The sequence below is a fragment of the Pseudomonas sp. AC070 genome (genome assembly GCF_979258635.1).
Map to the genome: position 1 here is coordinate 3,604,977 of NZ_OZ409871.1, position 230,686 is coordinate 3,835,662.

193 protein-coding genes, 8 tRNA genes, 3 rRNA genes and 1 pseudogene (2 of these 205 only partly in view) are annotated in these 230,686 nt (G+C 59.8%); 74 read left to right on the forward strand and 131 right to left on the reverse strand.

What is annotated here, in order from left to right; all coding sequences use genetic code 11:
• Window positions 1-7 carry the final stretch of an enoyl-CoA hydratase/isomerase family protein gene (locus tag ACZZ0Q_RS16205; RefSeq protein WP_463541583.1) on the forward strand. 815 nt of this gene lie to the left of the window's left edge, so 7 of the gene's 822 nt are visible here — the last part of the coding sequence; its start codon lies off the left edge, out of view; its stop codon occupies window positions 5-7.
• 375 nt (window positions 8-382) lie between these two features.
• On the opposite strand, the gene ACZZ0Q_RS16210 is transcribed toward ACZZ0Q_RS16205, so the two are convergent.
• Both ACZZ0Q_RS16210 and ACZZ0Q_RS16215 read right to left on the reverse strand, forming a co-directional pair.
• On the reverse strand, window positions 383-826 hold the full coding sequence (locus ACZZ0Q_RS16210; protein WP_463541582.1) for a hypothetical protein: 444 nt from the start codon (window positions 824-826) through the stop codon (window positions 383-385).
• Window positions 827-1,004: 178 nt separating this feature from the next.
• Window positions 1,005-1,442, reverse strand: a complete 438-nt coding sequence (locus ACZZ0Q_RS16215) for an HIT family protein (RefSeq protein ID WP_463541581.1) — start codon at window positions 1,440-1,442, stop codon at window positions 1,005-1,007.
• Window positions 1,443-1,783: 341 nt separating this feature from the next.
• Between ACZZ0Q_RS16215 and ACZZ0Q_RS16220 the strand changes: the two genes are divergently transcribed.
• Entirely contained in the window at window positions 1,784-2,782 is a 999-nt protein-coding gene (locus ACZZ0Q_RS16220) for a TRAP transporter substrate-binding protein (protein ID WP_122496683.1), read from the forward strand.
• 136 nt (window positions 2,783-2,918) lie between these two features.
• Here the strand turns inward: ACZZ0Q_RS16220 and hrpA are convergent, their stop codons facing one another.
• The 4 genes from hrpA to fadD2 form a co-directional block, all read right to left on the reverse strand.
• The gene (gene hrpA, locus ACZZ0Q_RS16225; RefSeq protein ID WP_463560755.1) at window positions 2,919-6,956 is read right to left on the reverse strand and encodes an ATP-dependent RNA helicase HrpA; all 4,038 of its coding nucleotides are present in this window, start codon (window positions 6,954-6,956) and stop codon (window positions 2,919-2,921) included.
• 169 nt (window positions 6,957-7,125) lie between these two features.
• A complete protein-coding gene (locus ACZZ0Q_RS16230) occupies window positions 7,126-8,364 on the reverse strand; it encodes a hypothetical protein (protein ID WP_463541580.1) in 1,239 nt (412 codons plus the stop codon).
• Between the two features lie 418 nt (window positions 8,365-8,782).
• Entirely contained in the window at window positions 8,783-10,471 is a 1,689-nt protein-coding gene (fadD1, locus tag ACZZ0Q_RS16235; RefSeq protein ID WP_122496675.1) for a long-chain-fatty-acid--CoA ligase FadD1, read from the reverse strand.
• 239 nt (window positions 10,472-10,710) lie between these two features.
• Window positions 10,711-12,399 carry a long-chain-fatty-acid--CoA ligase FadD2 gene (gene fadD2, locus ACZZ0Q_RS16240; protein WP_463541579.1) on the reverse strand — a complete coding sequence of 563 codons (1,689 nt, stop codon included), beginning with the start codon at window positions 12,397-12,399 and terminating at the stop codon, window positions 10,711-10,713.
• A gap of 282 nt (window positions 12,400-12,681) precedes the next feature.
• On the opposite strand from fadD2, the gene ACZZ0Q_RS16245 reads away from it, so the two are divergent.
• Both ACZZ0Q_RS16245 and ACZZ0Q_RS16250 read left to right on the forward strand, forming a co-directional pair.
• Window positions 12,682-13,641: an alpha/beta hydrolase gene (locus ACZZ0Q_RS16245; protein ID WP_463541578.1), complete on the forward strand. Its 960-nt coding sequence runs from the start codon at window positions 12,682-12,684 to the stop codon at window positions 13,639-13,641.
• A complete protein-coding gene (locus ACZZ0Q_RS16250; protein ID WP_463541577.1) occupies window positions 13,638-14,108 on the forward strand; it encodes a MaoC family dehydratase in 471 nt (156 codons plus the stop codon). Before ACZZ0Q_RS16245 ends, ACZZ0Q_RS16250 begins: the two co-directional genes overlap by 4 nt.
• Before the next feature lie 73 nt (window positions 14,109-14,181).
• On the opposite strand, the gene ACZZ0Q_RS16255 is transcribed toward ACZZ0Q_RS16250, so the two are convergent.
• The 7 genes from ACZZ0Q_RS16255 to ACZZ0Q_RS16285 all read right to left on the reverse strand — a co-directional run bounded on the left by ACZZ0Q_RS16255 (window position 14,182) and on the right by ACZZ0Q_RS16285 (window position 18,828).
• Entirely contained in the window at window positions 14,182-15,051 is an 870-nt protein-coding gene (locus tag ACZZ0Q_RS16255; RefSeq protein WP_463541576.1) for an efflux RND transporter periplasmic adaptor subunit, read from the reverse strand.
• Between the two features lie 13 nt (window positions 15,052-15,064).
• Complete coding sequence (locus ACZZ0Q_RS16260; RefSeq protein ID WP_463541575.1) at window positions 15,065-15,271, reverse strand: DUF1656 domain-containing protein; 207 nt, start codon at window positions 15,269-15,271, stop codon at window positions 15,065-15,067.
• The gene (locus tag ACZZ0Q_RS16265) at window positions 15,258-17,276 is read right to left on the reverse strand and encodes an FUSC family protein (protein WP_463541574.1); all 2,019 of its coding nucleotides are present in this window, start codon (window positions 17,274-17,276) and stop codon (window positions 15,258-15,260) included. Before ACZZ0Q_RS16265 ends, ACZZ0Q_RS16260 begins: the two co-directional genes overlap by 14 nt.
• 160 nt (window positions 17,277-17,436) lie before the next feature.
• A complete protein-coding gene (gene ccoM / locus ACZZ0Q_RS16270) occupies window positions 17,437-17,556 on the reverse strand; it encodes a cytochrome c oxidase subunit CcoM (protein WP_463541573.1) in 120 nt (39 codons plus the stop codon).
• 163 nt (window positions 17,557-17,719) lie between these two features.
• On the reverse strand, window positions 17,720-17,884 hold the full coding sequence (locus tag ACZZ0Q_RS16275) for a hypothetical protein (RefSeq protein ID WP_163016694.1): 165 nt from the start codon (window positions 17,882-17,884) through the stop codon (window positions 17,720-17,722).
• Window positions 17,881-18,483 (reverse strand): alpha-ketoglutarate-dependent dioxygenase AlkB family protein, encoded by a 603-nt coding sequence (locus ACZZ0Q_RS16280; protein ID WP_463541572.1) that lies wholly within the window; start codon window positions 18,481-18,483, stop codon window positions 17,881-17,883. Before ACZZ0Q_RS16280 ends, ACZZ0Q_RS16275 begins: the two co-directional genes overlap by 4 nt.
• A gap of 45 nt (window positions 18,484-18,528) precedes the next feature.
• The gene (locus ACZZ0Q_RS16285) at window positions 18,529-18,828 is read right to left on the reverse strand and encodes an aspartate-semialdehyde dehydrogenase (RefSeq protein WP_463541571.1); all 300 of its coding nucleotides are present in this window, start codon (window positions 18,826-18,828) and stop codon (window positions 18,529-18,531) included.
• Window positions 18,829-19,085: 257 nt separating this feature from the next.
• Here ACZZ0Q_RS16285 and rapA point away from each other — a divergent pair, with 257 nt between their 5' ends.
• Window positions 19,086-21,932 (forward strand): RNA polymerase-associated protein RapA, encoded by a 2,847-nt coding sequence (gene rapA, locus ACZZ0Q_RS16290; RefSeq protein ID WP_463560757.1) that lies wholly within the window; start codon window positions 19,086-19,088, stop codon window positions 21,930-21,932.
• Between the two features lie 75 nt (window positions 21,933-22,007).
• Here the strand turns inward: rapA and ACZZ0Q_RS16295 are convergent, their stop codons facing one another.
• The 6 genes from ACZZ0Q_RS16295 to ACZZ0Q_RS16320 form a co-directional block, all read right to left on the reverse strand.
• Entirely contained in the window at window positions 22,008-22,583 is a 576-nt protein-coding gene (locus ACZZ0Q_RS16295; protein WP_463541569.1) for a hypothetical protein, read from the reverse strand.
• Between the two features lie 131 nt (window positions 22,584-22,714).
• Window positions 22,715-24,247, reverse strand: coding sequence for a DHA2 family efflux MFS transporter permease subunit (locus tag ACZZ0Q_RS16300; RefSeq protein WP_463541568.1), 1,533 nt, complete (start codon window positions 24,245-24,247; stop codon window positions 22,715-22,717).
• 31 nt (window positions 24,248-24,278) lie between these two features.
• Window positions 24,279-25,466 (reverse strand): HlyD family secretion protein, encoded by a 1,188-nt coding sequence (locus ACZZ0Q_RS16305; RefSeq protein WP_463541567.1) that lies wholly within the window; start codon window positions 25,464-25,466, stop codon window positions 24,279-24,281.
• Between the two features lie 5 nt (window positions 25,467-25,471).
• On the reverse strand, window positions 25,472-26,938 hold the full coding sequence (locus ACZZ0Q_RS16310) for an efflux transporter outer membrane subunit (RefSeq protein ID WP_463560759.1): 1,467 nt from the start codon (window positions 26,936-26,938) through the stop codon (window positions 25,472-25,474).
• On the reverse strand, window positions 26,935-27,408 hold the full coding sequence (locus ACZZ0Q_RS16315; protein ID WP_463560761.1) for a MarR family winged helix-turn-helix transcriptional regulator: 474 nt from the start codon (window positions 27,406-27,408) through the stop codon (window positions 26,935-26,937). The genes ACZZ0Q_RS16310 and ACZZ0Q_RS16315 overlap by 4 nt, the downstream gene beginning before the upstream one ends.
• 168 nt (window positions 27,409-27,576) lie before the next feature.
• Window positions 27,577-28,188 (reverse strand): MiaE family protein, encoded by a 612-nt coding sequence (locus ACZZ0Q_RS16320; RefSeq protein ID WP_463541565.1) that lies wholly within the window; start codon window positions 28,186-28,188, stop codon window positions 27,577-27,579.
• 156 nt (window positions 28,189-28,344) lie between these two features.
• Here ACZZ0Q_RS16320 and ACZZ0Q_RS16325 point away from each other — a divergent pair, with 156 nt between their 5' ends.
• Window positions 28,345-29,208, forward strand: a complete 864-nt coding sequence (locus ACZZ0Q_RS16325; RefSeq protein WP_463541564.1) for a universal stress protein — start codon at window positions 28,345-28,347, stop codon at window positions 29,206-29,208.
• Window positions 29,209-29,267: 59 nt separating this feature from the next.
• On the opposite strand, the gene ACZZ0Q_RS16330 is transcribed toward ACZZ0Q_RS16325, so the two are convergent.
• Window positions 29,268-29,744 carry a DUF1289 domain-containing protein gene (locus tag ACZZ0Q_RS16330; RefSeq protein ID WP_122496635.1) on the reverse strand — a complete coding sequence of 159 codons (477 nt, stop codon included), beginning with the start codon at window positions 29,742-29,744 and terminating at the stop codon, window positions 29,268-29,270.
• A gap of 332 nt (window positions 29,745-30,076) precedes the next feature.
• Between ACZZ0Q_RS16330 and acnB the strand changes: the two genes are divergently transcribed.
• The 5 genes from acnB to ACZZ0Q_RS16355 all read left to right on the forward strand — a co-directional run bounded on the left by acnB (window position 30,077) and on the right by ACZZ0Q_RS16355 (window position 35,746).
• Window positions 30,077-32,686, forward strand: coding sequence for a bifunctional aconitate hydratase 2/2-methylisocitrate dehydratase (gene acnB, locus ACZZ0Q_RS16335; RefSeq protein WP_463542308.1), 2,610 nt, complete (start codon window positions 30,077-30,079; stop codon window positions 32,684-32,686).
• 140 nt (window positions 32,687-32,826) lie between these two features.
• On the forward strand, window positions 32,827-33,036 hold the full coding sequence (locus ACZZ0Q_RS16340) for a YgdI/YgdR family lipoprotein (RefSeq protein ID WP_463541562.1): 210 nt from the start codon (window positions 32,827-32,829) through the stop codon (window positions 33,034-33,036).
• 161 nt (window positions 33,037-33,197) lie between these two features.
• Complete coding sequence (gene alaC, locus ACZZ0Q_RS16345; RefSeq protein WP_463560763.1) at window positions 33,198-34,418, forward strand: alanine transaminase; 1,221 nt, start codon at window positions 33,198-33,200, stop codon at window positions 34,416-34,418.
• A 112-nt stretch (window positions 34,419-34,530) separates the two neighbouring features.
• Window positions 34,531-35,220, forward strand: coding sequence for a polysaccharide lyase family 7 protein (locus ACZZ0Q_RS16350; RefSeq protein WP_463541561.1), 690 nt, complete (start codon window positions 34,531-34,533; stop codon window positions 35,218-35,220).
• 82 nt (window positions 35,221-35,302) lie between these two features.
• Window positions 35,303-35,746, forward strand: coding sequence for a thioesterase family protein (locus ACZZ0Q_RS16355; RefSeq protein WP_463541560.1), 444 nt, complete (start codon window positions 35,303-35,305; stop codon window positions 35,744-35,746).
• A 150-nt stretch (window positions 35,747-35,896) separates the two neighbouring features.
• On the opposite strand, the gene rrf is transcribed toward ACZZ0Q_RS16355, so the two are convergent.
• The 5 genes from rrf to ACZZ0Q_RS16380 form a co-directional block, all read right to left on the reverse strand.
• Window positions 35,897-36,012 (reverse strand): 5S ribosomal RNA (gene rrf, locus ACZZ0Q_RS16360).
• A 146-nt stretch (window positions 36,013-36,158) separates the two neighbouring features.
• Window positions 36,159-39,048: ribosomal RNA gene (locus tag ACZZ0Q_RS16365) — 23S ribosomal RNA — on the reverse strand.
• Between the two features lie 248 nt (window positions 39,049-39,296).
• Window positions 39,297-39,372: transfer RNA gene (locus ACZZ0Q_RS16370), tRNA-Ala, on the reverse strand.
• A gap of 25 nt (window positions 39,373-39,397) precedes the next feature.
• A tRNA-Ile gene (locus tag ACZZ0Q_RS16375) sits at window positions 39,398-39,474 on the reverse strand.
• A gap of 128 nt (window positions 39,475-39,602) precedes the next feature.
• Window positions 39,603-41,139 (reverse strand): 16S ribosomal RNA (locus ACZZ0Q_RS16380).
• The 16S, 23S and 5S rRNA genes sit together here with 2 tRNA genes alongside, the layout of an rRNA operon.
• A 685-nt stretch (window positions 41,140-41,824) precedes the next feature.
• Here ACZZ0Q_RS16380 and ACZZ0Q_RS16385 point away from each other — a divergent pair.
• Window positions 41,825-42,706 (forward strand): SPFH domain-containing protein, encoded by an 882-nt coding sequence (locus ACZZ0Q_RS16385; protein WP_463541559.1) that lies wholly within the window; start codon window positions 41,825-41,827, stop codon window positions 42,704-42,706.
• A gap of 61 nt (window positions 42,707-42,767) precedes the next feature.
• Here the strand turns inward: ACZZ0Q_RS16385 and ACZZ0Q_RS16390 are convergent, their stop codons facing one another.
• The 11 genes from ACZZ0Q_RS16390 to ACZZ0Q_RS16440 form a co-directional block, all read right to left on the reverse strand.
• On the reverse strand, window positions 42,768-43,046 hold the full coding sequence (locus tag ACZZ0Q_RS16390; protein ID WP_463541558.1) for a hypothetical protein: 279 nt from the start codon (window positions 43,044-43,046) through the stop codon (window positions 42,768-42,770).
• A gap of 897 nt (window positions 43,047-43,943) precedes the next feature.
• Window positions 43,944-44,020, reverse strand: a tRNA-Pro gene (locus ACZZ0Q_RS16395).
• 91 nt (window positions 44,021-44,111) lie between these two features.
• Window positions 44,112-44,468, reverse strand: a complete 357-nt coding sequence (locus tag ACZZ0Q_RS16400; protein WP_122492473.1) for a MerR family transcriptional regulator — start codon at window positions 44,466-44,468, stop codon at window positions 44,112-44,114.
• On the reverse strand, window positions 44,449-44,751 hold the full coding sequence (ihfA, locus tag ACZZ0Q_RS16405; protein WP_003243414.1) for an integration host factor subunit alpha: 303 nt from the start codon (window positions 44,749-44,751) through the stop codon (window positions 44,449-44,451). Before ihfA ends, ACZZ0Q_RS16400 begins: the two co-directional genes overlap by 20 nt.
• A gap of 3 nt (window positions 44,752-44,754) precedes the next feature.
• Entirely contained in the window at window positions 44,755-47,133 is a 2,379-nt protein-coding gene (gene pheT / locus ACZZ0Q_RS16410; protein WP_463541557.1) for a phenylalanine--tRNA ligase subunit beta, read from the reverse strand.
• 38 nt (window positions 47,134-47,171) lie between these two features.
• Window positions 47,172-48,188, reverse strand: a complete 1,017-nt coding sequence (pheS, locus tag ACZZ0Q_RS16415) for a phenylalanine--tRNA ligase subunit alpha (protein WP_463541556.1) — start codon at window positions 48,186-48,188, stop codon at window positions 47,172-47,174.
• A 96-nt stretch (window positions 48,189-48,284) separates the two neighbouring features.
• Window positions 48,285-48,641: a 50S ribosomal protein L20 gene (rplT, locus tag ACZZ0Q_RS16420; RefSeq protein ID WP_122451699.1), complete on the reverse strand. Its 357-nt coding sequence runs from the start codon at window positions 48,639-48,641 to the stop codon at window positions 48,285-48,287.
• 29 nt (window positions 48,642-48,670) lie between these two features.
• Window positions 48,671-48,865, reverse strand: a complete 195-nt coding sequence (gene rpmI / locus ACZZ0Q_RS16425) for a 50S ribosomal protein L35 (protein WP_042552869.1) — start codon at window positions 48,863-48,865, stop codon at window positions 48,671-48,673.
• A gap of 60 nt (window positions 48,866-48,925) precedes the next feature.
• Window positions 48,926-49,477, reverse strand: a complete 552-nt coding sequence (gene infC, locus ACZZ0Q_RS16430) for a translation initiation factor IF-3 (protein ID WP_178086454.1) — start codon at window positions 49,475-49,477, stop codon at window positions 48,926-48,928.
• Entirely contained in the window at window positions 49,477-51,399 is a 1,923-nt protein-coding gene (thrS, locus tag ACZZ0Q_RS16435) for a threonine--tRNA ligase (RefSeq protein ID WP_463541555.1), read from the reverse strand. The genes infC and thrS overlap by 1 nt, the downstream gene beginning before the upstream one ends.
• Window positions 51,400-51,621: 222 nt before the next feature.
• Window positions 51,622-51,698, reverse strand: a tRNA-Val gene (locus ACZZ0Q_RS16440).
• Between the two features lie 183 nt (window positions 51,699-51,881).
• On the opposite strand from ACZZ0Q_RS16440, the gene ACZZ0Q_RS16445 reads away from it, so the two are divergent.
• On the forward strand, window positions 51,882-53,165 hold the full coding sequence (locus tag ACZZ0Q_RS16445; protein ID WP_463541554.1) for an NAD(P)/FAD-dependent oxidoreductase: 1,284 nt from the start codon (window positions 51,882-51,884) through the stop codon (window positions 53,163-53,165).
• A gap of 58 nt (window positions 53,166-53,223) precedes the next feature.
• Here the strand turns inward: ACZZ0Q_RS16445 and ACZZ0Q_RS16450 are convergent, their stop codons facing one another.
• From ACZZ0Q_RS16450 to ppsA, 9 genes are all read right to left on the reverse strand, one after another.
• Window positions 53,224-53,859, reverse strand: coding sequence for a peptidase C39 family protein (locus ACZZ0Q_RS16450; RefSeq protein ID WP_463541553.1), 636 nt, complete (start codon window positions 53,857-53,859; stop codon window positions 53,224-53,226).
• Between the two features lie 157 nt (window positions 53,860-54,016).
• A complete protein-coding gene (locus tag ACZZ0Q_RS16455; protein WP_463541552.1) occupies window positions 54,017-55,054 on the reverse strand; it encodes an OmpA family protein in 1,038 nt (345 codons plus the stop codon).
• A 107-nt stretch (window positions 55,055-55,161) separates the two neighbouring features.
• Window positions 55,162-55,752 (reverse strand): RNA polymerase sigma factor SigX, encoded by a 591-nt coding sequence (gene sigX / locus ACZZ0Q_RS16460; RefSeq protein WP_463541551.1) that lies wholly within the window; start codon window positions 55,750-55,752, stop codon window positions 55,162-55,164.
• Between the two features lie 93 nt (window positions 55,753-55,845).
• Window positions 55,846-56,670 (reverse strand): mechanosensitive ion channel family protein, encoded by an 825-nt coding sequence (locus ACZZ0Q_RS16465; RefSeq protein WP_463541550.1) that lies wholly within the window; start codon window positions 56,668-56,670, stop codon window positions 55,846-55,848.
• Between the two features lie 2 nt (window positions 56,671-56,672).
• On the reverse strand, window positions 56,673-56,918 hold the full coding sequence (locus ACZZ0Q_RS16470; RefSeq protein ID WP_463382096.1) for a CrfX protein: 246 nt from the start codon (window positions 56,916-56,918) through the stop codon (window positions 56,673-56,675).
• Window positions 56,919-56,971: 53 nt separating this feature from the next.
• The gene (locus tag ACZZ0Q_RS16475) at window positions 56,972-57,967 is read right to left on the reverse strand and encodes a zinc transporter ZntB (RefSeq protein ID WP_463541549.1); all 996 of its coding nucleotides are present in this window, start codon (window positions 57,965-57,967) and stop codon (window positions 56,972-56,974) included.
• 78 nt (window positions 57,968-58,045) lie between these two features.
• Entirely contained in the window at window positions 58,046-58,534 is a 489-nt protein-coding gene (gene rraA, locus ACZZ0Q_RS16480; RefSeq protein ID WP_463541548.1) for a ribonuclease E activity regulator RraA, read from the reverse strand.
• Between the two features lie 68 nt (window positions 58,535-58,602).
• Window positions 58,603-59,610, reverse strand: coding sequence for an alpha/beta fold hydrolase (locus ACZZ0Q_RS16485; RefSeq protein ID WP_463541547.1), 1,008 nt, complete (start codon window positions 59,608-59,610; stop codon window positions 58,603-58,605).
• Between the two features lie 128 nt (window positions 59,611-59,738).
• Window positions 59,739-62,111 carry a phosphoenolpyruvate synthase gene (gene ppsA, locus ACZZ0Q_RS16490; protein ID WP_463541546.1) on the reverse strand — a complete coding sequence of 791 codons (2,373 nt, stop codon included), beginning with the start codon at window positions 62,109-62,111 and terminating at the stop codon, window positions 59,739-59,741.
• 192 nt (window positions 62,112-62,303) lie between these two features.
• Here ppsA and ppsR point away from each other — a divergent pair, with 192 nt between their 5' ends.
• Both ppsR and ACZZ0Q_RS16500 read left to right on the forward strand, forming a co-directional pair.
• Complete coding sequence (gene ppsR / locus ACZZ0Q_RS16495) at window positions 62,304-63,122, forward strand: posphoenolpyruvate synthetase regulatory kinase/phosphorylase PpsR (RefSeq protein WP_110618553.1); 819 nt, start codon at window positions 62,304-62,306, stop codon at window positions 63,120-63,122.
• A gap of 45 nt (window positions 63,123-63,167) precedes the next feature.
• Entirely contained in the window at window positions 63,168-63,812 is a 645-nt protein-coding gene (locus ACZZ0Q_RS16500; protein ID WP_463541545.1) for a LysE family translocator, read from the forward strand.
• Between the two features lie 92 nt (window positions 63,813-63,904).
• Here the strand turns inward: ACZZ0Q_RS16500 and prpF are convergent, their stop codons facing one another.
• The 5 genes from prpF to ACZZ0Q_RS16525 form a co-directional block, all read right to left on the reverse strand.
• Window positions 63,905-65,092: a 2-methylaconitate cis-trans isomerase PrpF gene (prpF, locus tag ACZZ0Q_RS16505; protein ID WP_463541544.1), complete on the reverse strand. Its 1,188-nt coding sequence runs from the start codon at window positions 65,090-65,092 to the stop codon at window positions 63,905-63,907.
• A 139-nt stretch (window positions 65,093-65,231) separates the two neighbouring features.
• On the reverse strand, window positions 65,232-67,844 hold the full coding sequence (acnD, locus tag ACZZ0Q_RS16510) for a Fe/S-dependent 2-methylisocitrate dehydratase AcnD (RefSeq protein WP_463542306.1): 2,613 nt from the start codon (window positions 67,842-67,844) through the stop codon (window positions 65,232-65,234).
• A 14-nt stretch (window positions 67,845-67,858) separates the two neighbouring features.
• Window positions 67,859-69,022 (reverse strand): bifunctional 2-methylcitrate synthase/citrate synthase, encoded by a 1,164-nt coding sequence (gene prpC, locus ACZZ0Q_RS16515; protein WP_110618555.1) that lies wholly within the window; start codon window positions 69,020-69,022, stop codon window positions 67,859-67,861.
• Between the two features lie 95 nt (window positions 69,023-69,117).
• Window positions 69,118-70,002, reverse strand: a complete 885-nt coding sequence (gene prpB, locus ACZZ0Q_RS16520) for a methylisocitrate lyase (protein ID WP_122451720.1) — start codon at window positions 70,000-70,002, stop codon at window positions 69,118-69,120.
• On the reverse strand, window positions 69,999-70,730 hold the full coding sequence (locus tag ACZZ0Q_RS16525) for a GntR family transcriptional regulator (protein WP_463541543.1): 732 nt from the start codon (window positions 70,728-70,730) through the stop codon (window positions 69,999-70,001). The genes prpB and ACZZ0Q_RS16525 overlap by 4 nt, the downstream gene beginning before the upstream one ends.
• A 382-nt stretch (window positions 70,731-71,112) precedes the next feature.
• Here ACZZ0Q_RS16525 and rloA point away from each other — a divergent pair, with 382 nt between their 5' ends.
• From rloA to ACZZ0Q_RS16540, 3 genes are all read left to right on the forward strand, one after another.
• Window positions 71,113-71,664: a retropepsin-like aspartic peptidase RloA gene (gene rloA / locus ACZZ0Q_RS16530; protein WP_122492491.1), complete on the forward strand. Its 552-nt coding sequence runs from the start codon at window positions 71,113-71,115 to the stop codon at window positions 71,662-71,664.
• 141 nt (window positions 71,665-71,805) lie between these two features.
• Window positions 71,806-73,332 (forward strand): osmotic stress tolerance membrane protein RloB, encoded by a 1,527-nt coding sequence (gene rloB / locus ACZZ0Q_RS16535; RefSeq protein ID WP_122492492.1) that lies wholly within the window; start codon window positions 71,806-71,808, stop codon window positions 73,330-73,332.
• Window positions 73,333-73,335: 3 nt separating this feature from the next.
• Window positions 73,336-74,322 carry an alpha-L-glutamate ligase-like protein gene (locus ACZZ0Q_RS16540; RefSeq protein ID WP_122492493.1) on the forward strand — a complete coding sequence of 329 codons (987 nt, stop codon included), beginning with the start codon at window positions 73,336-73,338 and terminating at the stop codon, window positions 74,320-74,322.
• A gap of 351 nt (window positions 74,323-74,673) precedes the next feature.
• Here ACZZ0Q_RS16540 and ACZZ0Q_RS16545 read toward each other — a convergent pair whose 3' ends face one another.
• Window positions 74,674-75,273, reverse strand: coding sequence for an FMN-dependent NADH-azoreductase (locus tag ACZZ0Q_RS16545; RefSeq protein WP_463541542.1), 600 nt, complete (start codon window positions 75,271-75,273; stop codon window positions 74,674-74,676).
• A gap of 133 nt (window positions 75,274-75,406) precedes the next feature.
• Window positions 75,407-75,736 (reverse strand): 3-phosphoglycerate kinase, encoded by a 330-nt coding sequence (locus tag ACZZ0Q_RS16550; RefSeq protein ID WP_463541541.1) that lies wholly within the window; start codon window positions 75,734-75,736, stop codon window positions 75,407-75,409.
• A 48-nt stretch (window positions 75,737-75,784) separates the two neighbouring features.
• On the opposite strand from ACZZ0Q_RS16550, the gene ACZZ0Q_RS16555 reads away from it, so the two are divergent.
• The 5 genes from ACZZ0Q_RS16555 (at window position 75,785) to ACZZ0Q_RS16575 (ending at window position 80,688) form a co-directional block, all read left to right on the forward strand.
• Window positions 75,785-76,711, forward strand: a complete 927-nt coding sequence (locus tag ACZZ0Q_RS16555) for a LysR family transcriptional regulator (RefSeq protein WP_463382088.1) — start codon at window positions 75,785-75,787, stop codon at window positions 76,709-76,711.
• A gap of 30 nt (window positions 76,712-76,741) precedes the next feature.
• On the forward strand, window positions 76,742-77,530 hold the full coding sequence (locus ACZZ0Q_RS16560) for an alpha/beta fold hydrolase (protein ID WP_463541540.1): 789 nt from the start codon (window positions 76,742-76,744) through the stop codon (window positions 77,528-77,530).
• A gap of 80 nt (window positions 77,531-77,610) precedes the next feature.
• The gene (locus tag ACZZ0Q_RS16565) at window positions 77,611-78,174 is read left to right on the forward strand and encodes a peptidylprolyl isomerase (RefSeq protein ID WP_463541539.1); all 564 of its coding nucleotides are present in this window, start codon (window positions 77,611-77,613) and stop codon (window positions 78,172-78,174) included.
• A gap of 142 nt (window positions 78,175-78,316) precedes the next feature.
• Complete coding sequence (locus tag ACZZ0Q_RS16570; RefSeq protein WP_463541538.1) at window positions 78,317-80,149, forward strand: ABC transporter ATP-binding protein; 1,833 nt, start codon at window positions 78,317-78,319, stop codon at window positions 80,147-80,149.
• A 272-nt stretch (window positions 80,150-80,421) separates the two neighbouring features.
• The gene (locus ACZZ0Q_RS16575; RefSeq protein ID WP_122492500.1) at window positions 80,422-80,688 is read left to right on the forward strand and encodes a DUF2790 domain-containing protein; all 267 of its coding nucleotides are present in this window, start codon (window positions 80,422-80,424) and stop codon (window positions 80,686-80,688) included.
• Between the two features lie 30 nt (window positions 80,689-80,718).
• Here ACZZ0Q_RS16575 and ACZZ0Q_RS16580 read toward each other — a convergent pair whose 3' ends face one another.
• A complete protein-coding gene (locus ACZZ0Q_RS16580; RefSeq protein ID WP_463541537.1) occupies window positions 80,719-81,843 on the reverse strand; it encodes a GNAT family N-acetyltransferase in 1,125 nt (374 codons plus the stop codon).
• A gap of 199 nt (window positions 81,844-82,042) precedes the next feature.
• The gene (locus ACZZ0Q_RS16585) at window positions 82,043-83,389 is read right to left on the reverse strand and encodes an OprO/OprP family phosphate-selective porin (RefSeq protein ID WP_463541536.1); all 1,347 of its coding nucleotides are present in this window, start codon (window positions 83,387-83,389) and stop codon (window positions 82,043-82,045) included.
• A 513-nt stretch (window positions 83,390-83,902) separates the two neighbouring features.
• Here ACZZ0Q_RS16585 and ACZZ0Q_RS16590 point away from each other — a divergent pair.
• Together ACZZ0Q_RS16590 and ACZZ0Q_RS16595 are read left to right on the forward strand one after the other, a co-directional pair.
• Entirely contained in the window at window positions 83,903-84,601 is a 699-nt protein-coding gene (locus tag ACZZ0Q_RS16590) for a pirin family protein (RefSeq protein ID WP_463560766.1), read from the forward strand.
• A 172-nt stretch (window positions 84,602-84,773) separates the two neighbouring features.
• Complete coding sequence (locus ACZZ0Q_RS16595; protein WP_463541535.1) at window positions 84,774-85,451, forward strand: YceH family protein; 678 nt, start codon at window positions 84,774-84,776, stop codon at window positions 85,449-85,451.
• Between the two features lie 214 nt (window positions 85,452-85,665).
• On the opposite strand, the gene ACZZ0Q_RS16600 is transcribed toward ACZZ0Q_RS16595, so the two are convergent.
• Window positions 85,666-86,268 (reverse strand): glutathione S-transferase family protein, encoded by a 603-nt coding sequence (locus ACZZ0Q_RS16600; RefSeq protein ID WP_463541534.1) that lies wholly within the window; start codon window positions 86,266-86,268, stop codon window positions 85,666-85,668.
• A gap of 33 nt (window positions 86,269-86,301) precedes the next feature.
• On the reverse strand, window positions 86,302-87,468 hold the full coding sequence (locus tag ACZZ0Q_RS16605) for an aminotransferase-like domain-containing protein (RefSeq protein ID WP_463541533.1): 1,167 nt from the start codon (window positions 87,466-87,468) through the stop codon (window positions 86,302-86,304).
• Window positions 87,469-87,565: 97 nt separating this feature from the next.
• Here ACZZ0Q_RS16605 and ACZZ0Q_RS16610 point away from each other — a divergent pair, with 97 nt between their 5' ends.
• The 3 genes from ACZZ0Q_RS16610 (at window position 87,566) to ACZZ0Q_RS16620 (ending at window position 89,902) form a co-directional block, all read left to right on the forward strand.
• Window positions 87,566-88,012 (forward strand): MarR family winged helix-turn-helix transcriptional regulator, encoded by a 447-nt coding sequence (locus ACZZ0Q_RS16610; RefSeq protein WP_463560767.1) that lies wholly within the window; start codon window positions 87,566-87,568, stop codon window positions 88,010-88,012.
• A gap of 96 nt (window positions 88,013-88,108) precedes the next feature.
• Complete coding sequence (locus ACZZ0Q_RS16615; RefSeq protein WP_463541531.1) at window positions 88,109-88,711, forward strand: LysE family translocator; 603 nt, start codon at window positions 88,109-88,111, stop codon at window positions 88,709-88,711.
• Window positions 88,712-89,902 (forward strand): benzoate/H(+) symporter BenE family transporter, encoded by a 1,191-nt coding sequence (locus ACZZ0Q_RS16620; RefSeq protein ID WP_463541530.1) that lies wholly within the window; start codon window positions 88,712-88,714, stop codon window positions 89,900-89,902.
• A gap of 110 nt (window positions 89,903-90,012) precedes the next feature.
• Here the strand turns inward: ACZZ0Q_RS16620 and ACZZ0Q_RS16625 are convergent, their stop codons facing one another.
• Both ACZZ0Q_RS16625 and ACZZ0Q_RS16630 read right to left on the reverse strand, forming a co-directional pair.
• The gene (locus tag ACZZ0Q_RS16625) at window positions 90,013-90,897 is read right to left on the reverse strand and encodes a methyl-accepting chemotaxis protein (protein WP_463561032.1); all 885 of its coding nucleotides are present in this window, start codon (window positions 90,895-90,897) and stop codon (window positions 90,013-90,015) included.
• A pseudogene (locus tag ACZZ0Q_RS16630) lies at window positions 90,874-91,986 on the reverse strand (HAMP domain-containing protein); the annotation flags it as partial. The pseudogene ACZZ0Q_RS16630 and the gene ACZZ0Q_RS16625, both read right to left, overlap by 24 nt.
• A gap of 702 nt (window positions 91,987-92,688) precedes the next feature.
• Here ACZZ0Q_RS16630 and ACZZ0Q_RS16635 point away from each other — a divergent pair.
• Window positions 92,689-93,957, forward strand: a complete 1,269-nt coding sequence (locus ACZZ0Q_RS16635; RefSeq protein WP_122492511.1) for an OprD family porin — start codon at window positions 92,689-92,691, stop codon at window positions 93,955-93,957.
• Between the two features lie 392 nt (window positions 93,958-94,349).
• Here the strand turns inward: ACZZ0Q_RS16635 and ACZZ0Q_RS16640 are convergent, their stop codons facing one another.
• The gene (locus ACZZ0Q_RS16640; RefSeq protein ID WP_122492512.1) at window positions 94,350-95,798 is read right to left on the reverse strand and encodes a glyceraldehyde-3-phosphate dehydrogenase; all 1,449 of its coding nucleotides are present in this window, start codon (window positions 95,796-95,798) and stop codon (window positions 94,350-94,352) included.
• 160 nt (window positions 95,799-95,958) lie between these two features.
• On the opposite strand from ACZZ0Q_RS16640, the gene mfd reads away from it, so the two are divergent.
• Together mfd and ACZZ0Q_RS16650 are read left to right on the forward strand one after the other, a co-directional pair.
• Window positions 95,959-99,408 (forward strand): transcription-repair coupling factor, encoded by a 3,450-nt coding sequence (mfd, locus tag ACZZ0Q_RS16645; RefSeq protein WP_463541529.1) that lies wholly within the window; start codon window positions 95,959-95,961, stop codon window positions 99,406-99,408.
• An 18-nt stretch (window positions 99,409-99,426) separates the two neighbouring features.
• Window positions 99,427-99,951, forward strand: coding sequence for a CsiV family protein (locus ACZZ0Q_RS16650; protein ID WP_463541528.1), 525 nt, complete (start codon window positions 99,427-99,429; stop codon window positions 99,949-99,951).
• A gap of 139 nt (window positions 99,952-100,090) precedes the next feature.
• Here ACZZ0Q_RS16650 and ACZZ0Q_RS16655 read toward each other — a convergent pair whose 3' ends face one another.
• The 12 genes from ACZZ0Q_RS16655 to ACZZ0Q_RS16710 all read right to left on the reverse strand — a co-directional run bounded on the left by ACZZ0Q_RS16655 (window position 100,091) and on the right by ACZZ0Q_RS16710 (window position 116,966).
• Window positions 100,091-101,494 carry a sigma-54-dependent transcriptional regulator gene (locus ACZZ0Q_RS16655; protein ID WP_463541527.1) on the reverse strand — a complete coding sequence of 468 codons (1,404 nt, stop codon included), beginning with the start codon at window positions 101,492-101,494 and terminating at the stop codon, window positions 100,091-100,093.
• A gap of 6 nt (window positions 101,495-101,500) precedes the next feature.
• Window positions 101,501-102,706, reverse strand: a complete 1,206-nt coding sequence (locus ACZZ0Q_RS16660) for a sensor histidine kinase (protein WP_463541526.1) — start codon at window positions 102,704-102,706, stop codon at window positions 101,501-101,503.
• A gap of 121 nt (window positions 102,707-102,827) precedes the next feature.
• A complete protein-coding gene (locus ACZZ0Q_RS16665; RefSeq protein ID WP_463541525.1) occupies window positions 102,828-104,300 on the reverse strand; it encodes a sigma-54-dependent transcriptional regulator in 1,473 nt (490 codons plus the stop codon).
• A gap of 220 nt (window positions 104,301-104,520) precedes the next feature.
• Window positions 104,521-104,820: a flagellar protein FliT gene (locus tag ACZZ0Q_RS16670; RefSeq protein WP_463541524.1), complete on the reverse strand. Its 300-nt coding sequence runs from the start codon at window positions 104,818-104,820 to the stop codon at window positions 104,521-104,523.
• Window positions 104,821-104,839: 19 nt separating this feature from the next.
• Window positions 104,840-105,220: a flagellar export chaperone FliS gene (gene fliS, locus ACZZ0Q_RS16675; protein ID WP_122492518.1), complete on the reverse strand. Its 381-nt coding sequence runs from the start codon at window positions 105,218-105,220 to the stop codon at window positions 104,840-104,842.
• Window positions 105,221-105,346: 126 nt separating this feature from the next.
• Window positions 105,347-106,795 carry a flagellar filament capping protein FliD gene (fliD, locus tag ACZZ0Q_RS16680; protein WP_463541523.1) on the reverse strand — a complete coding sequence of 483 codons (1,449 nt, stop codon included), beginning with the start codon at window positions 106,793-106,795 and terminating at the stop codon, window positions 105,347-105,349.
• A gap of 79 nt (window positions 106,796-106,874) precedes the next feature.
• Window positions 106,875-107,240, reverse strand: a complete 366-nt coding sequence (locus ACZZ0Q_RS16685) for a flagellar protein FlaG (protein WP_122492520.1) — start codon at window positions 107,238-107,240, stop codon at window positions 106,875-106,877.
• Between the two features lie 77 nt (window positions 107,241-107,317).
• Window positions 107,318-108,778, reverse strand: coding sequence for a flagellin (locus ACZZ0Q_RS16690; RefSeq protein WP_122492521.1), 1,461 nt, complete (start codon window positions 108,776-108,778; stop codon window positions 107,318-107,320).
• Between the two features lie 404 nt (window positions 108,779-109,182).
• The gene (locus tag ACZZ0Q_RS16695) at window positions 109,183-114,783 is read right to left on the reverse strand and encodes a glycosyltransferase (RefSeq protein WP_463541522.1); all 5,601 of its coding nucleotides are present in this window, start codon (window positions 114,781-114,783) and stop codon (window positions 109,183-109,185) included.
• A 57-nt stretch (window positions 114,784-114,840) separates the two neighbouring features.
• Window positions 114,841-115,260 carry a sugar 3,4-ketoisomerase gene (locus ACZZ0Q_RS16700; RefSeq protein ID WP_463541521.1) on the reverse strand — a complete coding sequence of 140 codons (420 nt, stop codon included), beginning with the start codon at window positions 115,258-115,260 and terminating at the stop codon, window positions 114,841-114,843.
• Window positions 115,261-115,390: 130 nt separating this feature from the next.
• A complete protein-coding gene (locus tag ACZZ0Q_RS16705) occupies window positions 115,391-116,500 on the reverse strand; it encodes a DegT/DnrJ/EryC1/StrS family aminotransferase (RefSeq protein WP_463541520.1) in 1,110 nt (369 codons plus the stop codon).
• Window position 116,501: 1 nt separating this feature from the next.
• Window positions 116,502-116,966 (reverse strand): acyltransferase, encoded by a 465-nt coding sequence (locus ACZZ0Q_RS16710; protein ID WP_122492525.1) that lies wholly within the window; start codon window positions 116,964-116,966, stop codon window positions 116,502-116,504.
• A gap of 127 nt (window positions 116,967-117,093) precedes the next feature.
• On the opposite strand from ACZZ0Q_RS16710, the gene ACZZ0Q_RS16715 reads away from it, so the two are divergent.
• From ACZZ0Q_RS16715 to ACZZ0Q_RS16730, 4 genes are read left to right on the forward strand one after another with little or no spacing between them, the layout of a single operon-like run.
• Entirely contained in the window at window positions 117,094-118,155 is a 1,062-nt protein-coding gene (locus ACZZ0Q_RS16715; protein WP_463541519.1) for a CDP-glycerol glycerophosphotransferase family protein, read from the forward strand.
• Between the two features lie 4 nt (window positions 118,156-118,159).
• Entirely contained in the window at window positions 118,160-118,678 is a 519-nt protein-coding gene (locus ACZZ0Q_RS16720; protein WP_463541518.1) for an adenylyl-sulfate kinase, read from the forward strand.
• Window positions 118,675-119,268 carry a hypothetical protein gene (locus ACZZ0Q_RS16725; protein WP_463560768.1) on the forward strand — a complete coding sequence of 198 codons (594 nt, stop codon included), beginning with the start codon at window positions 118,675-118,677 and terminating at the stop codon, window positions 119,266-119,268. Before ACZZ0Q_RS16720 ends, ACZZ0Q_RS16725 begins: the two co-directional genes overlap by 4 nt.
• The gene (locus ACZZ0Q_RS16730) at window positions 119,265-119,999 is read left to right on the forward strand and encodes a formyltransferase family protein (protein WP_463541516.1); all 735 of its coding nucleotides are present in this window, start codon (window positions 119,265-119,267) and stop codon (window positions 119,997-119,999) included. Before ACZZ0Q_RS16725 ends, ACZZ0Q_RS16730 begins: the two co-directional genes overlap by 4 nt.
• Here ACZZ0Q_RS16730 and ACZZ0Q_RS16735 read toward each other — a convergent pair.
• From ACZZ0Q_RS16735 to ACZZ0Q_RS16815, 17 genes are all read right to left on the reverse strand, one after another.
• Window positions 119,996-121,198 (reverse strand): class I SAM-dependent methyltransferase, encoded by a 1,203-nt coding sequence (locus ACZZ0Q_RS16735; RefSeq protein WP_463541515.1) that lies wholly within the window; start codon window positions 121,196-121,198, stop codon window positions 119,996-119,998. The genes ACZZ0Q_RS16730 and ACZZ0Q_RS16735 overlap by 4 nt on opposite strands.
• Before the next feature lie 33 nt (window positions 121,199-121,231).
• Entirely contained in the window at window positions 121,232-121,972 is a 741-nt protein-coding gene (locus ACZZ0Q_RS16740) for a phosphocholine cytidylyltransferase family protein (RefSeq protein ID WP_463541514.1), read from the reverse strand.
• A gap of 3 nt (window positions 121,973-121,975) precedes the next feature.
• Window positions 121,976-122,620, reverse strand: a complete 645-nt coding sequence (locus ACZZ0Q_RS16745) for a gamma-glutamyl-gamma-aminobutyrate hydrolase family protein (RefSeq protein ID WP_463541513.1) — start codon at window positions 122,618-122,620, stop codon at window positions 121,976-121,978.
• Entirely contained in the window at window positions 122,617-124,977 is a 2,361-nt protein-coding gene (locus tag ACZZ0Q_RS16750) for a PEP-utilizing enzyme (RefSeq protein ID WP_463541512.1), read from the reverse strand. The genes ACZZ0Q_RS16745 and ACZZ0Q_RS16750 overlap by 4 nt, the downstream gene beginning before the upstream one ends.
• Window positions 124,978-125,078: 101 nt before the next feature.
• Window positions 125,079-126,398, reverse strand: coding sequence for a flagellar hook-associated protein FlgL (flgL, locus tag ACZZ0Q_RS16755; RefSeq protein WP_463541511.1), 1,320 nt, complete (start codon window positions 126,396-126,398; stop codon window positions 125,079-125,081).
• A gap of 12 nt (window positions 126,399-126,410) precedes the next feature.
• On the reverse strand, window positions 126,411-128,447 hold the full coding sequence (gene flgK / locus ACZZ0Q_RS16760) for a flagellar hook-associated protein FlgK (RefSeq protein WP_463541510.1): 2,037 nt from the start codon (window positions 128,445-128,447) through the stop codon (window positions 126,411-126,413).
• A gap of 35 nt (window positions 128,448-128,482) precedes the next feature.
• Window positions 128,483-129,739: a flagellar assembly peptidoglycan hydrolase FlgJ gene (gene flgJ / locus ACZZ0Q_RS16765; protein ID WP_463541509.1), complete on the reverse strand. Its 1,257-nt coding sequence runs from the start codon at window positions 129,737-129,739 to the stop codon at window positions 128,483-128,485.
• 10 nt (window positions 129,740-129,749) lie between these two features.
• Entirely contained in the window at window positions 129,750-130,847 is a 1,098-nt protein-coding gene (locus tag ACZZ0Q_RS16770; RefSeq protein WP_463542304.1) for a flagellar basal body P-ring protein FlgI, read from the reverse strand.
• Window positions 130,848-130,859: 12 nt separating this feature from the next.
• Window positions 130,860-131,570: a flagellar basal body L-ring protein FlgH gene (flgH, locus tag ACZZ0Q_RS16775; RefSeq protein WP_463382058.1), complete on the reverse strand. Its 711-nt coding sequence runs from the start codon at window positions 131,568-131,570 to the stop codon at window positions 130,860-130,862.
• Between the two features lie 111 nt (window positions 131,571-131,681).
• Complete coding sequence (gene flgG / locus ACZZ0Q_RS16780) at window positions 131,682-132,467, reverse strand: flagellar basal-body rod protein FlgG (RefSeq protein ID WP_122492539.1); 786 nt, start codon at window positions 132,465-132,467, stop codon at window positions 131,682-131,684.
• A gap of 46 nt (window positions 132,468-132,513) precedes the next feature.
• Window positions 132,514-133,254, reverse strand: coding sequence for a flagellar basal body rod protein FlgF (locus tag ACZZ0Q_RS16785; protein WP_122492540.1), 741 nt, complete (start codon window positions 133,252-133,254; stop codon window positions 132,514-132,516).
• 194 nt (window positions 133,255-133,448) lie between these two features.
• A complete protein-coding gene (gene flgE, locus ACZZ0Q_RS16790; protein WP_463541508.1) occupies window positions 133,449-134,774 on the reverse strand; it encodes a flagellar hook protein FlgE in 1,326 nt (441 codons plus the stop codon).
• Window positions 134,775-134,805: 31 nt separating this feature from the next.
• Window positions 134,806-135,483: a flagellar hook assembly protein FlgD gene (locus tag ACZZ0Q_RS16795; protein WP_122492542.1), complete on the reverse strand. Its 678-nt coding sequence runs from the start codon at window positions 135,481-135,483 to the stop codon at window positions 134,806-134,808.
• Between the two features lie 20 nt (window positions 135,484-135,503).
• Window positions 135,504-135,956, reverse strand: a complete 453-nt coding sequence (flgC, locus tag ACZZ0Q_RS16800; RefSeq protein WP_122492543.1) for a flagellar basal body rod protein FlgC — start codon at window positions 135,954-135,956, stop codon at window positions 135,504-135,506.
• A gap of 14 nt (window positions 135,957-135,970) precedes the next feature.
• Window positions 135,971-136,378, reverse strand: coding sequence for a flagellar basal body rod protein FlgB (gene flgB, locus ACZZ0Q_RS16805; RefSeq protein ID WP_463541507.1), 408 nt, complete (start codon window positions 136,376-136,378; stop codon window positions 135,971-135,973).
• A gap of 255 nt (window positions 136,379-136,633) precedes the next feature.
• Window positions 136,634-137,461: a protein-glutamate O-methyltransferase CheR gene (cheR, locus tag ACZZ0Q_RS16810; RefSeq protein ID WP_122492545.1), complete on the reverse strand. Its 828-nt coding sequence runs from the start codon at window positions 137,459-137,461 to the stop codon at window positions 136,634-136,636.
• Between the two features lie 55 nt (window positions 137,462-137,516).
• Window positions 137,517-138,443: a chemotaxis protein CheV gene (locus ACZZ0Q_RS16815; protein WP_122451779.1), complete on the reverse strand. Its 927-nt coding sequence runs from the start codon at window positions 138,441-138,443 to the stop codon at window positions 137,517-137,519.
• A gap of 81 nt (window positions 138,444-138,524) precedes the next feature.
• Between ACZZ0Q_RS16815 and flgA the strand changes: the two genes are divergently transcribed.
• From flgA to ACZZ0Q_RS16835, 4 genes are all read left to right on the forward strand, one after another.
• Window positions 138,525-139,283, forward strand: a complete 759-nt coding sequence (flgA, locus tag ACZZ0Q_RS16820) for a flagellar basal body P-ring formation chaperone FlgA (RefSeq protein WP_463541506.1) — start codon at window positions 138,525-138,527, stop codon at window positions 139,281-139,283.
• Between the two features lie 149 nt (window positions 139,284-139,432).
• Window positions 139,433-139,771 (forward strand): flagellar biosynthesis anti-sigma factor FlgM, encoded by a 339-nt coding sequence (flgM, locus tag ACZZ0Q_RS16825; protein ID WP_463541505.1) that lies wholly within the window; start codon window positions 139,433-139,435, stop codon window positions 139,769-139,771.
• Window positions 139,772-139,827: 56 nt separating this feature from the next.
• The gene (locus ACZZ0Q_RS16830; protein WP_463541504.1) at window positions 139,828-140,298 is read left to right on the forward strand and encodes a flagella synthesis protein FlgN; all 471 of its coding nucleotides are present in this window, start codon (window positions 139,828-139,830) and stop codon (window positions 140,296-140,298) included.
• Between the two features lie 101 nt (window positions 140,299-140,399).
• Complete coding sequence (locus tag ACZZ0Q_RS16835) at window positions 140,400-141,143, forward strand: flagellar brake protein (RefSeq protein WP_463541503.1); 744 nt, start codon at window positions 140,400-140,402, stop codon at window positions 141,141-141,143.
• Between the two features lie 60 nt (window positions 141,144-141,203).
• On the opposite strand, the gene ACZZ0Q_RS16840 is transcribed toward ACZZ0Q_RS16835, so the two are convergent.
• The 4 genes from ACZZ0Q_RS16840 to ACZZ0Q_RS16855 all read right to left on the reverse strand — a co-directional run bounded on the left by ACZZ0Q_RS16840 (window position 141,204) and on the right by ACZZ0Q_RS16855 (window position 147,749).
• The gene (locus tag ACZZ0Q_RS16840; RefSeq protein ID WP_463536335.1) at window positions 141,204-142,511 is read right to left on the reverse strand and encodes an MFS transporter; all 1,308 of its coding nucleotides are present in this window, start codon (window positions 142,509-142,511) and stop codon (window positions 141,204-141,206) included.
• Between the two features lie 61 nt (window positions 142,512-142,572).
• On the reverse strand, window positions 142,573-143,814 hold the full coding sequence (locus ACZZ0Q_RS16845) for a glutamine synthetase family protein (protein ID WP_463542303.1): 1,242 nt from the start codon (window positions 143,812-143,814) through the stop codon (window positions 142,573-142,575).
• Window positions 143,815-144,060: 246 nt separating this feature from the next.
• Window positions 144,061-144,135: transfer RNA gene (locus ACZZ0Q_RS16850), tRNA-Arg, on the reverse strand.
• A gap of 128 nt (window positions 144,136-144,263) precedes the next feature.
• Window positions 144,264-147,749 (reverse strand): indolepyruvate ferredoxin oxidoreductase family protein, encoded by a 3,486-nt coding sequence (locus ACZZ0Q_RS16855; protein ID WP_463541502.1) that lies wholly within the window; start codon window positions 147,747-147,749, stop codon window positions 144,264-144,266.
• A 198-nt stretch (window positions 147,750-147,947) separates the two neighbouring features.
• Here ACZZ0Q_RS16855 and ACZZ0Q_RS16860 point away from each other — a divergent pair, with 198 nt between their 5' ends.
• The gene (locus tag ACZZ0Q_RS16860; RefSeq protein ID WP_463541501.1) at window positions 147,948-148,421 is read left to right on the forward strand and encodes an Lrp/AsnC family transcriptional regulator; all 474 of its coding nucleotides are present in this window, start codon (window positions 147,948-147,950) and stop codon (window positions 148,419-148,421) included.
• Here the strand turns inward: ACZZ0Q_RS16860 and phnN are convergent.
• Window positions 148,418-148,969: a phosphonate metabolism protein/1,5-bisphosphokinase (PRPP-forming) PhnN gene (gene phnN, locus ACZZ0Q_RS16865; RefSeq protein ID WP_463541500.1), complete on the reverse strand. Its 552-nt coding sequence runs from the start codon at window positions 148,967-148,969 to the stop codon at window positions 148,418-148,420. The two genes, ACZZ0Q_RS16860 and phnN, sit on opposite strands and share 4 nt — an antisense overlap.
• Before the next feature lie 411 nt (window positions 148,970-149,380).
• On the opposite strand from phnN, the gene ACZZ0Q_RS16870 reads away from it, so the two are divergent.
• Window positions 149,381-149,713 (forward strand): Arc family DNA-binding protein, encoded by a 333-nt coding sequence (locus ACZZ0Q_RS16870; RefSeq protein WP_122451789.1) that lies wholly within the window; start codon window positions 149,381-149,383, stop codon window positions 149,711-149,713.
• An 83-nt stretch (window positions 149,714-149,796) separates the two neighbouring features.
• On the opposite strand, the gene mgtE is transcribed toward ACZZ0Q_RS16870, so the two are convergent.
• The gene (gene mgtE, locus ACZZ0Q_RS16875) at window positions 149,797-151,239 is read right to left on the reverse strand and encodes a magnesium transporter (RefSeq protein ID WP_463541499.1); all 1,443 of its coding nucleotides are present in this window, start codon (window positions 151,237-151,239) and stop codon (window positions 149,797-149,799) included.
• 316 nt (window positions 151,240-151,555) lie between these two features.
• On the opposite strand from mgtE, the gene ACZZ0Q_RS16880 reads away from it, so the two are divergent.
• Window positions 151,556-152,065: a DUF4124 domain-containing protein gene (locus tag ACZZ0Q_RS16880; protein ID WP_463541498.1), complete on the forward strand. Its 510-nt coding sequence runs from the start codon at window positions 151,556-151,558 to the stop codon at window positions 152,063-152,065.
• Between the two features lie 41 nt (window positions 152,066-152,106).
• On the opposite strand, the gene ACZZ0Q_RS16885 is transcribed toward ACZZ0Q_RS16880, so the two are convergent.
• The 14 genes from ACZZ0Q_RS16885 to ACZZ0Q_RS16950 all read right to left on the reverse strand — a co-directional run bounded on the left by ACZZ0Q_RS16885 (window position 152,107) and on the right by ACZZ0Q_RS16950 (window position 165,876).
• A tRNA-Arg gene (locus ACZZ0Q_RS16885) sits at window positions 152,107-152,183 on the reverse strand.
• A 93-nt stretch (window positions 152,184-152,276) separates the two neighbouring features.
• Window positions 152,277-152,353, reverse strand: a tRNA-Arg gene (locus tag ACZZ0Q_RS16890).
• A gap of 107 nt (window positions 152,354-152,460) precedes the next feature.
• A tRNA-Ser gene (locus tag ACZZ0Q_RS16895) sits at window positions 152,461-152,551 on the reverse strand.
• A 61-nt stretch (window positions 152,552-152,612) separates the two neighbouring features.
• Window positions 152,613-152,798 carry a carbon storage regulator CsrA gene (gene csrA, locus ACZZ0Q_RS16900; RefSeq protein ID WP_003283978.1) on the reverse strand — a complete coding sequence of 62 codons (186 nt, stop codon included), beginning with the start codon at window positions 152,796-152,798 and terminating at the stop codon, window positions 152,613-152,615.
• 195 nt (window positions 152,799-152,993) lie between these two features.
• Window positions 152,994-154,229 (reverse strand): aspartate kinase, encoded by a 1,236-nt coding sequence (locus ACZZ0Q_RS16905; protein ID WP_463541497.1) that lies wholly within the window; start codon window positions 154,227-154,229, stop codon window positions 152,994-152,996.
• An 87-nt stretch (window positions 154,230-154,316) separates the two neighbouring features.
• Window positions 154,317-156,941 carry an alanine--tRNA ligase gene (gene alaS / locus ACZZ0Q_RS16910; RefSeq protein ID WP_463541496.1) on the reverse strand — a complete coding sequence of 875 codons (2,625 nt, stop codon included), beginning with the start codon at window positions 156,939-156,941 and terminating at the stop codon, window positions 154,317-154,319.
• A 211-nt stretch (window positions 156,942-157,152) separates the two neighbouring features.
• Window positions 157,153-158,166 carry a low-specificity L-threonine aldolase gene (gene ltaE / locus ACZZ0Q_RS16915; RefSeq protein ID WP_463560770.1) on the reverse strand — a complete coding sequence of 338 codons (1,014 nt, stop codon included), beginning with the start codon at window positions 158,164-158,166 and terminating at the stop codon, window positions 157,153-157,155.
• Window positions 158,167-158,247: 81 nt separating this feature from the next.
• Window positions 158,248-159,267, reverse strand: a complete 1,020-nt coding sequence (astE, locus tag ACZZ0Q_RS16920; protein ID WP_463541495.1) for a succinylglutamate desuccinylase — start codon at window positions 159,265-159,267, stop codon at window positions 158,248-158,250.
• Between the two features lie 28 nt (window positions 159,268-159,295).
• The gene (locus tag ACZZ0Q_RS16925) at window positions 159,296-159,583 is read right to left on the reverse strand and encodes a topoisomerase II (RefSeq protein WP_108097275.1); all 288 of its coding nucleotides are present in this window, start codon (window positions 159,581-159,583) and stop codon (window positions 159,296-159,298) included.
• Window positions 159,584-159,596: 13 nt separating this feature from the next.
• Window positions 159,597-160,964 carry an N-succinylarginine dihydrolase gene (gene astB / locus ACZZ0Q_RS16930; RefSeq protein WP_463541494.1) on the reverse strand — a complete coding sequence of 456 codons (1,368 nt, stop codon included), beginning with the start codon at window positions 160,962-160,964 and terminating at the stop codon, window positions 159,597-159,599.
• Window positions 160,961-162,424, reverse strand: coding sequence for a succinylglutamate-semialdehyde dehydrogenase (gene astD, locus ACZZ0Q_RS16935; RefSeq protein WP_463541493.1), 1,464 nt, complete (start codon window positions 162,422-162,424; stop codon window positions 160,961-160,963). The genes astB and astD overlap by 4 nt, the downstream gene beginning before the upstream one ends.
• Window positions 162,421-163,452 carry an arginine N-succinyltransferase gene (gene astA, locus ACZZ0Q_RS16940; RefSeq protein WP_463541492.1) on the reverse strand — a complete coding sequence of 344 codons (1,032 nt, stop codon included), beginning with the start codon at window positions 163,450-163,452 and terminating at the stop codon, window positions 162,421-162,423. Before astA ends, astD begins: the two co-directional genes overlap by 4 nt.
• A gap of 11 nt (window positions 163,453-163,463) precedes the next feature.
• Complete coding sequence (aruF, locus tag ACZZ0Q_RS16945) at window positions 163,464-164,477, reverse strand: arginine/ornithine succinyltransferase subunit alpha (RefSeq protein WP_122451800.1); 1,014 nt, start codon at window positions 164,475-164,477, stop codon at window positions 163,464-163,466.
• 178 nt (window positions 164,478-164,655) lie between these two features.
• Window positions 164,656-165,876, reverse strand: coding sequence for an aspartate aminotransferase family protein (locus ACZZ0Q_RS16950; protein ID WP_463541491.1), 1,221 nt, complete (start codon window positions 165,874-165,876; stop codon window positions 164,656-164,658).
• Between the two features lie 347 nt (window positions 165,877-166,223).
• On the opposite strand from ACZZ0Q_RS16950, the gene ACZZ0Q_RS16955 reads away from it, so the two are divergent.
• Window positions 166,224-167,596 (forward strand): IS3 family transposase gene (locus ACZZ0Q_RS16955; protein WP_463560771.1). Its coding sequence is split into 2 segments (ribosomal slippage): window positions 166,224-166,703 and window positions 166,706-167,596, totalling 1,371 coding nucleotides; the frame shifts between segments, so codons are not numbered across the junction.
• Window positions 167,597-167,686: 90 nt separating this feature from the next.
• Here the strand turns inward: ACZZ0Q_RS16955 and argR are convergent.
• The 7 genes from argR to ACZZ0Q_RS16990 form a co-directional block, all read right to left on the reverse strand.
• On the reverse strand, window positions 167,687-168,667 hold the full coding sequence (gene argR / locus ACZZ0Q_RS16960) for a transcriptional regulator ArgR (RefSeq protein ID WP_463560773.1): 981 nt from the start codon (window positions 168,665-168,667) through the stop codon (window positions 167,687-167,689).
• A gap of 88 nt (window positions 168,668-168,755) precedes the next feature.
• Window positions 168,756-169,520, reverse strand: a complete 765-nt coding sequence (gene aotP, locus ACZZ0Q_RS16965) for an arginine/ornithine transport ATP-binding protein AotP (RefSeq protein ID WP_122451803.1) — start codon at window positions 169,518-169,520, stop codon at window positions 168,756-168,758.
• A 61-nt stretch (window positions 169,521-169,581) separates the two neighbouring features.
• A complete protein-coding gene (locus ACZZ0Q_RS16970; RefSeq protein WP_463541490.1) occupies window positions 169,582-170,280 on the reverse strand; it encodes an ABC transporter permease in 699 nt (232 codons plus the stop codon).
• A complete protein-coding gene (locus ACZZ0Q_RS16975; protein ID WP_271195599.1) occupies window positions 170,277-170,966 on the reverse strand; it encodes an ABC transporter permease in 690 nt (229 codons plus the stop codon). The genes ACZZ0Q_RS16970 and ACZZ0Q_RS16975 overlap by 4 nt, the downstream gene beginning before the upstream one ends.
• 182 nt (window positions 170,967-171,148) lie before the next feature.
• The gene (locus ACZZ0Q_RS16980; protein ID WP_463541489.1) at window positions 171,149-171,928 is read right to left on the reverse strand and encodes an ABC transporter substrate-binding protein; all 780 of its coding nucleotides are present in this window, start codon (window positions 171,926-171,928) and stop codon (window positions 171,149-171,151) included.
• Window positions 171,929-172,910: 982 nt separating this feature from the next.
• Window positions 172,911-174,866: an acetate--CoA ligase gene (gene acs, locus ACZZ0Q_RS16985; RefSeq protein ID WP_463541488.1), complete on the reverse strand. Its 1,956-nt coding sequence runs from the start codon at window positions 174,864-174,866 to the stop codon at window positions 172,911-172,913.
• Between the two features lie 237 nt (window positions 174,867-175,103).
• A complete protein-coding gene (locus ACZZ0Q_RS16990; protein WP_463541487.1) occupies window positions 175,104-176,657 on the reverse strand; it encodes a sigma-54-dependent transcriptional regulator in 1,554 nt (517 codons plus the stop codon).
• Window positions 176,658-176,932: 275 nt separating this feature from the next.
• Here ACZZ0Q_RS16990 and phhA point away from each other — a divergent pair, with 275 nt between their 5' ends.
• Genes phhA through ACZZ0Q_RS17005 form a run of 3 tightly spaced genes read left to right on the forward strand, consistent with a single transcriptional unit; the run spans window position 176,933 to window position 179,289 of the window.
• Window positions 176,933-177,718 carry a phenylalanine 4-monooxygenase gene (phhA, locus tag ACZZ0Q_RS16995; RefSeq protein ID WP_463541486.1) on the forward strand — a complete coding sequence of 262 codons (786 nt, stop codon included), beginning with the start codon at window positions 176,933-176,935 and terminating at the stop codon, window positions 177,716-177,718.
• 21 nt (window positions 177,719-177,739) lie between these two features.
• Window positions 177,740-178,096 carry a 4a-hydroxytetrahydrobiopterin dehydratase gene (locus ACZZ0Q_RS17000; RefSeq protein ID WP_463541485.1) on the forward strand — a complete coding sequence of 119 codons (357 nt, stop codon included), beginning with the start codon at window positions 177,740-177,742 and terminating at the stop codon, window positions 178,094-178,096.
• Window positions 178,093-179,289 carry an amino acid aminotransferase gene (locus ACZZ0Q_RS17005; protein WP_463541484.1) on the forward strand — a complete coding sequence of 399 codons (1,197 nt, stop codon included), beginning with the start codon at window positions 178,093-178,095 and terminating at the stop codon, window positions 179,287-179,289. The genes ACZZ0Q_RS17000 and ACZZ0Q_RS17005 overlap by 4 nt, the downstream gene beginning before the upstream one ends.
• 105 nt (window positions 179,290-179,394) lie before the next feature.
• On the opposite strand, the gene arfB is transcribed toward ACZZ0Q_RS17005, so the two are convergent.
• From arfB to ACZZ0Q_RS17055, 10 genes are all read right to left on the reverse strand, one after another.
• The gene (gene arfB / locus ACZZ0Q_RS17010; RefSeq protein WP_122451812.1) at window positions 179,395-179,808 is read right to left on the reverse strand and encodes an alternative ribosome rescue aminoacyl-tRNA hydrolase ArfB; all 414 of its coding nucleotides are present in this window, start codon (window positions 179,806-179,808) and stop codon (window positions 179,395-179,397) included.
• Window positions 179,809-179,839: 31 nt separating this feature from the next.
• Complete coding sequence (locus ACZZ0Q_RS17015) at window positions 179,840-181,249, reverse strand: amino acid permease (RefSeq protein ID WP_463541483.1); 1,410 nt, start codon at window positions 181,247-181,249, stop codon at window positions 179,840-179,842.
• A gap of 117 nt (window positions 181,250-181,366) precedes the next feature.
• Window positions 181,367-182,017, reverse strand: a complete 651-nt coding sequence (gene maiA, locus ACZZ0Q_RS17020; protein ID WP_463541482.1) for a maleylacetoacetate isomerase — start codon at window positions 182,015-182,017, stop codon at window positions 181,367-181,369.
• Window positions 182,018-182,020: 3 nt separating this feature from the next.
• Window positions 182,021-183,004, reverse strand: a complete 984-nt coding sequence (locus ACZZ0Q_RS17025) for a fumarylacetoacetate hydrolase family protein (RefSeq protein ID WP_463541481.1) — start codon at window positions 183,002-183,004, stop codon at window positions 182,021-182,023.
• A gap of 169 nt (window positions 183,005-183,173) precedes the next feature.
• On the reverse strand, window positions 183,174-184,310 hold the full coding sequence (locus ACZZ0Q_RS17030; RefSeq protein WP_122451816.1) for a homogentisate 1,2-dioxygenase: 1,137 nt from the start codon (window positions 184,308-184,310) through the stop codon (window positions 183,174-183,176).
• A 16-nt stretch (window positions 184,311-184,326) separates the two neighbouring features.
• Complete coding sequence (gene hppD / locus ACZZ0Q_RS17035; RefSeq protein WP_122451817.1) at window positions 184,327-185,424, reverse strand: 4-hydroxyphenylpyruvate dioxygenase; 1,098 nt, start codon at window positions 185,422-185,424, stop codon at window positions 184,327-184,329.
• A gap of 484 nt (window positions 185,425-185,908) precedes the next feature.
• The gene (locus ACZZ0Q_RS17040) at window positions 185,909-188,317 is read right to left on the reverse strand and encodes an EAL domain-containing protein (RefSeq protein ID WP_463541480.1); all 2,409 of its coding nucleotides are present in this window, start codon (window positions 188,315-188,317) and stop codon (window positions 185,909-185,911) included.
• A 181-nt stretch (window positions 188,318-188,498) separates the two neighbouring features.
• Window positions 188,499-189,821 (reverse strand): NAD(P)/FAD-dependent oxidoreductase, encoded by a 1,323-nt coding sequence (locus ACZZ0Q_RS17045; protein ID WP_463560774.1) that lies wholly within the window; start codon window positions 189,819-189,821, stop codon window positions 188,499-188,501.
• A 165-nt stretch (window positions 189,822-189,986) separates the two neighbouring features.
• Complete coding sequence (locus ACZZ0Q_RS17050; RefSeq protein ID WP_463541478.1) at window positions 189,987-191,081, reverse strand: polyamine ABC transporter substrate-binding protein; 1,095 nt, start codon at window positions 191,079-191,081, stop codon at window positions 189,987-189,989.
• 42 nt (window positions 191,082-191,123) lie between these two features.
• Entirely contained in the window at window positions 191,124-192,482 is a 1,359-nt protein-coding gene (locus ACZZ0Q_RS17055) for a glutamine synthetase family protein (protein ID WP_463541477.1), read from the reverse strand.
• Window positions 192,483-192,694: 212 nt separating this feature from the next.
• On the opposite strand from ACZZ0Q_RS17055, the gene ACZZ0Q_RS17060 reads away from it, so the two are divergent.
• Complete coding sequence (locus ACZZ0Q_RS17060) at window positions 192,695-193,579, forward strand: helix-turn-helix domain-containing protein (RefSeq protein ID WP_463541476.1); 885 nt, start codon at window positions 192,695-192,697, stop codon at window positions 193,577-193,579.
• Window positions 193,580-194,970: 1,391 nt separating this feature from the next.
• Window positions 194,971-195,474, forward strand: coding sequence for a transcription/translation regulatory transformer protein RfaH (gene rfaH, locus ACZZ0Q_RS17065; protein ID WP_122492583.1), 504 nt, complete (start codon window positions 194,971-194,973; stop codon window positions 195,472-195,474).
• Window positions 195,475-195,583: 109 nt separating this feature from the next.
• On the opposite strand, the gene ACZZ0Q_RS17070 is transcribed toward rfaH, so the two are convergent.
• On the reverse strand, window positions 195,584-195,904 hold the full coding sequence (locus ACZZ0Q_RS17070) for a hypothetical protein (RefSeq protein ID WP_463541475.1): 321 nt from the start codon (window positions 195,902-195,904) through the stop codon (window positions 195,584-195,586).
• Window positions 195,905-195,997: 93 nt separating this feature from the next.
• On the opposite strand from ACZZ0Q_RS17070, the gene ACZZ0Q_RS17075 reads away from it, so the two are divergent.
• The 21 genes from ACZZ0Q_RS17075 to ACZZ0Q_RS17175 all read left to right on the forward strand — a co-directional run bounded on the left by ACZZ0Q_RS17075 (window position 195,998) and on the right by ACZZ0Q_RS17175 (window position 221,044).
• Window positions 195,998-197,158, forward strand: a complete 1,161-nt coding sequence (locus tag ACZZ0Q_RS17075) for an outer membrane beta-barrel protein (protein WP_463382024.1) — start codon at window positions 195,998-196,000, stop codon at window positions 197,156-197,158.
• A 23-nt stretch (window positions 197,159-197,181) separates the two neighbouring features.
• Window positions 197,182-197,715, forward strand: a complete 534-nt coding sequence (locus tag ACZZ0Q_RS17080) for a polysaccharide biosynthesis/export family protein (protein WP_122492586.1) — start codon at window positions 197,182-197,184, stop codon at window positions 197,713-197,715.
• Window positions 197,715-199,952 (forward strand): polysaccharide biosynthesis tyrosine autokinase, encoded by a 2,238-nt coding sequence (locus ACZZ0Q_RS17085; protein WP_122492587.1) that lies wholly within the window; start codon window positions 197,715-197,717, stop codon window positions 199,950-199,952. Before ACZZ0Q_RS17080 ends, ACZZ0Q_RS17085 begins: the two co-directional genes overlap by 1 nt.
• A gap of 185 nt (window positions 199,953-200,137) precedes the next feature.
• Complete coding sequence (locus ACZZ0Q_RS17090) at window positions 200,138-200,884, forward strand: tyrosine-protein phosphatase (RefSeq protein ID WP_463541474.1); 747 nt, start codon at window positions 200,138-200,140, stop codon at window positions 200,882-200,884.
• Entirely contained in the window at window positions 200,881-201,660 is a 780-nt protein-coding gene (locus tag ACZZ0Q_RS17095) for a hypothetical protein (RefSeq protein WP_463541473.1), read from the forward strand. Before ACZZ0Q_RS17090 ends, ACZZ0Q_RS17095 begins: the two co-directional genes overlap by 4 nt.
• Window positions 201,661-203,055, forward strand: coding sequence for an undecaprenyl-phosphate glucose phosphotransferase (locus ACZZ0Q_RS17100; protein ID WP_122492590.1), 1,395 nt, complete (start codon window positions 201,661-201,663; stop codon window positions 203,053-203,055).
• A 96-nt stretch (window positions 203,056-203,151) separates the two neighbouring features.
• On the forward strand, window positions 203,152-204,615 hold the full coding sequence (locus ACZZ0Q_RS17105; RefSeq protein ID WP_463560775.1) for a hypothetical protein: 1,464 nt from the start codon (window positions 203,152-203,154) through the stop codon (window positions 204,613-204,615).
• Window positions 204,609-205,874, forward strand: a complete 1,266-nt coding sequence (locus tag ACZZ0Q_RS17110) for an oligosaccharide flippase family protein (RefSeq protein ID WP_463541471.1) — start codon at window positions 204,609-204,611, stop codon at window positions 205,872-205,874. The genes ACZZ0Q_RS17105 and ACZZ0Q_RS17110 overlap by 7 nt, the downstream gene beginning before the upstream one ends.
• A gap of 11 nt (window positions 205,875-205,885) precedes the next feature.
• Entirely contained in the window at window positions 205,886-206,809 is a 924-nt protein-coding gene (locus tag ACZZ0Q_RS17115; RefSeq protein ID WP_122492593.1) for a glycosyltransferase family 2 protein, read from the forward strand.
• 201 nt (window positions 206,810-207,010) lie between these two features.
• The gene (locus ACZZ0Q_RS17120; RefSeq protein ID WP_163016499.1) at window positions 207,011-208,159 is read left to right on the forward strand and encodes a glycosyltransferase family 4 protein; all 1,149 of its coding nucleotides are present in this window, start codon (window positions 207,011-207,013) and stop codon (window positions 208,157-208,159) included.
• Between the two features lie 70 nt (window positions 208,160-208,229).
• Window positions 208,230-209,249, forward strand: coding sequence for a polysaccharide pyruvyl transferase family protein (locus ACZZ0Q_RS17125; protein ID WP_463541470.1), 1,020 nt, complete (start codon window positions 208,230-208,232; stop codon window positions 209,247-209,249).
• A gap of 59 nt (window positions 209,250-209,308) precedes the next feature.
• Complete coding sequence (locus ACZZ0Q_RS17130; RefSeq protein ID WP_463382017.1) at window positions 209,309-210,370, forward strand: glycosyltransferase family 4 protein; 1,062 nt, start codon at window positions 209,309-209,311, stop codon at window positions 210,368-210,370.
• A complete protein-coding gene (locus ACZZ0Q_RS17135) occupies window positions 210,367-211,521 on the forward strand; it encodes a glycosyltransferase (RefSeq protein WP_463541469.1) in 1,155 nt (384 codons plus the stop codon). Before ACZZ0Q_RS17130 ends, ACZZ0Q_RS17135 begins: the two co-directional genes overlap by 4 nt.
• A 20-nt stretch (window positions 211,522-211,541) precedes the next feature.
• A complete protein-coding gene (locus ACZZ0Q_RS17140; RefSeq protein ID WP_463560777.1) occupies window positions 211,542-212,951 on the forward strand; it encodes a mannose-1-phosphate guanylyltransferase/mannose-6-phosphate isomerase in 1,410 nt (469 codons plus the stop codon).
• 96 nt (window positions 212,952-213,047) lie between these two features.
• Window positions 213,048-214,067: an NAD-dependent epimerase/dehydratase family protein gene (locus tag ACZZ0Q_RS17145; protein ID WP_163016500.1), complete on the forward strand. Its 1,020-nt coding sequence runs from the start codon at window positions 213,048-213,050 to the stop codon at window positions 214,065-214,067.
• Between the two features lie 18 nt (window positions 214,068-214,085).
• Window positions 214,086-215,108, forward strand: coding sequence for a UDP-glucose 4-epimerase GalE (gene galE / locus ACZZ0Q_RS17150; protein ID WP_463541468.1), 1,023 nt, complete (start codon window positions 214,086-214,088; stop codon window positions 215,106-215,108).
• A gap of 110 nt (window positions 215,109-215,218) precedes the next feature.
• Window positions 215,219-216,052, forward strand: a complete 834-nt coding sequence (gene galU, locus ACZZ0Q_RS17155) for a UTP--glucose-1-phosphate uridylyltransferase GalU (RefSeq protein WP_463382013.1) — start codon at window positions 215,219-215,221, stop codon at window positions 216,050-216,052.
• A 101-nt stretch (window positions 216,053-216,153) separates the two neighbouring features.
• Window positions 216,154-218,196, forward strand: coding sequence for an acyltransferase family protein (locus tag ACZZ0Q_RS17160; RefSeq protein WP_463541467.1), 2,043 nt, complete (start codon window positions 216,154-216,156; stop codon window positions 218,194-218,196).
• Complete coding sequence (locus tag ACZZ0Q_RS17165; RefSeq protein ID WP_463541466.1) at window positions 218,193-219,440, forward strand: acyltransferase family protein; 1,248 nt, start codon at window positions 218,193-218,195, stop codon at window positions 219,438-219,440. Before ACZZ0Q_RS17160 ends, ACZZ0Q_RS17165 begins: the two co-directional genes overlap by 4 nt.
• Before the next feature lie 9 nt (window positions 219,441-219,449).
• Window positions 219,450-219,812 (forward strand): VanZ family protein, encoded by a 363-nt coding sequence (locus ACZZ0Q_RS17170; RefSeq protein WP_463541465.1) that lies wholly within the window; start codon window positions 219,450-219,452, stop codon window positions 219,810-219,812.
• An 80-nt stretch (window positions 219,813-219,892) separates the two neighbouring features.
• Entirely contained in the window at window positions 219,893-221,044 is a 1,152-nt protein-coding gene (locus tag ACZZ0Q_RS17175) for an acyltransferase family protein (protein WP_463560779.1), read from the forward strand.
• 6 nt (window positions 221,045-221,050) lie between these two features.
• On the opposite strand, the gene ACZZ0Q_RS17180 is transcribed toward ACZZ0Q_RS17175, so the two are convergent.
• Window positions 221,051-222,403 (reverse strand): O-antigen ligase family protein, encoded by a 1,353-nt coding sequence (locus ACZZ0Q_RS17180; protein ID WP_463541463.1) that lies wholly within the window; start codon window positions 222,401-222,403, stop codon window positions 221,051-221,053.
• 216 nt (window positions 222,404-222,619) lie between these two features.
• Here ACZZ0Q_RS17180 and ACZZ0Q_RS17185 point away from each other — a divergent pair, with 216 nt between their 5' ends.
• The gene (locus tag ACZZ0Q_RS17185; RefSeq protein WP_463541462.1) at window positions 222,620-223,264 is read left to right on the forward strand and encodes an HAD-IA family hydrolase; all 645 of its coding nucleotides are present in this window, start codon (window positions 222,620-222,622) and stop codon (window positions 223,262-223,264) included.
• Window positions 223,265-223,311: 47 nt separating this feature from the next.
• On the opposite strand, the gene ACZZ0Q_RS17190 is transcribed toward ACZZ0Q_RS17185, so the two are convergent.
• Genes ACZZ0Q_RS17190 through ACZZ0Q_RS17200 form a run of 3 tightly spaced genes read right to left on the reverse strand, consistent with a single transcriptional unit; the run spans window position 223,312 to window position 225,894 of the window.
• On the reverse strand, window positions 223,312-224,493 hold the full coding sequence (locus ACZZ0Q_RS17190) for an acetyl-CoA C-acetyltransferase (RefSeq protein WP_463541461.1): 1,182 nt from the start codon (window positions 224,491-224,493) through the stop codon (window positions 223,312-223,314).
• An 11-nt stretch (window positions 224,494-224,504) separates the two neighbouring features.
• The gene (locus ACZZ0Q_RS17195; RefSeq protein WP_463541460.1) at window positions 224,505-225,161 is read right to left on the reverse strand and encodes a CoA transferase subunit B; all 657 of its coding nucleotides are present in this window, start codon (window positions 225,159-225,161) and stop codon (window positions 224,505-224,507) included.
• 34 nt (window positions 225,162-225,195) lie between these two features.
• Window positions 225,196-225,894, reverse strand: coding sequence for a CoA transferase subunit A (locus ACZZ0Q_RS17200; RefSeq protein WP_463382006.1), 699 nt, complete (start codon window positions 225,892-225,894; stop codon window positions 225,196-225,198).
• 150 nt (window positions 225,895-226,044) lie between these two features.
• Between ACZZ0Q_RS17200 and ACZZ0Q_RS17205 the strand changes: the two genes are divergently transcribed.
• Window positions 226,045-226,941: a LysR family transcriptional regulator gene (locus ACZZ0Q_RS17205; protein WP_463541459.1), complete on the forward strand. Its 897-nt coding sequence runs from the start codon at window positions 226,045-226,047 to the stop codon at window positions 226,939-226,941.
• On the opposite strand, the gene ACZZ0Q_RS17210 is transcribed toward ACZZ0Q_RS17205, so the two are convergent.
• A complete protein-coding gene (locus tag ACZZ0Q_RS17210) occupies window positions 226,938-227,105 on the reverse strand; it encodes a hypothetical protein (RefSeq protein ID WP_463541458.1) in 168 nt (55 codons plus the stop codon). The two genes, ACZZ0Q_RS17205 and ACZZ0Q_RS17210, sit on opposite strands and share 4 nt — an antisense overlap.
• A 184-nt stretch (window positions 227,106-227,289) precedes the next feature.
• Here ACZZ0Q_RS17210 and ACZZ0Q_RS17215 point away from each other — a divergent pair, with 184 nt between their 5' ends.
• The 3 genes in view from ACZZ0Q_RS17215 to ACZZ0Q_RS17225 are tightly spaced (at most 45 nt apart) and all read left to right on the forward strand, a layout consistent with a single transcriptional unit that may run on beyond the window.
• Window positions 227,290-228,804: a CoA-acylating methylmalonate-semialdehyde dehydrogenase gene (locus ACZZ0Q_RS17215; RefSeq protein ID WP_463541457.1), complete on the forward strand. Its 1,515-nt coding sequence runs from the start codon at window positions 227,290-227,292 to the stop codon at window positions 228,802-228,804.
• A gap of 45 nt (window positions 228,805-228,849) precedes the next feature.
• On the forward strand, window positions 228,850-229,740 hold the full coding sequence (gene mmsB / locus ACZZ0Q_RS17220; protein WP_463541456.1) for a 3-hydroxyisobutyrate dehydrogenase: 891 nt from the start codon (window positions 228,850-228,852) through the stop codon (window positions 229,738-229,740).
• 31 nt (window positions 229,741-229,771) lie between these two features.
• A protein-coding gene (locus tag ACZZ0Q_RS17225; RefSeq protein ID WP_463541455.1) for an acyl-CoA dehydrogenase family protein crosses the window boundary here: on the forward strand, window positions 229,772-230,686 show its 5' portion. It continues 237 nt past the right edge of the window; 915 of the gene's 1,152 nt are visible here — the first part of the coding sequence; it begins with the start codon at window positions 229,772-229,774; the stop codon falls past the right edge of the window.

Genomic DNA, 230,686 nt, shown 5'->3' on the forward strand with positions numbered 1-230,686 from the left:
CGCCTGAGCCGGTAAAGCCGTTCCTACAGGACAGGATGTGGCCTGTAGAGGCGCGCCGGGTTTGCCATTCTGGATTCCGAAAAGGAACGCCAAGCTCGGCGCTTACGCTACACCTATAGGAGCGGCTGGGCGGCATTCCGATTAGCCGCGATTTGGCCTGACCTGACACCGCTATTTTCAGCCCCGGCCAAAAAACATCGCGGCTAAAGCCGCTCCTACAGAACGGGGTGTGGTCTATAGAGACGCGCCGGGTTTGCCATTCTGGATTCCGAGTCGTCGGACCGCCGCCTTCGCGGGAATGACGTCAGTCCTCCAACCCACCTCCGTCATCCCCGCGCAGGCGGGGATCCAGAACCGCGAAAGGGAACGCCAAACTCGGCGCTTATGCCGGTCGCAAGATGGCCACTGCCTGGTCGCCGTATTGCACGACATACCCGCCATGCGCGCGTTGCCAGTCGCGCGCTGAAGTCGGGTCCGGGAACCAGTGTTTTTCGTAGTCGCCGAAAGCGCCGGCATCCAGGCGATAGCGATCCAGGCAGGCCGCCTCGCGTGTGTCGATTTCAGCTTTACAGGCCGCCCAGTCGGCGTAGCCCAGCTCTACCGCTAACAGACGCAGCAGCGTTTTCAACTGCAGCGCGGCGCGGTTGGCCTGCAACGCGGACACGCTCAAACCACCGCTAAGCTTCGCCGCGTGCAGCCGGCGCAATACGGGCAGCGCCACGCTCAAGCTGTCCGAACGAGCGTGCCGCAACAGACGCCGCGCGTGGCTGCGCAGAAAGTCGCTGTTTCGATGGGTGGGGGACAACGGGTTGGATGTAGACCACATAAACCTTTCCTCTTCCAATGTGGCCGTTCTCGCTGCGGCGTGGAGATTCAGGTTGCGGTAAATCCGAAGAAAAAACCGAACGACAGGTGCGGCTGGCTTTTGCGAGAGCGGGCGCCCTGTCGCGCCCGGCGGCAAGTTTAGTAGGACGCGTGGTTCAGTGACAAGAGGGTCGCAGGCATCAGCCGTTAAGCCGCTTAACCAACCGTGCTTGTAACTGCTGCAACTGGGCCGCATCGGCCTTCTGGCTGGCGTGAACACCAAGGCCTTCGCCGGCGTAGCGCGGCACGATGTGCATATGGATGTGGAACACCGTCTGCCCGGCGGGTGCGCCATTGAATTGGGCGATCTGCACGCCGGCCGGCTCCAGTTCTTCGACGATGGCGCGCGTGAGCGTCTGCACGACGCCCATCACCTTGGCCAGCGCCTCGCTGTCGACGTCCAGAATATTGCGCGCCGCCGAGCGTTTGGGAATCACCAGGGTGTGGCCGAACGACTGAGGAAACACGTCGAGAAACGCCAGCACATCGTCGTCTTCGTAGAGCGTGTAGCAAGGGGCATCGCCGCGAATGATCTGGGCGAAAATGTTCTGGTTGTCGTAGTCGCCGTGCAAGCTCATCTGGGTTCTCCGTCCGTTGGGCTGAGGGCAAACCATACCGGCTCAGCCCCTCGTCTGAAAACCCCACTATTTTTCAGAATTGCGAGCGCCTCGGCATACCGCAGGTTGCGGCGCGCGGCGCTTTACGGAAGAATCCCCGCCCTTCGCAAACCTGGCGGTCCTACCCTGGCCCACCAGTCATGGCGGCCCTACCAATAATAAACAGCACGGCGCTCCGCGCTTGCCTTGAGCAAGCGACGGCACCTGTCGCCCATCGCTGACTACATCCGACACACGCATGCCCCGTTCAGGCCACAAGCCTGAGGCGGGTTCTTTGGCTTGGCAGAATTTAAGGAAAACCGATGTTCAAGTATCTGTCTCTGGCGCTCGCCGCCTTGCTGCTGACGATCAGCCCCTCCATGGCGACGGCTGAAGATGCAGCCCCGATCGTTATCAAGTTTTCCCACGTGTCGGCGGAAAGTACGCCCAAGGGCCAAGGCGCCTTGCTGTTCAAAAAATTGGTGGAAGAACGCCTGGCCGGCAAAGTGAAGGTTGAGGTGTACGCCAACTCCGCGCTGTTCGGCGACGGCGAAGAACTGGCCGCGCTGGCCGATGGCCGTGTGCAAATGCTGGCGCCGTCGCTGTCCAAATTCGACAAATACACCAAGCGCCTGCAAGTGTTCGACCTGCCGTTCCTGTTTACCGACCAGGCGGCGGTCGACCGTTTCCTCAAGCGTGAAAAGAGCCGCGAACTGCTGCGCTCGATGAACAGCAGCAACATCTACGGCCTGGGCTTCTGGACCAACGGCATGAAGCAGCTGTCGGCTAACAAAGCCCTTCACACCCCCGCCGATGCCAAAGGCCTGGCCTTCCGCATTCAAGCGTCGAGCGTGCTGGAAGCCCAATTCGCTGCACTGGGCGCCACCACCGTGAAGCTGCCGTTCGCCGAGACCTACAAGGCGTTGGAAAGCGGCACCGTACAGGGCACGGAAAACCCGTGGTCGAACTTTGTTTCGCAGAAGTTCGAGAAAGTGCAGCCGTACGTGACCATCACCAACCATGGCGTGCTGAGCTACATGGTGGTGACCAACAGTAAGTTCTGGACCAGCATTCCGTTCCAGATTCGCAGCGAGTTGGAGTCGATTCTGGACGAGGTGACGCTGTCGGTTAACCAGACCGCCGAAGCCAATAACCAGCGCGATTACGAGCAGTTGGTAGCGGGCGGCAAGGCCAAAATTATCACCCTGACGCCGGCCGAACAGGCAGCTTGGCGCGAGGCGATGCTGCCGGTGTGGAAGCAGTTTGAAGGTGAGATTGGTGCCGATGTGTTGCATGCGGCGCGGGCTGTGAATCGCAAATAAAAGCGTACCCTCTCCCCCAGCCCCTCTCCCGTAAACGGGCGAGGGGAGCCCATCGGCGTTTACCGCAAGAACACCGATCAGTCCCCTCGCCCCTCGGGGAGAGGGTTAGGGAGAGGGGGGAAGCCGCGACGCCGCTTTATGCCTCCACCGCCGCCCACTGCTTACCCAAGCGTTTATCCGATACCGCCAGCTTGGTGCCCAACTGCTGGGCAAACAACGACACCCTATATTCCTCAAGCATCCAGCGATACAGCACCAGCTGTGGATCACGCTTGCCTTCCTGCGCGTGCTTGTCAGCGCGGGCTTGGTATTGCGCCCACAACCCTGCCAGCTCGCCGCTCCACACGCGGTCTTTCTGCAATTGCGAGCCGAGTTTGTCGAAGCGCTGTTCGACGGCCTTCAGGTAGCGTGGCAGTTCTTTTAGCCATTCGGCCGGGGTTTCGCGCACGAAGCCTGGGTAGACCAAATGGCTTAGCTGCGCCTTGATGTCGTTGAGGGCGACGGCTTGAGCCAGGTCGATTTTCCCTTTGAAGCGCTTTTGCAAGCCGTGCCATAGCTTGAGAATTTCCAGGGTCAGGCGCGCCACGCGTTCGGCGTGCTCGGCCCAGGCGCTACGCTTTTTCTCGGCCAGCGCCAGTAGGCCGACACCGTCGCGGGGCAAGGGGCTTTCGCCGTCGAGGATGCAGGTGTCGAGGCTGGCCAGCAAAATGTCTTCCACCAACCCATCGACCCGGCCCAGGTCGCGGTACAACAAGCCCAAGTCCGTCAGGCCCGGCAATTTGCTGCGCAGAAACTTCGCCGGCTCACTGAGCTGTTGCAAGAGCAAGCGCTGCAAGGCGCGACGGTGTTGGAATTCGGCTTCGGCAGCCGTGGCAAAACGGCCTTCTTTGACCGTGCCGCCCTCCTCTACCAGCGCCGGGTAAACGGTCATCGACAGGCCGGCGATGTTTTGCTGCGTGGTCTGCGCCACCGGGGCGAACACTTTGGCTTCGACCGGTTTTTGCTGTTTGTCGGTTTTAACCATGGCCAAGGCGGCCTGGCTGGCTTCGGCGAAACGCGCTGTCAGTTCAGCCAGGTCACGGCCTTCTCCGAGCAACTTGCCCTGACCGTCGACCACCTCCATGTTCATTTTTAGGTGGTTTTCCACCTGCTGTTCAGCCTCGGCCCACGCCTCTTCCGTTACGCGCACACCGGTCATGCGCTGCAATTCGGTGCTCAAGGCCTGCACCAACGAGCCTTGCCCGAAGGCGATACGCGACAAGGCGGCTTTGACGAAATCCGGCACCGGCACAAAGTTTTTGCGCAAGGCTTTGGGCAGTTCACGCACTAGGGCGATGCACTTGGCTTCGAGCAAACCAGGCACCAGCCATTGCAGGCGCTCGGCGGGAATTTGCGGCAGCAGTGGTGCCGGCACGCGCAGCGTGACGCCGTCGCGCGGGTGGTTGGGCTCGAAGTGATAGGTCAGCGGCAGGCGCAAGTCGCCCAGTTGCAGGTGATCGGGGTACTGCGCGTCTGTCACTTCGCTGGCGTCGCGGGCGAGGATGTCTTCCTCGCGCATGATCAGCAGCTGCAGATTTTTCGCGCTTTCGGTTTTGTACCAACTGTCGAAGGTGGCGGTCTGGTAAATGTCGGCCGGCAGGCGCGCGTCGTAGAAGGCGAACAGGGTTTCTTCGTCGGCAAGAATGTCGCGACGGCGAGCCTTGGCTTCCAGTTCGTCGAACAGCTCCAGCAGTTCCTGGTTGGCTTTCAGGCACTTGGCGCGCGACTGAATTTCCCCGCGCACCAGCCCTTCGCGGATAAATAATTCACGCGCCACCGCCGGCTCAATCGGGCCAAAGTGCACCGGCCGGCGGCCGACCACGATCATGCCGTACAAGGTGATCTGTTCGAACGCCACCACTTGCCCGCGACGTTTTTCCCAGTGCGGTTCGAAGTGGTTTTTCTTGATCAGGTGGCCGGCCAATGGCTCGATCCAGTCCGGTTCGATTTTGGCCACCTGGCGGGCGAACAGCTTGGTGGTCTCCATCAGTTCAGCGGCCATGATCCATTGCGGTTTTTTGCGGCCGATGACGCTGGAGGGGTGAATCCAGAAACGCCGCTGACGGGCACCGAGGTAGTCGCCGTCTTCGGTTTTCTGCCCAATCTGGCTAAGCAGGCCGCACAGAATGGCTTTGTGCACGGCGGCGTAATCTTTGGCGCGCTGCGCCGCTTCCACAGCTTCAGCGGTTTTGACGGCGGGCGGATTGGCTTTGGTGCTGTTGGCGTTGGTCTTGAGATCGCTTTCGCGCGCGAGCTCGCTCCTGCGGGACGAATCGGCGGCGCGCTCGGGGGCGAGTTTGAGTTCGCGGGTGATCAGCACTAGTTGGCGGTGGGCGTCGCGCCATTCGCGCAGGCGCAGGTAGTTAAGGAAGTTTTTTCGGCACCAGTTACGCAGCGGGTTGGAGCCCAGTTCCTGGCGCTTTTCTTCGAAGCCGCGCCACAGGTTGATCAGGGCGGCGAAGTCGGAGTCGACGTCTTTCCACTGTGCATGGGCCTGGTCAGCGGCTTGCTGGCGGTCCATTGGCCGCTCGCGCGGGTCTTGCACCGACAGCGCGCTGGCGACAATCAGCAATTCATCGAGGCTGCCCAGCTTGGCGGCTTCCAGCACCATGCGGCCCAGGCGCGGATCGATGGGCAAGCGCGCCAATTGCCGGCCAATCGGCGTCAGCTGGCCTTCGCGATTTACCGCTGACAATTCTTGCAGCAGGTTGAAACCGTCACTGATGGCTTTGCCATCGGGCGGCTCGATAAAGGGGAACGCGTCGATCTCGCCCAGGCGCAGGTGCAGCATCTGCAAGATCACCGCCGCCAGGTTAGTGCGAAGAATCTCCGGGTCGGTAAAGGCCGGGCGCGCGAGAAAATCGTCTTCGCTGTACAAGCGCACGCAAATGCCCGGCTCCACCCGCCCGCATCGGCCTTTGCGCTGGTTGGCGCTGGCTTGCGATACCGCTTCGATGGGCAGGCGCTGCACCTTGGCGCGGTAGCTGTAACGGCTGATGCGCGCGGTGCCGCTGTCGATCACATAGCGGATGCCGGGCACGGTGAGCGAGGTTTCCGCCACGTTGGTGGCCAGCACAATTTTGCGTCCGGCCATGGGCGCGAAAATCTTCTGCTGCTCGGCCGGCGTCAGCCGCGCATACAGCGGCAGCACTTCAGTGAAACGCAAATTGGCTTTGCGCAGCATATCGGCGCAGTCGCGAATTTCGCGCTCTCCGGGCAGGAATACAAGCACATCGCCAGGGCGTTTGCCTTCGCTGCGCTCGAACGCGTCGATCTCATCCAGCGCGGCGAGAATGCCTTGGTCGACGCTCAGGTCATCCACCAGGCTTTCGCCCTCCTCGTCGACCTCTGCCACCAATGGCCGGTACCAGGTTTCAACCGGGAAGGTGCGGCCCGAGACCTCGACAATCGGCGCGTTGTCGAAGTGCTTGGAGAAGCGTTCGAGGTCGATGGTCGCCGAGGTGATGATGACTTTCAGATCCGGGCGACGCGGCAGCAAGGTTTTCAAGTAGCCGAGCAGGAAGTCGATGTTCAGGCTGCGTTCGTGGGCTTCGTCGACGATCAGCGTGTCGTACTTTTCCAGGTAGCGGTCGTGCTGGGTTTCGGCCAGCAAAATACCGTCGGTCATCAGCTTGATCAGTGAGCTGTCTTTGCTCTGGTCTTCAAACCGCACCTGGTAGCCGACCAGCTCACCGAGCGGAGTGCCGATTTCTTCGGCCACCCGCGTTGCGACACTGCGCGCCGCCAAGCGCCGTGGCTGGGTGTGGCCGATAAGGCCGTGCAATCCGCGACCGATTTCCAGGCAGATTTTCGGCAACTGCGTGGTTTTCCCCGAGCCGGTTTCGCCGGCAATGATCAGCACCTGATGCTTGGCCAACGCCGCTTTGATTTCATCGCGCTTGGCGGCGATGGGCAGGCTGTCGTCGTAGCGCATCACCGGCACACTCAGGCGCCGCGCCTCGACCTTGGCGCAGCTCTGCTGGAAGCGCTCCAGCCATTGCGCCAACTTGCCTTCGTCGGCGTGCCCGGCTTTGCGCAACTCGTGCAGTTGCCGGCGCAGACGATGGCGGTCAGCGACCAGGGCTTGATCGAGGTTTTTCAGCAGGGCGTCGAAGGGGGGCGTGGCATCGGTCATTGGCGGGTGGGCAACAGTCAAAAGGCGGGGGCAGATTGTCGCAGATTTTGCCGGTGGCCGGCGTTAGCGACATCTGCCCTGTCTATTGCCGACGGCGGATGAAAACAGGTCAGGCGCGTTGTTGGAGCGCCCACTCCGCCAACGCCACTGTTGCCGGCAGCCCCGTAACCTATTGCACATCAATTGTGATCGAAAATGGCACGACCAGTTCTTGCACCGCAGGTGTTTGACTCGTCGTCTGGTAGTACTTGAATCTAAAGGGTGCGGTTACCTTGCCGATGCCGGATCTGCCGTCAACCCAGTTCGGGCCATTCATATCGTCGCCGCAGTCAGCCTGGCAGAAGTGGCCGCTGACGGGCCCCGCTCCGCTGCCAACAGGTTTGGGAAAAGAGTCCATGGAGATATTAATGCCGAGCGCTGTACCGAGCGCCACAGGCTGATCATTTAAAAAGATCTGCACCCCCACATCGCTCGAAGCCGACGGCATGCCCACGCCGACGGCGCCGGTTAATGGATAGGTCGCTTCAAACGTGACCTCCGGCTTGGTCGAGAGCAGGCCCCAGCAGTAAAACGTCATTTCCTGCGTCGTCCCGCCCTCCTCTATCGCCCCAACCCCTTTGAACTTTTGCTGGCTAACGTCTAACAATTTCATAGTTGCCATACTTATATTCGCAGGAGTGAGGGGAAACGAGTTAAAGACGCATGCGGGCGCTCCGGCATAGGCTACCCAATTCGGTTGGAATGCCACCAGCTTCTGCTCAGGGAAGACAATTTTTTCTTCATAAGGGATGCGCGTCTTACCGTCTTCTGAGTAAAACGTAAAAGTGCCCAATTGCTCAGTCCCCAGTCGAATCGATCCGACCGCGTCCATTAGGCCTTGCGGGTTGGTTGGGGCGCTGGAAAACGGTCCCGTTTTTACCAGCGACAGCCTTAGCGTGAACGCCTCGAAACCATTCGCGAGGCCGAGGTTCGTTATCACCTTACCTGCGCTCAGCCCGAGGTCGATGCTGCCACGTTCAAAGGCCCTTTTTCCGATAAATTCGACGTCAAATGCGACCCCCTGACTCGTGGTCGGTATGCGAAACGCGTTCCCCGCGTTCCCAATCGGGGCCGCGGTACTGGGCGGAAAATAAACCAGTCTAAGGGCTTTACCTTTGAATTCAGAAGGAAAGGTACCGCGCCCACATGTGGCCAATCTCGAGGTCACGTTTTTGAGCATCATCAACGTTCCGGTCGGGTACGGGTTTTTTGCGTCCTCAAACCACATCTTTGTGTTGAGGAGCTGCGAGCTAGCCCACTGCAGTGTTAGCTCGCCAACTCCCGATTCATTACCCCCGCCGTAGAGACACTCAGCATTAGCATTGGAGCCCGCTGCGAGGCCAACCAGGGAAAACAGCAGCGCTGGCATGACTGGACGCCGTCCGTCCGGACGGGAGCGGGGCTTTTGTGTACGGCCGGCTACGTCTGTTCTCCCTGGTTTCACTGTAATTGCAATGCGGTGCCTTTGATTAAAAAGGCCCAGCCGGGAAAGTCCCCCTGCCACATCCTTGAACGAACGAAACGTTTTCATCGACAAACTCGCGAAAGATTCAAAGCCGCAAGCCTGAACTCGAAAGCGATTGACGGATGCCCGCTACGTCCGCAAGTGATCCACGACAAGCGAACATGGCAACAACTAAATTCCTACGCGAAGACACTATCGTAGGCAGGGGCTTGCTGAATTTACCTTCTACCCCAATGCACTTTCACCAGCCCGCCTTAGTTGGGAAGAACGCCACAAACAAAAACGCCACCTAGACGGTGGCGTTATTGTATTCACGGTGGACTCACTTTTTACCGAGCTTTTTCAACTCTTCATCGCGCAGTTCACGACGCAGGATTTTGCCGACGTTGGTGGTCGGCAGCACGTCCCGGAACTCAACGGCCTTGGGCACTTTGTAGCCCGTAACATTAGCGCGCATGTGCTCCATGACCTGCTCTTTGGTCACGCTGGCGCCCGGTTTCACGACCACGAAAATCTTGATCGCTTCGCCCGACTTCTCGTCCGGAATGCCAATGGCGGCGCACTGCATCACGCCCGGCAAGGTGGCGAGCACATCTTCCAATTCATTGGGGTACACGTTGAAGCCCGACACCAGAATCATGTCTTTCTTGCGGTCGACAATGCGCAGGTAGCCGTCTTCCTGGATCAGGCCGATGTCACCGGTTTTCAGCCAGCCTTCGCTGTCGAGAATTTCATCGGTGGCTTCCTGGCGCTGCCAGTAGCCTTTCATCACTTGCGGGCCTTTGACGCACAGCTCGCCGACCGCGCCGATTTCCAGCTCCTTGCCTTCATCGTCGATGACTTTGCATAAGGTGGAGGGCAAGGGAATGCCGATGGTGCCCAACTGAATGGCGTTGAACGGGTTCACGGTAGCAACCGGGCTAGTTTCGGTCATGCCGAAGCCTTCGCAGATGGCGCAACCGGTGACTTCCTTCCAACGCTCGGCCGCCGCTTGCTGCAGCGCCATGCCGCCGGAAACGGTGAGCTTCAGCGAGGAGAAGTTCAGGCGACGGAACCCTTCGTTGTGGCACAGGGCAACGAACAAGGTGTTGAGGCCTACGAAACCAGTGAACTTGAATTTCGACAGGTCGTTGACCATGGTCGGCAAGTCGCGCGGGTTGGTGATCAGCACGTTATGGCCGCCCAGCAGCATCATGGCCATGCAGTGAAAGGTGAACGCATAGATGTGGTAGAGCGGCAGCGGTGCAATGACGATCTCGCAACCTTCATTGAGGTTGGCGCCCATCAGTTGCTTGACTTGCAGCATGTTGGCGATGAGGTTGCGGTGCGTAAGCATCGCGCCCTTGGCCACGCCAGTGGTGCCACCGGTGTATTGCAGCACGGCGATGTCGCTGCTTTGCGGGTTTGCTTCGTTGACCTTCTGGCCACGGCCTTTGGCCAGGGCGTCGTTGAGTTTGACGGCGTTCGGCAGGTTGTAGGCCGGCACCATCTTCTTCACGTACTTGACCACGCTGTTGACCAGCAGGCGTTTGAGCGGCGAAAGCATGTCACCGACTTCCGTCACGATAACGTGCTTGACCCCGGTTTTTGGCAGCACGGTTTCCGCCAGGTGCGCCATGTTGGCCAGGCAGATCAGCGCTTTGGCGCCGGAGTCGTTGAATTGGTGTTCCATTTCCCGCGCGGTGTACAGCGGGTTGGTGTTGACCACCACCAGGCCGGCGCGAATGGCGCCGAATACCACCACGGGGTATTGCAAGACGTTGGGCAATTGCACGGCGATGCGGTCGCCTGGCTGCAGGTCGGTGTGTTGTTGCAGGTAAGCGGCGAAAGCACCCGACAACTCATACATCTCACCGTAGGTGAGTGACTTGCCCATGTTGCTGAAGGCCAGCTTGTTGGCGAAGCGTTCGCAAGACTGTTTCAGTACCGTTTGAATATTCGGGTACTGATCGGGGTTGATTTCGGCAGCAACCCCAACAGGGTACTTATCCTTCCAGAAGTTTTCGATCATGGAAGCCCACTCCTAAGCAACAGCTAATCTTCACCGCGCGATGACGGATGTTTTTGTGATTTTCGTACGATTTAGCCGTGCTGGCAGGCCAAAAAGCGCGCCGAGATTAGCAGCTTTAAAGGAAGGGGAACAGCACCAAACATGGCCTTACCGGTCAAAAAAATGACCGAAAGCCAGGCTTTCGGTCACATTTAAAACAAAACCCATCAAAGCCGGCTAGCGGCCTTAACGTCGGGCTTTCAGGCGATGTCGCGCAGTTCGCGACGCAGAATTTTGCCGACCGGGGTCATTGGCAGCGATTCTCTGAACACGATGTGCTTGGGAATTTTGTAGCCGGTGAAGTTCTCTTTGCAGTACGCCTTGAGTTCTTCGGCGGTCAAGCCGCCCTCACGCGCCACCACAAACAACTTCACCGCCTCGCCCGACTTCTCGTCCGGTACGCCAATGGCCGCGCAGCTCTGCACTTTCGGATGGGCCATGACCACGTCTTCGATCTCGTTGGGGTACACGTTAAAGCCCGAGACAATGATCAGGTCTTTCTTGCGGTCGACGATGCGGGTGAAGCCGTCCGGGTCGATTACGGCGATGTCGCCGGTTTTCAACCAGCCTTCGGCATCGAGCACTTCGGCGGTGGCTTCCGGGCGCTGCCAGTAGCCTTTCATCACTTGCGGGCCCTTGATGCACAGCTCGCCGCGTTCGCCCAACGGCACTTCTTCGCCGTTGTCATCCACCACTTTGAACGCCGTGCCTGGCACAGGAATGCCGACCGTGCCCAGGCGCGCTTTTTCGCCGTAGGGGTTGGTGCTGGCGACCGGTGAGGTTTCGGTCAGACCGTAGCCTTCGACCACGGTGCAACCGGTGACGGCATGCCAGCGCTCGGCAGTGGCTTTGACCAATGCGGTACCACCGGAATTGGTGACCTTGAGGTTGGAGAAGTCGACGTTCTTGAATTCCGGGTGATCCATCAGCGCCACGAACAAGGTGTTCAGCCCGAGCAGGGCCGAGAAGCGCCACTTTTGCAGTTCCTTAATAAAGGCACCGATGTCGCGCGGGTTGCTGATCAACACGTTGTGGTTGCCATTGACCATCATCGACATGCAGTTCGCGGTGAACGCATAGATGTGGTACAGCGGCAGCGGCGCGATCATTACTTCCTGGCCAGGCTGCATCAGCGGACGGCCGTCCGGGCCATGCTGGGCGAGGCAGGCATCCACTTGCTGCATGTTGGCGACCAGGTTGCCGTGGGTGAGCATCGCGCCCTTGGCCACACCGGTGGTGCCGCCGGTGTATTGCAACACGGCGATGTCTTCAAGACCGACCTTCACCGGTTTCAGCGGCTGGCCACGGCCTTGCTTGAGCACGTCTTTAAAGCCCACGGCTTGCGGCAGGTTGTACTCGGGCACCAGCTTCTTGACGCTCTTGACCACGGTGTTGACCAGCCAGCCTTTGAGGGCCGGCTGCAGGTCGCCCATCTTGGCTTCGATCAGGTATTCGATGTCGGTGTCGGGCAGCACTTCCTGCACCAGCCTGCCGAACATGTTCAGGAACACCAGCGCGCGAACGCCGGCATCTTTGAATTGGTGGCGCATTTCCCGCGCGGTGTACAGCGGGTTGGTGTTGACCACCACGAGGCCGGCGCGCATGGCACCAAACACGGCGATCGGGTAATGCAGCACGTTGGGCAATTGCACGGCGATGCGATCGCCAGGCTTGAGGTCGGTGTGCTTTTGCAGGTAGCCGGCGAACGCGGCGGACAAGCGATCCAGCTCGGCGTAGGTCAGCGTTACACCCATGTTGGAGAACGCCGGCCGGTCGGCGTATTTCTTACAGGAGCGCTCAAACACCTCGATGACCGACTTGTAGGCGCCGAGGTCAATCTCGTTCGGTACGCCGGCCGGGCGTTTGTCGCTCCAGAAATCAGGTTGCATTATTTTTATCCTCGTTACCTGAGAGTGTCTGGCCCGCGCATTCGGGGCTGACGGGAACTTAGCAGTTCTGGCATACAGCGCAAATACCAGAGGTAGCGTCATTTATTACGTGAATCTTGCTCAACTCGTGCTGACGGACTAAACGACGCCGGGCTGGGACAAGCCCTGACGCTGGCTCTACAATGCCCCACCGCCCGGCAACCGTATGTAGCGCTTTTGTCACCGCCGGCCGGATGCCCGTCAGGGTCAGACCAGGGACGCAGACAAGGAACGAGGACTGCCATGCTTCACGACGACTTCTGGCTCACCGCCAGCGATGCCGCCCCACTATTCGTCAACCGTTGGTACGCCGACCACACGCCTAAAGCGGTGGTGATGGTGTCGCACGGCATGGCCGAGCATGGCGGGCGCTATGCGAGGTTGGGTGAAGCATTGGTGGCCGCCGGCTACGAGTTGTACGCCCACGATCAACGGGGCCACGGCCGCACGGCCCAGCGCGGCGTGCTGGGCATGTACGCGGAAAGCAACGGCTGGCAGCGGGTGATTAACGACCTCGCCAACCTCAACCACCACATCCGCCAACAACACCCCAACGTGCCGATTTTTTTGCTCGGCCACAGCATGGGTAGCTACATCGGCCAGGCCTACCTCATGCACCACAGCTGCAGCCTGCAAGGCGCGGTGCTGTCGGGCTCCAACTATCAACCGGTTGGGCTGTACAAAGCGGCGGCGGCCATCGCCCGTTTCGAGCGCTGGCGCCAAGGCGCGACGGGGCGTAGCGCGCTGATGGATTTTCTATCGTTCGGCTCGTTCAACAAGGCGTTCAAACCCACCCGCACCTCATTCGATTGGCTGAGCCGCGACCCGCTGGAAGTGGACAAGTACGTCAACGATCCACTGTGCGGCTTTCGTTGCACCAACCAACTCTGGATCGACTTGCTCGAAGGCTTGCAGCAGATCACCCCGGTGACGCAGCTCAAGCAGATAGACGCCGATTTGCCGTTGCTGGTGATTGGCGGCAGCCGCGACCCGGTTAGTGAAGGCAAGCGCCTGGAACACCTGACCGCGGCACTACGCGAAGCCGGCCACAAGAACACCCTGCTAAAAATTTACCCGGACGCCCGCCACGAGTTGCTCAACGAGACCAACCGCGACGAGGTGACGACCGACCTGCTCGGCTGGCTGGATCAAACCCTGACCCATAGCCGCCGCAGCCAACCCGAAAGCCAGGAGCCTGCATGAGCCAGATGAGCAATACCCCCTACGAAGCCCTTGAAGTCGGCCAGACCGCCAGCTACAGCAAGACGGTTGAAGAGCGCGACATTCAGTTGTTCGCCGCGGTGTCTGGCGACCACAACCCGGTGCACCTGGACGCCGAATACGCGGCCGGCACCATGTTCAAAGAGCGCATCGCCCACGGCATGTTCAGCGGTGCGTTAATCAGCGCAGCGGTGGCCTGCGAGCTGCCTGGGCCGGGCACCATCTACCTGGGCCAGACCATGCGCTTTACCTTGCCGGTGAAGCTGGGCGACACCCTGACCGTGCGCCTGGAAATTCTGGAAAAGCTGCCGAAATTCCGCGTGCGTGTGGCGACTCGCGTGTTCAACCAGCGTGATGAATTGGTGGTGGATGGTGAAGCCGAAATTCTCGCGCCGCGTTCGCAGCAGACCGTGACGTTGACCGAATTGCCGCCGATTACCGTCGGGTAACGCGCCACCTTGTAGGAGAGGCTTTAGCCTCGAGCTTTTAAAAGCATCGAGGCTGAAGCCCCTCCTACAGGATTCAACGTACCTCCCCTTCCTCACTCACCCGCACACTCGCCGTCATTCCCGCGCTCAGCTGAACATCGGCAGGTAGCGGGTCGAGTTTGATGCGCACGGGAATCCGCTGCGCCAGCCGCACCCAGTTGAACGTGGGCTCCACATTGGCCAGCAGCTGCTGATCAGGAATGGCGTTGCGGTCGGTGATGCCGCGGCTGATGCTTTCAATCTGGCCGGTCAGTACTTGGCCCTCGCTCATCAACCACACCTTCACCGGCGCACCGACGCGAATGCGTGGCAGCTTGGTTTCTTCAAAATAGGCCTGAACATAAAACGACTGCTCATCGACCAGCGCCATCATCGCCTGCCCGGCGTTAACGTAGTTGCCCTGGGCCAGACGCAGGTTGGTGATTTGCCCGGTACGCGGGGCGCGCAATTCGCTGCGCGCCAGGTTGAGCTCGGCCAAGGCAACATCGGCCAGCGCTTCGCGGTACGAGCCACGGGCGATGTCGGCGGTGATCAGGGCGTTTTCCTTGAGTTCCGCGCTGATGGCTTGCGGGCCAAGCTGAGCGCGCCGCGCCGCCTCGTGCTCGCGTAAACGCAGTTGTTGCTGGCGGGTGTTGGCCACGGCTTGCGCTTTGTCGAGCGCGGCCTGGTAGCGCTGGCGGTCGAGGCTGAGCAGCACGTCGCCAGCTTTGACGGACTGGTTGTCGTGCACCTTGAGGTCGACCACCCAACCGGACACATCGGGAGCAATCACCACGACATCTGCACGAACGCGCGCGTCGCGAGTCCAGGGCGAGAGCATGTAGTAACGCCACAGGTCATAGCCGGCGAACACCGCCACTACCACCAGACACAGGGTAATCACCACCCGCAGGGTTGAACGCATACCGCCCTCCTCTTCACCAGCGCCCGGTTGCGGCAACCACGGCCGCCAGTACGCATACAAACAAGGCGGTGTCGAACAACGCCTCATGCCAAATCCAACGTGCCGCGCCAATACGCTGCAAGCCAAAGCGCAACAGCCCGGTGCACAGCAGCGCCAGCAGCGCATACAACAAAAAAGGGCTGACCAATACGCCGCCCAACGCCCATTCACGCAAGCCCATGTTCACGCTCCTGTGGCGGCGTATAAGGGTTCAGTTCCGACTGTTCACACCACACGCGCCAGCTGTATTGCAGTTGCAATAACGCCGCCTGCGCCAGGCGCCGGTCGATGCTGGCGCCTGGCGCACGCAGCGCCGCTTGCAGCTCGGCGGCCGGTTCGTCCAGCGCCGTTACCGAATGGGCTTCGGGCCCCTCAAGCAGCACCGGTTCCAGGGCGCGCATAAACCGCCGCTCGGCCTTGCGCAGCTCCGGCGCGGCGGCCACTTCCAGGCAGCGACGCAGGTGTAGCAGCTCATCGCCTAAATCCAAGCCGCTGATTCCATCATCCCAACGGCTGCGCGACTGCGCCGGCAGCACTGGGTAATGCCGCGCCAACTGCAACAGACGGTCGGCCATGCGCCCGCCAAACCAGTTCTCGGCCCCGGCCAACGGGCGCTGCGGCAAACGGCTGAGGTCCACCAACATGGCGCGCAACAGCCGCTGCGCATGCCAGGCCGGATGGCGCAGGTCAATCACGCGGAAAATCTGCACAGCAAAGCCCACGCCCAGCACGATGGCCACGCCCTGATTGAGGAACGACGACACGTCAAAGCGCATCAGATTCTGTGGCCCGCACAGCACGATGAATTGCAGCGCAAACGAGGTGCACGTGCCCGCAATCGCGGGCTTGGTCATGCCCAGCAAGGCGAAAAACAGCGGCACGCCCATGACCAGGCACAGCAGCGGGAAACCGCTTAATTCCGGCAGGAGCAGTTGGCCAACAACGAAGGCGACGGGCAACGAATAGATCACGCCGCGCAGAAAGCCGAGGCCGATTTGGGTGGCGTTTTCGCGGTTAGCGAACAGGCTGCAGAGCACAGCGGTCATGGTCAGACCACCGGCGGCAGAGGTCCAGCCGGTGGCCAGCCAGAAAGCGGCGATGAGCAAAAACGCTAGGCCGCTGCGAAAGCCATACAACGACGCCATTTGAATATCGCGGTGCCAAGACAGCGCGCGCGGGGCGTCATCCGGCGCTACGCCCTGCTCAACCGCTTCCAGCGCCTGATGCGCGGCCAGCACCTGGCGCACCAGCAAGGCCAGGCGGCCGACGGAATATTGCTGAACGGTGGACAGCGAGGCGTCGTCCGCAGCGGCAATCAGGCGTTCGCGCAACTCAAGCAGTTGCGGTATTTGCGGATCGGCCAGCGCCGCTTGCACCTCATCTAACAGCGGCCGTAGCTGCTCGGTTTCTGCTGGCGACAGCTGCCGCCATTGCCGCGCCACGCCGCGCGCAAGGCGCAGTTGGGTGAGCAAGTCACGGCTGAGCACACGCAAGGCTACCGCCCGCTGGCGCCCGCGACTGCCCTCGAACCAGGCGTGCTCGCGCTGAGCGTCTACCGCAACGATACGCCCCAACGCGCCGAGTAAACCCTGGCGCTCCTGACGCTCGCCGCTGAGCGCCGCGCCTGAAGCCTGCAAGCCCGCGAGCCAGGCATCGCGCGCCTGCTTGGCTAACAGCTGCTCGACTCGCTGCGGCCACAGCAACGCGCTAAGTACCGTGGCACAGACAATACCCAGCGAGATTTCCGTACAGCGCGCCACGGCTTGGTCAAACACATTCAGCGGATTACCAATGGCTGGCAAGGCGATGATCACCACCGTGTAGCCGGCCAGCACAAACGCATACGCCCAGGCGCTGCGCAGCAAGGTAGATGCTGCGGTGCAGATGCCCAACCACGTTGCCAGCACCAGCAGAAACAGCCACGGCGTTTGCGCAAAAAGCGCCATTACCACCACCGACATCACCGTGCCCACCAACGTGCCGCACAACCGCGCCAACCCCTTCTGCACCACCATGCCCGACAGCGGCTGCGCAACGATCACTGCCGTCATCAAGGCCCACTGCGGCTGCTCCAAACCAAAACGCATCGCGCACCACAACGCCAGGCCGGCGCCCAGAAGCGTTTTGATCGCAAATTTAACCGCAGGGATTTCAGGCGCAATAAAGGCCTGCAATTGAGCGCGCACTAGGCGAAACCTTTTAAGAGATACGGTTCAACATAGCTGGGACTGGTGGAAAACGGGAATGGTGCGAGCGGGTTTTCAGGGCGGCCAAATCGCAGGCAAAAAAAAGGGCAACCTAAGTTGCCCAAATTGCCTTGCGTGCCCGTGAAACCGTAGTGACCGCTTACTGCTGTGCTTTGTGCTTGCGGATGTCACTGCGGATGAACCAACAAATCCCACCAAAAAACGCGAACATCAGCGCCACTGTGGCCAGACCTGCGAATACTGCTACGTCGAAAAACATGGAAGCCTCCAGGTATGTTCGTTTGAACATAGGTCTGCAAAGAATGGACACAGCATAGGGAGTCGATTCGGAAGCGAACTTGATCTGGGTCAACGGCAAATAACGTGGCGTGCTGGGAAAAATCGGTGGTTGCCGTCAGACGACAGCAACGCGGGGGCGGCAATCAGGGCTTTTTCGGTTTGTTCTTGGGCTTTTTCTTTTTCGCCTGGGTCAGCGGCAGCGCCTGTTCGAACGCCTGGCGCACTTCGTTCAAGCGCTTGTCGTTGAGGTCATGGATGCGTTTGTCGCGCTCGGCGGTGAAGTCGATCAGCTTGCTGTCAGTGCTCATGGCTGGGACCGAATAAGGCGAAAAGTGAGGTTAAGGCGCGGCGCGCAGGGTTTGCGCGTTTTGGCGACCTGATGCTGCCAATAATGCTGCGTCTGCCCCGCCATGACCAGTAGCGAACCGTGTTCAAGCATCAACGAATGCTCGATACGACTGCTGCCGACGCGGCGCAGATCAAAGCGTCGCGCGCCGCCGAGGTTGAGCGACACCACGGTCGGATTGAGCCCCAGCACCGCTTCGTTGTCGCTGTGCCAACCCATCGAATCCTGTCCGTCGCGGTAGTGATTGATCAGCAGCCCGTTAAAGCGCTCGCCCACTTCCGTTTGCACGCGCTGGCGAATGTCGGCGAGAAGCGACGTCCACGGCAAAGGCTCGTGGGTCATGCCGGAATAGCGGTAACAGGCATCGCTGTCACCATACCAAGCGAGCAAGCGCGGCACGGGAAAATGCTGACCGTGAATAAACACGCTCGGCTGCTCCCACGGCGTTGTCGCTAATAGCTCGGCAAGCCAGCGGTCGGCCGTGGCTGTATCGATCCACTGGGGCGTGTAGCGCAAATCGGCGTTGGCGAGGGCAATCGGCGCGGTATCAAAAAGGTCCAAAACCAGTCCTGCAACAGTTGGTGAGCGAGCGCAGCGGGCGCGCCGCTACACTTCCACATCCACCCACAGACCCTGACGCGGCAATTGTTCGATCAGGTCTTGGTCTTCCTCGGCCACCTCGCCTTCGGCCAGCTCGGCGGCGCTGTAGCCGCGACGCTGACGGCGCCGGCGCTGCTCTTCCCACAGCAACTCCTCGGCGTCTTGCGGGTGGCGTTTATCCAGCGCCACCGGGCTTTCTTCCGCGCTACTTTCTGTAGGCACCACAGCCGGCACCACGGGAACCGGCTTGACCGGGTCCTGCTGGGTGGTAACTGGAGCGAGGCTATGGGGAATCGGGGGCAGCATTGTTTAGCTATCCTCTGAATGACCGACGGTTTAGGCGCAAAAAAATCGGGGCCTTTACCAGGGGTTTCGGCCATCAAATCGACGACTTTAGCGGAGTATCGCTACACTTTAAGCATATGGATATGCCTTTATGCTCTTTTTGACGCTGTACCGCGCCTGATGTTCAAAGCGCCAGTAAGCAGTTGATGTTGATCGTCTTTGGCCAGAGCCGCCGGGTTCCGTTACCATAGCCGGCTTTTTCACCGCGGGAGACAGGCATGGCGCAGCAGTATGAACCGGGGCAACGCTGGATTAGTGACAGCGAAGCGGAGTTGGGCTTGGGCACGGTCCTGATGCAGGACGGCCGCATGCTCACCATGCTCTACCCGGCCACTGGTGAAACCCGCCAATACGCCACCCGTAACGCGCCGCTGACCCGCGTACGCTTTTCGCCTGGCGATGAAATCACCCATTTCGAAGGCTGGAAGCTCACGGTTCAGGAGGTCGACGACGTCGACGGCCTACTCGTCTATCACGGCCTCAATGCGCAGAATCAGTCGGTGACGCTGCCGGAAACGCAGCTCTCGAACTTCATCCAATTCCGTCTGGCCAGCGACCGCCTGTTTGCTGGCCAAATCGACCCCCTCGCCTGGTTCGCCCTGCGCTACCACACGCTCGAACACACCAGCCGCCAGCTGCAATCGTCGCTCTGGGGCCTGGGTGGCGTGCGCGCACAACCCATCGCGCATCAGTTGCATATCGCCCGTGAAGTGGCCGACCGCATCGCCCCGCGCGTATTGCTGGCCGACGAAGTGGGACTGGGCAAAACCATCGAAGCCGGCCTGGTTATTCACCGCCAGCTGTTGTCTGGCCGCGCCAACCGCGTGCTGATTCTGGTGCCGGAAAACCTTCAGCATCAGTGGCTGGTGGAAATGCGCCGCCGCTTCAACCTCGACGTCGCGCTGTTCGACGCCGAGCGCTTTATTGAAAGCGACGCCAGCAACCCGTTCGAAGATTGCCAGTTGGCGCTGGTCGCTCTGGAATGGCTGTGCGAAGACGACAAAGCGCAAGACGCCCTGTTCGCCGCCGGCTGGGATTTGCTCGTGGTCGACGAGGCGCACCACCTGGTTTGGCACCCGGAACAAGCGAGCCCGCAGTACCGGCTCGTTGAACAATTGGCCGAAGTGATTCCCGGCGTACTGCTGCTCACCGCCACGCCCGAACAGCTCGGCCAGGACAGCCACTTCGCCCGCCTGCGCCTGCTCGACCCGGCGCGCTTCCACGACCTGGAAGCCTTCCGCGCCGAAAGCGCCAATTACAAGCCCATTGCCGAAGCGGTGCAGGAGCTGCTCGACCAAGGGCGCCTGTCCGCCGCTGCGCACAAAACCATCCACGACTTCCTAGGTGCCGAAGGCGAAGCGTTGCTCGCGGCAGTCACCGATGGCGATATCGAAGCCTCCGCCCGCCTGGTGCGCGAACTGCTCGACCGCCATGGCACTGGCCGCTTGCTGTTTCGCAACACCCGCGCCGCCGTGCAGGGCTTCCCGGAGCGCGAACTGCATCCGTATCCGCTGCCGTGCCCGGATCTGTATCTGGAGTTGCCGGTGGGCGAACACGCCGACCTGTATCCAGAAGTCAGCTTCCAGGCCCAGCCTGAGGCGAGCGAGGAAGAGCGCTGGTGGAAATTCGACCCGCGCGTCGACTGGCTGATCGACACCTTGAAAATGCTCAAGCGCGTGAAGGTGCTGGTGATTTGCGCCCACGCCGAAACCGCCATGGACCTCGAAGACGCCCTGCGCGTGCGCTCGGGCATTCCGGCCACGGTGTTCCATGAAGGAATGAATATTCTGGAACGCGACCGGGCAGCGGCTTATTTCGCCGATGAAGAATTCGGCGCTCAGGTGCTGATCTGTTCGGAAATCGGCAGTGAAGGCCGCAACTTCCAGTTCTCCCACCACTTGGTACTGTTCGACCTGCCAGCGCACCCGGACCTGCTCGAGCAGCGCATCGGCCGCCTCGACCGCATCGGCCAGAAGCACACCATTCAACTGCACGTGCCGTATCTGGAAAACACGCCGCAAGAGCGTCTGTTCCAGTGGTACCACCAGGCGCTGAACGCCTTCCAGGCCACCTGCCCCACCGGCAACGCCCTGCAACATCAATTCGGGCCGCGCCTGCTGCCGATGCTGGAAAACGCTGACGACGGCGACTGGCAGGTGTTGGTCGACGAAGCCAAAGCCGAGCGCATTCGCCTTGAAAGCGAGCTGCACAGCGGCCGTGACCGCCTGCTGGAACTCAACTCCAGCGGCTCCGGCGAAGGCCAAGCACTGGTTGAAGCGATTCACGAACAAGACGACGAATTCGCCCTGCCCATTTATATGGAAGAGCTGTTCGACGCCTTTGGCATCGAGAGCGAAGACCACTCCGAGAACGCCTTGGTACTGCGCCCGAGCGAGAAAATGCTCGACGCCAGCTTCCCCCTGGGCGACGACGAAGGCGTGACCATCACCTACGACCGCAACCAGGCGTTGTCCCGCGAAGACATGCAGTTCCTCACTTGGGAACACCCGATGGTGCAAGGCGGCATGGACCTAGTGCGCAGCGGCTCGATGGGCAACACCGCCGTCGCGCTGATCAAAAACAAAGCGCTCAAGCCCGGCACCGTGTTGCTCGAATTGCTCTATGTGAGCGAAGTCGTGGCGCCGCGCGTGCTGCAACTTGGGCGTTACCTGCCACCGGCCGCTCTGCGCTGCCTGCTCGACGCCAGTGGCAACGACCTGGCCGCGAAGGTGTCGTTCGAAAAACTCAACGACCAGCTCGAAGCCGTGCCACGGGCCAGCGCCAACAAGTTTGTGCAGGCGCAGCGCGACAGCCTCAATCTGCAACTCAACTCGGCCGAAGGCAAAATCAGTCCACGCCACGTTGAGCGCGTTGAAGAAGCCAAGCGCCGTCTGGCCGCCGACACCCACGAAGAACTGGCGCGCCTCACCGCCTTGAAAGCGGTGAACCCCAACGTGCGTGACAGCGAGCTGGAAACCTTGCGTAGCCAGTGCGAGCAAGGCTTGGCCATGCTCGACAAAGCGGCCCTGCGCCTGGAAGCCATTCGCGTGCTGGTCGCCGGCTAATTACTGCGTCCAAAAAAAACGGCAGCCCTCGGGCTGCCGTTTTTGTTTACGCCGCTTACTGGCTAAACGCGTCGCTTACTTCGGGTATTTCTGGTGGAACAAAGCGATTTGTTTCTCAGGCTTTCTTTCTTCTTTCATCAGTCCGTAAACCACGCGCTCACCTTTAGGGCCGCCACCGATTTCGGTGTAGCTGAAGGTTGGCTCGCCAGTTTTGTACATGTCCATCATGTCGCCGTAACGGGCGAACACGTAGATGATGCCGTCCTTGCGAATTTCACCGTAGAACGGGTTGCCAGGCACCAGGCTTACGTCGAGAAAACGCGCAGCGGCCACGTCTTTGAGCGCCAGGTTCTGGTCTTCAGCTTTCAGGCCAAGAATGACCGAGCGGCCGAAGTTGTCTTTCTTGTCCAACGGCTTGAGCACCGGAGCCTGGCCGGTTTGCAAGAACTGGCTGAACACCGCGTAGTCGTCGAATACATAGACTTCGCTCTGGGTACGCACCTGATACCAATCGGTGTTGTTCAGCGCTACGTCCGGCGCTTTGCCGGCAGGCTTGGCAGGCGTCTGCGCCGTGCTTGCGCAGGCGCTGACGGCAGCGGCCAGCAAGGCAATGGCGACGGGTTTGATGTAACGCGACTGGATAAACAACATGGCAACTCCTCTGAGGTAAACGCAGGCTTGCAAACTGCCCGAGTTCCGTGACGGAGGAATTAATTTTTGATGTATGAATGATGACAGTGGCAAGCGGGAGCGTTTCCACCGCTCCTACGCTCCATATACCGTCAATGCCCGGCGCTGGCTTCTGGCCCGGCTTTGGCAGTGAACGGCGGCTTGGCCAGCCAGACAATCACGATCAGGCCCATGAACATCCAGCCCAGCAAGGTGAAGTAGTCGATGGTCGAGAGCATGTACGCCTGGCTTGTGACCATCTGATCCAGTTGCGCATAACTCTGGGCACTGGCGCCGCCGAGGTTGTGCAAGGCCTCACGCGTGGCGGGGTCGTACACGCTGATGCTTTCGGTCATGTAGGCGTGGTGCTGATCGGCGCGGCGGATCCAGATCCAGGTGGTGAGCGACGCCGCGAAGCTGCCGCCCAAGGTACGCAGAAAGGTGGCTAAACCGGAGCCATCGGCGATCTGATTCGGCGGCAGGTCCGACAGCAAAATCGTCAACGTCGGCATAAAGAACAGCGCCACACCGATGCCCATGAATAACTGCACCAGGGCGATGTGCTGAAAGTCCACCTCGGTGTTAAAGCCGGCGCGCATAAAGCAGCTCAAGCCCATGGCCAAAAATGCCAGGCCGGCCAGCAAGCGCATGTCGAATCGCGGTCCGTATTTGCCGATGAAGGGCGACAGCAACACCGGCAATATCCCCAACGGCGCGGCGGCAAATCCGGCCCACGTCGCGGTGTAGCCGAGCCGGGTTTGTAGCCACTGCGGCAAGATCAGGTTGATGCCGAAGAACGCGGCATAGCCCAGCACCAACACCAGCGTGCCGTAGCGAAAGTTGCGGTAGGCGAACAAACGCAGGTTGACCACCGGGTGGGCGTCGGTCATTTCCCAGATGACGAAGAAGGCCAGGGCCACCACCGAAATCGCCGTGCCGACAATGATGAAGGTCGATTCAAACCAGTCGGCGTCGTTGCCTTTGTCGAGCACGATTTGCAGGGCGCCGACGCCCACGATCAACGCCATCAAGCCCACGTAGTCCATGGGCTGGCGGCTGGTGACCACCGGCCGCGCAACCAGTTGCTGACGCACCACGAACGCGGCGAACAGACCAATCGGCACGTTTATAAAGAAAATCCACGGCCAGCTGTAGCTGTCGGTAATGGTGCCGCCCAGAATCGGCCCGGCAATCGGCGCCACCACCGTGACCATGGCTAGCAAGGCGATGGCCATGCCGCGTTTAGACGGCGGGTAGATGGCGATCAGCAGCGTCTGCGCCATCGGGTAAAGCGGCCCGGCGACGATGCCTTGCAGCACGCGAAAACCCACCAGCTCAGGCATCGAGCGGGAGATACCGCATAGAAACGAGGCCAGCACGAACAGCAGCGTGGCCCACAAAAACAACTTCACCTCGCCAAAACGCCGGCTCAGCCAGCCGGTGAGCGGCAGCGCGATTGCATTGCTCACCGCAAACGAGGTGATCACCCAGGTGCCCTGCTCCGCACTGACGCCTAGGTTGCCCGAGATGGTGGGCAAAGCCACGTTGGCGATGGTGGTGTCGAGCACCTGCATAAAGGTGGCGAGCGACAGGCCAATAGTGGCGAGCAGCAAGCTGGGCGGTGTGAATGACGCTTTGGTGTCCATGGCTTTTCCTGACGGGCGCAACGCCTGGCGATTAACGCTGAGCGGTTTTGGCCACGGCGCTGTTCTCTTGAATCAGCTGCTGAATCAACGCGTCGGCTTGCGACAGCTGCTGCTGGTACACGTCGGTTTCAAAGGCCGGCTGCTGCCGCGCTTTTTGCGCCAATACCGGGCCGCTTTGATCGTGCAGGTCAACATCCACTTGCGTCGACAAGCCAATACGCAACGGATGCTCACGCAGCTGCTCGGGGTTGAGCACCACACGAACCGGCACGCGCTGCACGATTTTGATCCAGTTGCCGGTGGCGTTTTGCGCCGGCAGCAAGGCGAACGCGCTGCCCGTGCCGGCGCCCAGGCTGTCGATGGTGCCGCTGAAGGTGACGTCGTCGCCGTAAAGGTCGGAGGTGATGTGCACGGCCTGGCCGATGCGCATCTCAGCCAATTGGGTCTCTTTGAAGTTGGCGTCGATCCACAACTGGTCGAGGGGAATCACAGCCATCAACGCGGTGCCCGGCTGCACGCGCTGGCCCAGCTGCACGGTGCGTTTGGCCACATAACCGGTGACCGGCGCGATCAGCGTGGTGCGCCCGTTTTCCAGGAACGCCTGGCGCAACTGCGCGGCGGCGGCCTGAACATCAGGGTGCGAGGCCACACTGGTGTCATCGACCAACGCGCTGCTGGTGTTCAGGCGCTGCTGGGCATCGCTCAGGGAGCCTTGTGCGGCGGTCAGGTCATCGCGGGCGTGGGACAGTTCTTCCTGGGAAATCGCCCCGCTCGCCGCCAGGGTTTTGCGGCGGTTGTAGTTTTCCTGCGCCTTTTGCACTGCTGCCTTTTGCGCCACTACCTGGGCTTTCAAGCCATCGACATTGCTGTACAAACCGCGCACTTGGCGCACGGTGCGGGCCAGGTTGGCTTCGGCACTTTGCAGGGCGACTTCGGCGTCGTTAGGGTCGAACTTGACCAGCACCTGGCCTTGTTGCACCAGGTCGCCATCGTCAGCACCGATGCTAATCACGGTGCCGGTGGCCAGCGGCGTAACGGATACCACGTTGCCGTTTACGTAGGCATCGTCGGTGTCGACGCTGAAACGGCCGTACAAGTGATACCAGGCCCACGTGCCGGCGCAGGCCGCCAGAACCACGACCAGCAAACCCAACAGCAGGGCTTTGCGTTTGCCTGGATTGGCGTTGGTTTGTTCCGAAGTTGCGGTAGGAGTAGCCATGGCAATTACCTTGTTTGTTCAGACTGAGGGGCGTTGCTCGCGGCGAGGTGCTCGCCTTGGTAACCGCCGCCGAGGGCCTGCATCAGTTGGATCGACAAATCGATTTGCTCGGCATTCAGGCTGGCGAGCTGGCGTTGCGACTGGAGCAATTGCTGCTCGATGGTCAAAACATCGAGGTAATTGCCGATGCCCGAGCCGAAGCGTTGCACCGCCGTGTCATACGACTGCTGCGACACATCGGTGGCGCGCTGCTGCGCAACGATCTGCCGGGCAATGGCCTGAAGCTGATTGATGGTGTCGCTGACGTCGTTGAGTGCGGCGATCAGGCTTTTGTTGTATTGCGCCACGGCCAGATCGTAGTCGGCGTCGCGTCCGTCCAGATCCGCGCGCAGACGGCCGCCGTCGAAAATCGGCAGGGACACGGCAGGGGCAATATTGAAAAACCGACTCGGTGCGCCAAACAGGGAATCGCCCAGCAACGATTGGGTTCCAGCAGCCGCGGTGAGGTTCAGATTCGGGTAGAACTGCGCCTTGCCGGCCTCAATGTTTTTGCTCGCCGCTTCAACCCGCCAGCGCGCGGCGACCAGGTCGGGGCGCCGTCCCAGCAACTCGGCAGGCAGCGATGACGGCAACGCCACCGCGCTGGGCTGCAATACCGCCGGACGGGCGATCTCGTTGCCCCGATCCGGCCCTTTACCCAACAAAACGGCCATGGCTACGCGTGCGCTTTGCAGGCGTTTTTCAGCGTCGATCAGCTGCTCTTGGGAGCTGGCAGCCAGGCTTTCGGTTTGCTGGTATTGGTATTCGCTGTCGATACCCGACTGCAAGCGGCGCTGGCCGAGGTCGAGCATCTCCTGCGTGCGCTTCACGTCTTCCTGGGCAAGGTCGCGAACGATATAGGCCTGCCCCAAGTCGCTGTAGGCGCGGGCGACGTTGGCGGCGAGCGTCAGCGACGCGGCCTGGCGATCCACTTCAGCAGCGCGGGCCTGGCCCAATGCCGACTCCCACGCGGCGCGCTCGCCGCCCCACAGGTCAAAGCTGTAGTCGAAGCCGAGCTGGGCGCTGCGCAAGGTGCTGTAGGCGCCGCCCTGCCCAAGCGGGTCTTGGTCGCGAGCCAGGCGTGAACGGCTGACGCTGGCCTGGGCGTTCACGTTAGGCATGCGCGCGGCATCTGCGCCCAACGCGGCGGCGCTGGCTTGGTGAGCGCGGGCGCTGGCGATTTGCATGTCGGGGCTGTCGCGCAGCGCCTCGTTGATCAGCGCATCGAGTTCGCTGTCGCCAAGACTCGTCCACCAATCGCGCTGCGGCCAGGCCGCCGGGGAGAGGGTGATGCCTCGTAGACTCTGCCCCGCTTTCAAGCTCTGCGCGTCCAGGCTTTCGCCTTCGGTGCTAAGGCCGCGATAGTTAGCGCAGCCGGCCAACAGCAGGGTGGCGAACGTCAGGCTGAAGCCGGTTTTCAGGGAGCGGTTCATGCGTCACCCCCGAAGCGTTCAATCACGATCGAGTCGCCCGCTGCCAGCAGCATCTTTTTCAGCAGCCCTTCGAGCGTTTCGAGTTCGGCAGCCGTCAGCGCGGCAGTGAAGTCGTTCATGGCAGCGGCGCCAATGGTCGGCAGCAGCGCATTGAGGGCACGGCCTTCATCGGTCAGCGACAGGCGCACCTGGCGACGGTCGCTTTCGCTGCGGGTGCGGCTGATCAGGTTTTTCTGCTCAAGGCGGTCAAGCATCCGTGTCATCGAGCCGCTGTCCAGGGACAAGTGGCGGCACAACTCAGCGGGGGTGTCGTAGCCCTGCAAGACGATCATCAGCACTTTGAACTGCGCGGCCGTCACGCCGTGAGGCACGAGGTAACTGTCGAGAATGCGGTCTTTGAGCAACGCAGCGCGCCCCACAAGCATGCCGATGCGCACGTATTCGAAAGTTTCGGGGGTGTAATGGGTCATTGGAATCACCGATAGCTGCCTAGGCAGGTAATGGCATCCAATTTACTGCCTAGGCAGTTAAAGTCAACGAAAATACTTAGGCCACTATCGGAATTACCTGATAGGAAACATCGAACCGCCCGATCGTTTTCGGGCGGCTTCGCCGTTACAGAGGGGAAAAGGTGGCGGTTATGCGGCGGCAGGAACGCCGCTGTGGAAGCGGAAGTCAGGATCCGGGCTTTCGATCAGCTCGCGTTCCTTCTCGGCGATCTCGACGATTTTGCCTTGAATGTCCGCTTCGTCGCCGTACTGGTAGGCGAGCTTGAGGTAGTCCTGAAAATGTCGCGCTTCGGACTTGAGCAAGCTGCTGTAGAACTTGCCTAACTCCTCGTCCAAGTGCGGCGCCAGGGCGGCGAAACGCTCGCAGGAGCGGGCCTCTACGATGGCGCCCACCAGCAGCGAGTCTGTCAGGCGATAGGGTTCGTGGTTGCGGATCAACTTGCGCAGGGCCCCGGCGTAACGCGCCGAGCCGACGTTGAACCACGGCATACCGCGCTTTTTCATCAAGCCCAGCACCTGCTCGAAATGACGCAGTTCCTCACGGGCCAGGCGGGACATCTTGTTTTGCAGATCCAGCTTGTTGCTGTACTGGAACATGAACTGAAACGCCGAGCCGGCGGCCTTCTTTTCGTTGTTGGCGTGGTCGATCAACAGGATATCGAGGTTGTTCATTGCCGCTTCCACCCAACTGGCGGGCGTAGGGCAAAGCAGGAAGGCGTCGATTTCAGGAAGAACAGGCATAAATCACGGCTGGGCTATGGGGCAGGCGGCGGATTATACGGCGGCGTTTGCTGTAAAGCGCGTGGGAAAGGGTTGATCTGCATCATCCAGCGCAGCGCTGAGCTAAACCTATAGTGCCGCCGCACGCCCATGCCGACAGACAGTGAGGACACGACCATGCAAGCCGTTCGCAGCATTCTGGTGATTATCGAACCCGACCATCCCGAAGGCCACGCGCTGACACGCGCGAAGCTGATTGCCGGCGTTACCCAGTCGCATCTGCACCTGTTGGTATGCGACAAGAAGCACGACCATTCCGGTTTGCTCGAGGTTCTGAGCAACGGCTTGCGCCAAGAGGGCTACAGCATCTCGAGCCAGCAAACCTGGCATGAAAACCTGCACCAAACCGTCATTCACGTTCAGCAAGCCGAAGGCTGCGGCTTGATCATCAAAGACCATCGCCCAGACAGCCCGCTGAAGAAAGCCATTCTCACGCCGGAAGACTGGAAGCTGCTGCGCTACTCGCCCTGCCCCGTGCTGATGGTGAAAACCGAACGGCCATGGTCGGAAGGCGTAATTCTGGCCGCAGTCGATGTCGGCAATTCCGACGGCGAACACAGAGCGCTGCACGCCAGCATCATTAACCACGCCTACGAAATTGCCGGATTGGCCAAAGGTATGCTGCATGTCATCAACGCTCACCCCTCGCCAATGCTGGCGTCGGCCGACCCGGTATTCCAACTGACAGAGACCATCGAAGCCCGCTACCGCGAGCGGTGCAAAACCTTCCAAGAGGAATTCGGCTTCGGCGACGAGCAGTTGCACATCATGGAAGGACCGGCCGATGTGATGATTCCGTTCACGGCGAAAAAGCTCGGCGCCGTGGTGACGGTAATGGGCACGGTGGCACGCACCGGCTTTTCCGGCGCACTGATTGGCAACACAGCCGAGGTGGTGCTGGATCAGCTGGAAAGCGATGTACTGGTACTCAAACCGGACACGGTGATCGCGCACTTGGAGGAGCTGGTGGCGCAACGTTAATCGTCGTTGTTATCGCGCCCCCTCATAAACCGCCTGCTCAAGGCGGTTTTTTTACGCCTTTACACGCGGCTTTCGACGCCTTCGCGCAAGAAGCGCGGGGCGATGTAGCGGTCGTAGTGGGCTTCGGACAGCAGGAAGAATTCGCGGTCGATGGCGTCGCGCAATTCAGGCAGCGACCAGTTGCGAAACTCTGGCAGCAGCACCATGCCGTAAGCCTCCAACTGGTTAATCACCCTCGCGCCGCGGGCGATGAGCTGGTAAGCCCAGCAGTATTCCGACTGCTCCGGCACAAACCGGATCTGCCGTTGTTCGAGCTGTTGACGCAAGCGCGCGGCGTCAAACACGTCGACCTTGGCGGCCATCACCTGAACCAGAAGAATTTCAAGGCGTAACCACACGGCGCGCTTTTCTTCGTCGGTATACAGGTTCCAATTCACCACCTCGTGGTGAAAACGCTTACAGCCACGACAGACCAGATCCCCATACACGGTGGAACACAGGCCGACGCAGGGCGTTTTTATGCGGTGATTGGACATAGGCAGACGGTGACAGAGAGGCAGGAACAGGCCGGCATCTTAGCCCTTTGTCTAGAGGGGGTCACCCCGGAGGTTGTAGGGGTTTGTCTTACCTTTACTGCGCTTTTCCAGTAGAATCGCCGGGCCATTCTTAGGCGTGATGTCCGTTAGAAGCTGTTTTCAAAGCGTCACGAGCACAGTTAATCCCGCAGGAACGCAGTTGGCTGGGTTACCACGATTCGCCGGTAGTCCAGCCAGCCCTCATCTAAACGTCCTGCAGGCGTAAAACTTTGAAAGCAGCTTCTGGATGCGTCCCGGACAACCCTATGGGACCACTGATGAGGGTAATAACTGTGCTTGAAGCCTATCGCAAACACGTTGCAGAGCGTGCAGCTCAGGGTATCGTGCCCCAGCCGCTAAACGCCGAACAAACTGCCGGCCTGGTTGATCTGCTGAAAAACCCGCCTGCAGGCGAGGAAGAATTCCTCGTTGACCTGATCACCAACCGCGTACCACCAGGCGTAGACGAAGCTGCCTACGTGAAGGCCGGTTTCCTCTCCGCTGTCGCCAAAGGCGAAGCCAACTCTCCGCTGATCAGCAAACAACGCGCCGTTGAACTGCTCGGCACCATGCAAGGCGGCTACAACATCGCCACCATGGTTGAGCTGCTCGATAACGCCGAGCTCGCCCCTACCGCTGCCGAGCAACTCAAGCACACCCTGCTGATGTTCGATGCGTTCCACGACGTGGCCGAAAAAGCCAAGAACGGCAACGCTCACGCTAAAGGCGTGCTGCAATCGTGGGCTGACGGCGAGTGGTTCCAGAAGCGTCCGACCCTGGCTGACAAAATCAGCCTGCGCGTGTTCAAGGTAACCGGCGAAACCAACACCGACGACCTGTCGCCTGCTCCTGATGCCTGGTCCCGTCCAGACATCCCGTTGCACGCCCTGGCCATGCTGAAAATGGCTCGCGACGGCATCGTGCCGGACGTTCAAGGCGCCATCGGCCCGATGAAGCAGATCGAAACCATGCGCGGCGAAGGCTTCCCAATTGCCTACGTCGGTGACGTAGTGGGTACCGGTTCTTCGCGTAAATCCGCCACCAACTCGGTGCTGTGGTTCTTTGGCGACGACATCCCGTACGTACCGAACAAACGTGCCGGTGGCTTCTGCTTCGGCTCGAAAATCGCTCCGATCTTCTACAACACCATGGAAGACGCCGGCGCACTGCCTATCGAGTTCGACGTATCGAACATGAACATGGGCGACGTCATCGACCTGTACCCGCACGCTGGCAAAGTGTGCAAGCACGGTACCGATGAAGTCCTCACCACATTTGAACTGAAAACGCCGGTTCTGCTGGATGAAGTACGCGCGGGAGGCCGTATTCCGCTGATCGTCGGCCGTGGCCTGACCGAGAAAGCACGCGCCGAGCTGGGCCTGGGCCCAACCGATCTGTTCAAGCTGCCAGAAGCCCCGGTCGACACCGGCAAGGGTTACACCCTGGCGCAGAAAATGGTCGGCAAGGCGTGCGGTCTGCCAGTTGGCAAGGGCATCCGTCCTGGCACCTACTGCGAACCGAAAATGACTACCGTCGGCTCTCAGGACACCACCGGTCCAATGACCCGTGACGAACTGAAAGATCTGGCCTGCCTGGGCTTCTCGGCCGACCTGGTAATGCAGTCTTTCTGCCACACCGCTGCTTACCCGAAACCCATCGACGTCACCACCCACCACACCCTGCCGGATTTCATCCGCACCCGTGGCGGCGTGTCGCTGCGTCCTGGCGACGGCATTATCCACAGCTGGCTGAACCGCATGCTGCTGCCGGACACCGTCGGCACCGGTGGTGACTCGCACACCCGTTTCCCGATCGGCATTTCGTTCCCGGCCGGTTCCGGTCTGGTCGCCTTCGCCGCAGCCACCGGCGTAATGCCGCTGGACATGCCAGAGTCGGTATTGGTTCGTTTCAAAGGCAAGCTGCAACCAGGCATCACCCTGCGTGACTTGGTACACGCGATTCCTTACTACGGCATCCAGAAAGGTCTGCTGACCGTCGAGAAGAAGGGCAAGATCAACGCCTTCTCCGGCCGCATCCTGGAAATCGAAGGTCTGGACGAGCTGACCGTTGAACAGGCTTTCGAGCTGTCCGACGCCTCGGCCGAGCGCTCCGCTGCTGGTTGCACCATCAAGCTGCCGGAAAAAGCTATTGCTGAGTACCTGAAGTCGAACATTACCCTGCTGCGCTGGATGATCAGCGAAGGCTACGGCGATGCCCGCACCATGGAACGTCGCGCTCAAGCGATGGAAGCCTGGCTGGCCAAACCGGATTTGCTGTCTGCCGACGCCGATGCCGAGTACGCCGAAATTATTGAAATCGACTTGGCCGATATCAAAGAGCCTGTGCTCTGCGCGCCGAACGACCCGGACGACGCCCGTCTGCTCTCGACCGTTCAGGGCGAGAAGATCGACGAAGTGTTCATCGGTTCGTGCATGACCAACATTGGCCACTTCCGCGCTGCCGGCAAGTTGCTCGACAAGGTCAAAGGTTCGATTCCTACTCGTCTGTGGCTGTCGCCGCCGACCAAGATGGACGCTCATCAGCTCACCGAAGAAGGCTACTACGGCATCTACGGCAAGGCTGGCGCGCGTATGGAAATGCCGGGTTGCTCGCTGTGCATGGGTAACCAGGCACGCGTTGCGGCGAACTCGACCGTTGTGTCGACCTCGACCCGTAACTTCCCGAACCGTCTGGGCGATGGCGCCAACGTCTACCTGGCATCCGCTGAACTGGCCGCTGTGGCGTCCATCCTCGGCAAGCTGCCAACCGTTGCTGAGTACATGGAATACGCCGCAAGCATCGACAGCATGGCTGCCGACGTTTACCGCTACCTGAGCTTCGACCAGATCGCGGAATTCCGCGACGCCGCGGCAAACGCTCAGATTCCGGTTGTTCAAGCGTAACGAGACGCCGCTTCAAAAAGAGCCCTGCCTAGTGCGGGGCTTTTTTATGCCTGCGCTGGCGCAGCGCTCGACTGCTGCTAGGGTAAAACCCGTGGCGCGGCCTTGTAGCGTGCCCTTATCTACTGACCGGGGAGTTCACCATGAAGCATTGGATTTTCGCCGCGTTTTGCCTGCTTAGCCTCGCGGGCTGCTCAAGCGAATACATCATCACTACCACCGACGGCCAGATGCTTACTAGCCACGGCAAACCGGACCTGGACGAAGACACCGGCATGCTGGAGTTCGAAGACAGCGAAGGACGCAAGCAACAGATTCCGCAGTCATCGGTGAAGCAGATGCTCGAACGCTGATCGTGCAGCGAGGCGAGCGAAGACTGTTGCGCCAGTACAGACAGTTGAAATTTCCGACACCCTCTCGACAAGCGTAACGGCGCCACTTATCTTCGCGACTGGCCAGCGCACTGGCCAACGTCGCTCGGACGGTTCCGGGCGCTTACGTCTTCGAGGAACACATGGCTGAACAAGCTTCGCGCCGTTTCGCGCGCATTGATCGTCTCCCCCCTTATGTTTTCAACATCACAGCTGAGCTGAAGATGGCGGCCCGTCGCCGCGGCGAAGACATCATCGACCTGAGCATGGGCAACCCGGATGGCGCCACCCCGCCCCATATCGTGGAAAAGCTCGTACAGGTTGCCCAGCGTGAAGACACCCACGGCTACTCGACTTCCCGCGGCATTCCGCGCCTGCGCCGGGCAATTTCGCGCTGGTACAAGGACCGCTACCAGGTCGACATCGACCCGGAAAACGAAGCCATCGTCACCATTGGTTCCAAAGAGGGTTTGGCGCACTTGATGCTGGCCACGCTGGACCAGGGCGATACGGTGTTGGTGCCTAACCCAAGTTATCCGATCCATATTTACGGTGCGGTCATCGCTGGCGCTCAGGTGCGCTCGGTACCGCTGGTGCCTGGCGTTGATTTCTTCGCCGAAGTAGAGCGCGCCATTCGGGAAAGTATTCCGAAACCAAAAATGCTGATCATCGGCTTCCCCTCGAACCCTACCGCGCAGTGCGTGGAGCTGGACTTCTTCGAACGCATCATCGCGCTGGCCAAGCAGTACAACGTGCTGGTGGTTCACGACCTGGCCTACGCCGACATCGTCTATGACGGCTGGAAAGTGCCATCGATCATGCAAGTGCCCGGCGCTAAGGATATCGCCGTGGAGTTTTTCACCCTGTCCAAAAGCTACAACATGGCCGGTTGGCGCATTGGCTTTATGGTCGGAAATCCTGAATTGGTGAACGCGCTAGCCCGCATCAAGAGCTACCACGACTACGGCACGTTCACGCCCCTGCAGGTGGCGGCGATCGCTGCGCTGGAGGGCGATCAGACATGCGTGCACGAAATAACCGCCAATTATCAGCAGCGTCGCGATGTATTGGTGCGCGGCCTTCATGAGGCGGGCTGGATGGTGGATAACCCTAAGGCGTCCATGTACGTGTGGGCAAAAATTCCAGAGCCCTACGCCAAACTCGGCTCGCTGGAGTTTGCGAAAAAGCTGTTGGCTGAGGCCAAGGTGTGTGTGTCGCCTGGGCTGGGTTTTGGAGATTACGGTGACGATCACGTGCGCTTCGCCCTGATCGAGAACCAGGACCGCATCCGCCAAGCTGTGCGGGGTATCAAAGCGATGTTCCGTGCTGATGGGCTGCTCGCCAAAGCGAAGGCCGACTCGTAGAGTCCATAGCGGCTACCGTCGAATAACCGTAGCCGCTCATCCTGCCGCGCTGAACTTGTCCTGAACCGGGTAACCCAAGGGGGGCTTTCCTCCCTTGCGTTAAGGACAGTTAATGATTGATCTGACCACCTGGAACCTCGCCGTACCCGCCACCGAATCTGCAACAGCCATCGACACCGCCCGCCTCAACAACGGTTACCAAAGCCAGTATTTTCGCCGCCACTCCGATGGCAGCGTCACCTTCTGGGTTCCGGTTTCCGGCGCCACCACCGAAGACGCCCACTACCCGCGCGCTGAACTGCGCGAAACCCAAACAGACGGGACGCTCAGCTATTGGCCGTACCAAACGGCGGATAACTATCTCAGTGCTGTTCTGACGGTTAACCAAGTGCCTAGCAAAGGCAAAATCGTCATTGGGCAGATTCACAGCGACGATCAGCCGGGCAGCCAGAATGATCCGCTGCTTAAACTGCAGTATCACTACTTGAGAGGCGTTGGTCGGCTTGAAGCGCTGCTGCGCAAGCGCCCCGGCGATCGCGCAGTGGAGAACATCCTTCTTGCCGAGAACGTGCAACTCAATGAGCGGTTTAGCTATAACCTGCGTCTGACGCCATCAGGAAAGCTCGGCATACGCGTCCAGAGCAAAGATGGCGATGCCGGCTCGTATTACCGCCAACTGAGTGGCTATTGGGGCAACCAGCGCTTTTACTTTAAAGCCGGCGCTTACATTCAGGACAACTACGGACCGCAGAATGAAGGGGGTCGGGTAACGTTTTATTGGCTTAACAGCGTCCATCAGTAGTCGCCGTGTCGCGGATGGGCTGCTATTGCCGGAGATGGAGCCGTAAAATGGCTCTACTTTCGAAAACGCTATAGAGACTGAAATGGCCCGTCTGCAACTCGTATTTCCTGAAGACCAGTTTTACTACAGCACGCACCTGACCGTGCGTGTCACCGATATCAATGCGGGAAACCATCTGGGTAACGACTCGATGATCTCGATGATTTCCGAGGCGCGAGCGCGGTTCCTGTTTGACTTCGGCATTCAAGAAACCAATGGCGCGGGACTTGGAATAATTGTTACCGATCTCGCGACAACCTATAAAGCCGAAGCACATGCTCGCGACCAACTGCTATTTGAAGTGGGCGTTATGGACTTCAACAAATACGGCGGCGATATCACGTTCCGTATCACGCGACCGGCCGATGGCAGCTTAATAGCGATGGCCAAGTCAGGGTTTGTATTTTTTGATTACAGCGTTTCGAAAGTCGTCTCAATGCCTGAAGACTTCTCGGGCAAGTTCAGCAAAGTTAACTGGCTGGACTAAGTCTGAGCTTCGCCCGGCCAGTTGCTCGTTAGAAACAGAACAACTGTCCAGGTGAAGTTTTAATTAGACGCAGCTAATACTCGCCCAACTTTTCTGCGCGCAAAAACAAACCCCCTACCCGTTTTCACGAGTAGGGGGTTTGGAATTTAAGCTTGACGATGACCTACTCTCACATGGGGAGACCCCACACTACCATCGGCGATGCGTCGTTTCACTACTGAGTTCGGGATGGGATCAGGTGGTTCCAACGCTCTATGGTCGTCAAGCAATTCGGGTGGAGCGTCGCGTTAGCGCAGCTCCAAATTGGGTATGTGATTGGGTGTTACAGGTATTTGTGTGTTTGCCGAATTTTCGGTTTGTATCGTCTTCACACCGTCAATTTGCGTTTTTAAGCAAATTGCTTGGGTGTTATATGGTCAAGCCTCACGGGCAATTAGTATGGGTTAGCTCAACGCCTCACAACGCTTACACACCCCACCTATCAACGTCGTAGTCTTCGACGGCCCTTTAGGGGATTCAAGATCCCAGTGAGATCTCATCTTGAGGCTAGTTTCCCGCTTAGATGCTTTCAGCGGTTATCTATTCCGAACATAGCTACCCGGCGATGCCACTGGCGTGACAACCGGAACACCAGAGGTTCGTCCACTCCGGTCCTCTCGTACTAGGAGCAGCCCCTCTCAAATCTCAAACGTCCACGGCAGATAGGGACCGAACTGTCTCACGACGTTCTAAACCCAGCTCGCGTACCACTTTAAATGGCGAACAGCCATACCCTTGGGACCGGCTTCAGCCCCAGGATGTGATGAGCCGACATCGAGGTGCCAAACACCGCCGTCGATATGAACTCTTGGGCGGTATCAGCCTGTTATCCCCGGAGTACCTTTTATCCGTTGAGCGATGGCCCTTCCATACAGAACCACCGGATCACTAAGACCTACTTTCGTACCTGCTCGACGTGTCTGTCTCGCAGTCAAGCGCGCTTTTGCCTTTATACTCTACGACCGATTTCCGACCGGTCTGAGCGCACCTTCGTACTCCTCCGTTACTCTTTAGGAGGAGACCGCCCCAGTCAAACTACCCACCATACACTGTCCTCGATCCGGATAACGGACCAGAGTTAGAACCTCAAAGTTGCCAGGGTGGTATTTCAAGATTGGCTCCACGCGAACTGGCGTCCACGCTTCAAAGCCTCCCACCTATCCTACACAAGCAAATTCAAAGTCCAGTGCAAAGCTATAGTAAAGGTTCACGGGGTCTTTCCGTCTAGCCGCGGATACACTGCATCTTCACAGCGATTTCAATTTCACTGAGTCTCGGGTGGAGACAGCGCCGCCATCGTTACGCCATTCGTGCAGGTCGGAACTTACCCGACAAGGAATTTCGCTACCTTAGGACCGTTATAGTTACGGCCGCCGTTTACCGGGGCTTCGATCAAGAGCTTCGCGTTAGCTAACCCCATCAATTAACCTTCCGGCACCGGGCAGGCGTCACACCCTATACGTCCACTTTCGTGTTTGCAGAGTGCTGTGTTTTTAATAAACAGTCGCAGCGGCCTGGTATCTTCGACCGGCATGAGCTTACGCAGTAAATGCTTCACCCTCACCGGCGCACCTTCTCCCGAAGTTACGGTGCCATTTTGCCTAGTTCCTTCACCCGAGTTCTCTCAAGCGCCTTGGTATTCTCTACCCAACCACCTGTGTCGGTTTGGGGTACGGTTCCTAGTTATCTGAAGCTTAGAGGCTTTTCTTGGAAGCATGGCATCAACCACTTCGCGCTCTAATGAGCACTCGTCATCAGTTCTCAGCCTTAACCGCCCGGATTTACCTAAGCAGTCAGCCTACAACCTTAAACTTGGACAACCAACGCCAAGCTGGCCTAGCCTTCTCCGTCCCCCCATCGCAATAACTAGAAGTACAGGAATATTAACCTGTTTTCCATCGACTACGCTTTTCAGCCTCGCCTTAGGGACCGACTAACCCTGCGTCGATTAACGTTGCGCAGGAAACCTTGGTCTTTCGGCGTGGGTGTTTTTCACACCCATTGTCGTTACTCATGTCAGCATTCGCACTTCTGATACCTCCAGCAAGCTTCTCAACTCACCTTCACAGGCTTACAGAACGCTCCTCTACCGCATCACCTAAGTGATACCCGTAGCTTCGGTGCATGGTTTGAGCCCCGTTACATCTTCCGCGCAGGCCGACTCGACTAGTGAGCTATTACGCTTTCTTTAAAGGGTGGCTGCTTCTAAGCCAACCTCCTAGCTGTCTAAGCCTTCCCACATCGTTTCCCACTTAACCATGACTTTGGGACCTTAGCTGACGGTCTGGGTTGTTTCCCTTTTCACGACGGACGTTAGCACCCGCCGTGTGTCTCCCGTGCTCGCACTTGCTGGTATTCGGAGTTTGCATCGGTTTGGTAAGTCGGGATGACCCCCTAGCCGAAACAGTGCTCTACCCCCAGCAGTGATACACGAGGCGCTACCTAAATAGCTTTCGAGGAGAACCAGCTATCTCCGAGCTTGATTAGCCTTTCACTCCGATCCACAGGTCATCCGCTAACTTTTCAACGGTAGTCGGTTCGGTCCTCCAGTTAGTGTTACCCAACCTTCAACCTGCCCATGGATAGATCGCCCGGTTTCGGGTCTATACCCAGCGACTAAACGCCCTATTAAGACTCGCTTTCGCTACGCCTCCCCTATTCGGTTAAGCTCGCCACTGAATATAAGTCGCTGACCCATTATACAAAAGGTACGCAGTCACCCAACAAAGTGGGCTCCCACTGCTTGTACGCATACGGTTTCAGGATCTATTTCACTCCCCTCTCCGGGGTTCTTTTCGCCTTTCCCTCACGGTACTAGTTCACTATCGGTCAGTCAGTAGTATTTAGCCTTGGAGGATGGTCCCCCCATATTCAGACAAAGTTTCTCGTGCTCCGTCCTACTCGATTTCATTGATAAGAGATTTTCGCGTACAGGGCTATCACCCACTATGGCCGCACTTTCCAGAGCGTTCCGCTAATCTCAAATCAACTTAAGGGCTAGTCCCCGTTCGCTCGCCACTACTAAGGGAATCTCGGTTGATTTCTTTTCCTCAGGGTACTTAGATGTTTCAGTTCCCCTGGTTCGCTTCTTACACCTATGTATTCAGTGCAAGATACTTAACTTATGTTAAGTGGGTTCCCCCATTCAGACATCTCCGGATCAAAGTCTGTTTGCCGACTCCCCGAAGCTTTTCGCAGGCTACCACGTCTTTCATCGCCTCTGACTGCCAAGGCATCCACCGTATGCGCTTCTTCACTTGACCATATAACCCCAAGCAATCTGGTTATACTATGAAGACGACATTCGCCGAAAATTCGAAATACTCTTGATCTCTCAAGAGAACTCACAAATTTTACCTTAGCCTGAATAAACACCAGTGAAAGTGCTATCCAGTCTATCTTTCTATCACATACCCAAATTTTTAAAGAACGATAATACTTTCTAGTCAAAGACCAGAATTCAATATTCAACCCTAAGGCGAATACTCAATTCTGAACTCTATCGTCGTCGTGGTGGAGCCAAACGGGATCGAACCGTTGACCTCCTGCGTGCAAGGCAGGCGCTCTCCCAGCTGAGCTATGGCCCCGTACTGAGGCTTCTTCCACAACAATTGGTGGGTCTGGGCAGATTCGAACTGCCGACCTCACCCTTATCAGGGGTGCGCTCTAACCAACTGAGCTACAGACCCAATTGTTCGGGCTACTAGGCTGACAACTCGTCACTGATCCTCCTAAAACCTCTAGGACGACCCTATCGTCTTTCGCAATGAATCAAGCAATTCGTGTGGGAGCTTATAAGGAAGCTGATGTCGTCGATTAAGGAGGTGATCCAGCCGCAGGTTCCCCTACGGCTACCTTGTTACGACTTCACCCCAGTCATGAATCACACCGTGGTAACCGTCCTCCCGAAGGTTAGACTAGCTACTTCTGGTGCAACCCACTCCCATGGTGTGACGGGCGGTGTGTACAAGGCCCGGGAACGTATTCACCGTGACGTTCTGATTCACGATTACTAGCGATTCCGACTTCACGCAGTCGAGTTGCAGACTGCGATCCGGACTACGATCGGTTTTATGGGATTAGCTCCACCTCGCGGCTTGGCAACCCTTTGTACCGACCATTGTAGCACGTGTGTAGCCCTGGCCGTAAGGGCCATGATGACTTGACGTCATCCCCACCTTCCTCCGGTTTGTCACCGGCAGTCTCCTTAGAGTGCCCACCATAACGTGCTGGTAACTAAGGACAAGGGTTGCGCTCGTTACGGGACTTAACCCAACATCTCACGACACGAGCTGACGACAGCCATGCAGCACCTGTGTCTGAGTTCCCGAAGGCACCAATCCATCTCTGGAAAGTTCTCAGCATGTCAAGGCCAGGTAAGGTTCTTCGCGTTGCTTCGAATTAAACCACATGCTCCACCGCTTGTGCGGGCCCCCGTCAATTCATTTGAGTTTTAACCTTGCGGCCGTACTCCCCAGGCGGTCGACTTAATGCGTTAGCTGCGCCACTAAAGTCTCAAGGACCCCAACGGCTAGTCGACATCGTTTACGGCGTGGACTACCAGGGTATCTAATCCTGTTTGCTCCCCACGCTTTCGCACCTCAGTGTCAGTATCAGTCCAGGTGGTCGCCTTCGCCACTGGTGTTCCTTCCTATATCTACGCATTTCACCGCTACACAGGAAATTCCACCACCCTCTACCATACTCTAGCTCGACAGTTTTGAATGCAGTTCCCAGGTTGAGCCCGGGGATTTCACATCCAACTTAACGAACCACCTACGCGCGCTTTACGCCCAGTAATTCCGATTAACGCTTGCACCCTCTGTATTACCGCGGCTGCTGGCACAGAGTTAGCCGGTGCTTATTCTGTCGGTAACGTCAAAATTGCAGAGTATTAATCTACAACCCTTCCTCCCAACTTAAAGTGCTTTACAATCCGAAGACCTTCTTCACACACGCGGCATGGCTGGATCAGGCTTTCGCCCATTGTCCAATATTCCCCACTGCTGCCTCCCGTAGGAGTCTGGACCGTGTCTCAGTTCCAGTGTGACTGATCATCCTCTCAGACCAGTTACGGATCGTCGCCTTGGTGAGCCATTACCTCACCAACTAGCTAATCCGACCTAGGCTCATCTATTAGCGCAAGGCCCGAAGGTCCCCTGCTTTCTCCCGTAGGACGTATGCGGTATTAGCGTTCCTTTCGAAACGTTGTCCCCCACTAATAGGCAGATTCCTAGGCATTACTCACCCGTCCGCCGCTGAATCAAGGAGCAAGCTCCTCTCATCCGCTCGACTTGCATGTGTTAGGCCTGCCGCCAGCGTTCAATCTGAGCCATGATCAAACTCTTCAGTTCAAACATATCTGGGTTTTGAGAAAACCCTAAACTTGGCTCAGCAATCGCAAAAAACTCTCAAATTAACGAGTGTTACTTGTGATGCTGATAATCTGGTGACTATCAGTCTTACCTCACAAGCACCCACACGAATTGCTTGATTCAGTTGTTAAAGAACAGTTGGTTAAGTCTTTCGTCTCAACCGAGGCGCGCATTCTACAGCAGCCTCTTATTCCGTCAAGCGATTTCGAAAATTTCTTTTCAAACTCAACCGCTTGCGCTTCAGATCAACTTCAGTCTCTCGTCAGCGGGAGGGGAATTCTACAGCGTTTCAAACCGCTGTCAACCACCTCTTCTACCGCCTTTCGATCCACTTACTCGATCGACCAACAAGACTAAAACCTCAACCCTGTCAGCCCGGCGCATTCTACGCAGATCGCTCTGCTTTGCAACCCTTTATTTAACCTAACCTATTGATTAGAAAGAACTTTTAGGCGCCTTCCGCGCCGGAAGTGGTGCGCATTATAAGCAGCCAGGAAAAGCCGTCAAGGCATTCCCAGTGGAATGTTTCAAAAACTTTTGCGCTGGTAACGCGCCGCAGCAGAAGTGACTGAATTAGCAGACCCGCTCACACACTATCTATAGGCTATGGTGTTCGGCGGAGCTTGCGCCGTGCGAACACACGAAACCTATATAAGGAAGGGATATGCAGGGGCTCAGCAGCAAGGCGATTGGAATAGCCGCAGTAGTGCTGGTTATGCTTGGGGTGTTTTTCAGTTCTTGGTACACAGTCGATGAGACTGAGAGAGGCGTCCTACTGCGAAATGGCGCCTTGGTGGGCATCGTAGAGCCCGGCCTGTCATTCAAGACGCCCTTCATCGAGACCGTTAAGTTCATTTCGGTGCAAAGCCAGGCGACTTCTTATAGAGAGTTGCAGGCCTACAGTAAGGACCAACAAACCGCGACCCTCCAGGTTTCTGTTTCCTGGCACGTGGTCCCCGGCGAAGTTTCTAAGGTCTACACGCAATACCAAGATCTTGAAGGGCTCGTCAGTCGTCTCATCAGCCGCCAAGTCCCTACGCAAGTGGAAAACGTGTTCGGCCAATACAACGCCGTGACGGCCGTCCAGCAGCGCGGCAAATTCGTCGCCGATGTTGGTCGGGCGATTAAAGAGTCAATCAACGGCCCAGTGGTGATTGATGGCGTCCAGGTCGAGAACATCGATTTCAGTGACGACTACGAGCGCTCTATCGCCCTGCGCATGAAAGCAGAAGTCGAGGTGAAGACTCGCGAACAGATGCTGGCGACCGAACAAGTTCAAGCCCAAATTCGCGTCACCCAAGCTCAGGCAGAAGCCGACTCCAAACTTGCTGAAGCCAAAGCGGATGCAGAAGCCACCCGACTGCGCGGCGAAGCGGAAGCCGACGCTATCAAGGCCAGAGCTCAAGCGCTCGCCAGCAACCAAAACCTGGTCGAGCTCACCAAAGCCGAACGCTGGGACGGCACACTGCCCACGACGATGCTGCCCAACAGCGCCCTCCCCTTCATCGACGCTACAAAACGAAGCGAAGAACGACAGTCGCAATGAGCAAAAAAGGCCAGCAATGCTGGCCTTTTTACAATTTGAGCCAGACCAGGCAAACAGTCAGTTAGAACTCCCGCAGGGCCACATGCTCCCCGCCTGCCAAGCAGAAGTACGCCCATGGACCCAAAGCGGGAACCAAGCTAACCCGCGCAAGCAACTGCTCAAATACCGCGTACATGTCCTCGGCAACTAGCGCCCGCTCCCTCTCTAACAGCCCGCGCACCGGAGCAAAGGCATCCTCGATTCCATCCCAAGAACGCATCCCACGTTCATGAATTTGTGCCTCTAGATTTTGCGCAAATTGCCCGCGGGCGCGGCCGGCATTTTGCAACTCTTCAGGCAACTGCAAAATTCCGCCAGTCAAAGAATCTACAGTTTCAACTCTGCAACAAAGCGCTCGTCGACCTGAATGCAAAGGGCTCGGCATGCATGGCTTGCCTGTTCCCTCCAACCCAGAGCAGCACCTCGTAGCCGCCGCTTCGGGCACGCTTAAGCATAAGGTGCTTAAAAAAAGTAACGTGAGCGGAAAATGGTCAAAGGCAATTGCCTGCTCATGACTAACCGCAAGCTCGAGTAGAAATTCGGCCTTGCGCCGCTCACGCCCCCACTCAAACGATCAAGCCTTGTCAGCATCATCTGGTAGATGCCTATCTCGACATCACCAGCGGCAATATGCGCGAGCGAATCGCTAAGCCAATCTGGGAACTCGATGCCCAGCTGAATACGCTCGCACCTGCGTATCGAAGATCTGCGGCTTCAGCGAGAAGCTCTGCTGCCAGCTTTCGCTGGGCTCAGAACTAAGTGATAGACGCAATTGCCCAGCGCTATCAGAGCGCTGATTGATCAGTTGAGTAATCTGATCGAGCCGTGACGATTAAGGCGTCGCCAACCTCGCAGAGGTCTTTAAACAACATATCGCGAACCCTACGCCCGCAACGTTGAGCGGCATGAGTGACTCCAACGGCAAGTCGCCATGCGGTACCGATTGCTCGTCGAACAGCGAACCCTGCACGAATCCCTACCCAAACCGAAACTGATAGGAGCGCCTAGCCGTCTAACCGGCGCATGCCTTTCTGCAAAACGCTACGCTCTACCGAGCCGCGTGCCGGCTCTCTGAAAATAATGTTTTTCGCAGACCGAAGTCGATTTGAAAAGGTGCGGCAAGTTGCAGCGATATGGAAAACCTTCGCCCATAAAAAAATCCAGCCACCGCGAAGTGACTGGATTTTTTTGAGATTAATGGTCGGGACGGAGTGATTCGAACACTCGACCCCTAGCACCCCATGCTAGTGCGCTACCGGACTGCGCTACGCCCCGACGATACAACTTTATTGCTTCCCAACCGCTCGAAAGCGGAAAGGACTATACACTAAGCTTTTGAAATGTGGAAGTTTTCTAGCAAAGTCGATTACTTGCGTAACACCAGTAAAACTTCTTCCAGTTCTACGATCATCTGGCGGATGAGCTGTTTGTACTGAGTGGTGTCGTCCTTAGCCTCATCTCCGGATAACCGCTGCCGCGCTCCTCCGATAGTGAAGCCTTGCTCGTACAAAAGCGCCCGTATCTGCCGAATCATCAGCACATCCTGACGCTGGTAGTACCGCCGGTTGCCGCGCCGCTTTATTGGGTTGAGCTGGGTGAATTCCTGCTCCCAATAACGCAACACATGCGGCTTCACCGCACACAGTTCGCTTACTTCGCCGATGGTGAAGTAACGCTTGCCGGGTATGGGCGGTAACTCGTCGTTATGACTTGGTTCCAGCATAAGCCTCAACTCTGGCTTTTAATTTTTGCCCGGGGCGGAATGTGACCACGCGTCTTGCCGTGATTGGGATTTCTTCCCCCGTTTTCGGGTTCCTGCCAGGTCGCTGACGCTTATCGCGCAAGTCAAAATTGCCGAAACCAGACAATTTCACTTGTTCATTAAGCTCTAGCGCCTGACGGATTTCCTCGAAAAACAGCTCCACCAATTCCTTGGCTTCCCGTTTATTCAGGCCTAGCTCTTCGTACAGACGTTCGGCCATTTCAGCTTTCGTCAGAGCCCCCATACGCTACTTCCTTAACGTGGCGTTGAACCTTTCTTCAAGCGAGGTAAGGATATTCTGAGTTGTAGTGCTCACCTCTTCATCATTAAGAGTGCGCGATGGATGTTGCCAGGTCAAGCCGACGGCCAAGCTTTTTCTATGCGGATCAATACCTTTACCGTGATACACATCAAATAGCTTGAGGTCCGTCAGATACTCGCCCGCTGCCTCGCGAATCGCGCCCAGCACGGCATCTGCGGCGATGCTTTGATCAACCAAAAGCGCCAGGTCGCGTCGTACTTCTGGGAAGCGCGAAAGCTCGTGGAATTTGGGCAGCAGGCCCAGAGCAACTTGTGCCAACACCAGCTCGAACAGGAAAAGCGGCTGATCGATGCCTAAGGTTTTAGCCAGTTCAGGGTGAAGAGCACCAACATATCCAACCAATTGGCCGTCGCGCTCCACTCGCGCGGTCTGCCCGGGATGCAGTGCCGGATGCTCACCTGCAACAAAGTTGAACGCTTTCTGCGCACCGGAGAAGCCAAGTAATGCCTCAACGTCGGCTTTCACATCATAGAAATCGACCGTGTCGCGACCGTGCGCCCAGCCTTCGGCCAGACGCGAACCGCAAATAACGCCAGACAGCATGGCCTCTTGCTTCAAGCCGTCAAGCTGCCCCACGAAACGCAAGCCGCTTTCGAACAAACGCACGCGCGTTTGCTGGCGATTCGCGTTGTGCTGAACGGCTTTGACCAAACCAGGCCACAACGAGGAACGCATCGCTGCCATATCCGAAGAGATGGGATTGGCCAACATCAGCGGCTCGACGCCTGGAGTGAATAGCGCGAACTGCTGAGGATCGATAAAGCTGTAGGTGATTGCTTCCTGATAACCACGAGCCACCAACAACCGGCGCAACGCTGGGAGATCGGCGCTAGCCTCGGCTTTAGGTTGTGGCGCCAGGCGCGCCTGGGGATAGCGAACCGGAAGACGGTTATAGCCGTACAGACGACCCAACTCTTCGATCAGGTCAACTTCCAGACTAATGTCGAAACGATGACTCGGAACCACAACGGACCACTGTCCCGCCGCTGAGCTGCTCACCTGCAAGCCCAAGGCCGTCAGCAAACGCTCAATCTCGCCGGCATCCATTTCCATGCCAAGCATCTGATTGACGCGCTCAGCGCGCAGAGTCACGTTCGCAATAACAGGTAGCTGATTTTGATCGACCACTTCAACGATCGGACCCGGTTCGCCGCCAACAACTTCCAACAACAGACCGGTAGCGCGCTCCATGGCCTCGCGGGCGAGATTCCAATCCACGCCGCGCTCGAAGCGGTGTGAGGCGTCGGTGTGTAATCCGTAGGACCGCGCCTTACCTGCAACAGCAATCGTGTCAAAGAAAGCACTTTCCAAGAAAAGATCGCGCGTACCGGCGGAAACACCGCTGTGCTCACCGCCCATCACGCCAGCAATCGCCAGCACACGTTGATGATCAGCGATAACCAAAGTGTCGGCTCGCAGCGCCACTTCCTGACCGTCCAGAAGAACCAGATTCTCGCCTTCTTCGGCCATACGTACGCGGATACCGCCATTGATCTCGCTCAGATCAAACGCGTGCATCGGCTGCCCAAGTTCCAGCATTACGTAGTTGGTAATGTCGACGGCAGCGTCGATGCTGCGCACATCGGAGCGGCGCAGGCGTTCGACCATCCAAAGCGGCGTTGGCTTGCTCAGGTCAACGTTTCGGATTACGCGCCCCAGATACCGAGGACAGGCTTTTGCAGCAGAAACCTCAACCGGCATCGTCTGCTCATGAACAGCCTGAACCGCCGCCACTACAGCACGACTGACCGGCGTGTCGTACAGTGCGCCGACTTCACGAGCCAAGCCAGCGAGCGACAGACAGTCGCCGCGATTGGGGGTGAGATCAACTTCGATGCTTGCGTCGTCGAGACCAAGGTACGCGCGCACATCCTGGCCAACCGGGGCGTCAGCCGCCAGCTCCATTAGACCGCTGCTCTCATCGCTTATTTGCAATTCGGAAGCCGAGCACAGCATGCCGTTGGACTCGAGGCCACGCAGCTTGGCTTTTTTGATTTTGAAATCGCCCGGCAGCTCGGCGCCGATCATGGCGAAAGGGACTTTCAGCCCGACTCGCACATTCGGCGCGCCGCACACGACTTGAAACGTCTCGGCGCCGTTGCTGACCTGGCAAACGCGGAGTTTGTCCGCATCCGGATGCTGTTCGGTACTAAGCACCTCACCGACCAACACACCACTGAATACGCCGGCGACCAACGAAACGCTGTCGACCTCAAGCCCGGCCATGGATAGACGCGCCACTAACTCATCACGGGAAACCGACGGATTTACCCAACTACGCAGCCACTGTTCGCTGAATTTCATTCTGTTCTTCTCCTAGAAAACGTTAACGGGCAAGCGACCTAGCGAAATTGCGCAAGGAATCGCAGGTCGTTGTCGAAGAACAGACGCAAGTCGTTAACGCCATAACGCAGCATGGCCAGACGCTCAACGCCCATACCGAAGGCGAAGCCTTGGTACTTTTCGGGATTGATGCCAGACATGCGCAATACATTCGGATGAACCATGCCGCAGCCCATCACCTCGAGCCAGCCGGTTTGCTTGCAGACACGGCAGCCTTTACCGCTGCACATCACACACTGCATGTCGACTTCAGCGGAAGGCTCGGTGAAGGGGAAGAAAGAAGGACGGAAACGCACGCCCAGGTCTTTCTCAAAGAAGACACGCAAGAACTCTTCGATCGTGCCTTTGAGGTCGGCAAAGCTGATGTCTTGGTCGACCAGCAACCCTTCAACCTGGTGGAACATCGGCGAGTGCGTGATATCGGAGTCGCAGCGATAAACGCGGCCTGGGCAGACGATGCGGATCGGTGGCTGCTGGGATTCCATGGTGCGCACCTGAACCGGAGAGGTGTGAGTGCGCAGCAACATGTTGGCGTTGAAATAGAAGGTGTCATGCATTGCCCGCGCCGGGTGGTGGCCGGGAATGTTGAGCGCCTCAAAGTTGTGATAGTCGTCTTCTACCTCAGGGCCCTCGGCAATGCCGTAACCAATATGGGTGAAGAACTGCTCGATACGCTCAAGCGTGCGCGTAACAGGATGCAGGCCTCCGGAGGACTGACCGCGACCTGGCAAAGTAACGTCGATGAACTCAGCGGCAAGCTTGGCGCTCAGCGCTGCTTGCTCAAGCAAATCCTTGCGGCTGTTGAGCGAGTCTTGAACACGGTCCTTGGCGGCATTGATCAGCGCACCAACTTTGGGACGATCTTCGACTGACATATTGCCCAGGCTCTTCATTACCTGAGTCAACTCGCCTTTCTTGCCGAGATACAGAACCCGGATTTGCTCCAGGGCATTGACGTCTTCTGCGCGCTGAACGGCCTCTAGTGCTTGAGAGACCAGCGCATCCAGGTTTTCCATTTACAGACTCCAGATACGAAATAGGGGAAGAGCTCGAAGGCTCTTCCCCTATTGGTGACGTTTTAGCACCGGGCGAGCCCGGTGATTGTCGGGGACTTAAGCCAGAACGGCTTTCGCTTTCTCGACAATCGCAGCAAACGCCGCTTTTTCGTTCACTGCCAGATCAGCCAGAACCTTACGGTCGATTTCGATAGCTGCCTTTTTCAAGCCAGCGATCAGTCGGCTGTAGGACAAACCGTTGATGCGGGCGCCAGCATTGATACGGGCGATCCACAGTGCACGGAACTGACGCTTTTTCTGACGACGGTCGCGGTAGGCGTATTGGCCTGCCTTGATTACCGCTTGCTTGGCAACGCGGAACACGCGTGAGCGCGCGCCATAGTAGCCTTTAGCGAGTTTCAGAATTTTTTTGTGACGACGGCGAGCAACAACGCCACGCTTAACACGAGCCATGAGTAACTTCCTCTAATCTTTGACCGAAATTAACGAACGCGCAGCATGCGCGCGACCTTTGCCACGTCAGACGGATGCACCATGGTGCTGCCGCGCAGATGACGCTTACGCTTGGTCGACATTTTGGTCAGGATGTGGCTCTTGAAAGCGTGCTTGTGCTTGAAACCGGTAGCGGTTTTCAAGAAACGTTTGGCTGCACCGCTTTTGGTTTTCATTTTTGGCATGTTCGGATACTCCGCATTCAGTTGATAAACATAACCGCAAGGCCTGCCGTGCCCTGGTGGTTATTTCTTCTTTTTGGGGGCGATGACCATGATAAGTTGGCGTCCTTCCATCTTCGGGTGCTGCTCAACGGTGCCGTATTCAGCAAGGTCACCTTCAACCCGCTTCAACAACTCCATGCCCAGCTCCTGATGCGCCATCTCACGGCCGCGGAATCTTAACGAAACCTTGGCCCTGTCCCCATCACTAAGGAAACGTACCAGGTTGCGTAGTTTTACCTGGTAATCCCCTTCTTCCGTCCCTGGACGAAACTTGATTTCTTTAACCTGAACCTGTTTCTGGTTCTTCTTCGCTGCGGCAATCTGCTTCTTCTTTTCGAAGATCGACTTGCCGTAATCCATTACGCGGCAGACCGGTGGAACCGCATCAGCGGAGATCTCTACCAGGTCCAGCTTGGATTCTTCAGCGATTCTAAGCGCTTCATCAATCGAGACGATGCCAATTTGCTCGCCGTCAGCGCCAATTAACCGAACCTCGCGTGCCGAGATATTCTCGTTGATCGGGGCTTTCGGTGCAGCTCGTTTATCTTGTCTCATTTCACGCTTAATAATAATTACTCCGAATCTTGGCGACCACGCCGGGAAACCGCTTGCGTAAGAAATGCTGCGAATTGGGCGACTGGCATGGAGCCCAGATCAGCGCCTTCTCGCGTACGCACAGCGACAGTTTGCGTTTCAACTTCCCGATCTCCGATAACGAGGAGATACGGAACCTTGAGCAAAGTATGCTCGCGGATTTTAAAGCCGATTTTTTCGTTTCTCAAGTCAGACTTGGCACGGAACCCGCTTTGATTGAGTGTTTTTTCAACTTCAAGCGCAAAATCGCCCTGCTTGTCGGTGATATTCAAAATTACAGCTTGAGTGGGCGCCAGCCAAGCCGGGAACGCACCTTCGTAGTGCTCGATTAACATCCCGATAAAGCGCTCAAACGAACCGAGAATCGCGCGGTGAAGCATAACCGGATGCTTGCGGCTATTGTCTTCGCTCACAAACTCCGCGCCCAGACGAACCGGCAAGTTGAAATCGAGCTGCAATGTGCCGCACTGCCAAACGCGGCCGAGGCAGTCCTTCAGCGAGAATTCAATTTTTGGTCCGTAGAATGCGCCTTCGCCTGGCTGCAAATCGTAGGGCAAACCGGCGCTTTCAAGTGCCGACGCCAACGCTGACTCCGCACGATCCCACAACTCATCCGACCCAACGCGTTTCTCAGGACGCGTCGACAGCTTGAGCTGGATATCGGTAAAACCGAAGTCCGCGTAAACGTCGAGAGTCAACTTGATGAACGCAGCGGACTCCGCCTGCATTTGCTCTTCAGTACAGAAGATGTGCGCGTCATCCTGGGTAAATGCCCGGACACGCATGATGCCGTGAAGCGCACCCGACGGTTCGTTGCGGTGGCAAGCGCCGAACTCAGCAAGGCGCATAGGCAGCTCGCGGTAGCTTTTCAGTCCCTGGTTAAACACTTGCACATGGCACGGGCAGTTCATTGGCTTGATGGCATAGTCACGACTTTCCGACTCGGTCGTGAACATGTTTTCCGCGTAGTTCGCCCAATGCCCGGACTTTTCCCACAGGCTGCGATCAACCACCTGCGGCGTCTTGATTTCGAGGTAGCCATTCTCGCGCTGAATCTGGCGCATGTACTGCTCAAGCACTTGGTAAAGCGTCCAGCCGTTAGGGTGCCAAAACACCATGCCCGGCGCTTCTTCCTGGGTGTGGAACAGGTTCAGGCGTTTACCGATTTTGCGGTGATCTCGCTTTTCAGCTTCTTCAATACGCTGAACATAGGCGGCCAACTGCTTCTTATCGGCCCACGCGGTGCCATATACACGCTGCAATTGCTCGTTCTTTGCGTCGCCGCGCCAGTAAGCGCCTGACAACTTGGTCAGCTTGAACGCTTTAAGGAAACGCGTGTTCGGCACGTGCGGACCGCGGCACATGTCGAGGTATTCCTGGTGATAGTAGAGGCCCATTTCCTGGGTATCAGGCATGTCCTCAACCAGACGCAATTTGTACTCTTCGCCGCGCGCGGTGAATTCAGCGATTACCTCTGCACGAGGGGTCATCTTCTTGACCACGTCGTATTCGGTATCGATCAGTTGATGCATGCGCGCTTCAATTGCCGAAAGATCGTCGAGTGTAAAAGGACGCTCATAGGCGATGTCGTAATAGAAGCCTTCGTCAATCACCGGACCGATCACCATGCGGGCAGTAGGGTACAACTGCTTAACGGCATGACCGACCAAATGCGCGCAAGAGTGGCGAATGATTTCGAGCCCCTCTTCATCTTTCGGCGTGATGATCTGCAGGGTGGCGTCGCTGCTGATGAGGTCGCAGGCGTCGACCAGCGTGCCGTTGACCTTGCCGGCTACGGTGGCTTTAGCCAAGCCGGCGCCAATGGATTGAGCAACCTCGGCTACGGAAACCGGGTGATCGAACGAACGCTGACTGCCGTCGGGAAGAGTAATAACAGGCATGGCGCTTCCTCTCCTAGTGGTGACCCCTACCAAAGGTCACATGGGTTGGGATGAGCCAGTACGCGATCCGGCGGTGTACCCGCCTCACAGTGGCAGGAGCCCAAAGGCCAACCTGACCGAACCGCAGTCACTGGAGATTTTGTGGACCTTGGATGCTTTCAGAAAGCCGCAGCCCTGACAAGCGCCCAATAAAAAAGGGTCACCTAAGTGACCCTTTATGTTTGGTAGGCACGATTGGACTCGAACCAACGACCCCCACCATGTCAAGGTGGTGCTCTAACCAACTGAGCTACGTGCCTGCAATGGAGGCGCATTCTACGGAGGCAGGTAGAAGAGTCAACTGTTTTCTCCCTAACTACCTGAAAAAGCGTATTTTTTACTGTTCAAGCCGGCGTTTTATATTTCGCACGGAGGCTAGCCGGGCATTTTTAACTCAGGTAGGATCGCCCGGTTCGTAAAAAATATAAAACAGAGGTTGCAAGATGGCACACACTCCTTATCCGCAGTCTTACTACGCCGCATCGGCAAATGCCGCTCCCGCCAGACCCGAATTGGTAGGCGACGTAGAAACCGATGTCTGTGTAGTGGGTGCAGGATACACCGGCCTTTCAACGGCCCTCTTCCTCTTGGAACATGGCTTCAAGGTCACAATCGTAGAAGCAGCCAAAGTCGGGTTTGGCGCATCGGGCCGTAACGGCGGCCAGATTGTTAACAGTTACAGCCGCGATATCGATGTCATCGAGCGCACTGTCGGCGCCAAGCAGGCCCTGCTCCTCGGACAAATGGCCTTTGAAGGCGGCCGCATCATTCGTGAGCGCATCGCGACTTACAACATCCAGTGCGACTTAAAAGACGGCGGTGTTTTCGCAGCCATCACGAAAAAGCAGATGGGCCATCTAGAGTCGCAGAAAAAACTTTGGGAACGCTACGGCCATACCCAGCTTGAGCTGATGGACGGCGCGCGCATTCGCGAAGTGGTGAATACCGAGAACTATATCGGCGGCATGCTCGACATGAGCGGCGGCCACATCCACCCGCTAAACCTGGCGCTCGGCGAAGCGGCTGCAGTCGAATCCCTGGGCGGCATCATTTATGAGCAAACGCCTGCCACACGCATCGAACGCGGCGCCAACCCAGTGGTGCACACACCGCAAGGCCGAGTGAAAGCTAAGTTCATTGTTGTTGCGGGCAACGCTTACCTGGGCAACCTGATTCCCGAGCTGTCGGCCAAGTCGATGCCATGCGGCACGCAGGTTCTCACCACAGAACCGCTCAGTGACGAAGTCGCCCGCAGCCTGCTACCCCAGGATTACTGCGTTGAAGACTGCAACTACCTGCTCGACTACTACCGCCTCAGTGGCGATAAACGCCTTATCTTCGGCGGCGGCGTGGTCTACGGCGCTCGCGACCCAGCCAACATCGAAGCCATCATTCGGCCGAAGCTGATCAAAACTTTCCCGCAGCTGAGGAACGTAAAGATCGACTACGCCTGGACCGGCAACTTCCTTCTGACCTTGTCGCGCCTTCCGCAAGTAGGCCGCCTGGGCGACAACATCTATTACTCCCAGGGTTGCAGCGGCCACGGCGTTACTTACACCCACCTGGCCGGCAAGATTTTGGCCGAGTCGCTACGTGGTCAGGCCGAACGCTTCGATGCGTTCGCAGGGCTTCCGCACTACCCGTTCCCAGGTGGCGAACTGATGCGCGTGCCGTTTACGGCGATGGGTGCGTGGTACTACAGCCTGCGCGACAAGCTGGGCTTCTAACTTCAGTCACAAACAACAACGGCGCCCATCGAGGCGCCGTTTTTTTTGCTTCGTTTTTTTAGTGCGCCGCGCTTTTCAACGCTTCATAGGCATTGCTGGCCGCCAGTTTCTGACCGACCTGTTCAAGTCGCGACGCGGCCGCCATCCAGCGCTGGTCATCAACATTAGCCGGCAATTGCGCCGGCGCCTGGACCAGCACTGCCCAATTGCCAACCTCCTTCCAGGCCGACTCGAAACTCTTAAAGCTCATCACCAGACGGCGGCTCATACCCGAGCGCAGCAGTAAACGCTGCTTGACCCGGTCATATCCCACCACCACGGCATAACGTGGCGACGAAACAAAGCTGCCATCGTCTATCCCAACCAACACAGGAAAGCCTGCAGAGACCTGCTCCAGCACATCGGCCAGTTGCGGAGACAATGGATACACTAGCAACCCATGCTCATTAACCACGCGCGCGAGATTTTTCTCGATCGCTGATTCCTGGCCGGGCAAGTGCATTTTCTTCGCGACCAATCCCGGCGTCGTCACCACGTTCTGCTGCGAGAGCATTTCTGCCACCGCGCCTGGCGCACCTTCAAATGCGGTTTCGGCGAAAAACGGTACAGCATTCAGCTCGACCCGCTCCGGCAAAGCGCGCACTTGCGGCGCTACCGTCACCCGCGAGGAACAGCTGGCTACCAGCAGCGACACGCAACCTATTAATAGTAAGAACCGCACTCTCGCCACTTGCACAGCTCCCAATTAATTAAAGAAAGGCCTAAATCATACCGCGCCGGCTACCAGCGCACTTAATCGCAGGCAAAGAAAAGCCCGGCCTAAGCCGGGCTTTTCTGAAACACCGCGCTAATTACTTAGCTTGGGCTTCTACTTCAGCTTCTACGCGACGGTTAACAGCGCGGCCAGCTTCGGTAGCGTTGTCAGCAACCGGCTTGGATTCACCGTAGCCAACAGCGTTAACACGCTCGCCACCTACACCGTACTGGTTAACCAGAACTTCACGAACGGCGTTAGCACGACGCTCGGACAGTTTTTGGTTGTAAGCGTCAGTACCAACGGAGTCGGTGTGACCTTCAACAGTGGTGGAAGTCGCTGGGTATTGCTTCATGAAGTCAGCCAGGTTCTTGATGTCGCCATAGCTTTCTTCTTTGACTTTCGACTTGTCGAAGTCGAATTTCACGTCCAGTTCAACGCGAACAACTTCAGCAACGGCTGGGCAGCCATCAGCGTCGACAGTTACGTTGGCAGCGGTGCCTGGGCACTTGTCGACGTTATCGCAAACGCCGTCGTTGTCGCTGTCTGAGCAAACTTCTGGAGCAGCAGCAGCGGCTACTGGCTCAGCTGCTTTTTTGCCGCCGCCGAAGTTAACGCCGATACCGACGCTTGGCGCCCACTCGGTGTCGCCTTGGTCGATGTTGTATTGAGCCTCAACGCCAGCACGGGCGTAGAAGTTCTCGGTGAAATACACCTTGGCACCGCCGCCGAGGTTGGCGAAGGTGGAGCCGTTACGACCGCCATTGCCGTTCTGGCCAATGCTCTGGTCGGAGAAGCCGGCCGAAACGTACGGACGCAGCATGTCGCCAGGAGCGTTGAAGTGGTACAGCGCGTCCAGAGCGGTGTTCGAGCCTTTGATGTTGCGGCCGTCGTCGCTGCGAGCGTTGTGAACTTCGTCGTAGCCCAGACGCAGTTCAACGTCGTCGGTCAGGAAATAACCAACGGAACCGCCGAAGAGGTTGCCGTTGTTTTTGAAGTCACGAGCGCTGTCGAACATTTCTTTTTTGGCGAAGCCTTCAACTTCTACTGCACCTTGGCCTTGGGCCAACGCCTGAAGAGAGGAAGCAGCGATCAGCGAGCCGATAACAACGCCTAAGGTGTTTTTAAATTTCATCCGTAAATCCCTATCTTGGTGGTCAGTAAGTTGTCTGACAAACGCAAGACAACTCAGGCGGCGATTCTAACAGCAATCGCCTGGTCGGTTAGAGGTATTTCACCTAACTAAGTTTCGGCAACGCCGGAAAATTTTTCCCGCAATCGGTCGAGCGCTCTTTTATAACGCATCTTGGTTGCGCTCAAGCCCATATGCATGATGTCGGCGATTTCCTGGAACTCCAATTCGGCAACAAATCGGAGCACCAGAATCTCCCGATCTATCGGGTTTACATGCACCAACCAGCGGTCCAGCCCGCCAGGCTCTTGGGCTATGGGCGCCTTTTCCTCGGAAGCTTCTTCCAAAGGATCCAAACTTAAGGCATCCAACAAACGCCTTTTTCGGCGCTCTTTGCGGTACTGGGTAATGCACTCGTTGTAGGTAATGCTGTAAAGCCAAGTCTTGAACTTTGACTTGCCTTCAAAATTCTTCAACCCATATAAAACTTTTAACATTACTTCTTGACAGACGTCGTCGGCATCCCGGTCGTTTCCCAGATAACGGGCACACACGTTAAATAGGGTTCGCTGGTAACGGCGCATCAGCTCTTCATATGCCCGCGTGATGTGGAACAACTCCACATGCGCACGCGCCACCAGCTCTTCGTCCGAGAGCTCGCGGGGGTCATAACGGGACGATAGCGATTGAGCTTTATTCAAAACGAGTCGGGCCGGCAGTCTGGTGGATAGCCGCCAGGGCCCTGAACCTCAGGCAGTTCAGGATGGCGGCATACATTAGCAGGGAATGGCGTGTTAGCGACTGCTCACCCGTTGTTCGAGAATCTCGCGATTGGACAGCGAAACCAGGTCGCCGTCATCGGTCAGCAGGGTGGTTTTCACCGTACCGATTTCCTCGATCTGCCCTTCCACTTCTCCCACTTTCAATTGCTGCCCAACTTCATAGAGTTCGCGCACGTAAATGCCAGCGAGAATCTGCGCAGCGATGTCCCGGCTGCCCAGGCCCAGCGCCAGCGCAACGGCAAGCCCTACCGAGATCAGCACGATGGCGATCACGTTGTTGAGCAAATCGGTTTTGACTTCAAGCTGGCCGATGGCCACGGAAATACTGAGGATGATGACCAAGCCCTGAGCAATGCGCGCCAGGCCGTTGGCGTAATCCAGGCCCACGCCATCCGCTGCACTGCGCACCAGACCACTGACCAGTTGCGCCAGCAAAATACCAATCACCAGCACCAGTGCCGCGCCAAAGACTTTTGGCAGGTACAGCGCCAGCACATCCAGGGTTGCCGATACACGCTGCAGCCCCAGCGATTCAGCGGCCGAGACCAGGAAAACGAGCAGCACAAACCAGTAAACGATCTTGCCGATCAGCGCCGACACTGGCACTTGAATGCCTGCACGGCCAATCAGCTTGGTCAGGCCGGTGCCTGCCATCAAGCGATCCAGGCCCACTTTGCCGAGCAGTTTCGACAGCAAGGTGTCGAGCAGCTTGGCGACCACAAACCCCAGCAACACGAGGATCAGCGCCACGAACAGGTTGGGAATGAACACTGCAACCTTGGTCCACAGCGCAGCCATTGCCTCTTTCAGGCTTTGGGTCCAGAGATCGAGTTCCATGTTCAGTCAGCCTTCTTGGTCATACGAGCGGAGGAAGTGCGGCGCGATACCGGCGCGACATGATCAGAGCCTTTGTTCACGGCGATCATCAGCGCTTCGAGGCAACGGCCCATGAGGCCGAACAGGTCGCCGGCACCCACTTGTCTATTGGCGGTTTTCAACACGCGGCCCAACGTTGCGTCATCGTCGTGGCTGGTGGCCGAGGACTTGAGCAAATCTCGCAGGGATTGTTCAAATGGATCGTGCATGCGCACCTCAGGATTTCTCAGGGCTAGACGCGGGCTATTTTTGCCGGGTCACATCAAACCCAACGTAATCGGCGAAAAAGCCACCATTGTCCCAGCGCGACCGATGCCATCAGCACACACGCCAGAAGAAAACCGTACGGGCTTTCGGAACCCGGAATGCCGCCGACGTTGATGCCAAGCAGCCCGGTCAGAAAACTCATCGGCAGGAAGATACCGGTGATGATGCCGAAGCGGTACATGGTGCGGTTCATCCGCTCGCTCATGCGCCGGCTCTCGGTTTCCAGCACCAGCCCTACCCGCTCGCGAATCAACTCGAGCTCTTCGAGGTAGCGAGTCAGAAGGTTGTTCAGCTCGTTCCAGTAATCGGCATCGTCGCTGCAGAACCAGGGCAGCTTATTGCGGGTGAGTTGCGCATAAATGTCACGCTGCGGCGCTAGGAACCGACGCAAGCCGGCAGCGCGACGGCGGATATGCAGCATCTGCCCATGCTCCGGCGTGAAACGCTCATCCGCATCGGCGCGCTCTTCCTGCGCATCGACCAGCTCGGACAAATCCATCACCAGCGCATCCACCTTGCCGGTCATGTGCTGCGCGATATACAGCATCAGTTCCGAGGCGCTTTTCGGTCCTTTTCCGGCATCAAGTTCGGCAATCAGATCTTCGGTCGCATGCAACGGCCGCAGTCGCAACGAGATAACGCGCTGGGCGGCAGCGAAAATTCGCACCGACACCATGTCTTCCGGCTCGGCGCCCGGGTTCAAATTGACGCCACGCAGAAACAGCAGCAGCTCATCGTTGGGCAAGGGAAGCAGGCGCGGACGCGTGTTCTCCTCCAGCAGCAAATCGCAGCTGAATTCGTTCAGGCCACTCTCGGTGCGAAGCCAGGCGTGGGTTTGCGGGTGACCGCGATCCCAATGCAGCCAAATACTTTCGGCCGGCTCTAGCTGAATGTTGTCCAGTTGCTGACGGGTGATGGTGCGCGCACCGCCCTCGCCGTCCAGCACAAACGCGTGCACCAGGCCCCATTGGGCGTTGTCTTCCTCGTGCATTCCCTCGGCATTCCTTCTTTATTACTGCGGCGCGAGCCTAAAAGAAAAAACCCGACTCGCGCCGGGTCTTCTGGCCTATCAGGACGGCATGCTGAGCGCCTGGGGCGAAACGATGATGCCGTTGTTGTCGGCATACACGTATTCACCCGGGCGGAAGGTGACGCCGCCGAAGGTCACCACCACGTTGAGGTCGCCAATGCCGCGCTTGTCGGTTTTCATTGGGTGAGTGGCCAGTGCCTGCACGCCCAGTTCGGTTTGGGCGATAACGTCGACATCACGGATGCAGCCGTAAATCACCAAACCTTCCCAGCCATTTTTAGCCGCCTTTTCCGCGAGCATGTCGCCCAGCAATGCACGGCGCAGCGAACCGCCACCGTCCACCACCAGCACTTTGCCCTTGCCGTTCAGGTCGACCTGATCTTTAACTAGCGAGTTGTCTTCGAAGCACTTGATGGTGACGATTTCACCGCCAAACGAGTCGCGGCCACCGAAATTGCTGAACATCGGCTCGACCACTTGCACCAACTCGGGGTACGCGTCGCACAAATCGGGAGTGACGTATTGCATGGGAAAACTCCTGGATAGGTTCTGGAAACCGCTCGCTCAAATCTGGATACGGCGACATCTTAGCCGGGTCATTGCAACGATGAAACGCTCGGCGCTGGCGCTTCTACAGGCTCCAACGCAGCCGGCAGGCGCAGGTGACGCAGCCAGTGCTCGGCCAACGGCCAGACTTCGCCCTGCGCGTGTTTGCTGACCAGCATTTCGACATGGCCGAAGTCATCGGTGAAACCTTGCCGTTTGCCCAGACAGACAAAGCGGCGCTGCTCGGAGCCGAACTGCTCCAGCAACTTACGGCAACCCCACGCGGGGTCTTGCTCGTCGCCGTCGGCGCTCACCGCCAACACCGGCACGTTGACGTCGGCCAACCCTTTCCACCAGTCGTTTTTCTTGCCTTCGCCAAAGCGGCCAAACAGGCGGTGCCAGCGCAGGCTCTCGCGTATCAAGCCAACCGGCTCATCTTCCGGGCCACGCTTAAGGCGCGAACCGGAAATCACCGAAACGCCCTTGAGCAACAAGCGCGCGCCCCACTCCACCGGCGGAATTTTCAGCGGCCAGTAAACGCGACTGACCTGGCTGCCGAATAACGCCACCGACGCCACGTCCTCTTCGCCCAGGTAATGCCCGCCCAGCGCGGCGGCCAAGGTAATGCCGCCCAGCGAATGGCCAATCCAATGCGGCGCCTGCCCGCTCTGCTCCCGCACGAAAGCGGCAATAGCCGGCAAGTCATGGCGGGCGTAATCGGCCACGGTGTTGTTGTTGTAGTCGAGGTTGCGTGGCGACAAGCCATGGCCACGCATTTCAGCGATCCACACATCGAAACCGGCGCGCGCCAGGTATGGCCCCAAGCCAATGCACTTGGGCGAATACCAGAAGCGACGGTTGGAAAAGCTGCCCGGAATCAGAATGACCGGCACGCCCCGGTCCTCACCGTGGTCGGCCATGCCCAAGCGGGTCAGGGCCAGTTCGACGCTGAAGTCTGGGCTGTTAGAGGGTTTGAGGCGATAAACATCCTCGCTGAGGTCGCCACGAAACTCGGCGCTCATCAAGGCTACGGGAAACAGTTCACTGCTACTTTGCATGCGGATCGACTGACAGGAAAACTTGCAGAAAAAAGGGCGGGAAATAGCCCCGCCCTTCTTTTATTTTTTGTGTTTCTGGTTGGGCTTCGCGGTGCTCAGCTGTGAGCATCGCGAAGCCCAACAGGACCTCAGGCCTGTTGACCTTCAGCCAGGAAGAACCAGGTTTCCAACACGGAGTCCGGGTTCAACGACACGCTTTCAATGCCTTGCTCCATCAGCCACTTGGCCAGGTCCGGGTGGTCCGATGGGCCCTGACCGCAAATGCCGATGTACTTGCCGGCTTTGTTGCAGGCCTGAATGGCGTTGGACAGCAGCTTTTTAACCGCCGGATTACGCTCGTCAAACAGGTGAGCAATGATGCCGGAGTCACGGTCCAGGCCCAGGGTCAGCTGAGTCAAGTCGTTGGAGCCGATGGAGAAGCCGTCGAAGAATTCCAGGAACTCGTCGGCCAGAATGGCGTTGGACGGCAGTTCGCACATCATGATGATGCGCAGGCCGTCTTTGCCACGGGACAACCCGTTGGCCGCCAGCAAGTCGATTACCTGACTCGCTTCGCCCAGGGTGCGTACGAACGGCACCATGATCTCGACGTTGGTCAGGCCCATCTCGTTGCGCACTTTCTTCAGCGCACGGCATTCCAGTTCGAAGCAGTCGCGGAACGATTCACTGATGTAACGCGAGGCACCACGGAAGCCCAGCATCGGGTTTTCTTCTTCCGGCTCGTAGAGCTTGCCGCCGATGAGGTTGGCGTATTCGTTGGACTTGAAGTCCGACAGCCGCACGATAACTTTCTTCGGCCAGAACGCGGCGGCCAGGGTGCTGATGCCCTCGACCAGCTTCTCGACATAGAAGCCAACCGGATCGTCGTAACCGGCGATGCGTTTGTCGACGCTGTCTTTGATGTCTGCTGGCAAGCCTTCGTAGTTCAGCAGCGCCTTGGGGTGCACGCCGATCATACGGTTGATGATGAATTCCAGACGCGCCAGGCCGACACCAGCGTTAGGCAACTGGGCAAAGTCAAACGCGCGGTCCGGGTTGCCGACGTTCATCATGATTTTGAACGGCAGATCAGGCATGGCATCGACGGAGTTGGTGCGAATGTCGAAACCCAGCTCGCCTTCGAAGATAAAACCGGTATCGCCTTCAGCACACGACACGGTCACGCCCTGGCCATCGACCAGCACTTGCGTGGCGTTACCGCAACCGACCACTGCCGGAATACCCAGCTCACGGGCGATAATCGCGGCGTGGCAGGTACGGCCGCCACGGTTGGTGACGATGGCGCTGGCGCGCTTCATGACCGGTTCCCAGTCCGGGTCGGTCATGTCGGAAACCAGTACGTCGCCCGGCTGAACCTTGTCCATCTCGGCGATATCGTTGATCACGCGCACTTTACCGGCGCCGATCTTCTGGCCAATGGCGCGACCTTCCACCAGCACTTTGCCGGTTTCTTTAAGCAGGTAGCGCTCCATCACGTTGGCCGTGGTGCGGCTTTTTACGGTTTCCGGACGGGCTTGGACGATGTACAGCTTGCCGTCGTCGCCGTCTTTGGCCCACTCGATGTCCATCGGGCGGCCGTAGTGTTTTTCGATGATGATCGCCTGCTTGGCCAGCTCGGTGACTTCGGCATCGCTCAGGCAGAAACGGGCGCGGTCAGCGCGGTCGACATCAACGGTTTTCACCGACTTGCCGGCCTTGGCTTCGTCGCCATAGATCATCTTGATGGCTTTGCTGCCCAGGTTGCGACGCAGGATCGCCGGACGGCCTTCTTCCAGGGTTTTCTTGTGAACGTAGAATTCGTCGGGGTTCACCGCGCCTTGCACCACGGTTTCGCCGAGGCCGTAGGCGCCGGTGATGAACACCACGTCACGGAAGCCCGATTCGGTATCCAGGGTGAACAACACGCCAGCGGTGCCGGTTTCCGAACGCACCATGCGCTGCACGCCAGCCGACAACGCCACCAGCTTGTGATCGAAGCCCTGGTGCACGCGGTAGGAAATAGCGCGGTCGTTGAACAGCGAGGCAAACACTTCCTTGGCGGCGCGGATGACGTTTTCCACGCCACGAATGTTCAGGAAGGTTTCTTGCTGGCCGGCGAACGAGGCGTCTGGCAAGTCTTCGGCAGTGGCCGACGAGCGCACGGCCACGGCCATGTTTTCGTTGCCGTTGGCCATGACCGCAAAGGCTTCGCGGATTTCGGTGTTCAAACGTTCAGGGAATTCGGCTTCCATGATCCATTGACGGATCTGCGCACCGGTTTTGGCCAGGGCATTGACGTCATCGACATCCAGCGCGTCGAGCGCGGCATGGATCTGGGCGTTGAGGCCGCTCAGTTCGAGGAAATCACGGTAGGCTTGGGCAGTGGTTGCGAAACCACCGGGGACCGAGACGCCAGCGCCTGCGAGGTTACTGATCATTTCGCCGAGGGATGCGTTCTTGCCCCCCACGTGCTCCACATCATGGACGCCGAGCTTATCGAGGGAAACTACGTATTCAGCCAAGGGATCTCTCCACTAACGGTGTTGGACTAGCTCAGACCCTATTTACTCTCACGCTTTGCTGCACCTTGGTGCCGCTCCCTGTGACGGTGGCCTGGCCCTGGAAAATAAGTAACAATGCCAACCGGCATGGCTTCGATCAAAGGGGCCCTATGATAGCCAAGAATCATCCTTAGCTTAAGGCCCTCGGTGCAAATGAAACGAACCGCTTTCTTCATCTCCGACGGCACCGGCATCACGGCCGAAACGCTTGGCCAAAGCCTGCTGGCGCAGTTCGAGAACATCACGTTCCACAAGCTCACGCGCCCCTACATCGACACCGTAGAAAAAGCGCGGGCGATGGTACAGCAAATCAATAATGCGGCTGAGAAAGACGGCGTTCGCCCGATCATTTTCGACACCATCGTCAACCAGGACATCCGCGATATTCTCGCCAAGTCCGATGGCTTCATGATCGACATCTTCTCGACCTTTCTCGCTCCCCTCGAACAGGAACTGACGTCGCACTCGTCCTATTCGGTGGGCAAGTCCCACTCCATCAGCCACAACTCCAACTACATGGAGCGTATCGAGGCGGTTAACTTCGCCCTCGACAACGACGATGGCGCCCGCACGCATTACTACGACAAGGCAGACCTAATTCTGGTCGGTGTCTCGCGCTGCGGTAAAACCCCAACCTGCCTATATATGGCACTGCAATATGGCATTCGTGCAGCTAACTACCCGCTGACCGAAGACGACATGGAGCGCCTGCAACTACCCAACGCGCTCAAGCAGTACAAAGACAAGCTGTTCGGCCTGACCATCGACCCCGACCGCTTGACCGCCATTCGCAACGAACGCAAGCCCAACAGCCGTTACGCCAGTTTTGCCCAGTGCGAGTTCGAAGTGCGTGAAGTCGAACAACTGCTGCGCCGGGAAAACATTCCGTACATCAATTCCACGCATTTTTCCGTGGAAGAAATCTCCGCCAAGATCCTGGTGGAAAAAGGCGTTGAACGGCGCTTGAAGTAGACGCCGCTGAAACAGACCCGCTACAGCGAAAAAGGTGCACATTCGATGACGCTATTGGACTGCTTGCTGTTTGCACCGATCGCCGTGGCGATTGCCCTGACACCTGGGCCCAACAATTTCTGTGCACTCAACAACGGTATTCGTTATGGCGTCGGCACTGCGGTGGCCGCCACCGTGGGCCGCAATGTGGCCTATGCCATCTTCCTAGCCATTTCCGCCGTTGGCCTTGGGGCCATGTTGCTGGCGTCGGAAACCGCGTTCACCGTGTTGAAGTGGCTGGGCGCGGCTTACCTGCTTTATCTCGGCATTCGCGCCTGGCGCAGCCGTGAATTCAGCGGCCTCGATCTGGCTGAAAGCAGCGTAGCAGAGGGCGCGGCTGGCGGCAGAAGTGTGACGCGCCTGATGCTTCAGGAGTTCCTCGTCGGCATCAGTAACCCCAAAGCCATTCTGCTGTTCGCCGCCATCTTCCCGCAGTTCATCAAACCCGATTTGCCCACCACCGAACAATTTGTGTACCTGGGCGGCACGTACCTGTTGGCCGAGTTCGTGGCCTCCATGGTGTACGGCCTGTTCGGGCGGCAGATTCGCCGGCTGATCAAGACTCCTACAGGGGCGCGGCGCCTGAACAAAACCACCGGGGCGTTTTTCATGGGCGCCAGTGGGGTGTTGTTGAGCACTACGCATCATTGATGGTTTGGCGTTAGTCCCGTTCGCCAGCAAGCTGGCTCCTACAAAGCCGGACGCGTTCCACCTGTAGGAGCCAGCTTGCTGGCGAAAAATGTTTAAAAACTCCCCGCCGGCACCCGCACCCAGCCTTCCATCAACACCCGCGCACTGCGGCTCATGATCGCTTTCTTCACCACCCACTCGCCGTTCACCTGCTGCGCCTCGGCGCCGACGCGCAACGTGCCCGACGGATGCCCAAAGCGCACCGCCGTGCGCTCACCGCCGCCTGCCGCCAGGTTCACCAACGTGCCGGGAATTGATGCAGCCGTGCCAATGGCCACCGCCGCCGTGCCCATCATGGCGTGGTGCAACTTGCCCATGGACAGCGCGCGCACCAGCAAATCGACCTCGCCCTTGGCCACGGTTTTGCCGCTCGAAGCGCGGTAGTCCTGCGCGTTGGCAACAAACGCCACCTTGGGCGTGTGCTGGCGGGTCAGTGCTTCTTCCGGGCTTTTTATCAGGCCCATGCGCAGCGCGCCGGCCACACGAATGGCTTCGAACCGCTCAAGCGCGGCGGGATTGGTGTTGATGTCTTCGCGAAGTTCGGTGCCGGTGTAGCCGATGTCCTCGGCATTCACAAACACCGTGGGAATACCGGCCGTAATCATCGTCGCCTTGAAGGTGCCGATACCCGGCACTTCCAAATCGTCGACCAGGTTGCCCGTGGGAAACATCGAGCCGCCCGCCTCGCCGTCATCCGACGGGTCGAGGAATTCCAGCACGATTTCCGCCGCTGGAAAGGTCACGCCATCCAGCTCGAAGTCGCCGCTCTCCTGAACCTGGCCGTTGCTGACCGGCACGTGGGCGATGATGGTTTTCTGGATATTGGCCTGCCAGATGCGCACCACGCACACGCCGTTTTCGGGAATGCGCGCAGGGTCGACCAAGCCCGCATGCAGCGCAAACGCGCCGGCGCCGGTGGAAAGGTTGCCGCAATTGCCGCTCCAGTCGACGAACGCTTTGTCGATGGAAACCTGGCCGTACAGGTAATCAACGTCGTGATCCGGCTGCGTGCTTTTCGACAAAATCACGCACTTGCTGGTACTCGACGTGGCGCCGCCCATGCCGTCGATTTGCGCGGCGTACGGGTCGGGGCTGCCGATCACACGCATAAACAGGCGGTCGCGGGCCGTGCCCGGCACCTGGCAGCTTTCCGGCAAGTCTTGCAGGCGAAAGAACACGCCTTTACTGGTGCCGCCACGCATATAGGTGGCGGGGATTTTGATTTGCGGTGCGTGGGGCATGGAATCGCGTCCTGATAAAGCCAATTCGGAAATCACTCGGACCCTGTAGGAGAGGCTTCAGCCTCGATGCTTTTAAAGTCAAAAGATTGAGGCTGAAGCCTCTCCCACATAAAGCCATCTCTTGCCGGAACAACGACGGTTAAACCGCCACCGTCGCTTCCAGGAAGTCCTTAGCAAAGCGCTGCAACACGCCGCCCGCTTCGTACACCGACACTTCTTCCGCCGTATCCAGGCGGCAGGTCATCGGCACTTCCAGGCGCTCGCCGTTCTTGCGGGTGATAACCAAGGTCAGCGTGGCGCGCGGGGTGCGCTCGCCGATCACGTCGTACACCTCGGTGCCGTCCAGGCCCAGAGTCAGGCGATTGGTGCCGGGTTTGAATTCCAGCGGCAACACGCCCATGCCCACCAGGTTGGTGCGGTGAATACGCTCGAAGCCTTCAGCGGCAATCGCTTCCACGCCAGCCAGGCGCACACCTTTGGCGGCCCAGTCACGCGACGAGCCCTGACCGTAGTCGGCGCCGGCCACGATAATCAGCGGCTGCTTGCGTTCCATGTAGGTTTCGATGGCTTCCCACATGCGGGTGACCTTGCCGTCCGGCTCAATTCGGGTCAGCGAGCCCTTCTTCACCTGCCCGTCGACCACGGCCATTTCGTTCACCAACTGTGGGTTGGCAAAGGTGGCGCGCTGGGCGGTCAAGTGGTCGCCGCGGTGCGTGGCGTAGGAGTTGAAGTCCTCTTCCGGCAAGCCCATTTTCGCCAGGTATTCGCCGGCGGCGCTGTCCAACAGAATGGCGTTGGAAGGCGACAGGTGATCGGTGGTGATGTTGTCCGGCAGCACCGCCAACGGGCGCATGCCGGTCAGGCTACGCTCGCCGGCCAGGGCACCTTCCCAATACGGCGGGCGACGAATGTAGGTCGACTGCGGGCGCCAGTCGTACAGCGGACTGGCCGCCTCCTCCACCGTGCCCAGGTCGAACATCGGAATGTAAATCTGCTTGAACTGCTCCGGCTTCACCGACGAGGCCACCAAGGCGTCGATTTCCTCGTCGCTTGGCCACAAGTCTTTAAGCGTGATGGCGTTGCCAGCAGCGTCATGGCCGAGCACGTCTTGCTCGATGTCGAAGCGCACGGTGCCGGCGATGGCGTACGCCACCACCAACGGCGGCGAGGCCAGAAACGCTTGTTTGGCGTACGGGTGAATGCGCCCGTCGAAGTTGCGGTTGCCCGACAACACGGCGGTGGCGTAAAGGTCGCGGTCGATGATTTCTTGCTGAATCACCGGGTCCAGCGCGCCAGACATGCCGTTACAGGTGGTGCACGCATAGGCCACGATGCCAAAGCCCAGTTGCTCAAGTTCGCTGAGCAAACCGGCTTCTTCCAGGTACAACTTGGCCACTTTCGAGCCCGGCGCGAACGAGGTTTTCACCCACGGTTTGCGTTGCAGACCCAAGGCGTTGGCTTTCTTCGCGACCAATCCGGCGGCAACAACGTTGCGCGGGTTCGAGGTGTTGGTGCAGCTGGTGATGGCAGCGATGATCACCGCGCCGTCCGGCAATTTGCCGTCGGCTTCTTCGCCCTTGGCTGCCGCTAGCATGGCGTCGCCGGCAATGCCGCGTTCCTGCAAGGCGCTGGTGGGCAGGCGTTTGTGCGGGTTGCTTGGGCCCGCCATGTTGCGCACCACACTGGACAAGTCAAAGCTCAGCACCCGCTCGTATTCGGCCGTTTCCAGCGCGTCGGCCCACAGGCCGGTGAGCTTGGCGTACTGCTCAACCAGCGCCACTTGCTGCGGCTCGCGGCCGGTCAGGTTCAGGTAGTCGATGGTTTGCTGGTCGATGTAGAACATCGAGGCGGTGGCGCCGTATTCGGGGCACATGTTCGAGATAGTCGCGCGGTCGCCGATGGACAGGCTGTTGGCGCCTGCGCCGAAGAACTCCACATAGGCGCCAACCACGCGCTCCTTACGCAGGAACTCGGTAATCGCCAGCACGATGTCCGTGGCGGTGATGCCGGGCTGACGCTTGCCAGTCAGCTCGACGCCGACGATATCGGGCAGGCGCATCATCGAGGCGCGGCCGAGCATCACGGTTTCCGCTTCCAGACCGCCAACGCCAATGGCGATCACGCCCAAGGCATCCACGTGTGGGGTGTGGCTGTCGGTGCCGACGCAGGTGTCGGGGTAGGCCACGCCGTCACGCGCCTGGATCACCGGGCTCATTTTCTCCAGGTTGATCTGGTGCATGATGCCGTTGCCGGCCGGGATCACGTCGACGTTCTTGAACGCGGTTTTGGTCCACTCAATAAAGTGGAAACGGTCCTCGTTGCGACGCTCTTCCACGGCGCGGTTTTTCTCGAATGCATCCGGGTCGAAGCCGGCGTATTCCACGGCCAACGAGTGGTCGACGATCAGTTGCGTCGGCACCACCGGATTGACCTTCGCCGGGTCGCCGCCCATGTCGGCGATTGCGTCACGCAGGCCAGCCAAATCGACCAGGGCGGTTTGGCCGAGAATGTCGTGGCACACCACGCGCGCCGGGTACCAAGGGAAGTCGAGGTCGCGCTTGCGTTCGATCAGTTGCTTGAGGGAATCGGTGAGCATGGCCGGGTCGCAGCGGCGCACCAATTGCTCGGCCAACACACGCGAGGTGTACGGCAGCTTGGCGTAAGCGCCCGGTTCAATGGCATCGACCGCTTCGCGCGTGTCGAAGTAATCCAGCACGGTGCCCGGCAGGTTCTTGCGGTATTGGGTGTTCATCGCAATGCTCATGGTTATGGGCGGTCCTTGAGCGGCACGAACTTCAGGTCTTCGGGACCTGTGTAGTTGGCGCTCGGGCGAATGATTTTGCCGTCGATACGCTGCTCGATAACGTGAGACGACCAGCCTGAGGTGCGGGCGATCACGAACAGCGGCGTGAACATGGCGGTGGGCACGCCCATCATGTGGTAGCTCACGGCGCTGAACCAATCGAGGTTGGGGAACATTTTCTTGATGTCCCACATGATGGTTTCCAGGCGCTCGGCAATGTCGAACATCTTGGTGTTGTTCTGCTCTGCCGACAGCTCGCGGGCCACTTCTTTAATCACTTTGTTGCGCGGGTCGGCCACGGTGTACACCGGGTGGCCGAAGCCGATCACCACTTCTTTTTTCTCAACGCGGGCGCGGATATCGGCCTCGGCTTCGTCCGGGTTGTCGTAGCGTTTCTGAATTTCGAAGGCCACTTCGTTGGCGCCGCCATGCTTGGGGCCACGCAACGCGCCAATGGCGCCGGCGATGCACGAGTGCATGTCCGAGCCGGTGCCGGCGATCACGCGCGAGGTAAAGGTCGAGGCGTTGAATTCATGCTCGGCGTACAGGTTCAGCGAGGTGTGCATGGCGCGCACCCACGACTCGCGCGGCTTTTCACCATGCAGCAAGTGCAGGAAATGACCGCCGATGGAGTCGTCGTCGGTTTCCACATCAATGCGCTTGCCGTTGTGGCTGAAGTGATACCAATACAACAAGGCCGAGCCCAGCGAGGCCATCAGCTTGTCGGCAATGTCGCGGGCGCCGGGGTGGTTGTGGTCGTCTTTTTCTGGCGACACGCAGCCCAGCACCGACACGGCGGTGCGCATCACATCCATCGGGTGCGCCGAGGGCGGCAGTTGTTCCAGCGAGGTTTTCAGCGCGGCCGGAATGCCACGCAGCGCTTTGAGCTTGGCCTTGTATGCGGCCAGTTCCGACACGTTCGGCAGCTTGCCGTGCACCAGCAGGTGGGCGATTTCTTCGAAGTCGCAGCGGTTGGCAAAATCCAGCACGTCGTAGCCACGGTAGTGCAGGTCGTTGCCGGTACGGCCGACGGTGCACAGCGCGGTATTGCCGGCGGCGGTGCCGCTCAGGGCAACTGATTTTTTGGGTTTGAAGCCCGGCGTGGTCGTCTCTGGGGTTGCGCTCATCGCGGCTATCTCCTCATCTGATCCGGTTGTAATTGTTGTTCTGACTCAGCACAGCGCTGGCCGGCCGCCGCTTCAGTCGAGCGGCCGGGTGGCAATCACTTCTTGGCGGCAAACAACGCGTCGAGCTTTTGCTCGAAGGCGTGGTAGTTGATGCGGTCATACAGTTCAGCACGGGTCTGCATCAATTCGATGACGTCCTTCTGGTGGCCGTTCTGGCGAATCGAGGTGTAAACACTTTCCGCCGCCTTGTTCGAAGCGCGGAATGCCGACAGCGGATAAAGCTGAATGGCAACGCCGACCGAGGCCAGCTCATCGCGGGTAAACAGCGGCGTGGCGCCGAACTCGGTGATGTTGGCCAACACCGGCACACCCAAGGCGTCGACAAAGCGCTTGTAGGTCGGCAGGTCGTAGGCGGCCTCGGCAAAGATGCCGTCGGCGCCAGCTTCCACATAGCGCAGGCAGCGTTCAATGGCAGCGTCCACGCCTTCGGCCTGAATGGCGTCGGTGCGGGCGATCAGGAAGAAATCGGCGTCGGTCTTGGCGTCGGCAGCGGCTTTGACGCGGTCGGCCATTTCTTCGGTGGAGACGATTTCCTTGCCCGGACGGTGACCACAACGCTTGGCGCCGACTTGGTCTTCGATATGAGCCGCCGCAGCGCCGGCCTTGATCAGGCTTTTAACTGTGCGCTCGATATTGAAGGCACTGGGGCCGAAGCCGGTGTCGATGTCGACCAGCAGCGGCAAGTCGCATACGTCAGTGATGCGGCGCACGTCGGTGAGCACGTCGTCTAGCGTATTGATGCCCAGATCCGGCAAGCCCAGGGAGCCGGCAGCCACCCCGCCACCGGACAAGTAAATGGCTTTATAACCGGCGCGCTTGGCCAGCAACGCATGGTTGGCGTTGATCGCGCCGATGACCTGCAACGGCGACTCGGCAGCAATGGCAGCGCGGAAACGTTGACCTGGGGTGTTGGAGCTCATGCTTCACCTCTCGTGGGGGATTTGGAAACCGCCTGCCCGGCCTGGCCGGTGTAGTGGCGTTCGATATTGCGTTTGGAGGCCGCGATATGGCGGCGCATCAGCAGCTCCGCCAGTTCGCCGTCGCGCTCGGAAATGGCGTCGAGAATGCGGTGGTGCTCAGCAAACGCGTGACGCGGGCGATTGGGCGTGGCGGAAAATTGCAGGCGATACATGCGCACCAGTTGGTACAGCTCGCCGCAGAGCATCTGCGCCAGGGTTTTGTTGCCGCTGCCTTGAATGATTCGGTAGTGGAAGTCGAAGTCGCCTTCTTGCTGGTAGTAACCAACACCGGCCTGGAACGCGGCGTCGCGCTCGTGCAAATCCAGCACGCTGCGCAGCTCATCAATTTCTGTCTGGCTCATGCGCTCGGCGGCCAGGCGACAGGCCATGCCTTCCAGGGACTCGCGAATTTCGTACAGCTCAATCAGCTCGGCATGGCTCAGCGATACAACGCGGGCGCCGACATGGGGCACGCGCACCAGCAGCTTCTGGCCTTCGAGCCGGTGAATCGCCTCACGCAACGGGCCACGGCTGATGCCGTAGGTGCGCGCCAGTTCGGGTTCGGAAATCTTGCTGCCGGGGGCGATGTCGCCCTGCACAATGGCCGCCTGAATGCGGCGGAATACGTGCTCGGAGAGGGTTTCGGAGTCGACGGGGGCGTCGACTACGGATTCGAGGGCGTCTTGCATATTGTCGACACACCGATGAATATTTCGGTGAAAACTACCCCTCGAACGCGCTTTAGTCAAACGATCAGAGTGGATTGTTGACAGTTTTTTAAGCGCGAGGTTTTCAGCGATCACGGCTAAAGCCGCCCTTAGAGGGTGGCGTTCGGTGTGGGAGCGGCTTTAGCCGCGATGTTTTTTTGCCACGCAACCGCCTGTCGCCGCAAAAAATCTGCATGTTAGAATGCGCCGCGCTTGAAGCCTGCCAGACTGCGCCGTGCGGGCTGCTAGACTCACTCGCCAAGCGCCAGGTGAACCTAAGCCCTTGCTGTTAACACTAAGTGACTTGATCCGGGACTGCTCCACACGGACCCCGCTGAAATTTCCACGATCCGTTTTAGGACTTATGACACTCAAGCCCTTAGCCCTCTTGTTATCGCTCGTTCTGTTGCCGGCCCTCAGCCAGGCGGCGGAAAAGGGTGTGTATGGCCTGAACGAATACGCGCAGCTCACCGACATTGACCTGCAAGTGGCGGCCAAACTCGACACCGGCGCCAAAACCGCTTCGCTCAGTGCTCGCGACATCAAACGCTTCAAGCGCGATGGCGAAACCTGGGTGCGCTTTTACCTGGCCATCGACGACGCCCACGCGCACCCCATCGAACGTCCATTGGCGCGTATCAGCAAAATCAAACGCCGCGCCGGTGACTACGATCCCGACGAAGAGAAAACCTACACAGCACGTCCGGTCATCGAACTTCAGGTATGCATGGGCAAAGCCCTGCGCACCATCGAGGTCAACCTCACCGACCGCAGCGCATTTCAGTACCCCTTATTGATTGGCTCCGAAGCCCTGAAACGCTTCGACGCCCTGGTCGACCCCAGCCTCAAATACGCCGCCGGCAAACCCGGTTGCGCGGTGGCAGAAGACAGCAGTGAGAAACAACCGGTGAGCTAAACGGCCTACCCGGCCGCGCACGCACCGAAACAGCGTCAAGAACGTGAGCTCCACCGCAATGCCATTACCTGCACCGCGCCCTGCCTGGGGTCTTGTGGTACAGCGACACTGACAAGATTGATTAATGGACAGGTTCCCTACATGCGCTCTCTTACCCTGCATCTGAAAGTCCTGATCGCCATTTTGGTGACACTGGGCGTTCTGATTACGGCCTACCAGATTTTCGTCGTTGGCATTCCGATTACCGAGGATGAAACCGACGATCTGTGGAACATCGATGCCAAGGTCGAATTCCAGGCCACACCGAAAAACCCGGTGAAGGTGCAGATGTTCGTGCCGCCGCTGAGCCAGGATTATGTAAGCCTCAACGAGAGCTTCATTTCCAATAACTACGGGGTGAGCATCAACCGCGTCGACGGCAACCGTAAGGTCACCTGGTCGGCCCGTCGTGTCAGTGGCAACCAAACGCTCTACTACCGCCTGGTGCTGACCAAACGCTACAGCGGTGAAAAACCTAAAGCCAAAGGCCCGATATTCCGCGACAGCATTGCCGTTGAAGGCGCTGAGAAAATCGCCGCCGAAGCCCTGATGGCGCCGATTCGCCAACACTCGGCCGACATCGAAACCTTCATCAGCGAAACCATCAAGCGGGTTAACAACCTCAACGACGACAACGTCAAACTGCTGCTGGCAGGCGACACGTCGACCCCGAACAAAGCCAAAACCATCGAACTGCTGCTCTCCATCGCCCACGTGCCGATGGAGCGCGTGCACACCATTCGCCTGGTGGCCGATCAACCGCAAACCCCGGAGCTGTGGCTGCGCAGCTTCAACGGTCAGGACTGGTTGTACTTCAGCCCGGAAACCGGCGAACAAGGCCTGCCGGCAGACCGCCTGGTGTGGTGGACCGGTGATGAAAACCTGGTGAGCATCGAGGGCGGGAAAAAGCTGCAGGTGCGCTTCAGCCTTAACAACAGCCAGATGAACGCCATTCGCCTGGCCAAGCTGACCGACGAAAACACCGACGCCGACTTCCTCGAATACTCGCTGTACGGCCTGCCGCTGCAAACCCAGCAAACCTTCATGATCATGGTGATGATCCCCATCGGCGTGCTGGTGATTCTGGTGCTGCGTAACCTGATCGGCCTGCAAACCCTGGGTACGTTCACCCCTGTACTGATCGCCCTCGCCTTCCGCGAAATGCAACTGGGCTACGGCATTGCGCTGTTCACCATCATTACCGCGCTGGGCCTGTCGTTACGCTCGTACCTGGAACACTTGAAACTGCAAATGCTGCCAAGGCTGTCGGTGGTGCTGACCTTTGTGGTGGTTCTGATCGCGACCATCAGCCTGCTGAGCCATAAATTGGGTCTGGAGCGCGGGTTGTCGGTGGCGCTGTTCCCGATGGTGATTCTGACCATGACCATCGAACGCCTGTCGATCACTTGGGAAGAACGTGGCGGCGGCCATGCCATGAAAGTCGCCATCGGCACGCTGTTCGCCGCCTCCCTGGCGCACCTGCTGATGACAGTGCCGGAGCTCAACTACTTCGTCTTCACCTTCCCGGCAGTGCTGCTGATTCTGGTGGGCTTCATGTTGGCCATGGGTCGTTATCGCGGCTATCGCCTGACCGAGCTGTTCCGCTTCAAAGCCTTTCTGAAGGACTGAGCCATGTTCGGCATGATCAAAACGTGGAAGGCCCTGGAAGCCAAAGGCATTATGGGCATCAACCGGCGCAACGCGGACTACGTGCTCAAGTACAACAAACGGCACCTGTACCCGATTGTGGATGACAAGATCATCACCAAAGAGCGGGCGATTCTGGCCGGCATTCATGTGCCGGAAATGTACGGCATCATCGAAACCGAGAAGCAGATCGACAAGCTGCCGGAAATCATCGGCGACCGTCCCGACTTCGTCATCAAGCCCGCCCAGGGCGCGGGCGGCGACGGCATTCTGGTGATCGCCGACCGCTTCGAAGACCGCTACCGCACGGTGTCCGGCAAGATCGTCAGCCATGAAGAGCTGGAGCATCAGATCTCCAGCATTCTCACCGGCCTCTACTCACTGGGCGGCCACCGCGACCGCGCGCTGATCGAATACCGGGTTACGCCGGACCAGATCTTCAAAAGCATCAGCTACGAAGGCGTGCCGGACATCCGCATTATTGTGCTGATGGGCTACCCGGTGATGGCCATGCTGCGTTTGCCCACCCGCCAGTCCGGTGGCAAAGCCAACCTGCACCAGGGCGCCATTGGCGTGGGTGTCGACCTGGCCACCGGCGTCACGCTGCGCGGCACCTGGCTGAACAACAAAATCAGCAAGCACCCCGACACCACCAATGCCGTCGATGGCGTGCAGCTACCCAACTGGGATGGCTTTATGAAACTGGCCGCCGGTTGCTACGAACTGTGCGGGCTGGGCTACATCGGTGTGGACATGGTGCTCGACCAGGAAAAAGGCCCGCTGATTCTGGAACTCAACGCGCGCCCCGGCTTGAACATCCAGATCGCCAACGACTGCGGCCTCACCCACCGCGCCCATGCCGTGGAAGCGCGCATTGAAGAACTGACCGCACAAGGCGTGGTGGAAACCGCCGAGGACCGCGTAAAGTTTTCCCAGAGCCTGTTTGGCAACGTGCATCGGCCTGAGATTTGATGGGTTCGTAGCGCAAGGAAAAGCCCGGCCAATGCCGGGCTTTTTTATTGACCAATCCACAGGGCCATCTCCACCAGACACAACGAGTTTTATCGCCAACCACCGACCTGTAGGAGCGGCTGGGCGGCATCCCGACTAGCCGCGATTGACCGGACCTGAAAATGCATTCCTTATCACCACCGCATCGCGGCTAAAGCCGCTCCCACAAGTAGCATTTCCACCAGACAAAAAAATGCCCAACAGAACAAGGGGAGCGTCTGTCGGGCGGATACACGCAGGAGCGGGCGTGTGAAGTAGGAGCACTTACCAACCGAGGCGCCGCTCCAGCCGAGCAGGCGCCTCGTCCATTCATCAAGCCACTTGCGCCAGCTGCGCCTTGGCTTGATTCAAACCTTTTTCCATAAACTCGCCACCCAGGTTCAAACCCTCAGCGTGAATGAAGCTCACGTCGTGAATGCCGACAAAGCCCAACGCCTGGCGCAGGTAGGGTTCCTGGTGATCAAGACTGCTGCCGGCATAAATGCCGCCACGGGAGGTCAGCACAAAGGCGCGTTTGCCGGTGAGCAGGCCTTGCGGGCCGGTTTCGGTGTATTTGAAGGTCACACCGGCACGCAGCACATGGTCGAGCCACGATTTCAGCGTGCTTGGAATGGTGAAGTTGTACATCGGCGCGGCCAGCACCAGCACGTCGGCGGCGAGCAATTCGTTAGTCAGGGTGTTGGAGCGCGCCAGGGCGACTTTTTCGGCGTCGCTCTGCTGGTCGGCGGGCGTCATCCAGCCGCCGAGCAGGTTCATGTCCAGGTGCGGCACTTGGTCAACAGCGAGGTCACGAACGGTGATGGTGTCGCCAGGGTGGGCGGCCTGCCATTGCGCAATGAACTGCGCGGTGAGTTCGCGGGAGATCGAACCCTGGGTGCGGGCGCTGCTTTCAATCACTAAAACCTGAGACATGGGACCTGCTCCATCTGCGTTGTGCTTGCGATGGAGCTAGACTAATGCCGCATAAATCGATAAAAAAGCGTAAAAAGCCGCTACAACCTATCTATTTATTTGATTTATCGCCTCGTTAACCCTAGGCTCAGCACTAGACAGGCTTACAGGTGACGCGGATGCGCATTTTGATCACCTGCGAGGTGAAGCGCCCAGTCAGCAACGCGTCTTTTCCCGGCTGCAGCGTAACTTTACGGCTGCGAGGCGCTTCAGGCCCATTGCGGAAAACGGCCGTGCATTCGGCGGCGGCCTGGCCATAGTTGTAGAGCTGCACGGCTCCCATGTTGAAGTCGACTTCTTGGGTCGATGCCGACACTTCGGCGCCATTGAGCTTTTTCTCAAGCTCGATGGGAAACGCGAAGGCGGACAACGGCAGTGCGCTCAGGGGCAGCGCAGCAAAGGCTAAACACAACAACTTATTCATCAGTTGGTCTCCGGCAGGGAGCACAGCTTAGGACAAGAGGATGCGAGGATGAAAGCGCCCCGGGTAACCCTGGATCAGTGGCGAACGTTGCAAGCGGTCGTCGACCATGGCGGTTTCGCCCAGGCAGCCGAAGCGTTGCACCGCTCGCAGTCGTCGGTGAGCTACACCGTGGCGCGTATGCAAGAGCAACTGGGCGTGCCGCTGCTGCGTATCGACGGTCGCAAAGCCGTGCTCACCGAGGCCGGCGATGTGCTCCTGCGCCGCTCACGGCAACTGGTGAAGAACGCCAGCCAGCTCGAAGACCTCGCCCACCACATGGAACAAGGTTGGGAAGCCGAAGTGCGCTTGGTGGTCGATGCCGCCTACCCCACCGCCCGCCTGGTTCGCGCTCTCACCGCGTTTATGCCGCAGAGCCGTGGCTGTCGCGTGCGGCTGCGTGAGGAAGTGTTGTCGGGGGTCGAGGAAGTGCTGAAAGACGGCGTCGCCGACCTGGCGATCTGCGGCTTCAACGTGCCCGGTTTTCTCGGTTCGGAAATGAACCCGGTGGAATTCGTCGCCGTCGCCCACCCCGAACATGCCCTGCACCGCTTGCAGCGGGAAATCACCTTTCAGGATCTGGAATCCCATATGCAGGTGGTGATCCGCGACTCGGGACGCCAACAGCCGAAAGACGTCGGCTGGCTTGGCGCCGAGCAGCGCTGGACCCTCGGTAGCCTGGCGACCGCCGCCACGTTCGTGGCCAGTGGGCTGGGCTTTGCCTGGTTGCCGCGCCACCTGATCGAGCGCGAATTGCGCGAAGGTGTGCTCAAGGAACTGCCGCTGGACCGAGGCGGCAGCCGCCACCCGACGTTCTTCCTCTATACCAACAAAGACAAACCCCTGGGCCCGGCCACGCAGATTCTTATCGAGCTGCTGCGCAACTTCGACGCCGCGCCGCTGGACGCCCCATTCGCCGCACCCGCCATGCACAACTGACCCCGCAGCCGAGCAAGCCAGGAGGCACACATGCCGTATTTCGATCACGACAATTGTCAGCTGCACTACGAGGAATACGGCGCCGGTGCGCCCTTGGTGCTGGTCCACGGCCTGGGCTCCAGCACGCTGGATTGGGAATACCAAACGCCTGTGCTGAGCCAGCAGTACCGCGTGATCAGTCTCGACGTGCGCGGCCATGGCCGCTCCGACAAACCGCACGAGGCCTACAGCATCGGCGGTTTCGCCGAAGACGTGGCAGCCCTGATCGACCACCTGAATTTGCCGCCCGTGCATTTGGTGGGCATTTCCATGGGCGGCATGATCGGCTTCCAAGTGGGCGTGGATTACCCGCACCTTTTGAAAAGTCTCACCATCGTGAACAGCGGTCCGGAAGTGAAGGTGAAAACGCCGAAAGACGCACTGATGGTGGCCCAACGCTGGACGTTATCGCGCCTACTCAGCCTGGAAGTGATCGGCAAAAAACTCGGCGGTTTGCTGTTTCCCAAACCGGAACAGGTTGAGCTGCGTCTGAAGATTGAACGGCGTTGGCCCATGAATGACAAACGCGCCTACCTCGCCAGTCTCGACGCCATTATCGGCTGGGGCGTGCGGGAACGACTGGCGCGCATAACCTGTCCTACGCTGGTGGTTACGGCCGACCATGACTACACGTCGGTGGCCAGCAAACAGGCTTATGTTGACGAGCTGCCCAACGCCCGGCTGCTGGTGGTGGAAGATTCCCGCCACGCCACGCCCATGGACCAACCCGAGTTCTTCAATGCCCAGTTGTTGGCATTTCTTGCCGAGGTAGACCGTTAAACTGCCCGGCTTACAGCTGTTCCTCCATGCCAACAACCGGTTTCTCCACACCAATAAATAGTCCAGACAAGGTCTTCGCCATGTTGAAAAAAGCCACCCTCCTCGCCTGCTCCGTGCTGTTCGCCAGCCACCTGTTCGCCGCCGACGCGCAAGCCGGCACGCACGTGCTGCTGACCACCAGCCTGGGCGACATCGAAATCGAACTGGAAGACCAGAAAGCGCCGATCAGCACCAAGAACTTCCTCGCCTATGTGGACAAGGGCTTCTACAGCAAAACCATTTTTCACCGCGTGATTCCGGGCTTTATGGTTCAGGGCGGCGGCTTCGACACCGACATGCGCCAGAAGAACACCGACTCGCCGATCAAGAACGAAGCCGACAACGGCCTGCACAACGTACGCGGCACGCTGGCCATGGCCCGCACCGGGGTTGTCGACTCGGCCACCAGCCAATTCTTCATCAACCAGAAAGACAATGCCTTCCTCGACCACGGCGGCCGCGACTTTGGTTATGCCGTGTTCGGCAAAGTGGTCAAGGGCATGGATATCGTCGACAAAATTGCCCAAGTGCCGACCGGCCGCTACGCCGGCATGAGCGATGTGCCCAACACGCCGGTGCTGATCTTGTCCGCCAAACGCCTGTAACTGGCGCGCGCGACGCGGCGGAACGAAAGCGTAGCGAGCGACACCGGGCAACACGAAAGCAGACGGAAAACGAGCGGTTGGCGTTTTCCGTTTGGTTTTTCAGCGCCGCGTAATCGCGCGCAACCGCTTTGCAACGAGGTCCATGATGTTTCGCCGTTTCGAGCAATTGATCGACATCTTCCGCGCCGCGCCCAGCGAGGCACCGCCCACGGACGTGTGGCGTTTCTACCTGTACTTCCTGCGCCAGGCCTGGCCCAGCTTTGTGGCGCTGATGATTGTTGGCCTGATCGTCGCGCTGATCGAAGTGGCGCTGTTCAGCTTTCTCGGCGACATCGTCGACTGGGCGCAAAGCACCCCACCCGCCCAATTTTTCGAGCAACACGGCACGGCACTGCTGTGGATGGCCGCCGTCACCTTGTTGCTGCGCCCACTGTTCAACGGCTTGCACGGCCTGCTGGTGCACCAGACCATCAGCCCGAGCCTGACCAACCTGATTCGCTGGCAAAACCACAGCTACGTGCTCAAGCAGAGCCTCGGGTTTTTCCAGAACGACTTCGCCGGGCGCATCGCCCAACGCATCATGCAAACCGGCAACTCCCTGCGCGACTCCGCCGTTCAAGCCGTCGACGCGCTGTGGCATGTGCTGATCTACGCCATCAGCAGCCTGGTGCTGTTTGCCGAAGCCGACTGGCGCCTGATGCTGCCGCTGCTGGCGTGGATCGTTTGCTATATCGGATCGCTGGTGTACTTCGTGCCACGGGTGAAGGCCCGCTCGGTCATCGCCTCGGAATCGCGTTCCAAACTCATGGGCCGCATTGTCGACGGCTACACCAACATCGCCACGCTCAAGCTTTTCGCCCACACCAACTCCGAGCAGAACTACGCCCGCGAAGCGCTGCACGAACAGAACGTGACTACGCAAATGGCTGGCCGCGTGGTCACGGTGATGGACGCGGTGATTACCGCCATGAACGGCGCATTGATCGTCGGCACCACGGGGCTGGCGTTGTGGCTGTGGAGCCAGGGGCTGATCACCGTGGGCGCCATCGCGCTGGCGACCGGCCTGGTGATTCGCCTGATCAATATGTCCGGCTGGATCATGTGGGTGGTCACCGGCATTTTCGAAAACATCGGCACCGTGCAAGACGGCATGCAGACCATCGCCCAGCCGCGCAAGGTGCTCGACCGTGCCGACGCGCCGCGCCTGCAAGTGCCCCAAGGCGCGGTGAGCATGCGCAACGTCAGCTTTCACTACGGCAAAGGCGCGGGTGTGATCGGCGGGCTCGACTTGGAGATTCGCGCCGGCGAGAAAATCGGGCTGATCGGGCCGTCCGGCGCAGGCAAATCGACGTTGGTGAATCTGCTGCTGCGCTTGTACGACCTGGAAGGCGGCGAGATTCTTATCGACGGTCAGAACATCGCCCACGTCGCCCAGGAAACCTTGCGCGAACGCATCGGCATGGTCACCCAGGACACCTCGCTGCTGCACCGCTCCATCCGCGACAATTTGCTGTACGGCAAACCCGACGCCACCGACGCCGAGCTGTGGGAGGCGGTGCGTAAAGCGCGGGCCAGCGAGTTTATTCCTGAACTCTCCGACGCCCAGGGTCGCTTCGGCTTTGACGCCCATGTCGGCGAGCGCGGCGTGAAGCTGTCCGGCGGCCAGCGCCAACGCATCGCCATCGCCCGCGTATTGCTCAAAGACGCGCCGATTCTGATCCTCGACGAAGCCACCTCGGCGCTGGACTCCGAAGTGGAAGCCGCCATTCAAGAAAGCCTCGACAGCCTGATGCAAGGCAAAACCGTCATCGCCATCGCCCACCGCCTCTCCACCATCGCACGCATGGACCGCCTGGTTGTGCTCGACAAAGGCCGCATCGCCGAAAGCGGCACCCATGCCGAGTTGCTGGCGCACAAAGGCTTGTATGCGCGGTTGTGGCATCACCAGACGGGCGGGTTTGTGGGGCTTGATTGATGGCGACGCTCTCGAGCCCGAACCGCGCCCCCTGTAGGAGAGGCTTTAGCCTCGATGTTCTCAAAGCCAGCAAAACCGTTAGCTAGCTTTCTAATATCAACGTCACCGATGCCGACTAACAAGATCATTGATTATTCAAACCGACCCTGCGGCTGTTTAGATAGGCCCGTCGCTACCTGCGACAGAAAGCCGCAATGCAAACCTTCTCTGCCGTTTACCGAAGATTTTCGTTGCTGCTTTTAATCGACCCCCACTGTTGAGGAAAGGCCATCATGAAAATAGCTTCACTGGTTACCGCCGTTCTCTCCGGCTTCGCTCCTGGCGTGTTTGCCGATGATCTCAACCCCGCCCCGGGCGCTGGCCTGCCGGCAGTGGATTACCACTACGGCATGAAGGTCGATGTAGCCAAAGTGCTGCACCGCACCGACAACTCCGGCAAAACCGGTGTCGTACCTGTGATCGTGGTGTACGAAGACAGCCTCGGCGAAGTGCACAAGCTGAAGTATCAAGAATGGGGCGGCCGCGCGCAGAACGGCTAACCCGCCGCCCGCCGGTCTTAGACCACCGCGCTAAGCCTGGCGAAACGGCAACAGCGTCTTCGCCTCTTCGGCGTAGGCGCGAATGCCGGCCCGTTCATCCTCAAGAAAATCCGCCACCGCATCGCGCAGTCCTGGGTGACACAAGTAGTGCCACGACTGCGTAATGACCGGCTCAAAGCCGCGAATCAACTTGTGCTCGCCCTGAGCGCCGGCGTCGAAACGCTGCAAGCCCTGACTGATCGCATAGTCCATGCCCTGATAAAAACAGGTCTCGAAGTGCAAGCGATCAAACTCCGCCAGGCATCCCCAATAGCGTCCATACAAACTGTCGCCAGCCACCAAGCTGAACGCCATGGCCACCGGCCGCGCGCCTTGAATGGCGAACACCACACGAATCGCCTCGGGCACGCGCTCGGCTAACAGGCTGAAGAACGTGCGCGTCAGATACGGCATCTGCCCGCGCACGGCGTAGGTGTTGGCGTAGCAGGCGTAGACGAAATCCCACTGCGCTTCGCTCAGCGCCTTGCCTTCGTACCATTCGAATTCGATGCCCTGCCCTGCCACTTGCTCGCGCTCTTTGCGCATTTGCTTGCGCTTGCGCGAGGCGAGCACGTCGAGGAAATCGGCGAAGTCGCGGTAGCCACGGTTCTGCCAATGGAACTGACAACCCAGGCGCTGCAGCCAGTTTTCGCGACCGTCGAGCAAGGCGCTGGCCAGCTCATCGGTGAAGTTGATATGCAGGCTGGAAAGCCCTTGTGCCGGTAGATCAGCCGTTAGCGCGTTCAGCAGTAGCGAGGCGCTGTCGGGCAAGCCGAGCAGGCGCGGCCCGGTCACGGGAGAGAACGGCACGGCGCCGAGTAGCTTGGGGTAATAAGGAATGCCCGCGCGCTGGCTGGCGTCCGCCCAGCCATGGTCAAACACGTACTCGCCGTAGGAATGGCTTTTCAAATACGCCGGCAGCGCCGCCTGCAATTCGCCTTGGTCGTTCACCCACACGCGGTGCGACGCCCGCCAACCACTGCGCCCGCCAATGCTGCCGCTGTCTTCCAGCGCCGATAGAAACGCATGGCGCAAAAACGGCTGCGACTCGGGCAGCAACGCATCCCAGGCTTGCGCGGGAATGGCGGACAGGGAGTCGAGAATGTGCACAGGCATGGGCGATTCCACAGCGAGTTAGACGGCCCGGTCATCATAACGGCAGCTAGGCGGATAAGGTCAAAAGCATCGCGGCTGAAGCCGCTCCTACAGGTGTGCGCGGCCGCGAGGCGCTTCTATTAATAGCCGCCCATAAAAAAGCCCCGCACTAGGCGGGGCTAAAGAAAGGAGCAGAACCTTTGTTGCGTGGAGCTACAGCTTAGAACGCGTATTGAGCGCGAACGATGAAACCGTCGCCATCGTCATCGCCAGTGCGCGAGGCAGCGGTGGTGCCGGTGGCGTTGGTCACGCCATCAACCGATGCCTTGACGTAGGTGGCGCTGATTTTCACGGCTTCGTTGGCGTACCAGTTCACACCCAGGTTGTGCACTTTGGCGTCACGGTCGCCGTCATCCAGCGTCACGCGCTGAGCAGCGGTACGGGTGCTGTCGTCATCAACCGAGATGCTGTCGAAGCGGTAGAACACTTCCCATGCACCGATCTGGTTGTTGGCAGGCTTGAGGGCGTCGAACTTGCCGAGTTTGTAGCCGCGGGCTTCACCGGTCAGGGTGTAGGCCACTTGTACGTAGCCGCCTTTGGCTTCCACGTCTTGGAAGGTCGGGTTATTGGTGTCGGCCTTCAGTTCACGGGTCATGTATTCACCCTGAACGGAGAACGGCCCCATTGCCCAGGCAGCCTCCAGACCCAGCGCGGTGTCTTTGTCATACAGGCCAGTGGTGGTGTTGCTCTGGCCAGCGAACACAACGCGGTTGCCGTTGGTACCGGCATCGTTACCACCGGTAGTGGCGACGCCACGCATGCCCAGACGGCTACGGAATTGTGCGTCAAGCGCCGAGTCGGAAACGTCGCGGCGAGCGGCGCTGAAGCCGAAGTGCAGCACGTTGCCAGCGTCGTGCAGCGGAGCGAACACACCACGCAGGTTGACTTGCTTGTTGCTGTCGCCGTCGGTGTCGTTGTTGTCTTTGGCAAATGCGCCAGCCGATACGTAGAACGAGTCGCTGAAGGTGCTGGAAACTTGTGCACCCATGCCGTTCTGGTGGCTGTTGGACCAGTCGATGATGTCGTAGAAGGCGTTACGCTCAGGAGCGGTTACCCACTTGGAGCTGGTGGCTTTTTCCAGGCCGAACTCTGGGTCGAAACGACCTACTTTGATTACAGCCGGATTGAAGCCGATGTAGCTGATGGAGGCTTCGTCGAAGTAGCCGTCATCTGCAGAACCGGAGTTGTGCGAGAAGTCGTAGTTGATGTTGTAGAGCCAGTCGCTGAACGCGATACCGGAGAACTCGAGGAACGCACGGCGGAAGTAAGCTGCGTCAGCGCTGTCACCGTTCTTGGTGTAGATGCCATCGAACTGGCTGTAGTCAGCTTGCAGACGGCCGCCGATTTTGAAACCGAACGACTTGTCAGTAGTAGCCACTTCAAGGCCACCTTTAGTTTTTACAACGATGTCAGCGCCGTCAGTAGTAACGGTACCGGCGAAAGCCTGGGCGGAAATGGCCAGGGCCAGGGCGCTGGCGGCAATACCGGCGAAGTGCTTACGGATCATCGAAGAATTCCCCTATTGGTCTTTGAAATACACCCGAGCGGCTGGCTCGTTTGTGCTGGGGGAATACTGGCGGGGGGTTATTTCAGCTCAGTTGCTTTTATATAAATGTTTTATGACAAAGGAACTTTTTTACTTCTAATAGGAATAACCATCCAGACGCTCTAGCACGCCGGTTTCAGCCGTTTTTCTGGCACCGTGCCAGCACCGGAGTGTTCCATTTCGCCTAAAACATGGCTGTCACAAAGCGGGAATGTGACAACCGCCCGTCTGCGTGGTCGAGGGTCATCTGCGAGGGCAAATGGCATCCCAGGCCCGCGAAAAACTGTCAAAACCGCAGCCATTAACGTATCGACATATTCGATTATTCAAGGGCGAAAATTGCGCTATTCAGCCGTACCAAACCGATAGATCATGGCACCCAACACCAGCGGCATCCCACCGTCTGACTCGCGCTTTGCAGCACAGACCAGACCCAACGAGCGCCACCTGGCTAACCAACGGAGGACATAAGTCATGATCGAACGTCGACCTTTTGAGCAGATGGGTGGTGCCAACCATGGCTGGCTGAACGCTCGCCATCACTTCTCGTTTGCCGAGTATTACGATCCGAGCCGGATGAACTGGGGCCAATTGCGCGTGTGGAACGACGACGAAATCGCTCCGCAAAGCGGCTTCCCCCGTCACCCGCACCGGGACATGGAAATCATCACCTACGTACGTGAAGGTGCCATTACTCACCAAGACAACCTGGGCAACAAAGGCCGCACCGAAGCCGGTGATGTGCAGGTAATGAGTGCGGGCACGGGCATCGCCCACAGCGAGTACAACCTGGAGGATGAAACCACCAAGATCTTCCAGATCTGGATTCAGCCCACCGAGTTCAACTCGCCACCGTCGTGGGGCGCCAAGCCGTTTCCTAAAGGCGAACGCGCCGGTGCATTCGTGACCCTGGCCAGCGGTGACAAAGACGACGGCGAAGCGCTGCACATCCGTGCCGACGCCCGCTTGAGTGCGGCGACACTGAAGGCCGGTCAGCAAACCGAATACCGTCTTGGCACCCATCGCAAGGCGTATCTGGTAGCGGCCAGCGGTGTGATCAGCGTCAACGGCGTGCAAGCCAACGCCCGCGACGGCGTGGCGGTCAGCGGTGAAGAGGTGTTGGTCTTCAATGCCGTGGAAGATGCCGAAATCATCCTGGTGGATGTGGCGTGATTCCCAGCCTCGCGCAGTAAAAGAAGCAGCCTTCGGGCTGCTTTTTTTTGTCCCCTCGCCAGGAGAGGCTTCAGCCTCGATGCCTGCAACAAACACTTCCCGTTGCGCTCAAGAGTGCAGCCGCGCCCATCTCACGCTAGGCTACGGCTCCATTTGCGCCGGAGCTGCCGCCATGAGCCAAGACAACGAAGCAAGCCAGGAAACGGTCAACCCCGCCCCCGCCTTAGAACCACTCACCGCCACCGAAGCCCGCGTGCTCGGTTGCCTGGTCGAGAAGCAAGCCACCACGCCCGAAACCTACCCGCTCACGCTCAACGCGGTGGTGCTGGCGTGCAACCAGAAGACCAGCCGCGAGCCGGTGATGAACCTGACCCAGGGCCAGGTCGCCCAAGCCTTGCGCGCGCTTGAAGGACGCGGCATGGCGCGGCTGGTGATGGGCAGCCGCGCGGATCGTTGGGAACACCGTGCCGACAAAGCACTGGAGCTGGTGCCGGCCCAGGTGATTTTGCTGAGTCTGTTACTGCTTCGCGGGCCGCAAACGCTGAATGAACTGCTGACCCGAAGCTCGCGCATGCACAACTTTGACGATGTGGAAGCGTTGCAGCACCAGCTGGAACGCCTGGCCAGCCGAGGCTTGGCGGTGCTGGTGCCGCGTCAGGCGGGGCAGCGGGAAGACCGGTATATGCATTTGCTCGCCAGCCCTGAGGAATTGGCGGCGGCGATTGCCAGCAGTGGGCGCAGTGAACGCAGCGAAGGGGCAGCGCCCTCGCAGTCGCGCATTGATGAGTTGGAAGAGCGGGTGGCACAGTTGGAGGCGCGGTTGGCGGCGTTGGAGCAGGCGAACGGGTGATCGCGCGTTTCTTGATGCGCCCGCGTTAAGGCCAGCCCTCTCCCCTAGCCCCTCTCCCGCAGGCGGGAGAGGGGAAACACAATTCGGTCGCGGCGACCGACGCGATCAGCCCCCTCGCCCGCTTGCGGGAGAGGGTTGGGGAGAGGGGTCTTTGACCTTCACCACCTAACAAAAAACCGGCACTAGGCCGGTTTTTTTATCTAGCAAACTTCAATCAATCCAACATCCCAACATGCTTCGGATGGCTCGCCACGCGCTCCAACCAGGCGCGCACCGCCGGGTACGGTTCCAGGTCGAAGCCGCCCTCATGGGCAACATGGGTGTAGGCATACAGCGCGATATCGGCGATGGAGTAATGATCGCCCACCAGATAATTGGTCAGCTTCAGCTGCTGCTCCATCACCTTCAACGCCTTGTATCCGCCCTTGCGGGTCGATTCATATTCGGCGCGGCGCTCTTCGGGCAATCCTTGGTACAGCTTGATAAAGCGCGCCACGGCAATGTACGGCTCATGGCTGTACTGCTCGAAAAACTGCCACTGCAACACCTGCGTGCGCAGGCGCGGTTCGGTGGGCAGGAATTCGCTGCCGTCGGCGAGGAAATTCAGAATCGCGTTGGACTCCCACAAGCACGTGCCGTCTTCAAATTGCAGCACGGGAATCTTGCCGTTGGGGTTCATGGCGAGAAATTCCGGGGTCTGGGTTTCGCCCTTGAGAATGTCCACCGGCACCCACTTCGACTCTTTGCCGAGCAGGTGCAGCATCAATTTGACCTTGTAGCAGTTGCCGGAGAGGTAATCGCCGTAAACCTTGTACATAGCAACCTCCTGTAGTGCCTGTTCGGTGAGGTGTTAAGCCGCTTGTTCCAACTGCGCCTGGCGGATGACGTTAGCCAAGCGCGACAGCCCTTCGCCCAACCGATCCGGCGAAATGTGGCTGAAATTCAAGCGCAAGTAACCGGGGTTGTCTTCCGGCTGGGCGAAGAAAGGTTCGCCCGGCATAAACGCCACGTTTTCTTTCAACGCCGCGTCGAGCAGCGTGCGGGTGTCCAGCGGTTGTTTGAGGGTCAGCCAGAAGAACAGGCCGCCTTGCGGCACGTTCCATTCGGCGAGGTCGGCAAAATGTTCTTCCAGCGCCACTTGCATGGCGTCGCGGCGCACGCGGTAGAAGTCGCGCAGCTCGGCCAGGTGCGACTTGTATTTCTCCGTGCCCAGCCATTGCAGCGCTTGCCATTGGCCGACGCGGTTGGTGTGCAGGTCAGCCGATTGCTTCAGGCGCAACAGGTGTGGAAACAGGTCCGGCGTGGCGATCAAAAAGCCAACACGCAGGCCCGGCAGCAGGGTTTTCGACACGGTGCCGGTGTAGATCCAACTGGCCTTTTTCAGGCGGCTGACAATCGGCGTGGCGCTGCCGGCGTCGAACACCAGCTCGCGGTAGGGTTCGTCTTCAATCAGGGTCACGCCGAACTCATCGAGCAGCGCGGCCACGGCGTCGCGCTTGGCTTCGCTGTAGCGCACGGCCGATGGGTTCTGGAAGGTCGGAATCAAATAGGCGAATGCCGGCGTGTGTTGTTCCAGGCGCTTGCGCAAGGCGTCGAGCTGCGGGCCGTCGGCTTCCTGGGGAACGCTCAGGCAGTCGGCGCCGAACAGTTGAAAAGATTGCAGCGCGGCGAGATACGTCGGCGCTTCGAGCAGAATTTCGGTGCCCGGGTCGATAAACAGTTTCGAGGCCAGGTCGAGGGTTTGTTGCGAGCCGCTGACGATCAGCACTTGGCTGGCGTCGCAGGCGATGCCCAGCGCCCGGGCATCAGCGGCGATGGCTTCACGCAGCGCCGGCTCGCCTTCGCTCATGCCGTACTGGCCCATGCTCAACGGCATGTCGGCCCATTCCACTTTCGGCAGCATGGGTTCGGCGGGCAAACCACCGGCGAAGGACATCACTTCCGGACGTTGCGCAGCCGCCAGAATTTCGCGGATCAAAGAGCTTTTAAGACGGCTGATACGTTCGGAGAAGGCCATACAAGTCACCGGTAGCAAAGGCAGGGAAAAATAAGTCAAACTGATTGACCGAAATCGGCTAAACCGAAACTACGACGATACGGATAACAACGTCAATATGCTTGACCTTAAAAACTCAACCACTCAGCAAAATGCCATGGAAGCGTTTTTTTTCGGCTACCAGGCATTCACCGCCAAGGCCGATGAAATGCTCGCGCGCCGAGGCTTGAGCCGCGTGCACCAGCGCATTCTGTTTTTCATTGCGCGCAGCCCCGGCATGAGCATGAAAGAGCTGCTGGCGGTGTTGGGTGTGAGCAAGCAAGCGCTGAATATTCCGCTGCGCCAGTTGCTGGAAATGGACCTGGTACACAGCGACGCCGCCACCGACGACAAACGCAAACGCCTGCTCTATCTCACACCCGAAGGCAGCAAGCTGGAAGGCGCCCTGCGCCGCGAACAAGTGAAGTTGCTGCGCCGCGCGTTTGATGAAACCGGCGAGGATGCGGTAAAGGGTTGGTTCGCCGTGAATCAGGCGCTGGCCCAGGGCGCTGCGGTCGAGCAATAAGGCCGTGGATCTGTACGGCCATTTGCGCCAATTGCTGTATCGGGACGGCAACCCCCGCCGCCCGTAGGCTGGACACTCGTTTTGGAGTGAAACGCCATGAGCCTCGAGCTGTTGATTGCCTTTGTCGCCTTCGCCTTTGTCACATCCGTGACGCCCGGGCCGAACAACACCATGCTGCTCGCCTCGGGGGTTAATTTCGGTATTCGTCGTACGGTGCCGCACATGCTGGGTATAAGTGTCGGCCTGATGTCGTTGGTGCTGGCGGTGGGCTTCGGCCTGAGCCAAGTGTTCGAGCAAGTGCCCATGCTGTATGTGATTCTGCGTTACGTCGGCGCGCTGTATCTGCTGTATCTGGCGTGGAAAATCACTCGCTCCGGCGCGCCGGAAGCCAACGGCGATGAGCGCGGCAAGCCGTTCAGTTTTGCCCAGGCGGTGGCGTTTCAGTGGATCAATCCCAAGGCCTGGATCATGGCCGTCGGCGCTATTACCACCTTTGTGCCGCAACAGAATTTCGTCGTTAACGTGCTGCTGATTGCAGCGGTATTCGCGCTAGTCAATTGCCCGACCATGAGCGTGTGGACCGCTGCCGGCAGCCTGCTGCGCAACTGGCTGCGCAACCCTGGCGCGCTACGCTTTTTCAATATCACCATGGCGCTGCTGCTGGTCGCCTCGCTCTATCCCATCTTCAAGGACGTGTGAATGGACGCCGCTTCCCCGCAACCGCTACGCCCGCTGGCCGACAGTTCGCCGTCCGCCGTGGTCGCTGGTTTTATCGCGATGATGACTGGCTACACCAGCTCACTGGTGTTGATGTTCCAGGCCGGTCAGGCAGCCGGACTGACCACGGCGCAGATCTCATCGTGGATCTGGGCGCTGTCCATTGGCATGGCGGTGTGCAGCATCGGGTTGTCGCTGCGCTATCGCACGCCGATCACCGTGGCCTGGTCGACGCCGGGTGCGGCGCTGCTGATCACCAGCCTCGGCCACGTGAGTTACGGCGAGGCCATCGGCGCCTATATCACCTGCGCGGTGCTGGTGATTATTTGCGGGCTCACCGGCAGCTTCGAACGGCTGGTGAAGCGCCTGCCTGGCTCCCTGGCGGCCGCGTTGCTGGCGGGCATTCTGTTCAAAATCGGCAGCGAAATTTTCGTCGCTGCCCAGCACCGTACCGGTTTGGTGCTGGCGATGCTGTTCACCTATCTGCTGGTTAAACGCGCCCAGCCGCGCTACGCCGTACTCGCCGCGTTGGTGGTCGGAACGGCGTTGGCAGGCGGCATGGGCTTGCTGGATTTCAGCGGCTTTCATTTGCAGGTGGCGGTGCCGGTGTGGACCACGCCGAGCTTTTCCCTGGCAGCCACCATCAGCATCGGCATTCCGCTGTTTGTGGTGGCCATGACCTCGCAGAACATGCCAGGCATCGCCGTGCTGCGCGCCGACGGTTACACCGTGCCGGCCTCACCGCTGATTAGCATCACCGGCATCGCCTCGCTATTGCTGGCGCCATTTGGTTCTCATGGCATCAACCTCGCCGCCATCAGCGCCGCTATCTGCACCGGCCCACACGCCCACGAAGACGCCACCAAACGCTACACGGCGGCCATGTGGTGCGGCGTGTTTTACGGGTTCGCCGGGATGTTCGGCGCCACGTTGGCGGCGCTGTTTGCCGCACTGCCCAAGGAGTTGGTGCTGTCGATTGCCGCACTCGCCTTGTTCGGCTCGATCATCAACGGCCTGACCAACGCCATGGCCGAGCCGAAAGAACGTGAGGCCGCGCTGATCACCTTTATGGTCACCGCCTCGGGCTTGAGCTTGTTCTCGATTGGGTCGGCGTTCTGGGGGATTGTGGCGGGGGTTTTGACCTTGCTGATTTTGAATTGGCGTAAGGATTGAAGGGGCAAAAGCATCGCGGCTAAAGCCGCTCCCACAGAAGGCATAACCCTGTAGGAGCGGCTGGGCGGCATTCCGATTAGCCGCGATGCTCTTCGATGGCAACGCTGTACTCACGCCAACCGGAAATGCTCCACCATCCCCTGCAATTCATTGCTCAAGCTGGCCAATTCAATACTCGACGCCGCCGTGCCTTCCATGGCCATGGACGACTGATCAGCGCTGCTGCGAATGTTAGTCACGCTGCGGTTGATCTCTTCGGCCACGGAGCTTTGCTGCTCGGCCGCCGCGGCAATCTGCTGGTTCATTTGGTGAATCACTGACACCGCCGCCGCGATGCTGCCCAGGGCGCTTTCGGTTTCCAGGGCGTCGCTGACGGTGAGCTGAACCAACGCCGTGCTGCTTTGAATCTGACTGACCGAACTCTGCGCGCCTTTCTGCAAGGCGCTGACCAGCCGTTCGATTTCTTCGGTGGACTGTTGCGTGCGTTTGGCCAAGGCGCGCACCTCATCGGCGACCACCGCAAACCCTCTGCCCTGCTCACCCGCGCGCGCCGCTTCGATGGCGGCGTTAAGCGCCAGCAAGTTGGTTTGCTCGGCCACGCTTTTGATCACGCTGAGTACCGAGACGATGTTTTGAATCTCGCTGCTCAAGCTTTGAATGCTGTCACTCGCCGAGCTGGACGACGCGGACAACTGCTCAATGCGCGCCATGGTCTGGCGCACCACGTTCTGCCCGTTAAGCACTTTCGAGTCGGCGGTTTCGGCGGCGCCGGCGGCCTCTTCGGCATTGCGGGCAACGTCGTGAACGGTGGCGGTCATCTGGTTCATGGCCGTGGCCACTTGTTCGGTTTCTTCTTTCTGGCTGGCCACTTCAGCGTTGGTCTGTTCGGTGACGGCCGACAGCGAGCGCGCCGAGGTGGCGATCTGGTTGATGCCGGCCTGCAAGCTGCCGACCATGCTGCTGAGGCTGGCCGACATCTGCTGCATGGCGCTCATTAATTGGCCGACCTCGTCGGTGCCGCGCACCTCAATCCTGGTGCTGAGGTCGCCGTCGGCAATGCGCGTAGCCACATGAATGACGCTTTGCAGCGGCTTGACGATGGCGCGGGTAATCAACAGCGAGGCGCACAAGCCGACCAGAATCGCCAACGCCGACGAGGCCAGAATCAGCACGGAATTGGCCTTGAGCTCAGCGCGCATCGCGGCGTCTTGCGCGGCGTAGGCCTGGTCCACTTCAGTCATTACCTGTTCGGCGCGCTCGCGCATTTGCGTGTACACCTGGCGCTCTTTGCCGAGCAGCTCGGTGTATTCGGCAAGCTTGCCGCTGAAGGTGGTGATGTTGGTGCTGACGTCGTTGAGCACCGTCAGGTAGCCGGAATCTTTCACGGTGCTTTTCAGGGTTTCAGCCAATTGCAGGGCTTCATCGGCCTGGGCGATTTTCGTCGCCTCCAGGGTTTCGCCCTCTGCCGCTTTACGGCTTTGCGCGAGCCGCAGGTGGGCTTCGTTCATGGCTTGCAGCATCAGGCGCGACACCTGGCTGACTTGCCCGGCCTGGACGATAAATTCCGCACCGTTCTGGCCTTGGGAATCTTTGAGTTCGTAGGCGCCGTCGTCGGCCAGCCCGGCTTGCAGCAAATCCAGATTATTGGCCACGCTGGTGACCGACCAACTGGCCATTTCCAGCGCCAGGTCTTTGGCCAGGGCCAACTCGACGAATTGATCGAACGAGGTGCGGTAGGTGCCCAATGCTTGCGCCACGGCGTCCATGGCGGCCGCGCTGGAGGGTGACTGTTCTTTGAGCGTGGCGGTAGCGGCGAGAATGTCGTCCACGCCTTTGCGCAGCGCATCGGCGGCCTTGGCATCGCCGCTGATGGAAAACGCTTGCTCGTTCAGGCGCACGCGCAGCACCGCGCTGTTAATGGCCGACATCTGCTTTTGCGCTTCGAAGCGCTGGCTGATGGCCTGCAACGCGGTCACGCCAATGGCCGCCACCACGGCGGTGAGCAGCAGCACCAGACCAAATCCGCTGCCCAGCTTCTTTGCCATGCCCAGGTTGGCAAAACTGCGTTGCAAGATCGAAATCATCGCGCCGGTCCTCTATCGAATGCTCAACGACAGGTCTGTGTATTCAAGATTCGTGCGAAGTTGCGACGCGCGAAGGCCCAGCACAAGCGGCTTTACCCTCAGATATGGCAAATAGCTATGCCGACGTCGTTTTCAGATCAAAAAACTGGCGTCAACGTCAGAGGCCGCTTCGCGCGTCGCCCCGACGGGTGGAAACCCTGCCCCATTACGTCGCATGCCCCGCGAGAACAGACATCACACAACAGGCCATCTGGCGGGGAGGCCACAAAGTGCACGGTGAGACCTCAGCGATGGATTGCGCCTCGCCCTCAAGAGCTGCGTGGTTGCTGAGCTAACGAATAAAAAGCTCTAGCACTTTCGTCTAACAGTGCGTTGACAAATCCGACAGCCTCTGTCGATAATCCCGACACAGTTGTACGACAACCTATAACAACAAAAACAATAATCGCAGGACCACGCCATGACGACTCGCCCTCTCGCCAGTCCCCTACCGCGCCAGCCTTCGGCCCGGTCGTTCATTCGCCTTCACGGGCCACCCCATCCTTTCGAATTCGCTGACGGCTAGTCCGCAGCAATAGGCCCGGCTGCGTTCAAGCCAGGCCCAACGCCTCGACACAGGGGCATCACCGGTTCCGCCTTTTGATGCAGGCCAGATTTGGCTCGCAGGGGAACGGCTTTTTCAAAAATGGGAGCACAACAACAATGAAGACCCGCACCACTCGATCGCTCGTCCTCTTGGGCGCCGGCAGCATGGCCATGGCACTGCCGCTGATTTCACAGGCTGAAGGTTTTATCGACGACACCAAGGCCACGCTGACGTTTCGCAACGCCTACTTCAACCGCAACTTCACCAACCCGGCTTACCCGAACGCGGCCAACCCGCAGAACAAAGCCGAGGAGTGGACGCAAAACTTCATTCTTGATGTGAAATCCGGCTACACCCCAGGCCCCGTTGGCTTTGGCGTGGACGTGCTGGGCCTGTACTCGCTGAAACTCGACGGCGGCAAAGGCACCGGCGGCTCGCAACTGCTGCCGATTCACCAGGACGGCCGCCCGGCTGACGACTTCGGTCGCCTGGGTGTCGCGGCGAAAGCCAAGTTCTCGAAAACCGAATTGAAGGTCGGCGAGTGGATGCCGGTGCTGCCGATTCTGCGCTCCGACGACGGCCGCTCCCTGCCGCAAACCTTCCGCGGCGGTCAGGTGACGTCCCAGGAAATCGACGGCCTGACCCTGTACGGCGGCCAGTTCCGTCAGAACAGCCCGCGTAACGATGCGAGCATGGAAGACATGTCCATGAACGGGCGCGGTGCCTTCCTGTCCGACCGCTTCAACTTCGGCGGCGGCGAATATAGCTTCAACGAAAAACGCACCACCGTGGGCGTGTGGTATGCCGAGCTGGAAGACATCTACCAGCAGCAATACTTCAACGTGCTGCACAGCCAGCCGGTCGGCGACGTCACCCTGGGCGCGAACCTCGGTTACTTCATTGGCAAGGAAGACGGCAGCCAACTGGCCGGCGACCTCGACAACAAAACCGGCTTCGCCATGCTCTCGGCCAAATACGGCGGCAGCACTTTCTACGTCGGCTTGCAGAAAGTCAGCGGCGACGATGGCTGGATGCGCGTCAACGGCACCAGCGGCGGCACCCTGGCGAACGACAGCTACAACTCCAGCTACGACAACGCCAAGGAAAAATCCTGGCAGCTGCGTCACGACTTCAACTTCACCGCCGTTGGCGTACCGGGCCTGACCCTGATGAACCGCTACATCAGCGGTGACAACGTGCACGTCGGCGCCGTGACGGACGGCAAAGAATGGGGCCGCGAATCCGAGCTGGCGTACACCGTACAAAGCGGCACCTTCAAAAACCTCAACTTCAAATGGCGCAACGCGAGTATCCGTCGCGACTACAGCGCCAACGAATTTGACGAGAATCGCCTGTTTATCAGCTACCCGCTTTCGCTGCTGTAACCCGTCGGGCTTCGCCTGGCATCGACTTACTCCTCGTGTGAAAACACGCTTTGGCCCGTCCTCGTGACGGGCTTTTTTATTGCCCACATTTTTTTGTAGGAGCGACTTCAGTCGCGATTCCTGGAAACGGTGCTTGCCGGTAAATCGCTATCGCGGCTAAAGCCGCTCCTACAGGAGGTTCGGACGGACGTAATACGCCGCTTTTTGTAGGAGCGACTTTAGTCGCGATTCCTGAAAACGGTGCTGGCCGGGAAATCGCCATCGCGGCTAAAGCCGCTCCTACAGGATGGCGGCGGCGAGACTTCGGGCAAAAAAAAGCCCCGACCAGGTCGGGGCTTTTCTTTTCGCTGTAGCGCAGCGGTAAAACAACTACCGCGCGCACATGCGCATTATCACGCTGGGAAAGAAGGCGGATTTACGTCGGCCATGTCTTCCATCACGCGCACTACCTGGCAGCTGTAACCGAATTCGTTGTCGTACCAAACGTACAGCACAACGCGGTTGTCGTTGCAGATGGTGGCTTCGGCATCGACCACACCGGCGAAACGCGAGCCCACGAAGTCGGTGGAGACCACTTCCAGCGAGTTAACGAAGTCGATCTGGCGATGCAGATCCGAGTGCAGCGCGACGTAGCGCAGGTACTCGTTCATTTCTTCGCGGGTGGAGGCCTTTTCCAGGTTCAGGTTGAGGATGGCCATCGACACGTTCGGTGTCGGTACGCGAATGGCGTTGCCAGTCAACTTGCCAGCCAGTTCCGGCAGGGCTTTGGCAGCGGCTGTGGCAGCACCGGTTTCGGTGATCACCATGTTCAACGGCGCGCTGCGACCACGACGGTCGCCCTTGTGGAAGTTGTCGATCAGGTTCTGGTCGTTGGTGTACGAGTGAACAGTTTCGACGTGGCCGTTAACGATGCCGAACTTGTCATTCACCGCTTTAAGCACCGGCACGATGGCGTTGGTGGTGCAGGAAGCGGCGGAGATGATTTTGTCGTCCGGGGTGATTTCACCGTGGTTGATGCCGTGCACGATGTTTTTCAGTTTGCCTTTGCCCGGCGCGGTCAGTACCACGCGGTCAACGCCTGGGCAGGCCAGGTGCTGGCCGAGGCCCTCGGCGTCACGCCATACACCGGTGTTGTCGACCAGCAGCGCATTGCTGATGCCGTACTGGGTGTAGTCGACTTCTTTCGGCTCTTTGGCGTAGATAATCTGGATCAGGTTGCCGTTGGCGGTGAGGGTGTTGTTTTCCTCGTCAACGGTGATGGTGCCGTTGAACGGACCGTGTACCGAGTCGCGACGCAGCAGGCTGGCGCGTTTGACCAAGTCGTTGCTGGCGCCTTTGCGCACAACGATAGCGCGCAGACGCAGACCGTCGCCGCCACCGGTTTTCTCGATCAGGATGCGTGCCAGCAGACGACCGATACGACCGAAGCCGTACAGCACAACGTCGGTGCCTTTACGCGGGGTGCCGTTTTGCTTGCCAACCACAGCGGCCAGTTCGTCACGCACGAACTGCTCGATGGCGCGGCCGTTGCCGTCAGCTTTGAATTTGACCACGAGCTTGCCGAGGTCGACCGAGGCGGCGCCCAGCTTCAAGCTGCTCATTTCTTTCAGGACGGCGAAGGTCTCGTGAACCGAGAGTTCGCTTTCGTCAGCCTGGCGGTGACGGGCAAAGCGGTGGGCTTTGAGAATCTGGATAACCGAGCGGTTAATCAGGCTGCGACCGTAAATTGAGGTCACCACGTTGTTGTTGCGGTAGAGCTGACCAATCAGCGGAATCATCGCCTCCGCGAGTGCTTCACGATCAATCCATTCACCAAGACACTGATCAGGCTTCTGAGTCACGGGCAATACCTTTAACAAGTATGTAGGGGCTGAAAAAACGGGCTACATTATGACGGGCTGTGCAACTGCCGGCAATCTGCAGCGGACGAAACACTGACAGCAGCGCGGCGGGATAGTTACAATCCTTCCGGTTAATCCTCAACCGGAGCCACGACCTCTCGTGTCCGTATTGCGCTTACCCAGCCTTCCTGCCGCCTCCGGCAAACAAACGTGGGGCAACCTGCCCGGCGCCGCCCTTAGCCTGGCCATCGCCGAAGCCGCCAACGCCGCCAAACGTTTCACCCTGCTGCTGACCGCCGACAGCCAGAGCGCCGAGCGCCTGGAGCAAGAGTTGCGGTTCTTCGCGCCCGAGCTTCCGGTGCTGCACTTTCCCGATTGGGAAACCCTGCCCTACGACTTGTTTTCGCCGCACCAGGACATCATTTCCCAGCGCATCGCCAGCCTCTACCGGCTGCCCGAGCTGAGCCACGGCATCCTCGTGGTGCCGATCACCACCGCCCTGCACCGCCTGGCGCCCAAGCGTTTTCTGCTGGGCAGCAGCCTGGTTCTGGACGTGGGCCAGAAGCTCGATGTGGAACAGATGCGCACGCGCCTGGAGGCCACGGGCTACCGCTACGTGGAAACGGTGTACGAGCACGGCGAGTTCACCGTACGCGGCGCCATCATCGACTTGTTCCCCATGGGCACCGCGCAGCCGTACCGCATCGATTTGTTCGATGACGAGATTGAAACGCTGCGCACCTTCGACCCAGAAACCCAGCGCTCCATCGACAAGGTGGACTCCATTCGCCTGCTGCCGGCCCGCGAGTTTCCGCTGAATAAAGAAGCCGTCACCGGTTTCCGCGCGCGTTTTCGCGACCGCTTCGACGTCGATTTCCGTCGCTGCACCATTTATCAAGACCTCAACAGCGGCATCACGCCAGCGGGCATCGAGTATTACCTGCCGCTGTTTTTCGACGAAACCGACACCCTGTTCGATTACCTGCCAAGCGACACGCAAGTGTTCTCGCTGCCGGGCATCGAGCAGGCCAGCGAGAATTTCTGGAACGACGTACGCAACCGCTATGAAGAACGGCGCGTGGACCCCGAGCGGCCGTTGGTGCCGCCGGCCGAGTTGTTTCTGCCGGTGGAAGATTGCTTTGCGCGCCTGAAAAACTGGCCGCGCGTGGTGGTCAGCCAGCAAGACGTCGACACCGGCGTCGGCCGCGAGCGCTTCGCCGCCCAGGCACTGCCGGACCTGGCCATTCAAGCCAAGGCCAGCCAGCCCATGGCTGCGCTGGAAACCTACCTGGCCGACTTCCCCGGCCGCGTGTTGTTTACCGCCGAATCCGCCGGGCGCCGCGAAGTGCTGTTGGAGCTGCTCGCGCGCTTGCGCCTCAAGCCAGTGGAAGTCGACAACTGGAGCGACTTTGTAAAAGGCAAAGAGCGCCTGGCGATCACCATTGCACCGCTGGACGACGGTTTGCAGCTGGACGACCCGGCCCTGGCGTTGATCGCCGAAAGCCCGCTGTTCGGCCAGCGCGTCATGCAGCGCCGACGCCGCGAGAAAACCCGTGGCGACCACGGCGACGCGGTGATCAAAAACCTCACCGAGCTGCGCGAGGGCGCGCCGGTGGTGCACATCGACCATGGCGTCGGCCGTTACCTGGGCCTGGCCACGCTGGAAGTGGACAACCAGACCGCCGAATTCCTCATGCTCGCTTACGCCGACGAGGCCAAGCTGTATGTGCCGGTGGCCAACCTGCACCTGATCGCCCGCTACACCGGCAGCGATGACGCACTGGCGCCGCTGCACCGTCTGGGCTCGGAAACCTGGCAGAAAGCCAAGCGCAAAGCCGCTGAGCAAGTGCGCGACGTGGCGGCCGAGTTGCTCGACATCTATGCGCGCCGAGCGGCCCGTGAAGGCTATGCCTTCGCCGATCCGAAACTGGATTACGAGACCTTCAGCGCCGGCTTCCCCTTTGAAGAAACGCCGGACCAGCAAACCACCATCGAAGCCGTTATGGCCGACATGCTGGCGCCCAAACCGATGGACCGCCTGGTGTGTGGCGACGTGGGCTTCGGCAAAACCGAAGTGGCCATGCGCGCCGCGTTTATTGCGGTACACAGCGGCAAGCAGGTGGCGATTCTGGTGCCGACCACCCTGCTCGCCCAACAGCACTACAACAGCTTCCGCGACCGCTTCGCCGATTGGCCGGTAACGGTCGAGGTGATGAGCCGATTCAAGTCCGACAAGGAAGTGAAAGCGGCGGTTGCGCAGTTGGCTGAAGGCAAGATCGACATCGTTATCGGCACCCACAAGCTGCTGCAGGACGATGTGAAAATCAAAAACCTCGGTCTGGTGATCATCGACGAGGAACACCGTTTCGGCGTGCGCCAGAAAGAGCAGCTCAAGGCGCTGCGCAGCGAAGTGGACATTCTCACCCTCACCGCCACGCCGATTCCGCGCACGCTGAACATGGCGGTGTCGGGCATGCGCGATCTGTCGATCATCGCCACGCCGCCGGCGCGCCGGTTGTCGGTACGCACCTTTGTGATGGAGCAGCAAAAGCCCGTCATTAAAGAAGCCTTGCTGCGCGAACTGCTACGCGGCGGTCAGGTGTACTACCTGCACAACGATGTGAAAACCATCGAGAAGTGCGCCGCTGACCTCGCCGAACTGGTGCCCGAAGCACGCATCGGCATCGGCCACGGGCAGATGCACGAGCGTGAGTTGGAACAGGTGATGAGCGACTTCTATCACAAGCGTTTCAACGTGCTGATCGCCTCGACCATCATCGAAACCGGCATCGACGTGCCCAGCGCCAACACCATCATCATCGAGCGCGCCGACAAATTCGGCCTGGCGCAATTGCACCAGCTGCGTGGCCGCGTGGGCCGCAGTCACCACCAGGCATACGCCTATTTGCTCACGCCGCCGCGCAAGCAAATGACCCCCGACGCCGAGAAGCGCCTGGAAGCCATCGCCAACACCCAAGACCTCGGCGCCGGCTTTGTGCTGGCCACCAACGACCTCGAAATTCGTGGCGCGGGCGAGCTGTTGGGCGATGGCCAGAGTGGGCAGATTCAGGCGGTAGGTTTCACGCTCTATATGGAAATGCTTGAGCGCGCGGTGAAAGCCATCCGCAAAGGCGAGCAGCCCAACCTTGAGCAGCCGCTGGGTGGCGGACCGGAAATCAACCTGCGCGTACCGGCGCTGATTCCTGACGCCTACCTGCCGGATGTGCACACGCGCTTGATCCTGTACAAACGCATTGCCTCGGCCGCCGACGAAGACGCGCTCAAAGAGCTGCAAGTGGAAATGATCGACCGCTTCGGCCTGCTGCCCGAGCCGACCAAGAACCTGATGCGCCTGACCTTGCTCAAACTGCAAGCCGAGCAACTAGGCATCAAGAAAGTCGATGCCGGCCCGCAAGGCGGCAAAATTGAATTTGCCGCCGATACCCAGGTCGATCCACTGGTGCTGATCAAGCTGATTCAAAGCCAGCCCAACCGCTACAAATTCGAAGGCGCTACGCAGTTCAAAATCCAGGTGCCGATGGAGCGTCCGGAAGAACGATTCAATACGCTAGAAGCGCTTTTCGAGCGCCTCACGCCTAAACAAGCTTGATTATTAAAGGACTACCGAATGCGTGCCCTCCGTTGTGTCGCCCTGTTGCTCAGCCTCGTTACGCCCATGGCGTTTGCCGATGGCCTGTATCAGGTTGAGCTGATTATTTTCCGCCAGGCCGGCGAGCCGATTCCCGCCAGCCAAACTGCTCCGGATGACTGGGCTGCCGGCGTGCAAGGCAGCGCTGCTGATAACGCACGGGGCACGGCGCTCAATGGCGAAGCTGCCAAGCTGAATCAGAACAACGGCTACACCGTGCTACTGCACCAGGCCTGGCAACAAAGCATGGGCGAGGCGCCGACCAAGATCGCCGTGAACACCGGCAACCAGCAGTTCGGCCACTACCCGGTGGAAGGCACGCTGACCCTCAAACAAGTGCGCTTTGTAGACCTGGACGCCGACTTCTGGATCAACCAGTTCGACGCCACCGGCATGCTCACCGGCAGCGAGCGCCTGAAGCGCACCGCGCGGTTGAAAGCGGGCGAATTGACGTATCTGGATCATTCGAATCTGGGCATGTTGATTCGTATCAGCCCGCTCTAATCCGCGAACACAATTCCCGCGTAGGAGCGGCTTTAGCCGCGATGCTTTGGACCTTTAAAAGCATCGCCGCTAAAGCCGCTCCTACAGGTAAAACGAAAAAGCCCGGCATTTGTGCCGGGCTTTTTAGTGGGCGACGGTTTTAGCTCGCGAACAAATACGCCTCAACATCCATTCCCGCATCGCGCATCTGCGCCAGCTTGTAACGCAAGGTGCGGGGGCTGATGCCTAAACGTTCGGCGGCTTCTTTGCGACGACCGCGTTCGGCGCGCAGGGTGTCGATGATCATTTGGAATTCATGCCGGCGCAGGTCATCGCCCAATGCGCTGCTGTCGCTGCTTTCGTCGTTGATCGGCAACACCGCGTTGCCGCTGCTGATGGGCGTGAGTGTCGGCGTTGGCAGTGGCGCCAGGCCGATGGGGCCGCTCAGGCACAGGTCTTGCGGCTGGATCATGCCGCCGTGCTGCAAGATCAGCGCGCGCTGAATGGCGTTGTCCAACTCACGCACGTTGCCCGGCCATGGGTAACCGGTCAGCGCGCGCTCGGCGTCAGCCGATAAGCGTGCCGGGGCATGGTTCATTTTCTTCGCGTGCTTGGCCAGCAGGCGTTCGGCGAGCGGCAGAATGTCGGCGGTACGCTCGCGCAGCGGACGCCAGCCCAGCGGGAATACCGACAGGCGATAGAACAAATCTTCACGGAACCGCCCCGCCGCCACTTCGCCCGCCAGGTCGCGGTTGCTGGTGGCGAGCACGCGGATGTCCAGCTCAATCGGCTTGCGCGCGCCCACGCGTTCCACTTCTCGCTCTTGCAACACGCGCAGCAGCTTGGCTTGCAGGCCCAAGGGCATCTCGGAAATTTCGTCGAGCAGAATGGTGCCGCCTTCGGCCATTTCGAACTTGCCCGGCTGCGAGGCGACAGCGCCGGTAAAGGCGCCCTTCTCATGACCGAACAGCGTGGCTTCGAGCATGTTGTCGGGAATGGCCGCGCAGTTGATGGCAATAAACGGTTTGCCCGCCCGTGGTGATTGCTGGTGAATGTAGCGCGCCAGCACTTCCTTGCCGGTGCCGGACTCGCCGGAAATCAGCACGGTGGAATCGCTTTGCGCGACGCGCTTGGCCAGTTCCAGCAACTGGCGGCTCGCTGGCTCCAACGCCACCGGACCGTCACCTTCATCTTTACCGACGCGGCCAAGCGCATGGCGCTCGACCAGTTCGAGCAGCGCTTTGGGCTCGAACGGTTTAACCAAATAATCCGCCGCGCCCCGGCGCATGGCATCGACCGCGCGCTCGACCGCGCCAAAGGCGGTCATCAGCAGCACCGGCAATTGCGGATAGCGGCTGCGGATCAGGCCCAGCAGTTGGTGGCCGTCCATGCCCGGCATGTTGACGTCGCTGATGACCATGCAAAACGACTCGCGGCCCAAGGCCGTCAGTCCCGCCTCGGCGCAGTCGACGGCGCAGAAGTCGTGGCCGCCGATCACCAGGGTGTCGGCCAGTGCTTCACGCAGGGCGCGGTCGTCTTCGACCAGTAGAACTTTGCTCGCCATGGGTGGTTACTCCTGAGAAACCAGTGGGGCCGCTGCGATCAGCGGCAATACCAGAATGGCGCAGGTGCCGCGGCCGGGGCGCGAGCGCAGCAGCAGTTCGCCCTGATGGGCGCGCGCCACGGCCTTGACGACCGCCAGGCCAAGGCCGGTGCCGGTGGTTTTAGTGGTGAAGAAGGGTTCACCCAAGCGCGCCATGGTGGTGGCGTCGATGCCGGGGCCGTTGTCGCTGATGCACAGGCGCAGGTTCTGACCACGCACATAGAAGTGAACCTTGAGACTCGCCTCGCGGCCGGCGGCCTGAATGGCGTTTTCCACCAGATTGAGCACGGTGCCGACCAAGGTGTCGCGGTTGCACAACAGCTCGCCGGTATGGGCGTCGCATTGCCAGCGCACGTTCATGCCTTGCACATGGGGCTCAGCGGCCGCACGCAGGGCTTCGTAGAGTTTTTTCGGCGCCAGGCGATCGGGCATCGGCAGTTCGCCACGGGCGAACACCAGCATGTCGCGCACTTGGTGTTCCAGTTCGTGCAGACGCTCTTTAAGGCGGCTGGCGAAACGCTGCTGCTGATCGACCGGCAGCACTTGCTCGGTCAAATGGCTGGCGTAGAGCAACGCGGCAGAAAGCGGGGTGCGAATTTGGTGAGCGAGTGAGGCGACCATACGGCCCAGCGCCGACAAGCGTTCGTGGCGGGCCAGTTGGTCTTGCAGCTGACGGGTTTCTGTCAGGTCGTTCAACAGCACCAGTTGGCCGGGTTCAGCGGAGAGCGAGCGGGTGGCGATAGAGAGGCGGCGACCGTTTTTCAGCGACACTTCGTGGCCATCGTCTTTGCGCGGGGCAAAGTTACGGGCAATCACTTCGCGCCAGAGCATGCCGACCAGCGGCTTACCGAGCAGCGCACAGGCCACCGGGTTGGCCTCGCGCACCACGCCTTGGCCGTCAATAACGATGACGCCGCCGGGCAGCACATCGAGCAGGCTTTGCAGCCGGTGCGCCAGGCGCTCCTTCTCGGCCAGTTCCTGCATGCGCTGCGCGCTGACCAGCGCCAGCTCGCCCTTGAGTTCGGTAACCCGCGCTTCCAACAGGTTGTAGGAGTCACTGAGCTGCGTCGACATTTGGCTGAACATGGCGAACGCCTTCTCAAGCCCTTGGCGGCTGGAGGCCTCGATGTCGTTAGCAGCAGTGCTGGACGTTGGGAGTGCGGTTTGCTTCATGGTTCTCTCTCACCCGGTGAGCCGTCATAAGACGGTCAGTCGAGAGAGAACTAGCAATAGCCGTGCCTAAAAAAATATCCTTATTTTTCAAGGCACTAGTTTGAAGAGAGGAAATTTCGCGTCAATCATCCGACTGTTCGTCATCATCCCGACGACTCATGCCGTACTTGCGCATCTTCTCGACCAGGGTGGTACGACGGATGCGCAAGCGCTCAGCAGCACGGGCCACCACGCCGCCGGCATCGTCCAGCGCTTGCTGGATGAGCCCCTGTTCCAGATTGCCGAGGTAATCCTTCAGGTCGAGACCTTCAGGCGGCAGCATGGCGGTGGTTTCCGGGCCGGACATGTTGCTGTTAAAGGAGAAACGCTCTTCCAGGTCGTCGCGTACGCTGGTGGCCTGTTGGTCGTGTTCGTCTTCAACCTGGCGGAATTTCTTCGGCAGCTCGAGTACGCCGATCACACCGTAGGGATGCATGATCGCCATGCGCTCCACCAGGTTCGCCAGCTCGCGCACGTTGCCAGCCCAGTCGTGGCGGCACAGAGACATGATGGCGGCGGAGTTGAAGCGGATCGAGCCGCGCTTCTCCACTTCCATGCGTGAGATCAGCTCGTTCATGAGCAATGGAATATCTTCCACGCGCTCACGCAACGGCGCCATTTCGATGGGGAACACGTTGAGGCGGTAATAGAGGTCTTCGCGGAAGGTGCCCGCTTCGATCATCGACTCAAGGTTCTTGTGCGTGGCGGCGATGATGCGCACGTCGGCGCTCTGGGTTTTGTTGCTGCCCACGCGCTCGAAGGTGCGTTCTTGCAGCACACGCAACAGCTTCACCTGCATCGGCAGCGGCATGTCGCCGATTTCGTCGAGGAACAAGGTGCCGCCGTTGGCCAGTTCGAAACGCCCTGCCCGGCTGGTGATCGCGCCGGTAAAGGCGCCTTTCTCGTGGCCGAACAGTTCGCTCTCCAGCAGTTCTGCCGGAATGGCGCCGCAGTTAACGGGAACGAATGGCGCATCGCGGCGTTTGGAGTGGTAATGCAGGTTGCGCGCGACCACTTCTTTGCCGGTGCCGGATTCGCCAAGAATCAACACGCTGGCTTCGGTGTCGGCCACTTGCGACATCATCTGCCGCACTTGCTGAATGGCGCGGCTGGTGCCGACCAGGCTGCGGAACAGGTTCGGCTCGCGGGCCCGGGCGCCGCGCGCCTGGTCGTACATTTCGCGGTACACCTGGGCACGGTGCAGGGAGTCGAGCAGTTTGTTGTAGCTGGGCGGCATTTCCAGCGCGCTCAGCACACGGCGGCGCACGTCTTCGGGCCAGTCCGCTGGCGCGGCATCGCCCACCAGCAAGATGGGCAGTTGCTCATCCCAGGCAGCAAGTTGTTTGAGTAATTCGAGGGAGCCACCTTTGCTGGTGACTTCGCCGAGCAGAACGCTCAGCACGTCGCGCGGGCTGTCGAGCTTGTCGACCGTCTCCCGCCAATTCTGGCTGGTGCAAGCCAGATGTTCTTCCCCGAGGAAATTTAGAATTACCGCCAAATCGCGGCGGCGTTCGCTGTTGTCATCGACCAGTAAAATTTTGGTTTCACGCCACATAGTGTCTGGTTCTGATCCGGGGTGTGAAGAAAGCGTCCATCGCAACCACGATAAAATGACGCCAGCAATTGGCCACTAGTAGAGTCAATTTTTTGTACGCAGTCAATTTTATGACGTGTTTTTCTCTACCCAGTTCAACCAGGTAGCACATTGTCTTGAGAATTAACGCAGAGGTTTGTAGCTAACTCCTCTAGACGAAAGGTTAGCTACAAAATTTTGACTAGCCAAACATCTGATAGATCTTGGCGCTTTGATTGGACTTGACCAGCACGGTCAGCTCTTCGCCAACCGCTTCACGCTTGCGTACACAGGCTGCTGTCAGGTGGCGATACACCTCGACCAACGCTTCCATTTGCACACGCAGGGCTTCTTCGATACCGGTGCTGTCGGCCATGGCGGCACTCACCTGCTCGCGGCACGAGGTGTCCAGCGCGCCGATACGCTCCCAATCTTCCTGTTGAAAAGCGTCGATCAGGGCCAGGCGGGTACTTTCGATTTGTTGCAGCATGGAATTCGCCATTTCGTTGTCCTCACCCACCTTACGGTGCAATTGCATCCCAGCCGGACTTCACTTCACGCAGCAGACCCGACACTTCAACCAGTGGCGCTGGGTCGTTGCTTTTGTTGGCTTCGAGCATGCGGGTGATCATGTATTCGTAAACGCGGTCGAGGTTTTGTGCGACTTCGCCGCCCTTGCCCATGTCCAGACCTTCACGCAGGCCGCCCACGATACCGATGGCTTTGCTGATCAGCTCGCCTTTCATCGAGGCCTGGCCGCGCGCCATGGCGCCTTGGGCTTGAGCCAGACGCTCAAGACCGCCCTCCATCAACATCTGGATCAAACGATGGGGAGTTGCTTCAAACACTTGAGACGACACGCTCACTTGCTTGTACTGATTCATCGCCGCCATCGCTCTCATTTTGCAAACCCTCGTGAACCGTTGTTTCGATATTCAAGCTATCGGCGGGTTTCGTGGGAGCTTTAAGCCCGTCCGTACTTTTTCTTCATCAAAAAAAGCTATCGGCCGGGCGAGAATTAGCGGGACTTAATTCTTCTTGACCAGGCCAGGCAAGTTGTCCAGCTGCGACATGAGGCCGGTGCTGGTATTGGTGAGCTGCGACACCAGGGCGTCCATGGCGTTGTACTGTTTGTACAAACGCGTCTGCAACGCGGTCATGCGCAGATCCAAGTCTTCCTGCTGCTTATCGAGACTGGTGATGGTATTGGAAAGTTGGTCGGTGCGCTGCTGCAGAATTCCGCCACCATCGGTGTACGGCTTGAGCTTAGACGTAAGCCGGCTCGCTAGCCCGTCGTCGCCGGTGAAATAAGCGGCGACGCCTTCGTAGTTTTCGCTGATCGCGGTGTCGAGCTTGGCGCTGTTGACCTCCAGCGTGCCGTCGGTCTTGGTGGTGATACCCAGATTGGCCAAGGCCGAAATGGCGCCGCCGTTATCCTGGTTCGATACCAACTCACTGCGGATCGAACTGACCAGCGAGCGCGCCGTGGAGTCGCCCGCGAGCCCAGCTACCACCGGATTGCTGTTAGCAACCGTGGTCACTTTGGTCAGCGAATTCACGGTGCTCATCATCTTGTTGTAAGCGGTGACGAAGTTCTGCACGTTGGCTTTCACGGCCGAGGTGTTATCGGCGACGTTCAACGTCAGCGGCTCGTCGGCTTTGGTAACGCCGGTCAGCTTGATGGTCACGCCATCAATGGCTTTGTCGACGGTGTTCGAGTCGCTCACCACTTCCAGCCCGTCGATCGTCAGCTTGGCGCTCGACGCAGCGGCCAGGGTTTTACCGCCCTTGGCTACGGCGGCGTCGTACTCGGCGGGCGTGGCAAACGTCGTAGGATCCAGCGTAGCGCCGGGGAAGGTCAGGTCTTCGAGCGAGGCATTGCCTGTACCGGTGCTGGTGCCGGTCATGGTGATGTCGTTGCCATCACCCATCTTGGTGCTGCTCAGAACCAGGCGCGAACCCTGACTGTCGGTAACGATGGTGGCGCTCACCCCGGCGGTTTTGCCTTGGGCATTGATGGCGTCACGCACACCGGCAAGGGTGTTGTTGGTGCTGTCGACATTGACGGTCAGCGCTGTGTTGCTGCCGACTTTGATTTCCAGCGAACCGGTGTTGAATTTGGCAGTGCTGCCGCCACTGATCGCCGCAGAAGCAATTTTGCTGCTGCTGGCCAGTTTCGACACTTCAATTTTATAGCTACCCGCGATCGCGCTGGCGCTGCCAGTGGCGCTGAGCGCGGTGGTGTTGGTGGACGTTGCCGATTTGGACAGGAAGCTGGTCGGGCTGTTGAGCAGCGACAGGGCGGTTTGGAACTCGCTCACTGCGCTCTTCAACGAACCGAGCGAGGTCAACTTGGTCGTTGTTTTGGATTCGAGCTTATCGATCTGGTTTTGCTTGGGCGCTTTCTCCGCCGCTACAGAAGCCTTCACGATGTCGTCAATATTTACGCCCGAACCAATGCCAGTTACACCAGCCATCTCGCACCTCCGTCAAAAAAACGTCCCGAATTCCCTATGGGAACGGGTATGGCGAGTTGTACTCAAGAACCGTACCAACTCACGCTTTAGCCTCGAACATGAGGCTGCGAATGTCCTCTAGGCGTTCAGCCAGCTTAAGCAATTCCTCCGAAGGAATCTGCCGCACCAACTTGCCTGAGTCCGTATCGATAACTTTGACAACAACTTCGCCGCTTGAGTCATCGACATTGAAATTCAAACCACGCTTAACCGTTTGCACGAAGGACTGAATGTCAGCAACCGCTGCATCAATACTTCCACTGTCGGCCTGAGCGTCGGAGCTGGTATCCGCACTTGCAGCGGACGCCGTCTGTTTTGCAGCCTGCTGAGCAGACCCTACCGGCACTTGCCCGTCACGAGCTTGTCTGGGCAGAGCGGCAACCGACGTGATATTGGAAACATCCATTTTAGACACCTCACAATGGCCAAATGGGAGGAAGGGTCATCCCCTTCCTCCCACCGATTTTGGCGTCTCTTTCTGCGTTATTGCAGCAGACTGAGAACCGACTGTGGCAGTTGGTTAGCTTGAGCCAGAATCGCGGTACCAGCTTGTTGCAGTACTTGGTTTTTCGACAGCTTTGCAGTTTCAGCAGCGAAGTCAGTGTCTTTGATCCGGCTACGAGCAGCGTCAGCGTTCTCAGAGATGTTCTGCAGGTTGCTGATGGTGTTGTCGAAGCGGTTCTGTACAGCACCGAGGTCCGCACGCTGAGCATCGATGTTTTGCAGTGCGTTGTCGATTACAGCGATTGCACGTTGAGCGCCGTCAGCGGTGGAGATATCCACATCCGAAACGGTGTTCAGGTCGGCAGCCTGGTCGCCAAACACTTCAGTCGAAGTACCGGTGAGGGCGTAGGAGTTCGGCGAGTTCAACTCGACGTACCCGATCGCTTTACCGCCTGCGGCACGAACATCGGTCTCGGCGCTGAAAGTACCGTCAGAACCTTGTGCAGCCAGGTTGATGGTACCGGTCGACGAAGCAGAGTCAGCACCGAAGACAATGTTTTCACCAGTGGCCGAAGTAATGGTCACTTTGTCAGTTTTCGAATCGTAGTTCGCAGTTACGTTCAGCTTACCGGCGTTCGAGTTGATCTGATCAGCCAAACCTTTGGAGTCAGTCACACCGACGATGGCAACCGACTGGCTACCCACGCTCAGCGAGAAGCTGGCAGCGCCGGAAGTGATGTTCACGTCAGCCTGTACAACGTTACGAGCCGAAGCGCTCAGGCCCGAGATGGCGCCGTCGAACTTGCCAGCAATCGATTTGGCGCTGTCGCCGGAGGTTACGGCTACGTCTTTGGTTTGACCGCCACCAACAACGGTGATGGTGTTAGCCGAGAAGCCAGCGCCGCTTGCTGCGATGCTTGCAGACACAGTGCCACCAGCAGCCGAAGCGCCGGCGCTGTCAGTGCTTGCGCCGCCACCGATCTGGTACGAACCCAGCGAGGTAGCAGAAGCATTTTTCAGCGAAACGTCGATGGTTTCGTAAGCGTTGGAACCCACTTGGAAGCTAGTGGTACCGAACGAACCGTCGAGCAGTTTGCGACCACCGAAGGTAGTGGTGTCGGCAATACGGCTCAATTCAGCTTGTTGGGCCGATACTTCTTTTTGCAGAGCGGCACGGTCGGTGTCGCTGTTCGAGCCGTTGGCTGCCTGGATGGACAGGTCACGGATACGCTGCAGAATGTTGGTCGACTGTTGCAGCGCGCCTTCAGCGGTTTGCGACAGAGAGATACCATCGTTGGCGTTACGGGTCGCTACGTTCAGGCCGCTGATCTGGTTGGTCAGACGGTTAGAGATCTGCAGACCGGCAGCGTCGTCTTTGGCGCTGTTGATGCGGTTACCGGTGGACAGACGTTGCAGCGAGGTATTCAGCGAGTTGGACGAAGCGTTCAAGTTACGCTGAGTGTTGAGCGATGCAATGTTCGTGTTAACTGTAAGTGCCATTTGGGCGTCTCCCGAGTACCTAGTATTTGCCTGAGCTTGCGACGTTCAGGGCCTGCAGCTCAGGCGCCCCTAGAATTCGCATTCGAAGTGTTTATCGGCGCTAGTTCTTGGAGCTTTAGCAAAATTTTCAAAAATTTTGCTGGCTGCTTGCTGAACCGGTGCAAACCGCTTCCACACTTTCTGTATCGGCACAGGCCGCAGAACTAAAGGGCTCGATCAAAATTTTTACACGTGGCCAAGCCATCTCCAACGCCTCGCTTACCCACCCAGCCGTTTAAGTGACGCCAATTTTCAAACAAAACCGGCACTTAACAGGGCTGGCTGCCGCATTCACCGTTTTCTGACGCGCATAAAAAAAGGGGCTATCACCGCTGTGAAGCCCCTTCCACGCATTGACGATGAGTCTAGTCGGGCATCCAGGCTTTCGCCCAATTGCTCACATTCTCGCCTTCGAGCATCCAGTCGCGACGAATAATGGTCTGCAAGTCATCGCCCATTTTCGCCGTTGCATCTAAGTCAGCCAGGTGCATGCGAATGGCGTCCATCCAGTCTTTGTAGCGGTTTTTCACCCGCGTCACGGGCAAATCGCCGCGATAGCACACAGCATCGGTACAGATCACCGGGAAACCGAGGAAGCCGTACTCCAGCAATCGCAGGTTGCTCTTGCAGTCGTTGAACTGGTTCTGCTCCAACGGCGCCAGGGCCAGGTCAAGGTTCAACGAGGCAAGAATCGTCGGGTACTTGTCGATGGTCACGCCTGGGTAGTACTCGGTCACGTAGGGCCGCAACTTGTCCGGGCACAGGCCAAAGAACACCCATTCCACTTCATCCGCCAGATGCCGCACTACATCGGCAATCAGTTCCAGATCGCCCGTATGCCCTACCCCACCGGCCCAGCCGACTCGCGGCTTGCGCCCAACGCGGCGCTCGCTGTTCAAACCGTTCCACCAGTTGGTCGGCAGCCGGTTCAGCACCACGCGAATATCGTCATGCATGCCGGCAAGTGCCTCGGCAAGCGGTTGGGTCGACACCACGAAGCGGTCGACCAGCGTCAGCGCTTTGCGCAACGAGCGCAGCACGTCTTTGGGCATATCGGCGCGGTGCACGCTTTTCAGCGGCAGGTTGGGCAGGTAGTCGTCCAGCTCGTACACACGGAACGCGTTCGACAGTTGCTTGATCTCGGCCATCGATTCCAGCTGCGCATCGGTGACCTGGCGCTGGAAGATGATCACATCGCTCTGGAACCGCTCCAACTCCACCGGATGCAGCAGGGTTTCGCTGATTACCCCGTCCGCCACGCCCTCGCGCTGCATGGCGGTGAACGGCTGACGCACCCGGTAATGCCCGCAACCGCCGCGATCGGCCGGGTGCACCAGAATGCGCGGCAGCGGCGCCCGCACAAAGGGTTGCCAGGTGGCGCCACGAATCGGATCCAGCTCGAAGCCTTTATTGGCCAGGGTCAGGTTCGGGTTGTAGGCCGGGTCGCGAGCCAGCAGCGGCAGCCATTTCTGGTACATCGCTGCCTGTTCGCTGCGGAAGCGCTTGAGTTTTTGTTCCTGCGCCAGGGTTTCAACGCCCGACTTCTGGCTGACGCTGCCCTCGTGCAACAGCACCGAGTAAGGCGTCCACACACTCAGGTAGCCGGCCTCGCGCACCTTCAGGCACAGGTCGACGTCGTTGTAGGAAACCTTGAACACCACCTCATCCAGCCCGCCAACCGCGTCGTACACCTCTTTGCGGATGATCAGGCAAGCCGCCGTTACCGCCGAATAGTTCTGGGCCACCAACAGGCGCTGCATGTAACCGGCGCTGTCACCGGCGTCGCCAAGGAACGGATGGTCCGCCGGCCCGCTAAGCCCCAGCACCACACCGGCGTGCTGAATATGGCCGCTGGGGAACAACAGCTTGGCGCCGACGATGCCCACTTCCGGGCGCCGCGCGTGGTTAAGCAATTCATCCAGCCAGTCTTCACGCAGAATCGCCGTGTCGTTGTTCAGCAGCACCAGATACTCGCCACGCGCGACAGCGGCCGCCGCGTTATTGATAGCCGAGAAGTTGAACGGCCCCGGATAACGCACCACGCGAATCTGCTCGCTGTTCAACTGCTCGATGCCCGCCAGCCAGGCTTTGGCTTCTTCGGTTTCGCTGGCGTTGTCGATAATCAGCAGCTCGTAATTCGAGTAAGCGGTTTTCTCCAACAAGGTTTCGACGCAGCGTTGCAGCAACGCCAATTGGTCTTTGGTGGGCACCAGAATGGAAACCAGCGGCCGCTCGGGGTAGTCGTAGCGAATGCGGTTGAAGCCCGGCAATACGCCTTCTTGCATGGTGTGCGGCACACCGAGACGGTCGAGGTGTTCGCTGACCACCGCTGCCGAATGCAGGCGCACCTCGTCACTGGCCAGCCAGCGCGCGAACGGCACCGCGCTGTGGCACAGCACCTCAGCGATATGGCCGACGCTGTCCAAGCCGAAAGACTCGGCGCAACGCAGCTGAAAGTCCTGCAAGGCCAGGCCGTCGAACTGGAACCGCAGCCCGCCCAATTGCTCCAGTGCCTCGCGGGCAATAAACAGCGAGCGCCCGGTGTACGGGTAACTGCGCAGCAAATCGAGGTTGAAGTCGGGTTTGAAAATCGGTGAATGCGCGCCCTGCTCGCCACTGGTGTCTTCGTCGCTGTAATAGCAGCCAGTCGGCGCGGCCACGGCACGGTCCAACAACAATGCCAGCGCGTGGGGTTCCAGCGTATCGCCGGCCGGCAGCACGTACAGCCAATCGGCCGTGCTGGCCACGGCGGCATCGTTAACCTGCTGCCAATCGCCATTCACCACGCGGTGCGGCGCGCCGTGCTGTTGCGTGTTCAGGCTGTCGACCGTCGCTTGCAGCGCCGTCGGTTCGGTGCCCGGCAATGCCAGCACCAGCACCTCAATGCTTGGCACATACGCGCCTTGCAAACGACGTTCGAAGGCAGCGAGCACCTGCGGCGACAGTGTGTGCAGGTAACCGAACGTGGGCTGGCCCACCGCCTTGTTGCTCATTTCATCGAGCAGGCTTTGCAGAAACTCACCGCGCGCTTGCTCCACCGGCGCCTCGACGCCCTGGCCATGGCGGCCGTACAAGCGCCGGAACAGCTCGGGGAAGTTCTTGCGCTCGCGCACGCTCATGCGCTGCTCGGGGCTTTCCTGGCGGATATGCACTTGCACGGTTTGCGCTTGCACGTGCTCCACCGGATAACGCGCCGACAACTTCAGCAGCATGTCCCAGTCTTCCAGCGCTGGCAGCTCAACGTCGAAGCCGCCCACTTCATCCAGCCACTGGCGCGGGTGCGACCAGGCGTTCACCGGAATGAAGTTCTGCACCAGCAAGTTGTCGCGCGAGAACGGGCCGTGCTGCGACGAAGATTGCCGCGAGATCTCCTGGCGCTTGCCGCCTTCCAGCGTTTCCAACACGTACAGCGTGTCGGTGTACACCAGGCGTGGGCCTTGCGCGTGAGCCTCGGCGTGGCGCTGCAAATGCTCTGGCAGCCACATGTCGTCGTCGTCGAGGTAGCACAAGTAGGCGCCTTGAGCCTGGCGAATGCCGCAGTTACGCGCGTTCGACAGCCCGCCGTTACGCCCCAGTGCCAAATAGGTGATAGGGAAGTCGTAACCTTGCAGCACCTGCTCAACCGGCACGCCGGCATCGTTGATCAGAATGACTTCGAAGTCTTTGAAGGTTTGCGCGCTCAGGCTGGCCAGGGCGTCAACCAGCAAATCGGCGCGGTTATAGGTGGTGAGAATGATGGAGAAGGTCGGCCCCTGCTCGCCGGCCTTGAGCGCCTTCGGCCCAAGCAGCGCCGCTTCAATCGCCTGACTGCGTGCGCTGAAGCGCGCTTGCACCTCGGCTGGCGCGCTCTGCATACGCTGGCGATACAGGGCCAGAATCGGCCCGGCCGCCGCGATCATGCGCGGGCGCACGGCGGGGTCGGCCAGGTTCAGTTCAAGAATCTCGGTGTGTTCGGCCAGCGGCTTGTCGCTGCCGTAGAAGCTGTTGGAAATCTGCCCGCCATGCACGCGGTAACCGACGCTGGGCTGACGCAGAAAAACAAAATCTGGTGCCAGCCGCGCCAGACGAATCCACAACTCCCAATCGCCGGCAAGCATGTCGCTGCGGTGAATGGTGCCGTCAGCCTGGGTGATTTGCGCCAATACGCTGCGGCGCAACATGACCGCCGAGGGCGTGATGTAGTTGTCGTAGCTGAGCAGGTCCACCACTTCATCGCGCCCGCCCGAATAGGACTGCGAACGGTGGCCGGGATGTTGCGCGTAGTGAGTAATCGCGCCTTGCTCGTCGATCCAGTTGCACTGCGTGTAACCGAGGCCAGCTTGCGGCGTGCGGTCCAGAGCGGCCACCAAGGAGGCCAGGTGGCCGGGGTACAAGACGTCGTCCGAACCCAGCACCACCACATAACGGCCGCTGCCAGCGGTGACGCATTTGTTGTAGTTGCCGGTCATGCCGAGGTTCTTGGCGTTGACCTCGTAATAAAAGCGCGGGTCCTGGGCGTAGCGCTGCAAGATCTCGACGCTGTTGTCTTTGGAGCAGTCATCGAACACCACCACCTCGAACGTCACGCCCTGCTGGGCGAGAATCGAGTCGATGGTCTGACCGACAAATGCACTGTTGTTGTACGACATGACGGCAACGGTTACATCCACGGCAGTCTGTTCCTCGGCAAACAACGCCTGCGCCCCATGCTGGGCCCGACGCTGGTGATTCAATTCGGCGAAAAATGCAGCGGCTTCGGCGTCCCGGTCGACCGGCACGTGTGCCAGGCGCGCCTGGCGTACCGGCGCATCGGCGGCTAACCAGGCCTGCAATTTTTCGATGGGGATTTCCACGTTCCAGTGGAATACCACTGAGTGGGTGCCGGGTTGACCAACCACCGGCAAATAAACCAAACGCACGCCAACAGCCGCCGCCAAGGCGTGGAAAAACCAGTACCACATCTGCGCGTTGTCTTGGATAAGCATCACCAACGTGCTGCCGCTGGGCATCCACAGCAGGTTGGCAGCCGCCGCGCCGGAGCCGAGCACCGCCAGCTCCATTGATGACAACAGCGCCACCTGCTCGGCGAACGTATGGGTTTCCGGCTGAATCAACGCAAAGCCGTCAGCGCGTAGCGCCTCGGTCAGCGCTTGCTGGTTGACGATGGTGCGGCCGTTTCCACCGGGCGGGCGAATCAGGTACGTCTTGCCGTTCTCGCGGTGCGCCCGTGGCACCCGCGCTTTGATGTAATTGGCCATCCAGGCGATGGCGCTGGGGAACACCTGATACTCGTCACCGGCATACACGTAACCGGCGCGTGGTTCCCAGATATCGGCACTGTCGGAGAAGTGATACAGCACGCCCACATCGCACGCCTGGCCGGCGGGCACGCAGACGGTTCGCTCGCGCGGCCAGAACAGTGCCAGCGAGTCCATGATCGAGGCAGGCAAACCCGCCTCCACCAACACCACGGTTTGCGCATCGAACGCGGCTTGGTTAATCCAGAAAAAACGCGCCAATTTCTCGCTCAGCCAGTGCGCGTAGTTGCCGTTTTCCCAGCCGAAAAATGAAATGGCATGGGCCACCTGCAACGGCTCGCCGGCGCCTGCATAAAAGGCGCAACGACCGTCGTCAGTCAGCTTCAATCCATGCTTTTCGTACCAGCCGACGTTGAGCCGCTCGCGGTTATCGAACGCCACGTCACAGACGTATTCGCCGTTATCCACATCGGCAATGCCGGCCATGCCGGCCACCAGCCGCACTTGATGAAACTCGGCGCTGTATTGGGCATAGGTGCGTTGCGGTGCGCGGCGAACATTGGCGGCAATGGCGAAGTCGACCATCTCCAGCGGCGCGGGCGCCCACGCCGTCGACGGCGCCAGTTCCAGCAAATGTTTGCGGCCCTTGGCGGCGCGTGCAGGAACCAACGCGGCGCTGGCAAATGCACCTTGCAGGTGACTCCACCTTGAAGGTGCAGTAGCAGACATGGATGAAGCTCCGAAATGTAAAACACGCCGCCCACGCTTGCGCAGGCGGCCCACGCATCAGCCTTTGGGCTTGGCGTTTACCGCCTGGGAGAACTGATCGTAGTCGCGGAAATAGTCGGCTTCGCTGAAGTGTTCCGAGGCCAGCACCATGCACACCGAGCCGCTGGAGAAGTTGTCTATCTCGCGCCAGATCATCGGCGGGATGTACAGGCCGTAATAGGAGCGGTTGAGGTGGTATTTGAATTTGGTGCGGCCGTCGTCGAGCAAGATGTCAAAGCTGCCCGACATGGCGATCAGCAATTGATGAAGCTCTTTATGGGCATGGCCGCCACGGTGCGAGCCGCCCGGTACGTCGTACAGGTAGTAAACACGCTTGATATCGAAGGGGATGTGTTGATTCCCCTCGATAAAGGTCAAGTTGCCGCGCCGGTCTTCAATGATCGGCAGATCGACAATTTTGCAGTGCTGTAGAGACATGAGCGCTCCGAATCCGTATGGAAACCATCAAACCAATTTCGACCACGCGTACCCGTCAAAAAATTAGCAGTGATAGCCGTTGCCAGCTGCAAAGCAAAACTTGCACCACTTTGCCGGCGCCCGCAGGCGCTTAGCCGCTGAAGCTGTTACACGCCTCGATAACCGCGTGCTGATGGGCTGCCGGTAGGCCGGGGTATAACGGCAGGCTCAACACCTGCGCCGCCAGCTCGTCGGAGATGGGAAAGCTCAGTTGGGCAAATTCGCTGTAGGCGGCCTGGCGGTGAATCGGCACGGGGTAGTGAATCAGGCTCGGCACGCCGCTGCGCTCCAGGTGCGCCTGCAACTGCTCACGCGCCTGGGTGCGAACCACGAACTGATGCCAGACATGGCTGCCGGCCACCGCTGGCGCTTGGGGCAGCACCAGCAGCGGGTTGCGAATGTGGCTCAGGTAATGCTTGGCGATGGCCTGACGCGCCTGCGCGTCGCTCTGTACGCTGGGCAATTTCACCCGCAGCAGGGCCGCTTGCAGTTCATCCAGGCGCGAGTTCACGCCTTGCACGTCGTGAACGTATTTGCGCGTAGAGCCATAGCTGCGCAGCTTGCGCACTTGCTCGGCCAAACGGTCGTCGCCGGTCGTCACGGCACCGGCGTCCCCGAGGGCACCGAGGTTTTTCACGGGAAAGAAACTGAAGCCCGCCGCATGACCAAACGCACCGGCTTGCCGACCCAGCGCGTCCACCGCGCCATGGGCTTGGGCGGAGTCTTCGATCAGCAGCAGGTCGTGCTCGCTAGCCAGGGTTTGCAAAGCGTCCATGTCCGCCAACTGACCGTATAAATGCACGGCAATGATGGCGGCGGTGCGCGGGCCAATGGCGGCTTTTACCGCCTGCGGATCAATGTTGAACGTCGCCGCATCGGGCTCCACCAGCACCGGCGTCAGGCCCGCTCCGCTCACCGCCAGGGCCGTGGCGATAAAGCTGTTGTTGGGCAGAATGACCTCGTCGCGGTCATCGAAACGGCCGAGGTTTTTATAGCCGCGCAATATCAGTGTCAGCGCGTCCAGACCGTTACCCACGCCAATGGCATGGGGCACGCCGCACGCTTGGGCGTATTCGGTTTCGAACGCTGCCACCTCGGCACCCAACACATACCAGCCCGAGCGCAGCACGCGTTGAAACGCGTCGGTCAGCGCCTGTTCGTCGCGCAGATTGAGCGCAGCTACATCAAGGAAAGGAAACATATCAATCGCCTAGATAACGCACCACGCGTGCGGGGTTGCCGACTACCAGCGCATGGTCTGGCACATCGTGGGTGACCACCGCACCGGCGCCCACCATGGCGCCGGCACCGATGGAGATACCGGGAAGAATAATGGCCCCGGCACCAATGGACGCGCCCTGATGCACATGGGTTTGCGGGAAGCTGTCGGGGTATTGTTTCGAGCGTGGCAGCAGGTCGTTGGTGAAGGTGGCGTTGGGGCCGATGAACACGTCGTCAGCGATGCGTAAACCGTCCCACAAATACACCCCGCATTTCACCGTTACCCGGTCGCCAACCACCACGTCGTTTTCGATCAGGCAGTGGGCGTTGATGTTGCAATCGCGGCCGATTTGGGCGCGCGGCAGAATCACTACGTACTGCCACACCGTGGTGCCATCGCCAATCTGCTGGCTGTGAACGTCTGCCAAAGGATGAATCGAAGCCATGCGCGCGGTGCCTTGCTGGAGGTGGGGTTGAGGTTAGCAAGCCGTCGCAGGCTCGTCACGGACGGCGCCTCGCCACGGCGCTTTTTTTCAGTAAGATGAGCCTCCGCACCCGCCCGGACTGGATGGCATGGCTAACGACCTCGACCGCATCGGTTTTCTGATTCACAACATCGAAATGTTCAACCACTACCGCGCGGTGTGGCAGCACCTTCCGGCCGGCAGTGTGGAAGTGGCGGTGACCGGACAGCTCAAAGACCATCAAACCATCATCGACACCTGCGAGCGCGAGCAATTGCCCTGGCGTGCAGCCAGCGAGCTGCTCGCGCAGAAACAGCGCTACGACATTCTGGTGTCCAGTTTTCCCCAGCATTACGAACGCGGTAGCGACTCGCCCTACCTCACCCAGTCCATCGGCCGGCACAACCTGCGCTTCATGTACGCCACCGGCAAAGCGGGCTGGAATTTCCAGCAGTGGAACGAGGTGTACGACGCCGTGCTGTGCTTCGGACCGTACCAGGCCGAGCAGCTGGCGTTCTGCAGCAACACGCTGAAAGTGCAGATGGGCTACCCGCGTTTCGACCGCTTTTTCAACCAGCCGCTGGACCGCGCCGCGCGGCTTACCGAGCTGGGCTGCGACCCCACCCGCAAAACCGTGGTGTGGCTGCCGACGTGGAAAACCTTGTGCTCGATCGATCTGTTCGTTAGCGCCATCGCCGCGCTGCAAGACCGCTATAACGTGATCGTTAAACCGCACCCCATCACCATTACCGACGAGCCCGCGCGCATGCGTCAGCTCGACGTGATCAACACCTGCATCCGCGAACACATCGACAACGTCGAGCTGTTTCAGCTCGCCGACTTTTTGCTGTGCGACTACGGCGGCTCCGCCTTCGGCGGCATCTATACCGACCGCAACGTGCTGCTGCTGGACATGCCCCACGCCGAAAGCGACCCGCTGGTGGGCAAAGACTCCTCAGATATCTGGCTGCGCAAAGTGATGCCGCACATCAGCGCCGAACAGGTCGAGCAATTACCCGACCTGCTGGCCGACGAGCACCTGTGGGCACAGCAACGCGGCGTACGCCAGCAGCTGAGCCAATACTTCTTCGCGCCCTTCCATGGCTTTGCCGCGAACGTGGCCGCCCTGGCTATCGCCAACAGCCCGAAAATGCTCAACAAAGGGCGCTAACAGCATGGTCATCTGGTTAATCGGTTTGTCTGGCTCGGGCAAAACTACCTTGGGCCGCGAGATCGCCCAACAGTGGAAGCAACAACAGCCCAACACCGTGCTGGTGGATGGCGATGAAGTGCGGCGCATCTTCCGCCAGGATCTCGCCGCCGCCGACTACAGCATGGCCGGGCGGCGGACCAACGCCGAGCGCATTTTCGAGTTGTGCGCCTGGCTCGACGCCCAACAGATCAACGTGGTGTGCAGCATCCTCTCGATTTTCCCCGACCTGCGGGCGAAAAACCGCGAACACTTCCAGCGCTACTTCGAGGTGTACCTCAACCCGCCGTTCGACACCTTGGTGCAGCGCGACACCAAAGGCCTGTACGCCAAGGCCCTGGCAGGCGAAATGAGCGACATGGTCGGCGTAGACATTCCCTTCCCGGCGCCCACCCACGCGGACCTGGAAATCGACACCAGCGCCACGGCCGACATCAGCGCCCTGGCCCGCGACATTCTCAAGCAGGCGCAGAGCATCCCATGAGCACCCCGCCCTACCCTTACAGCCAGGGCGAACGCCTGGAAGAGCGCAACACCTATTTCTACAGCGCCTACCACGGCCAACCGTTTTTTGCCGCGTGGCGCGCCAGCCGCGAACAGGCGTTGGCCAACTTGCCGCCGGCCCAGCCCTGGGCGCCGAAGGCCAGCGGCGTGACGCTCAATAGCGAGCACGGCTACGACACCCAAGCACTGCTAAACCTGCTGCTCACCAGCGACCTCAGCGCGCCGGCCCATCGCCGTTTCGCCGAACAGCTGCTGCAACGCTTCGAGGTCAGCAAACGCCTGTACCGTCACTACACGCCCGCATTCAAAGCGGTGCTCGACAGCGGTTACGACGACCTGTCGCTGTATGTGCAATTCGCCGCGCTGTGCCTGGCCATGCAGGCGCAACCGAACGCTTTGCCGTTTCTCAATGGCCTGCTGAAAAGCCTCGACACGCTGATTGCCGTCCACGCGAGCTGCCCGGCCGAACTCGGCGCCCACCTGGCGTGGTTGATTGCCGGCGAAGCGCGATGGGTCGAGGCGCTGGCCCAGCAAGTGAAGGTGCCATTGCACGCAGGAGATCAGCCGTGAGCCGACTGAACAACGTGGTCATGATCGCGGCCCACAGCGCCCGTTCGCAGGCGTACCTGCAAACCCTGTTGGCCAACAACCTGGCGCCGGCCCATGTGCTGCTGCTCGGCGAGGCCAACGCGCCCACCGCCACTGAGCCGACGCCCCAGCCGGCCGAGCATCTGCATGGCGTGTTGCTGCCCGATTTGAACATCTCGCTGGAAACCAGCCTGGCCGCTGCCGGCATTGCCTTCAGCCAGTTGGACACGCGCGACATCAATGCTCCCGCCGTGCGTGAACAGGTGCAGGCGTTGCAGCCCAGGGTGATTATTTTCTCGGGCTACGGCGGGCAACTGGTCGGTGCCGAGCTGATCGACTTGGGCATCCCGCTGCTGCATGTGCACAGCGGTTGGCTGCCGGACTATCGCGGCAGCACCACGGCCTATTACAGCCTGTTGGAAGAAGGTCGCTGCGCCGCCAGTGCGCTGATTCTCGACAAGCAGATCGACACCGGCCCGGTGCTGGCGCGCAAGCATTACCCGGCGCCGCCGATGGGCACCGACATCGACCGCCGCTACGACACGGCCATTCGCGCCGACCTGTTATTGCAGGTGCTCCGCGCCTACCAAGCCACCGGCGAGTTGGCCATAGAGATGCAACAAGAGGTGGAGCACGGCAACACCTACTACGTGATCCACCCGGTGCTCAAACACTTGGCCCTGCTGAGCTTACCGGCCGCCGAGCAGCCTTAGGCGAACGGCGTGCCGCTGAATTCGTAGCGCAGGCGCGCCTGGGCGAGGTTCATTTGCCGCGTCACTGCGGCAAGCACAGCCGGGCGCCGACGCAGCACCACGAACAGTTTGTCGATGTCTTGCGTGGGCACGAAGGCGCGGGTCATTTTGCTGTCGACCAGCTCGAAGTAGCGCTCCATCACCTCGAACTTGGCGTCCAGGTCGCCGTCATCGCCGGGTGCGCCAGCGCCCGGACCAAACACGTTGTGGCTCTCGAACAACAGCCAACCGTCATCGGCGGTGAGCTGCCACAGCTTGGCGACAAAGCTCTCAAACTCCACCGACAAATTGCCATCGATGGTGCAATGGTTGGCGAACGACAGCACCACGTCGTAACGCTGGCGTGGCTGCCAGGTGGTGAAGTCGGCCACCTCGTAGTGCACGTTGTGCTGGGCCACGGCAGCCGCCGTGGTGCGGCCGATTTCCACCAGGAATGGGTTGTACTCCACCGCATCGACATGGCCGGCATGACGCGCCAGTTCGATGGCCATAAAGCCGTTGTTGCAGCCGATCTCCAGCACGCTCATACCGGCGCGCAGCCACGGCATAAAACCGTAGCCGGCCAGGCGCTCCTGCGTGGGTTTCACCCCGGCCAGGCCGATGCGCTCGTAGCCCTGATACGCATAACCACTGCAATAAGGTTTGCCCCATTGCTGCACTTGCATATGCAGCAAGCCAAACAAGCGGTCGAGCAGGCCGATACGCTCAGGCGCGACTAACTGCGTGACCACCACGTCGCGCCAGGTGTAATAACGCGCCAGAAAGGCGAAGTTCTGGTCGGCCTCGACAGGGAACGTGCTCAGGTGCTGCAACAGATCGTGCATCAGCGTGCCCGGCACCTGCGCATCGCCCTGCTCCATCACCCACTGCGCGCTGGTGGTTTCCACCTCGGCTGCCAAGCCGGGCACCCACAGCTGAGTCAGAAGATTGCGGGTCAGGGCTTGCAGTTGCGGATGCTCGGCGCAGGTTTGCGGCCACAGAAAACCGAGGTACACCGGGTTTAGTAGCACGCGCAGGCACAGCCCTTCCCATAGCGCATCGGCGTCTTCCTGACTGAGGCTGGCCAGGCGTTGGCGCGCGTGCTGCTCAAGGGGGTCAAGCGGGCGCGGGATGCGGTCCAGAATCTGCGAAACGATGTGCAGCGGAAAGTGCAGTGCCATGAACAGCCTCGCCAGACGAAACAGTGAAGGGAACTAGCCGGCCAGCGCCGCCGCAGAAATGAGCTGGTGATACAAGGCCAGGTCGCCCGGCTCGTCCACCTCGCCCCACAGCCCTTGAACCGGCGACAGCGCAATCGCCACACCCGCGCCGAGCACGCGGCGCAGCAGGCTAGTCATGTCGAGCTTGTCGATGGCGGCTTCGTCCAGCGGCGCCAGTTGCTGTTTCACCTGTACCCAACCGGCCGGGGTGAATTTCAGCAGGCCCATGTATTGGCCCTGAATTTCCTCGGTGCTGGTGCAGCGCTCGCCGATGCTCGCCAGGTTGCCCTGGGCGTCGAGCACAAAACTCTCGGCGTCGGCCAGCGGTTCGGCAAAGCGCTTGGACCACAGCGCCAGCCAATCGGGATCGTAGGCAATCGCCAGGTCGCCTGCGGTGTCGGCAAGTGCCGTGACCGTGGCGGCGGTATAGACGATGTCGCTGTAACTAACGATGCACGGCGCGCTGCTCAGCCAGGCATCGGCGGCCAACAAGGTGCGCACCATATTGCTCTGCTGCCAGCGCGGGTTTTCGAAGTAGGTCACCGGCTCGTCGAAGCGCTCGCGCAGGTAGCCGCGCACGATGGCCAGCTCGCTGATGCCGGCGCCGCGCAAGGCCGCAAGCTGCCAGTCGAGCAGGCGCTGGCCGTGCAGCACGGCGAAGCATTTGGGTTGTTCGGCGGTCAGTGCGCCCATGCGGCTGCCGCGTCCGGCGGCGAGAATCAGTGCCCGTGTCATGGTTTAAGCAGTCGCTCCATCGGGGTTATGAGAGGCGTCGCCTACGCGTCGCCCGGCGAGACAGTGTTGCAGCAACGCGCGGTCGACCGGGTTGAATGCGGCTTCGCGCTCGGGGTGCCAGAGCACGCCGAGTATCGGCAGTTCAAGGTGCTCGAACGCCTCGACCACACCGTCGGCGCTACGGGCCAGCACTTGCAAAGGCGCTTTCACGGCGCGGGCGCCCCACTGGTGATAGCTGTTCACGTCATGGACATGGCCGTTGAGGTGCAGCACATGGCGGGTGCCGACGTGGCCGTCGACTTTTTCCAGCGCATTGCCGAATGCGTCCAGCAGCAATTGCGCGCCTCGGCACAAGGCAAACAGCGGCACGCCGTGGGTCATCGCCAGGCCGAGCAGCGCCTGTTCGGTGGCATCGCGTTCGGGGGCATTGCCGCCGTAACGGGCCAAATCATTGCCGCCCGAAAGCACCACGCCGACCGGGTTTGCCAGTTGCCAGTAACCCTCAACCAGCTCGGGGTTGTTGGGCACGGGAATGGCCAGGTAACCGCAGTCGGCCAACCAGGCCACCAGGCGTTGGTCCACCGCATCGCGCCGCTCGCCGCGCTCGCTCAAAACGTCCACGCGCTGGCTGAGCAGCACCGGCTTCACCGCACCACCTCGACCCGGCGATTGGCGCAGTCGATGCGCAGCATTTTTGCCGCCGCCCATTGCCGATAGAGCATTTCGCCCGCGCCGATCACGGCCGGCAAACCCAGCTCGTTGGCGCGGATGGCCATGTGCGAATTGGTGCCGCCGTAAGCGGTGATGAACCCGGCGATACGGTGGGAGAAAATCCAGTCGAAACCGGGATCAGCGCTGGGAATAACGACAATGGCGCCGTGCAGTTGATCGCGTTGCTGGAAGCTCACCACCGGCGCCATCACTTGCCGCTGGGTAATGAAATTCGGCTCGGCCTGCGGCATGTGGAAGTGCAGCGCGTCCTGGGCGTCGGTGATCAGCGGCGGCAGCACCAGCTGGCAGGTTTCGGCGTAACGGCGGCGGCCTTCTTCGATGCTTGAGGCAATCAACTCGGCAGGGTCGGCGCTGGCGGCGTGCAGTTCTTTGATCACTTGGATATTGGCGTACGACATGTCGTCAGCGCTAAAGCCCAGGTCTTGGCCGAACTGGCGGAACAGCGACAGCGCATCGGACAAGTTGCGGGTGAAGACAAACTTGGCGTACTCGCGCAGTTCGATCCCGGCCTGCAGAAAATCGAACAGGCCGACCACGTCGTGGGATAAACCGTGCTCAGCCAGCAGCCGGCTGATTTCGCGCATCTGCCCCAGTGACAAAGCAAAGCGCAGCTGGCCATGGGTCGGCTCGGCGGCGCTGTTGTTCCAGTCGAAATACATATCCGGCGCTTCGTCGTAGCGCGGCGACAGAATGTCGTAAGTGCCCGGCCGCAAATGACCATAGCGGGCCAGAAAGGTGGTGCGGTTGAGCTGCGCCAGGTCTTGGGTCATCTGGCCACTGACGGTGCTCAGTCCATTAAGGAAGGCATCGTATTCCTCGGCATTCAGCACGCCGACCGTCACCAGCGAACGCAGCAGTTGCACCGCAATGAACCCGGCGCGCGCCAGGCCGGCGAAAGGCAAGGTGCCGTAACGGCGACAGTCTTCGAGCAGCCAGTAAATGCGCGTGACGGGGTCGGTGTCGGCGCCAAGAATTTCGTCGCGCCGGGCCAGCAGCACATCGAGCTTTTGCCGGTCGGTGCGCCACAAGCCGGTTTCGTTGTGCACGATGCGGTTGGTGAGCTGGCGCAGGCTGTCGGCCAGGCGCTCGCATTCGGCGTCGGTGAAGCCCACTTCGCGCAACGCCTGCAAGCGCTGCGGCAGGTCGAGCGTGTAGCAGGAGAAGACGATTTCGAACTCAACTTTGTCGTGCAGATTGGGCGCGGCTAGCAGGCGTTCGATGTAGTAATTCACCAGCTTGTCGGCCAGCGCGCCGTCGATGTCGCGCGGAATAAACGAGTTGAAGCTGACGCGCACATCGATATACGGCAGGCCATGAAAATGCAGCATCAGCGGAAAACTGCGCAGGTTGCGGTAGCCGTAATTGTTGCGCTGATAAGCCCAGATCATGTCTGTGACCAGCTCACGGTACAGCGACAACGACAACGGCCGTGGCCGCACGCCGATGATTTCCGCCGGGTTCCAGTCAGGCATTACGCCGAATACGGTGCGCTCGCCATGCAGGAACGGCTGCGGGCGAATGCCCTGGGCGATGCGGTCGTGGATCAGCCGCACCATGCGCGTGTGAGCGCTGAGTTCAACGGCCGGCGCGGTGACTATCAGCGGCCGCACTTGCAGGAGGTACAGGGTGCCGACGCTGTCCGTGGCGAATTCAATGTCCAGCGCCGTGCGCTCGAACAGGCCCGCCAATTCGCGCAGTAGCTCGATCACACCGTGCAGCGGCGCCGGCACGTTGGCGCTGCTGTGGTGGGCGTAGAAGGTTTTCAGCTCGTTGGAGCGGCCGGACGTCACGCTGTCGGTGCTGCCGCTGTTGTCGTCGTAGTTGATGACGAAATACGGCGCTCTGTTGGTGGGGTCTACGCCAAAGCCAACGCCGGCCATGGCCACATCGCTGAGCATGGGCTGCACGAACACCTGGTCGTCGGCGTGCGCCGCGGCGCCGCCCATGGAGGCGATCACTTGGTCGATGGCTTGGGTTAAATCGGCTGGGGCCACGTTCAGGCAGGAGTCATATTCGCCGGCCGCCGAGCTTTGTTCGCCGTCTTCCTGGCAACTGCTGCTGCGCACCACCATCAGCGGCCAGGCGGCCTGCTGAATCTGGCCGAGCACGGCGCCGGCATCGGCGCGCCATTGGCTCACGCGAAACTGGCATTGAGGCAACACCACGGCGCTGTTCAGGCGCCCGAGCAGAAGCTGGAGATTGTCTGCCTTGCTGGCAAAGCGCAGCGGCTCTGTGGCCGGTAACTGATCGACGTCCGCTGGCGCTGCCTGCATACCCACTCCGAGGAAAGCTTTTTTGTTTTGACGTGCTGAAGACTAACGCATTGAACAGCGCGCCCGCTTTTTCGGCGGGCGATGCTCACCAAGCGGCGCGCTTAACTGATGTAGTTGAACAAACTCAGGTTGGCGATTTTCACGTAGCTCTGCTGCGCCGCCGAGAGGATGGTCGATTGCAGCGAAAGCCTGGAGATGGCGTCGGCGTAGTCGAGGTCTTCGAGGTCCGATTGCACGGACTTGTTGACCAGGGTGACGTCGGCAATGAAGTCGCCAGTGGAGTCCAGCGTGTTCAGGCGCGCGCCCACGGAGCCGCGAACGCCGTCGACCTTGGCGTACACCGCATCGAGGTTGGAAAGCGCGACGGCGGCGCTGTCGCGAATGACGCGGTTGTCTTCCTCGGTGTTACCGGAGCCTTGCAGGGCCTTGCGCAGGTCCGACACGGTGTTGAGCAGGCTGCGCTTTTCCTCGGTCGGTTTGCGGTTGATGGCGTAGTCATCACCGTTTTGCGGCACGCCGTCGATTTGCACGCGCACGCCGCCGTAACTGATGAAGTCGGACGTCGCCGGGTTGGTGTCGATGGCGCCTGTGGCCAACTGGCCAACGGGCGGCGTGGTCGGGTCGTAGGTGGTCCAGTCGTAACCGGCGGGCAACGTCGCCTGGTCGTAGACGACATAGTTGGTCGGGCTGAGGAAGTGAATGCCGACGCCGTCAGTGGCAGCCGGTGGGTTGCTTGAAGGGAACGTCGTGTCGTAGGCGGCTTTGTCGGTGACCAAGCCCAGGGAAACACGCCCGGTACTGACGGTGCCGTCGGTGCCCGTGCCGGTTACGGTTTTGTTGGTGCTGACGCGGTTGGCGTTGAACACGTTTTCGAACAGGTCTTTGCCGTCGTCGCCCAGCGCCACGAAGGTGCTACTGGCGATTTGCACGTTGCGTTCGGTTTCGTTGCCCTGGTAGCTGTAGGTGCCGTCGGGGTTGCGCACGAAGGGCTGTTGATCCGACTGCGAGCCGCCAAACAGGTAGTTGCCGCTGGCGTCTTTGCTGTTCATCAGGCTCAGCAGCTCGTCTTCACGCTGCTGCAACTCGGTGCCCAGCGACTCACGGTCGGTGGCGTCCAGGGTGCCGTTGCCCGCCTGCACGCCAATTTCACGGATGCGCTGCAGCACGGTGCCCACGGAGCTGAGAATGGCTTCTTCGGAGTTGAGGCTGTTCTGCGCGGCGGTGTTGTTGGAGGTGTACTGCTCGTTCAGCGCTTGTTCCTGGCTCAACTGCAGCAGGCGAACGGACGCTACCGGGTCATCGGCCGGGGTCAGAATGCGCTTGCCGGTGCTGATCTGTTCCTGGGTGCGGGAAACGTTGGCGTAGTTTTTCTGCATCCCGCTGACGGAACTGTTGAAGGCTTGGATAGTGGAAATTCGCATAACTAACTAGCCTCAGTTGAAGGCGCCTATAAGCGTATCGAACAGCGATTGCGCAACTTTAATCACCTGTGCCGATGCATTGTAGTACTGCTGGAACTGCACCAGGTTGGCGGCCTCTTCGTCCAGGCTGACGCCGGAGAGCGAGTCGCGGTTGTTTTGCGCTTGCGTCAGCACGGTTTCGGCCGCATCTGAATTGACCCGCACCTGCGCGGTCAACGAGCCAACCCGCTCAACCAGCCCGCTGTAGGCGTCGTTGTAGGTCGCCCCTGCCCCGGCGCCGCTGGTGCCGACGGTTTTCTGGGTTTGCAGGTCGATCAGTTTCAGCGCGTTGCGGTTGTCGGACGAGCCGGCGATGTTTTGCGACAACGTAAAGGTATCGCCCGATTGCGGCGTACCTGTAATGGTGAATTCGTAGGTGTAGCTGTTGTTGCTGACCGGGTCGGTATAAGCCAGGCGCAGGGTGTTGTTCTGGCCGGGCGTCAGTGCCGTGGTCGAGGGCGACACGTAGCTCAGCGTCGCGCCAGGCGGCAAGGTGCCGGTCAGGGTGTTGGTGGTCGAGTCGAACGTCAGCGGCACGCCGGTACCGAACAGGTTTTGCAGGTCGGTGGTGTTGATCGGCGTAGGGCCGGCGGTCAGGTTCGGCTGGCTGATCACCCCGGTGCCCCGGTTGTTGGTGGTGGCCTGGGCGCGGGCGGAACCGGCAAAGGCCAGTTGGTCGGGCGATTGCAGCTCGGTGCCAAAGTCGAACGCGCCGCGCCGGGTCGGTTGCAGGGTGAAACGGTCACCGGCGTTGGGCGTGCCGTTGATGGTTACGTCGAAACCCTGACTGGTCGGCGGCGTGGTGCCGGGGTCGGCCATGGAAATGGTGTAGGGCCCGGTGCCGGTCACGGTGACGTTCATGCTCGCGCCGTCGCTCAGGCGGCGGGCGGTGAAGTTGGTGCCGTCGTAGTCCAGGCGGTAATCGCTGGTGGTCAGCAGGTTGGCATTGGTGATGTTCAGCGAACCGGTGGCCGAGCCGGTGTTAGTCGCCTGCGCCAGCACCCGCAGCGAGGCGGCGGTCGGTTCGTTGATGTCGGTGAACAACTGGCTGCCGGGGCGACCGTTGAGGTCGAAGCCCTGGCCGAGCTGATCGTTGATGGTGTCGGTGAGCACAATCGCCATCTGCCCGAGGCTGTTGTAGCTCTTGTCCAAAGTCGTGTCGCGGTAGGCCAGCAGCCCACCCATTTCGCCACCAGAAATCTGCGACGAAATGGTCTGCGACACGCCGTTGATGCTCAGGTCGATCTGGTACTTCATCGGGTCGTCGATGCCAGGCTTGGCCGTCAACGTCGAGGCGGTGTTGCCCACCACCAGCGGCTGGCCGGTGCCGACAAAGAGGCTGACGCTGCCGTCGGTTTGCTCAACGCTCTGCACGCCGATGATTTCGGAAATCTGCCGGATGGTTTCTTCGCGGGCATCGAGCAGGTCGTTTGGCTCGGCACCGGCGCCTCGGGCGCGGGCAATGGCGTCGTTGTAGCTGGCGACGCTGGCGGCCATAGAGTTGACCTGCGTGGTCAGCGCGCTCATCTGCTGGTTGATCAGGCTGTTCTGTTTATCCAACTGGTCATACAGCGTGTTGAACGAGTCGGACAGTCCACCGGCCTGCGACAACACCGCCTCACGGGCGGCAACCGACGACGGATTCTGCGAGGCGGTTTGCAGGGAAGCGAAGAACTTCTGCAAGGCCGGGCTAATACCCGTGGTGCTGTTGGACAGCAGGGAGTCGAGCTGCTCGATCTGGCTTTTGAACGACTGCAGCTCACTGTTCGAGGCGGTGGCGGTACGCACCTGGTTGGTGAGGAAATCGCTGGCCAAACGGCGCACATCTACCACTTGGGCACCGGAGCCGATGTAACCGGCGCCGGTGAACTGGGCGATGTTGGTCTGCTGCACAGACTCTTGGCGCGAGTAACCGGGCGTATTGACGTTGGTGATGTTATGCCCGGTGACCGTCAGCGCGGTCTGCGCAGCGCGCAGTCCTGACAGCCCTACCGATAACAAGTCAGCCATGTCGATTCCTCACTAAAAAACTCATCCCTGCATCCTTACAAACGCGTGGCGGTGGATTCGCCCGCGGCGATGGTTTGGTACGTCTGCATCTGCTTGGCGATCTGCGCCACTTTATTGGCGTACTGCGGGTCGGTGGCGTAGCCGGCCTGTTGCAACTCACGCACAAACTGCTTGGGGTTGGCGGTGGCATCCAGCGCATCGTCATAACGGTCGTTGTTCTGCAGGAAGCTCACGTAGTCGTTAAAGCTGTCCTGGAAGCTGTCGTAAGAGCGGAACTTCGCCGCTTCTTTTACCGCCTGGCCGCCTTTGTATTCGGTGGTCAGCGCGCGCGCCGAGTCGCCTTGCCAGTTGCCTGCCGCCTTGATGCCGAACAGGTTGTGGCTGCTGGAGCCGTCGGAGTCGCGAATAATCGACTTGCCCCAACCGGTTTCCAACGCGGCCTGGGCCACGAGGTAGGAAGGGTCGACGCCAATCTTGGCGGCGGCTTCCTTGGCCATCGGCAACATGGTGGCGATGAACTCATCGGCCGACTTGAACGCTGCTTTGCCAGGTGCCAACGGTGGCTGGGCCAGACGGCGGCCGCTGCTGGCGTCGATGGCGTTCAGCTCGGCGTTCTTGCTAGTGGCGCCTTTGCCGATGGTGGCGGTGTTGCTGGTGGTGTTCGCGGCCAGCCAGTCGTTCTGCGCCAGCGGCTTGCCGTCGGCGGTCGCCCCGGCTGTTGTAGTTGGGACAATACCGGCTAATAAACGATCAGTAAGACTGCCAGGCAGTGACAGGCGGCGCTTGTTGAGCATTTTCGAATCGTCACGGGCGCTGTCCACGGCCGGCAATTCTTTAACCGCGCGGTTGGTCAGGGTTTTGTTCGCGCCGTCGGTGCCGGTGGTGGCGCTGGCGCCGCTCGCGGTGATGGCGTTGGCGTCAGCGGTTTGCCCGAACGGATTGGGCCGATGGGTGCCCTTGTTCATTTTCGACATTTGCCGCGCCAGCACATCGGCCAGGCCGATGCCGCCCTCTTTGGACATTTTTACCGCCAGCTCCTGGTCGTACATTTGCTGGTAGGTTTTGGCTTCGTTGCTGTTCATGAAGTTGCCTTCGGAGAACGCCTCGTTCGCCGAACGCTGGGCTTTGAGCATCTGGTTAAGAAACAGCGACTCAAATTCCTGCGCTACCTTCTTGATGTTCGACTCGCTGTCGCGGTCTTTGCCGACCTTAAGGTTAGCCAGGCGATTGATGTCGCTGTACGCGCCGCTGTCGAGCGTGGAGCCAACTCCGGATGTGAATTTCGCGTCCATGGCTGCCTCCTCAGATAACGATCAGATCAGCTTGCAAAGCGCCGGCTTGCTTGAGCGCTTCAAGAATGGCCATCAGGTCGGACGGCGAAGCGCCCACCTGGTTAACCGCCCGTACGATTTCATCCAGCGTGGTGCCCGGGCCGAATTTGAACATCGGCTTGGTTTCCTGCGCCGCATCCACTTTCGAGCGCGGTACCACGGCGGTCTGGCCGTTGGAGAAGGCGCCGGGCTGGCTGACGATCGGGTCTTCGGTGATGCTCACGGTCAGGCTGCCGTGGGTGACGGCGGCCGGCTGAACCTTGACGTTCTGGCCGATGACGATGGTGCCGGTGCGCGAGTTGATGATGACTTTCGCCACCGCCTGACCGGCGTCCACTTCGAGGTTTTCCAAAATCGACAGGTAGTCGACGCGCTGGTTGGGGTCTAACGGCGCGCTGACGCGGATCGAACCGCCGTCGATGGCCTGCGCCACGCCTGGGCCGAGCAGTTCGTTGATCTGGTCAACCATGTGCTTGGCGGTGGTGAAGTCGGGGCGATTGAGGTTCAGGGTCAGCGTGTTGCCCTGGTCGAAACCGCTCGGCACTGGACGCTCAACCGTGGCGCCGCTGGGAATGCGGCCGGCCGAGGGCACGTTAACGGTGATTTTCGAGCCGTCGCCGCCTTCGGCATCGAAGCCGCCGACGACCAGGTTGCCCTGGGCGATGGCGTACACGTTGCCGTCGATACCTTTGAGCGGCGTCATCAGCAAGCTGCCGCCGCGCAGGCTTTTGGCGTTACCAATGGAGGAGATGGTGACGTCGATGGTTTGCCCGGGCTTGGCGAACGCCGGCAGGTCGGCATGAATCGACACCGCCGCCACGTTTTTCAATTGCACGTTGCCGCCAGCCGGCACCTTGATGCCGAACTGCGCCAGCATGTTGTTAAAGGTTTGCACGGTGAACGGCGTTTGCGTGGTCTGGTCGCCGCTGCCGTTAAGGCCCACGACCAAACCGTAGCCAATCAGTTGGTTGGCACGCACGCCCTGGATGGTGACCAGGTCTTTGATCCGCTCAGCCTGCGCCGCCGAGGCGACGAGCAGGAAACAGCAGGCGGTTAGCAGTCGTTTCATCATGACCGGTACTCAGAAAGGAAACAGCGGGCTGATGAAGAAGCGGTCAAACCAACCGGGCTGGTTGGCGTCAGCAAATGCGCCAGTGCCCGAGTAAGTGATGCGGGCGTCGGCCACGCGGGCCGAGGACACGGTGTTGTCGGTGGCGATGTCATCAGCCCGTACCAGGCCGGCAATGCGCACCAGTTCGTCGCCGGTGTTGAGCGTCATCCACTTCTCGCCGCGCACCGACAAAATGCCGTTGGGCAGCACTTCGGCGATGGTTACGGTGACCGAACCGGTGAGGCTGTTGCTTTGCGCGGCGGTGCTTTTGCCGGAGGCATCACGCGAGCCGCCGTAGCTGGCGTCCAGGCTCAGGTTGCCGGCTTTGAGCGGGTTGAGGCTGGTGCTCGGGTTGTCGGTCGATACCGCGCCGCCGAACAAGGAGGTCAGGCCCAGCGAGGTGGCGCTGTCTTTGGCGATGTCCGAGTTGGCGTTCTTGCTGGCCGACATGCGCTCGTTAAGGGTGATGGTGATGATGTCGCCCACGCGATAGGCCTTGCGGTCGCCGTACAGGTTGTTTTCAAACCCGGTCTGGTAAATGGAGCCGTTGTTTTGCGCAGCCGGCAGCGGCGTGCGCGGTAGCACAGGCGCGTAGTACGGGTCGTTCGGCTTGGGTGGAGGCGCGACGCAACCGCTCAAAGCAGCCAGGCCAAGCAGGGGAAGAAGAACAAGCCGATTCATAACACGTACCTCACACATTCTTTGCGCAGTGCCAACACCAGACCGAACCACCGTGTGCCTACCAGCTCCTTATGGCGGGCCTAACGGGCTGCGGTTAAATCCGGTTAGCGATTAAAGATTCTGGGTAATAAACGACAGCATCTGGTCGGCCGTTGAAATCACTTTGGAGTTCATTTCGTAGGCGCGCTGGGTGGTGATCATGTTCACCATCTCTTCCACCACGCTGACGTTGGAGTTTTCCAAGGTGTTCTGTTCGATAGTGCCCAGGCCGGTAAGGCCAGGCGTACCCACTTGCGGCGCGCCGCTGGAGGCGGTTTCCAGGAACAGGTTGTTGCCGATGGCTTCCAGGCCGCCCGGGTTGATGAAGTCGGCGGTCTGGATGTTGCCAACGATTTGCGGCTGGGCGTTGCCGGCGGTGGTCACCGAGGCGGTGCCGTCTTCGCCGACGGTAAAGGTGCGCACTTCGTTGGGCAGCACGATGGCCGGCTCCAGCGGGAAGCCGTTGGAGGTTACGACCTGGCCGTCGGAGTTCAGGTGAAAGCTACCGTCGCGGGTGTAAGCGATGGTGCCGTCGGGCTGAAGAATCTGGAAGAAACCACGGCCGTTGACCGCCATGTCCAGCGGCTGCTCGGTGGTTTGCAGGCTTCCGGCGGTGAACATTTTCTGCGTGCCGACAATGCGCACACCGGTACCCAGTTGCAGGCCGGACGGCAGTTGGCTGTCCTGGGTGCTTTGGGCGCCGGGTTGACGGCGGATCTGGTAGAGCAAGTCCTGGAATTCAGCGCGGTCGCGCTTGAAGCCCGTGGTGGACACGTTCGCCAGGTTGTTGGAAATGGTCGTCAGGTTCATGTCCTGGGCGGACAAACCGGTTTTACTGACCCACAGAGCCGGAAGCATGTTGATTCTCCTCGGACGCCGGTTTCACGGCGCCGTGTACTGATGGTTAGCTAAGTTGCAAAACACGCGCCAGGGACGTGGCGTCGTCTTCGGCCGTTCGCATCATCTTCACTTGCAGTTCGAACTGGCGGGACAGCGAGAGGATCGAGGTCATCTCTTCCACCGCATTGACGTTGCTGGTCTCGACGAAACCGGACGTCAGCTTCACGGTGTTGTCGGCCAGCGGCGGCGTGGTGCCTTTGAAATGGATCATGCCGTCCGGGCCCTTTTCCATTTGCTTGAGGTCGGGGTTGACCAGCTTGATGCGGTCCACCTCGGCCAGCACATTCGGCGCCTCGCCAAGGGCGCGAATGGAAATGGTGCCGTCTTCGCCGATCTCCACTTTCTGTTCCGGTGGCACGGCAATCGGTCCGCCGTTGCCCAATACCGGCAAGCCGCTGCCGGTGCGCAGTTGGCCAAGGGCGTCGATTTTCAGGCTGGCGGTGCGCACGTAGGCTTCGCTGCCATCGGGCGCTTGCACGGCCACCCAACCCTGGCCGCTGACGGCGACATCCATCGGGTTGCCGGTGTCTTGCAAGGTGCCGGGCGTGAAGTCGGTGCCGGGGCGTTCGCTCATGGCGTACACGCGCGACGGAAAGCTGTCGCCGAACACCTGCATCGAGCGGGCTTGTTCGAAGTCGCGGCGGAAACCGTTGGTGGAGATGTTCGCCAGGTTGTTGGCATGGGCGCGCTGGGCCAGGGTGTTCTGGCTTGCCCCTGTCATGGCGACGTACAGCATTTTATCCATGGTGATTCTCCGAGATTGGGCCAGCCAAACGTTGACGGCCTGCGGCTCTATGCAAGCTGTAAAGCAGGCATCGTGCCAATCTCGAGAAAATTCTGTACACCGTTGATAAAAAAGGGATTTCTAAAATAACAAAGGGCTTCCAGAGAAGCCCTTTGCAGGTGTGCGGCGACGGTTTGCCGCCAGCGGCAACCGTGTTAACGCAAGTTGATGATGGTTTGCGTCACGGCGTTTTCGGTCTCGATGGTTTTGGCGTTGGCCTGGTAGTTACGCTGCGCCACGATCAGGTCGACCAACTCGGTGGAAATGTCGACGTTGGACGACTCCAACGCACCAGCAGTCAACGAACCCAACGTGCCGGCACGCGGCGTACCGACCACGGGCTCGCCCGAATCCGCCGACTGAACCCACTGGGTTTTGCCGACTGGGGTCAGGCCCTGCACGTTGGCGAAGTTGGCCAGAATCACTTGGCCTTGAATCTTCGACTGGCCGTTGGTGTAGCGAGCGAATACCTGGCCGGTGTCGTCAATTTCCAGGCCCGACAGTTGGCCGGTGGTGTAACCGTCCTGGGTGACTTTGTTAACGGCGAAGGTGCTGGATACCTGCGAGGAGCCGCGGATATCCAGGGTCACCGCTGTCGAGGCGGCGGCGCCATTGGCAGACCACACCGGTGGCGTGCCGCCGTCGGATTGCGCCGGCACCCAGTTGTTGATGCTGAGTTTGTTGTTGGCGTAGGTCAGGCCAGCGGTATTTGGCGTAACGGTTGCCAATTGGCCGGCGCCGTCGAAGGTCAACGTCGAGTTCAACGGCGTAGTGCTGGTCGGATCCTGCGGGTTACGGCCGTCGATCAGTACGTTCATGGTCCAGTTGTTCGCCACGGGCGGAGTTGCCGCTGGGTTGGCGTTGTTCAGGAAATACTGGGTCATGACGTGGGCGTTGCCCTGGGCGTCGTAAATGTTCACCGAGGTGGACGAGGTGTAGGTGGTGGGATCCGCCGGGTCGAACGGCGTGGTGGTCGGCGCCTTGCTCGAGGAGTTCAGGTTGAAGCTCTGGGTAATCGCGGTAGTGGCACGCGGCGCCTGGTTGGCGGTTTGAATGCTCAGGTTGCCGACGATGCCGTTTTGCAGCTGGCCGTTGCCGTCTACCGAATAGCCCTGCAGGTTGTAGCCGTTGTTATCGACGATAAAGCCTTCTTTATCAGTACCGAAGTAACCGGCACGGGTGTAGCTGATCGAACCGTTGTTGCTGGTCACGAAGAAGCCGTTGCCGTTGATACCCATGTCCAGGGCGTTTTCGGTGTAGTCGATAGTGCCCTGGTTGAACAGCTGCGCCACGTTGCCGAGCAACACGCCGCTGCCGATGGCGTTGCTGCTGGAGGCCAGCATGGACGAGGAATACAGGTCTTGGAATTCGGCACGGGACTGTTTAAAGCCCACGGTGCCGGCGTTGGCGATGTTGTTACCAGTGATATTCAGGTCACTGGAGGCGGCTTTGATACCGCTAAGTCCGATATTGAACGACATGGGATGCTCCTGAACGCCGGGTTGCCGGCAGTTATTGACCTATCACTTGAACTTTGGAAATGCCGATGCTGCCGAGCCCTGCGAGGTTGAGCAGCATTTCGCCGCCGTTGATCCCCAGGGTCACGCTGTCGACGTTGGCCGGCAGGCTGGTGCCCATCGCCACTTCTTTGCCTCCGACCGACGCCTTCGCTTCGAAACTGTATTTGCCAGGCGGCAAGACGTTGCCGCTGGAATCTTTGCCATCCCACATAAACGTGACCTGGCCGGTTTTCTGCTGCCCCAAGTTGACCCGCGCCACTTGCGAACCCTTGCTGTCGAGCACGTTGACGAACAGGTTGTCGGTGCCGCTGGTGAGGGCAATCGAGCCTTTGAACGTTTCCTTGGTGTCGACCATGGCGGTGTCGGTGGACAGAATCACTTTGCGGCCCACCAGCGACGAGGCTTGCAACGCCTGCGACGACTGGGTGCTGGAAAGGATGCTTTCCACGCTGGTGTTGAGGTTGTCCAGACTCTCCACCTGGGTGAACTGGGCCAATTGCGCCACGAATTCACTGTTGGTTTGCGGGTCCAGCGGGTTCTGGTTGTTCATTTGGGCTACCAGCAATTGCAGGAACTGATCCTTGCCGAGGGTCTTGTCCTGGGTACCAGTGTCCTTAATGGCGTACTGATCAAGGACTGATGACTGGTTGCTTACGCTATCGACGGCCATTTCTTACCCCTAAGTCCGGCTTACTGACCCAGGGTCAGCACCTTGGTCATCATTTGTTTGGCGGTATTCATCATTTCGGTATTGGTCTGGAACGCGCGGCTGGCGGAGATCATGTCGGCCATCTCTTCCACCACGTTGACGTTGGGGTAGTAGACGTAGCCGTCTTTATCCGCCGCCGGGTGATTGGGTTCGTAGCGCGGTGTCAGGCTGCTCTGGTCTTCCACCACACCCATGACCTGCACGCCACGACCGGAGTTGTCCTGGTCGGCGAACAGCGAACCACGGTCGCCGTTCTGCTGCGCTTGCTGGTCGGTGAACACGGTGGCGAACACCGGGTGACGGGCGCGGTAGGTTTTGTCGACGCTGGAGGACACGGTCTCGGCGTTGGCAATGTTGCTGGAGATGGTGTTCAGGCGGGTGGTCTGAGCACTCATGCCGGTACCGGCGATATTGAACACACTGGAAAGGGACATGGCAGTGGTCTCCGTTATTCGCCGCGAATCGCAGCAACAAGGCCTTTGAATTTGGCGTTCAGCAGGGTGAAGCTGGCTTGGAACTGCACAGCGTTTTCTGCGTAATTGGATTGTTCGATTTGCTCGTCGACCGTGTTCTGGTCAATCGAGGGCTGCGTCGGCACGCGGAATTTCAGGCCCGGATCGGCAATGGCCATGCCTTCAGCGGCAATGTGGCCGGTGTTGGTGGTGGCCAGAGAAACCGGCGAGCGCTGGGTCTTTTCAGCCTGGGCGGCGAGCACCGAGGCGAAGTTCAGGTCGCGGGCTTTAAAGTTGGGGGTGTCTGCGTTGGCCAGGTTGTTGGCCAGCACTTCAGCGCGCTGGGCGCGGAAGCCCAATGCCTTTTCGTGAATGCCGAGTGCTGAGTCGAAGCTGATGCTCATGTCTGCGAACCTTTGCCAATGGGCCAACGGGTTTTCTGTGCAAGACACTTAGCAAAGGCTATGCCAACTAATTTATCTCTTTAATTTCAAAGGCTTACTTGGAATAGCAGCCAATTTTCCAGCGCAACCGGCAAGGCTTTTCCGCTGCCCGGCAATGGCAACGACGGCAAGAGGATGCAAATTTGCCGCTTGGGGGCAAACGCCAGGCAATAAAAAAGGAGGCATGTGGCCTCCCTTTTTGGCATCGCTACGACGTTATTTAACCTTGTAGATGATGCCAGGACTGCATTGCACCATCTGATAGTGATCCGGCAGGCCGTTAAGCGCTTCGGATGCACCGAGGAACAAATAGCCGCCCGGTTTCAAGGTGGCGTGAATGCGCAGCAGGATGTCTTTCTTTACTTCGGCGGAGAAGTAGATCAACACGTTCCGGCAGAACACGATGTCGAACTTGCCAAGGCTGGCGTAGCTGTCGAGCAGGTTCAGTGCACGGAATTCGACACGGGTACGAATGGCCGGCTTGATCGCAAAGCGGCCGTTGCCTTTGGGATCGAAGTAGCGCTGCAAACGTTCTTGCGACAAACCCCGACCAATCGCCAGACTGTCGTACTCACCGGATTTACAGGCCTGCAGCATGGCGCTGGATAGATCGGTGGCGACAATCTGCACGCCGCCTTTGAGCTGGCCCAGGTTGCTGCGCTCGAACTCATCGGTAGCCATCGACAACGAATACGGTTCCTGCCCCGAGGAAGACGCCGCCGACCAGATGCGCAAGCGCGCGCTGGGGTTGGCTTTGAGCAACTCGGGATAGACGCGATTCTTTAATACTTCGAAGGGATAGGTGTCACGAAACCACAGGGTTTCGTTGGTGGTCATGGCATCAACCACCTGCTCGCGCAACCCGCCGCGCGGCGTGCTTTGCATGCGTTGCACCAGTTCACCGAGGGATTTGATGCTGTTCTGTTCCATCAGCTTGTTGAGCCGGCTGGAGACCAGGTATTGCTTGTTGGCCCCCAACACGATGCCACAGGCCTTTTCCAGGAAGATCCGGAACTGCTCAAAATCCACGTTACCTGAAGACACTAGCGCTGCCTCACCATACCTGTAGGTTTGCTAAAGGGCCGTGCGGCCCTCAGCTTCAATCTGAAACGTTAATGCGTTCAATCACGCGGTTGGCCAAATCGTCTGGCCGGAATTTGGCGAGGAAATCGTCGGCCCCCACCTTCTTCACCATAGCTTGGTTGAATACGCCCGACAGGGAAGTATGCAGGAGGATGTGCAGCTTCTGCATGCGCGAGTCCGCACGAATCTCCGCGGTCAGCGTGTAGCCATCCATTTCCGGCATTTCGATATCGGAAATCAGCATGATGAATTCGTCTTCCGGACGCTTGCCCTCGTCTGCCAACTTGCGCAGAAATTCCAGGGCCTGGCGGCCATCGTTGAGCGCTGTCACTTCAACGCCCACAGACTGCAGACAACGAGTGACCTGCTTTCGTGCCACCGACGAGTCGTCAACGATCAGCACGTGTTTGGTCACCGCCTTGCCTTGCGTCTCGACGTCGATCACCCCAGCGGTGATGGCTTCGGAAATAGGCGCCACCTCGGCGAGGATTTTCTCCACGTCGATGATTTCCACCAGTTGCTGGTCCAGGTGGGTCACTGCCGTGAGGTAGTGATCGCGCCCGGTGCCCTTGGGTGGCGGATGGATTTCTTCCCAGTTCATGTTGACGATGCGTTCAACCGAGCGCACCAGAAAGCCCTGAACCTTGGTGTTGTATTCGGTGATGATCACGAAGCTGCTGTCCAGATCCGCCAGGCCCGCACGGCCGGTGGCCATGGACAGGTCAAGAATCGGAATGGTGCCGCCGCGAATGTTGGCCACCCCACGAACCACCGGGCTGGATTTGGGCATGATCGTGAGCTTGGGGCACTGCAGCACCTCTTTCACCTTGAACACGTTGATGCCATACAACTGTTTGCTGTCCAGGCGGAATAACAACAGCTCCAGTCGGTTTTGCCCCACCAACTGCGTACGCTGGTTAACCGAGTCCATCACTCCGGCCATACCCTGCCCCTCATTAATATGTTGACCACCGTGCCCCCGCTTAGCCTAGCAGCCGGCACGGGCTTTGCTTTGTAGCTGAGCATGAAACTGAAAACGCCACTTTTTCGACGCTTATCGTTCCGACCACACCTGGCGGCCGGATCATGGCTGGCTTTGCTGGCGTTAGGCCACATTAACAGTGCGGCCGCTGAGCTGACATTACCTGAACAACTTATCGGCGCAAGCCAAGGCTTTCTTGAGGTCACGGTTCAGGACTATTTAGAGCGTAGCGAAATCCAGGCGCGGCAAGAGATTCAAATTAATCGACTCGACCCGCGGTTGCAGTTGCCCCTGTGCGATCAAGATTTGACCACCTCGCTGGAAAGCCCGGCGCAACCCGTTGGTCGGGTGACCGTGCGGGTGAGCTGCGAGGGTTCCACGCCCTGGACGGTCTTCGTGCCCGCCCAGGTAAAGCTGTACCGCAAGGTGGTCATCGCGATTCGGCCGCTCAAGCGCGGCGTGCAACTCAGCGAGGCCGACGTAGCGCTGGTGGAACGTGACGTTGGGTTGCTGACGCAGGGTTACATGACCGACATGGGCCAGGTGCTCGGCACCACCCTGACACGCGGCGTGATGACCGATCAGGTGCTGGCGCCTGTCACCATCGAACAGGCCAAAGCGGTGAGCAAAAGCGATCAAGTGGTCATCAGCGCCAAGAAAGGCGGCATCAATGTACGCATGCAAGGTGAAGCGCTGTCGGATGGCGTGCTGGGCGAGCAGATTCGGGTGCGCAACCTCAGCTCCAAGCGAGTAATCAGAGCGCGCGTGGTGGGACCAGGCCAAGTGGAAGTTGGCATGTAGCTGGATTTTTACGGGCAATTTGCTGTCCGTTTTCATACACTGGCGCCCAGCTGGACGCAGCGAAAAGGCCGGTGAAAAAAATCCTAAAGTTTTCTCACCCAACGCCGACAAGCTAGGCAAGCGTCCAAACACCGTAGAGGTTTTGCATCATGGTTATCGATATCAACCGGCTAAATAATGCCGCCGCGTCCACCAGCACTGGGCGTACCAACGCGTCCCAAACTGGCCGGAGCACTGATACCGCGAGCGCCACACAACCCGCCGCGCCAGCTAACGCTGCCGAACAAAGCACCGCTAAAACCGGTGAGTCGGTTCAGCTCAGCCAACAAGCTCAGCAGCTGCAAAAAGTTACCGACAAACTTAGTGATCAACCGATTGTCGACAAAGAACGTGTGGCTCGCCTGAAACAGGCTGTGGCCGACGGCAGCTACCAAGTCGACAGCAAACGCGTAGCCAGTAAACTGCTCGATTTCGAATCCCAGCGTTAACCCGTCAGCGGGCGACTCTGGGGGTGTTGTTGGACGCCTAACTCCGAGAGTTCGCCATGCACGATACGACCCTGCTGCACCTGTTCAACGAAGACATCGGCACCGCCTCGCAGTTACTTGAACTGATCGACGCCGAATTCCAAGCCCTCACCGACCGCGACCTGCCTCGTCTGGAAAGCATTCTGGCCGACAAGCAACCCCTGCTCGCGGTCCTCGGCCAACACGGTGCCGAACGCAACAAGCTCCTCACTTCCCTCTCGCTCAAAGCGGATCAAAGCGGCCTTAACGCCGTGGCCGAGCAATCGCCGGTGGGCGCTGAATTGCTCGCGCGCGGCGCCGAGCTGAGCGCCTTGCTGGAACGCTGCCAGGCTGCCAACACGCGCAACGGCCGCTTGATTCGAGTGAACCAGGCTTCAGTCGGCGGCATGCTCGGCATTCTGCGCGGTAATGCCGACACGCCAGGGCTCTATGACAGTCGCGGTGGTGCCGCTAGAATCGGCCAGCAGCGCCCGCTCAGTCAGGCCTGACGAACTAATAACAAGGCGCAAGGGACGTACCGGCAGAATGCCAGTATGCTAGAACCCAACTTGGGTCGTGCCACCGTATTTTGCTCGGAGAATTCTGGACCGTGTCCAACCCCTTCGCCGCGGGTGATGGCCCGCAACCACCGAAAGTCCTGAAAGCTCCGCTGGAAGTTTTCGCAGCACTGCGCCCATTGGAAGAACACCGCGACCCGCTGATCATCACCTTCCACGAGCGCTCGCAGCGCTTCCAGACGTTCATCATTCAGATCAACCGTGAACGCGGCCTCGTGGCGCTGGACGAAATGGTGCCCAACGATGGCGAACGTTTTCTGAAAGCCGGAGAAAGCTTTCGCATCGAAGGTTTCCACGAAGGCGTGCGCATCGCTTGGGAATACACCCAACAGATTCAAGTCGGGCAGTTCGAAGGCTCCAACTGCTATTGGTGCCCGATGCCGACCGAGGTGCTCTATCACCAACGTCGCAACGCCTACCGCGCCCCGCTCAAGCAAGCGCAAGCGGTGAAGATCGAACTGAGCGGCGAGCGCCTGAAAAGCCCCATCAAAGGTCATCTGCTCGACATCTCTGCCACCGGCTGCAAGTTGCGCTTTTCCGGCGACGCCAGCAAAGGCCTGCAGTCTGGCCAGGTGTACGAACGCCTGGTTGCGCAGCTGCCCTTCGGTGCGATGACCACGGCGGTGGAGCTGCGCCATCTGGTGTACGACGAAAAGCTCGACATGACCTTTGCCGGCATGCGCTTCCATCGCATGAACGGCCTGGAGCAACGTCAGATCGACCGTTTCGTGTACCAACTGCAACGCGAAGCCCGTCGCGACGACATGGACGACTGATAACTCGCGCCAACAAAAACGCCACCCGATGAGGTGGCGTTTTTGTTGGCGCGGCGAACGTCAGGTCGACTTGGTGTCCGCTGGGTGATCCACATCTGGCGGCGTCTGGGTTTGCATCTGGTCGTGAACGATCTGCTCGTCAACGCGCGGGTCCAGGGCCGCTACGAGTGGCGAGCTGGTCATGTTGTCCGGCATCGACATGTGGTGCAGCGGCGCATCGTCAACCTGATGCAGATTGGTAACGGCATCCGGGCGAATGCGCAGCACCAGCACCGCGGCGCAGAAGCACACGAAGGCGAACAGCATGTTCGGCCCGAATTGCCGCATCAGCCCGCCCGCCACCAACGGCCCAACGCAAGCGCCAATGCCGAAGGTCACCAGCAAAATCGCCGTCAGCGACACCCGCCGCTCTGCCTCGACATGGTCATTGGAAAACGCCACCGCCAGCGGATACAAACTGAACTGCAGCAGGCTCAAGGCGAAGCCAATCGGCAACAACAACTCCAGCGGCACACTGGGCATGACCGCCAACGGCAACGCCGCCAGCACCAGCAGCAATGCGCAACCGCGAATCAGCACCGCGCGGTTGTGGCGGTCCGACAGCCATCCCAGCGGCCACTGCACCACTAGCGCGGCAAACACGCAGCAACCCATAAACAAACCGACCTGCTCGTTGCTCAGCCCCTGCCGCGCGGCATACAGGGGCGCCAAGCCGTAGAACGAACCGATGATCAGCCCGGACACCAATGTGGTCTGCAACGACTGCGGCACCCGGTCGATAAAAAAGCGCGGCTCCAGCGGCGCCGGACGCATCGGCGCTGGGTGAATCTTGCGCGTAATGGCCACCGGCACCAGGCACAGCGAAAAACACAGCGCCACCAAAATCAACAGCTCCAGCCCCAGCGCCGGGTGGACGATCAACACCAACTGGCCAAGCACCAGGCCCAGGTACGAAGCGATCATGTAGCCGGAAAACACCAACCCGCGCTGACTGGCTTCAGCCTGCTCGTTGAGCCAGCTTTCGATGACCATGTACTGACACATCATGCCGACGCCGACGATGGCCCGCAGCACCGTCCAGGCCGGCAACCAATCGAGCAGACCATGGCCCAACACCGCCGCCGTCACGATGCCGGCGCACGACACATACGCGCGAATATGGCCGACGCGGGCGATAAGCCGGTGGCCGATTTTGCCGCCGAGCACCAGGCCGAAGTAATACGCCGCCATCAAGGCGCCGACCCACAGCGAGTCGACTTTATCGGCGGCCAGGCGCAGGCCCAGGTAGGTGCTCAACAAACCCGAGCCAATCAGCATGAGTAGGCTGGCGAAGTAAAGCGCTCGAAAAGACTTCCAAATTCGACGCATCGGCTTTCCGAACGGCTCCTTGAAATAGAGGCCGGACCCCAGTGGTCCGGCACGGTGACGCTTACGCTTGGGCCGCCAACACGCGGCGCTCCCACGGCGTTATTTCATCGTAGAAGCTGGTGAGCTCCAACGTCTTGGTAGCAATGTAGCCGTCAATGAACTCGTTGCCGAATAGCTCGCGCGCCAGCGTGCTGCGCTGCAAGCGGTCTATCGCAGCCTGCATCGTAGACGGCAACCGTAAGGCATCGGGCACCTCGAATTCGCCTTGAATCGCCTCGCTCGGTTGCAGTTCCCGCTCCATGCCGTATAAGCCCGCCGCCAAGCTTGCCGCCAAGGCCAGATACGGATTGGCATCAGCGCCCGGCAGACGATTCTCGACCCGCCGTGCCACCGGCGAACTAGCCGGAATACGCAAGCCGGCCGCGCGGTTGTCGTGCGACCAGCATGCGTTATTGGGCGACGCGTAGGGATGGAACAGGCGCTGGTAGGAATTCACGTTCGGCGCAAACAGCAGGGTGAAATCGGCCATGGCCGCTTGTTGGCCTGCGATAAAGTGCAAGAACGCCGGCGTCGCTTCGCCCTGCTCGTCACTGAAGATATTTCGTCCGCTGCCCTGCTCCACCACGCTTTGATGGATATGCATCGAACTGCCCGGCGTGTGGGCCAGCGGCTTAGCCATGCACACCACGATTACGCCGTGCTTGAGCGCGACTTCTTTGAGCAGGTGTTTGAACAAGAAGGTTTGGTCGGCCAGCAGCAGCGGATCGCCGTGCAGCAAATTGATCTCGAACTGGCTGACGCCCATCTCGTGCATAAAAGTGTCGCGCGGCAACCCCAGGGCCGCCATGCAGCGATACACCTCGTTAAAGAACGGCCGCAGCCCATTGTTCGACGACACGCCAAAGGCTGAGCAGCCATCTTCACGACGACCATCCAGCCCACGCGGCGGCTGGAACGGTTGCTGCGGATCGGCATTGGCCGCGAATACGAAAAACTCCAGTTCGGTGGCGACCACCGGCGAGAGACCGCGCGCGGCGTAATTGCTCAGCACACGCTTGAGCAGCCCGCGCGTCGAAAGGCCCGAGCTGCTGCCGTCCAACTCATCGGCATCACAAATGGCCAGCGCGCGGGGCACCTCGCTCCAAGGCAGACGGTGAATTTGCGTAGGGTCGGCGTTCAGCGCCAGGTCGCCGTCGTCGCCACCGTAAAACGGCGCGGGCGGATAGCCGCCCATGATGCATTGCAGCAACACCCCTCGCGCCAGTTGCAGCCGGCGCCCCTCCAGGAAGCCAGCAGCGGTCATCACTTTTCCGCGCGGCACGCCGTTGAGGTCAGGGGTTACGCATTCAATTTCGTCGATGCCGGCCAGGTGCGCGGCAAGTGAACTGGGGCCATCAGTACTCATAACGTCTTGTCCTTATTAGAGCCATCACGCATGGGAGCGCGGGCGCGTACAAAATACGCATCGGCTGTTCAGGATTTCAAGCAGCGAGCACAGATAAACCGCCACAGCGGTGGGTCGAACAGGAAGGGAAACGGGAAAATCAGATGGTGTCCCCTGCTGGAGTCGAACCAGCATCTAGCCCTTAGGAGGGGCTTATTCTATCCATTGAACTAAGGAGACAAACCGAGCCAGCCGGCAGAGTAGCCGACCGGCCGGCATGTTAACGGCGGGCAGGGGTTTTGTCATGTATTTGCCGGGCGCAAAAGCGCCGCTGCGTGATGTCTTACACGCAGCGGCGCGAAGGCCTATCAGGCCGCTGCCACGTAAAGCGGCGACGACTCGCTGCCCTCGTCGCGCAGTGAGCGGCGTAGCTCTTCAGCCTGCCGCGCCACAGCCAGCAGCGCTTGATCCTTCACGTGACCATAACCACGGATACGTTCCGGCACCCGCGCCAGCGCCAAGGCGCTATGGCGTTTTGCTTCGTTGATTCGCTCAAGAATCAGCGCAACATCCGCTTCGTAGTGGCCGATCAGCTCGCGCTCCGTGCGCCGTTCGTGGCTATAGGCAAACGGATCGAACCGCGTGCCGCGCAGGAATTTGAAGCGCGCCAATACAGCAAACGCCTGCAACATCCACGGCCCGAAACTACGCTTGCGCAGCTCGCCCGTGCGCCCATCTCGCTTGCTCAGCCACGAGGGCGCCAGATGGAACTGCAAGCGGTAATCGCCTTCGAACTGCGCTGCCAACTGACGAGAGAAGTCGCCATTGCTGTACAGGCGCGCCACTTCGTATTCGTCCTTGTAAGCCAGCAGTTTGAAATAGTTGAAGGCAACCGCCTCGGTCAGCGCCAAGGGCTGGCCGGGGAACAGGCGAGACTCGGTGTCGCGCACGTGGCGTAGCAACGTCAGGTAACGGTCGGCATAGGCGTCGTCCTGATACGCGCGCAAGTTCGCTGCATTGCGCTCAATGCGTTGGTCGAGGGTTTGCTCTTTTTCTGCCATCTGTGCAGCGGCATCGGGCTTGGCCAGTACCTTCACGGCATCCGGCGAATGCGCCGCACGCCGGCCCCAGAGAAACGCCTGCTGATTCAGCGACACGGCCACCGCATTGAGTTCGATAGCCTGATTAATCGCCTCCGCGCTCACCGGCACCCGCCCAAGTTGATAGGCGTAACCGAGCATAAACAGGTTGGTGGCAATGCTGTCACCGAGCAGGCCGGTGGCCAGTTCAGTGGCTTCGACAAAATGGGTTTTGCTCCCGCCCACCGCCTCGACAATCGCTTGCTGCATCGCCGCGCCGGGGAATTCTGCGTTGGGGTTGCGCGTGAACTCGGCAGTCGCTGCTTCGTGGCTATTCACCACCGCGTGAGCGATTTGCTCGTTCAGCTTGGCCAACGCTTCCTCACTGGCCGCCACCACCAAGTCGCAGCCCAGCAGCAGGTCGGTTTCGCCAGCGGCGATGCGCACGGCATAAATGTCATCTTGCTTGGCGGCAATGCGGATGTGGGTAATCACCGGCCCGAACTTCTGCGCCAATCCGGCCTGGTCCAGCACGCTGCAGCCCTTGCCTTCCAGGTGCGCGGCCATGCCCAGCAGGGCGCCGACCGTCGTGACGCCGCTGCCGCCAACGCCCGGCAGCAGGATGTTGTAAGGGCGTTCCAAAGTCGGCTGCACGGGCTCCGGCACCGCCGCGAAGTCGGCTCCGTGGCCCAAGGCTTCTGGCTTGCGCAATTGGCCGCCGTGTACGGTCACGAAACTCGGGCAGAAACCGTCGACGCAGGTGAAGTCCTTGTTGCACGAGTTCTGGTCGATCTCACGCTTGCGGCCTTGTGCGGTCTCCAGCGGCAGCACCGACAAGCAGTTCGACTTCACGCTGCAATCGCCACAGCCTTCGCACACAGCGGGGTTGATAAAGGCGCGCTTGGCGGGATCGACCAACTTGCCGCGTTTGCGCCGCCGACGTTTCTCGGTCGCGCAGGTTTGGTCATAGATAATCACCGAGGTGCCCTTGAACTCGCGAAGCTCACGCTGCACGGCGTCCAACTCGCGACGATGATGAAAGGTGACGATGGGCGCAAAGGTCGCGCGGGTTGGGTATTTGTCCGGCTCATCGGAAACCAGGGCGATGCGTTTTACGCCTTCGGAGAACAGTTGCTGGCTGAGCTGATCGACGCGCAATTCGCCGTCAATCGGCTGGCCGCCGGTCATGGCGACCGCGTCGTTGTACAGAATTTTGTAGGTGATGTTGACCCCGGCGGCGACCGCTGCCCGCACCGCCAGTTGGCCGGAGTGGAAGTAGGTGCCGTCGCCCAGGTTCTGGAAAATATGCGGCGTGTCGGTGAACGGCGCTTGGCCGATCCATGTCGCGCCCTCGCCGCCCATCTGCGTGAACGTGTCGGTGTTGCGGTCCATCCATTGCGTCATGTAGTGGCAACCGATGCCGCCTTGGGCGCGGCTGCCGTCCGGCACTTTCGTCGAGGTGTTGTGAGGGCAGCCGGAGCAGAAATGCGGGGTGCGAACGGTCTTGTGCTTCGGTGCGGCCAAGGCCTTTTCCTTGGCCGCCAGAAAGGCCAGGCGCGATTCGATTTGCTCGCTGGAATAGATCGGCGCCAGGCGTTTGGCAATAGCGCGGGCAATCATTGCCGGCGTCAGCTCGCTCAGGTTGGGCAACAGGGAAACGCCGTGCTCGTCGAACTCGCCCACCACGCGGGGACGTTTGTCGACCGGCCAGTTGTAGAGCTGCCCGGTGAGTTGATCCTCGATGATGCTGCGTTTCTCTTCGACCACCAGAATCTCATCCAGGCCTTGCGCAAACTCGTGCACCGATACCGGCTCAAGCGGCCAACTCATGCCGACTTTGAGCACGCGCAGGCCGACTTGCGCGCAGAGCTCATCGTCCAAACCGAGGTCGACTAATGCCTGGCGCACATCGAGGTACGACTTGCCGGTGGTGATGATCCCGAGGCGCGGATTTGGCGAATCGAGCTTCACCTGATTCAGATTGTTCGCGAGGGCAAAAGCGCGGGCGGCGTAAATTTTGTAGGTATTGAGGCGTTTTTCCTGCACCAGAGGCGGGTCTGGCCAGCGGATGTGCACGCCGTCTTCGGGCAGTTGGAAATCAGTCGGCAGCTGGATTTGCACGCGCAGCGGATCGACATCTACCACAGCGGAGGAATCGACGTTCTCGGCGATGGTTTTCAGCGCCACCCAGCAACCGCTGTAGCGCGATAGCTCCCAGCCGAGGATGCCGTAATCGAGAATCTCCTGAACGTTGGCCGGGTTGAGCACCGGAATGGACGCCGCGATAAAGGCGTGTTCGCTCTGGTTGGCGATGCTCGACGACTTGCAGCCATGGTCGTCGCCTGCCAACAACAGCACGCCGCCATGGGCCGAAACACCGGCGGAGTTACCGTGTTTGAACACATCCCCACAACGGTCCACGCCCGGCCCTTTGCCGTACCACATGGCGAAGACACCGTCGTAGCGCGCGCCGGGAAACAACGAGGTTTGCTGACTGCCCCACACCGCCGTCGCCGCCAGCTCTTCGTTGACGCCGGGCTGGAAGTGGATGTGGTTGTCTTGCAGAAAGGTTTTGGCTTCCCACAGGCTTTTATCGAGGTTGCCTAACGGCGAGCCGCGGTAACCGGAAATAAAGCAGGCGGTGTTCAGACCATGAGCGCTGTCGCGCTGTTTTTGCAGCATCGGCAGGCGGGTGAGCGCCTGGGTGCCGGTAAGGTAAAGATGACCGGTTGCGAGTCGGTACTTGTCATCCAGGCGGATCTCGGCCAGAGACATAGCGGGCGCTCCTGTTATTTTTATGGCGACCTGAGCGGCTACGGTAAAGCCACCCTACTGGGCTCACGGCAGGATTTCTGCCGAGGCACGTACCCAAGAATATGACCGGACGGTTCCGATTTTTTCTTTCTATTTTCGGGCCACCGCGCGACTCTTGCGCATGAGTTATCCAAGAAAAACAACAAAAGAGACTGACTTATGCAAAGCGCACTAAGCCCCATCGATCGGAAGATTCTGCGCTTGCTGCAGCACAACGCCGATTTGTCTGCAGCCGAGATCGCTGAAAAGGTCGAGTTGTCCCAGTCGCCGTGTTGGCGGCGGATTCACCGCATGCAGGAAGAAGGCTTGATCGAGCGAAAAGTCGCCCTGCTCAATCCCACGCTGCTGGGCTTCTCGATCACCGTGTTCGTCAACATCAAGTTGTCTGCCCACGGGCGCAACAACCTGACCGAGTTCGAAGAGGCCATCGTCGGTTATCCGCAGGTGCTGGAGTGCTTCACCATGGCCGGCGGCTCCGATTACCTGCTCAAAGTGGTAGCCAAAGACATCGCCAGCTACGAGCGTTTTCTACGCGACCAGCTGTTGCAGCGTCCGCATGTGTTGGAAGCACATTCGAATATCGCCATGAGCGAGGTGAAGCGCACCACCGAGCTGCCGCTGGACTTGGTTTAAACGCGCGGGCGCGCGATCAGTTGCAACAACGCGGACACGGTGGCCGCCAGGGCGCCGGAGTTGTCGAGCACAAGTAAGCCTTCCGCTTCTGCGGCGGGCTGAATGTCAGCGCTGCGGGCCAGGCGGGCCTCGATTTCGGCGAGGGTTTCACGCCCGCGGGCCTGCAAGCGTTGGCGCAGAATTGCCGGCTCGACTGTGAGCAGTACAGCGAGAAGGCCGGGATAGCGACGGCGGGCTTCCGGCAAATAAGCGCGCGAGCCGTTGACGAGCACGTTGTCGCCGTTGGCTAACCATGTGTCGATCTGGGCTGGAATGCCATAGGCGAGGCCGTTTGCGCGCCAACTCATCGCAAACGCACCTTCGGCTTCCAATTGTTCGAATCGTTCTGGCGTAACGGCTTCGGCATCTTCACCCACCGCTTCGGCCGAACGGGTGATAACCCGTCGCACCAGGCGGCAACCTTGCGCCTCAAGCTCGCCAGCAGCGGCTTGCAACAGGCTGTCTTTGCCCGAACCCGACGGCCCCATCAGGTATATCAACGCGCCCATCTACATCACCTCACTACAAATGCCTAGCGCTAATGCCGCTCTGATCCGACGGAGCCGCAATCTTGCCCGATCACGTCTCAGACTGGGCAAGCAAATCGTGAAACTCCTCACCAATGCCGACAAGTTGTATGACGACAGCGCAAACATGGGCTTAAATGCACAGTACTTCCGTGCCAGAAATACCCACTTTGACAAATGGCGCGCATTTTCGACAGTTGGTGCTGGCACAAAGCCGCTAGCGCGTTCAAACTGCGACACAGATTTGGCGTCAAATAACTGATGCAGCGACTCATGGGTCAACAGGGGATAATTGCCCTCCCGTTGAACGGCTAGTGCTAATGATGGTCAAACCGGTGACAATCATGCAGCCAAGTGCCAGCATCGCTTCCCTGAACTAACCGGTTTAAATGTATGCGCCCTATGAAACAGGCTATTTATTCCAGCCGTACGGCTGACAAGTTCGTCGTTCGTTTACCCGATGGCATGCGCGAGCGCATCGCGGATGTAGCGCGTAATCATCACCGCAGCATGAACTCCGAGATCATCGCTCGCCTGGAACAGAGCATGCTCCAGGAAGGCTCGCTGGACGAAGACCTGAGCATGCGCTTGGATAGACCGGAACTTTCCCTGCATGAGCGTGAGCTGCTGCAACGGTTTCGCCAACTGTCCCGTCGTCAGCAAAATGCCTTGGTCGCTTTGATCGCTCACGATGCCGAGATGAACGCTGAAGCAGAAGAAGCCTAAGTCGGCCGAACTGCTCAACGTAACAAGCCTCCATAAAAAAACCGCCACTGGCGGTTTTTTTATGTCTGTCGGATCTAGCGCGCTTACAGCAGAAAGAGCGTGGCGAGGCCCAGGAAGATAAAGAAGCCGCCGCTGTCGGTCACTGCTGTAATCATCACGCTGGAGCCTAACGCCGGGTCGCGACCCATGCGCGTCAAGGTCATGGGAATGAGGACCCCCATAAATGCGGCGAGCAACAGGTTGAGCGTCATCGCAGCCGTCATGACGATACCCAGCGACCAACTGCCGTAAAGCATGTACGCCACGCCGCCAATCACCCCGCCCCACACCACGCCGTTGAACAGCGATACCGCCAATTCCTTACGCATCAAACGCGAGGTATTGCCCGTACTCACCTGATCCAACGCCATCGCGCGAACGATCATGGTGATGGTTTGGTTGCCCGAGTTGCCGCCGATGCCTGCCACGATTGGCATCAACGCCGCCAGCGCCACCAGCTTTTCGATCGACCCTTCAAACAAGCCGATCACGCGCGAGGCGATAAAGGCAGTGATCAAGTTGATTGCCAGCCAAGCCCAGCGGTTACGCAGCGATTTCCACACCGAGGCGAAGATATCTTCTTCCTCACGCAGACCCGCCATGTTCAGCACTTCGGTTTCGCTTTCTTCGCGAATCAAGTCGACCATTTCGTCGATGGTCAAACGGCCAATCAGCTTGCCGTTTTTGTCCACCACCGGTGCGGAAATAAGATCGTAGCGCTCGAACGCTTGCGCAGCGTCATAGGCGTCCTCATCGGGATGGAAGCTCACCGGATCGTCGGCCATGACTTCGGCGACTTGCTTGTCTGGATCATTGACCAACAAGCGCTTAATCGGCAGCACGCCTTTGAGCACGCCGTCGTAATCGACCACGAACAATTTATCGGTATGGCCCGGCAGCTCCTTCAAGCGGCGCAGGTAACGAAGCACCACTTCCAGGCTGACGTCTTCGCGGATGGTGACCATCTCGAAGTCCATCAGTGCGCCGACCTGGTCTTCCTCATACGACAACGCCGACCGCACGCGTTCGCGTTGCTGGGCGTCAAGAGTTTCCATCAGTTCGTGCACAACGTCGCGCGGAAGCTCCGGCGCGAGGTCGGCCAGCTCGTCGGCGTCCATGTCTTTAGCGGCCGCGAGAATCTCGTGATCGTCCATGTCGGCGATCAGCGTTTCACGAACCGAATCGGATACTTCGAGGAGAATGTCGCCGTCGCGCTCGGCTTTGACCAACTGCCATACCGTCAGACGATCATCGAGCGGCAGCGCTTCGAGAATATGGGCAACGTCGGCGGAGTGCAGGTCGTCGAGCTTGCGTTGCAGCTCGGCGAGATTTTGCCGGTGAACCAGGCTCTCCACGCGCTCCTGATTCTGGCCTTCCTGACGGTGCGTCAGGTCTTCAACAAGCCGGTGTCGATGCAGCAGTTCAACGACTTGGGCAAGTCGGTCCTGCAGGCTTTCTTGCGGCTTTTTTGCTTCTACTTCTGTCATAGCACACTCCACCCCCAGCGGCAGAGCGCGCCAAAGGGATCAATCAGTCAATTCTTGATTGGTAAAGCGAGGTCTTGAGCTACTACTGGGTAAGTCCATGATGGCAATCCATAAGCCTCGGCGAGGCTGACCGGCAAATGATACCACTGTGCCTTGGCTTTGCATGCGACAAAATCTAGGCAAGAACAAGTGCTTGCGCCACAAAGCTAGGTTTCTTCTGAATCCTGTGTACGACGCATTGCAAGTGCCATGGGGCACTACAGACCGACGAATTTTTACGCGTTAGGGTTGCAACTTCTGTCACGGAGGACACCCCATGCATCTCATGCTTGCACTCATTACGCTTGCACTTCTTCTTTGCCCCGCCACTACTTCCTTTAGCGCTACGGTTCACCGCTGCCAAGACGAAAAAGGCCACGTCACCTTCACTCAACTTGGCTGCTCATCCGAGCATGGGCTGGCTAGTGAAATACTCGACATGCCGAGCACTGAATCTGAAAACGCAGGGGCTGCCCAACCCACAAAAAAGGTGAGCAAGACTGCGAGTGAAAAGCCGCCACGCGCGAACCGGCAGGGCTCTGCTGTCGCAGGTACAGGTGCACGGCAAGACGGTTGCGGCAATGTGCTTACGCCCGCAGCGCGGCGCAAGGCGATGATCAACAAGGAAGCCCGCGCAGGCATGACCCAGTCGGACGTCGAGAGCATGCTAGGCAAGCCCGACAGCATCAGCAGTCAAAACGGCAAGGTGCGCTTCAACTACGTCGACAAACACAGCGGCCGTAAGCGCAACATCAGTTTCGATGTCGATGGCTGCGTAAAATCCTAGGCAATAAAAAAGGGCCTGCATGTCTGCAGGCCCTTCAAATATGGTGCACTCAGGAGGATTCGAACCTCCGACCGCTCGGTTCGTAGCCGAGTACTCTATCCAGCTGAGCTATGAGTGCAAAGTAAAACTTTCAACAACATTCAGAGACTCTCAACTTACATCTCTGACTTAAATAACCGACTTGTTTTAGCAACAAGTCTGGCTGCTTAAATGGTGCACTCAGGAGGATTCGAACCTCCGACCGCTCGGTTCGTAGCCGAGTACTCTATCCAGCTGAGCTATGAGTGCATTTGCGGTGCAAATTATAAAGCTTAGAAATTGATTTTCAATAAATTTTTCCAGTAATTTTAACGACTTAACGCTAAACACCAGAACATCAATTTCGTTGAAATTAATGGCGGAGAAGGGGGGATTCGAACCCCCGACACCCTTTTGAGGTGTACTCCCTTAGCAGGGGAGCGCCTTCGGCCACTCGGCCACCTCTCCGCAACACGGGGCGCATGATATCCATGTTTTCCCCGTTTGCAAAGCCAAAAATTGATAAAAATTAGTGGCTTGGTTCTTGGTCCTTCTCTTTCTGGATGCGCTGGTAAATTTCCTCACGGTGCACAGCAACTTCCTTTGGCGCATTGACGCCGATTCGCACCTGATTACCTTTAACGCCCAACACGGTGACAGTGACATCGTCACCTACCATCAGGGTCTCTCCGACCCGGCGAGTCAGAATCAGCATTCCCTTTCTCCTTACGGATTACAGTTCAGGACAACTAGACAGTCTGCAAAATTAAAATGGCGACGGCAGCGGTGCATATCAAGCCACGCCGCTGCCGTCACCCAAGTATTGACTAGTGTAGGCAGAAAGAAAGTTCCACCTACCCTGCCAAAAAGACAAAAGGCGCGGAATCAACCGCGCCTTTCGAATAATCGCTTATTCGCCTTGTCGAGCCGGGGCGTCCAACTCGAACGCGGTGTGCAACGCTCGTACTGCCAATTCCAGGTATTTCTCTTCGATCACCACCGACACCTTGATTTCGGAGGTCGAGATCATCTGGATATTAATGCTCTCCTTAGCCAGCGCCTCGAACATACGGCTGGCCACGCCCGCGTGGGAGCGCATGCCAACGCCAACGATCGACACCTTGGCAATCTTCAGGTCGCCGCTGACTTCACGCGCATTGATCTCACGCGCCGTCTGCTCCAGCACTTGCTGGGCGTTCTGGTAGTCGTTGCGGTGGACGGTGAAGGTGAAATCGGTGGTGTTATCGTGCGCGACGTTCTGCACGATCATGTCCACTTCAATGTTCGCGGCACTGATAGGACCGAGAATCTTGAAGGCCACACCAGGGGTATCCGGCACGCCACGGATGGTCAGCTTGGCTTCGTCGCGATTGAAGGCGATGCCGGAGATGATCGGCTGTTCCATGGATTCCTCTTCATCAATAGTAATAAGGGTGCCCGGACCCTCTTGGAAGCTGTGCAGCACGCGCAGCGGGACGTTGTATTTGCCGGCGAATTCCACCGAGCGGATCTGCAACACCTTCGAGCCCAAGCTGGCCATTTCCAGCATTTCTTCGAAGGTGATCTTGTCCAGACGACGCGCCTGCGGCACGACGCGCGGGTCGGTGGTGTAAACGCCATCGACATCGGTGTAAATCTGGCATTCATCGGCCTTCAAGGCTGCGGCCAGTGCCACGCCCGTGGTATCCGAGCCGCCACGACCGAGCGTGGTGATATTGCCCTGCTCGTCTACGCCTTGGAAACCGGCCACCACGACAACGCGCCCAGCTTTGAGATCGGCGCGAATCTTCTGATCATCAATCTGCAGAATGCGCGCTTTGTTATGAGCGCTGTCGGTGAGAATGCGCACCTGGTTACCGGTGTACGACACCGCCGGCACGCCACGTTTAATCAGGGCCATGGCCAACAGGGCGATAGTCACCTGCTCACCGGTAGACACCATAACGTCCAGCTCACGGGGAACCGGTTGGTCGCTAATCTGCTTGGCCAAGTCGATCAGGCGGTTGGTTTCACCGCTCATGGCCGACAGCACGATCACCAGGTCTGTCCCGGCTTCGTGGAATTTCTTGACCTTCTCGGCCACCTGCTCGATACGCTCGACGGTGCCGACGGAGGTGCCCCCAAACTTCTGTACGATCAAAGCCATTTGCAGCTGCCTCAGCCCCTCATTAATCAGTCGCCTCACCCCAATGCCGGCGCCTGCCGGGCAGCAGGCGGCATTGTTGGGCGAGCGTTATAGACCCTGTTCGACGAAAGGCACGGTCAACGCCAGCGCGGCGTCCAGTGCACCGGCATCGACGCCGCCGCCCTGGGCCATGTCCGGGCGACCGCCGCCCTTGCCGCCGACCGCTTGAGCGGCCTGCTTCATCAAATCACCAGCCTTGAGCTGCGCGGTCAGGTCCTGGGTAACGCCTGCGACCAACACAACTTTGTCATCGCTCACCCCGCCAAGCAGGATCACTGCGCGGCCGAGCTTGTTCTTCAACTGGTCGACCAGCGCCAGCAGCGCTTTGCCGTCCAAGCCATCCAGACGATGGGCGAGTACCTTCACGCCTTTCACTTCTACGGCCGAGCCCGACAAATCGTCGCCGGCCGCGCTCGCAGCCTTGGCCTTGAGTTGCTCGAGTTCTTTTTCCAGCTGACGATTGCGCTCTACCAGACCGCTGAGCTTGTCGAGCAGGTTGTCGCGGTTGCCTTTAACCAGCACCGCCGCCTCTTTCAATTGCTCTTCGGCACTGTTCAGGTAGGCCAGCGCCGCGGCGCCAGTGACCGCTTCGATACGGCGTACGCCAGCAGCCACGCCGCCTTCGCTGGTGATTTTGAACAGGGCGATATCGCCGGTGCGCGAAGCATGAATACCGCCGCACAGCTCTACCGAGAAGCTGCCGCCCATGCTCAAGACGCGCACGTTGTCGCCGTACTTTTCGCCGAACAGCGCCATGGCGCCTTTGTTCTTGGCGGTTTCAATGTCGGTTTCTTCGGTTTCGACGGCAGTGTTCTTACGGATTTCAGCGTTGACGATTTCTTCCAGCGCTTTGATCTGCTCAGGCTTGATGGCTTCGAAGTGGCTGAAGTCGAAGCGTAGACGCTGACTGTCAACCAACGAGCCTTTCTGTTGAACATGGTCGCCCAGCACCTGACGCAATGCGGCGTGCAGCAAGTGCGTGGCCGAGTGGTTCAACGCGGTGGCTTGGCGCACGTCGGCTTCAACATGCGACTCGATGGCCGCGCCAACCTTCAGGCTGCCTTCGGTGACCACACCGTGGTGCAGGAACGCGCCGCCGGTTTTGGTGGTATCGCGCACATCGAAGCGCACGCCGGCCGCTTGCAGATAACCGCAATCGCCAATCTGGCCACCCGACTCAGCGTAGAACGGCGTCTGGTCCAGAACCACCACGCCCTCCTCGCCTGCACCCAACGCATCAACGGTCTGGCCGGCTTTGAACAGCGCCAGCACCTTGCCGGCGCCCGAGGTGGCTTTGTAGCCAAGGAACACGGTTTCGCTGTCGACTTTTACCAGGCTGTTGTAGTCCATGCCGAAGGAGCTGGCCGAACGTGCGCGCACGCGCTGCGCTTCCATCTCACGCTCGAAACCTGCTTCGTCGAGAGTCAGCTCGCGCTCACGGGCGATGTCGCCTGTCAGGTCCATCGGGAAACCGAAGGTGTCGTACAGCTTGAAAATCACTTCGCCTGGAATGACGGTGCCTTTGAGCTCTGCCAGATCCTGCTCGAGAATTTTCAGGCCCTGCTCGAGGGTTTTGGCGAATTGCTCTTCTTCGGTTTTCAGCACGCGCTCAATGTGCGCTTGCTGCTGCTTGAGTTCCGGGAAGGCGTCGCCCATTTCCGCGACCAGTGCGGCAACGATCTGATAGAAGAAGCTGCCTTTGGCGCCCAGCTTGTTGCCGTGACGGCAGGCGCGACGAATGATGCGGCGCAGCACATAGCCACGGCCTTCGTTCGACGGCGTCACGCCATCGGCAATCAGGAAACCGCAGGAGCGAATGTGGTCAGCCACCACTTTCAGCGACGGCTGATCGTCGTTGGCGCAACCAATGGCCTTGGCGCAGGCGGCCAGCAGGCTTTGGAACAGGTCGATTTCATAGTTCGAATGCACGTGCTGCAGCACGGCGCTGATGCGCTCCAGGCCCATGCCGGTGTCTACCGACGGCGCTGGCAGCGGATGCAGCACGCCGTCGGCAGTGCGGTTGAACTGCATGAAGACGTTGTTCCAGATTTCGATGTAACGGTCGCCGTCTTCTTCCTGCGAGCCCGGCGGGCCGCCCCAGATGTCAGCGCCGTGGTCGAAGAAAATCTCGGTGCAGGGTCCGCATGGGCCGGTGTCGCCCATGGTCCAGAAGTTGTCGGACGCATACGGCGCGCCTTTGTTATCGCCGATACGCACCATGCGTTCGGCCGGCACGCCCACTTCCTTGGTCCAGATGTCGTAGGCCTCGTCGTCGCTGGCGTACACCGTCACCCAGAGTTTTTCCTTGGGCAGGTTCAGCCATTTTTCCGAGGTCAGAAATTGCCAGGCGTAGTTGATCGCGTCGCGCTTGAAATAGTCGCCAAAGCTGAAGTTGCCGAGCATTTCGAAGAAGGTGTGGTGACGTGCGGTGTAACCGACATTTTCCAGGTCGTTGTGCTTGCCACCGGCGCGCACGCATTTCTGACTGCTCACGGCGCGGGTGTAGGCGCGTTTTTCCTGGCCGAGGAAGCAGTCTTTGAACTGGTTCATGCCGGCGTTGGTGAACAGCAGCGTTGGGTCGTTGCCCGGAATGAGCGAGCTGGAAGCAACACGGGTGTGACCCTGTTCTTCGAAGAAGCGGAGGAAGGCTTCGCGGATTTCTGCGCTTTTCATCAATTTTTTTCCACGGGAAAGGCGGCGATCTATTAGGTACAGCGCGCGATAGGGCTAAAAACTACCGCTTTTAGGCCGGCAAAGGGCCGCATTATATCGGCCTCGGCCCCAGGGTACAGTGCCTTTGTCGCTATGGGCTCTATGAAAACTAATGTGCGCAATGGGTACGCTCACCCACACGCCAAAAATCCCCTACCACCCGCTACCTATTTCAAGCGGGCTGGGTTTGCGCAAAAGCGGCAAACGCGTCGATCACCTGGCCAATATCATCGCGACTGACGTCGAGGTGAGTGACCAGACGCAAACGGTCGGCAGCGGAAATGGTGATGCCGCGTTCGGCCATAAATGCCTTCAAGGCGGCGGCACGCCCTGTCATCTGCACGTAGACCATATTCGTTTGCACCGGCTCGACGCTATACCCCAGCTCCACCAGTCCGGCCGCCAGGGCTGCTGCATTGGTGTGGTCATCAGCCAGACGCGCCACCTGATGTTCCAAGGCATACAGTCCTGCTGCTGCAAGGATACCGGCTTGGCGCATGCCGCCGCCGACCATCTTGCGCAGGCGCCGCGCTCTGTCGATGAGTTGATCGCTGCCCAGCAGCACCGAACCTATAGGCGCGCCGAGACCTTTGGATAAACACACGGAAACGGAGTCGAAATATTGGGTAATTTCCCGCGCATCAACCGCCTGTTTCACCGCCGCGTTGTACAGCCTGGCACCGTCCAGATGCAGCTGTAGCCCGCGCTCCTGAGTGAGCTTGCGCGCCGCCGCGAGGTACCTGAGCGGCAGCACTTTGCTCTGCATGGTGTTTTCCAGCGCCACTAGCTTGGTGCGGGCAAAGTGAAAATCGTCGGGCTTGATTGCTGCTGCCACACGCGCCAGGTCAAGGGAACCGTCAGCTTCTACCTGCAAGGGCTGCGGCTGGATCGAGCCCAATACCGCAGCCCCGCCCCCCTCGTATTTATAAGTGTGGGCTTCCTGGCCGACGATGTACTCATCGCCCCGTTCGCAGTGCGCCATCAAGCCAAGCAGATTGCTCATGGTGCCGCTGGGCACGAACAAGCCTTGGGCAAAGCCAAGCTTGTCGGCTAGGTAGTCTTGCAATCGGATAACGGTGGGGTCTTCGCCGTAAACGTCATCGCCGACCGGGGCCTGCAACATGGCCTCGCGCATACCGGCGGTGGGCTGGGTGACGGTGTCGCTACGCAAGTCGATAACGGGCATTTACAGCGCTCCTGTACGGCGGACTGTCGACCCTAATGCAGGCGCCCCGCAGCGACAAGAGGCTCTACGACTAAATGGCGACTACAACGCGTCAGCGCTGGTGGGCACCACAAGAATGCCGGCGCGCAGCCCGTTTGCGACCTTGGGATTGGGGAAAATAATGCGCGCGCCCTGCTCGTCCACGACCCAGCGCATGCCGGCGATGTCTTCGGCCAACACATAGCCCACGGGCAGCTCGCTGAAGTTTTCGATGTCGGCAGGCAGGTTGAGGCGGAACGCGTCGCTGTGTTTGATGATTTCCCGCGACACGGCGAACAGCTGCAGGCCATCGAGATCAGCGGCGTCCAGCGGCGGCTCGTTGTTCTCGATCAGCCGCTGCAAGCGTTCCTCAAGGGCATCGAGATTCACTGCCTCGTTCTGTCCAAAGGCGCGCGCCTTGCCCAATTCCAGGGTGAAGGCTTCGGCATTGAGCTGCGCGTAGGTGAACGCGCTGAACGTGATGGACGCTTTGCTTTGCAGCAGCACGGCTGCCACGCCCGCCGCCTTCAGACGTGCCAGTTCGCTCACGGAATGCTTGCAGCCCTCGCGCCAGGGATACAGCGCGAACTGCTCGATTTTCGAACCGCGAATGGCCGTGTGCAGGTCGTAATGCAAACGCTGGCGAGGCGAGTCGCTGGGCGCCTGGTTGAAGAACGTGGTGCTCAGGCGCTCCAACTCGCAGGCGCGCAGGGCCTCGAAACCGCTGCTCTGCGCGTGGCGGCCATTGAACAGACGGTTGATGTCTTGCTCGATGTAGCGCTCGCCCTTGCGCATGGCGTCGGGGTTGCCGAGCAGAAACAGAATGCGCGCGCGCGGTTTTAACTCGCCCCGGGCGATGCCGTGCAGCAGGCGATCGAGCAGTTCGATAGGCGCGGTTTCATTGCCGTGAATGCCGGCGGACAGCAGCAAGTCGAGGCCGCTGTCCTGGCCGGCAGGCGGCGTAATCTCCAATGCGCCCTCGGCCAACCAGCGCAACCGTGCGCCCTCCGGCGTCAGCTGAATCTTCGCGGCCGGCTCGCGGCCCACCAGGGTCAGTTCCAGCAGTTTGCCGAGGGCTAGCATGGGTAAGTTCCGTCTTGGTGTGGCGGTTTTAGTGGTTGCAGTCCGGGCCATGCACGTGACCGTCTTCGTCGTCGATCTGGCCGGCGGGCTCCATTTCCAGCTCCAGGCTCACCAGGTTGGTAGCCAGCGGGCGCAGCAACAGGTTGGCGTATTCCTCGTCGCCCTCCTCCACGTCCACGCCGATGATCAGTTGGCCGCGGCCGTCTTGCTGAATCCACACTTCCTTGCCCTGCCAGATAACGGCAAAGCGAGTGCAGGACGTCTCCAGCTGGGTGCCGTCGGTATCTTCGAGGATCAATTGCAGGCTATCGGACATGGTCAACACACTCTTAATTAAGCTGGAAGGGGTACACAGAGCCTAGTTTAAGGATCTGCGTGAGCTCATCCAATGCCGAACGGCATTCGACAAGCAACTGAGGATCGGCCAGGTCGCTCTCGGCCATGCGGTCGCGGTAGTGCTTGTCGACCCACACATTAAGCGTGTCGTACAGCGAGGGCGTCATGAGCACGCCGCTGTTTACCGCGTCCAGTTCCTGGTCTTTAAGCGCCACGCGCAGGCGCAAACACGCCGGGCCGCCGCCGTTTTGCATGCTTTGCTTGAGATCGAAAACCTGCACGTCTCGGATCGGTCCGTCTTCGGCGGTCAGGCGCGACAAGTAACGCCACACGCGTTCGTTGTTGCGGCACTCCTCCGGCACGATCAACAACATGCCGCCATCGGCCCGGGACAACAGCTGGCTGTTGAACAAGTACGAATGCACGGCGTCTTCAACGCTGACGGCGTCGCGCGGCACACACACGGCCTGCAACCGGCCGCCACGGCGGGCGAGTTTGTCGTGCAGCTCGGCCAGCACTTTGTCGGTCTCCAGGAATGCGTCCTGGTGATAGAACAGCACTTCGCCGTTCCCGACCGCGATCACGTCGTTATGGAACACGCCCTGATCAATCACGGCCGGATTTTGCTGGGCGTACACCACGCCGGCCTCGTCCAGGCCATGCAAGCGCACCACCGCCTGGCTGGCTTCCAGCGTTTGCCGCGCCGGGTAGCGTTGCGGGCCGGGGTAGCGGGCGTCGAAGGCGCTGCGGCCGAACACAAAAAATTCCACGCCGGCATCGCCGTAGTCTTTGCACAAGCGGGTGTGGTTCGCCGCGCCTTCGTCGCCAAACTGGGCAACGGCGGGCAAGGCGGCGTGATGGGCGAAGTGGCCTTCGTCGGCGAACATCGCGCCGAGAATGCGGCTGGTGGTCGGGTGTTCGAGGCTGCGGTGGAATTTGCAGTTGAGGTTGGCGGCGGTGAAATGCACCTTGCCGTCGCGCGTATCAGCGCTGGGGCTGACGGTGGCGGCGTTGGCGGTCCACATGCTTGAGGCCGAGCAACTGGCGACCAGCAGCGGCATCGCTTCTTTGGCGGCGCGCTGAATCACCTCGGCATCGCTGCCGGTAAAACCGATACGGCGCAACGCGGCGACATCCGGGCGTTCCTGCGGGGCCAACACGCCCTGCTTGAAGCCCATTTCCATCAGCGCTTTCATTTTCGCCAGGCCTTGCTTGGCCGCGACCTTCGGGTTGGACACCTGCTGGCTGTTGCCTTGCGACGCCACATTGCCGTACGACAAGCCGCCGTAGTTGTGGGTCGGGCCAACCAGGCCATCGAAGTTCACTTCATACGCAGTGTTTTTATTATTGGCGACAGTCACAGGCTGACTCCCGGGGTCAGGGTTGCAGGCAGGCTCACGCGTTCGCTTTCCAGTGAGGCGACTGGGTACGCGCAGTAGTCCGCCGCGTAATAGGCACTGGCGCGGTGGTTGCCCGAGGCGCCCACGCCGCCAAACGGCGCCGAACTCGCCGCCCCAGTCAGTTGTTTGTTCCAGTTAACGATGCCGGCGCGGCTTTCCAGCCAGAACTGCTGATAGCGCTCGGCCGAATCAGACAGCAAACCGGCGGCCAGGCCGTACTGGGTGTTGTTGGCTTCGGCGATGGCGCCAGCAAAATCGCTGTAACGGATCACTTGCAGCAGCGGGCCGAAAAACTCTTCGTCGGGGCGCTCGCTTACAGCCGTGACGTCGATGATGCCGGGGGTCAGCAAGGCGGCATTTTCCAGCGGCTGACTCATTGCCAGCAACGCGGTGGCGCCGCTGCTGAGCAGATGCGCCTGGGCTTTTAGCAACTGCCGAGCCGCTTCCAGGGAAATGACCGAGCCCATAAACGGGGCCGGCTGTGCGTCGAACGCGCCAACCTGAGCCGTCGCGGCCACCGCAACCAGGCGTGCCAACAGCGCATCGCCCCACGCGCCTTGCGGCACCAGCAGGCGGCGCGCGCAGGTGCAGCGCTGGCCAGCGGAAATAAACGCCGACTGGATAATGGTGTACACGGCAGCGTCGAGGTCGCTGACTTCATCGACTACCAGCGGGTTATTGCCGCCCATTTCCAGGGCCAGAATCTTGTCCGGGCGACCGGCAAACTGTTGATGCAGCAGATTCCCGGTGCGGCTGGAGCCGGTGAAAAACAATCCATCGATGCCGGCATGAGCCGCCAGGGCAACACCGGTATCGCGAGCGCCTTGCAGCAGATTCAGCACGCCCGCAGGCAGGCCAGCTTCAATCCAGCACTGCACTGTCAGCTCGGCCACTTTGGGCGTCAGCTCACTCGGCTTGAACACCACCGTATTGCCCGCCAGCAGCGCCGGCACGATATGGCCGTTGGGCAAGTGGCCGGGAAAGTTATAGGGGCCAAACACGGCGACCACGCCATGAGGCTTGTGGCGCAGCACAGCGGTGGCGTCCGCCAGCGGGCCGCTTTTCTCGCCGGTGCGCTCGCGGTAGCTCTGAACGGAAATGGCGACCTTGTTGACCATACTGGTCACCTCGGTGGCCGACTCCCACAACGGTTTGCCGGTTTCTTCACCAATGGTGCGCGCCAGTTCATCGCCCCGCGCTTTGAGGGTGGCGGCAAAGCGTTCGAGCACGGCAATGCGTTCGTCCAGAGTCAGCTTCGCCCACGCCGGAAACGCCGCTCGAGCCGCTTGCACCGCCACATCCACCTGCGCCGCCGTGGCCGCCTTGCCGGCCCACACCACGGCTTGTGTCACCGGGTTCAACGACTCCAGCGCCTCACCCGCGCCAGCCTGCCAGGCGCCTGCAATGTAATGGCTGCTCATCGGCTCAGCTCCTTGTTTTCCACCGCCAGCGGCACGGCACGCACCTGATCGCCGGCCTTGAGTTGCAAGCGTTTAGCCGTGGCCTGATCAACCACCAGCGTGCCTGCCGCCAAACGCGCCGGGACGGCAGTGATGCGGCACTCTTCGCGCTTGCGGTTGTGCATCAGGAAGGTGGTGGCGTCGTCGCCCGGCGTGCCGATGGCCAGCACCAGCGCCTGGCTGTCGCGCACCGCACGAATCTTGTTTGTTTCCGCCTCAATGGCTGGGCCGGCGTCGAAGATGTCGACGTAGCCCTGATAGCTGAAGCCTTCGGCCTTGAGCATGTTCAGCGCCGGCTCGGTATCGGGGTGCACGCGGCCGATAATGTCCCGTGCTTCTTCCGACAGGAAGCACGTGTACAGCGGAAACTTAGGCATCAGCTCGGCGATAAACGCCTTGTTGCCTACACCGGTGAGGTAGTCGGCGCGGGAGAACTCCATTTTGAAGAAGTGCCGCCCCAGGCTCTCCCAGAACGGCGAGCGCCCATGTTCATCCGACATGCCGCGCATTTCGGCGATCAGCTTGTTGCCGAACAGCTGCGGGAATTCGGCGATAAACAGGAAGCGTGCCTTGGACAGTAACCGACCATTGAGCCCGGTGCGGTGGTCCGCCTGCAAAAACAGCGAGCACAGTTCCGAATTGCCCGTCAGATCGTTGGCCAGGAACAGCGTCGGAATTTCGCGGTAGATATTCAGCTCTTGGGAAGCGCTCACCGTGAGGCCGACGCGGTAGTTGTACCAAGGCTCACGCAGGCCCACGGCACCGGCCACGGCAGAAATGCCGACCACTTTGCCGGCGTCGTCTTCCAGCACGAACAGGTAGTCGGCATCGGCGCGGGTCGCCTCGCCACGGAACGCCTTTTCGGCCCAGCCAACGCGGTGCGCCAGGCGCTCTTCGTTGGCTGGCAGGGTGGTCAAGCCAGCGCCGGTGCTGCGGGCCAGGTCTATCAAGGCAGGCAAGTCAGCACTGCGCACGGGACGAACGATCATGGCTATTCCTCTTAAACCGCAACCAGGCGCACGCTCGCGCCCTCACCGACGCCCAAGGCCTCAGCAACATCAGCACTCAGGTTCACCGGCTTGCCCGGCACCCAATCCAACTCCACCACCACCGCGCGAAAATCCTGCAGCTGGCCGTTGGCAACCAAATACAAGCGGCCTTTGCCAGGCTCGCCGACACGCGCCGGCACCACACGACTTTGTGCAATCGAGCGAATGCCCGAGGTGCGCGCATGCAGCGTCGGGCCGCCGTCGAAGATGTCGATGTAGTGGTCGGTTTCAAAGCCTTCGCGCATCAGAATGTCGAAGGTGATCTGCGCACGCGGATGCACTTGGCCCATGGCTTCCTGGGCTTCGTCGGGGAGCAATGGCACGTAAATCGGGTAATGCGGCATCAGCTCGGCCAGAAAGGTCCGGCTCTTCAGCCCGCACAGGCGCTCAGCTTCGGCGTAGTTGAGGTCGAAGAAGTTGCGACCCACGGCGTCCCAGAACGGCGAGTCGCCCTGCTCGTCGCTGTGGCCAACAATCTCCACCACCACCGCATCGGCAAAGCGCTCCGGGTGGCTGGCCACAAACAGCAGGCGACCACGGGAGTTCAGCTCGGCCCACGGCGAATCCACTAGCGGCTGCTCAACGTAGAAGCTGGTGAGCAGGCTGTTGCCGGTCAGGTCGTGGCACAGCGACAACACGTGAATCTTGTTGTGGATCGACAACGAGCGTGAAGCGTGTACGAAGGTTTCGTTGCGGAAGCTGTAGAACGGCTCGGAATAACCGGCCGAAGCGACAACGCCAGAGCAGCCGACCAGGCGGCCGGTCTCGGTGTCTTCCAGCACGAAGAAATAGCTCTCTTCGCCATTGAAACTGACCTCGGCGGCGAACGACGCTTCCGACGCGGCGATTTTATCGCCCAGCCGGCCGGCATCGTCCGGCAGCGAAGTAACACCAACCGGGCTGTCCGCGGCCAGACGTTGCACGTCAGCCAAGTCAGCCATTTGCGCAGGGCGCATCACCAGCATGGTGTTACTCCTTAAATTCTCTTGGTATTTGAAAAGCGGGAACGCTGAAGGCTCGAATTTTGTAGGAGCGGCCGGTTCGGGGCTCCGGTTAGCCGCGATGCTCTAGATGTGTCTTAAGGGCATCGCGGCTGAAGCCGCTCCTACAGGATCGGGAAAGCTTCAGCGTTCGCGTAAGCCGTCAGGCTTGGGTCAGCTTGGCCACGGCGCGCTCGAAGCGGTCCAGACCTTCGTCGATGTCGGCGTCCGGAATCACCAGGCTTGGCGCGAAACGCACCACGTCCGGACCGGCTTGCAGCACCATCACGCATTCTTTTTCAGCGGCGTTGAGCACGTCTTTGGCTTTGCCTTTCCAGGCATCGCTCAGCGCTGCGCCGATCAACAGGCCCAGACCGCGCACTTCGCTGAAGATGCCGTACTTGGCGGCCATGGCCTCCAGGCGCGCTCTGAAGCGCTCGTGCTTGGCTTTCACGCCGTTCAGTACTTCCGGGGTGTTGATCACATCCAGCACCGCGCCGGCGACGGCGCAGGCCAGCGGGTTGCCGCCGTAAGTAGTGCCGTGCACGCCAACCGCCAGGTGCGAGGCGATTTTAGTGGTGGTGAGCATGGCGCCAATCGGGAAACCGCCGCCCAGGCTCTTGGCGCTGGAGAGAATGTCTGGCGTGACGCCGTAGTTCATATAAGCAAACAGCTCGCCGCTGCGGCCCATGCCGCTTTGCACTTCATCGAACACCAGCAGCGCGTTATGGGCATCGCACAGTTCGCGCACGGCCTGCAGATAGGCTTTGTCGGCCGGCAAAATACCGCCCTCGCCTTGCACCGGCTCAAGCACCACGGCGCAGGTTTTATCCGAAATGGCGGCTTTGAGGGCAGCCAGGTCGTTGAATGGAACGTGGGTGATGCCTTCGATTTTCGGGCCAAAGCCATCGGAATACTTCGGCTGCCCGCCCACGGTTACGGTGAACAGCGTGCGGCCGTGGAAACTGTTGGTGGCGGCGATGATTTCGAATTTTTCCGGGCCATACACGTCGCTGGCATAACGGCGCGCCAGCTTGAAGGCGGCTTCGTTGGCTTCGGCGCCGGAGTTGGCGAGAAACACGCGTTCGGCAAAGGTGGCGTCGACCAACTTGTGCGCCAGGCGCAAGGCCGGCTCGTTGGTGAACACGTTGGACACATGCCAGATTTTGTTGGCTTGTTCAGTGAGTGCCTTGACCAGCGCCGGGTGCGCGTGGCCCAAGGAGTTCACGGCAATGCCGCCAGCAAAGTCGATCAGCTCTCGGCCGCTTTGATCCCAGACTCGGGAACCCTCACCACGCACCGGAATAAACGCGGCTGGGGCGTAGTTGGGCACCATCACCTGATCAAAATCGGCGCGCTGGACCTGCACTTGCTCAACGGACATCGAAGCTCTCCTGACAAGGACCGCCGACCCCACAGGCCGGCGTTGGAATGAATTGTAGGGACTGATTTGGGGAGGGCATTGTCGGCATGCGACAACTTCTTATAGCGCCAACCCCTGATTTTTCGCGGCTTTCATAAAGGCGACAGAAAGGGTCGCGAAGGCGCAGTTTAAACAGTGTTGGCGGCGGGACGGAAATATGATCGAAGCGGGGGTTATGGGATCTCGAGCGACGGCGCCTTCAAGTATCCGAGGTCAAGAGCATCGCGGCTAAAGCCGCTCCCACATGGAACGAGGCTTGAAGTGCGCCCCAAAAGTTGGACACCCATCCAACCTTTGGGGCTTCTTCCATGAGCAAGTACACAACGCATTTCAAGCTGTCTGTTATCACCGCCTTCCTTGAGCGAGGCCGAGGCTTTCGCTTTATTGCTGAGCAATTCCAGCTAGATCCCACCCTGCTTCGGCGTTGGGTAGAAGCCTACCGGTTGCATGGCGATGCCAGCCTGCGGGCCCGGCCAGTCAGCTATAGCGCAGAGTTCAAGCTCGCTGTTCTTCAGCAGATGTGGCGTGAAAATCTTTCTTTTCGTTGCGTGGCTGCGGCTTTCAATTTGGGTAATTCAACCCAAGTGGGCATATGGCAGCAGCAGTATTACAGTGGCGGCTTTGAAGCCCTGGAGTCAGCCAGGAAAGGACCGCCCGCCGTTATGACACTACCTCCCGCCAAGCCCTTTGCACCTGAAACCACAAGCGATGAAGATCTTTCGCATGCTGAGTTGCTGCTCAAGCTACGCAAGCTCCAAGTGGAGAACGCCTGGCTAAAAAAGCTCAAGGAGCACAGGGAGGAGAAGAAAAGGCAGGAGAAAGCAGCAAAGAAAAAACGAAGTTGATCACCGAGCTGCGTGATCATTTCTCGCTCGAAGAACTGCTTGAAGTCGCGCAGTTGGCGCGCAGCACGTATTACTACCAGCTCAATCTGATGAACACCGGAGATCGGTTCGCGCCTCTGAAAGCCTCTATCCAGAGCGTTCAGGAGGAGCATATGGGGCGCTATGGCTATCGCCGAATGACCGCTGCGCTGCGTAATGCTGGCCAGATGGTTAACAGCAAAACGGTGCGGCGCCTCATGGGCGATCTAAATCTCAAATGCACGGTGCGACCGAAAAAGTACCGCTCGTATCGGGGCTTGGTCGGCAAGGCTTCGCCTAATGTTTTGGCCCGTCAGTTTGAAGCGGACCAGCCAAACCAGAAGTGGGTCACGGACGTAACCGAGTTCAAAGTGGCCGGCGAAAAGCTTTACCTGTCCCCGGTGCTGGACCTGTTCAACGGCGAAATCGTTGCCTATCAAACCGACACCCGACCACGTTACGCCTTGGTAGGCCGCATGCTGGAGCAAGCGCTTGAAGGTCTGCCCGAGACGGCAAAACCGCTGCTGCACTCAGATCAGGGCTGGCACTACCAATATCCTGACTACCGGGAGCGCTTGGAAAAAGCAGGCCTGAAGCAAAGCATGTCACGCAAAGGCAACTGCCTGGACAACGCCACAATGGAGAGCTTTTTTGGCACGCTTAAGTCGGAGTACTTCTACCGCGAGCGTTTCGATAACGTCGCTCAGCTGCAAGCCGGGCTGGACGAATACATCCGTTACTACAACCATGATCGGATCAAGATGAAGCTAGGCGGCCTCAGCCCTGTTGCTTACAGAGCAAAGGCCGTCATGGCTTAACCAGTACGTGTCCAACTTTTGGGGCGCACTTCAAACCAGGGCTGTCTGTGGGAGCGGCTTTAGCCGCGATGCTATTAAATGTGCGGCAAATTAGCCGCGTTCGGACGGAATCGAGCTCAGTTCAAACGGGCTGCTGCTGCGCCGTTGGTTGCGGTCTTCGCGGGGGGTGGCGCCGAAGAAGTTGCGGTAGGCGCTGGAGAAGTGCGGGCCGGAGGAGAAGCCGCACGAAAGGCCGATCTGGATGATCGATTTGCTGGTTTGCATCAACAGTTGGCGCGCTTTGTTCAGGCGCAGTTCCAGGTAGTACTGGCTTGGAACGCGGTTGAGGTACTGCTTAAATATGCGTTCGAGCTGACGGCGCGACACGCAGACGTGCTGGGCAATTTCGTCGGTGGTCAGCGGCTCTTCGATATTGGCTTCCATCAACAACACGGCCTGGGTCAGCTTGGGATGACTGGAGCCGAGGCGGTTTTGCAGAGGAATGCGTTGGCGCTCGCCGCCTTCGCGAATGCGCTCGACCACCAGCTCTTCCGACACCGCACCCGCCAGCTCAGCGCCGTGGTCGCGGGCCAGCACGGCCAGCAGCAGGTCCAGCACGGCCAGGCCGCCACAGGCGGTGAGACGGTCGCGGTCCCAGTCGAATAAATGGCTGGTGGCGATCACTTTGGGGAAACGTTCAGTGAAGTCGTCTTGCCAGCGCCAGTGTACGGCGGCGCGATAGCCGTCGAGCAAACCGAGTTGCGCCAGCGGGTACACGCCTGCCGACAAGCCGCCAATCACGCAACCGGCGCGCACCATTTGTTTCAGTGCGCTGGACAGCGCCGGGGCCAGGTGCCCTGGCGGCTCGTCCGCTAACAGAAAGAGTTTCTGGCAGCCTTCGAGCTTGCCGGCCCAGGGCTCGCCGGGCAGACGCCAGGCGCCCTCGGTGGCCGGTTCGGCCTGGAGAAATACCAGTTCATAGGCCACTTCGGGGTGCACCCGCTGGGCGACACGCAAGGCTTCTTCGGCCAGAGCCAGGGTCATGGCCTTGGTGTTGGGCCAGAGGAGAAAACCGATTCGGTGGGCAGTCATGGCTGGCAGTCTAGGCTCTGTTGCCATGCATTCACATGGCCGGTTGTGCTGCTACGAAGCAGTCTTAGGTTAATAGCCGCGCTGAAGCTTACTTCAAGCTGCCGGAAAGAAATTGCTTGAGACGGTCGGACTGCGGATTGACCAACACTTCCTTCGGGCAACCGCGCTCTTCCACCACGCCTTTGTGCAGAAACACCAGTTGGTTGGAAACTTCGCGAGCAAAACCCATTTCGTGGGTGACCACAACCATGGTGCGCCCCTCTTGGGCCAGGTCCTGCATCACTTTCAGCACTTCGCCGACCAACTCGGGGTCAAGCGCCGAGGTGGGCTCGTCAAACAGCATCACTTCCGGTTCCATCGCCAGGGCGCGGGCGATGGCCACGCGCTGCTGCTCGCCGCCCGACATATGCGCCGGGTAGGCATCTTTACGATGGGCCACGCCGACTTTCGCCAGGTAATGCTCGGCCTTTTCGATGGCTTCTTTTTTCGGCACGCCGAGTACATGCACCGGCGCTTCGATGATGTTTTCCAGCGCAGTCATGTGCGCCCACAGGTTGAAGTGCTGAAACACCATCGACAGACGCGAGCGCATGCGTTGCAGCTGCTTGGGATCGGCGGCTTTCAGCGCGCCTTCCTTGTTGGCCACCAGCTTCAACTCTTCGCCATTGAGCAGAATCTTGCCGCCGTGGGGCTGCTCCAGCAGGTTGATGCAACGCAGAAAGGTACTTTTGCCCGAACCACTGGAGCCGATGATGCTGATCACATCGCCCGCCTTGGCTGCCAGCGACACGCCCTTGAGCACTTCATGGCTGCCGTAGCGTTTATGCAGGTCTTGGACTTCAAGTTTGTACATGGTTCAGGTTCTCGGCAGGCAAGGGTTCAGCCGTGGCTGGCGTTGCTAATTCGGAAATTTCTCAGGCCTTACGCGGCGCCAGGTAGGCCAGCCAGCGGCGCTCGGCCAGCTTGAACAGGCGCACCAGCACGAAGGTCAGGCACAGGTAAATGGCACCGGCAGTGATATAGGCCTCGAAGGCCAGGTAGAACTGCGAGTTGATGGTTTTCGCCGCACCGGTGATGTCCACCAGCGTGACGATCGACGCCAGGCTGGTGGTGTGCAGCATCATGATCACTTCGTTGCTGTACTGCGGCAGCGCCCGGCGCAGGGCCGAGGGCAGCAGAATGCGGCGGTACAGCTTGGCGCGCGACATGCCCATGGCCTTGGCCGCCTCGATTTCGCCATGGGGAATCGATTTCAAACTACCGGCAAGAATTTCCGCGCTGTACGCGCTGGTATTGATGGCAAACGCCAGGCAGGCGCAAAACGTGGCGTTGGACAGGTACGGCCACAGCACGCTTTCGCGCACACCGGCAAACTGCGCCAAGCCGTAGTAGATGAGGAACAGCTGCACCAGCATCGGCGTGCCACGAATCACGTAGGTGTACAGCCAGGCCGTGGCATTCACCAGCGGCTGCCGGGACACACGCATCAAACCCAAAGGCACGGCAGCCGCCAGACCAACCGTCAGGGAAATCAGCAACAGCTTAAGGGTGATCAGGATGCCACCCAGGTACAGGTGGATGTTTTCCCAAATGGGCGCGAAGTCGAAAATCATAATTCAGCCACCTTCATGCCGACCGAATAGCGTTTTTCCAACGCCCGCAACAGCAGCAACGACACACTGGTGATCGCCAAATACAACGCCGCCACCACCAGGTAGAAGGTGAACGGCTGATGCGTCGCGTCGGCGGCGTTCTTGGCTTTGAACATCATGTCTTGCAGGCTCACCGTCGAGACCAAGGCGGTGGCTTTGACCAACACCAGCCAGTTATTGGTAAAACCGGGAATGGCGAACCGGATCATCTGCGGCACCAGCACCCGGAAGAACACCTGCATACCGCTCATGCCGTAGGCGGCGCCCGCCTCGCTCTGCCCCTTGGGAATGGCCATGAAGGCGCCCCGGAAGGTTTCCGACAGGTACGCACCAAAGATAAAACCCATGGTGAACACGCCGGTGGCGAACGGGTCCAGGTCGATGTAGTCCTCAAAGCCCAGCAGCGGCGCCACGCGGTTCACCACGTCTTGGCCGCCGTAGAAAATCAGCAGAATCAGCACCAGGTCGGGAATACCGCGAATGACCGTGGCGTAGGTTTCGCCCAGCAATGCCAGCCACTTGATCGGCGATAAACGAAACGCAGCGCCGATCAGGCCGAGCACAATCGCCAGCGCCATCGAAGTCAGCGCCAAGGAAATGGTCAGCCATGCGCCGTCGAGAATGGTCGAGCCGTAGCCGTTGAGCATGATGAAGAGCCCGTGAGAATAAAGGTCGCTGAGGGAGAAGCCAGTCCGGCACTGCGGTTGGCCGCACTCGCTTTAAGCGATAACCGCATCGCAGCCAAAGCCGCTCCCACAGAGATCTGTGGCGCAAACAAAAAGTGGCACATCCCGTCAATCGAGCCTGTGCCACTGTCAGCGTGCTGGAGTTACTTGCCGTAAACGTCGAAGGCGAAGTACTTGTCTTGCACTTGCTTGTATTTGCCATTGGCGCGAATGGCCAGGATGGCCGCGCTGATCTTGTCGGCCAGGGCTTTGTCGCCCTTGCGCACAGCAATGCCTTGACCTTCACCGAAGTATTTCTCTTCGGTGAAGTCTGGGCCGGCGAAGGCGAAGCCTTCACCGGCGTCAGTTTTCAGGAAGCCGTCGTCGATATTCACCGAGTCCGCCAGGGTAGCGTCGAGGCGGCCCGAAGCCAGGTCGAGGAACACTTCGTTTTGCGAGCTGTAACGCACGATTTCGGCGCCGGCCGGGGCGAAGACTTCGGTGGCGTAACGGTCATAAACCGAGGAACGCTGCACGCCGACTTTCTTGCCTTTCAGGTCGGCCAGTGGGTCGTTGAGGGTGGTGCCGGCCTTCATCGCCAGCTTGGCTGGGGTGGAGTAGTACTTGCCGGTGAAATCGACTGACTTCTTACGGTCGTCGGTGATCGACATGGACGACAGAATCGCGTCGAACTTGCGAACTTTCAGCGCCGGGATCAGACCGTCGAACTCTTGCTCGATCCATTTGCACTCGACCTTCATCTCTTCGCACAGGGCCATGCCGATGTCGTAGTCGAAGCCGGTGATTTTGTCGTCAGGAGTCTTGAAGGCGAAGGGCGGGTAAGCCGCTTCAATACCGATACGCAGGGGCTTGGCATCATCGGCCATGGCCAGGGGCGACAGCAGCGACACCGCCAGGGCGCCGAGAAGGGCGAGCTTCTTCATCGTGGACTCCTTATTAGGTCGTGCGCTGGGTAACAGGCCGACCGTGAAATTATAGGAAGAGTCGCCATCTTTGCCGGGTGATAACCCGAAGGGACGAAGCTCATCGGCCGACGCGCGAGTAGCGGCGTCTGGGTGGCGGCATTCTAACGACAGCCCTAAAGCCGATATTTCTTCAATGCGACAAGTAATTACAAAACGGCTTTGGGAGGCGCTTGAGCTATTGACAGCAGCTGCGAAAAGCGGCAGCCGCGAGGACGCGGGTAAACGGGAAACTACAGCAGGATTTGGGCCAGGTTTTTATGGACCCTTGCGGGCATTGGGTTTTGCACGGCGAGTTGTTTTTTCCGCAAGCATAAATCGCCCGCAAAGTGGGCAGACTGTTTCCGATTGCCCCGTTGTGGGTCGGGGGTGATACCGGGTGGGTTAAAGGCGGATAAAAATCTTTTTAACAACACCCTTCATCCACGCGCAGGTGGCGGTTCGACGATTCGGGATCCAGAGTTTTGCATTGGCTCGAAGATCGAGCCAAATCCGAAACTCTGGATTCCCGCCTGCGCGGGAATGACGGGTGTTTTGTTTGGGGTTTTCGTACTCCTGCTTTGCGTCAGTCGACACACAGCCATCAGTAAAAACCCCCGTCATCCTCGCGAACGCGGGGATTCAGTATCTGACAGGGAAATCCAATTCTTTCGAAACTCTGGATTCCGAATCGTCGCACCGCCGCCTGCGCGGGAATGACGGGTGTTTTGTTTGGGGTTTTCGTACTCCTGCTTTGCATCAGTCGACACACAGCCATCAGTAAAAACCCCCGTCATCCTCGCGAACGCGGGGATCCAGTATCTGACAGGGAAATCCAATTCTTCGAAGCTCTGGACTCCGAATCGTCGCACCTCCACCTGCGCGGCAATGACGGTGTTAGGTGCAAGAGAGGCGCAAAACAAAACGCCCGCAACCAAGCGGGCGTTTTGCTACAGCGAAGCCGTTACGCCACCGCTTGCTGCATCGCCTTGTGCGTATCAATCAAATGCTGCACCACACCCGGATCGGCCAGGGTAGAGATGTCGCCCAGGCTGTCGTACTCCGCCGTGGCGATCTTGCGCAGGATGCGGCGCATGATTTTGCCCGAGCGGGTTTTCGGCAGGCCCGGCGCCCATTGAATGACGTCCGGCACGGCAATCGGGCCGATCTCTTTGCGCACCCATTGTTTGAGTTCCTGGCGCAGCGCTTCGCTCGGCTCCTCGCCGTTGTTGAGCGTGACATAGACGTAGATGCCCTGCCCTTTGATGTCGTGCGGCATGCCGACCACGGCGGCTTCGGCCACTTTCGGGTGGGCGACCATGGCGCTTTCGATTTCGGCGGTGCCCATGCGGTGGCCGGACACATTGAGCACGTCGTCGACGCGGCCGGTGATCCAGTAGTAACCGTCTTCATCACGGCGCGCGCCGTCGCCCGTGAAGTACATGCCACGGAAGGTTTTGAAGTAGGTGTCGACGAAGCGGTCGTGGTCGCGGTACAGCGTGCGCGCCTGACCTGGCCACGAGTCGAGGATCACCAGATTGCCCTCGGCCGCGCCTTCGATCAGGTTGCCCAGGTTATCCACCAGCGCCGGCACCACGCCGAAGAAAGGCCGGGTCGCCGAGCCAGGCTTCAACGCCGTGGCCCCTGGCAGTGGGCTGATCAGCACGCCGCCGGTTTCGGTCTGCCACCAGGTATCGACAATCGGGCAGCGCGACTGGCCAACGGTTTCGTAGTACCAGTTCCAGGCTTCCGGGTTAATCGGCTCGCCCACCGAACCCAGCAGACGCAGGCTTGAGCCGTCGGCGCCTTCGATGGCCGCCTTGCCCTGGGCCATCATGGCGCGGATCGCAGTCGGCGCGGTGTAGAGGATGTTGACCTTGTGCTTGTCGATGATCTTCGACACCCGGGTAATGTCCGGGTAGTTCGGAATGCCTTCGAACAGCAGCGTGGTCGCACCGTTGGCCAGCGGGCCGTACACGATATAGCTGTGGCCGGTAACCCAACCGACGTCGGCAGTGCACCAGTACACCTCCCCCGGCTTGTAGTCGAACACGCGCTCGTGGGTCAGGGCGGCGTAAAGCAAATAACCGGCGGTGGTGTGTTGCACGCCTTTGGGTTTGCCGGTGGAGCCGGAGGTGTAAAGGATGAATAGGGCCTCTTCAGCGCCCATTTCCTTCGGCGCGCAGACGCTGCCGGCCACCTTCATCAGGTCTTCGTACCAGATGTCGCGGTGCTGGTTCCACTTGATAGGCGAACCGGTGCGCTTGCACACGATCACTTTTTGAATCGAGCTGGTTTCCGGGTTGGTCAGGGCGTCGTCGACGTTGGCTTTAAGCGGGGTTTTCTTGCCGCCGCGCAGGCCTTCATCGGCGGTGATCACCACCTTGGAACGGCAGTCGATGATGCGCCCGGCCAGGGCTTCCGGCGAGAAGCCGCCGAACACCACCGAGTGAATGGCGCCGATGCGTGCACAGGCCAGCATGGCGACCACAGCTTCGGGAATCATCGGCATATAGATGGTCACCACGTCGCCGCGGTGCACGTCCTGGCCGCGCAGGGCGTTGGCGAATTTGCAGACTTCTTCGTGCAGCTCGCGGTAGGTGATGTTGCGGTGTTCGGAAGGATCGTCGCCTTCCCAGATGATCGCCAGTTGATCGCCACGCTCGGCCAGGTGGCGGTCCAGGCAGTTGGCAGACACGTTCAGGGTGCCGTCGGCGAACCATTTGATGTCCACGTGGTGATCGTCAAACGAGGTTTGTTTCACCACCGAGAACGGCTTGATCCAGTCCAGGCGCTGGGCCTGTTCACGCCAGAAGCCATCGGGATTGACCACCGACTGTTGGTACATGGACTTGTAGCTGGCCTCGTCGGTCAGCGTGTTAGCCGCGACCTCAGGACGTACGGGATACACAGCACTCATCGGGGATACCTCGGGCAACCGTTGTTTTTGTATGGCGCCTTTTGTAGCCCTCCCCTCCCCGCTGGGCCATTCGACCATGGTCTTACCGGGGCGCGTGAACCACAGGCGAGAACCCGCTCCCCTCACCCTAACCCTCTCCCCTCCGGGGCGAGGGGACTGAACGAGGTGGCATGACAAATTGCGGTAAGGCTCCCCTCTCCCGCTTGCGGGAGAGGGGCTGGGGGTGAGGGCCGATGTTTACTCCTTACCCAACCCATACTGCCGCAGCTTGTTGGCAATGGTGGTATGCGAAACCCCCAACCGTTTGCCCAACTGCCGACTACTCGGGTGCTCGTGATACAGCCGCTCCAGCACCGCCTGTTCAAAGCGCCCGAGAATCGCGTCCAGCCCGCCTTCCAGAGAAAAGTCGCCCAGCGGCTGCGGCGCGCCGTAGTCCGGCAGGCGGATATGCTCGGCCTTCACCAATGCGCCATCGCACAGCGACACCGCCTGAAACAGCACGTTTTCCAACTGCCGCACGTTGCCCGGCCAGTGGTAGTGGTTCAGCCGCTCGAAGGCCGGCGCCGCGAGCGTGGGCAGCGGGCAACCGATTTGCCGGCTGGCCTGGTCGAGGAAGTGTTCAACCAGCGGCATCAGCCCATCGAGACATTCGCGCAGGGGTGGAATGTGCAGGCTCAGCACGTTCAGACGGTGGTACAGGTCTTGGCGGAATTCGCCTTTGGCGCACAGTTCGGACAAGTCCACCTGAGTGGCACAAATCACCCGCACGTCGAGGTACACCTCTTCGTCGCTGCCAACGCGGCGAAAGCAGCCGTCTTGCAGAAAGCGCAGCAGTTTGGCTTGTAGGCGAGGGCTCATTTCGCCGACGCCGTCGAGAAACAGCGTGCCGCCCGCCGTCAGTTCCAGCAGGCCAAGCTTGCCTTCGGGGCGCGCCCCTTCGAACGCGCCGGGGCCGTAGCCGAACAGCTCGGTTTCGGCCATCGACTCGGGCAAGCCCGCGCAGTTGAGCGCCATAAACGATGACTGGCCGCGCGGGCTGGCCAGGTGGCAGGCGCGGGCCAGCAGTTCCTTGCCGGTGCCGGTTTCCCCTTCGATCAGCAATGGCGCATCCAGCGGCGCCATGCGCCGGGCTTCACGCACCACGGCGGCGAGCACCCGCGAACTCTGGAAAATGCTGTCGAAGCCGCGAAGTTCCTGCTTGCGCACGTGGTAGATGCGCTCGCCTACCCGGTCGGCGCGGTGCAGGGTCAGCACCGCGCCGGCCATGGCGTCGCTTTCTTCGTGCTCGGTTTGCAGCGGCGCGATGTCGGCGAGGAACACGTCGCCTTTGATCTTCACCCGCAGGCCGTTAATGCGCGATTTGTTGGCGCGCACCAGCTCCGGCAAGTCGAAGTCTTCGGCGTAACGCGACAGCGGCATGCCTGGCACTTCATCAACGCGCACGCCCAGCAACTGCGCCGCCGCCCGGTTTGCCGCGACGATGGAGCCAGCCATGTCGATGGACAGCACCGGAAACTCCAGCGCCCCCAGCAACGCATTCAATTCCAGGTGCCGCCGCTCGCTGGGCATCAGCCCCACGCGCTTAACGCCGAACACACCGCCAATCGCCTCGAACTTAGGTCGCAGCGATTGGAATTGCAGGTTGATCAGGTTCGGGCAATGCAGGTAGATGGCGTTGCCCTGCTCACCGCCGACCTCGCCGCGCGCGACGTTGATGCCGTACTCGACGAGCAGATTGAGGATGTCGCGAAGAATGCCAATCCGGTTCTGGCAATGGACTTTGATACGCATGGCGGGCTCATTGTTGTTGTTCTGATAGGCGCTGCTATCACCGTCGCTATCAGGAAAATCTGACGACGCGGCGGAATTTTCGTAAAGGATAGTTTACGAATGAGCGCGCCAGCAATACGACGCCTCGCTGCTTTCGCTCGCTTGTCATCATTTCTTTACGGTTTTGAACACCCGTCATCACGCCGTATTGCCGCGGCCCAGCTGAAATCAGGCCCGCCGCAGGTTATCTCTAGCTCCACAAGCGGTCGTCAATAACAACAACGAGAGAGGCAGCGATGAAGCAGTCGCACTACGTGGCACGCGAGCCGGACGGCAAGGGGTTTATCGACTACCCCGATGCCGAGCATGAAGTCTGGAACACCTTGATTACGCGGCAGCTGAAACTGGTCGAAGGCCGCGCCTGCCAGGAATACCTCGACGGCATCGAGCAATTGGCCCTGCCCCATGAGCGCATTCCGCAGCTGGGCGAAATCAACCGCGTGCTGGGCGCGACCACCGGCTGGCAGGTGGCGCGGGTACCGGCGCTAATTCCCTTCCAGACGTTCTTCGAATTACTCGCCAGCAAGCAATTCCCGGTCGCCACGTTTATCCGCACGCCCGAAGAACTCGACTACTTGCAAGAGCCGGACATTTTCCACGAGGTGTTCGGCCACTGCCCGCTGCTCACCAACCCCTGGTTCGCTGAATTCACCCACACCTACGGCAAGCTGGGCCTCAAGGCCAGCAAAGAGCAGCGCGTGTTTCTTGCCCGGCTGTACTGGATGACCATCGAGTTCGGCTTGGTCGACACGCCACACGGCCGCAGGATTTATGGCGGCGGCATTCTTTCCTCGCCGAAGGAAACCCTCTATAGCCTGTCCGATGCACCGGAGCATCAAGCCTTCGACCCGCTGGACGCGATGCGCACGCCCTACCGGATCGACATCTTGCAACCGTTGTATTTCGTGCTGCCCGACCTCAAGCGCTTGTTCGACCTCGCCCACGAAGACCTCATGGCGATGGTTGCCCAAGCTGCCCAACTGGGCCTGCACCCCGCAAAATTTCCGCCGAAAGCGGCCTGACTTTTCTGACTGGAGCCCCCGATGACTGCCCTGAACCAAGCCCACTGCGAAGCCTGCAAAGCCGATGCGCCGAAAGTGTCGGATGACGAACTGGCCGTGCTGATCAAGGAAATACCGGACTGGAACATCGAAGTGCGCGACGGCGTGCTGCAACTGGAAAAACGCTACGACTTCAAAAACTTCAAACATGCCCTGGCCTTCACCAATGCCGTCGGCGATATCGCCGAAGCCGAGGGTCATCACCCTGGCCTGCTCACCGAATGGGGCAAAGTCACCGTCACCTGGTGGAGCCATTCGATCAAAGGCCTGCACCGCAACGACTTCATCATGGCGGCACGCACCGATCAGGTGGCCAAGACCGCGGAAGGCGTGAAGTGAGCCATTTCGACACGGTGAAACGCGTGCCGGGCGACCCGATTCTCGGCTTGATCGACGCCTACCGCAGCGACAGCAATCCGCACAAAATCGACCTCGGTGTGGGCGTGTACAAAGATCCCCACGGCAACACGCCGATTCTGCCCTCGGTGAAAATTGCCGAGCGCCACCTGGTCGATAGCGAAACCACCAAGAGCTACATCGGCGGCCATGGCGACCCGCTGTTCACCCAGCACTTGGCGCGCCTTGTGCTGGGCGCCGACTCGGCGCTGCTGACCGGCAACCGCGCTGGCGCCACGCAAACTCCAGGCGGGACCGGCGCGTTGCGCCTGGCCGGCGACTTTATTCGCCATTGCCTGCCTGGGCGCGGCATCTGGCTGAGCGATCCAACGTGGCCGATTCACGAAACCCTGTTCGCGGCGGCCGGGCTGGCGGTGCATCACTACCCCTATGTCGACGCCGACAACCGCCTGGCCTTCGACGCCATGCTCGCCGCGCTGCAGCAAATTCCGCGCGGCGATGTGGTGTTGCTGCACGCCTGCTGCCACAACCCCAGCGGCTTCGACCTGGATCAGGCTCAATGGCGTCAGGTGCTGGACGTGGTGCGCACGCGCGAGCTGCTGCCGCTGATCGACTTCGCCTACCAGGGTTTCGCCGAAGGCCTGGAAGCGGACGCCTGGGCCGTGCGCCTGTTCGCGGCTGAATTGCCGGAAGTGCTGATCACCAGTTCGTGCTCGAAAAACTTCGGCCTCTACCGCGAACGCACCGGTGCGCTGGTGGTGGTGAGCGCCACCCCGGATTCACTCACCGACGTGCGCAGCCAACTGGCAGCCATCGCGCGCAACTTGTGGTCCACCCCGCCCGCCCATGGCGCGGCGGTGGTGGCGCAGATTCTGGCGGATGAGGGTTTGCGCCTGACCTGGCAGGCTGAAGTCGAGGCCATGCGCGTGCGCATTGCCCAGCTGCGTCAGGGTTTGCTGGCGGCCTTGCAGCCGTATGGTTTGACTGAGCGTTTCGCCCATATTGGCAGCCAGCGCGGGATGTTTTCGTATACCGGGTTGAGTGCCGAGCAGGTACAGCGACTGCGCGATGAGCACAGCGTGTACATGGTCAGCTCGGGGCGGGCGAATGTGGCGGGGATTGATGAACGGCGGCTGGATTATCTGGCGGCGGCGATTGCCAAGGTGGGTGGTTGATCGCGACATCCTGTGTTTGCAGGAATCGAGGCTGAAGCCTCTCCTACAGGTACTGCGCAATCTGTAGGAGAGGCTTTAGCCTCGAGCTTTTAAAGCGGACTTACCTCAAAACTCCACCTTCCCCCTCCCCGCCTTGATCGCCCCACGCTGACTCTTGCCCTCCAACCGCCGCTTCTTCGAGCCCAACGTCGGTTTGGTCGGCCGGCGTTTTTTCTCCACTTTGCTGGCGGCCAGAATCAGCTCTTTCAGGCGTTCAAGCGCATCGGCGCGGTTCTGTTCCTGGGTTCGGTATTGCTGCGCCTTGATCACCACCACGCCATCGCTGGTGATGCGGCTGTCGCGCCATTGCAGCAGCCGCTCTTTGTAGAACGGCGGCAGCGACGAGGCGTTGATGTCGAAGCGCAGGTGCATGGCGCTGGAGACTTTGTTCACGTTCTGCCCACCGGCGCCCTGAGCGCGAATGGCGCTCAGCTCAATCTCGGCGTCGGGTAGGTGCACGTTGTTGGAAATCTCCAGCATTGGACGTTCGCTCTTTTGCTTTTTGCAGGGGTCAGTCTGTGGCGACTTGCAACGCGGCGGTGCGTGCCCGCGACAGCTTCAATCGGTAGCACGCCCACATGATGACCAGCCACACCGGAATCGCGTACACCGACACCTGAATGCCCGGAATCAGCAGCATCACGCCGAGAATGAACAGCACGAAGGCCAGGCACAGGTAGTTGCCGTAGGGGAACAGCAAGGCGCGGAAGGCGGTGCGTACGCCGGTTTGTTCCATGCGCTGGCGGAATTTCAGGTGCGAGTAACTGATCATTGCCCAGTTGATCACCAACGCCGCCACTACTAGCGACATCAACAGTTCCAGCGCGTTTTGCGGCACCACGTAGTTCACCACCACAGCCAGCACCGTCACCAGCGCCGAGAGCAGCAAGGCGTTTACCGGTACGCCGCGTTTATCCACTTTGGCGAATACTTTGGGCGCGTCGCCCTGCTCCGCCAGGCCCAGCAACATGCGGCCGTTGCAGTAGGTGCCGCTGTTGTAAACGGACACCGCCGCCGTCAGCACCACAAAGTTGAGCAAGTGCGCGGCGGTGTTGCTGCCCAGCAGCGAGAACACCTGCACAAACGGGCTGCCGCTGTACGGGTCGCCGGCGCTGTTGATGTGTTCGAGCAACAGGTTCCAGGGCGTCAGCGACAACAGCACGACCAGGGCGCCGACGTAGAAAATCAGGATGCGGTAGATGACCTGGTTGATCGCTTTGGGAATCACGCTTTTTGGCTGATCCGCTTCGGCAGCGGTGAAGCCGAGCATTTCCAGGCCGCCAAAGGAAAACATGATAAAGGCCATGGCCATGACCAAGCCGCTGATGCCGTTGGGGAAGAATCCGCCGTGGGCCCACAGGTTGCTGACCATCGCCTGCTCACCGCCAGCGCCGCTGACCAGCAAGTAGCAGCCCAGGGCGATCATGCCGACGATGGCCACCACCTTGATCATGGCGAACCAGAATTCCGCCTCACCGAACAGTTTTACGTTGGCCAGGTTGATGGCATTCACCAGCACGAAGAACACAGCGGCCGACACCCAAGTCGGAATTTCCGGCCACCAGTAGTGAATGTATTTACCCACGGCGGTGAGCTCGGACATGCCCACCAGAATGTACAGAACCCAGCAATTCCAGCCGGACAAAAAGCCGGCGAAACCACCCCAGTATTTGTGTGCGAAGTGACTGAACGACCCGGCTACCGGCTCTTCGACGATCATTTCGCCGAGCTGGCGCATGATCAAAAAGGCGATAAAGCCGCAAATGGCATAGCCGAGAATCATCGACGGCCCGGCGCTTTTCAGTACCCCGGCCGAGCCCAGGAAAAGCCCGGTGCCGATGGCGCCGCCTAAGGCGATCAATTGGATGTGGCGATTTTTCAGGCCGCGTTTGAGCTGGCCGGAGGACTGACTGTCGTGCATGTAACGTCACCTACTTGTTTTTATCTGTGACGGGATCGGACCCGCCGCGCTTGTGGCGCGGCGGAATTCAGCAAGGCGGGCGCGCGGCCTTGGTGTGGTCGGCGCGCCCCTTTACACCTACATCAGCGGGGGAGCGTCGGGCTGCACCTCCGGTGTCGCATTGGCAAATGCTTCAAGGGAATTACAGCGCTCGACTACAGCGAGAATGCGTGGGTACGCATGGAGGTCACAGTTAAAACGGCGGGCATTGTACACCTGCGGCACCAGGCAAACCTCCAGCAAACCAGGCCGCTCGCCCATCGACAGTTCGCTCGGCATTCGCTGCAGGTTCTGTTCAACCGCCGCCAGCCCGCTATCGACCCAGTGCCGGTACCACGCGTCTTTGGCCGCCGTCTCTATGCCCAACGTTCCGCTTAAGTACTGCAACACGCGCAAGTTGTTCAACGGGTGAATATCACAGGCGATATGCAGCGCCACGCTGCGAATTTGCGCACGCAGGCTTGGGTCGCGGGGCAGCAGCGCCGGTTGCGGATAGCACTCTTCGAGGTATTCGAGAATGGCCATGGACTGCGCGATGCGAGTGTCGCCATCCACCAGCAGCGGCAACAACCCTTGGGGGTTCAGCGCCTTGTAGTCGGCGCTGTGCTGCTCACCACCGTCTCTGACCAAATGCACCGGCACCGACTGGTACGCCAGGCCTTTAAGGTTCAGCGCGATGCGCACCCGGTACGCCGCACTGGAGCGCCAGTAGTCATAGAGCGTCAGCATGGCTCAGCCTCGGTACGCAGTGACCACCTGATCGATGGCGCCGAAAATGCTCTGCCCCGCCGCGTCGAACATCTCGATGCGCACCCGGTCGCCAAAGCGCAGGAACGGCGTTTTTGCCTCGCCTTGCTCAACGATTTCCAACATGCGTTTTTCAGCCAGGCAACTGGAACCGGCGCTGCGGTCGTAGTTCGACACCGTGCCGGAACCAACAATGCTGCCGGCGCCCAGCGCCCGGGTTTTCGCCGCGTGAGCCAGCAGCGTCGGAAAGTTGAAGGTCATGTCGGTGCCGGCGTCGGGCTGGCCGAACAGCTCGCCGTTGATGTGCGAGGTCAGCGGGCGATGCACCTTGCCGTCACGCCAGCTTTCGCCAAGCTCGTCCGGGGTGATGGCCACCGGCGAAAAACTCGACGACGGTTTGCTTTGGTAAAAACCGAAACCCTTGGCCAGTTCGCCGGGAATCAGGTTACGCAGCGACACATCGTTAACCAGCATCAGCAATTGGATATGCCCGCCCGCCTCGGCCGCCGACACGCCCATGGGCACGTCGTCGGTGACCACGGCGATTTCCGCTTCGAGGTCGATGCCCCAGGCTTCGTCCGCCATCAGAATCGGGCTGTGGGGCGCGATAAATGTGTCGGCGCCACCTTGATACATCAGCGGATCGTGCCAGAAGCTTTCCGGCATCTCAGCGCCACGGGCTTTGCGCACCAGCTCCACGTGATTGACGTAGGCGCTGCCGTCGGCCCAGTGATACGCGCGCGGCAACGGGCTGGCGCAGGCGCTTTGGTCGAAGGCAAAGGCTTCGCCTTCTAGGCCGTCGTTAAGGCGTTGGTATACCGCTTCGAGTTTCGGGCGGACGGTGATCCAGTTGTCGAGGGCGGCTTGCAGGGTGAGTGCAATGCCCGGGACTTTGATGGCGCGGATCAGGTCGCGGGAAACGACGATGAGTTGGCCGTCACGGCCGGTGTTCAGGGATGCGAGTTTCATAGAATTCTGATCTTCGAGTGTGTTGAGGTTGTGTAGGGCGTGGGACCGCTGCCCTCTCCCCTAGCCCCTCTCCCGCGCGCGGGCGAGGGGAACTGAACGCGGTCGGCTGGTCTCCCCTCGCCCGCCTGCGGGAGAGGGGCCGGGGGAGAGGGCCGGGGCAAAAACCGGTCTAACCCTTCCCCGGCGCCCGCCACGAATCCACATACGCCGCCACATCCACCGCCGCCGCGGCTTCGCCAATTTCCAGGCCGCGCCGCGTGTCGATCATCACCGCTACTTCCTCGACAAAAGTCGCCGGGCTTTCCTGGCTCTTTTTCAGGGCTTTGGGGTGTGGGCCGTGGGGGAAGCCGCAGGGGTGCAGCGTGACCATGCCGGCCTCGATGTTGTCGCGGCTAAAGAAGTTGCCACGGTGGTAAAACAGCACTTCGTCGTAGTCGTCGTTGTTGTGATAGAACGGCACTTTCAGCGCGCCGGGGTCGCTTTCGACCGGGCGCGGCGTGAAGGTGCAGACCACAAATCCATTGGCCACAAACGTGGTGTGTGCCGATGGCGGCAGGTGGTAGCGGTGGCTCATGACCGGGCGGATGTCGCGCCAGTTCAGGCGCACCACGGTGTTGTCGCCGTGCCAGCCAACCACGTCGAGCGGGTTGTACGGGTAGGTCACGGTGCTGATCTGATTGCGCCGCTTAATGCGAATTTGCCAGGTGTTTTCGTCTTGCTGCGCTTTGAACGCGTCGTCCAGATGGGGATGGTCGAGCACGGCGGGGTCGAAAATCGCGTGCGGGCCTAACAGACCTTTGTCGGGTAGCTGGTAGGCGCCATCGGTGTTTTCGATCAGCAGCATAAACGTCGGCTCGCTGGCTTCGATGCGCCAGGCGGTGCCGCGTGGCACCACCAGGTAATCGCCGTCGCGGTACTGCAAGTGGCCGAAGTCGCAGTAGAAATGGCCGCTGCCTTCGTGCACGAACAACAGTTCATCGCCATCGCTGTTGCGCACCAAGTGACGCATGGCGCCGTTGCATTTCCACACCCGAATGCGCACGTCGCTGTTGTGCAGCGCCAGCGGCGCGGCGAGCGGGCAATCGCTTTCGCTCGGCACCCGATTCAGGTCGAACGCGTGCGGGCGCAGCGGGCCTTGCCAGTCCACCCAACCGGTTGGCGGATGCTTGTGGTGCAGGTGCGCGGCGGGCCCGAAAAAACCTTCGCGGCCCATCTCGCGTTCATAGGTGCCTTCGGGAAAGTCGCAGTGCGCTTGCCGTGAACACTCGCCTTCGCGCAGGGGGAACTGAATCCAGTTGCGGCTCATGGTGCAGCTCCTGTGCTTAGTCCGCCGCAATCACGCCACGGCGAACCTGGTCTTCCTCAATCGACTCGAACAGCGCCTTGAAATTGCCCTCGCCAAAGCCTTGGTTGCCTTTGCGCTGGATGATTTCAAAGAAGATCGGGCCGATCACCGTGTTGGTGAAAATCTGCAGCAGGATGCCGTCATCGCCCGGCGCGCCATCGATCAGCAGGTTCAGCTCTTGCAGCACGGCCGTCGGCTCGCCGTGCCCGGCCACGCGGGTGTCGACCTTGGCGTAATAGGTGTCGGGGGTGGTCATGAAGTCCACACCATTGGCGCGCAGCTGGCGCACGGTGGCGTAGATGTCGTCGCTGGCCAGGGCGATATGCTGGATGCCTTCGCCGTGGTACTCGCGAATGAACTCTTCGATTTGCGATTTATCGTCGGCCGACTCGTTGATCGGAATGCGGATCTTGCCGCACGGCGCTGTCATGGCGCGCGACAGCAGGCCGGTGAGTTTGCCTTCGATGTCGAAGTAGCGAATTTCACGGAAGTTGGCGATGCGCTCGTAGAAGCCGGACCACACATCCATTTGCCCACGGTTGACGTTGTGGGTCAGGTGATCGATTTCCCGCAAGCCCACGGCGTTGTCGTTCGGGGTGCGGCCTTCGATGTATTCGAAGTCGACGTCGTAAATGCTTTTGTCGCCGTAACGGTCAACCAAATACAACAGCGAGCCGCCGATGCCTTCAACGCAAGGAATATTCAGCTCGCCGAAATTGGCGTGGCTGCCCACCAGCTTGGCGCCCTGCGACTGCACATACGCGGCGGCTTGTGCGGCGTTCTGTACCCGGAAGGCCATGGCGCAGGCGCTGGGGCCATGCTTGAGGCCGAACTCGCGCACGTGACCGGTGGGGCTGCCGTTGAGCACGAAATTGATGTCGTTCTGCTGGAACAGAAACACTTCCTTGGAACGGTGCTTGGCGGTTTCGGTAAAGCCCATGGCCGTGAACAGCTCACGCAACTGCTGAATGCCTTCGGGGGTCGGCGCGGTGTATTCAACGAACTCGAAGCCGTCGGTGCCGATGGGGTTGTGGGTCTGGATTGGATCGGGTTTGAGAGCGTGCACGGCGTTCATTGCGCCTCCTGAATTGTTGTTATGGCTTGGGCCGGGTGGCCGGTGGGGTTCATAACAGCGCTTGCGGGGGGCGGGAACAAGATGGGGTGGATGGAGGTTTTGAGGGGGTTGTGGGGTGGGGTGGCAAGGATTTGTTACGGGGGGAATTGGCCGGGTTTGGTGAGGCGGTGCTTTGCTCCGCTTTGGGGGCTTTCGTTTGGCCGGGTGGTTTCGCTCCCCTCACTAGCCTGGATTCCCGCCTGCGCGGGAATGACGGGTGATAGAGCTTAAGACGATCGTCACCCAAACCTCCGTCATCCCCGCGCAGGCGGCGGTCCGACGATTCGGGATCCAGGCTTGCATGGCGAACCTAAACGTCCGCCCCGCCTAGGCCTTCAACCGCGGAGTACTTGACCGCTTTCACCCCGCCAAAAGCGTAAAGAAAACCTGCCACCCCGGCCTACTTTCGTTACGTTCACCACCACAGCGTTGGGCTTCGCTGCGCTCAACCCAACCTACATTGGTCACTCCAGCGCACCTGCGCATCAAACGGCAACGGCTTGGCAATCGCATACCCCTGCGCGTAATCCACGCCCACCTCCGCCAGCGCCTGCATGATTTCCGGCGTCTCGACGAATTCGGCGATGGTCAGTTTGCCCATGACATGCCCGATCTGGTTGATCGACTCGACCATGGCGCGGTCGATGGGGTCCTCGAGCATGTCTTTGACAAAGCTGCCGTCGATTTTCAGGTAGTCCACCGGCAGGTGTTTCAAGTAGCCAAACGACGACATGCCCGCGCCGAAATCGTCTAGAGAAAAGCGGCAGCCAAGGCTTTTTAGTTCGCGGATAAAGTGCATGGCGCTGCTCAGGTTGGCGATGGCGCTGGTTTCGGTAATTTCAAAACAGATTTGCTGCGGCGCGATGTTGAAGTGGCTGAGTTGCTCGCGCACAAAGCCGAGAAAAGCCTGATCGCCAAAGGTCGGCCCCGACAGGTTGATGGCGCAGGTGGCGATCGGGTCGCTGTCCGGGTTGGCCTGTCGTTGCGCCAACACGCCAAACGCATGGCTGACCACCCAGCGGTCAATCAGCGGCATCAGGCCGTAGCGTTCGGCGGCCGGAATAAAGCGAATCGGCGGCACCAACTGGCCGTCTTCGTCGCGCAGGCGCACGAGTAGTTCCAGGTGCGCGCCGCGGCCCTGCTCCGCCGCCACCGGCGCGATCAGTTGGTAGTACAGACAAAAGCGCTGCTCTTCCAACGCCGCATGAATGCGCTGCACCCAGGCCATTTCGCCGAAGCGGTTGGACATTTCCGAGTCGTCGCTCTCGTACAACTGCACGCGGTTACGGCCTTTTTCCTTGGCCATGTAGCAGGCCATGTCGGCCGAGCGCAGCGCCTCGGCGAGGGTGATGCGCGACTGCGCCAGCATCACCAGGCCGATGCTCACGCCAATGTTGAAGTTGCGCCCGTCCCAGACGAATTGCAGGTCGTGCACGGTCATGCGCAGCAGTTCGGCAATACGTGCCGCCGGCGCGGCCGGGCAGTTTTCCAGCAGAATGCCGAACTCATCGCCACCGAGCCGCGCCAGGGTGTCGCCTTCGCGCAGGTGTTCTTGCAGCAGCACGCACACTTGGCGCAACAGCTGGTCGCCCGCCGCATGGCCGCACGTGTCGTTGACCACTTTGAATTGGTCGAGGTCGAGAAACAGCAGCGCGTGCTGCCCCGCCTGGGTTTCCAGGCGCAGCAAGGCGCTTTCCAGGCGTTGTTCGAATTCGCGGCGGTTGGCCAGGCCGGTTAAGGCGTCGTGGGATGCCTGCCACGACAGGGTGTCGATGTACTGACGTTCGCGCGTCATGTCGTGCAGCACCAGCACGGCGCCAGCAATGCGCCCGGCGATGCGAATGGGCGCGCTGACCAAGGCCACCGCCACCTTGCTGCCGTCCAGGCGCACCACTTGCTGAGCATGGGCGCTGCCACCGATTTCGCCTGCCAAAATGCGCTCCACCAGTGGCGTGTCGGTTTGCTGGCAGTCGCTGTCTTGCAGCTGGAACAGCGTGCCCAGCGAGCGCCCGCGTGCGTGTTCGTTGCGGCACAGAATCAGGTCTTCGGCGGCCGGGTTCATGTATTCCAGGCAGCCGCGCTCATCGGTGCGAATCACCGCATCGCCAATCGAAGCCAGGGTGGTTTGCGCCCGCTCCTTTTCCGTTTGCAGGGCCAGTTCGAAGCTTTCGCGCTGTTGCACCAGCTTTAACGTGCGCAAGGTTGCCAGCGCGATCAACACGGCAGCGGCCAACACATTGGCGCCTAGCAGTAAGCGCTGAATAAAGCGTGAGCCCTCGCCCAGCGTGTCGGAAAAGGCTTTGGCCACCGGGGTGACTTGCTGGTTGATGGCGTAGATCTGCTCGTTCCAGGCCTCCACCTGTTCAGGCGTTGCGCTGCCGGTGCTGATGCTTTGGTGCATGCGCTCGCCGACGTCTTGCAGGGCGAGAATGAAACGGTCGCCGACCTGCCAATGGTCGATGGCGGTGCTCAGGTAACTAAAGTGGCGAAAGTCGCGGTACAGCCAGATAAGGCCGGGAATGTCTTGCGGGTGCGTGCCGCCGCGCAGAAACCCTTCGTGGGCGGCGCGGTAGTCGGGGGTTGGCAGGTCCATGGCCAAGCGCGCGGCATGGTCGCCCAAGGGAATGGCGATGGCCGCCTGGTAGGCGCGGTAGTCGGCTTCGTCGCGGGTGTCGGCGTACAAATGCAGGTAGGAAAATGCATCTTTCTGGCCCTTGGACCAGAGGCTTTCGCCGGTCACATAGGCGCGTACCGACGACATCACATCCAGGCTGATGCCTGCCAACGCGGCCTGCAGCACAACAATGGCGATAAAAGGCCACACCAACACGAACAGGCGACGTTTGTCCCGCATTCGAAGTGCCCCGCTCAATCCTTATGAAGCGAAAGGCCTCGGGGTCAGTGCCCGGTTCGCTCCCGCGTAATGTCCCCAATTGCTGCCCGCCTTGTGGGGGCGGCTTTTGCAGCATAGAAGCAAACCGCAGAAGCTGCGCAGGGCCCGGCATTCGGGCCCTGCGCGCACACGCCGGTGTTGTTCAAATACCGGCGATTTCCCGCAGCCGGTACCACGACATGCCCAGCGCCAAGAGCGGCGTGCGCAACAATTTGCCGCCCGGGAATTTCATGTGCGGCACTTGCGCGAACAGGTCGAAGCCGGTGCTGTCCTGACGACAGATGGCTTCAGCGAGCAGCCGACCGGCCAAGTGCGTGGTATTCACGCCATGCCCGGAATAGGCCTGGGCGAAGTACACGTTGGTTTCGCCGCGCAGCCGCCCAATCTGCGGCAAGCGATTGGCGCCGATGCCGATGGTGCCGCCCCAGGCGAAGTCGATGCGGGTGTCGGCCAGTTGCGGGAACACGCGCAGCATTTTCGGGCGCATATACGCGGCGATGTCGTGGGGGTCGCGGCCGGAGTAGTGGCAGGCGCCGCCGAACAACAGGCGACGGTCGGCAGACAAGCGGAAGTAGTCGAGCCCGACGCGCTGATCGCACAAGGCGCGGTTGCCCGGAATCAATAGCTCGGCCTGCGCTTCACTGAGTTGTTCGGTGCCGATGATGTAGCTGCCAGCGGGCAACACTTTGCCGCTGAGTTCCGGCACCAGCCCGGCCAGGTGAGCATTACCCGCCAGCACCAGCGAGCCGGCGCGCACCAGTCCGGAGGCGGTGTGCACTTTCACTTTGGCGCCGTATTCGATGCGCTGCGCGGCGCTGTTTTCGAAAATGCGCACGCCCAGTTTGTGCGCGACCGCCGCTTCGCCAAGTGCCAGGTTAAGCGGATGCAAATGGCCTGAGCCGCTGTCGATCATGCCGCCGACAAACACCTTGGAGCCGACCACGCGGTCCATTTGGTCGGGCTCGATCAGGGTCAGCTCATGGCTGTAGCCCATGCGCTCAAGCGCCTGTTTGTCTTCGATAAACCCTTGGTAGTGCTGCGGCGTGTTGGCCAGGTCGCAGTAGCCCCAGCGCAGGTCGCACTCGATGCTGTATTTGGCGACGCGCTGGCGAACGATTTCCACCGCTTCCAGCCCCAGGCGTTCGAGCGTGGCCACGCCATCGGTGCCGATCTGGCTGGCGAATTTCGACAAGTCGTGGCCGACGCCACGAATCAATTGCCCGCCGTTGCGACCGCTAGCGGCCCAGGCGATTTGCTTGGCTTCCAGCAGCACCACGGACAAGCCGCGTTCGGCCAATTCAATGGCCGTGTTCAGCCCACTGAAACCACCGCCGACAATGCACACATCGCAATCCAGCGCGCCAGTGAGCACCGGAAAGTCGATCTGTTTGTTGCGCGTGGCGTGGTAGTAGGAGGCGGTGTGGGCCGTGGGCGCGGCGCCAGGATTAGGGGAGTTCAGCGTCATACAAAGACCTAAAGCTTGGAGGTTTGCACCTCTGAAAAACAATGGGACGGAGCGGCGAAACCGACTCCTGTAGGAGCGGCTTCAGCCGCGATGCTTGTGATGTTCAAGAGCATCGCGGCTAAAGCCGCTCCCACAAGGGCAGGCGTGCAGTTCGAGCGACGAGCGCTATTTGCGGGCCGACTTGTAGTTGTTCCACGCGCGGGTGGTCCAGCGCATGACGGCCGGGGTCCACTCGGAGGACACGTAGAGTTTTTTCAACACATCGTCGGTGGGATAGATGGAGGGGTTGTTGCGAATCTCCGGGTCCATCACCGCGTCGGCCGCCTGGTTGGCGTTGGCGTAACCGACAAAGTCGCTGACCTTGCTGATGACGTCCGGCTTGAGCAGGTAATTGATGTAAGCGTGGGCCTCGGCGATGTTTTTCGCATCGGCCGGAATGGCCAACATGTCGAACCACAAGTTGGCGCCTTCTTTGGGCACCACGTAGGCGATGTCGATACCGTTGCCAGCTTCCTTGGCGCGGCTCATGGCCTGAAAGGCGTCGCCCGAATAGGCGAAGGCCACGCAGATATTGCCGTTGGCCAGGTCCGCTACGTATTTCGAGGAATGGAAATAGGTGATGTACGGGCGAATGGCGTCGAGCTTTTTCTGCGCTTCTTTATAGTCTTCGAGGTTTTTGCTACGCGGGTCTTTGCCCATGTAGTTGAGCACCGAGGGGTAGACCTCGTCCGGCGAGTCCATAAACGACACGCCGCACGCTTGCAGCTTTTTCAGGTTTTCCGGCTCGAACAACACGGCCCAGGAATCGATGGTGTCGACGCCCAGCGCTTCCTTGACCTTCTTCACGTTGAAGGCAATACCGTTGGTGCCCCACAGGTACGGCACCGCGTATTGATTGCCGGGGTCGTTTTCTTGCAGACGTTCGAGCAAGGCGGGGCTGAGGTTTTTCCAGTTCGGCAGCAGGCTTTTGTCCAGCGGCTGGAACACGCCGGCACGGATTTGGCGGCTGAGGAAGTGGTTGCTCGGCACGACAACGTCGTAACCAGTGCGACCGGCCAGCAGCTTGCCTTCCAGGGTTTCGTTGGAGTCGAACACGTCGTACACCGGGTTGATACCGGTTTCGGCCTTGAAGTCTTTCAAGGTGGTTTCGCCGATGTAGTCGGTCCAGTTGTAAACGTTCACCACGCCGCCGGCATACACGCCGCCGCTTAGCAGCAATACGCTGCTCGCCAACACTGTTTTGATCAGTGACTTGCTCATTCTGCGTCCCCTCGGGTTGCCCCGTTCAAGGTTGTTGTTGTTTTACACGCTCAGCAGCAAGAACTCGCGCTCCCACGAGCTGATGACACGTTTGTAGTTTTCGTGTTCAGCACGCTTCACCGCCACATAAGCAGCCGGGAAACGCTGGCCCAGGTACTCCTTGACCATGGTCGATTGCTCCATGCATTCCAGGGCTTGCTCAAGCGTCAGCGGCAAGCGCAGGTTGCGGCGCTCATAACCACGACCGACCACCGGCTCGCTCGGATTCAGGCCTTCCACCATGCCGACATACCCGCACAGCAAGCTGGCGGCCAGGGCCAGGTACGGGTTGGCATCGGCGCCGGGCAAACGGTTTTCCACGCGCATGTTTTGCGGGTCGGATTCGGGTACACGCAGGCCCACGGTGCGGTTGTCTGCGCCCCACTCCACGTTCACTGGCGCCGAGGTGTCGGGCAGGAAACGGCGGAACGAGTTCACGTTTGGCGCGAACAGCGGCAGGGTGTCGGGGATGTACTTTTGCAAGCCGCCGATGTGGCCCAGAAACAGCTCACTCATGCTGCCGTCTTCGTTGGCGAACACGCTTTTGCCAGTGGTGAGATCGACCACGCTCTGGTGCAAATGCATGGCGCTGCCCGGCTCGCCAGTCATGGGTTTGGCCATGAAGGTGGCGGCCACGTTATGGCGCAGCGCGGCTTCGCGCATGGTGCGTTTGAACACGAAAATCTGGTCGGCCAGTTGCAGCGCGTCACCGTGACGGAAGTTGATTTCCATCTGCGCGGTGCCTTCCTCGTGAATCAGGGTATCGAGGTCCAGGCCCTGGGCTTCGCACCAGTCGTACATGTCTTCGAACAGCGGATCGAACTCGTTGGTGGCTTCGATGGAATAGCTCTGGCGGCCGGTTTCCTGGCGACCGGAACGGCCTACTGGCGGCTTCAACGGATAGTCCGGATCGGGGCTGCGCTCGGTGAGGTAGAACTCCATTTCCGGGGCGACGATGGGCTTCCAATTTTTCGCGGTGTACAGCGCCAACACTTTCTTGAGGATGTTGCGCGGCGACAGGTCGATGGGGTTGCCCATCTTGTCGTAGGTGTCGTGAATCACCTGAGCGGTCGGCTCCAGCGCCCATGGCACCAAGAACACAGCGTTTTCGTCGGGGCGGCAATGCATGTCAATGTCGGCGGGGTCGAGCAGGTCGTAGTAGACGTCGTCGTCGACAAAGTCGCCGGTCACCGTCTGCAACAGCACACTCTCTGGCAGGCGCATGCCCTGCTCAGCGAGAAACTTGTTGGTGGGGGAAATCTTGCCGCGAGCGATGCCGGAGAGATCGGAAACCAGGCATTCGACTTCGGTGACTTTATTGTTATTCAGCCAAGTTTTCAGCTGTTGCAGATCGCCTTTCATAAACCCTCAGGGGAGTTGTGCTTGAGGGCGCCGATTCTGCGCGGGGCGCTCGCGGGGCATCTATCCAGTTTGCGCAACGGCGGCTGCCACTTTTTGGCGCATGTGACGTTTAGTCGCGAAACGGCGCACCTAAGCTCCGCGAACGGCTAAACCAACGCCTCGCCAAGCCCGGCCATAATCGGGCGCATAACAATCTGAAAACGTGATTCGCGATGGCGATCAAGGTCTTGCAAACTCTGGACGTCGACCAGCAAAGGACGGCCATCGACGGCTGGCAACAGCACTACGCGCAGATGTCCGCCGGGCGTTTCCACGGCAGCATCGTGCATGCCCAATGCAACGGCGTGGAAGCGTACGAAGAGCGCATGAACACCCGCGTCGAGCAGCATTTCCATGCGCCCGACAACGCCCTGGTGTTCAGCTTCGACATGGCCGACGGCGCCCTGTACCTGCTCAACAGCGAAAGCCAGAACACCTGGATCACTCCCGAGAACTACCGCGAAGTGGCGGTAGTGATCGACCTCGACCTGATGGGCCAACCGCCCTGCCCCAACAGCCTCGACGGCCTGCTGCTGACGCCACTGAAATCGCAGCAAAGCCAGGTGTTCAGTTCATGGCTGAGTTACGTGCTGAACAAACTCTCCGCCACGCCGGGCGCGAGTCTGGACACCAACTTGTCGCGGCAACTGGTAGACGACTGTTTATTTGTACTCGACTGCTCGTCGCGCTCGCTCGACCAATCGCGGCAACGGCGCCTGGCCGAAGACCGGCGCATCGTCAGCAAGGTATTTGAGTTGGCCAGCGCCTACCCCGAAGACAACTTCAACGTGCTGGAACTGGCGACCGCCGCCGGCGTGACGGTGCGCCAGTTGCAGCATTCATTTACCCAATTCACCGGCATCACCCCCAGCGCCTGGCTGCGCCTACGCCGACTGAACGCCGCCCACCGCGACCTGGCCCGCGCCGCACCGGAAGAAACCACCGTGGCAGAGGTAGCGATGCGTTGGTCGTTCTGGCATTTGGGGCGGTTTTCCGAAGCGTATCGGGGGTTGTTTAACGAGATGCCCCGGTGCACGTTGCAGCGGCGCTGGAGCTGAGCCCGCAGCGCTCACCCGTAGGAGCCAGCTTGCTCGCGAATGGATTGCTGCGCCGATGCCGGTGATCTGCTTTTGCTCTGGCCTTTGATCTACCCGCCCCGTTTATCGCAGGCCGAGTGGAGTCGACGTGGAGGGGGTTGAGCGGCCGGGTGCCGCGAAAGGAACATCGGGCCATGGATGGCCCGTTGTGACGTGCCCCCGGAACGGCGGCGGATCGAGGGAAGTCGGAGCGCAGCGGAGACCCAAGGTAGGGGCTAGCGTTTTTGGTTACTTTTGGGTGGTCCGGCATACCGGCAATGACAAAAGTGACTCGCGCGTAAGGCGCGAAACAAAACGTTCAGCACACACGACAAAACAGAACGCCGCGATAGCACACGCAGCCACAAATCCGAAAAAACAAAAAACCCGCCGAAGCGGGTTTTTCTCAGACCATCCCAACATCCTGTCGGCAGCCACCTTGGCAATGGTCGATCGTCCCTGATCCTGAAGCACTCCCTGCGCTTCAGTGACGGTTCTAGATTAAGAAATCTCCTACATACATAAAAGGCGATATCGGAGCCGCTTCTTGTAAGCCTTTCGCTATAGCGCGTTGGCCAATGGCTTACCCGCGACCGGGCTGGAATAAACCGAGCGCTCGCTCGGGCTAAAAGTGGGCGTGTGGTTGCACCCGGCGAATGCTCCGCAACGCCTTTAGAACGGCCCTTCCCTGTTGCTGAGCAAACAGCACTTCAGCAACCTGCGTCGAGCTGAGCACCTAATTCGGCGCAATCAACGTCTCGCTCGGCCGATATGCCGTCGAAAAACGTGCCAGCCGTCGCAAACCGTCCGTCTTGTCATCGTTTAGTAGCAGCCGACCCATTTACTGCACAGCAAGGGTGCAGGAATTCAAGCAGGGGCTGAGCCCGTGCGGCCTGGAGCAGTGACTTCGCCGTCACAAATCGACCGTTGATCGGACGACCGGCTGTCATATGCCGGGAACAAAGGCGAAAAAATCAATCCAACGAAAGTCGAGTCTAACGCTGACGCGGCACGGGCTCAGAGGGACATTTCCGACGCGGAAAATGGCGAATTCCGTGAGGTGTAAAGGACTTAAGACAGCGAGATGGCAGGTTGCTACCGTCGATACAGACGGCTTATGCTCCGCGCCCCGCTGACCGAGGGTAAATATTTTCTGAACTTTTGAGAGAAAATAAACCTAAGGAAATCAGCTAGAAATCTCCGCTAACCCGGAGCGCCATGAAAGCGACACATAGTGTCGATACCATGAGCGCAGTGTGATGGCATATTTCGTGCTTCGTGTGAATTAGGGCCTGGTTCGAGTGCGTGGTGATTCCACACACAACTCCAGTTTTATCAGCCAGCTTGATCTCGCGAAGTGGAGTGAACGGTCTATGGAAAGACTTAGCACCACCCAGCCGGCCTGGTACCTCTTGCAATGCAAGGCGCGCCAAGACAGTCGCGCTGAGGAGAATTTGCTTCGGCAGAATTATGTGACCTTCCGGCCGCAGTGGGTGACCCAACGCGTGCTGCGTGGCAAGCGCCAGGATGTGCTTGAGTCACTGTTCCCCGGCTACCTATTCATCCAGTTGAGCCATGAGGACAACTGGTCTGCGCTGCGCTCCACGCGCGGAGTCAGTCGCATCGTTAATTTCAACCACGGCCCCGCCTCGGTGACCGATCAGGTCATTGAGCATTTGCGTGCGCGCTGCTCGGGGGAAATGCCCAGCCAGCTGTTCCAGCCGGGCGACAAGTTGCAAATCATCCAAGGGCCATTGAGCACGCTGGAAGGAGTCTTCCTGGCGATGGATGGCACGGAACGCGTGATGATCCTGTTGCAGTTGTTGAGTCGTGAACAGCCCGTCCGCGTGCCCTTGAGTCATATCAAGAGCGCGTAGAGAGGCCGGCAATAACCGTCGTACTAAATGCTCCAGCTGAGCCGACCATCGATGTGGCCGGCCACCCGTAGTGCTCGAGCAGTTTTAACCACATCAGCTAGCCGCGTTATCAAGGACCATACGTGCAACCTTGGGGCGGTAGCGTGGAAAAACGATCACTTTTCATCCCGCTGGCGACCTTTGCCAGCCCGTTACAAAGGACTACTTCAATGCGTGCCATTTCTGCCTGTGCCCTTGTGTTGCTTGCCTTGACTGCGGGCGTTGCGAACGCCGCCGAAACTGTGCGTTCGTCCGCAGTTTTGATCGCCGCCGACGACACTACTTCCAGCACCAATGACGGCGCAACAGGCGCGCCAAGCGGTGGCAACGCAGGCACCGGCAGCACAGCGAAAACCGCAAGTCCAAGCTGAGCAAATGTTGATGAAACCATTTGCTATCGCCGCGCACTAAGCGAAGCGGCACAGCTCACCCGCTTACCCCTGACGCGCGCCCTGCCGCAGGCATGAACAAGCAAGGACTTCGCATGAAATCGATCCGTCGGCTCGCCATTACGCTTGCAGCCCCAACCGTAATTCCCGCCTCGGCTTGGGCATTGGAACCGCAGAGTGTCGACGTATTCGGCCTGCAGTTCACCCCGACCCTGACGATGAAAGAAAGCTACGACGACAACTTCCGCGAGCTCGAACATCACGAAGAATCGTCGTGGATCACCACTATCAAACCGGCTTTCGAGTTGCTGGCTGAAGACCGCAACAGCGCGTACCGCCTGACCTACGAAGCCGACAGCGACATTTACCACGACGCCTCCGATGCCAGTAACACCGACCACAAGGTGCTGCTCGAAAGCATCATGGAATTCACCTCCAGCCACCGCCTGAAGCTGGAAGCCGGTTACGACAAAATCGAGGAAACCGGTGACACCGCCGTCGCCGATGAAAACGACAAGTACCACTCCACGCACGTGGGCGGCCTGTACACCTTCGGTGCGAAAACCGCCGATAACCGCCTCGACTTCGGTGCCAACTACGAAGAGCTGCGTTACGACAACAGCGGCGACATCAACGCCGATGAAGAGCGCGACACCACAGCGTTCAACACCGTGTGGTACCACCGCCTCGGCGGCTCGACCAACTCGTTGGTTGAATATCGCCACTACGACTACGACTACGTACAAAAGAACAGCCCGCGCAACAGCACCAACGACGCCGTACTGGTTGGCGGCGTGTGGGAAGCCACGGCGAAAACCACCGGCAAGATGCGTGTGGGTTATGAGAAGAAAAACTTCGATGACAGCAGCCGCGACGACCTGACCAGCCCGATGTGGGAAATCGGCGTCGACTGGAGCCCACGCACCTACTCCACCTTCAGCCTGACCACTCGCCGCGCCTTCGACGAAGGTGACGACGGTTCCGACGCAATCAAGAACACCAGCACCTCGCTGGCTTGGGCGCATGGTTGGACCGAGCGCATCACCTCTACTGTGCAGTACGAGTTCGGCACCAAAGACTACGAAGGTCAGGACCGCTCCGATGACCTGCAAGTGATCGGTTTCAACCTCAACTACAAGATGCGCCGCTGGCTGGATATCGGCGTTGGCTATAGCCACCGCGACAATGATTCCGACGCGGCCGAACAAAGCTTTAAACGCAACGTGTACATGGTCAGCCTGACCGGCAGCCTTTGAGCCATACCACTTTGAGCCTATCTATGATTCGCAGACTTTTTCTCTCGCTGATTACCCTGGTCTTCTGCCAACTGGCCGTAGCCGAAACGAGCGGCGGGCAATACCAGCTCGCCTCGGGTGACGTTGTGCGCATTCAGGTTTACGGGGAGCCGGACCTGAGTTTTGAAGAGATCCGTCTGAACGACGCGGGCACGTTCACCTACCCGTTCGTGGGTCAGATCGATGCTCGCGGCAAGACGCCTAACCAGATCGAAGACCTGATCGCCAACAAACTCAAAGAAGGCTATCTGAAAGACCCACGGGTCACCGTCGCAGTCGTGACGTACCGTGAGTTTTACATCAGCGGCGAAGTGCAAAAGCCTGGCGGCTATCCGTATCAGCCGGGCCTCACCCTGCAACGTGCCATTGCCCTTGCCGGCGGCCTGACGGAGCGCGCTTCGACCAAGCGCGTGACCATCGTGCGCGGCACCGGTGAAACACGCCAGGGCGAAAAAGCCACCCTCGAAACCGCCATTCTTCCTGGCGACACCATCACCATCGAGCAAGGTTTTTTCTGATGAATGATCTGCAGCGCATCACCCCAGAGCGCGTCTTGCCGTTTCGTAATCACCACGAAGACGAAGATGTCATCGACCTGAAAAAACTCGGCGAAACCCTCTGGCAGGGCAAGTGGAACATCCTCGCCTTGATTGTCATCGTCACCATGTTGGCTGTGGTCGCGGTGCTCAACCTGACGCCTCAATACCGCGCCAACTCGATCCTGCTGATCGAGGACAAGCACGCGCCGGTGTTGTCGTTCCAGCAAATTCTCGATCCGTCCGACAGCGGCAGCGAATACCTGCAAACCCAATTGGCGCTGCTGCAATCGCGCGGCTTGGCCGAGCGTGTTGTGCGCAAGCTGAACCTGACTGACGAGCCGATGTTCGACCCACGTCAGCACGCCGAATCGGCCTTTGCCCCACGCGCCATTCTGGCCAAGCTGGGCGTCGGCGAACTGATTCCTGGCTTGCTGCCTGAAGAAGATCCGAATGCCGGCCCGACTGAAGAGCAAGTGTTCGATATCGTCACCCAGCGCCTGCGCGACGAAATCGAACCCGCCCTGCTCGGCAAGAGCAAGTTGATGGCCATTGGCGTTGAACTGCCAAACCCGGAGCTGGCGGCAAAAATTGCCAACGCCGTGGCCGAAGGTTTTATCGACAGCCAATTGGACGCCAGCCTGGAAACCTCGCTGGCCACCACCAACTGGATGAACTCGCGCCTGGAAGAACTGCGCAGCAAGTTGAAAACCGCAGAGGACAAACTGCAGGCGTACCGCGAGCAAGAAGGCCTGGTTGACGTAGACGGTGTGGCCACCATCAGCGCCAACGAGCTGTCGATGACCGGCAACCGCATGATCGACGCCCGCCGCGCTCGCGCCGAGGCCGAAAGCCAGTACCGTCAGGTGCAGAAAATGAGCACCACCGGCGACCTGGAACGTCTGGCCAGCGTGCCCGCCGTGCTCGGTCACCCGCTGATCCAACAGTTCAAGGCTGACGTAGCCCGCGCCCAAGCCAAGGTTGAGGAAATGTCGCGCCGTTATGGCGACAAGCACCCGGCCATGGTCGGTGCCCGTTCCGAATTGTCTGCCGCGACCGCCAGCCTGCAAGCGCAGGTGCAATTGGTGGTCGCTGGTATCGAGCGCAACTACCAACTGGCCCAGGCCAACGAGAATTCGCTGCGCTCCTCGTTCAACAACAACAAGGCACAGATTCAGGACATCTCCCGCAAGGAGTTCAAGCTGCGTGAACTGCAACGTGAAGTGGACACCAACCGTTCGCTGTACGAGACCTTCCTCACCCGTTTGAAAGAAACCGCTGCGACCTCGGACATGAACTCGGCCAACGCCCGTATCGTTGACCGCGCCATCGTGCCAACCAAGGCCAGCAAGCCACGCAAACCGCTGATCGTTTCGATCGCAGCGGTGTTGGCGGCGGTCCTGGGCATCGGTCTGACCTTGCTGTTCGAAGCCATGAACAACAGCTTCAAGAGCACCGAAGACGTCGAAAGCAAACTCAACGTGCCGGTTCTGGGTGTGGTGCCATTGGTGCCGAAGAAGAACCGTCATCAGGTCGCGCACCTGTTCGAGCAGAACGAGAACAAGGCCTTCAGCGAGTCAATACGAACGCTGCGTACCAGCCTGGTACTTACCGACCTCGACAGCCCGCGCAAAATCGTACTGGTCACCTCCTCCGTACCGGGCGAGGGCAAGAGCTCGATTGCCAGCAACCTCGCGTTCTCGGTTGCTCACATCGAAAAAGTGCTGCTGATCGACGCCGACTTGCGCCGCCCAACCATGGCCCGCAACTTCGACTTCCCGGTCGGCACGCCTGGCCTGGCCAACCTGATTGCCGGTACCGCCAAGCTCGATGAATGCATTCGCACCGTGGGCAACGTCGACATGATGCCAGCCGGCATGGTGCCGCCGAACCCGCAGGAATTGCTGTCTTCGGCGCGTCTGACCAACATTCTTGAACTGCTGAAAACCCGCTACCAGCGCATCATCATCGACTCGCCACCGACCATGGCGGTGAGTGACTCGAAGCTGTTGGCCACCACCTGCGACGCGCTGATCTATGTGGTTCGCGCCGAACACACCTCGATTCCGATGGTGCAAAAAGGCATGGGCCAGCTGCTGCAAAACAACGCGCCGGTGACCGGTGTGGTGCTGAACCAAGTGGACCTGAGCAAGACTTCGAAATACGGCTACAGCTATGCCAGCTATTACGAAAACTACGGCGAAACGCCGAAAGCCTAGCGCTACCCTGCAGCGCTCCTGCGGCTGTTTGAGTGGCGCCCTGTTGGCCACTCGTCATTAATCCGAACCGGCGCCCGACGCCGGTCATGGATTACCGTTCCACCCCTTTAAATCCGCCGTTCTCTGCCTGGTGGTGACCGTTGTAAATGGGGTCACGACCTGCGTGAGCTACGCCCGGAGGCAACATGATCGACCTGCACTCACATTTGTTACCTGGCATCGATGACGGTGCCGAAACCATGGACCAGGCATTGGAAATGGCTGCGCACGCGGTCGCCTGCGGAACCACCCACATGGTTTGCACGCCGCACCTGCATCCGGGCCGTTACCACAACACCAAAGCCAGCATTCGCGGCGCGGTGTCGCAGTTCGCCCAGGCGCTGGCCCGTGCCGGTATTCCTTTGCAAGTGAGTGCAGCGGCCGAGGCACGTTTTGATTCAGACCTGCTGACCCTGGCCATGAAGGGCCAACTGCCCTTCCTCGGCGAATGGAATGGGCGTCACGTGTTGTTGCTGGAATTCCCCCACAGCGAGATTCCGCGCCAGGCTGAAAAGCTCACCGGCTGGATGCTCAAAAACAATATTCAACCGCTGATTGCTCACCCCGAACGCAACAAAGAATTAATGGGTGCGGGTAATCACAAACGAATCGAACCCTTTCTGGCCCAAGGCTGTCTGTTGCAGGTCACCGCTGGGGCAGTCGCCGGTTACTTCGGTAGTCCGGCTCAGGAATTGGCCGAACGCTTCCTTCTGGAAGGCCAGGTCACCGTACTCGCCAGCGATGCGCACAACATGAAACACCGTCCGCCAGACCTGCGCCCCGGCCTTGAACACGCCGCTGAGTTAATCGGCGAATCAGCCGCGCGCCTGTTGGTAGACGACAACCCGTGGCGTATTGCCCGAAGCCATTTTGCCGCCGCGAGTGCCGCATGACCGATACACCGCTACAACAGCCATCGCCGCAACAGCCGCCGCGCACCGAGCGCCGTGGCAACCGCCAGCCGCCCAAGCCGCAGTCGCCGCTGTTCCGCGCACTGACCGGTGTGTGCCTGGTGGGTTCGTTGGCGGCCTTGGTGCCGGCGGCGCAAATGGCCGTTGCAGGCTTGGCCAGCTACCGCACCGAAACCACCTTGCTACGTTGGCAAGCCAGCGGCCAGGTACCCGCTGAAGCCAAGTGGCAGCAGACCCTGCGCGCCGCTCAATTGGCCAATGCTTGGTACCCGGTTGCAAGCGGCACGTACCTCGAACAACTGGGCCAGGTGTACAGCTGGCGCGCCTTCGATCAACCCGTTGGCGCCGACAGCGCTCACGAATCGCGCCTGTTGGCGGCTGCTGCCTATCGCCACTCGGCGCGGGCACGGCCGACCTGGCCGACCACCTGGGCGCACCTGGCCCAAAGCAAATACGCCCTGGGGGACGTCGACAACGAATTCGCCCAGGCACTCAAGCAAGCAAACGAGTGGGGCCCGTCTCGGCCCGATGTTCAGTTGGAACTTGCAAGCATTGGCCTACGCGCGTGGCCACTGCTGAATCACCAACAACGCGTCGATGCTGTCACTTCTGCACGCCAAGCCATGGATAGCACGAAACAAGCTGCGAACTCCCTGTTCGCCATCGCCCAGGCCAACGGCCTTGAACAAACGCTCTGCACGAGCGTTGGCGATAGCAACGGGGCCCGAAACTACTGCACGCGTGGAGGTAACCAATAAATGACTTCCCAACACAGCAACCTCATGGCGAATCGTCGTGGCCTGACCTTTTGGGGTCAATGGGTCACTGCCATGTTCCTTGCCAACCTGGTTCTCACCGCTTTGGTGGTGATGAAATTCGGCTCGATTCCGAGTGAATACCGGGTTCTCGGCATTCTCACCATTCTCGGCTCGGTGCCCTGCTATGCCGCTTTGCAGGTCTACCACAAACGCCATCGCCTGCTGTCGGGCATGGGCCGTTTGCTGGCCGGCTGGTGCTTGTTGCTGGGCGCGTTGATGACCATCGCGTTTGCTACTCAGACCACCGGCGTGTACTCGCGTGAAGTGGTATTTAGCTGGGCGATTCTTGGCTTCACTGTCCAGGTGCTCAGCTATATCCCACTGCGCATGATCACCCGTCTGCACTCGCGCAAACTGCGCAAGGATCGTCGCTCGGTAATCGTCGGCACCGGTACGCTGGCCAAAGACCTCGCCGAAAAACTCAGCCACCCAAGCCGCGTACCGTTGATTGGCATGATCGCAACGGAAAAGAGCAAGGCCGACGACAACTGCGACCTGCCGATTCTGGGCAACCTCAACGAACTGCGTGATGTGATCGAACGCGAGAACATCCGCCGCGTTTACATCGCCGTGCCGCTGGGCGAAGTGCAGCACATCGAGAACATTTACATCGACCTGCTCGACATGAGCGTGGACGTGGTGTGGATTCCCGACTTCGGCTCGATGCTGTTGCTTAACCAGTCGATCTCCGAAATCGAACACATGCCGGCCATCTACCTCAACGAAAGCCCGATCAGCTCGCATCCGGCGGCCCTGTTTGCCAAGGAAGCCATGGAGCGCACCCTGGCGGCCATCGCCCTGCTACTGCTGAGCCCGGTGTTGATTGGTATCGCCATTGCGGTGCGTCGCTCCTCCCCTGGTCCGATCCTGTTCAAGCAGGAACGCCACGGCTGGAACGGTGAAGTGATCAAGGTGTGGAAATTCCGCTCGATGCGGGTTCACGCACCCGAGACCGTAGTGAAACAAGCCACGCGCAACGACGACCGCATTACCCCGGTTGGCCGCTTCATTCGCCGTACCTCGCTGGACGAATTGCCGCAATTGTTCAACGTGGTGTTTGGTGAAATGGCGCTGGTGGGTCCACGTCCGCACGCCGTTACCCACAACATCTACTACACCGACAAGATTCGCGCGTACATGGCCCGTCACCGCATCAAACCGGGCATCACCGGTCTGGCGCAGATCACCGGTCACCGTGGCGAAACCGAGACCATCGACAAGATGCAGCAGCGGGTTAACCAAGACCTCAACTACATCAACCAATGGTCGCTGTGGTTGGACGTGAAAATCCTGATCAAAACGCCGTTCACCCTGTTGTCGAAAAACATTTACTAAGCCGATCAGCCCCGTGCTCGCCACGGGGCTTTTTTGGGCCGCTGCACTTTTTATTCGTCACCCTTTCACTTAACTGTCAGAGCACCGATCCGAACCATGGAAGCCATTCCAATCGCCTTATTCTGGGGTTTCGTACTCCTCAGCCTGTTCGGCAAGCCCCATGCTCTGCTGTACCTTTTTTTCGGCTCGTTCTCTTTCGGCGCCTTTGCCGTAATTCCCTCTGCCCTCACCGGCGGCCTGACCCTGACGCCAACGCCGATCGTGGTGTTGCTGATTGTGGCGCGCACCTTGTGCAGCCGTCCGGGCGTGGAATTTTTCGTCAGCGCGGCGTTGACGCCTAAACGCCTGTTGCTGCTGTTTCTGTATTGGGTGGTGGCGTTGTTCGTCACGGTGTTTATGCCGCGCCTGTTTATGAACGAAGTCACCATCATTCCGGTGCGCTTGGAGCTGTCGACCTTCGGCGAACCGCTGCGCCCGTCCACGCAAAACTTCTCGCAGATGGCCTACCTGACCATCTCGGTATTTGCGGTATTCGCCTTCACCCGCTTGATGCGCGACGCCAACATCCGCCAGCAAGCGCTCAAAGCCATTTGCCTGGGCGGTGCCCTGGCGCTGTTCACCGGCTTGCTCGACTTCGCCAGTCAGTTCGTGCCGCTCGACGCGGTGCTGGCGCCGTTTCGTACCGCTACCTATGCCCTGATGACCGAAGTGGAAATTCTCGGCGGCAAACGCGTGGTGGGGCTGATGCCTGAAGCGTCGGCGTATGGCTTCCTGTGCATCACCTTCCTGGGTCTGATCTATTTCTTCCGCCACGGTATTCGCGACCGCTGGCTGCGCGAGACCGGTGCGCCGATTTTGATCATCGGCCTGATCGGCATGATCTGGCTGTCGACCTCCTCGGCGGCGTATGTCGGCCTGGTGGTGTTCTTTCTCGCTGCCGCCCTGGAGTGGACGGTGCGCAAAAGCTCACGCAATCCGGGCAAAGGCTTGGGCGTGGAATTCTGGACGGTGTGGAGCGCGATCATTCTGGTGGGCCTGGTGGTGCTGTTCGCCCCTGCCCTGCTCGACCCGATCGTGGAAAAGGTCAACGAAATGGTCTTGAACAAATCCAAGACCAGCTCCTATGAAGAACGCAGCATGTGGACCGCCGTTGGCTGGCAAGCGCTGTGGGACACCTGGGGCGTCGGCGTAGGTATCGGCGCCACCCGTACCTCGAACTTCGCCGCGGCGGTGTTCAGCAACAGCGGCTTGATTGGCGGTTTCCTGTACTTCGCGTTCGTGTGGCAATCCATGCGCCGCAAGATTCCGGCCGGCCCCGAGGCGCTTAACAGCCAGTCGATTCTCAATGGTGTGCGCTACGCGTATATCCCGACGTTTATCGTGAGTTTGCTGATCGGCACCACGCCAGACTTCAACAACTACAACGCATTTCTGTATGCCACGGCCTTGGCAGTGGCACTCGGTTCGCGCAAACAACCCGTGCCGACCCCGGCATTTGGGCAAGGCCCGTGGCGGCCTTTGACCGGCAATCCTCAGGCGGGTGAGTTACCACGATGGTGAAGTCCAAGGACGCGAGCGCTAACAAGTCCCGCGCTGATTTTTTCTTTGTTTATTTGGCTTACACCCTGCGTTACCTCTACTTGCTGTTGCTGATCCCATTCTACGGTCGCGTGCTGGGCGTGGAAGGCTATGGCGTGGTGCTGGCGGCGATGTCGCTGATGACCATTGCCTGGCGTTTTGTCGAATGGGGTTTTGCCACCATCGGCATGCGCGAAATGGCCACGGCCACGCCCGACCGCTTCGGCGTGTTGATGGGCCATCACCTCAGCGCCCGTCTGCTGCTCACGGTGGCCGCGATACTCGGCGGCGCCGCCGCGATCATGCTTTCGCCGGTACTGGCAGCGCATCCGATTGCGGGTGCAGCAGCCGTCACCCTGGGCATCGTTTCGGCGTTCAACCTGGGTTGGTATTTCGTCGGCAGCCATCGCCCACGGGCGGCAGTGAAACTGGAAGTGCTCGGGTTCGCGGTCAGCCTGGTATTGATTTTCGCCTTGGTGCGCGACGAAGACGACAGCGGCCTGGTGCTGCTCTCGCTGCTCTGCTCTGGCGTTGTGGCCTCAGGCTTTGCCTACTGGCAAGTGCGCAAGGAAATGACCGGCGCCACCTTGGGGATCAAGCAAGGGGTGCAGCTGATTCGCCAGTCGAGCACGGTGTTCTTGTACACCGGCACCTCGGCGCTGCTGGTGGCCTCGTCCACCTACCTGCTGAGTATTTTGTCCACCTCGGCCGAGGTCGGCTCGTTCGGCGCGGCAGAGCGTCTGATTGCCGTGGGTTTGAGCGTGATGGGCCCGGCCGGGCAGATCTTCGTACCGAAGATCACCGCCCTGTTCGTCAAGGACGTCAACGGCGCCCACGCCCTGATTCGTAAAGCGTTTCTGCTGATTCTCGGCATCGGCATGGCCGGTCTGGGATGCAGCCTGGTATTGGGTCCGTGGGTGGTGCCAATCATCTTCGGTCCTGGTTTTGAAAACAGCGTGCCGGTGCTGCAACTGATGGCTGTGCTCTTCCCCATCAGTGGCTGCAATCTGGTACTCGCCAGCTATGTGCTGATCCCGCAGCACAAGGAAAGCGTGTTGGCAAAAGTGGTGCTGGCCGGTGCGGCGATCAGCCTGTTGATCGCGGTGCCGCTCGGTATGCATTTTGGGGGGATGGGCATGGCTGTGGCCCGTCTCGTAGGTGAGTCGATTGTGCTGATCAGCCTGACTTACTACTGCTGGAAAATGGGCATTCTGGCTCGTATCTTCAACGTTAAAAAATGATGGATTTTCCAATGAAGGCATTCGTCGTAATCGCCACGAAAGGGCGCGCCAAAGAGACTTACGTTCTGCTCGACTACCTCGAGCGTCAGACCGAGAAACCAGCGCATGTGGTGTTAGTGGGCAGTGAAGCTAAAGACGTTGAAGGATTGGAAGCTCATCCCTTGGTCACCAGCGGCCAAGGCAGCATTTTGCTGTCGCGCGCTGGCCTCACGATTCAACGCAACGCCGGGCTCGATGCACTCGCGCCCCTGGTAGCCGATCTACCCGGCAGTGAATGGTTCGTCACCTTCTACGACGACGACTTCCGCCCAGCGCCTAACTGGCTGGAAAGCGCTGGCAAGGCCATGCTGCTGGATCGCCAGATCATGGGCGTTACCGGCAACGTATTGGCCGACGGCGTGAACAGCGAATTCGGTGTTTCCGAAGCCGATGCCGCCGCCTATATCAGCGGCCAGAAGCCGGCTGAAAATCACTGGTCGAGTTCCTCGAAACAGAAAGACCTCAGCGGCCTTTACGGCTGCAACATGGCCTACCTCGGCACCGTGGCCACCACGCTGCGCTTCGACGAAAACCTGCCTATGTACGGCTGGCAGGAAGACTTCGATTACTCCAGCCGCACGCGCCAATACGGCCGTGTGGTGTTGGAACCGAGTTGCCGCGGCGTACACCTGGGCGTGAGCTCGGGCCGCACCAGCGGCGTGCGCTTTGGTTACTCGCAAATCGCCAACCCGATTTTCCTCGCCCGTAAGGGCACCATGACCTGGCGCACCGCCGCCAAACTCATGTCCAAGAACCTGCTCGCAAACATTGCGAAAACCCTGTTCATGGTTCGCATAAAAGACTTTCCGGGCCGTCTACGTGGGAACTTTCGCGCCTTCAGCGATCTGATCACCGGCAAGCTCAATCCTCTGCACGTTCTGGACTTAAAGCAGTAACCAGCGCGCGCGTATAACAACAAAAACCAACGCGTTAGCCCGTTGCGTATCGACATGCATCGGGGCCCCTTTGCGCTGCGTTTTTAGCTGGCGGTCTACGCAAGGCCTGCGTCACAAGCACGGGTCTTATTTTCGGTATCGGTAAGCAGTACTGGCCGGCATGTGATGTCGGTCGGTGTGTGGGAATACAAGGAGATTTACATGGCGACCGCAGCAGTGACGTACCTGCCACAACCTGCGAGCAAAATAGGGATAGACGGGGATGCGTTGCGCAAACCGCTGTCCGGTGTCGGTCAATATGTGTTCAATCTCTGCAAAGAGCTCGATCGCCTGCTGCCCAACGCGCTGTTTTTTGTGTACACCCGGCTTCCTGCGGACAAGGTGGCAGTGCCTTCTGAGCGCTGGGTGATTCGACAGGAAAGCCACCCGCTGGCACGCAAGCTTCCATCGTTTCTATGGTTGAAAACGCGCGGGGCGCAAATGGCCCGCCGCGACAACCTCGACGTGTTCTGGGCCGGGCGCACCATTCACCCAGGCACCCACGTGGCACGCCGTACGGTGGTGACCGTGCACGACCTCAACCACCGCCTGGTGCCCAAGACCATGGAGTGGGCCACGCGTCTGTCGCACATGCTCTGGTTCGACCGCGATGTGCGCAGCGCCGATGCGATTTTCACCAACTCGCAGGGCACTTCGGACCGGTTGTTGAAATGGGTAGGTCGCGCCGCTGACCTGGTGATTCACCCTGGCGTGCGCGCCGACTTCCACCCCATCAACGCCGCCGACCGCGAACACGCCCTCCCCGCGCTGCAAGCCTTGGGCATTGTTCCGCCGTACGTGCTGGCCGTCTCCACGCTTGAGCCGCGCAAGAACATCGGCATGTTGGTCGAAGCCTTCGTCAAGCTGAAACAGAGCGGCGCACTGGCCGAACACAAGTTGGTACTGGTCGGTGCCAAGGGCTGGCAGAACAAAGAACTCGCGCAAAAAATCGAAGACCACACCTCGCTTGGCATCGTACTCCCGGGCTACGTGCCGGACGAGCTGATGCCCGCTGTGTTTGCCCTGGCCGACGTGTTGGTCATGCCTTCGCTGTATGAAGGGTTCGGTATGCCGGTGCTGGAAGCCCGCGCCGTGGGTACGCCGGTCATCGTCTCGGATATTCCCGAACTGAAAGAGGCGGCCGACGGTCAAGGCGAAGTGGTGAATCCGGTGCTCGGCGAAATCGAAAAAGCGCTGCTGGAAATGCCCCACGTGTCGGTTGAAGAACGACAGAGCGCCAACGGTGAAATCTTCACCTGGGCCAATTCGGCGCAACGGATGAGTGACTTCCTCACGGAGAAGAAAAACTGAGCGGCGCAATCGCGTTATTCCTTTTTTATCGAGCCTCCAGTCACCTCCCTTTGCAGAGCGATACACGAATATGGTGATTATTTTTTCCGGTCATTTGATCAACCTCGGCGATGCGCTGATTGCCTTGCGCGAAGCCAAACATTTTCAAAGCAAGGGCCACAAGGTTGTGGTCTGCCCATGGGAAGAAGCGCACGTTGAGCTGCGCGACGACTTTGCCAAGCTGGGCATCGACATCGTGCCCATCCGCAACCAACCGATCAAAGCGCTGCTGCTGTGCATGCGTGCCCACCTGATCTTCGGCGGCGGGCACATGGTGCGCGAGCAGGTGTCGACGTTCTGGCTGGGCTTCACCACGCTGGCGTTCTTCTTCAGTCGCCTGTTTGGTCACCGCGTGGTGATCGCAGGCGTAGGCGTCAGCAAGGTGCAGCACTCGCTTCGCACCAAGCTCTACCGCGCCATGCTGCGCCTGGCCACGGTGGCCTATGTGCGTGACCCGGTGTCGGAGCAGGTGCTGCGTGAATTGGCCCCGGCCAGCACCGGCAAAATTCACCTGGGCGGCGACATGGCCTTTATCGGCGGCCCGATTGAAAGCCTGCCCTCTACCGGCGTTTGCCTGGTCGCGCCGGCCGTGGATAAAAGCGAAAACCGCAGCGTCGATCACGACGAAATTCTGCAGGTGCTCAACACCCTAAAGCACCAGGGCCTGAAGCGCGTGACATTGGTGCCCCACGACATTCGGGACGACTTTGACCAGCAGGCCTGCCGTGAAATCAAGGCGTATCTGGACGGCAAAATTGATGTTCCCATCGACATTCTGCCCATCAGCGACCTGAGCGACGGATTGCTGCCCGCCTACCGCGAAGCCTCGTGGGTCATTACCGCGCGGCTGCACGGTTTGATCCTAGCCTCGCTCAATGGCGCCACGGTTTACTACACCGAAGCCTCGAGCAAGAAGCTGCAGCATTTCGCTGAGTTTTTTGGCTACACCTCGGCGCGCAAGGAAAACCTCGCCGCGACCTCGCGCGACGGGCTGGCGCAAATCACCAGCAACCTGTCGAACCGCGCCGAAAATTCAGTCGCAACGCTATAAAAGACTGAACCAGTTATGGCCTTTTCGCTCTCACACAACCTCGACCTTTCGCGCATTAAATGGGGCGTTCCAGTTTGATCTACGTAAATGCGCGATTCCTCACGCAAGCCATGACCGGCGTGCAACGGTATTCCCTAGAAGTCAGCTTGCAATTGCGCGAGCAGATGCCGGAAATCCGCTTCGTTGCACCCCGCAATATCGTTCAACACGAAGCCGCTCAAGCACTGGGCGTCGAGTTGGTGGGCAACCGCACCGGGCACGCCTGGGAGCAGCTCGACCTGCCGAAGTTTCTGCGCAGCCAAGGCTCGCCATTGTTGGTCAACTTGGCCAATACCGCGCCGCTTTTGTACAGCAACAAACTTTCGACGTTGCATGACATCGCCTTCGAGCGCTTCCCGGAAAATTTCTCGTGGAAGTTCCGCACGGCGTATCAGCTGGCCACGCCACGGACCATCAGAACCTCGAAAAAGGTGCTGACGGTCAGCGAGTTTTCCAAGCAGGAAATCTGCGCGGTCTACAACATCGCGCCCGAACGCGTGGTGGTGGTGCCTAACGCTGTTTCCGGCGAATTCAGCCCGCAGCCGCACGACGTGGCCGAGCCGTATTTGCTGGCGGTGTCATCGCTCAATACGCAGAAGAATTTCCACGGCCTGGTCGATGCGTTCAGCGTGCTGAAACAGAGCAGCCATAAGCTCTACATCGTCGGCTCACTGAACAAGAATTTCGCTGACCCCGGGTTGGTGAAAAAGATCGAAACCGACAGCCGCATTAAGCTGCTCGGGCGCGTTACGGATGAGGAGCTGGTGCGCTTGTACAGCGGTGCAACTGCCTTTGTGTACCCCTCGTTCTATGAGGGCTTCGGCCTGCCACCGCTGGAAGCGCAAGCCTGCGACTGCCCAGTGATTGCGGCCAACGCCGCGAGCCTGCCGGAAGTGTGCGGCGACTCGGCGCTGTACTGCTCGCCTTATGACGTCAACGACATTGCCAAACAAATGGACGTGCTTATTTCCAGTCCGCAGCTGGCCCAGTCCCTTCGCGAGAAGGGCCGCGCCAATATCCAGCGCTACAGCTGGGCAGCCTCGGCCTCACGCCTTCTACAGGTGATACGGGAGTTCCAATGAAAGTCGCAATCATCCATTACTGGTGGCTCAGCAATCGTGGCGGCGAAGCCGTGTGTTCGGCGCTCGTGGAGTTGTTCCCGCACGCGGACCTGTTTATCCATGTGTGCAACGAAGACGTGGTGCGCAAAGCCTTGCCCAGCACGTTTACCGGCACCATCAACACCACGTTTATTTCGCGCCTGCCGGGTGCGAAGAAGCACTACCAGAAGTACCTGCCGTTTATGCCGATGGCGCTGGAGCAGCTCGATCTGTCGGCTTACGACCTGATTCTGAGCAGCGAATCCGGCCCGGCCAAAGGCGTGGTCACCCGCCCTGACGCGGTGCACATCTGCTACTGCCATTCGCCGATGCGCTATGTGTGGGACATGTACCACGAGTACCTGTCGGGCGCCGGCCGTTTGATTCGTACGCTGTTCCCGTTCGTGTCGCACTGGCTGCGTGTGTGGGATCGCTTGTCGGCGGACCGCGTCGACCAGTTCATCGCCAACTCCAACTTTGTGGCCCAGCGCATTCGCAAGTTTTACCGCCGCGATGCCGAGGTGATTTACCCGCCGGTAAACACCACTGAATTCAGCCCCAACGAAACCCGTGGCGACTTCTACCTGTGCCTCGGCCAACTGGTTGCTTACAAGCGTGCCGACCTGGCCGTGGAAGCGTTCAACCAGCTCGGACTGCCGTTGGTAGTGGTGGGCGAAGGTGAGCTGTTCGAGCGCCTGAAAACCATCGCCAAACCCAACGTGAAACTGATGGGCCGCCAGCCCTTCCCCGAAATCAAAGACCTGCTGCAACGCTGCCGCGGTCTGGTATTTCCGGGCATGGAAGACTTCGGCATTGTGCCGGTGGAAGCCATGGCAGCAGGCGCCCCGGTTATCGCCTACGGTAAAGGTGGCGCCCTGGAAACGGTTATCCACGGCAAGACCGGCATTCTGTTCCCGGAGCAGACCGTGGAGTCTCTGATTCAAGCGATTCAGCAGGTAGAAAGCGGCGCGGTCACCTTCGACCCGGCGACCCTGCATGAACACGCGGCCACCTTCGACAAGAGTATTTTCAAGCAACGCATCCAAGCGTTCGTCGATGACGCGTTGCTGGGCTCCGGCCCCGCCGTACAACGCACCCTTACCACCACTGCGCGTCCAGCCCTTACTGAATAAACGCAACAAGGAGGTCTACCATGCTTCTACCTATCATCATGGCTGGCGGTTCCGGCTCACGTCTGTGGCCACTGTCGCGCCAACTGAACCCCAAACAATTCCTGCAACTGGCCGACGCCCAGCTGTCGATGCTGCAAGCCACCATCTCGCGTCTCAAGGGTCTGGATATCGCCCTGCCCCGCTTGATCTGCAACGAGCAGCATCGCTTCCTCGCCGCTGAGCAACTGCGTCAGCTGGACATGGAAAAATCCAACATCCTGCTTGAACCGGTCGGCCGCAACACGGCGCCGGCCATCGCCCTCGCCGCCCTGCAAGCGGTGAGCGACGGTCAAGACCCGCTGCTGCTGGTACTGGCGGCTGATCACCTGATCAAAGACGTCGAGGCATTCCACGCCGCCGTGCGCACCGCCATGCCGCTGGCTGAAGCCGGCAAGCTGGTGACCTTCGGCATCGTGCCGGATCACCCGGAAACCGGTTACGGCTACATCGAGAAAGGCGCTGCCACCGGCGACGGCGGCTTTGCCGTCAGCCAGTTCGTGGAAAAACCGGATCTGGCCACCGCCACCGACTACCTCAAGAGCGGCGACTTCCTGTGGAACAGCGGCATGTTCCTGTTCCGCGCCAGCCGCTACCTGCAAGAGCTCGAGCGCTTCCAACCGGAAATCCTCGAAGCCTGCAAAAAATCCCTGGCCGGCGGCCAGCTGGACCTGCACTTCACCCGCGTCGACGCAGCCGAATTCGCCCTGTGCCCCGATGACTCCATCGACTACGCGGTCATGGAAAAAACCGCCGACGCCGTGGTCGTGCCGCTGGATGCAGGCTGGAGCGACATCGGCTCGTGGTCGGCGCTGTGGGACGTCAGCGAGAAAGATGCACACGGCAACGTGCTCAAAGGCGACGTGCTGCACCACAACAGCACCAACACCTATGTGCATGCCAGCAGCCGTCTGGTGACCCTGGTGGGCGTGGAAGACCTGGTGATCGTCGAAACCAAAGACGCGATCATGGTGGCGCACAAAAACAACGTGCAAGACGTGAAGAAAATCGTTGAGCAGCTCAAAGAATGCGGCCGCAACGAACACGTCAACCACCGCGAGGTGTATCGCCCATGGGGTGTTTACGACTCCATCGACGACGGCCATCGCTACCAGGTCAAACGCATCACGGTTAAGCCAGGCGCCAAGCTCTCGGTGCAGATGCACCACCACCGCGCCGAGCACTGGATTGTGGTGAGCGGCACCGCCAAAGTTACCAATGGCGACACCACCTTCCTGGTCACTGAAAACCAGTCGACCTACATTCCGATTGGCCAGGTTCACGCCCTGGAGAACCCCGGTGTAATTCCCCTTGAACTGATCGAAGTGCAGTCCGGTCCGTATCTGGGCGAAGACGACATCGTGCGGTTCGAAGACAAATACGGTCGCGCCTGATCCCTTCAGGTTGCCCGTAGCCACGCCGGTGCCCTGCACCGGCGATGCGCCTCCCGCACGTTGCTTCCCGCATACATGAATTGAAGGATGGAACAGATGAACTGCGCCGTGATTTTTGGTGGCTCGGGTTTTATTGGCGTGTTCTTCGCCAAACAACTGCTTGCCAAAGGTGGTTACGACAAGGTCTACCTGTTCGACAAAGAGCAGGTCACCCAGAAGCCATTCCCCTACCGTGCTCGCCTGGTGCATGAAAGCCCGGAGATCGTTGAGATCAATGGCGACGTACGCCAGCCCATCAGTTGGAAGCCGGAAGAAACCGTCGCCCTGATCGCCAACTTCGCCGCCGTGCACCGCGAGCCCGGCCACGAAGATTACGAGTACTACGAAACCAATCTGCTGGGCGCCGAAAACGTCACCGCCTGGGCCGAACAGGTCGGCTGCAACGACCTGATTTTCACCAGCTCGATTTCGCCCTACGGCCCAAGCGAAGATCAGAAAGACGAACGCACCCTGCCCGTTCCGGCCACTGCTTACGGCGGCTCGAAACTGGCCGCCGAAAAAATTCACCAGACCTGGCTGGCAGCCGACAAGGCCAACCGCCACCTGGTGATTGTGCGTCCGGGCGTGGTGTTTGGGCCGGGCGAAGGCGGCAACGTCTCGCGTCTGGTCAAGGCCGTGATCAAGCGTTACTTCTTCTACATGGGCAACCGCACCACGCGTAAAGCTGGCACCTATGTAAAAGAGCTGTGCGCCGCGATGCTTTGGGTACTGGAACGTCAGAAAGAACAAGGCGGGCATTTCTCGCTGTTCAACATGACCATGAACCCCGGCCCGTCGATTTCCGAATACGTGGAAACCGTTTGCAGCGTCGCCGCCATCGAACGCAAAGTGCCCGCCGTGCCTTACCCGCTGTTGCTCGGCGTGGCGTACAGCATTGACGCCATCGCGCGGCCGCTGGGCATCAAGCACCCGTTCAGCCCGGTACGCATCCGCAAGCTGGTGCGCTCCAACAACGTATTGCCGCATTTCCTTGTAGAAAACGGCTACCCCTACCAGTACAGCCTGGCCACCGCCTTCGCTGACTGGAAAACCAGCTGCCCGGATGAGTGGCGCTAACAACAGGCGGGATGCCCCATGAGCGAAACCATTCTGGTCACCGGCGGCGCCGGTTACATCGGCTCGCACACCACCTTGGCCCTGCTGGAAGCGGGGTATCAGGTGGTGGTGTTGGACAACCTGTGCAACAGCTCCCCGGAGTCGTTGCACCGGGTGGAGAAAATCTGCGGCAAGCAGGCTGAATTCATTCAAGGCGACATCCGCGATCGGGTGTTGCTGGATGAAGTGTTCGCCTCGCGCTCCATCAGCGCCGTGCTGCACTTCGCCGGCCTCAAAGCGGTCGGCGAAAGCGTGGCCAAGCCGTTGGACTACTACGAGAACAACGTCGCCGGCAGCGTAACCCTGTGTCAGGCCATGGCGGCGGCTGGCGTTTACCGGTTGGTGTTCAGCTCGTCCGCCACGGTGTACGGCGAACCGACGCAAATGCCGATTCGCGAAGACTTCCCCACCGGCATACCGACCAACCCTTACGGGCGCTCGAAGCTGATGGTCGAAGAGCTGCTGCAAGACCTGGCCCGCTCCGAACCGCGCTGGAGCATCGCCTTGCTGCGTTACTTCAACCCGGTGGGCGCTCACAGCAGCGGCCTGATCGGCGAAGACCCCAACGGCATTCCCAACAATTTGCTGCCGTACATCAGCCAAGTTGCCATCGGCAAACTCAAGCAGCTGTCGGTATTCGGCAACGATTACCCCACCGTCGACGGCACCGGCGTGCGTGATTACATCCACGTCGAAGACCTCGCCGACGGGCACCTGAAGGCCTTGCAAACCATCGCTGGCGACAGCGGCGTGAAGGTCTGGAACCTGGGCACGGGTCAGGGCTATAGCGTGCTTGAAATGCTCAAGGCATTTGAAGCGGCCAGTGGCCAGGCGGTGCCTTATCAAATCGTGCCGCGCCGCCCTGGCGACATCGCCGAATGCTGGGCCGACCCCGCCAAAGCGGCCAGCGAGCTGGGCTGGAAAGCCGAGCGCGGCCTCGACCAGATGATGAGCGACACCTGGCGTTGGCAGTCTGCCAACCCGCAGGGCTACGCCAAGTAATACGCCACACCGGACAATGTGGGGCGGCTTCAACCTCGGTGTTTTCCACAAAAAAGCATCGCGGCTGAAGCCGCTCCCACAAGGGTTTTGTGATCCTTCAGGAGCTTCTTATGATCCGTAAATGCCTCTTCCCCGCCGCCGGTTACGGCACCCGCTTTCTCCCGGCCACCAAGGCCATGCCCAAAGAAATGCTGCCCATCGTCAACAAGCCGCTGATTCAATACGGCGTTGAGGAAGCCCGCGATGCCGGCCTGCAACACATGGCCATCGTCACCGGTCGCGGCAAGCGCTCGCTGGAAGACCATTTCGACATCAGCTACGAGCTGGAACACCAGATTCGCGGCACCGACAAGGAACACTTCCTGGCCGGCACCCGCGAGCTGATCGATGGCTGCACCTTTTCCTATACCCGCCAAGTGGCCATGAATGGCCTGGGCCACGCAATTCTCTGTGGTCAGCCGCTGATTGGCGACGAGGCGTTTGCCGTGGTGCTGGCCGACGACCTGTGCATCAACCTCGACGGCGACGGCGTGCTCACGCAGATGATCAAGCTGTACAACCAGTTCCGCTGCTCCATCGTGGCGATCCAGGAAGTGCCGGCCGACCAGACCCACAAGTACGGCGTTATTGCCGGCGAGCTGATTCGCGACGACCTCTACCGCGTGCACAGCATGGTGGAAAAACCCAAGCCCGAAGACGCGCCATCGAACCTGGCGATCATCGGCCGCTACATTCTGACGCCGGACATTTTCGGCCTGATCGCCGACACCGAGCCGGGCAAGAACGGCGAAATCCAGATCACCGACGCCCTGCTGAAACAAGCCAAATCCGGCTGCGTGCTGGCGTACAAGTTCAAGGGCCAACGCTTCGACTGCGGCAGCGCCGAAGGCTACGTGGAAGCGACCAATTTCTGTTTTGAAGAGCTGTATCTCAAAGGCAAGTAGCACGAACAGGGCCGCGCCATAGGCGTGGCCCACAGCCTTTCGGGTGTCAGGTTTTAGGGACTCGCTCCCTTGCAGTTAACCGTCCCAACGCAGGCAAGCGCATGAGAAATTCCAATAATAAGTTCCGTAAGGACATAAACGGCCTGCGCGCATGGGCCGTTGTAGCGGTAGTTTTATTCCACTTCGGCGCGACCGGTTTTTCCGGCGGTTTCGTGGGCGTGGACGTGTTTTTCGTGATCTCCGGCTTCCTGATGACGGGCATCATTCTTCGTGGTCTGGAGGCCAATTCGGCGGCCGCAGCGAGCGGCGTCATTGACCCCCGACGCTTTTCCATCATCGCCTTCTACCTGTCACGGGCACGGCGCATTCTTCCCGCGCTGTTGGTGCTGTGTCTGGTGCTGATGGTGGTCGGCTGGTTCGTGCTGCCGGCGGTGGAATACAAGCAGTTGGGCAAACACGCCATCAGTGCGCTGGGCTTTTTGTCCAACGTCATGTTTTGGCGCGAAGACGGTTATTTTGATTCCGCCTCCCACGACAAGCTGCTGCTGCACACGTGGTCGTTGTCGGTTGAATGGCAGTTCTACTTGATGCTGCCAATTTTCATGGCCGTCATTTACAAACTTCGCCCGAGCCGACGCGCCCAAGCCATCGGTTTGTCCGCCGTGCTGCTGTTGTCGCTGCTGCTGTGCATCGCCGCCACCCCAATCAAAACCACCGCTGCCTTTTACCTGCTGCCGACCCGTGCCTGGGAAATGCTCGCGGGCGGGCTGGTGTATTTGCTGGCGCAACGCATCGTCTTATCAGCGGGTCAACAGCGCAGCGTGGAAATCGCCGGCTTCGCTCTGTTGATCGCGGCCATCGCCGTGTTCGACAGCAACAGCCAATGGCCGGGCTGGCGCGCCACCGTGCCGGTGTTCGCGACCATGCTGATTCTGTTCGCCGCTCGCCAGGATTCGCTTTTTACCGGCACGCGCATCGCGCAGTGGCTGGGCGACAGTTCCTATTCGCTGTACCTCTGGCACTGGCCGCTGGTGGTTGGGCTGGTATACCTGGAGTTGCAGGATTCGGTGCCGGCCATTGTCGTTGGCCTGTTACTGACGCTGGTGCTCGGCGGGTTGTCGTACCGCTTTATCGAGCGTCCGGCGCAGTTCAGCCTGAACCTGATGCGCCAGCGGCTAAGCGCCTTGGTGATCGTGGCCGTCACGCTGCTGGTGATGGTGCCAGGTGGCGTAATTTTGCTGCAGCACGGCATTCCGGGCCGGCTGCCGGCGCAGGTCGATGCGCTATTCGCCGAGTCGGACAACAAAAATCCGCGCCTGGGTGAGTGCATGCAAAACGAATTCAGCGCGGTGCCGGAATGCACCTATGGCGGGCCCAAGCTCGGGGCGATTGTGGTGGGTGACAGCCACGCCGGCGCCATGATCCGCGGCGTCGAGCGCGCGCTTCCCAGCCCTGACGAACACGTTCTCGACTGGACCATGAGCAACTGCCCGACCATCGCCAACATCAAGGCTGTCGGCCAGATCACCTACCGATGCGGCAGCTTCAACGCGCGCAAAAGTCAGGAAGTAAATGCAGCGCAAGCCCAAGTGCCGATGCTGATCATCAACCGCACCTCGTACTACCTGCTCGGCCCGAATGAGCCTGACCGCACCCGCGAAGTGCCGGTGCCGGAACTGTATTTCGACAAACCGTTCCCCTCGCGCAGCCCTGAATACCTGCAAGCCATGCGCGAGGGCATCATCGACACCGCCTGCGCGTTCGCCAAGCAACGGCCGGTGTACATGCTGCGACCGATTCCCGAGCTCAAGCGCGACGTGCCGAAAACCATGGGCCGCGCGGCCATGCGCGGCAAGCAGGAGCGGGTGTGGATTTCCATGGACGAATACCGCCAGCGCAACGCCTTCACCTGGGAAACCCAGGACCTGGCGGCGGCGCGTTGCGGCGTGAACATTCTCGATCCCCTGCCCTACCTGTGCCGCGACGGTAAGTGCTATGGCGATGCCGATGGGCACCCGCTGTATTTCGACGACGACCACCTCAGCGAGTACGGCAGCGACCGCTTGCGGCCATTGTTCCAACACATGTTTCTCACCACTGACGCCACGGCCCACAGCACGCCGCCCGTAGAGACCACACCATGATTTACTCCAGCCCCCGGCGCTTCTATTCCCTGGACTTCATTCGCGGCGTCGCAGCACTGGCCGTGGTGTTCTGGCACTGGCAGCACTTCTTCTTCCAGGGCAGCACCTTTGTGCCGTACGAGATGGAACAGCAACCGTTCTACAACGTGTTCTTCCTGTTCTACCAAACCGGCTGGCTGGCGGTGGACTTCTTCTTCTCGCTGTCGGGCTTCATTTTCTTTTGGCTGTATGCGCGGGAAATTGCCGAGCGAACGGTCGGCGGCTGGGAGTTTTTCGTGCTGCGGTTTTCGCGGCTTTATCCGCTGCACATCGCCACGTTCCTGTTTGTGCTGCTCGCCCAGCAGTGGGTGATGGCGCGCACCGGCGATTACTTTGTGGTGCCCTTCAACGACCTGTACCACGCCGTGCTGAACCTGTTTATGGCCTCCAGCTGGGGCCTGGAAAAAGGCCCGTCCTTCAACGGCCCGATCTGGTCGGTGTCGGTTGAAGTGCTGATGTACCTGGTGTTTTTCATCGTCTGCCTGATGTTCCGCCAACGCCTCTGGGCCCACGTAGCCATGCTGGCGCTGGGCGTGGTGGTGATGGTGGCCGAGCCCATTGTCGGGCGCGGTATTTTCTCGTTCTTCCTGGGCGGGCTAATTTTCCGGCTGTACCGCTACGTGTGCGAACGCGGTTGGCTGCTGCGTGTGCTGCCGTGGGCAGTGGGTGGCAGCGCCGTGCTGTGGTTGTTCACCGTGGTGGAGGTGTATCACCCGTGGTTCTGGCCGCTGGTGCAGAACATTGCGCAAAGCGTGTTGCCGGAAAAATTCGCGGGTCTGTTGGACAAAGCCGTACACGGCGCCACCCGCGCCATTGTCGTGGCCGTGCTGTTCCCGCTGAGCATCTTTACCTTGGCGCTGATGGAAACCAAACGTGGCTACCTTGGCAAACGCCTAGCCATGGTCGGCAACCTCACCTATTCCTCGTACCTGCTGCACTTCCCGTTGCAGTTGGTGTTCTTCACCGTACTGACACAGAACGGCGCCAGCCCGACGTTCTTCTACGGTGAAGTGTCGATGCTGGTGTTTTTTGCCGTGCTGATTCCGCTGTGCCTGCTCAGCTTCCGCTACTTTGAAACCCCCGCCCAACGCTTCCTGCGCAACGCCCTGCTGCGTTCTGCAGCGAAGACCGAGGCGAAAAAAGATAACAACAAAAACAACAACCTCGCCGTCGCGTCCAGCGCGAACAGCGAACAACCGAGCTAGGAATTCGTTATGGGCCGTGTCATCAGCATGATCATTTTCTTCGTCACCTTGGCGGTGATTCTCTACACCGGACTGCGCAGCGATCCGGTGCCGCAAGCCTTCGAGTATCAGGACTTGCTCCACCACCTCAGCGCCTTCGCTGTGCTGGTATGCAGCGCCCGCCTGGCCTTCCCCGCCACGCACGCCTTCTGGACCGTGCTGTATTGCCTGTTGTTCGCCCTGATGATCGAGCTAACCCAAGGCCTGCTGCCACTGCGCGACCCGTCGCTGGCCGACATGGCCTCCAACGTGGCGGGCGTTTTGATCGGCTTGGGCGTTGCTTTGCAGCTGAAGCGCCAGCGCGTACAGCGGCAAATTCGCACTAACGAATGATTGGTTTATAGCGTTCAGCTATTGATTGAGCACTATCGTCCCTGACAAACTCGCGCGCTGCGATCAACAGGGACGTTGCAATGAAGCGTTTTCAGGCTCTGGACAGCTTTCGCGGGCTGTTCGCTTTGGCCGTTGCCATTTATCACGCGCATGCGTTGCACACCTTTACCGAGCTGCGTTTTTTTCGAAACGCCGACTACTTCGTCAACTTCTTCTTCGTTCTCAGCGGCTTTGTGCTCTGCCACAGCTACGGCCGGCGGCTGAGCTCATGGAAGCAGATGGGCGACTTTGCCCTCACCCGCACTTTCAGGCTTTATCCCTTGCACCTGGCATTGCTCGCGTTTGCGCTGGCCATCGAATGCGTGAAGGTATGGGGCGAACACCGTGGCTTGTCGTTTGGCAGTCACAGCTTCAGCGGGCCTCGCTCGGTTAACGAAATTCTGCCCAACCTCTTACTCATACAGTCCTGGTGGCCAGGGTTCGAGCCGCTGTCGTTCAACTACCCAGCCTGGAGCATCAGCGTCGAGTACTACTTGTACATGCTGTTTGCGGTGATGACGGTGCTGCTGCGCCAGCACGTGCAAAGCGCGTTCGCGCTGGTGGCAGTGGCAGCCTGGGCGGCCATCGTATTCGCCAGCACCTGGCTGACCGAACAGGCGCTGCAAGGCCTGGGTTGTTTCTTTGGCGGCGCGGTCACCTATCGGCTCTACCGCGCCCTGCCCACGCACACCTTGAAACCCCGGCTTGGCAGCATGCTGGAGGCGACCGTACTCGGCGCGATCGTGCTGATTCTGGCCACCATCAACACGCCGCACAAAGTCTTTATGAGCGTGCTGTTTTGCATCGCCGTGCTGGTGTTTGCTTTTGGCTCTGGCGTGCTGTCGACACTGCTGTGCAAACGGTTTTTCGCCTGGTTGGGCACGCTCTCGTATTCGATCTACATGACCCATGCCACCCTGCTGGTGCTTTCGTACATCGTGCTAAAAGCCCTGGGCGGCATGATGGGACACCCGCTGCTGATTGATCTGCCGGAAACCGATTCGGGCACTATCAAGCGCTATGTCGACACCGGCAGCGTGCTGCTCAACAACGCCTTGGTGATCGGGCAGCTGGTCGGGGTGCTAGTGGTTTCAACCTTGACCTACCGGTACATCGAATTGCCCGGCATCGCGGCCGGCAAGAAGTGGTTCAAGCGCGAGCCGGCCCTGGTTGCTCAGCCGGCCCCGCTTTAGGCTTGATCAACCGCGATCCCGCGCGCGACGCTCGCGGTAGTGGTTGTTGGCGATCACGCCAATGGCGCAGATCACTACGTAGGTGGCGGCGTTGGCAGGAATTTGCAGGTTGAAGTCCACCAGCGAGTGAATCAGCAGCGCCACGATGCCCAGGCTGGCGCCAAAGCCCACCCCGGCCCGGTAGGTGGATTCGCCGCGCCACATGGCCCGTTGCGCGTGGTACAGGCCCAGCAGCACGAACACCAGCAACGGCAAGCTGCCGATCAGGCCGTACTCGATGATGAATTGCAGGTAGTCGTTGTGCGCGTGGTCGAAGTGCAGGGTAATTTCCGGCCCGGCATATTTGCCGAACAGCACTTCAAACGTGCCGGCGCCGTGGCCGGTCAGCCAGTGCTCTTTGGCCAGCGGCAGCGCTTGTTCGTAGACGGTGCCGCGCAGTTCGTTGGCAGCCTGAATGGTTTGCCCATCGACCACCACGGCTTGCAGTTGCGTGGAGGCGATGCGGTCCACAAGTTTGTCGAGGCCGAAGTATTGGCTGACGATCAGCACGTCGATCACCAGCAAACTCGCAAGAATGAGCCCGTTGCGCAGCCGATGGGTTTTGTCGGTCAGCAGGAATGTCCCGCCCACCAGCAGCAGACTGGTGAAAAACGCTCCGTTGCCCATGCGCGAATGGCTCATCACCAGCGCAATGGTCATCAGCACCAACGCCAAGCGCAGGCGCCCCTTGGGGCCCAGCAGCATCTCCAGCACATTGACCCAGCGAAACGGGCGCTCATCGCGCAGCGCCAGCAACAGGCCAATGCCCGCCGCCAGGGTTAACTCCAAATACCCGGCAAAATGGTTGCGGTTAACGAAGGTGCCGGTGGCGTCGCCCAGGTAATGGGTTTTCGCGCCGACGAGCAAATCTTCGACACCGGACAACGTCATTACCACCCCAAAAAACGCCTGAAACGTGCCGCTTATCACCAATACGGCGAGCAGCAGGCTTAGGCGTTTGCGCGTGCGGAACAGGTCGACCACCAGCAAGAACAGCAGGCTGTAAGCGATGCCAAGCATGAGGTATTGGAAGGTGGCAGCGCCGTCGACAGTCATGCCCGAAAGCCACTGCACCAGCACCCACACTTGGCTGAGCAGCAACAAGCCAAGCATCGGGAGCGCCGGGCGCAGCGTGGGGCCCATGTCGCGGTTGCGGCGCCAGGCGTTCAGCGCCCAGCCGGCACCTAGCGTGCAGCAGAAGAAAACCAACAGGCCCATGGACCAGTCGCGGTTGCTGCCAATCGGCAAGGGCAACCACAACAGCAGCAACAAGGCGCCGCTGATAAGCAGACGTTCCAGACGTTTAGAGGGAGCGGCCATGCCGGGCGTCCTTGCAAAAAATGAGTGAGTCGAAAAGCGCTCGTGGACCGCGACGGCACCGCAAACAGGGCCAAATGCTATCACCTCGACGGAGCGCGGCGAAACGCAAAATCCCGCGCCAGAGCCTCGCGCTGACGAATGACGGCTGCGGTTAAAACCCTGCTGGCCTGCTGTGGTCACAACAGCCCTACCCTCTTTTGCGAGCGACCCTCACACGTGACGATTGCCGGCCTTATTTTCGACTGCGATGGCACCTTGGTAGACAGCGAGCGCCTCGCCGCCCAGCTGCTGCATCAACTGCTCGCCGAACAACGCATCCACATGCCTGCCGAACAGGTGCTCACGCGCTTTCGCGGCATCCCCTTCGCCCAGTTCATCAGCGAACTGGTCGCCTTGTACCCCGCACTCAACGGCCACCACCTGGACCAGGAATTTCGTCGCCGCAGCTTGCCGCTGCTGCGCGACCACGTCGAAGAAATGCCCGGCGCCGTGGCGTTTGTGCGTGGCGCGACGCTGCCTATCTGCGTGGCCTCGAACGGGCCGCGCGCGAAGATCGAAACCAACTTGGCTGCCGTGGGTTTACTTGAAGTGTTCGGCGCCAGGATTGTTAGCGCTTATGAAGTAAATGCCTGGAAGCCTTCGCCACGGTTGATCGAGCATGCGGCGAACCTGATTGGCGTGCCGGTGGAGAAGTGTTTGTTGGTGGACGACAGCGTGCCAGGCGTGCAGGCCGGGATTAGCGCCGGGGCGCAGGTGGCAGGATATGGGGAGACGGATTTCAGCGAATTCGCCGGGGCGGCGAATTTTTATGGGGTGCAGGATTTTGTTGAGTTGGAGCGGTTGGTGAAGCGGTTGTCGTGATTGTGTGGGGGCGGCTAGGCGGTTTTCCGATTAGCCACCCCACCCGTTCAAGGCCGTTCCAGTGCCAGCGCTACGCCCTGCCCACCACCAATGCACAGCGTGGCCAAGCCTTTCTTGGCGTCACGTTTGATCATTTCGTGCAGCAAGGTCACCAGCACGCGGCAGCCTGAGGCGCCGATGGGGTGGCCGATGGCGATGGCGCCGCCGTTGACGTTGACCTTGCTCGCATCCCAGCCGAGTTCTTTGCCGACCGACAACGCCTGCGCGGCGAAGGCTTCGTTGGCTTCGATCAGGTCGAGTTGGTCGAGCGTCCAGCCGGCCTTTTCCAGGCAGCGTTTGGTGGCCGAAACCGGGGCGATGCCCATGATGGCGGGGTCGACGCCGGCATTGGCGTAGGCGGCGATTTTTGCCAGTACGGGCAGGCCCAACGCCTTGGCCTTGTCGGCGCTCATCAGGATTACGGCGGCGGCGCCGTCGTTAAGGCTGGAGGCATTGCCGGCGGTGACGGTGCCGTCCTTTTTGAAGGCCGGTTTGAGTTTGCCCAGCGCTTCGGCGGTGGTGCCGGCGCGGGGTTGTTCGTCGGTCGCGAACGCCACCGGGTCGCCTTTGCGCTGCGGGATCAGGATCGGCGTGATTTCGTCGTTGAAGCGCCCGCCTTCAATCGCGGCCACGGCTTTCTGCTGCGAGCCGGCGGCAAAGGCGTCTTGGGCTTCGCGGCTGATGGCGTATTTCTCCACCAGATTCTCGGCGGTGATGCCCATGTGGTAGTCGTTGAAGGCATCCCACAGGCCGTCGGTGATCATGCTGTCAATCACCTGCGCGTGGCCCATGCGCAAACCGGTACGAGCGCCCGGCATTACGTACGGGGCCAGGCTCATGTTTTCCTGGCCGCCGGCGATGATCACGTCGGCATCGCCGCAGCGGATGGCTTGGGCGCCGAGGTGCAGGGCTTTGAGGCCTGAGCCGCAGACTTTATTCAGGGTCAGCGCCGGAACCGCAACGGGCAGGCCGGCTTTGATCGCGGCTTGGCGCGCTGGGTTTTGTCCCGCGCCTGCGGTGAGCACCTGGCCGAGGATCACTTCATCCACTTCGGCGCCATCCAGGCCGGTTTTTTCCAGCAGCGCGCGGATTACGGCAGCGCCCAAATCAACGGCGGGAATGTTCGCCAACGAGCCTTGGAAACTGCCGACGGCGGTGCGGGTGGCGGCTACGATTACGACGTCTTGCATGGCATCACTCCTCAAAATTGCATTTCCGGCACGTGATCGGGAATCACCAGCTCACCTGCCGTTTTTGCTTTGATTTCTTCAACGCTCACGCCCGGCGCGCGCTCTTTGAGAATGAACGCGCCGTTGTCGATTTCCAGGTAGGCCAGGTCGGTAAGCACGCGCTTGATGCAACCCGCGCCGGTCAGCGGCAAGGTGCAGCGGGCCAGCAGTTTCGACTCGCCGTCTTTGGAGGCGTGGGTCATGGTGACGATGATGTTCTCTGCGCCGGCGACCAGATCCATCGCCCCGCCCATGCCTTTGACCAACTTGCCGGGCACCATCCACGAGGCGATGTTGCCTTGCACGTCCACTTCGAATGCGCCGAGCACGGTCAGGTCGATATGGCCGCCGCGAATCATGGCGAACGATTCAGCCGAGGAAAAAATCGACGCGCCGGTGCGGGCGGTCACGGTCTGTTTGCCGGCGTTGATCATGTCGGCGTCTATTTCGTCAGCAGTCGGAAAAGCGCCCATGCCGAGCAAGCCGTTCTCCGATTGCAGCATCACTTCCATGCCGTGCGGCACGTAGTTGGCGACGAGCGTGGGAATGCCGATGCCAAGGTTGACGTAGAAGCCGTCCTGCAATTCGCGGGCGACACGCTGGGCCATTTGTTCGCGGGTAAGCGCCATAGTTATTGTTCTCTGCAAAAAGGATGGGGACGGTTCAGGCACGCACGGTGCGTTGTTCAATGCGCTTCTCAAAGCGCCCGCAGATCAGGCGATCCACGTAAATACCGGGGGTGTGAATCTGCGTGGGGTCGAGTTCGCCCGGGGCGACGATTTCTTCCACTTCCACGACGGTGATCTTCCCGGCAGTGGCTGCCAGCGGGTTGAAGTTCTGCGCGGTGTGGCGGTACACGACATTGCCAAACCAGTCGGCTTTCCAGCCTTTGACGATGGCGAAATCGCCGGTGATTGCGGTTTCCATCAGATAGGCGCGGCCGTTGAAATCGCGGGTTTCCTTGCCTTCGGCAATTGGCGTACCGACACCTGTAGCGGTGAAGAACGCTGGAATGCCAGCGCCGCCCGCACGCATTTTCTCGGCCAGGGTGCCTTGTGGCGTCAGTTCAACTTCCAGCTCGCCGCTGAGCAATTGCTGCTCGAACAAAGCGTTTTCGCCCACGTAGGAGGCGATCATTTTGCGGATCTGCCGGTCTTCCAGCAGCACGCCCAAACCGAAACCATCGACGCCGCAGTTGTTGGACACCACGGTGAGGTCGCGCACGCCTTTGCGCTTGATCTCGGCAATCAGGTTCTCGGGAATGCCGCACAGGCCAAAGCCGCCTGCGAGCACAGTCATTCCGTCCTTCAGCCCAGCCAGGGCCTCTTCGTAAGAACCCACACGTTTATCGAAACCAGCCATGGGCGATGCCTCTCTTGTTGTTCGTGAAGGCCTCTGCCGGGCCGGAGGCATGAGTGTTGAGCGGACGGATATATTTGTTAAGTTGATTTTTAAAATGGATTGATTGATAAAACAGCATAATTTCACTGCCGTCTTTTTATCGAGCCCGCCATGACCGTCAAACAATTGCGCGCCTTTCTTGCAGTGGCTCAGAGCCTGAGTTTCGCCCAGGCCGGCGAGCGCCTTCATCTGTCGCAATCGGCCCTGAGCCTGACCATTAAGGGATTGGAAGAAGGGTTGGGCGGCAGGTTGTTTAGCCGCACCACTCGCAACGTCAGCCTGACGCCCGAAGGCGAAGCGCTGCTGCCGCTGGCGCGGCGTCTGCTGGCTGATTGGGAAAACGCCGAAGACCAATTGCGCCAACGATTTACCCTGCAACAAGGTCGCGTCACCTTGGCGGCCATGCCCTCGTTTGCAGGGAATTTGCTGCCGCCATTGCTGGTGGAGTTTCGCGCGCGGCACCCGAAGGTGAATGTGACGGTGAACGACGTTATCAATGAGCAAGTGATCGAGATGGTTCGCGACCGGCAGGTGGAATTGGGCATCGCCTTCGAGCCGCAGGCCGACGTCAGCTTGCACTTCACGCCGTTGTATCTGGACCGTTTCGTCGCCGTGGTGGCCGCCGATTCGCCGTTGGCCGAACGGCAGGAAGTTGAATGGACGACGCTGCTGGAATATCCCTTCGTGACGCTGCAACGCCCATCTACCGTGCGCTTTATGTTGGAAGATCATCTACGCCAACGTGGACTTAAATTGCCCGTGGCGTTTGAAAGCCACCAATTGGCGACGGTGGGCCGAATGGTTGCCAATGGCCTGGGCGTGAGTGCCGTGCCGGCGTTGTGTGTGGAGCAGATGCGTGAGCTGGGTGCGCGTTGTCTCACATTGCGTGAGCCAATTATCGAGCGAGCTATTGGGATTTTACGGAAGGAAGATCACGAATTATCGGTGGCCGCTCAGGCGTTATACGACACGTTATTGGCGGCCAAGCCGGAAGCTGCGGGGCATTAAGACACGGTCAGCAGGAAGTGCTCGAAGGACACAATCCAGTCGTATACGCGAACTGGAAATTCAGGTTGGGTGGCGGCCAGCGCCACAAGGGTGATAACAGCGAAGCCAATGCTTTGGGCGGCCCGTTGGAAAGGAGAGGAAGGGTTTACGTCGGATGGATGCATGATGAAAAACTCGCCAGGAAAAATGTCGGACGAGGATCACAGAGGGCTGGAAAACACTCTGTAGCAATGACATTCAAACGCTGTAGGAGGATTCCTAGGACTGTGGAATCGAGTGGCCTGTATCGCACAAAAGCTCACTGCTAAGCTCAGGGCTCGCTTTGCCAAAATAAGGTTGATAACAACAATGCAAACGACCGAAACGACTGCCGTCCCCACCGTAAAACTGTTGATTGGCGGTGAGCTGATCGACTCCACCAGCGCCCAGTGGCGCGACATCATCAACCCGGCCACGCAACAGGTGCTGGCGCGCGTGCCCTTCGCCACTCAGGCCGAGGTGGACGCCGCTATCAGCGCCGCCGCCGAGGCCTTCAAAACCTGGCGAAAAACGCCAATTGGCGCCCGCGCCCGGATATTTCTGAAATACCAGCACCTGATTCGCGAACACATGGTCGAGCTGGCGGCCATGCTCACCGCCGAGCAAGGCAAAACCCTGGCGGACGCAGAAGGTGATGTATTCCGTGGCTTGGAAGTGGTGGAGCACGCTGCCGGTATCGGCAACCTGCAATTGGGCGAGCTGGCCAACAATGTGGCCGGCGGCGTCGACACCTACACCCTGCTGCAACCTTTGGGTGTGTGCGCCGGCATTACCCCGTTCAACTTCCCGGCGATGATTCCGCTGTGGATGTTTCCCATGGCCATCGCCACCGGCAACACCTTCGTGCTCAAACCATCCGAGCAAGACCCGATGGTGACCATGCGCCTGGCCGAATTGGCGATGCAGGCCGGTGTGCCGCCCGGCGTGCTCAATGTGGTGCATGGCGGCGCCGACGTGGTGAACCGGCTGTGCGACCACCCGGACATCAAGGCCGTTTCGTTCGTCGGTTCCACCCAGGTCGGCACCCACGTGTACAACCGCGCCACGCAAAACGGCAAACGCGCGCAATGCATGATGGGCGCGAAAAACCACGCCATCGTCATGCCCGACGCCAACCGCCAGCAAACGCTGAACAACCTAGTGGGCGCGGCATTTGGCGCGGCCGGGCAACGCTGTATGGCGCTGTCGACGGTGATTTTGGTCGGCGAAGCGCAAACCTGGCTCCCCGAGCTGGTGGAGCGCAGCAAAACCCTGAAGCTCAACGCCGGTACCGAAGCCGGCGCTGACCTCGGCCCAGTGGTGTCGTGTACCGCGCTGGAACGTATTCATGGCCTGATTGCTGCGGGCGTTGAGGAAGGCGCGACGCTGGCCTTGGATGGTCGCAACCCCACGGTCGCGGGCTATGAGCGCGGCAATTTCGTCGCGCCGACCCTCTTCAGCGACGTAAAGCCGACCATGCGAATTTACCGTGAGGAAATTTTCGGCCCGGTGCTTTGCGTGATGAACGCCGCGACGCTCGACGAGGCCATCGCCCTGATCAATGCCAACCCCAATGGCAACGGCACGGCCATCTTCACCCGCTCCGGCGCGGCGGCTCGGCATTTCCAGGAGGAGATCGACGTTGGCCAGGTGGGCATCAATGTGCCGATTCCCGTGCCGGTGCCGATCTTCTCGTTCTCCGGTTCGCGCGCTTCCAAACTCGGCGACCTTGGCCCTTATGGCAAACAAGTCGTGCAGTTCTATACGCAGACCAAAACCGTGACCCAACGCTGGTTCGATGAAGAGGACGTGGGCGCGGTCAACACCACCATCACCTTGAAATAACCATGGCGTAGAGCCAGTCCTACAAATCCAATAAGAGGGACGTTTATGAATATCGGTTTTATTGGCCTGGGCAATATGGGCGGGCCCATGGCCTTGAACCTGCTCAAGGCTGGCCATTCGCTGCAGGTGTTCGATCTGGTGCCGGCCTCCGTCCAGCGCCTCACCGAGGCCGGTGCGCAAGCGCTGGGCTCGCCCGCTGAGATTGCCCGCAGCGAAGTCGAGCTGATCATCACCATGCTCCCCGCCGCCCGCCATGTGAAAGCCGTGTACCTGGGCGACGACGGATTGCTCGCCCATGTCGGCAACGGCGTTCGCCTGATCGACAGTTCCACCATCGACCCGATGACGGCCCGCGAGGTTGCCGCTGCAGCGGCCAAGCAAGGCAACCCGATGCTCGATGCACCGGTGTCTGGCGGCACGGGTGGCGCGGCGGCGGGCACGTTGACCTTTATGGTCGGCGGCAGCGCCAGCGATTTTGCCCAGGCGCAACCGGTGCTCGCGGCCATGGGCAAAAACATCGTGCACTGCGGCGCCGCGGGGAATGGCCAGGTGGCCAAAGTGGCGAACAACATGCTGCTGGGCATTTCCATGATTGGCGTCGCCGAGGCAATGAACCTCGGCGTAGCCCTGGGCATGGACGCCAAGGTGCTGGCCGGCGTGATCAATACATCCAGCGGCCGCTGCTGGAGTTCGGACACTTACAACCCCTTCCCCGGCGTGCTGGAAACCGCCCCGGCCGCGCGCGGTTACAGCGGGGGTTTCGGCACCGACCTGATGCTCAAAGACCTGGGCCTGGCCACCGAAGCGGCCAAGCAGGCGCAACAACCGGTGTTGCTCGGCGCCCTGGCGCAGCAGCTGTATCAAAGCTTCAGTGCCCAAGGCCATGGCGATCTGGATTTCTCCGCAATCATCAAGCTCTACAGCGGCAAAGCCTGATCCCTCACCTTTTTTTGACAGAGAACATTGCATGCACGACCTGGAACTGAGCGACGAACAACGCATGATCCGCGACATGGCGCGCGACTTCGCCCGCAGCGAAATCGCCCCACATTCCCAAGCCTGGGCCGAGGCCGGCTGGATTGACGACGCCGTGGTCGGGAAAATGGGCGAGCTGGGCTTGCTGGGCATGGTGGTGCCCGACACCTGGGGCGGCTCGTTTACCGACTACGTGGCGTACGCCCTGGCCGTCGAGGAAATTTCCGCCGCCGACGGCGCCACCGGCACGCTGATGAGCGTGCACAACTCCGTGGGCTGTGGCCCGGTGCTCAACTACGGCAGCGAGGCGCAAAAACAAGCCTGGCTGCCGGCCCTGGCGAGCGGCGAGGCGATTGGCTGCTTCTGCCTGACCGAGCCCCACGCCGGCTCCGAGGCCAACAACCTGCGCACCCGTGCCGAGCTGAAAGGTGACCATTGGGTGCTTAACGGCGCCAAGCAATTTGTTAGCAATGGCAAGCGCGCCAAGCTTGCCATTGTGTTCGCCGTAACCGATCCGGAGCTCGGCAAGAAGGGCCTTTCGGCCTTCTTGGTGCCCACCGAAAACCCGGGCTTTGTGGTGGATCGCAGCGAAAAGAAGATGGGTATCAAGGCCTCGGACACCTGCGCCGTCACCCTCAATAACTGCGTCATCCCGCAGGCCAACCTACTCGGCCTGCGCGGTAAAGGCCTGGCCATCGCGCTGTCCAATCTGGAGGGCGGCCGCATCGGCATCGCAGCTCAAGCGCTGGGCATCGCGCGTGCCGCCTTCGAGGCAGCGCTGGTTTACGCCCGTGAACGCGTGCAGTTTGGTCAGCCGATCATTGAGCACCAGAGCATCGCCAACAAACTGGCCGACATGCACACCCAGCTCAACGCCAGCCGCTTGCTGATTCTCCACGCGGCACGG

Coding starts and splice junctions, on each gene's coding strand:
- ACZZ0Q_RS16210 (WP_463541582.1), bottom strand. CDS start 826: ATGTGGTCTACATCCAACCCGTTGTCCCCCACCCATCGAAACAGCGAC.
- ACZZ0Q_RS16215 (WP_463541581.1), bottom strand. CDS start 1,442: ATGAGCTTGCACGGCGACTACGACAACCAGAACATTTTCGCCCAGATC.
- ACZZ0Q_RS16220 (WP_122496683.1), top strand. CDS start 1,784: ATGTTCAAGTATCTGTCTCTGGCGCTCGCCGCCTTGCTGCTGACGATC.
- hrpA (WP_463560755.1), bottom strand. CDS start 6,956: ATGACCGATGCCACGCCCCCCTTCGACGCCCTGCTGAAAAACCTCGAT.
- ACZZ0Q_RS16230 (WP_463541580.1), bottom strand. CDS start 8,364: ATGCCAGCGCTGCTGTTTTCCCTGGTTGGCCTCGCAGCGGGCTCCAAT.
- fadD1 (WP_122496675.1), bottom strand. CDS start 10,471: ATGATCGAAAACTTCTGGAAGGATAAGTACCCTGTTGGGGTTGCTGCC.
- fadD2 (WP_463541579.1), bottom strand. CDS start 12,399: ATGCAACCTGATTTCTGGAGCGACAAACGCCCGGCCGGCGTACCGAAC.
- ACZZ0Q_RS16245 (WP_463541578.1), top strand. CDS start 12,682: ATGCTTCACGACGACTTCTGGCTCACCGCCAGCGATGCCGCCCCACTA.
- ACZZ0Q_RS16250 (WP_463541577.1), top strand. CDS start 13,638: ATGAGCCAGATGAGCAATACCCCCTACGAAGCCCTTGAAGTCGGCCAG.
- ACZZ0Q_RS16255 (WP_463541576.1), bottom strand. CDS start 15,051: ATGCGTTCAACCCTGCGGGTGGTGATTACCCTGTGTCTGGTGGTAGTG.
- ACZZ0Q_RS16260 (WP_463541575.1), bottom strand. CDS start 15,271: ATGGGCTTGCGTGAATGGGCGTTGGGCGGCGTATTGGTCAGCCCTTTT.
- ccoM (WP_463541573.1), bottom strand. CDS start 17,556: ATGTTTTTCGACGTAGCAGTATTCGCAGGTCTGGCCACAGTGGCGCTG.
- ACZZ0Q_RS16275 (WP_163016694.1), bottom strand. CDS start 17,884: ATGAGCACTGACAGCAAGCTGATCGACTTCACCGCCGAGCGCGACAAA.
- ACZZ0Q_RS16285 (WP_463541571.1), bottom strand. CDS start 18,828: ATGCTGCCCCCGATTCCCCATAGCCTCGCTCCAGTTACCACCCAGCAG.
- rapA (WP_463560757.1), top strand. CDS start 19,086: ATGGCGCAGCAGTATGAACCGGGGCAACGCTGGATTAGTGACAGCGAA.
- ACZZ0Q_RS16295 (WP_463541569.1), bottom strand. CDS start 22,583: ATGTTGTTTATCCAGTCGCGTTACATCAAACCCGTCGCCATTGCCTTG.
- ACZZ0Q_RS16300 (WP_463541568.1), bottom strand. CDS start 24,247: ATGGACACCAAAGCGTCATTCACACCGCCCAGCTTGCTGCTCGCCACT.
- ACZZ0Q_RS16305 (WP_463541567.1), bottom strand. CDS start 25,466: ATGGCTACTCCTACCGCAACTTCGGAACAAACCAACGCCAATCCAGGC.
- ACZZ0Q_RS16310 (WP_463560759.1), bottom strand. CDS start 26,938: ATGAACCGCTCCCTGAAAACCGGCTTCAGCCTGACGTTCGCCACCCTG.
- ACZZ0Q_RS16315 (WP_463560761.1), bottom strand. CDS start 27,408: ATGACCCATTACACCCCCGAAACTTTCGAATACGTGCGCATCGGCATG.
- ACZZ0Q_RS16320 (WP_463541565.1), bottom strand. CDS start 28,188: ATGCCTGTTCTTCCTGAAATCGACGCCTTCCTGCTTTGCCCTACGCCC.
- ACZZ0Q_RS16325 (WP_463541564.1), top strand. CDS start 28,345: ATGCAAGCCGTTCGCAGCATTCTGGTGATTATCGAACCCGACCATCCC.
- ACZZ0Q_RS16330 (WP_122496635.1), bottom strand. CDS start 29,744: ATGTCCAATCACCGCATAAAAACGCCCTGCGTCGGCCTGTGTTCCACC.
- ACZZ0Q_RS16340 (WP_463541562.1), top strand. CDS start 32,827: ATGAAGCATTGGATTTTCGCCGCGTTTTGCCTGCTTAGCCTCGCGGGC.
- alaC (WP_463560763.1), top strand. CDS start 33,198: ATGGCTGAACAAGCTTCGCGCCGTTTCGCGCGCATTGATCGTCTCCCC.
- ACZZ0Q_RS16350 (WP_463541561.1), top strand. CDS start 34,531: ATGATTGATCTGACCACCTGGAACCTCGCCGTACCCGCCACCGAATCT.
- ACZZ0Q_RS16355 (WP_463541560.1), top strand. CDS start 35,303: ATGGCCCGTCTGCAACTCGTATTTCCTGAAGACCAGTTTTACTACAGC.
- ACZZ0Q_RS16385 (WP_463541559.1), top strand. CDS start 41,825: ATGCAGGGGCTCAGCAGCAAGGCGATTGGAATAGCCGCAGTAGTGCTG.
- ACZZ0Q_RS16400 (WP_122492473.1), bottom strand. CDS start 44,468: ATGCTGGAACCAAGTCATAACGACGAGTTACCGCCCATACCCGGCAAG.
- ihfA (WP_003243414.1), bottom strand. CDS start 44,751: ATGGGGGCTCTGACGAAAGCTGAAATGGCCGAACGTCTGTACGAAGAG.
- pheT (WP_463541557.1), bottom strand. CDS start 47,133: ATGAAATTCAGCGAACAGTGGCTGCGTAGTTGGGTAAATCCGTCGGTT.
- pheS (WP_463541556.1), bottom strand. CDS start 48,188: ATGGAAAACCTGGATGCGCTGGTCTCTCAAGCACTAGAGGCCGTTCAG.
- rplT (WP_122451699.1), bottom strand. CDS start 48,641: ATGGCTCGTGTTAAGCGTGGCGTTGTTGCTCGCCGTCGTCACAAAAAA.
- rpmI (WP_042552869.1), bottom strand. CDS start 48,865: ATGCCAAAAATGAAAACCAAAAGCGGTGCAGCCAAACGTTTCTTGAAA.
- thrS (WP_463541555.1), bottom strand. CDS start 51,399: ATGCCTGTTATTACTCTTCCCGACGGCAGTCAGCGTTCGTTCGATCAC.
- ACZZ0Q_RS16445 (WP_463541554.1), top strand. CDS start 51,882: ATGGCACACACTCCTTATCCGCAGTCTTACTACGCCGCATCGGCAAAT.
- ACZZ0Q_RS16455 (WP_463541552.1), bottom strand. CDS start 55,054: ATGAAATTTAAAAACACCTTAGGCGTTGTTATCGGCTCGCTGATCGCT.
- ACZZ0Q_RS16465 (WP_463541550.1), bottom strand. CDS start 56,670: ATGGAACTCGATCTCTGGACCCAAAGCCTGAAAGAGGCAATGGCTGCG.
- ACZZ0Q_RS16470 (WP_463382096.1), bottom strand. CDS start 56,918: ATGCACGATCCATTTGAACAATCCCTGCGAGATTTGCTCAAGTCCTCG.
- ACZZ0Q_RS16475 (WP_463541549.1), bottom strand. CDS start 57,967: ATGCACGAGGAAGACAACGCCCAATGGGGCCTGGTGCACGCGTTTGTG.
- rraA (WP_463541548.1), bottom strand. CDS start 58,534: ATGCAATACGTCACTCCCGATTTGTGCGACGCGTACCCCGAGTTGGTG.
- ACZZ0Q_RS16485 (WP_463541547.1), bottom strand. CDS start 59,610: ATGCAAAGTAGCAGTGAACTGTTTCCCGTAGCCTTGATGAGCGCCGAG.
- ppsR (WP_110618553.1), top strand. CDS start 62,304: ATGAAACGAACCGCTTTCTTCATCTCCGACGGCACCGGCATCACGGCC.
- ACZZ0Q_RS16500 (WP_463541545.1), top strand. CDS start 63,168: ATGACGCTATTGGACTGCTTGCTGTTTGCACCGATCGCCGTGGCGATT.
- prpF (WP_463541544.1), bottom strand. CDS start 65,092: ATGCCCCACGCACCGCAAATCAAAATCCCCGCCACCTATATGCGTGGC.
- acnD (WP_463542306.1), bottom strand. CDS start 67,844: ATGAACACCCAATACCGCAAGAACCTGCCGGGCACCGTGCTGGATTAC.
- prpC (WP_110618555.1), bottom strand. CDS start 69,022: ATGAGCGCAACCCCAGAGACGACCACGCCGGGCTTCAAACCCAAAAAA.
- prpB (WP_122451720.1), bottom strand. CDS start 70,002: ATGAGCTCCAACACCCCAGGTCAACGTTTCCGCGCTGCCATTGCTGCC.
- ACZZ0Q_RS16525 (WP_463541543.1), bottom strand. CDS start 70,730: ATGCAAGACGCCCTCGAATCCGTAGTCGACGCCCCCGTCGACTCCGAA.
- rloA (WP_122492491.1), top strand. CDS start 71,113: ATGACACTCAAGCCCTTAGCCCTCTTGTTATCGCTCGTTCTGTTGCCG.
- rloB (WP_122492492.1), top strand. CDS start 71,806: ATGCGCTCTCTTACCCTGCATCTGAAAGTCCTGATCGCCATTTTGGTG.
- ACZZ0Q_RS16540 (WP_122492493.1), top strand. CDS start 73,336: ATGTTCGGCATGATCAAAACGTGGAAGGCCCTGGAAGCCAAAGGCATT.
- ACZZ0Q_RS16545 (WP_463541542.1), bottom strand. CDS start 75,273: ATGTCTCAGGTTTTAGTGATTGAAAGCAGCGCCCGCACCCAGGGTTCG.
- ACZZ0Q_RS16550 (WP_463541541.1), bottom strand. CDS start 75,736: ATGAATAAGTTGTTGTGTTTAGCCTTTGCTGCGCTGCCCCTGAGCGCA.
- ACZZ0Q_RS16555 (WP_463382088.1), top strand. CDS start 75,785: ATGAAAGCGCCCCGGGTAACCCTGGATCAGTGGCGAACGTTGCAAGCG.
- ACZZ0Q_RS16560 (WP_463541540.1), top strand. CDS start 76,742: ATGCCGTATTTCGATCACGACAATTGTCAGCTGCACTACGAGGAATAC.
- ACZZ0Q_RS16565 (WP_463541539.1), top strand. CDS start 77,611: ATGTTGAAAAAAGCCACCCTCCTCGCCTGCTCCGTGCTGTTCGCCAGC.
- ACZZ0Q_RS16570 (WP_463541538.1), top strand. CDS start 78,317: ATGATGTTTCGCCGTTTCGAGCAATTGATCGACATCTTCCGCGCCGCG.
- ACZZ0Q_RS16575 (WP_122492500.1), top strand. CDS start 80,422: ATGAAAATAGCTTCACTGGTTACCGCCGTTCTCTCCGGCTTCGCTCCT.
- ACZZ0Q_RS16580 (WP_463541537.1), bottom strand. CDS start 81,843: ATGCCTGTGCACATTCTCGACTCCCTGTCCGCCATTCCCGCGCAAGCC.
- ACZZ0Q_RS16585 (WP_463541536.1), bottom strand. CDS start 83,389: ATGATCCGTAAGCACTTCGCCGGTATTGCCGCCAGCGCCCTGGCCCTG.
- ACZZ0Q_RS16590 (WP_463560766.1), top strand. CDS start 83,903: ATGATCGAACGTCGACCTTTTGAGCAGATGGGTGGTGCCAACCATGGC.
- ACZZ0Q_RS16595 (WP_463541535.1), top strand. CDS start 84,774: ATGAGCCAAGACAACGAAGCAAGCCAGGAAACGGTCAACCCCGCCCCC.
- ACZZ0Q_RS16600 (WP_463541534.1), bottom strand. CDS start 86,268: ATGTACAAGGTTTACGGCGATTACCTCTCCGGCAACTGCTACAAGGTC.
- ACZZ0Q_RS16605 (WP_463541533.1), bottom strand. CDS start 87,468: ATGGCCTTCTCCGAACGTATCAGCCGTCTTAAAAGCTCTTTGATCCGC.
- ACZZ0Q_RS16610 (WP_463560767.1), top strand. CDS start 87,566: ATGCTTGACCTTAAAAACTCAACCACTCAGCAAAATGCCATGGAAGCG.
- ACZZ0Q_RS16615 (WP_463541531.1), top strand. CDS start 88,109: ATGAGCCTCGAGCTGTTGATTGCCTTTGTCGCCTTCGCCTTTGTCACA.
- ACZZ0Q_RS16620 (WP_463541530.1), top strand. CDS start 88,712: ATGGACGCCGCTTCCCCGCAACCGCTACGCCCGCTGGCCGACAGTTCG.
- ACZZ0Q_RS16625 (WP_463561032.1), bottom strand. CDS start 90,897: ATGAGCGCCATGCAGCAGATGTCGGCCAGCCTCAGCAGCATGGTCGGC.
- ACZZ0Q_RS16635 (WP_122492511.1), top strand. CDS start 92,689: ATGAAGACCCGCACCACTCGATCGCTCGTCCTCTTGGGCGCCGGCAGC.
- ACZZ0Q_RS16650 (WP_463541528.1), top strand. CDS start 99,427: ATGCGTGCCCTCCGTTGTGTCGCCCTGTTGCTCAGCCTCGTTACGCCC.
- ACZZ0Q_RS16655 (WP_463541527.1), bottom strand. CDS start 101,494: ATGGCGAGCAAAGTTCTACTGGTCGAAGACGACCGCGCCCTGCGTGAA.
- ACZZ0Q_RS16660 (WP_463541526.1), bottom strand. CDS start 102,706: ATGAAGCAAACCGCACTCCCAACGTCCAGCACTGCTGCTAACGACATC.
- ACZZ0Q_RS16665 (WP_463541525.1), bottom strand. CDS start 104,300: ATGTGGCGTGAAACCAAAATTTTACTGGTCGATGACAACAGCGAACGC.
- ACZZ0Q_RS16670 (WP_463541524.1), bottom strand. CDS start 104,820: ATGGCGAATTCCATGCTGCAACAAATCGAAAGTACCCGCCTGGCCCTG.
- fliS (WP_122492518.1), bottom strand. CDS start 105,220: ATGAGAGCGATGGCGGCGATGAATCAGTACAAGCAAGTGAGCGTGTCG.
- fliD (WP_463541523.1), bottom strand. CDS start 106,795: ATGGCTGGTGTAACTGGCATTGGTTCGGGCGTAAATATTGACGACATC.
- ACZZ0Q_RS16685 (WP_122492520.1), bottom strand. CDS start 107,240: ATGGATGTTTCCAATATCACGTCGGTTGCCGCTCTGCCCAGACAAGCT.
- ACZZ0Q_RS16690 (WP_122492521.1), bottom strand. CDS start 108,778: ATGGCACTTACAGTTAACACGAACATTGCATCGCTCAACACTCAGCGT.
- ACZZ0Q_RS16695 (WP_463541522.1), bottom strand. CDS start 114,783: ATGTCTGCTACTGCACCTTCAAGGTGGAGTCACCTGCAAGGTGCATTT.
- ACZZ0Q_RS16700 (WP_463541521.1), bottom strand. CDS start 115,260: ATGTCTCTACAGCACTGCAAAATTGTCGATCTGCCGATCATTGAAGAC.
- ACZZ0Q_RS16705 (WP_463541520.1), bottom strand. CDS start 116,500: ATGTTTCCTTTCCTTGATGTAGCTGCGCTCAATCTGCGCGACGAACAG.
- ACZZ0Q_RS16710 (WP_122492525.1), bottom strand. CDS start 116,966: ATGGCTTCGATTCATCCTTTGGCAGACGTTCACAGCCAGCAGATTGGC.
- ACZZ0Q_RS16715 (WP_463541519.1), top strand. CDS start 117,094: ATGGCTAACGACCTCGACCGCATCGGTTTTCTGATTCACAACATCGAA.
- ACZZ0Q_RS16720 (WP_463541518.1), top strand. CDS start 118,160: ATGGTCATCTGGTTAATCGGTTTGTCTGGCTCGGGCAAAACTACCTTG.
- ACZZ0Q_RS16725 (WP_463560768.1), top strand. CDS start 118,675: ATGAGCACCCCGCCCTACCCTTACAGCCAGGGCGAACGCCTGGAAGAG.
- ACZZ0Q_RS16735 (WP_463541515.1), bottom strand. CDS start 121,198: ATGGCACTGCACTTTCCGCTGCACATCGTTTCGCAGATTCTGGACCGC.
- ACZZ0Q_RS16740 (WP_463541514.1), bottom strand. CDS start 121,972: ATGACACGGGCACTGATTCTCGCCGCCGGACGCGGCAGCCGCATGGGC.
- ACZZ0Q_RS16750 (WP_463541512.1), bottom strand. CDS start 124,977: ATGCAGGCAGCGCCAGCGGACGTCGATCAGTTACCGGCCACAGAGCCG.
- flgL (WP_463541511.1), bottom strand. CDS start 126,398: ATGCGAATTTCCACTATCCAAGCCTTCAACAGTTCCGTCAGCGGGATG.
- flgK (WP_463541510.1), bottom strand. CDS start 128,447: ATGGCTGACTTGTTATCGGTAGGGCTGTCAGGACTGCGCGCTGCGCAG.
- flgJ (WP_463541509.1), bottom strand. CDS start 129,739: ATGGACGCGAAATTCACATCCGGAGTTGGCTCCACGCTCGACAGCGGC.
- ACZZ0Q_RS16770 (WP_463542304.1), bottom strand. CDS start 130,847: ATGAAACGACTGCTAACCGCCTGCTGTTTCCTGCTCGTCGCCTCGGCG.
- flgH (WP_463382058.1), bottom strand. CDS start 131,570: ATGAATCGGCTTGTTCTTCTTCCCCTGCTTGGCCTGGCTGCTTTGAGC.
- flgG (WP_122492539.1), bottom strand. CDS start 132,467: ATGCTTCCGGCTCTGTGGGTCAGTAAAACCGGTTTGTCCGCCCAGGAC.
- ACZZ0Q_RS16785 (WP_122492540.1), bottom strand. CDS start 133,254: ATGGATAAAATGCTGTACGTCGCCATGACAGGGGCAAGCCAGAACACC.
- flgE (WP_463541508.1), bottom strand. CDS start 134,774: ATGTCGTTCAATATCGGACTTAGCGGTATCAAAGCCGCCTCCAGTGAC.
- ACZZ0Q_RS16795 (WP_122492542.1), bottom strand. CDS start 135,483: ATGGCCGTCGATAGCGTAAGCAACCAGTCATCAGTCCTTGATCAGTAC.
- flgC (WP_122492543.1), bottom strand. CDS start 135,956: ATGTCCCTTTCCAGTGTGTTCAATATCGCCGGTACCGGCATGAGTGCT.
- flgB (WP_463541507.1), bottom strand. CDS start 136,378: ATGAGCATCAGCTTCGACTCAGCACTCGGCATTCACGAAAAGGCATTG.
- ACZZ0Q_RS16815 (WP_122451779.1), bottom strand. CDS start 138,443: ATGGCCGGAGTGATGGACTCGGTTAACCAGCGTACGCAGTTGGTGGGG.
- flgA (WP_463541506.1), top strand. CDS start 138,525: ATGAAACTGAAAACGCCACTTTTTCGACGCTTATCGTTCCGACCACAC.
- flgM (WP_463541505.1), top strand. CDS start 139,433: ATGGTTATCGATATCAACCGGCTAAATAATGCCGCCGCGTCCACCAGC.
- ACZZ0Q_RS16830 (WP_463541504.1), top strand. CDS start 139,828: ATGCACGATACGACCCTGCTGCACCTGTTCAACGAAGACATCGGCACC.
- ACZZ0Q_RS16840 (WP_463536335.1), bottom strand. CDS start 142,511: ATGCGTCGAATTTGGAAGTCTTTTCGAGCGCTTTACTTCGCCAGCCTA.
- ACZZ0Q_RS16845 (WP_463542303.1), bottom strand. CDS start 143,814: ATGACCGCTGCTGGCTTCCTGGAGGGGCGCCGGCTGCAACTGGCGCGA.
- ACZZ0Q_RS16855 (WP_463541502.1), bottom strand. CDS start 147,749: ATGTCTCTGGCCGAGATCCGCCTGGATGACAAGTACCGACTCGCAACC.
- ACZZ0Q_RS16860 (WP_463541501.1), top strand. CDS start 147,948: ATGCAAAGCGCACTAAGCCCCATCGATCGGAAGATTCTGCGCTTGCTG.
- phnN (WP_463541500.1), bottom strand. CDS start 148,969: ATGGGCGCGTTGATATACCTGATGGGGCCGTCGGGTTCGGGCAAAGAC.
- ACZZ0Q_RS16870 (WP_122451789.1), top strand. CDS start 149,381: ATGCGCCCTATGAAACAGGCTATTTATTCCAGCCGTACGGCTGACAAG.
- mgtE (WP_463541499.1), bottom strand. CDS start 151,239: ATGACAGAAGTAGAAGCAAAAAAGCCGCAAGAAAGCCTGCAGGACCGA.
- ACZZ0Q_RS16880 (WP_463541498.1), top strand. CDS start 151,556: ATGCATCTCATGCTTGCACTCATTACGCTTGCACTTCTTCTTTGCCCC.
- csrA (WP_003283978.1), bottom strand. CDS start 152,798: ATGCTGATTCTGACTCGCCGGGTCGGAGAGACCCTGATGGTAGGTGAC.
- ACZZ0Q_RS16905 (WP_463541497.1), bottom strand. CDS start 154,229: ATGGCTTTGATCGTACAGAAGTTTGGGGGCACCTCCGTCGGCACCGTC.
- alaS (WP_463541496.1), bottom strand. CDS start 156,941: ATGAAAAGCGCAGAAATCCGCGAAGCCTTCCTCCGCTTCTTCGAAGAA.
- ltaE (WP_463560770.1), bottom strand. CDS start 158,166: ATGCCCGTTATCGACTTGCGTAGCGACACCGTCACCCAGCCCACCGCC.
- astE (WP_463541495.1), bottom strand. CDS start 159,267: ATGCTAGCCCTCGGCAAACTGCTGGAACTGACCCTGGTGGGCCGCGAG.
- ACZZ0Q_RS16925 (WP_108097275.1), bottom strand. CDS start 159,583: ATGTCCGATAGCCTGCAATTGATCCTCGAAGATACCGACGGCACCCAG.
- astD (WP_463541493.1), bottom strand. CDS start 162,424: ATGAGCAGCCATTACATTGCAGGCGCCTGGCAGGCTGGCGCGGGTGAG.
- astA (WP_463541492.1), bottom strand. CDS start 163,452: ATGATCGTTCGTCCCGTGCGCAGTGCTGACTTGCCTGCCTTGATAGAC.
- aruF (WP_122451800.1), bottom strand. CDS start 164,477: ATGCTGGTGATGCGCCCTGCGCAAATGGCTGACTTGGCTGACGTGCAA.
- ACZZ0Q_RS16950 (WP_463541491.1), bottom strand. CDS start 165,876: ATGTCCGTTGAGCAAGTGCAGGTCCAGCGCGCCGATTTTGATCAGGTG.
- argR (WP_463560773.1), bottom strand. CDS start 168,667: ATGACTGCCCACCGAATCGGTTTTCTCCTCTGGCCCAACACCAAGGCC.
- aotP (WP_122451803.1), bottom strand. CDS start 169,520: ATGTACAAACTTGAAGTCCAAGACCTGCATAAACGCTACGGCAGCCAT.
- ACZZ0Q_RS16970 (WP_463541490.1), bottom strand. CDS start 170,280: ATGATTTTCGACTTCGCGCCCATTTGGGAAAACATCCACCTGTACCTG.
- ACZZ0Q_RS16975 (WP_271195599.1), bottom strand. CDS start 170,966: ATGCTCAACGGCTACGGCTCGACCATTCTCGACGGCGCATGGCTGACC.
- ACZZ0Q_RS16980 (WP_463541489.1), bottom strand. CDS start 171,928: ATGAAGAAGCTCGCCCTTCTCGGCGCCCTGGCGGTGTCGCTGCTGTCG.
- acs (WP_463541488.1), bottom strand. CDS start 174,866: ATGAGTGCTGTGTATCCCGTACGTCCTGAGGTCGCGGCTAACACGCTG.
- ACZZ0Q_RS16990 (WP_463541487.1), bottom strand. CDS start 176,657: ATGCGTATCAAAGTCCATTGCCAGAACCGGATTGGCATTCTTCGCGAC.
- phhA (WP_463541486.1), top strand. CDS start 176,933: ATGAAGCAGTCGCACTACGTGGCACGCGAGCCGGACGGCAAGGGGTTT.
- ACZZ0Q_RS17000 (WP_463541485.1), top strand. CDS start 177,740: ATGACTGCCCTGAACCAAGCCCACTGCGAAGCCTGCAAAGCCGATGCG.
- arfB (WP_122451812.1), bottom strand. CDS start 179,808: ATGCTGGAGATTTCCAACAACGTGCACCTACCCGACGCCGAGATTGAG.
- ACZZ0Q_RS17015 (WP_463541483.1), bottom strand. CDS start 181,249: ATGCACGACAGTCAGTCCTCCGGCCAGCTCAAACGCGGCCTGAAAAAT.
- maiA (WP_463541482.1), bottom strand. CDS start 182,017: ATGCTGACGCTCTATGACTACTGGCGCTCCAGTGCGGCGTACCGGGTG.
- ACZZ0Q_RS17025 (WP_463541481.1), bottom strand. CDS start 183,004: ATGAAACTCGCATCCCTGAACACCGGCCGTGACGGCCAACTCATCGTC.
- ACZZ0Q_RS17030 (WP_122451816.1), bottom strand. CDS start 184,310: ATGAGCCGCAACTGGATTCAGTTCCCCCTGCGCGAAGGCGAGTGTTCA.
- hppD (WP_122451817.1), bottom strand. CDS start 185,424: ATGAACGCCGTGCACGCTCTCAAACCCGATCCAATCCAGACCCACAAC.
- ACZZ0Q_RS17040 (WP_463541480.1), bottom strand. CDS start 188,317: ATGCGGGACAAACGTCGCCTGTTCGTGTTGGTGTGGCCTTTTATCGCC.
- ACZZ0Q_RS17045 (WP_463560774.1), bottom strand. CDS start 189,821: ATGACGCTGAACTCCCCTAATCCTGGCGCCGCGCCCACGGCCCACACC.
- ACZZ0Q_RS17050 (WP_463541478.1), bottom strand. CDS start 191,081: ATGAGCAAGTCACTGATCAAAACAGTGTTGGCGAGCAGCGTATTGCTG.
- ACZZ0Q_RS17055 (WP_463541477.1), bottom strand. CDS start 192,482: ATGAAAGGCGATCTGCAACAGCTGAAAACTTGGCTGAATAACAATAAA.
- ACZZ0Q_RS17060 (WP_463541476.1), top strand. CDS start 192,695: ATGGCGATCAAGGTCTTGCAAACTCTGGACGTCGACCAGCAAAGGACG.
- rfaH (WP_122492583.1), top strand. CDS start 194,971: ATGGAAAGACTTAGCACCACCCAGCCGGCCTGGTACCTCTTGCAATGC.
- ACZZ0Q_RS17070 (WP_463541475.1), bottom strand. CDS start 195,904: ATGGTTTCATCAACATTTGCTCAGCTTGGACTTGCGGTTTTCGCTGTG.
- ACZZ0Q_RS17075 (WP_463382024.1), top strand. CDS start 195,998: ATGAAATCGATCCGTCGGCTCGCCATTACGCTTGCAGCCCCAACCGTA.
- ACZZ0Q_RS17080 (WP_122492586.1), top strand. CDS start 197,182: ATGATTCGCAGACTTTTTCTCTCGCTGATTACCCTGGTCTTCTGCCAA.
- ACZZ0Q_RS17085 (WP_122492587.1), top strand. CDS start 197,715: ATGAATGATCTGCAGCGCATCACCCCAGAGCGCGTCTTGCCGTTTCGT.
- ACZZ0Q_RS17090 (WP_463541474.1), top strand. CDS start 200,138: ATGATCGACCTGCACTCACATTTGTTACCTGGCATCGATGACGGTGCC.
- ACZZ0Q_RS17095 (WP_463541473.1), top strand. CDS start 200,881: ATGACCGATACACCGCTACAACAGCCATCGCCGCAACAGCCGCCGCGC.
- ACZZ0Q_RS17100 (WP_122492590.1), top strand. CDS start 201,661: ATGACTTCCCAACACAGCAACCTCATGGCGAATCGTCGTGGCCTGACC.
- ACZZ0Q_RS17105 (WP_463560775.1), top strand. CDS start 203,152: ATGGAAGCCATTCCAATCGCCTTATTCTGGGGTTTCGTACTCCTCAGC.
- ACZZ0Q_RS17110 (WP_463541471.1), top strand. CDS start 204,609: ATGGTGAAGTCCAAGGACGCGAGCGCTAACAAGTCCCGCGCTGATTTT.
- ACZZ0Q_RS17115 (WP_122492593.1), top strand. CDS start 205,886: ATGAAGGCATTCGTCGTAATCGCCACGAAAGGGCGCGCCAAAGAGACT.
- ACZZ0Q_RS17120 (WP_163016499.1), top strand. CDS start 207,011: ATGGCGACCGCAGCAGTGACGTACCTGCCACAACCTGCGAGCAAAATA.
- ACZZ0Q_RS17125 (WP_463541470.1), top strand. CDS start 208,230: ATGGTGATTATTTTTTCCGGTCATTTGATCAACCTCGGCGATGCGCTG.
- ACZZ0Q_RS17130 (WP_463382017.1), top strand. CDS start 209,309: ATGGGGCGTTCCAGTTTGATCTACGTAAATGCGCGATTCCTCACGCAA.
- ACZZ0Q_RS17135 (WP_463541469.1), top strand. CDS start 210,367: ATGAAAGTCGCAATCATCCATTACTGGTGGCTCAGCAATCGTGGCGGC.
- ACZZ0Q_RS17140 (WP_463560777.1), top strand. CDS start 211,542: ATGCTTCTACCTATCATCATGGCTGGCGGTTCCGGCTCACGTCTGTGG.
- ACZZ0Q_RS17145 (WP_163016500.1), top strand. CDS start 213,048: ATGAACTGCGCCGTGATTTTTGGTGGCTCGGGTTTTATTGGCGTGTTC.
- galE (WP_463541468.1), top strand. CDS start 214,086: ATGAGCGAAACCATTCTGGTCACCGGCGGCGCCGGTTACATCGGCTCG.
- galU (WP_463382013.1), top strand. CDS start 215,219: ATGATCCGTAAATGCCTCTTCCCCGCCGCCGGTTACGGCACCCGCTTT.
- ACZZ0Q_RS17160 (WP_463541467.1), top strand. CDS start 216,154: ATGAGAAATTCCAATAATAAGTTCCGTAAGGACATAAACGGCCTGCGC.
- ACZZ0Q_RS17165 (WP_463541466.1), top strand. CDS start 218,193: ATGATTTACTCCAGCCCCCGGCGCTTCTATTCCCTGGACTTCATTCGC.
- ACZZ0Q_RS17170 (WP_463541465.1), top strand. CDS start 219,450: ATGGGCCGTGTCATCAGCATGATCATTTTCTTCGTCACCTTGGCGGTG.
- ACZZ0Q_RS17175 (WP_463560779.1), top strand. CDS start 219,893: ATGAAGCGTTTTCAGGCTCTGGACAGCTTTCGCGGGCTGTTCGCTTTG.
- ACZZ0Q_RS17180 (WP_463541463.1), bottom strand. CDS start 222,403: ATGGCCGCTCCCTCTAAACGTCTGGAACGTCTGCTTATCAGCGGCGCC.
- ACZZ0Q_RS17190 (WP_463541461.1), bottom strand. CDS start 224,493: ATGCAAGACGTCGTAATCGTAGCCGCCACCCGCACCGCCGTCGGCAGT.
- ACZZ0Q_RS17195 (WP_463541460.1), bottom strand. CDS start 225,161: ATGGCGCTTACCCGCGAACAAATGGCCCAGCGTGTCGCCCGCGAATTG.
- ACZZ0Q_RS17200 (WP_463382006.1), bottom strand. CDS start 225,894: ATGGCTGGTTTCGATAAACGTGTGGGTTCTTACGAAGAGGCCCTGGCT.
- ACZZ0Q_RS17205 (WP_463541459.1), top strand. CDS start 226,045: ATGACCGTCAAACAATTGCGCGCCTTTCTTGCAGTGGCTCAGAGCCTG.
- ACZZ0Q_RS17210 (WP_463541458.1), bottom strand. CDS start 227,105: ATGCATCCATCCGACGTAAACCCTTCCTCTCCTTTCCAACGGGCCGCC.
- ACZZ0Q_RS17215 (WP_463541457.1), top strand. CDS start 227,290: ATGCAAACGACCGAAACGACTGCCGTCCCCACCGTAAAACTGTTGATT.
- mmsB (WP_463541456.1), top strand. CDS start 228,850: ATGAATATCGGTTTTATTGGCCTGGGCAATATGGGCGGGCCCATGGCC.